General features: G+C 71.7%; 186 protein-coding genes, 4 tRNA genes, 1 pseudogene and 1 riboswitch (1 of these 192 only partly in view). Of the genes and pseudogenes, 117 read left to right on the top strand and 74 right to left on the bottom strand.

Translation table 11 applies throughout. The annotated features are described in order from the left end of the window. Window positions 1-175: 175 nt before the first annotated feature. Window positions 176-1,675 carry a hypothetical protein gene (locus OHA30_RS12780; protein WP_328913945.1) on the top strand — a complete coding sequence of 500 codons (1,500 nt, stop codon included), beginning with the start codon at window positions 176-178 and terminating at the stop codon, window positions 1,673-1,675. 100 nt (window positions 1,676-1,775) lie between these two features. On the opposite strand, the gene OHA30_RS12775 is transcribed toward OHA30_RS12780, so the two are convergent. From OHA30_RS12775 to OHA30_RS12760, 4 genes are all read right to left on the bottom strand, one after another. Continuing rightward, a complete protein-coding gene (locus tag OHA30_RS12775) occupies window positions 1,776-2,939 on the bottom strand; it encodes a winged helix DNA-binding domain-containing protein (protein WP_328913944.1) in 1,164 nt (387 codons plus the stop codon). Window positions 2,940-3,074: 135 nt separating this feature from the next. After that, entirely contained in the window at window positions 3,075-5,381 is a 2,307-nt protein-coding gene (locus OHA30_RS12770) for a heavy metal translocating P-type ATPase (protein ID WP_328913943.1), read from the bottom strand. Between the two features lie 118 nt (window positions 5,382-5,499). Continuing rightward, window positions 5,500-5,727 carry a heavy-metal-associated domain-containing protein gene (locus tag OHA30_RS12765; RefSeq protein ID WP_405785597.1) on the bottom strand — a complete coding sequence of 76 codons (228 nt, stop codon included), beginning with the start codon at window positions 5,725-5,727 and terminating at the stop codon, window positions 5,500-5,502. 171 nt (window positions 5,728-5,898) lie between these two features. Beyond that, complete coding sequence (locus OHA30_RS12760) at window positions 5,899-6,333, bottom strand: MarR family winged helix-turn-helix transcriptional regulator (protein WP_328913942.1); 435 nt, start codon at window positions 6,331-6,333, stop codon at window positions 5,899-5,901. A 128-nt stretch (window positions 6,334-6,461) separates the two neighbouring features. Here OHA30_RS12760 and OHA30_RS12755 point away from each other — a divergent pair, with 128 nt between their 5' ends. Both OHA30_RS12755 and panD read left to right on the top strand, forming a co-directional pair. Then, a complete protein-coding gene (locus OHA30_RS12755; protein WP_328913941.1) occupies window positions 6,462-8,447 on the top strand; it encodes an FUSC family protein in 1,986 nt (661 codons plus the stop codon). A 118-nt stretch (window positions 8,448-8,565) separates the two neighbouring features. Beyond that, on the top strand, window positions 8,566-8,988 hold the full coding sequence (gene panD, locus OHA30_RS12750) for an aspartate 1-decarboxylase (RefSeq protein WP_328913940.1): 423 nt from the start codon (window positions 8,566-8,568) through the stop codon (window positions 8,986-8,988). Window positions 8,989-9,072: 84 nt separating this feature from the next. On the opposite strand, the gene OHA30_RS12745 is transcribed toward panD, so the two are convergent. Further along, the gene (locus tag OHA30_RS12745; protein WP_328913939.1) at window positions 9,073-9,276 is read right to left on the bottom strand and encodes a hypothetical protein; all 204 of its coding nucleotides are present in this window, start codon (window positions 9,274-9,276) and stop codon (window positions 9,073-9,075) included. Window positions 9,277-9,489: 213 nt separating this feature from the next. Between OHA30_RS12745 and OHA30_RS12740 the strand changes: the two genes are divergently transcribed. Continuing rightward, the gene (locus tag OHA30_RS12740; RefSeq protein WP_328913938.1) at window positions 9,490-10,281 is read left to right on the top strand and encodes a VOC family protein; all 792 of its coding nucleotides are present in this window, start codon (window positions 9,490-9,492) and stop codon (window positions 10,279-10,281) included. Here the strand turns inward: OHA30_RS12740 and OHA30_RS12735 are convergent. From OHA30_RS12735 to OHA30_RS12725, 3 genes are all read right to left on the bottom strand, one after another. Beyond that, entirely contained in the window at window positions 10,256-11,314 is a 1,059-nt protein-coding gene (locus OHA30_RS12735; protein WP_328913937.1) for an RluA family pseudouridine synthase, read from the bottom strand. The two genes, OHA30_RS12740 and OHA30_RS12735, sit on opposite strands and share 26 nt — an antisense overlap. Window positions 11,315-11,389: 75 nt before the next feature. After that, complete coding sequence (locus OHA30_RS12730; RefSeq protein ID WP_328913936.1) at window positions 11,390-12,592, bottom strand: permease; 1,203 nt, start codon at window positions 12,590-12,592, stop codon at window positions 11,390-11,392. Between the two features lie 243 nt (window positions 12,593-12,835). Beyond that, window positions 12,836-12,908 (bottom strand) — tRNA-Arg (locus OHA30_RS12725). Between the two features lie 203 nt (window positions 12,909-13,111). Between OHA30_RS12725 and OHA30_RS12720 the strand changes: the two genes are divergently transcribed. Together OHA30_RS12720 and OHA30_RS12715 are read left to right on the top strand one after the other, a co-directional pair. Then, window positions 13,112-14,209: an LLM class flavin-dependent oxidoreductase gene (locus tag OHA30_RS12720; RefSeq protein WP_328913935.1), complete on the top strand. Its 1,098-nt coding sequence runs from the start codon at window positions 13,112-13,114 to the stop codon at window positions 14,207-14,209. Beyond that, on the top strand, window positions 14,206-14,805 hold the full coding sequence (locus tag OHA30_RS12715; protein WP_328913934.1) for an FMN reductase: 600 nt from the start codon (window positions 14,206-14,208) through the stop codon (window positions 14,803-14,805). Before OHA30_RS12720 ends, OHA30_RS12715 begins: the two co-directional genes overlap by 4 nt. 33 nt (window positions 14,806-14,838) lie before the next feature. On the opposite strand, the gene OHA30_RS12710 is transcribed toward OHA30_RS12715, so the two are convergent. Beyond that, window positions 14,839-16,134, bottom strand: a complete 1,296-nt coding sequence (locus tag OHA30_RS12710) for a hypothetical protein (protein WP_328913933.1) — start codon at window positions 16,132-16,134, stop codon at window positions 14,839-14,841. 217 nt (window positions 16,135-16,351) lie between these two features. Between OHA30_RS12710 and OHA30_RS12705 the strand changes: the two genes are divergently transcribed. Together OHA30_RS12705 and OHA30_RS12700 are read left to right on the top strand one after the other, a co-directional pair. After that, window positions 16,352-17,887: an MFS transporter gene (locus OHA30_RS12705; RefSeq protein WP_328913932.1), complete on the top strand. Its 1,536-nt coding sequence runs from the start codon at window positions 16,352-16,354 to the stop codon at window positions 17,885-17,887. A gap of 88 nt (window positions 17,888-17,975) precedes the next feature. Next, window positions 17,976-18,794 (top strand): ABC transporter ATP-binding protein, encoded by an 819-nt coding sequence (locus OHA30_RS12700; protein ID WP_328913931.1) that lies wholly within the window; start codon window positions 17,976-17,978, stop codon window positions 18,792-18,794. Window positions 18,795-18,851: 57 nt separating this feature from the next. Here OHA30_RS12700 and OHA30_RS12695 read toward each other — a convergent pair whose 3' ends face one another. Next, window positions 18,852-19,337: a MarR family winged helix-turn-helix transcriptional regulator gene (locus OHA30_RS12695; protein WP_405785598.1), complete on the bottom strand. Its 486-nt coding sequence runs from the start codon at window positions 19,335-19,337 to the stop codon at window positions 18,852-18,854. Between the two features lie 195 nt (window positions 19,338-19,532). On the opposite strand from OHA30_RS12695, the gene OHA30_RS12690 reads away from it, so the two are divergent. Next, window positions 19,533-20,189, top strand: coding sequence for a TetR/AcrR family transcriptional regulator (locus OHA30_RS12690; RefSeq protein ID WP_328913929.1), 657 nt, complete (start codon window positions 19,533-19,535; stop codon window positions 20,187-20,189). A gap of 273 nt (window positions 20,190-20,462) precedes the next feature. Further along, entirely contained in the window at window positions 20,463-21,971 is a 1,509-nt protein-coding gene (locus OHA30_RS12685; protein WP_328913928.1) for an MFS transporter, read from the top strand. Between the two features lie 193 nt (window positions 21,972-22,164). Here the strand turns inward: OHA30_RS12685 and OHA30_RS12680 are convergent, their stop codons facing one another. The 3 genes from OHA30_RS12680 to OHA30_RS12670 all read right to left on the bottom strand — a co-directional run bounded on the left by OHA30_RS12680 (window position 22,165) and on the right by OHA30_RS12670 (window position 24,224). After that, on the bottom strand, window positions 22,165-22,803 hold the full coding sequence (locus OHA30_RS12680; protein ID WP_328913927.1) for a hypothetical protein: 639 nt from the start codon (window positions 22,801-22,803) through the stop codon (window positions 22,165-22,167). A 19-nt stretch (window positions 22,804-22,822) separates the two neighbouring features. Then, window positions 22,823-23,608 carry a dioxygenase family protein gene (locus OHA30_RS12675; protein WP_328913926.1) on the bottom strand — a complete coding sequence of 262 codons (786 nt, stop codon included), beginning with the start codon at window positions 23,606-23,608 and terminating at the stop codon, window positions 22,823-22,825. A 106-nt stretch (window positions 23,609-23,714) separates the two neighbouring features. Continuing rightward, window positions 23,715-24,224: a GNAT family N-acetyltransferase gene (locus tag OHA30_RS12670; protein ID WP_328913925.1), complete on the bottom strand. Its 510-nt coding sequence runs from the start codon at window positions 24,222-24,224 to the stop codon at window positions 23,715-23,717. Between the two features lie 209 nt (window positions 24,225-24,433). On the opposite strand from OHA30_RS12670, the gene OHA30_RS12665 reads away from it, so the two are divergent. Both OHA30_RS12665 and OHA30_RS12660 read left to right on the top strand, forming a co-directional pair. Beyond that, entirely contained in the window at window positions 24,434-25,429 is a 996-nt protein-coding gene (locus tag OHA30_RS12665) for a sigma-70 family RNA polymerase sigma factor (RefSeq protein ID WP_328913924.1), read from the top strand. Between the two features lie 104 nt (window positions 25,430-25,533). Then, the gene (locus OHA30_RS12660; RefSeq protein WP_328913923.1) at window positions 25,534-26,301 is read left to right on the top strand and encodes a VIT1/CCC1 transporter family protein; all 768 of its coding nucleotides are present in this window, start codon (window positions 25,534-25,536) and stop codon (window positions 26,299-26,301) included. Between the two features lie 26 nt (window positions 26,302-26,327). Here the strand turns inward: OHA30_RS12660 and OHA30_RS12655 are convergent, their stop codons facing one another. Both OHA30_RS12655 and OHA30_RS12650 read right to left on the bottom strand, forming a co-directional pair. Next, window positions 26,328-27,488: a low temperature requirement protein A gene (locus tag OHA30_RS12655; RefSeq protein ID WP_328917844.1), complete on the bottom strand. Its 1,161-nt coding sequence runs from the start codon at window positions 27,486-27,488 to the stop codon at window positions 26,328-26,330. A gap of 149 nt (window positions 27,489-27,637) precedes the next feature. Further along, window positions 27,638-28,801, bottom strand: a complete 1,164-nt coding sequence (locus OHA30_RS12650; RefSeq protein ID WP_328913922.1) for a PLP-dependent cysteine synthase family protein — start codon at window positions 28,799-28,801, stop codon at window positions 27,638-27,640. Window positions 28,802-28,989: 188 nt separating this feature from the next. Here OHA30_RS12650 and OHA30_RS12645 point away from each other — a divergent pair, with 188 nt between their 5' ends. Then, window positions 28,990-29,193 carry a hypothetical protein gene (locus OHA30_RS12645; protein WP_328913921.1) on the top strand — a complete coding sequence of 68 codons (204 nt, stop codon included), beginning with the start codon at window positions 28,990-28,992 and terminating at the stop codon, window positions 29,191-29,193. Between the two features lie 124 nt (window positions 29,194-29,317). Here the strand turns inward: OHA30_RS12645 and OHA30_RS12640 are convergent, their stop codons facing one another. From OHA30_RS12640 to OHA30_RS12620, 5 genes are all read right to left on the bottom strand, one after another. Next, window positions 29,318-29,620, bottom strand: a complete 303-nt coding sequence (locus tag OHA30_RS12640; RefSeq protein ID WP_328913920.1) for a hypothetical protein — start codon at window positions 29,618-29,620, stop codon at window positions 29,318-29,320. Between the two features lie 539 nt (window positions 29,621-30,159). Next, complete coding sequence (locus tag OHA30_RS12635; protein ID WP_328913919.1) at window positions 30,160-31,017, bottom strand: S-methyl-5'-thioadenosine phosphorylase; 858 nt, start codon at window positions 31,015-31,017, stop codon at window positions 30,160-30,162. Window positions 31,018-31,119: 102 nt separating this feature from the next. Continuing rightward, window positions 31,120-31,461, bottom strand: coding sequence for an FmdB family zinc ribbon protein (locus tag OHA30_RS12630; protein WP_328913918.1), 342 nt, complete (start codon window positions 31,459-31,461; stop codon window positions 31,120-31,122). 66 nt (window positions 31,462-31,527) lie between these two features. Then, window positions 31,528-32,826: an MFS transporter gene (locus OHA30_RS12625; protein WP_328917843.1), complete on the bottom strand. Its 1,299-nt coding sequence runs from the start codon at window positions 32,824-32,826 to the stop codon at window positions 31,528-31,530. 214 nt (window positions 32,827-33,040) lie between these two features. Continuing rightward, the gene (locus OHA30_RS12620; protein ID WP_328917842.1) at window positions 33,041-34,534 is read right to left on the bottom strand and encodes a potassium/proton antiporter; all 1,494 of its coding nucleotides are present in this window, start codon (window positions 34,532-34,534) and stop codon (window positions 33,041-33,043) included. Between the two features lie 179 nt (window positions 34,535-34,713). On the opposite strand from OHA30_RS12620, the gene OHA30_RS12615 reads away from it, so the two are divergent. Next, window positions 34,714-37,428 (top strand): penicillin acylase family protein, encoded by a 2,715-nt coding sequence (locus OHA30_RS12615; protein ID WP_328913917.1) that lies wholly within the window; start codon window positions 34,714-34,716, stop codon window positions 37,426-37,428. A gap of 25 nt (window positions 37,429-37,453) precedes the next feature. Here the strand turns inward: OHA30_RS12615 and OHA30_RS12610 are convergent, their stop codons facing one another. Further along, entirely contained in the window at window positions 37,454-38,047 is a 594-nt protein-coding gene (locus tag OHA30_RS12610) for a 5-formyltetrahydrofolate cyclo-ligase (RefSeq protein WP_328913916.1), read from the bottom strand. 81 nt (window positions 38,048-38,128) lie between these two features. Between OHA30_RS12610 and galU the strand changes: the two genes are divergently transcribed. The 7 genes from galU to OHA30_RS12575 all read left to right on the top strand — a co-directional run bounded on the left by galU (window position 38,129) and on the right by OHA30_RS12575 (window position 43,628). After that, window positions 38,129-39,037 (top strand): UTP--glucose-1-phosphate uridylyltransferase GalU, encoded by a 909-nt coding sequence (gene galU / locus OHA30_RS12605; RefSeq protein ID WP_328913915.1) that lies wholly within the window; start codon window positions 38,129-38,131, stop codon window positions 39,035-39,037. Next, window positions 39,034-40,356 carry a molybdotransferase-like divisome protein Glp gene (glp, locus tag OHA30_RS12600; RefSeq protein ID WP_328913914.1) on the top strand — a complete coding sequence of 441 codons (1,323 nt, stop codon included), beginning with the start codon at window positions 39,034-39,036 and terminating at the stop codon, window positions 40,354-40,356. The genes galU and glp overlap by 4 nt, the downstream gene beginning before the upstream one ends. Window positions 40,357-40,606: 250 nt before the next feature. Then, the gene (gene moaC / locus OHA30_RS12595; RefSeq protein ID WP_328913913.1) at window positions 40,607-41,089 is read left to right on the top strand and encodes a cyclic pyranopterin monophosphate synthase MoaC; all 483 of its coding nucleotides are present in this window, start codon (window positions 40,607-40,609) and stop codon (window positions 41,087-41,089) included. Further along, a complete protein-coding gene (locus OHA30_RS12590; RefSeq protein WP_328913912.1) occupies window positions 41,086-41,643 on the top strand; it encodes a MogA/MoaB family molybdenum cofactor biosynthesis protein in 558 nt (185 codons plus the stop codon). Before moaC ends, OHA30_RS12590 begins: the two co-directional genes overlap by 4 nt. Then, on the top strand, window positions 41,640-42,260 hold the full coding sequence (locus OHA30_RS12585; protein WP_328917841.1) for a GNAT family N-acetyltransferase: 621 nt from the start codon (window positions 41,640-41,642) through the stop codon (window positions 42,258-42,260). Before OHA30_RS12590 ends, OHA30_RS12585 begins: the two co-directional genes overlap by 4 nt. Window positions 42,261-42,377: 117 nt before the next feature. Beyond that, window positions 42,378-43,454 carry a divisome protein SepX/GlpR gene (sepX, locus tag OHA30_RS12580; protein ID WP_328913911.1) on the top strand — a complete coding sequence of 359 codons (1,077 nt, stop codon included), beginning with the start codon at window positions 42,378-42,380 and terminating at the stop codon, window positions 43,452-43,454. A gap of 100 nt (window positions 43,455-43,554) precedes the next feature. Beyond that, a tRNA-Ala gene (locus OHA30_RS12575) sits at window positions 43,555-43,628 on the top strand. Between the two features lie 386 nt (window positions 43,629-44,014). Here OHA30_RS12575 and OHA30_RS12570 read toward each other — a convergent pair. Both OHA30_RS12570 and OHA30_RS12565 read right to left on the bottom strand, forming a co-directional pair. After that, on the bottom strand, window positions 44,015-44,710 hold the full coding sequence (locus OHA30_RS12570) for a response regulator (RefSeq protein ID WP_328913910.1): 696 nt from the start codon (window positions 44,708-44,710) through the stop codon (window positions 44,015-44,017). Beyond that, entirely contained in the window at window positions 44,707-47,394 is a 2,688-nt protein-coding gene (locus OHA30_RS12565) for a DUF4118 domain-containing protein (RefSeq protein WP_328913909.1), read from the bottom strand. The genes OHA30_RS12570 and OHA30_RS12565 overlap by 4 nt, the downstream gene beginning before the upstream one ends. 263 nt (window positions 47,395-47,657) lie before the next feature. Here OHA30_RS12565 and OHA30_RS12560 point away from each other — a divergent pair, with 263 nt between their 5' ends. After that, window positions 47,658-49,694 (top strand): APC family permease, encoded by a 2,037-nt coding sequence (locus tag OHA30_RS12560; RefSeq protein ID WP_328913908.1) that lies wholly within the window; start codon window positions 47,658-47,660, stop codon window positions 49,692-49,694. A gap of 70 nt (window positions 49,695-49,764) precedes the next feature. On the opposite strand, the gene OHA30_RS12555 is transcribed toward OHA30_RS12560, so the two are convergent. Beyond that, window positions 49,765-50,241, bottom strand: a complete 477-nt coding sequence (locus OHA30_RS12555) for a universal stress protein (protein ID WP_328913907.1) — start codon at window positions 50,239-50,241, stop codon at window positions 49,765-49,767. Window positions 50,242-50,530: 289 nt separating this feature from the next. Here OHA30_RS12555 and OHA30_RS12550 point away from each other — a divergent pair, with 289 nt between their 5' ends. Together OHA30_RS12550 and OHA30_RS12545 are read left to right on the top strand one after the other, a co-directional pair. Next, window positions 50,531-51,109, top strand: a complete 579-nt coding sequence (locus OHA30_RS12550; protein WP_328913906.1) for a dihydrofolate reductase family protein — start codon at window positions 50,531-50,533, stop codon at window positions 51,107-51,109. Between the two features lie 174 nt (window positions 51,110-51,283). Next, window positions 51,284-51,880, top strand: coding sequence for a TetR/AcrR family transcriptional regulator (locus OHA30_RS12545; protein ID WP_328913905.1), 597 nt, complete (start codon window positions 51,284-51,286; stop codon window positions 51,878-51,880). 108 nt (window positions 51,881-51,988) lie between these two features. Here the strand turns inward: OHA30_RS12545 and OHA30_RS12540 are convergent, their stop codons facing one another. The 5 genes from OHA30_RS12540 to OHA30_RS12520 all read right to left on the bottom strand — a co-directional run bounded on the left by OHA30_RS12540 (window position 51,989) and on the right by OHA30_RS12520 (window position 55,589). Beyond that, the gene (locus OHA30_RS12540) at window positions 51,989-52,492 is read right to left on the bottom strand and encodes a methylated-DNA--[protein]-cysteine S-methyltransferase (RefSeq protein WP_328913904.1); all 504 of its coding nucleotides are present in this window, start codon (window positions 52,490-52,492) and stop codon (window positions 51,989-51,991) included. Further along, entirely contained in the window at window positions 52,489-54,012 is a 1,524-nt protein-coding gene (locus tag OHA30_RS12535; RefSeq protein ID WP_328913903.1) for an AlkA N-terminal domain-containing protein, read from the bottom strand. Before OHA30_RS12535 ends, OHA30_RS12540 begins: the two co-directional genes overlap by 4 nt. Window positions 54,013-54,106: 94 nt before the next feature. Continuing rightward, window positions 54,107-54,421 (bottom strand): GNAT family N-acetyltransferase, encoded by a 315-nt coding sequence (locus tag OHA30_RS12530; RefSeq protein WP_328913902.1) that lies wholly within the window; start codon window positions 54,419-54,421, stop codon window positions 54,107-54,109. After that, window positions 54,418-54,627, bottom strand: coding sequence for a DUF2630 family protein (locus tag OHA30_RS12525; RefSeq protein ID WP_405786114.1), 210 nt, complete (start codon window positions 54,625-54,627; stop codon window positions 54,418-54,420). The genes OHA30_RS12530 and OHA30_RS12525 overlap by 4 nt, the downstream gene beginning before the upstream one ends. A 128-nt stretch (window positions 54,628-54,755) precedes the next feature. After that, window positions 54,756-55,589, bottom strand: coding sequence for a MerR family transcriptional regulator (locus OHA30_RS12520; protein WP_328913900.1), 834 nt, complete (start codon window positions 55,587-55,589; stop codon window positions 54,756-54,758). Between the two features lie 196 nt (window positions 55,590-55,785). On the opposite strand from OHA30_RS12520, the gene OHA30_RS12515 reads away from it, so the two are divergent. The 4 genes from OHA30_RS12515 (at window position 55,786) to OHA30_RS12500 (ending at window position 59,499) form a co-directional block, all read left to right on the top strand. Further along, window positions 55,786-57,297 (top strand): flavin-containing monooxygenase, encoded by a 1,512-nt coding sequence (locus OHA30_RS12515; protein WP_328913899.1) that lies wholly within the window; start codon window positions 55,786-55,788, stop codon window positions 57,295-57,297. Then, on the top strand, window positions 57,294-58,277 hold the full coding sequence (locus tag OHA30_RS12510; protein WP_328913898.1) for an alpha/beta fold hydrolase: 984 nt from the start codon (window positions 57,294-57,296) through the stop codon (window positions 58,275-58,277). The genes OHA30_RS12515 and OHA30_RS12510 overlap by 4 nt, the downstream gene beginning before the upstream one ends. Next, a complete protein-coding gene (locus OHA30_RS12505) occupies window positions 58,274-59,176 on the top strand; it encodes an SDR family oxidoreductase (protein WP_328913897.1) in 903 nt (300 codons plus the stop codon). The genes OHA30_RS12510 and OHA30_RS12505 overlap by 4 nt, the downstream gene beginning before the upstream one ends. Window positions 59,177-59,283: 107 nt before the next feature. After that, window positions 59,284-59,499: a hypothetical protein gene (locus OHA30_RS12500; RefSeq protein ID WP_328913896.1), complete on the top strand. Its 216-nt coding sequence runs from the start codon at window positions 59,284-59,286 to the stop codon at window positions 59,497-59,499. Window positions 59,500-59,695: 196 nt separating this feature from the next. Here the strand turns inward: OHA30_RS12500 and OHA30_RS12495 are convergent, their stop codons facing one another. Both OHA30_RS12495 and OHA30_RS12490 read right to left on the bottom strand, forming a co-directional pair. Beyond that, complete coding sequence (locus OHA30_RS12495) at window positions 59,696-63,394, bottom strand: S41 family peptidase (RefSeq protein WP_405785600.1); 3,699 nt, start codon at window positions 63,392-63,394, stop codon at window positions 59,696-59,698. Between the two features lie 206 nt (window positions 63,395-63,600). Next, the gene (locus tag OHA30_RS12490) at window positions 63,601-65,325 is read right to left on the bottom strand and encodes an FAD-binding dehydrogenase (RefSeq protein ID WP_328913894.1); all 1,725 of its coding nucleotides are present in this window, start codon (window positions 65,323-65,325) and stop codon (window positions 63,601-63,603) included. 521 nt (window positions 65,326-65,846) lie between these two features. Between OHA30_RS12490 and OHA30_RS12485 the strand changes: the two genes are divergently transcribed. The 3 genes from OHA30_RS12485 (at window position 65,847) to OHA30_RS12475 (ending at window position 69,910) form a co-directional block, all read left to right on the top strand. Then, window positions 65,847-67,691 (top strand): glycoside hydrolase family 6 protein, encoded by a 1,845-nt coding sequence (locus OHA30_RS12485; RefSeq protein ID WP_405785601.1) that lies wholly within the window; start codon window positions 65,847-65,849, stop codon window positions 67,689-67,691. Window positions 67,692-67,872: 181 nt separating this feature from the next. Further along, window positions 67,873-69,099, top strand: a complete 1,227-nt coding sequence (locus tag OHA30_RS12480) for a serine hydrolase domain-containing protein (protein WP_328913892.1) — start codon at window positions 67,873-67,875, stop codon at window positions 69,097-69,099. A 4-nt stretch (window positions 69,100-69,103) separates the two neighbouring features. Next, window positions 69,104-69,910 carry an SDR family NAD(P)-dependent oxidoreductase gene (locus tag OHA30_RS12475; RefSeq protein WP_328913891.1) on the top strand — a complete coding sequence of 269 codons (807 nt, stop codon included), beginning with the start codon at window positions 69,104-69,106 and terminating at the stop codon, window positions 69,908-69,910. 27 nt (window positions 69,911-69,937) lie between these two features. Here OHA30_RS12475 and OHA30_RS12470 read toward each other — a convergent pair. From OHA30_RS12470 to OHA30_RS12460, 3 genes and pseudogenes are all read right to left on the bottom strand, one after another. Continuing rightward, a pseudogene (locus OHA30_RS12470) lies at window positions 69,938-70,309 on the bottom strand (EamA family transporter); the annotation flags it as partial. A 6-nt stretch (window positions 70,310-70,315) separates the two neighbouring features. Then, on the bottom strand, window positions 70,316-71,959 hold the full coding sequence (locus OHA30_RS12465) for a penicillin-binding transpeptidase domain-containing protein (RefSeq protein WP_328913890.1): 1,644 nt from the start codon (window positions 71,957-71,959) through the stop codon (window positions 70,316-70,318). A gap of 141 nt (window positions 71,960-72,100) precedes the next feature. Further along, window positions 72,101-73,825: a dolichyl-phosphate-mannose--protein mannosyltransferase gene (locus tag OHA30_RS12460; RefSeq protein ID WP_328913889.1), complete on the bottom strand. Its 1,725-nt coding sequence runs from the start codon at window positions 73,823-73,825 to the stop codon at window positions 72,101-72,103. 221 nt (window positions 73,826-74,046) lie between these two features. Between OHA30_RS12460 and rsmI the strand changes: the two genes are divergently transcribed. From rsmI to OHA30_RS12440, 4 genes are all read left to right on the top strand, one after another. Next, window positions 74,047-74,907, top strand: coding sequence for a 16S rRNA (cytidine(1402)-2'-O)-methyltransferase (gene rsmI / locus OHA30_RS12455; RefSeq protein ID WP_328913888.1), 861 nt, complete (start codon window positions 74,047-74,049; stop codon window positions 74,905-74,907). A gap of 113 nt (window positions 74,908-75,020) precedes the next feature. Next, complete coding sequence (locus OHA30_RS12450; protein ID WP_328913887.1) at window positions 75,021-75,974, top strand: TatD family hydrolase; 954 nt, start codon at window positions 75,021-75,023, stop codon at window positions 75,972-75,974. A 32-nt stretch (window positions 75,975-76,006) separates the two neighbouring features. Next, the gene (gene rsmA / locus OHA30_RS12445; RefSeq protein WP_328913886.1) at window positions 76,007-76,867 is read left to right on the top strand and encodes a 16S rRNA (adenine(1518)-N(6)/adenine(1519)-N(6))-dimethyltransferase RsmA; all 861 of its coding nucleotides are present in this window, start codon (window positions 76,007-76,009) and stop codon (window positions 76,865-76,867) included. Window positions 76,868-76,981: 114 nt separating this feature from the next. Then, the gene (locus OHA30_RS12440) at window positions 76,982-77,887 is read left to right on the top strand and encodes a 4-(cytidine 5'-diphospho)-2-C-methyl-D-erythritol kinase (RefSeq protein ID WP_328913885.1); all 906 of its coding nucleotides are present in this window, start codon (window positions 76,982-76,984) and stop codon (window positions 77,885-77,887) included. A 109-nt stretch (window positions 77,888-77,996) separates the two neighbouring features. Here the strand turns inward: OHA30_RS12440 and OHA30_RS12435 are convergent, their stop codons facing one another. Next, window positions 77,997-79,388, bottom strand: coding sequence for an IS4 family transposase (locus OHA30_RS12435; RefSeq protein ID WP_328913884.1), 1,392 nt, complete (start codon window positions 79,386-79,388; stop codon window positions 77,997-77,999). A gap of 293 nt (window positions 79,389-79,681) precedes the next feature. Between OHA30_RS12435 and OHA30_RS12430 the strand changes: the two genes are divergently transcribed. The 6 genes from OHA30_RS12430 (at window position 79,682) to galK (ending at window position 87,769) form a co-directional block, all read left to right on the top strand. Then, window positions 79,682-81,478: an ABC-F family ATP-binding cassette domain-containing protein gene (locus OHA30_RS12430; RefSeq protein WP_328913883.1), complete on the top strand. Its 1,797-nt coding sequence runs from the start codon at window positions 79,682-79,684 to the stop codon at window positions 81,476-81,478. Window positions 81,479-81,586: 108 nt separating this feature from the next. Next, window positions 81,587-83,407: an outer membrane protein assembly factor BamB family protein gene (locus OHA30_RS12425; protein ID WP_328913882.1), complete on the top strand. Its 1,821-nt coding sequence runs from the start codon at window positions 81,587-81,589 to the stop codon at window positions 83,405-83,407. 221 nt (window positions 83,408-83,628) lie between these two features. Further along, window positions 83,629-84,306 carry a helix-turn-helix transcriptional regulator gene (locus OHA30_RS12420; protein WP_328917840.1) on the top strand — a complete coding sequence of 226 codons (678 nt, stop codon included), beginning with the start codon at window positions 83,629-83,631 and terminating at the stop codon, window positions 84,304-84,306. Between the two features lie 276 nt (window positions 84,307-84,582). Next, on the top strand, window positions 84,583-85,629 hold the full coding sequence (gene galT, locus OHA30_RS12415; protein ID WP_328913881.1) for a galactose-1-phosphate uridylyltransferase: 1,047 nt from the start codon (window positions 84,583-84,585) through the stop codon (window positions 85,627-85,629). Beyond that, complete coding sequence (gene galE / locus OHA30_RS12410; RefSeq protein WP_328913880.1) at window positions 85,626-86,633, top strand: UDP-glucose 4-epimerase GalE; 1,008 nt, start codon at window positions 85,626-85,628, stop codon at window positions 86,631-86,633. The genes galT and galE overlap by 4 nt, the downstream gene beginning before the upstream one ends. Next, entirely contained in the window at window positions 86,630-87,769 is a 1,140-nt protein-coding gene (galK, locus tag OHA30_RS12405; RefSeq protein WP_328913879.1) for a galactokinase, read from the top strand. The genes galE and galK overlap by 4 nt, the downstream gene beginning before the upstream one ends. A 63-nt stretch (window positions 87,770-87,832) precedes the next feature. On the opposite strand, the gene OHA30_RS12400 is transcribed toward galK, so the two are convergent. Together OHA30_RS12400 and OHA30_RS12395 are read right to left on the bottom strand one after the other, a co-directional pair. Continuing rightward, on the bottom strand, window positions 87,833-88,435 hold the full coding sequence (locus OHA30_RS12400; protein ID WP_328917839.1) for a TetR/AcrR family transcriptional regulator: 603 nt from the start codon (window positions 88,433-88,435) through the stop codon (window positions 87,833-87,835). A gap of 85 nt (window positions 88,436-88,520) precedes the next feature. Beyond that, window positions 88,521-89,522: an acyl-CoA desaturase gene (locus tag OHA30_RS12395; RefSeq protein ID WP_328913878.1), complete on the bottom strand. Its 1,002-nt coding sequence runs from the start codon at window positions 89,520-89,522 to the stop codon at window positions 88,521-88,523. A 249-nt stretch (window positions 89,523-89,771) separates the two neighbouring features. On the opposite strand from OHA30_RS12395, the gene OHA30_RS12390 reads away from it, so the two are divergent. The 6 genes from OHA30_RS12390 to OHA30_RS12365 all read left to right on the top strand — a co-directional run bounded on the left by OHA30_RS12390 (window position 89,772) and on the right by OHA30_RS12365 (window position 94,757). After that, window positions 89,772-89,842: transfer RNA gene (locus OHA30_RS12390), tRNA-Gln, on the top strand. Window positions 89,843-89,947: 105 nt separating this feature from the next. Further along, a complete protein-coding gene (gene glmU, locus OHA30_RS12385; protein ID WP_328913877.1) occupies window positions 89,948-91,405 on the top strand; it encodes a bifunctional UDP-N-acetylglucosamine diphosphorylase/glucosamine-1-phosphate N-acetyltransferase GlmU in 1,458 nt (485 codons plus the stop codon). 141 nt (window positions 91,406-91,546) lie between these two features. Next, window positions 91,547-92,530 carry a ribose-phosphate diphosphokinase gene (locus tag OHA30_RS12380; protein ID WP_328913876.1) on the top strand — a complete coding sequence of 328 codons (984 nt, stop codon included), beginning with the start codon at window positions 91,547-91,549 and terminating at the stop codon, window positions 92,528-92,530. Window positions 92,531-92,834: 304 nt separating this feature from the next. Continuing rightward, on the top strand, window positions 92,835-93,443 hold the full coding sequence (locus OHA30_RS12375) for a 50S ribosomal protein L25/general stress protein Ctc (RefSeq protein WP_328913875.1): 609 nt from the start codon (window positions 92,835-92,837) through the stop codon (window positions 93,441-93,443). An 88-nt stretch (window positions 93,444-93,531) separates the two neighbouring features. After that, window positions 93,532-94,125, top strand: coding sequence for an aminoacyl-tRNA hydrolase (pth, locus tag OHA30_RS12370; protein WP_328913874.1), 594 nt, complete (start codon window positions 93,532-93,534; stop codon window positions 94,123-94,125). Between the two features lie 137 nt (window positions 94,126-94,262). Then, on the top strand, window positions 94,263-94,757 hold the full coding sequence (locus OHA30_RS12365) for a hypothetical protein (RefSeq protein ID WP_328913873.1): 495 nt from the start codon (window positions 94,263-94,265) through the stop codon (window positions 94,755-94,757). Window positions 94,758-94,914: 157 nt separating this feature from the next. On the opposite strand, the gene OHA30_RS12360 is transcribed toward OHA30_RS12365, so the two are convergent. Further along, a complete protein-coding gene (locus OHA30_RS12360) occupies window positions 94,915-95,778 on the bottom strand; it encodes a trans-aconitate 2-methyltransferase (RefSeq protein WP_328913872.1) in 864 nt (287 codons plus the stop codon). 137 nt (window positions 95,779-95,915) lie between these two features. Between OHA30_RS12360 and OHA30_RS12355 the strand changes: the two genes are divergently transcribed. After that, complete coding sequence (locus OHA30_RS12355; protein WP_328913871.1) at window positions 95,916-96,413, top strand: MarR family winged helix-turn-helix transcriptional regulator; 498 nt, start codon at window positions 95,916-95,918, stop codon at window positions 96,411-96,413. Here the strand turns inward: OHA30_RS12355 and OHA30_RS12350 are convergent. After that, on the bottom strand, window positions 96,372-97,175 hold the full coding sequence (locus OHA30_RS12350; protein ID WP_328913870.1) for a response regulator transcription factor: 804 nt from the start codon (window positions 97,173-97,175) through the stop codon (window positions 96,372-96,374). The two genes, OHA30_RS12355 and OHA30_RS12350, sit on opposite strands and share 42 nt — an antisense overlap. 240 nt (window positions 97,176-97,415) lie before the next feature. Beyond that, window positions 97,416-100,145 carry a phosphoenolpyruvate carboxylase gene (ppc, locus tag OHA30_RS12345; protein WP_328913869.1) on the bottom strand — a complete coding sequence of 910 codons (2,730 nt, stop codon included), beginning with the start codon at window positions 100,143-100,145 and terminating at the stop codon, window positions 97,416-97,418. 176 nt (window positions 100,146-100,321) lie between these two features. On the opposite strand from ppc, the gene OHA30_RS12340 reads away from it, so the two are divergent. Next, window positions 100,322-101,683 carry a sensor histidine kinase gene (locus tag OHA30_RS12340; protein ID WP_328913868.1) on the top strand — a complete coding sequence of 454 codons (1,362 nt, stop codon included), beginning with the start codon at window positions 100,322-100,324 and terminating at the stop codon, window positions 101,681-101,683. 28 nt (window positions 101,684-101,711) lie between these two features. Here OHA30_RS12340 and OHA30_RS12335 read toward each other — a convergent pair whose 3' ends face one another. The 5 genes from OHA30_RS12335 to OHA30_RS12315 form a co-directional block, all read right to left on the bottom strand. Next, window positions 101,712-102,626, bottom strand: coding sequence for a DivIVA domain-containing protein (locus OHA30_RS12335; protein ID WP_328913867.1), 915 nt, complete (start codon window positions 102,624-102,626; stop codon window positions 101,712-101,714). Window positions 102,627-102,841: 215 nt separating this feature from the next. Further along, a complete protein-coding gene (locus OHA30_RS12330; RefSeq protein ID WP_328913866.1) occupies window positions 102,842-105,391 on the bottom strand; it encodes an SUKH-4 family immunity protein in 2,550 nt (849 codons plus the stop codon). An 8-nt stretch (window positions 105,392-105,399) separates the two neighbouring features. Continuing rightward, the gene (locus OHA30_RS12325) at window positions 105,400-106,410 is read right to left on the bottom strand and encodes an SMI1/KNR4 family protein (RefSeq protein WP_328913865.1); all 1,011 of its coding nucleotides are present in this window, start codon (window positions 106,408-106,410) and stop codon (window positions 105,400-105,402) included. A gap of 115 nt (window positions 106,411-106,525) precedes the next feature. Further along, window positions 106,526-107,269 carry a sensor domain-containing protein gene (locus OHA30_RS12320; protein WP_328913864.1) on the bottom strand — a complete coding sequence of 248 codons (744 nt, stop codon included), beginning with the start codon at window positions 107,267-107,269 and terminating at the stop codon, window positions 106,526-106,528. 183 nt (window positions 107,270-107,452) lie between these two features. Continuing rightward, entirely contained in the window at window positions 107,453-108,196 is a 744-nt protein-coding gene (locus tag OHA30_RS12315; protein WP_328913863.1) for a sensor domain-containing protein, read from the bottom strand. 308 nt (window positions 108,197-108,504) lie between these two features. Here OHA30_RS12315 and OHA30_RS12310 point away from each other — a divergent pair, with 308 nt between their 5' ends. From OHA30_RS12310 to OHA30_RS12295, 4 genes are all read left to right on the top strand, one after another. Further along, entirely contained in the window at window positions 108,505-109,014 is a 510-nt protein-coding gene (locus OHA30_RS12310) for a YwqJ-related putative deaminase (RefSeq protein WP_328913862.1), read from the top strand. A gap of 8 nt (window positions 109,015-109,022) precedes the next feature. Further along, on the top strand, window positions 109,023-109,508 hold the full coding sequence (locus OHA30_RS12305) for an SUKH-3 domain-containing protein (RefSeq protein ID WP_328913861.1): 486 nt from the start codon (window positions 109,023-109,025) through the stop codon (window positions 109,506-109,508). Window positions 109,509-109,909: 401 nt separating this feature from the next. After that, window positions 109,910-110,698 carry an ABC transporter ATP-binding protein gene (locus OHA30_RS12300; protein WP_328913860.1) on the top strand — a complete coding sequence of 263 codons (789 nt, stop codon included), beginning with the start codon at window positions 109,910-109,912 and terminating at the stop codon, window positions 110,696-110,698. Further along, window positions 110,695-113,265 (top strand): ABC transporter permease, encoded by a 2,571-nt coding sequence (locus OHA30_RS12295; protein ID WP_328913859.1) that lies wholly within the window; start codon window positions 110,695-110,697, stop codon window positions 113,263-113,265. The genes OHA30_RS12300 and OHA30_RS12295 overlap by 4 nt, the downstream gene beginning before the upstream one ends. Window positions 113,266-113,389: 124 nt before the next feature. Here the strand turns inward: OHA30_RS12295 and OHA30_RS12290 are convergent, their stop codons facing one another. Continuing rightward, complete coding sequence (locus tag OHA30_RS12290; protein WP_328913858.1) at window positions 113,390-115,612, bottom strand: N-acetylmuramoyl-L-alanine amidase; 2,223 nt, start codon at window positions 115,610-115,612, stop codon at window positions 113,390-113,392. A 345-nt stretch (window positions 115,613-115,957) separates the two neighbouring features. Here OHA30_RS12290 and mfd point away from each other — a divergent pair, with 345 nt between their 5' ends. From mfd to OHA30_RS12270, 4 genes are all read left to right on the top strand, one after another. Then, on the top strand, window positions 115,958-119,500 hold the full coding sequence (gene mfd / locus OHA30_RS12285) for a transcription-repair coupling factor (RefSeq protein ID WP_328913857.1): 3,543 nt from the start codon (window positions 115,958-115,960) through the stop codon (window positions 119,498-119,500). A 149-nt stretch (window positions 119,501-119,649) separates the two neighbouring features. After that, window positions 119,650-120,024: a nuclear transport factor 2 family protein gene (locus tag OHA30_RS12280; protein ID WP_328913856.1), complete on the top strand. Its 375-nt coding sequence runs from the start codon at window positions 119,650-119,652 to the stop codon at window positions 120,022-120,024. 139 nt (window positions 120,025-120,163) lie between these two features. After that, window positions 120,164-121,261, top strand: coding sequence for a glycoside hydrolase family 19 protein (locus OHA30_RS12275; RefSeq protein ID WP_328913855.1), 1,098 nt, complete (start codon window positions 120,164-120,166; stop codon window positions 121,259-121,261). Window positions 121,262-121,404: 143 nt separating this feature from the next. Next, entirely contained in the window at window positions 121,405-122,328 is a 924-nt protein-coding gene (locus OHA30_RS12270; RefSeq protein WP_328913854.1) for a TolB family protein, read from the top strand. A 27-nt stretch (window positions 122,329-122,355) separates the two neighbouring features. Here OHA30_RS12270 and OHA30_RS12265 read toward each other — a convergent pair whose 3' ends face one another. From OHA30_RS12265 to OHA30_RS12255, 3 genes are all read right to left on the bottom strand, one after another. Next, on the bottom strand, window positions 122,356-124,014 hold the full coding sequence (locus tag OHA30_RS12265) for a DUF2079 domain-containing protein (protein ID WP_328913853.1): 1,659 nt from the start codon (window positions 124,012-124,014) through the stop codon (window positions 122,356-122,358). A 160-nt stretch (window positions 124,015-124,174) separates the two neighbouring features. Continuing rightward, complete coding sequence (locus tag OHA30_RS12260) at window positions 124,175-124,978, bottom strand: hypothetical protein (protein WP_328913852.1); 804 nt, start codon at window positions 124,976-124,978, stop codon at window positions 124,175-124,177. 75 nt (window positions 124,979-125,053) lie between these two features. After that, window positions 125,054-125,737, bottom strand: a complete 684-nt coding sequence (locus OHA30_RS12255; RefSeq protein ID WP_328913851.1) for a hypothetical protein — start codon at window positions 125,735-125,737, stop codon at window positions 125,054-125,056. Window positions 125,738-125,963: 226 nt separating this feature from the next. On the opposite strand from OHA30_RS12255, the gene OHA30_RS12250 reads away from it, so the two are divergent. From OHA30_RS12250 to OHA30_RS12165, 18 genes are all read left to right on the top strand, one after another. Further along, complete coding sequence (locus OHA30_RS12250; protein WP_328913850.1) at window positions 125,964-128,021, top strand: N-6 DNA methylase; 2,058 nt, start codon at window positions 125,964-125,966, stop codon at window positions 128,019-128,021. A 218-nt stretch (window positions 128,022-128,239) separates the two neighbouring features. After that, complete coding sequence (locus OHA30_RS12245; RefSeq protein ID WP_328913849.1) at window positions 128,240-128,851, top strand: hypothetical protein; 612 nt, start codon at window positions 128,240-128,242, stop codon at window positions 128,849-128,851. Continuing rightward, complete coding sequence (locus OHA30_RS12240; RefSeq protein ID WP_328913848.1) at window positions 128,848-130,383, top strand: serine/threonine-protein kinase; 1,536 nt, start codon at window positions 128,848-128,850, stop codon at window positions 130,381-130,383. The genes OHA30_RS12245 and OHA30_RS12240 overlap by 4 nt, the downstream gene beginning before the upstream one ends. 69 nt (window positions 130,384-130,452) lie before the next feature. Continuing rightward, window positions 130,453-131,163 carry an HNH endonuclease family protein gene (locus tag OHA30_RS12235; protein WP_328913847.1) on the top strand — a complete coding sequence of 237 codons (711 nt, stop codon included), beginning with the start codon at window positions 130,453-130,455 and terminating at the stop codon, window positions 131,161-131,163. Window positions 131,164-131,401: 238 nt separating this feature from the next. Continuing rightward, window positions 131,402-132,496 carry a glycoside hydrolase domain-containing protein gene (locus OHA30_RS33960; protein WP_405785602.1) on the top strand — a complete coding sequence of 365 codons (1,095 nt, stop codon included), beginning with the start codon at window positions 131,402-131,404 and terminating at the stop codon, window positions 132,494-132,496. A 259-nt stretch (window positions 132,497-132,755) separates the two neighbouring features. Continuing rightward, window positions 132,756-133,412, top strand: a complete 657-nt coding sequence (locus OHA30_RS12225; protein ID WP_328913846.1) for a SurA N-terminal domain-containing protein — start codon at window positions 132,756-132,758, stop codon at window positions 133,410-133,412. A 34-nt stretch (window positions 133,413-133,446) separates the two neighbouring features. Beyond that, the gene (locus OHA30_RS12220) at window positions 133,447-134,472 is read left to right on the top strand and encodes a nucleoside triphosphate pyrophosphohydrolase (protein WP_328913845.1); all 1,026 of its coding nucleotides are present in this window, start codon (window positions 133,447-133,449) and stop codon (window positions 134,470-134,472) included. Window positions 134,473-134,519: 47 nt separating this feature from the next. Beyond that, window positions 134,520-135,965 (top strand): cytochrome P450 family protein, encoded by a 1,446-nt coding sequence (locus OHA30_RS12215; RefSeq protein ID WP_405785603.1) that lies wholly within the window; start codon window positions 134,520-134,522, stop codon window positions 135,963-135,965. 255 nt (window positions 135,966-136,220) lie between these two features. Beyond that, window positions 136,221-137,156: a transglycosylase family protein gene (locus tag OHA30_RS12210; RefSeq protein ID WP_328913844.1), complete on the top strand. Its 936-nt coding sequence runs from the start codon at window positions 136,221-136,223 to the stop codon at window positions 137,154-137,156. 366 nt (window positions 137,157-137,522) lie between these two features. Continuing rightward, a riboswitch (cyclic di-AMP (ydaO/yuaA leader) is annotated at window positions 137,523-137,658 on the top strand. Window positions 137,659-137,662: 4 nt separating this feature from the next. Further along, window positions 137,663-138,379, top strand: a complete 717-nt coding sequence (locus OHA30_RS12205; protein ID WP_405785604.1) for a transglycosylase family protein — start codon at window positions 137,663-137,665, stop codon at window positions 138,377-138,379. A gap of 291 nt (window positions 138,380-138,670) precedes the next feature. Further along, window positions 138,671-139,951 (top strand): phosphopyruvate hydratase, encoded by a 1,281-nt coding sequence (gene eno, locus OHA30_RS12200; RefSeq protein WP_328913843.1) that lies wholly within the window; start codon window positions 138,671-138,673, stop codon window positions 139,949-139,951. A gap of 154 nt (window positions 139,952-140,105) precedes the next feature. Next, window positions 140,106-140,600: an FtsB family cell division protein gene (locus OHA30_RS12195; protein WP_328913842.1), complete on the top strand. Its 495-nt coding sequence runs from the start codon at window positions 140,106-140,108 to the stop codon at window positions 140,598-140,600. A 77-nt stretch (window positions 140,601-140,677) separates the two neighbouring features. Then, window positions 140,678-141,274, top strand: coding sequence for a DUF501 domain-containing protein (locus OHA30_RS12190; protein ID WP_328913841.1), 597 nt, complete (start codon window positions 140,678-140,680; stop codon window positions 141,272-141,274). Next, window positions 141,271-142,236 (top strand): Ppx/GppA phosphatase family protein, encoded by a 966-nt coding sequence (locus OHA30_RS12185; protein ID WP_328913840.1) that lies wholly within the window; start codon window positions 141,271-141,273, stop codon window positions 142,234-142,236. The genes OHA30_RS12190 and OHA30_RS12185 overlap by 4 nt, the downstream gene beginning before the upstream one ends. Window positions 142,237-142,657: 421 nt before the next feature. Further along, a complete protein-coding gene (locus tag OHA30_RS12180; protein ID WP_328913839.1) occupies window positions 142,658-144,043 on the top strand; it encodes an NAD(P)/FAD-dependent oxidoreductase in 1,386 nt (461 codons plus the stop codon). 191 nt (window positions 144,044-144,234) lie between these two features. Beyond that, window positions 144,235-145,557: a cyclopropane-fatty-acyl-phospholipid synthase family protein gene (locus OHA30_RS12175; protein WP_328913838.1), complete on the top strand. Its 1,323-nt coding sequence runs from the start codon at window positions 144,235-144,237 to the stop codon at window positions 145,555-145,557. A 61-nt stretch (window positions 145,558-145,618) separates the two neighbouring features. Beyond that, window positions 145,619-146,707 carry an S-(hydroxymethyl)mycothiol dehydrogenase gene (locus tag OHA30_RS12170; RefSeq protein ID WP_328913837.1) on the top strand — a complete coding sequence of 363 codons (1,089 nt, stop codon included), beginning with the start codon at window positions 145,619-145,621 and terminating at the stop codon, window positions 146,705-146,707. Between the two features lie 297 nt (window positions 146,708-147,004). Further along, window positions 147,005-147,087 (top strand) — tRNA-Leu (locus OHA30_RS12165). Window positions 147,088-147,222: 135 nt separating this feature from the next. Here the strand turns inward: OHA30_RS12165 and OHA30_RS12160 are convergent. Continuing rightward, window positions 147,223-148,092, bottom strand: coding sequence for a bifunctional DNA primase/polymerase (locus tag OHA30_RS12160; RefSeq protein WP_405785605.1), 870 nt, complete (start codon window positions 148,090-148,092; stop codon window positions 147,223-147,225). Window positions 148,093-148,284: 192 nt separating this feature from the next. On the opposite strand from OHA30_RS12160, the gene OHA30_RS12155 reads away from it, so the two are divergent. Together OHA30_RS12155 and OHA30_RS12150 are read left to right on the top strand one after the other, a co-directional pair. Continuing rightward, window positions 148,285-150,285 carry a tetratricopeptide repeat protein gene (locus tag OHA30_RS12155; RefSeq protein ID WP_328913835.1) on the top strand — a complete coding sequence of 667 codons (2,001 nt, stop codon included), beginning with the start codon at window positions 148,285-148,287 and terminating at the stop codon, window positions 150,283-150,285. A 103-nt stretch (window positions 150,286-150,388) separates the two neighbouring features. Beyond that, window positions 150,389-151,300 carry a Bax inhibitor-1/YccA family protein gene (locus OHA30_RS12150; protein ID WP_328913834.1) on the top strand — a complete coding sequence of 304 codons (912 nt, stop codon included), beginning with the start codon at window positions 150,389-150,391 and terminating at the stop codon, window positions 151,298-151,300. A 106-nt stretch (window positions 151,301-151,406) separates the two neighbouring features. Here the strand turns inward: OHA30_RS12150 and OHA30_RS12145 are convergent, their stop codons facing one another. Next, window positions 151,407-151,640 carry a DUF4287 domain-containing protein gene (locus OHA30_RS12145; RefSeq protein WP_328913833.1) on the bottom strand — a complete coding sequence of 78 codons (234 nt, stop codon included), beginning with the start codon at window positions 151,638-151,640 and terminating at the stop codon, window positions 151,407-151,409. A 123-nt stretch (window positions 151,641-151,763) separates the two neighbouring features. Here OHA30_RS12145 and OHA30_RS12140 point away from each other — a divergent pair, with 123 nt between their 5' ends. Continuing rightward, on the top strand, window positions 151,764-152,093 hold the full coding sequence (locus tag OHA30_RS12140; protein ID WP_328913832.1) for a hypothetical protein: 330 nt from the start codon (window positions 151,764-151,766) through the stop codon (window positions 152,091-152,093). 190 nt (window positions 152,094-152,283) lie between these two features. Here the strand turns inward: OHA30_RS12140 and OHA30_RS12135 are convergent, their stop codons facing one another. The 3 genes from OHA30_RS12135 to OHA30_RS12125 form a co-directional block, all read right to left on the bottom strand. Then, a complete protein-coding gene (locus OHA30_RS12135) occupies window positions 152,284-153,138 on the bottom strand; it encodes a hypothetical protein (protein WP_328913831.1) in 855 nt (284 codons plus the stop codon). 475 nt (window positions 153,139-153,613) lie between these two features. Next, window positions 153,614-154,834, bottom strand: a complete 1,221-nt coding sequence (locus OHA30_RS12130) for an acetyl-CoA C-acetyltransferase (protein ID WP_328913830.1) — start codon at window positions 154,832-154,834, stop codon at window positions 153,614-153,616. Between the two features lie 212 nt (window positions 154,835-155,046). Further along, window positions 155,047-156,096 carry an SGNH/GDSL hydrolase family protein gene (locus tag OHA30_RS12125; protein WP_328913829.1) on the bottom strand — a complete coding sequence of 350 codons (1,050 nt, stop codon included), beginning with the start codon at window positions 156,094-156,096 and terminating at the stop codon, window positions 155,047-155,049. A gap of 145 nt (window positions 156,097-156,241) precedes the next feature. Here OHA30_RS12125 and OHA30_RS12120 point away from each other — a divergent pair, with 145 nt between their 5' ends. After that, on the top strand, window positions 156,242-157,630 hold the full coding sequence (locus tag OHA30_RS12120) for a cystathionine beta-synthase (protein WP_328913828.1): 1,389 nt from the start codon (window positions 156,242-156,244) through the stop codon (window positions 157,628-157,630). Window positions 157,631-158,068: 438 nt separating this feature from the next. Here the strand turns inward: OHA30_RS12120 and OHA30_RS12115 are convergent, their stop codons facing one another. After that, entirely contained in the window at window positions 158,069-158,488 is a 420-nt protein-coding gene (locus tag OHA30_RS12115) for a hypothetical protein (protein WP_328913827.1), read from the bottom strand. A gap of 90 nt (window positions 158,489-158,578) precedes the next feature. Between OHA30_RS12115 and OHA30_RS12110 the strand changes: the two genes are divergently transcribed. From OHA30_RS12110 to OHA30_RS12090, 5 genes are all read left to right on the top strand, one after another. Next, window positions 158,579-159,910 (top strand): AMP-binding protein, encoded by a 1,332-nt coding sequence (locus OHA30_RS12110; protein ID WP_328913826.1) that lies wholly within the window; start codon window positions 158,579-158,581, stop codon window positions 159,908-159,910. A gap of 203 nt (window positions 159,911-160,113) precedes the next feature. Beyond that, on the top strand, window positions 160,114-162,309 hold the full coding sequence (locus OHA30_RS12105; RefSeq protein WP_328913825.1) for an MMPL family transporter: 2,196 nt from the start codon (window positions 160,114-160,116) through the stop codon (window positions 162,307-162,309). Window positions 162,310-162,571: 262 nt separating this feature from the next. Then, a complete protein-coding gene (locus tag OHA30_RS12100; protein ID WP_328913824.1) occupies window positions 162,572-163,066 on the top strand; it encodes a PH domain-containing protein in 495 nt (164 codons plus the stop codon). Window positions 163,067-163,222: 156 nt separating this feature from the next. Next, window positions 163,223-163,708, top strand: a complete 486-nt coding sequence (locus tag OHA30_RS12095) for a hypothetical protein (protein ID WP_328913823.1) — start codon at window positions 163,223-163,225, stop codon at window positions 163,706-163,708. Window positions 163,709-164,304: 596 nt separating this feature from the next. Beyond that, window positions 164,305-165,207, top strand: coding sequence for a MurR/RpiR family transcriptional regulator (locus OHA30_RS12090; protein WP_328913822.1), 903 nt, complete (start codon window positions 164,305-164,307; stop codon window positions 165,205-165,207). A gap of 91 nt (window positions 165,208-165,298) precedes the next feature. Here OHA30_RS12090 and OHA30_RS12085 read toward each other — a convergent pair whose 3' ends face one another. Continuing rightward, on the bottom strand, window positions 165,299-166,936 hold the full coding sequence (locus OHA30_RS12085; protein WP_328913821.1) for a hypothetical protein: 1,638 nt from the start codon (window positions 166,934-166,936) through the stop codon (window positions 165,299-165,301). 186 nt (window positions 166,937-167,122) lie between these two features. On the opposite strand from OHA30_RS12085, the gene OHA30_RS12080 reads away from it, so the two are divergent. Further along, window positions 167,123-167,665 carry a hypothetical protein gene (locus tag OHA30_RS12080; protein WP_328913820.1) on the top strand — a complete coding sequence of 181 codons (543 nt, stop codon included), beginning with the start codon at window positions 167,123-167,125 and terminating at the stop codon, window positions 167,663-167,665. A 27-nt stretch (window positions 167,666-167,692) separates the two neighbouring features. Here the strand turns inward: OHA30_RS12080 and OHA30_RS12075 are convergent, their stop codons facing one another. From OHA30_RS12075 to OHA30_RS12060, 4 genes are all read right to left on the bottom strand, one after another. After that, window positions 167,693-169,021, bottom strand: a complete 1,329-nt coding sequence (locus OHA30_RS12075; RefSeq protein WP_328913819.1) for a diaminopimelate decarboxylase — start codon at window positions 169,019-169,021, stop codon at window positions 167,693-167,695. 157 nt (window positions 169,022-169,178) lie between these two features. Next, window positions 169,179-170,660 (bottom strand): WxL protein peptidoglycan domain-containing protein, encoded by a 1,482-nt coding sequence (locus tag OHA30_RS12070; protein ID WP_328913818.1) that lies wholly within the window; start codon window positions 170,658-170,660, stop codon window positions 169,179-169,181. A gap of 78 nt (window positions 170,661-170,738) precedes the next feature. Next, entirely contained in the window at window positions 170,739-173,081 is a 2,343-nt protein-coding gene (locus OHA30_RS12065) for an Ig-like domain-containing protein (protein ID WP_328913817.1), read from the bottom strand. A 304-nt stretch (window positions 173,082-173,385) separates the two neighbouring features. After that, window positions 173,386-176,664, bottom strand: a complete 3,279-nt coding sequence (locus OHA30_RS12060) for a S8 family serine peptidase (RefSeq protein WP_328913816.1) — start codon at window positions 176,662-176,664, stop codon at window positions 173,386-173,388. Between the two features lie 1,071 nt (window positions 176,665-177,735). Here OHA30_RS12060 and hutU point away from each other — a divergent pair. The 4 genes from hutU (at window position 177,736) to hutI (ending at window position 183,567) form a co-directional block, all read left to right on the top strand. Beyond that, window positions 177,736-179,400 carry a urocanate hydratase gene (gene hutU / locus OHA30_RS12055; protein WP_328913815.1) on the top strand — a complete coding sequence of 555 codons (1,665 nt, stop codon included), beginning with the start codon at window positions 177,736-177,738 and terminating at the stop codon, window positions 179,398-179,400. A gap of 137 nt (window positions 179,401-179,537) precedes the next feature. Continuing rightward, window positions 179,538-180,734 carry an allantoate amidohydrolase gene (locus tag OHA30_RS12050; protein ID WP_328917835.1) on the top strand — a complete coding sequence of 399 codons (1,197 nt, stop codon included), beginning with the start codon at window positions 179,538-179,540 and terminating at the stop codon, window positions 180,732-180,734. Next, on the top strand, window positions 180,725-182,122 hold the full coding sequence (locus OHA30_RS12045; protein ID WP_328913814.1) for a formimidoylglutamate deiminase: 1,398 nt from the start codon (window positions 180,725-180,727) through the stop codon (window positions 182,120-182,122). The genes OHA30_RS12050 and OHA30_RS12045 overlap by 10 nt, the downstream gene beginning before the upstream one ends. Before the next feature lie 119 nt (window positions 182,123-182,241). Further along, the gene (gene hutI, locus OHA30_RS12040) at window positions 182,242-183,567 is read left to right on the top strand and encodes an imidazolonepropionase (RefSeq protein WP_328913813.1); all 1,326 of its coding nucleotides are present in this window, start codon (window positions 182,242-182,244) and stop codon (window positions 183,565-183,567) included. Here hutI and OHA30_RS12035 read toward each other — a convergent pair. Continuing rightward, on the bottom strand, window positions 183,532-184,383 hold the full coding sequence (locus OHA30_RS12035) for an RNA polymerase sigma factor SigF (RefSeq protein WP_328913812.1): 852 nt from the start codon (window positions 184,381-184,383) through the stop codon (window positions 183,532-183,534). The two genes, hutI and OHA30_RS12035, sit on opposite strands and share 36 nt — an antisense overlap. A 216-nt stretch (window positions 184,384-184,599) precedes the next feature. Here OHA30_RS12035 and OHA30_RS12030 point away from each other — a divergent pair, with 216 nt between their 5' ends. The 4 genes from OHA30_RS12030 to OHA30_RS12015 all read left to right on the top strand — a co-directional run bounded on the left by OHA30_RS12030 (window position 184,600) and on the right by OHA30_RS12015 (window position 187,699). Continuing rightward, the gene (locus OHA30_RS12030) at window positions 184,600-184,968 is read left to right on the top strand and encodes an STAS domain-containing protein (RefSeq protein WP_328913811.1); all 369 of its coding nucleotides are present in this window, start codon (window positions 184,600-184,602) and stop codon (window positions 184,966-184,968) included. 142 nt (window positions 184,969-185,110) lie between these two features. Then, window positions 185,111-185,605 (top strand): ATP-binding protein, encoded by a 495-nt coding sequence (locus tag OHA30_RS12025; protein WP_328913810.1) that lies wholly within the window; start codon window positions 185,111-185,113, stop codon window positions 185,603-185,605. A 138-nt stretch (window positions 185,606-185,743) separates the two neighbouring features. After that, complete coding sequence (locus OHA30_RS12020) at window positions 185,744-186,418, top strand: response regulator transcription factor (protein WP_328913809.1); 675 nt, start codon at window positions 185,744-185,746, stop codon at window positions 186,416-186,418. A 12-nt stretch (window positions 186,419-186,430) separates the two neighbouring features. Further along, a complete protein-coding gene (locus OHA30_RS12015) occupies window positions 186,431-187,699 on the top strand; it encodes an ATP-binding protein (protein ID WP_328913808.1) in 1,269 nt (422 codons plus the stop codon). Between the two features lie 65 nt (window positions 187,700-187,764). On the opposite strand, the gene OHA30_RS12010 is transcribed toward OHA30_RS12015, so the two are convergent. Beyond that, a complete protein-coding gene (locus OHA30_RS12010; protein WP_328913807.1) occupies window positions 187,765-188,304 on the bottom strand; it encodes a GtrA family protein in 540 nt (179 codons plus the stop codon). Window positions 188,305-188,550: 246 nt separating this feature from the next. Here OHA30_RS12010 and OHA30_RS12005 point away from each other — a divergent pair, with 246 nt between their 5' ends. The 3 genes from OHA30_RS12005 (at window position 188,551) to OHA30_RS11995 (ending at window position 191,497) form a co-directional block, all read left to right on the top strand. Further along, a complete protein-coding gene (locus OHA30_RS12005; protein ID WP_405786117.1) occupies window positions 188,551-189,681 on the top strand; it encodes a 5-(carboxyamino)imidazole ribonucleotide synthase in 1,131 nt (376 codons plus the stop codon). Further along, on the top strand, window positions 189,674-190,207 hold the full coding sequence (purE, locus tag OHA30_RS12000) for a 5-(carboxyamino)imidazole ribonucleotide mutase (RefSeq protein WP_328913805.1): 534 nt from the start codon (window positions 189,674-189,676) through the stop codon (window positions 190,205-190,207). The genes OHA30_RS12005 and purE overlap by 8 nt, the downstream gene beginning before the upstream one ends. A 75-nt stretch (window positions 190,208-190,282) precedes the next feature. Continuing rightward, complete coding sequence (locus OHA30_RS11995) at window positions 190,283-191,497, top strand: dipeptidase (RefSeq protein ID WP_328913804.1); 1,215 nt, start codon at window positions 190,283-190,285, stop codon at window positions 191,495-191,497. A 60-nt stretch (window positions 191,498-191,557) separates the two neighbouring features. On the opposite strand, the gene OHA30_RS11990 is transcribed toward OHA30_RS11995, so the two are convergent. After that, entirely contained in the window at window positions 191,558-191,923 is a 366-nt protein-coding gene (locus OHA30_RS11990) for a VOC family protein (protein ID WP_328913803.1), read from the bottom strand. A gap of 112 nt (window positions 191,924-192,035) precedes the next feature. On the opposite strand from OHA30_RS11990, the gene OHA30_RS11985 reads away from it, so the two are divergent. Then, the gene (locus OHA30_RS11985) at window positions 192,036-192,593 is read left to right on the top strand and encodes a CGNR zinc finger domain-containing protein (RefSeq protein WP_328913802.1); all 558 of its coding nucleotides are present in this window, start codon (window positions 192,036-192,038) and stop codon (window positions 192,591-192,593) included. Window positions 192,594-192,640: 47 nt separating this feature from the next. On the opposite strand, the gene OHA30_RS11980 is transcribed toward OHA30_RS11985, so the two are convergent. Continuing rightward, window positions 192,641-193,981, bottom strand: a complete 1,341-nt coding sequence (locus OHA30_RS11980) for a UDP-glucose dehydrogenase family protein (protein WP_328913801.1) — start codon at window positions 193,979-193,981, stop codon at window positions 192,641-192,643. A 106-nt stretch (window positions 193,982-194,087) separates the two neighbouring features. On the opposite strand from OHA30_RS11980, the gene OHA30_RS11975 reads away from it, so the two are divergent. The 5 genes from OHA30_RS11975 (at window position 194,088) to OHA30_RS11955 (ending at window position 198,787) form a co-directional block, all read left to right on the top strand. Next, window positions 194,088-195,377: an LCP family protein gene (locus tag OHA30_RS11975; RefSeq protein ID WP_328913800.1), complete on the top strand. Its 1,290-nt coding sequence runs from the start codon at window positions 194,088-194,090 to the stop codon at window positions 195,375-195,377. 159 nt (window positions 195,378-195,536) lie between these two features. Further along, entirely contained in the window at window positions 195,537-196,235 is a 699-nt protein-coding gene (locus OHA30_RS11970; RefSeq protein ID WP_328913799.1) for a Crp/Fnr family transcriptional regulator, read from the top strand. Between the two features lie 409 nt (window positions 196,236-196,644). Then, the gene (locus tag OHA30_RS11965) at window positions 196,645-197,121 is read left to right on the top strand and encodes a Pycsar system effector family protein (RefSeq protein ID WP_328913798.1); all 477 of its coding nucleotides are present in this window, start codon (window positions 196,645-196,647) and stop codon (window positions 197,119-197,121) included. 268 nt (window positions 197,122-197,389) lie between these two features. Beyond that, a complete protein-coding gene (locus OHA30_RS11960; protein WP_328913797.1) occupies window positions 197,390-198,238 on the top strand; it encodes an LAETG motif-containing sortase-dependent surface protein in 849 nt (282 codons plus the stop codon). 126 nt (window positions 198,239-198,364) lie between these two features. Continuing rightward, the gene (locus OHA30_RS11955; RefSeq protein ID WP_328913796.1) at window positions 198,365-198,787 is read left to right on the top strand and encodes a hypothetical protein; all 423 of its coding nucleotides are present in this window, start codon (window positions 198,365-198,367) and stop codon (window positions 198,785-198,787) included. A gap of 176 nt (window positions 198,788-198,963) precedes the next feature. Here OHA30_RS11955 and OHA30_RS11950 read toward each other — a convergent pair whose 3' ends face one another. Further along, window positions 198,964-200,157, bottom strand: coding sequence for an LCP family protein (locus OHA30_RS11950; protein ID WP_328913795.1), 1,194 nt, complete (start codon window positions 200,155-200,157; stop codon window positions 198,964-198,966). A gap of 117 nt (window positions 200,158-200,274) precedes the next feature. Here OHA30_RS11950 and OHA30_RS11945 point away from each other — a divergent pair, with 117 nt between their 5' ends. Further along, complete coding sequence (locus tag OHA30_RS11945) at window positions 200,275-200,853, top strand: acyl-CoA thioesterase (protein ID WP_328913794.1); 579 nt, start codon at window positions 200,275-200,277, stop codon at window positions 200,851-200,853. 117 nt (window positions 200,854-200,970) lie between these two features. On the opposite strand, the gene OHA30_RS11940 is transcribed toward OHA30_RS11945, so the two are convergent. Further along, complete coding sequence (locus OHA30_RS11940) at window positions 200,971-202,488, bottom strand: LCP family protein (RefSeq protein ID WP_443045128.1); 1,518 nt, start codon at window positions 202,486-202,488, stop codon at window positions 200,971-200,973. A 176-nt stretch (window positions 202,489-202,664) separates the two neighbouring features. On the opposite strand from OHA30_RS11940, the gene OHA30_RS11935 reads away from it, so the two are divergent. Together OHA30_RS11935 and OHA30_RS11930 are read left to right on the top strand one after the other, a co-directional pair. After that, window positions 202,665-203,711 (top strand): glycosyltransferase family 2 protein, encoded by a 1,047-nt coding sequence (locus OHA30_RS11935; protein ID WP_328913792.1) that lies wholly within the window; start codon window positions 202,665-202,667, stop codon window positions 203,709-203,711. 251 nt (window positions 203,712-203,962) lie between these two features. Further along, a complete protein-coding gene (locus tag OHA30_RS11930) occupies window positions 203,963-205,198 on the top strand; it encodes an IS30 family transposase (protein WP_443045123.1) in 1,236 nt (411 codons plus the stop codon). 77 nt (window positions 205,199-205,275) lie between these two features. Here the strand turns inward: OHA30_RS11930 and OHA30_RS11925 are convergent, their stop codons facing one another. The 4 genes from OHA30_RS11925 to OHA30_RS11910 form a co-directional block, all read right to left on the bottom strand. Next, the gene (locus OHA30_RS11925) at window positions 205,276-207,063 is read right to left on the bottom strand and encodes an LCP family protein (RefSeq protein WP_328913791.1); all 1,788 of its coding nucleotides are present in this window, start codon (window positions 207,061-207,063) and stop codon (window positions 205,276-205,278) included. Between the two features lie 127 nt (window positions 207,064-207,190). Beyond that, window positions 207,191-208,939, bottom strand: a complete 1,749-nt coding sequence (locus tag OHA30_RS11920) for an LCP family protein (protein ID WP_328913790.1) — start codon at window positions 208,937-208,939, stop codon at window positions 207,191-207,193. Between the two features lie 155 nt (window positions 208,940-209,094). Continuing rightward, the gene (locus tag OHA30_RS11915; protein WP_405785606.1) at window positions 209,095-210,303 is read right to left on the bottom strand and encodes an LCP family protein; all 1,209 of its coding nucleotides are present in this window, start codon (window positions 210,301-210,303) and stop codon (window positions 209,095-209,097) included. Window positions 210,304-210,473: 170 nt separating this feature from the next. Beyond that, window positions 210,474-211,229, bottom strand: coding sequence for a TIGR03089 family protein (locus tag OHA30_RS11910; RefSeq protein WP_328913789.1), 756 nt, complete (start codon window positions 211,227-211,229; stop codon window positions 210,474-210,476). 130 nt (window positions 211,230-211,359) lie between these two features. On the opposite strand from OHA30_RS11910, the gene OHA30_RS11905 reads away from it, so the two are divergent. Further along, window positions 211,360-212,466, top strand: coding sequence for an NDP-sugar synthase (locus OHA30_RS11905; protein ID WP_328913788.1), 1,107 nt, complete (start codon window positions 211,360-211,362; stop codon window positions 212,464-212,466). 99 nt (window positions 212,467-212,565) lie between these two features. Further along, window positions 212,566-213,507, top strand: a complete 942-nt coding sequence (locus OHA30_RS11900) for a DNA-3-methyladenine glycosylase family protein (protein WP_405785607.1) — start codon at window positions 212,566-212,568, stop codon at window positions 213,505-213,507. A gap of 84 nt (window positions 213,508-213,591) precedes the next feature. Here OHA30_RS11900 and OHA30_RS11895 read toward each other — a convergent pair whose 3' ends face one another. From OHA30_RS11895 to OHA30_RS11885, 3 genes are read right to left on the bottom strand one after another with little or no spacing between them, the layout of a single operon-like run. Next, window positions 213,592-214,923 carry a coenzyme F420-0:L-glutamate ligase gene (locus OHA30_RS11895; RefSeq protein ID WP_328913787.1) on the bottom strand — a complete coding sequence of 444 codons (1,332 nt, stop codon included), beginning with the start codon at window positions 214,921-214,923 and terminating at the stop codon, window positions 213,592-213,594. Further along, window positions 214,920-215,876: a 2-phospho-L-lactate transferase gene (cofD, locus tag OHA30_RS11890; RefSeq protein WP_328913786.1), complete on the bottom strand. Its 957-nt coding sequence runs from the start codon at window positions 215,874-215,876 to the stop codon at window positions 214,920-214,922. The genes OHA30_RS11895 and cofD overlap by 4 nt, the downstream gene beginning before the upstream one ends. Window positions 215,877-215,915: 39 nt before the next feature. Then, window positions 215,916-216,518, bottom strand: a complete 603-nt coding sequence (locus OHA30_RS11885) for a cysteine dioxygenase (RefSeq protein ID WP_328913785.1) — start codon at window positions 216,516-216,518, stop codon at window positions 215,916-215,918. A gap of 670 nt (window positions 216,519-217,188) precedes the next feature. Here OHA30_RS11885 and OHA30_RS11880 point away from each other — a divergent pair. From OHA30_RS11880 to OHA30_RS11870, 3 genes are all read left to right on the top strand, one after another. After that, window positions 217,189-217,452, top strand: coding sequence for a WhiB family transcriptional regulator (locus OHA30_RS11880; RefSeq protein ID WP_031519519.1), 264 nt, complete (start codon window positions 217,189-217,191; stop codon window positions 217,450-217,452). Between the two features lie 221 nt (window positions 217,453-217,673). Then, on the top strand, window positions 217,674-221,513 hold the full coding sequence (locus OHA30_RS11875; RefSeq protein ID WP_328913784.1) for a glycosyltransferase: 3,840 nt from the start codon (window positions 217,674-217,676) through the stop codon (window positions 221,511-221,513). Beyond that, window positions 221,510-222,973 (top strand): DUF5719 family protein, encoded by a 1,464-nt coding sequence (locus tag OHA30_RS11870; protein ID WP_328913783.1) that lies wholly within the window; start codon window positions 221,510-221,512, stop codon window positions 222,971-222,973. Before OHA30_RS11875 ends, OHA30_RS11870 begins: the two co-directional genes overlap by 4 nt. 99 nt (window positions 222,974-223,072) lie before the next feature. Here the strand turns inward: OHA30_RS11870 and OHA30_RS11865 are convergent, their stop codons facing one another. After that, entirely contained in the window at window positions 223,073-223,525 is a 453-nt protein-coding gene (locus OHA30_RS11865; protein WP_328913782.1) for a metallopeptidase family protein, read from the bottom strand. Between the two features lie 344 nt (window positions 223,526-223,869). Here OHA30_RS11865 and OHA30_RS11860 point away from each other — a divergent pair, with 344 nt between their 5' ends. From OHA30_RS11860 to ahcY, 7 genes are all read left to right on the top strand, one after another. Further along, window positions 223,870-224,244 (top strand): DUF3499 domain-containing protein, encoded by a 375-nt coding sequence (locus OHA30_RS11860; RefSeq protein ID WP_328913781.1) that lies wholly within the window; start codon window positions 223,870-223,872, stop codon window positions 224,242-224,244. Between the two features lie 216 nt (window positions 224,245-224,460). After that, the gene (locus OHA30_RS11855) at window positions 224,461-225,819 is read left to right on the top strand and encodes a phosphomannomutase/phosphoglucomutase (RefSeq protein ID WP_328913780.1); all 1,359 of its coding nucleotides are present in this window, start codon (window positions 224,461-224,463) and stop codon (window positions 225,817-225,819) included. A gap of 142 nt (window positions 225,820-225,961) precedes the next feature. Next, complete coding sequence (locus OHA30_RS11850; protein ID WP_328913779.1) at window positions 225,962-226,141, top strand: Trm112 family protein; 180 nt, start codon at window positions 225,962-225,964, stop codon at window positions 226,139-226,141. A 54-nt stretch (window positions 226,142-226,195) separates the two neighbouring features. Next, window positions 226,196-227,326 carry an SIS domain-containing protein gene (locus OHA30_RS11845; RefSeq protein ID WP_328917832.1) on the top strand — a complete coding sequence of 377 codons (1,131 nt, stop codon included), beginning with the start codon at window positions 226,196-226,198 and terminating at the stop codon, window positions 227,324-227,326. A 5-nt stretch (window positions 227,327-227,331) separates the two neighbouring features. Beyond that, window positions 227,332-228,534, top strand: coding sequence for a mannose-6-phosphate isomerase, class I (gene manA / locus OHA30_RS11840; protein ID WP_328913778.1), 1,203 nt, complete (start codon window positions 227,332-227,334; stop codon window positions 228,532-228,534). A 96-nt stretch (window positions 228,535-228,630) separates the two neighbouring features. Next, window positions 228,631-229,590 (top strand): cation diffusion facilitator family transporter, encoded by a 960-nt coding sequence (locus OHA30_RS11835; protein ID WP_328913777.1) that lies wholly within the window; start codon window positions 228,631-228,633, stop codon window positions 229,588-229,590. A 231-nt stretch (window positions 229,591-229,821) separates the two neighbouring features. Next, window positions 229,822-230,686, top strand: partial view of an adenosylhomocysteinase gene (gene ahcY / locus OHA30_RS11830; protein WP_328913776.1) — the 5' portion only. 587 nt of this gene lie beyond the right edge of the window; the window shows 865 of its 1,452 coding nt (coding positions 1-865); its start codon is at window positions 229,822-229,824; the stop codon falls past the right edge of the window.

The raw sequence follows: 230,686 nt of genomic DNA, 5'->3' as shown, positions 1-230,686 counted from the left end.
GGCCAAGCCCGTCGTGAAGCCTCTGGTCTCGGACCTGCCGCCCGAGGAACGGCGTGGAGGGGGGCCGGCGGGGCGTCTGACGGCCTTCCGGGGCCCTGTGGCCTTCGGGGCCCCTGGGGCGCCCGCACAGGCCCGTACGAGCCCGCAGGAGCCCGCGCCCGGCGCGGGCCCCGGCGTGAAGGGGAGCGCTGCCCCGGCCACGGTCCGCGCCGCGAACTCCGCGCTGCCGGCAGCGGCGAGCACGACCGCCGCGTCCGCGTCCGCCGCGACCGTGGTCGGCACGAAGCCGACCGCCGCCCCCGTGCCCCTCCCTCCCGCCGTCGAGCCGCCTCCGGGCGACGTCCTCGGCCCGGAGGGCACTCGCGGCATGCCCGTCCCGCCGACCCCGGGCGCCCCGCTCAAGCTGCTCGCCGAGCTGACCAACGCCCCGCCCCCGCCGCAGACCGCGATCCGCAGCGTCGTCCGGCGGTTCAAGATCTGGACCCCGCTGGCCGTCCTGCTCGCCCTGGTCTTCGTCCTGGTGCAGGTCCTGCGTCCGCTGCCGTCGCCGGAGCTGGACCTGACCGCGGCCTCCACGTACACCTTCGACGGCGCCCCGCTGCCGCAGTCGATGCCCTGGCCGGCGCAGGGGCAGAGCGCCGCGGAGGTCGAGGGGATCGGCTCGCTCGGCGTGCACGGCAAGCAGACCCCCGTGCCGATCGCGAGCGTCACCAAGGTGATGACCGCCTATCTGATCCTGCGTGACCACCCTCTGCACGGTAAGGAGAACGGCCCGCTCATCACGGTCGACGCCGAGGCCGCCAACGAGTCCGGCTCCGCCGACGAGTCGACCGCCCCGGTCAGGGAGGGCCAGAAGTTCACCGAGCGGCAGATGCTCCAGCTCCTGCTGATCCCCTCGGGCAACAACATCGCCCGTCTGCTGGCCCGCTGGGACTCGGGCACGCAGAAGGCGTTCGTCACCAAGATGACGAAGGCGGCCGACGGCCTGGGCATGACCAACACCACCTACACGGGCGCGAGCGGCTTCGAGCCGTCGACGAAGAGCACGGCGGCCGACCAGCTCAAGCTCGCCGCCCAGGTGATGAAGAACGACGTCTTCCGTTCCGTCGTCGCGCTGCCCAACGTCGAGATCCCCGGCGTCGGCACGATCTACAACACCAACAACGACCTGGTGAACTCCGGGGTCATCGGCATCAAGACCGGATCGAGCACCCCGGCGGGCGGCGCCCTGATGTGGGCGGCGCAGAAGAAGGTCAAGGGCAAGGAGCAGCTGATCCTCGGCGTCACGCTTCAGCAGCGCGGCGGCACCACCGTGTACGACAGCCTCACCCTCGCCCTGACCAACAGCCAGAAGCTGATGTCCGCCGCGCAGAAGGGCCTGGACTCGGCGACGATAGTGCGCAAGGGCCAGGTCGTCGGCGAGGTCGACGACGGACTCGGCGGCACGACCCCGGTGGTGGCCGCCAAGGACCTCACCGCGATCGGCTGGTCCGGGATGTCCTCGCGCGTCACCCTGACCGCGCTCGCCGACGGCCTGCCGCACAGCGCCAAGGCGGGCACCCGGGTGGGCACGCTCAGCTTCGGCACCGGGACCGCACGCACCTCCGTGCCCGCCGTCCTCCAGAGCGACCTTTCGGAACCGTCGTTCGCCAAGAGGCTCGCCCGGATCGGCTGAGGCTCCCGGGGTCCGACGGGCGTTCGCGCCCTGAGGCGGACGTTCGCGTCCTAGGACAGGAGGTTCGTGTCCTAGGACGCGAGTCCGCGCCCTGGGAGGGTCACTGGGTCAGTTCGCGCTCCAGGGGCGTACGGAATCGCGGTGTGATCCGTACGCCCCCCAGCCACGTGGACAGCGCCGCCGCCGCGTCGTCCACGGCCCGCGCCGCCGCCGTGCCCCGGTCGGTCAGCCGCCGCCACACGACGGAGCCGTCCGCGCGCTGCGCCCAGCCGCCGATCACCTCGCCGCCCCACCACACGGTCGGGCCCACGTTGCCCGTGCCGTCGAAGAGCGCCGCCCGGTGCGCCCGCGGCAGGAACCAGTCGCGGTCCTGCCATCCCATGGGGGCCGGGTCGAGCGAGGGCAGCAGCACGGCCCGGGGCGGTGCCTCCGGCGTGCCGTCGGTGTCTCCCGGCAGCACATGGCCGGTACCCCCGGCCAGCCGTACGTGTTCCGCGCCGACCGCCGCGAGGGCCTTTCTGACCTCGGTGAGGGTCCAGCCGGTCCACCACTTCAGATCCGCCTCCGTACCGGGCCCGTAGGAGCGCAGCCAGGCCCGTACGACCGCCGCGCGGGCCTCCTCCACCGGGCGGTCCGGCAGCGGCTCGGCCTTCGCCCAGCGGAACTGGCTGCTCGTCCACGACCCCGCGGGCCTGCGGCGCGCGATCCGGTACTCGGCCGCCATCGTGCGGATGATCCGGCTCGCCACGTTCTGCCGCGTCTCGTACGGCTTGCCGCGCGCGACGACGACCTGTTCGCGCAACCGCGGCACGAGACGGGAGAGTTCGGCGCCGCTGAGGTCCCCGTGCGCGGCGAGCGCGGCCTCGACCTCCGCCTCGGCGTCGGCGAGCCACCGCTCGTCCCAGCCACCGCCCTCCGCGAGGTGCGTCAGCAGCTTCTTGCGCTCCTTGGCGGCGATCTGCCGCCCGGCCGCCGCGTACACGTCGGACGCGGTGTCCCGGGTGACGACGAACATCGTCCGCCGCATGACGAGCATGCGCGCCAGGGCGGGCCGCTCGCCGTAGAGCGCTTCCTCCAGCCGCTCGACTGCCGTGTCCGGGTCGGTCAGCCGCGCGGCGACGGACAGGAAGACGGTGGCCGGATCGGTCGCGTGCAGCCCGGCGAGGGTGTCCACGATCTCCGTGCAGCTCTTCGCCGGGCGCAGCAGCCGCGCCGCCACCCGTGCCCGCCGCTCCCGGTCCTCGATCAACTGCTCAGCGCCCATGGCCTCATCCTCGCCCGCCGGGGGCCGCGTGGGCACCCGGCGGGACCGGACCGTTTCGCCGCAATGGATGCGAACGGGCGTGGCCGCCTTCGCCGCAATGGATGCGAACAGCAACGGCCGTATTCGCGGCAATGGCTACGAGGCGAGCGGTGAGAAGCCGCGCAGCCGGAGGCTGTTGGCGACGACGAAGACCGAGGAGAAGGCCATCGCCGCGCCCGCGATCATCGGGTTGAGCAGACCGGCCGCGGCGAGCGGGATCGCGGCGAGGTTGTAGGCGAAGGCCCAGAAGAGGTTCGCCTTGATCGTCGCCAGGGTGCGCCGCGCCAGCCGGATCGCGTCCGCGGCCACCAGCAGGTCGCCGCGGACCAGGGTGAGGTCGCCCGCCTCGATCGCCGCGTCCGTCCCGGTGCCCATCGCGAGCCCGAGGTCCGCCTGCGCGAGGGCCGCCGCGTCATTGACGCCGTCGCCGACCATGGCGACCGTGAGGCCCTGCTCCTGGAGGCGCCGCACGACGGCCACCTTGTCCTCGGGCAGTACCTCCGCGTGCACGTCCTCCGCCGCGATACCGACCTCCATGGCGACGGACCGCGCGACCGCCGCGTTGTCCCCGGTGAGCAGCACCGGCCGCAGCCCGAGGCCGCGCAGCCGCCGTACCGCCTCCGCGCTCGTCGGCTTCACCGCGTCGGCGACGACCAGCACGGCGCGGGCCCGCCCGTCCCAGCCGACGACCACGGCCGTGCCGCCGAGCGCCTCGGCCGCGGCCTTCGCCCCGGCCAGCTCCGGCGGCAGCGGCTGCCCGGCGTCGCGCAGCAGTTGCTCGCGGCCGACCAGTACGTCGTGCCCGTCGACCCGGCCGCGCACACCGAGCCCCGGCACGCTGACGAAGTCCTCGGGCACGGGCAGCCCGCCCGAACCGGCCGCTTCCGCCGCTGAGTCCGCGATCGCCCGGGCGATCGGGTGCTCGGAGGCGTGCTCCAGGGCGCCGGCCAGCCGCAGCACGTCCTTCTCCTCCGCGTCCTGGGCGACGTGCACCTCGGTGAGCGTCATCGCGCCGCTGGTGACCGTGCCGGTCTTGTCCAGCACGACCGTGTCGACCGCCCGTGTCGACTCCAGCACCTCGGGCCCCTTGATGAGGATGCCGAGCTGTGCGCCCCGGCCCGTACCGACGAGCAGCGCGGTGGGCGTCGCGAGGCCCAGCGCGCACGGGCAGGCGATGATCAGCACGGCGACGGCCGCCGTGAAGGCCGCGGTCGCGCCCTCGCCGAGAGCGAGCCACACTCCCAAGGTGCCGAGGGCCAGGGCGATGACGGCCGGCACGAAGACCGCGGAGATCCGGTCGGCGAGCCGCTGGACCGCGGCCTTGCCGTTCTGCGCGTCCTCGACCAGGCGGGCCATCCGGGCGAGTTGTGTGTCGGCGCCGACCTTGAGCGCCTCGACCACGATCCGGCCGCCGGCGTTGACGGTCGCCCCGGTGACGGGGGAGCCGGGCCCGACCTCGACCGGTACGGACTCGCCGGTGAGCATGGACGCGTCGACCGCCGAGCCGCCTTCGCGTACGACGCCGTCGGTGGCGATCTTCTCGCCCGGCCGGACGACGAAGTGGTCGCCGACCGCCAGCTCGGCGACAGGGACGCGGACTTCGCGTCCTTGGCGGAGCACGGTCGCGTCCTTGGCGCCGAGTTCCAGCAGCGCGCGCAGGGCGGCGCCGGCCCGGCGCTTGGCCCGGGCCTCGAAGTAGCGCCCGGCGAGGATGAAGGCGGTCACCCCGGCGGCGGCCTCCAGATAGATCTCGCCGCTGCCGTCCGTACGGGAGATCGTGAACTCGAAGGGGTGGGTCATCCCGGCCATGCCCGCGGTGCCGAAGAACAGCGCCCACAGCGACCAGCCGTACGCAGCGAGCGTGCCCACGGAGACGAGGGTGTCCATGGTGGCGGCGCCGTGCCGGGCGTTCGCCCAGGCCGCGCGGTGGAAGGGCCAGGCGGCGTAGACGACCACGGGGGAGGCGAGGGTCAGGGCCAGCCACTGCCAGTTGGTGAACTGGAGGGCGGGGATCATCGACATGGCGACGACCGGGACGGCGAGCACGACGGCGGTGATCAGCCGCTGGCGCAGGGTGGTGAGTTCGGGGTCCTCCGGGGCGGGGGCCCCTTCGGTGCCGTCGGCGGGGTCCGCCGGGCCGACCCGGCGCGCGGGAGGGGCGGGCACCGCGGCGGTGTAGCCGGTGGCCTCGACCGTGGCGATGAGCGCGTCGAGCGCGATCCCGTCGCCGTACACGACCTTCGCCTTCTCGGTCGCGTAGTTGACGGTGGCGCTGACGCCGTCCATCCGGTTGAGCTTCTTCTCGATACGGGCGGCGCAGGACGCGCAGGTCATGCCGCCGATCTCCAGCTCGACCCGCTGTCCGACGGGTCCGCCGTCCGAGTACGTCGTGGTGCTCGCCACTTCCACTCCCCTGGTCGGTGTGTGCGATACGGGTCCGGTACGGGCCCTTGTGCGGGGCCCGGTGTCCGGTCCCGGAGCGGGGCCGGGGCCGGTCCGGTCCTTCGGTCCGGTGTCGGCCTCAGGCCCTCCCGACGAGTGCGTAGCCGGCCTCGTCGACCGCGGCGCGGACGGTCTCGTCGTCCAGCGGCAGTTCGGAGGCGACGGTCAGCAGCCCGGTCTTCGCGACGGCCGTCACGGACGTGACACCGGGGATCGCGGTGACCTCCTTGGAGACGGCGGACTCGCAGTGCCCGCAGGTCATCCCGGAAACGGAGTAGACGGCCTGGCTCATGATGCGGCTCCTCATCTGTCGGCGCGGGCGCTGCGGCACGCGCTGCGTACGTGACGGGCGGCTCTCCCCGTTCACTGTCCACAACCATATACCCCCTAGGGGTATTCCCGTGAACCTCCTGGGGGTCGTTGAGGGGGTGCGGGACAGGGGTGCGACGGTCGGGGGTGGCGGGGTGCGACGATCCGATCAGTCGTCCTCGGCTAGCCGGTCGAGCAGCGCGGCGGCCAGCCGCAGTACCTCGCGCTCGGTCTCGCTGAGCCGCGACTCCATCCGTGCCCGCAGCCACGCGTCCCGGTGTGCCACGTCCCGGGCCATCGCCTCGTAGCCGGCCGGTGTCAACTCGATCCGGTACTGCCGCCCGTCCACCGCGTCCCGGGTCCGCGTCACCAGGCCGTCCTCCTCCAGCGCGGCCAGCGTCCGGGTCAGCGACTGCGGTTGTACGTGCAGGGCGGCGGCCATCGCGCTCGGGGTGCCGGGTCCGGAACGGAAGAGATGGGCGAGCGCACCGAGTTTGCCGTTGGGCAGCCCGTCCGGCAGCCGCTCGGCCCTCATACGGCGGCTGAGCCCGTTCACGGAACGGCGGATCACGGCGGCGCGGTCGACGGGCGGGGAAGGAAACATGGCGGCCATTTTCTAAGGAAGGCGTACTATATTGAAGGTGAGGATACGGTTGTTACAGAGTTTAGTGGGCGATAGTCATACGTATGGCGTATCAATAAGCCAGGGTGACAGGCGCGGGGACCGTCAGGGTGACCGCCCGCGCGGGAGCCGGTACGGCGGGCGTTCGCGGCAGTAGCGGCGAAGAGACGGTCGCCGCCAGGGACGGGGTCGAGAGTGACGGCAGCGGCGACAAGGGTGACCTGCGGGGGACAGGAATGCTGATCCGACTGCGACTGCTCGACCCGGGATACGTGCGACTGATGATCGCCATACGTACGATCATCGCTTCCGTCGCCGCCCTGCTGATCTCGGGTGCGATATGTCGATCCGCTGAACTGCCCGGTGGTATGACGGTGATCGCGACCGTCGTCGCCGTCCTGGTCGCACGAAGCCTGAACGCGGCTACCCTTCCCCATCGGCTCTCGGCCCTGCTCTACGTCCCCTCGATCGGACTCCTGGCCGCCTTCGTCGCCCGCTTCATGCTGCACCACGCGTGGCTGGGCGCGGCGGCGTTCGTCGCGGCGGTCGGCGGTTCCCGCTATCTGACGCGCTTCGGCGGCAGAACGCGGCGCTTCGGCCGGCTCGCCCTCACCCCGCTGATCTCCGTACTGGTCGTACCGGTGCCGCCGAGCGCCGCCAAGGCGACCGGACCGGTGTGGGGCGCGGTCGCCGGACTGATCGCCGTGGCCTGTGTGATCGCCGCTCAGGCGCTCCTCCCGGCACGCCCGGCCCGTGAGGCGGCCGCCGCGGCCGACGACTTCCGGCACGCCGCCACCCGTCTGCGGTCCCGTACCCCGGGCACCCGGAGCCACGCCCTCGCCGCCCGTACCCTCCACCGCGCCGCCCTCGCCACCGAGGACCGCCTCGACGCCGCCCTCCTGCCGGACGACGCCGGCCGTGCCGCACGGGACGCCCTGTCCGCCGCCGTCCTCGAAGCAGAGGTGCTGGTGGACCCCGGGGCGCCAGGAAAGCCCGACCCCCACCGCCTGGACGCGGCACTGGCCGCCGTCCGCCAACAGGCCGCCGCCGTAAGGCGCCTGCCGTCCCGCGAACGGCCCGCCCCCGACGCCCCCGCCCCGCGCCGCCGCACCGGCGGATGGCGCGACATCCAGCCGCAGACCCGGCTGGCCGCCCAGGTCACCGCAGCCATGGCCGCCGCCTTCGCCGTCGGCCATCTGCTCTTTCCGCACCAATGGACGTGGACCGTGATCACCGCCTTTGTGGTGTGCGCCGCCGCCCGGGGGCGCGGGGACGTGATCCACCGCAGCGGACTGCGGGTCGCCGGCGCCTTCACCGGGGCCGTCGCCGGGACCCTGATCGCCCACACGGTGGCCGGAGTTCCCGCCGTCGCGATCACCGTGATCTTCTGCTGCCTCCTGGCCGGCCTGTGGCTGCGCGACCTCACCTACGCGGCGTGGGCCTTCTGCGTCACCTGCGTGCTGGCTGTCCTCCACACCCTCAACGGCGAACACGGCACGGCTCTGCTGGTCCAGCGCCCCGAAGGGATCCTCGTCGGTTCTGCCTGCGGTATCGCGGCCGCCTGCTTCGTGCTGCCCCTGCGCACCGACACCGTGATGCGCGGCCGCGCCGCCCTGGCGCTGCGGGCGCTCCAGGACCTGCTGGCCGCCGCCCGGGAGCCCGAACCGCGCCCCGTCGCGCTGCGGCGGCTCGCCCGTCGCTTCGACCGGGCCGCGCGGGACCTCGCCGACGTGGCCGCGCCCGCCCGCGCGCACCGCTCCCTCCTCCGCCGCGGCGGAGGGCAGAACGACGCAGCCGCGCACGCCGCCGACTGGGCCGACGCACTGGCCGGCTGCGCGCCCGCCACCCGCCTCCTGGCCGCGAGCGGGACCGCCGACCTGGCGGCGGCCCGTACCCCACTCGGCCTGACCGCCCACAACCTCGGCCAGGTGCGCCGCCGCCTCGGCCGTCACCCGGACACGGCGCCTTTGCGCCCGGTCCGCGGCGGCCCCGCCCACCTGATCCGGCTCAACACCGCCCTGGCCGAGCTCTACGAACGGCTGCCCGCCCCCGCCGTCACTCCGCCGACCGGCCCCGCCGCCGTCGCGGTCGGCTGAGATCTTCCGCACTCCTGGCGGACCCCCGATCCGGCCCGCGGCGACGGGCCCTACCCTTGACGCGTCGGCGCGTACCCCTGACGGGGATGCGACCAGCTCATTCAAGGAGGGCGGCACCGTGCTGCGCACCATGTTCAAGTCCAAGATCCACCGGGCCACCGTGACCCAGGCGGATCTGCACTACGTGGGCTCCGTGACCGTGGACGCCGATCTGATGGACGCCGCCGACCTGCTGCCCGGCGAACTGGTCCACATCGTCGACATCACCAACGGCGCCCGCCTGGAGACCTATCTCATCGAGGGCGAGCGCGGCTCGGGTGTGATCGGGATCAACGGCGCGGCGGCCCACCTGGTGCACCCCGGTGACATGGTCATTCTGATCAGCTACGCCCAGGTCGACGACACGGAGGCCCGCGCGCTGCGTCCGACCGTCGTCCATGTCGACGCCGCCAACCGGATCACCGCGCTGGGCGACGACACCGCCGAGCCCGCTCCCGGCACGGACACCGTCCGCCCGCCGCACGCCGCCGTCCGCGCCTGAGACCGGGCCTCAACCCGGGTCCCGGACCCGGTCCGGCGCCGGCCGGTCCGCCGAGTCGGGAGAACGTGCCGCGGCCCCGGCGGTTCAGGCCGCGGCCACCACCGCGGAGCCCCGCACGGGACCCGGCACCTGGCGTATTTCCACGCGGACCCCACGGGCGGCCGCCGTCCACTGGGCGCGCAGCCGAGCCAGCTCGGTCAGCTCCTCGGCCGTCCACGGCCGGTCACCGTGCGCCTGCACATACGCGCGCAGGTCCGCGTTCGCCTGATCAAGATCTCCCCCGTACATGTGAACCACAGTAGACGGGCCCACTGACAATCCCGAATCAGTTCGACCGCCGCGCGCGCCCGCCCCCAGTCCCGTGCCGCCCGCCGTCGATGCCGTGACCTGGTCATGGATGCCACAGGAACGGCGCTTGTCGGTGCCTGCTGCCATGCTGAATGTGAGAGAGGACACAACGTCCGAAACGGCACATCACACCAGCTCACGGAGGACGGCAGCATGCTCACCAACGACTACGTGCCCGGCGCGCCCAGCTGGGTCGACCTGGGCAGCCGTGATCTCGACGCCGCCGCCGCGTTCTACAAGGCGCTGTTCGGCTGGGACTTCCGGCCGACGGGCCCGGAGTCCGGTGGGTACGGCGTCTTCCAGCTGGCCGGGCAGAGCGTCGCGGCCCTCGGCCCGATCCAGAGCGACACCGCGCTGCCGGCCTGGACGGTGTACTTCGAGACCGCCGACGCCGACGCCACCACCAAGGCGGTCGAGCAGGGCGGCGGCACCGTCCGCGTCCCCCCGATGGACGTACTCGACCAGGGCCGTCTCGCCGGGTACACCGACCCGGGCGGCGCCGAGTTCGCGGTCTGGCAGCCGGGTACGACCAAGGGGCTGGACCGGGTCGGCGCCGGAGCCTTGTGCTGGACCGAGCTGTACACGACGGACGCCGAGCGGGCCCGGCAGTTCTACACGGGCCTGTTCTCCTGGGACACCGAGGACGTGCCGCTGCCCGGCGGCGCGGGCACGTACACGATCGTCTCCCGGGCCGGCGGCGGTCAGGAGGGCTCGCACGGCGGGATCATGCAGCTCCACGGCGACATGCTCCCGGACGGGGTGAGCTACTGGCAGCCGTACTTCGCGGTGGCGGACTGCGACGCGACCGTGGCCAAGGCGACCGAGCACGGCGCGAGCGTCCTGATGCCCAGTACCGACATGGAGGGCGTCGGCCGGATGGCGCTGCTCGGGGATCCGGAAGGAGCGGTGTTCGCGGTCCTCACCCCGGTGGAGTCGACGGTCTGAGACCGGGGGCGTCCTCGGACCTCTCCCACCTCGTCTCCATTGCCGCGGATCCGGCTCGCGGCCAGGCGGCCAGTTCACGCGCGCTCTCGAAGCGCATCGGCCGGCCCGTCACGGGGTCGGTGAACTCCAGTGCCCGCGCGAGCAGTTGCAGCGGCCGGGAGAAGTCGCCGTCAGGCGGCTCCGGGGCGAGCGCGGGATAGACCGGGTCGTTCAGGATCGGCAGGCCGAGCGCGTTCATATGGACCCGCAGCTGATGGGTGCGGCCGGTCGCGGGCAGCAGCCGGTAGCGGCCCAGCCCGGCGCGCTGCTCCAGCAGCTCGATCCGGCTCTCCGCGTTCGGCGCCCCCGGCTCCTCGCGCGCCCCGATCCACCCGCGCTCCTTCACGATCCGGCTGCGCACGGTCAGCGGCAGGCCGAGCGCCGGGTCGTACCCCGCGACGGCCTCGTACTCCTTGGCGACCCGCCGGTCGCGGAAGAGCGACTGGTACGCGCCGCGGTCCTCGGGGCGTACGACGAAGAGGGCAAGGCCGGCCGTCAGCCGGTCCAGGCGGTGCGCGGGGGAGAGCCGCGGCAGGCCGAGGTCGCGGCGCAGCCGGGCGAGCGCGGTCTGCGTGACGTGGCGGCCGCGCGGGGTGGTGGCCAGGAAGTGCGGCTTGTCCGCGACCACGATCCGCTCGTCCTGGTACACGATTCCGGCGGGGAACGGCACAGGCGCCTCGGGCGCGAAGTCACGGTGGAACCACACCCACGCCCCGGCCTCGTACGGGGTGCGCGGGCCGACCGGGCCGTCCGCGGTGACGAACCGGCCCGCCGCCACCATCGCGTCGACCCGCGCCGGGCCGATGGCGGGGCCGTAGCGCTCCGCGAGGAAGTCACGGACGGTCGGCCAGGGCGCGTCATCGGCTCTTCCGCCCCGGGACTCGCTTCCAGGGTGTGGGCTTCCGCTTCCGGGGAGGCGGACACGGACGGGGTCCACGCCGTCACGCTGTTCCAGCGGTGAGGGAGGCGGCTTGCGGCCCGGTCTGCGTGCCATGTGCGCCGTCACCTCTTCCTACGGTCCTACCGCGCTCTTGCCGTCCAGCCGCGCCCCGCGTCGTCGCCGCCCAGGCTACGCGGAGCCGTGATCGTGCCCGGACGGTCGCTCGTGTCCCGGTTCGTGCCCTGGCTTGTCGTGTCCGGCGTCGGGCGCTCCGCCCATCATCCGCAGCATCGGCAGTCCGCCCGTGCGCCAGAATCGGATCATCAGCGCGGAGGCCATCAGCAGAAAGACGATGTTCAGCCAGGTCGTGTAGTCCCACCTGACGCCCTCGGTCGGGATCTTCGCGTCCGCCTGGTCCGGAACGAGGCCCAGGCCGCCGAAAATCAGTTCAACGACGTACCCGGCCACCACCATCGCCGCATAGAAGGTGAGCGTAAGGAAGACGGTCATACGTAGGCCGTAGTACCGGCGGTAGATATTCAGAATCGGCAGGATCAGCAGGTCCGCGAAGATGAACGCCACCACACCGCCGAAGCTGATGCCGCCCTTCCACAGCACGACCGCCAGCGGCACGTTCCCGATCGAGCACACGAACGACACCACCGCGACCAGCGGCCCCACGAGCGGCCCCCACACCTTCGCGGCCAGGGGGTGACCGTCGAAGAAGAAGGTCCGCCAGAAGGAGTCGGGCACCCAGGCCGCGATCGCCCCGGCGACCAGCAGTCCGACCACCAAGTCCCGCAGGATGGCCGCCCACTCCATCACGAACACATGCGCCACGGAGGTGAAGCCGTCCCGCGACAGCAGGCGCCGTACGAAGGGCCGGTCGCCGCCCACCGACATGTCCATCGCGGCATGGCCCTCCATCGAGCCGGCGGCCCCGCGCCCGGCCCGCTCCCGCGCCTCCCGCACCAGCCGGTCGCGCAGCAGCACCCGGAACAGCACCGCGAGCACCACGATCATGACCGGTCCGCCGACGAACTCCGCCACCGTGAACTGCCACCCCATCAGCAGCGCCAGAATCACACCGAGTTCGACCACGAGATTGGTCGAGGCGATCTCGAAGGCCATCGCCGCGGTGAAGTCGGCCCCCTTGCGGAAGAGCGACCGTGCCAGCGCCACCGCGGCGTACGAGCACGACGACGACGCCGAGCCCAGGAGCGCCGCCACCCCCAGCGTCCGCGGCCGGTCGTCCCCCAGCAGCCGTACGACCGTCGACTTGCGGACCACCGCCTGCACGATCGCCGACAGCCCGAACCCCAGGACCAGTGCCCAGGCGATCTCCCAGGTCATCGCGCCGGTGATGGACAGTGCGTGCCAGATGGCGTGCATGGGGTGCCCCCAGGGTGCTGTTCCGCGTCACTCGGCCGACCACATCCCCATGTATACCCCTAGGGGGTAGAGGGTCCGGCGCAGCCGCGTCGGCCCCGCGCGGACCGCCCGGCAGCCCCGCGCCGGGTGGCACCGGCCCCGCCCGGCGCATGGCGGGCGCGGATCCGGCGCGGGGCATGAAAACGGCCCCCTCGTCCGAGAACGAGAGGGCCGCGACATGGTCAGCACCTACGGCAACTGGTGTGCCCCAGGCAGGATTCGAACCTGCGACACCGGCTTTAGGAGAGCCGTGCTCTATCCCCTGAGCTACTGGGGCGGGCGGGCGTCACCCGACCACCGACAGCGTACCGGATCGGCCCCGGGCGGCCGCTCCCGCCGCGAGGGGCGCATGGGGTGGTGCGCCACGGTTAGGAGGAAAGGCAGGTGATCGTACCGGCGTGCCGAGAGGCCCCGGGAATACCGCCCGAACCCGAGATGTTCGCGTGGTTGAAGGATCAACCAATTGGGACGGTGGATGAGATGCAGTTCGGGATCTTCACGGTCGGCGACGTCACGACGGACCCCACCACTGGGCGGACGCCGAGCGAGCACGAGCGGATCAAGGCGATGGTGACCATCGCCCAGAAGGCGGAGGAGGTCGGTCTCGACGTCTTCGCGACAGGCGAGCACCACAATCCGCCTTTCGTACCGTCGTCTCCTACGACCATGCTCGGTTACGTCGCCGCGCGGACCGATCATCTGATCCTCTCCACCGCGACCACCCTCATCACCACGAACGACCCGGTGAAGATCGCCGAGGACTACGCGATGCTCCAGCACCTCGCCGACGGCCGCGTTGATCTGATGATGGGACGCGGCAACACGGGACCGGTGTACCCCTGGTTCGGCAAGGACATCCGCCAGGGCATCCCGCTGGCCGTCGAGAACTACGCGCTGCTGCACAAGCTGTGGCGCGAGGACGTCGTGGACTGGGCGGGGAAGTTCCGTACGCCGCTGCAGTCGTTCACCGCGACGCCTCGCCCCCTCGACGGCGTGCCCCCGTTCGTGTGGCACGGCTCGATCCGCAGCCCCGAGATCGCCGAGCAGGCCGCGTACTACGGCGACGGCTTCTTCGCGAACAACATCTTCTGGCCGAAGGACCACTTCAAGCGGCTGATCGGGCTCTACCGCGACCGGTTCGCCCACTACGGTCACGGCACGCCCGAGCAGGCGATCGTCGGCCTGGGCGGCCAGGTGTTCATGCGGCGGAGGTCGCAGGACGCGGTACGCGAATTCCGGCCGTACTTCGACAACGCGCCCGTCTACGGGCACGGTCCGTCACTGGAGGACTTCACCGAGCAGACGCCGCTGACCGTCGGTTCGCCGCAGGAGGTCATCGACAAGACGCTGACCTTCCGGGAGTCGTTCGGCGACTACCAGCGGCAACTGTTCCTGATGGACCACGCCGGTCTGCCGCTGAAGACCGTTCTGGAGCAGCTCGACATCCTCGGCGAAGAGGTGGTGCCGGTGCTGCGCGAGGAGTTCGCCAAGGGTCGGCCGGCACAGGTGCCGGACGGTCCCACCCACCAGGCGCTGGTCGCGCGCCGCGACAAGGAAGCACAGGAGGTGCGGGCATGACGAAGCAGCTGGTGGTGGTTTCGGCCGGGCTCGGGCGCCCGTCGTCGACCCGCCTCCTCGCCGACCGGCTGGCCGCGGCCGCCGGACGGCACGCCGACACCGAGGTGAGGGTGATCGAGCTGCGCGAACTGGCCAACGAGATCGCCCAGAACATGGTCACCGGCTTCCCCGGCCCGCAGCTGCGCGACGCCGTGGACGCGATGACGTCCGCCGACGGCCTGATCGCCGTCACCCCGGTCTTCACCGGCTCCTACAGCGGGCTGTTCAAGTCCTTCTTCGACGTGATCGACAAGGACGCTCTGGCCGGCACCCCCGTGCTGATCGCGGCCACCGGCGGCACGGCCCGGCACTCGCTGGTGCTGGAGCACGCGATGCGGCCGCTGTTCGCGTATCTGCGGGCTGTCGTCGTGCCGACCGCGGTCTACGCGGCCGCCGAGGACTGGGGCACGGGCGGGGACGGCGCTCTGGACGGGCGGGTCGACCGGGCCGCGGCCGAACTGGCCTCCCTGGTCGCGGCGCGGCCGGCCGGACCGGCGGCCGAGGAGGCCGTGGTCCCCTTCGCCCAGCAGCTCGCCGCCCTGGGCGCGGAGGAGTGACGCTCGCGGGCCGTGGGGGTGATCATCGCGTCGTCACCCCCGCGCCGCCCGGTTGACGCCGTCGTCCAGGAACTCGAGGACGGCCAGCGCCCCCACGACCACCACCGCGATCCAGAAGATGACCATGCCGGTCGGGAAAGACCACAGCAGCAGGGCGACGGCGCCCATCAGCACCACTGCCCAGCGCAGCGCGTACCGGAAACGGTGAACCCACGGCCCCACCGGGCCGGTCGAGACGACCCCCGCCGCCTGCCGTACGGCGGCGATCCCCGACTCCCACATCGCCCTGACACGAACAGCCCATCGGCCCGGGCCGCTCAGCCACGCACCCAGGGCGACAACGACGCCAAGTACGACGATCATTCGCACGCTCACCCGCAGAAAACGTACAAGCTGGTCATAGATCGTGCCTGCGGCCTGCTCGTTCGTCCCTGTGGGCAGATGATCCACATAGATGACACGAAACAGGGCCAGGCCGACGCCCAGGGCGGCGACACCCACCGCGATGGCGAGCGCGGCCGTCACCAGGGCCCGGCGGCGGCGCCTGGCCAGCAGGACACCTATGGCGGCGAGGATCAGGGTGATGGGCGGCAACCAGTTCCCGGCGAGTTGCAGGGCGTGGAACCAGGTCTTGGCCTGCCGGACGTCCTTGGACTCCACCAGCGTGAAGTCGGCGCGCACTGTGGGGAGGCGTGACGCGATGGTCAGGCCGCGGTCCACCAGCCGCTGTCTGACCTGGTCGACGACCGGCGCCAGGTCGAGGACGACCGCGTCGCCGCGGACCCTTACCGCCGAGTCGCTGTCACCGGTGAGCACGCCGGTGAAGGCGGCATGCGCCTGGCGGTTGAGCTGGGTCCAGATGGTCGCGAAGGCATCCGTGGCGACGAAGTTCGCCACCGTCTGATGCACGAAGTCCTTGATGCCCTCGGTGATCGGGCCACTGAGGACGCCGAGCGCCGACTTCAGATGCGGCCGTTCGTCCGGCGTCACCGCGGAGAGCAGGGCGTCGAGATCGATTCGGGTCATCACGGCGTCGGTGACACGGTCGGCCACCGCCTTCTGGACGTCGGGCTTGGAGGCGAGCGGTGCCACCGTGGCCACGTAACGGTCGGTGTCACCCATCTGGTCCGCCACCCAGACGGCGACCGTGGCGAGCGGCGCCAGCAGCGCGGCCAGGGTGATCAGCAGGGCGGAGATCGCCGCACGCAGGCGGTGACGCGGGGCGGCACGGCGGCGCAGCGCCAGGAGCTCGCTCCGCTCGTCGCCGCTGAGCGGCCGGGACCCGGGAGGAGGACCGTCCCGACCGCCGCCCTCGGCGCTGGTCGCCATCCGTTCACCCACCTCACCGCGCGGCCCGATCCTGTGATCATCAGCAAACGGCCCCTGGGGGCTCGTCGCGCGCGGAGTTAGTGCGTACGGGAACGAACGGAGGTACGGCGCCGGGGCCGGGATTCCCGGCCGTCCGCTTCCCGCATGGCGGGCCTGTCGGCCTGCGCCTAGCGTGGAAGCGCGGGGGGATGCGCTGTCGCGCTAAGGAGACCCATTCATGGTCCGTCGTTCCCGGGACACCTCTGCGGCCTCCGACCGGACCGGGGCCTCTTCGCCGTCCGGCCCCAGTCGCAAGGACGTCGAATCCCCCAGTCACCGCTGGTGGGTGCTGTGCGTGATCGCCCTCGCCCAGCTGATGGTCGTCCTGGACGCCACGATCGTGAACATCGCGCTGCCGTCCGCGCAGAAGGCACTCGGCTTCAGCAACGGCAACCGGCAGTGGGTCGTGACCGCGTACGCCCTCGCCTTCGGCTCGCTGCTGCTGTTCGGCGGGCGGCTTGCGGACTTGATCGGCCGCAAGGTGACGTTCCTGATCGGCTTGGTCGGCTTCGCGGGCGCGTCGGCGATCGGGGGTGCGGCGCCCAGCTTCGAAGTCCTGGTGTCGGCCCGTGCGCTTCAGGGCATGTTCGGCGCGGTGCTCGCGCCCGCCGCGCTGTCGCTGCTGACGACGACGTTCACCGATCCCAAGGAGCGGGGCAAGGCGTTCGGCATCTATGGCGCGATCGCGGGCGCCGGCGGCGCGGTCGGTCTGCTGCTCGGCGGTGTGCTCACGGAGTATCTGGACTGGCGCTGGTGCCTGTACGTCAATCTGATCTTCGCGCTCATCGCCTTCCTCAGTGGCATGCGACTGCTGCAACCAGGTGCGCCGCCCGGCCGCTCCCACCTGGACATCCCCGGCACGGTGATCGTCTCCACTGGGCTGTTCTGCATCGTCTACGGCTTCTCCAACGCGCAGCAGCACGGCTGGAGCGCGCCGAGCACGTGGGGCTTCCTGGTGGCGAGCGTCGTGTTGCTCAACGTCTTCGTACAGTGGCAGCGACGTGCCCAGCACCCCTTGTTGCCGCTGCGTGTGGTGACCGACCGCGACCGCGCCGCGTCATTTCTTGCGATGTTCGTCTCGGGCGCCGGCATGTTCGGTGTGTTCCTGTTCTTGACCTATTACCTTCAGCGCACCCTGCTGTACTCACCCGTGCGCACTGGCCTCGCCTTCCTGCCGATGGTTGTGGTGATCATGGCGACGTCCGTGACGACCACCAACGTCCTGGTGCCACGGTTCGGCGCGAAGCCGATCGTGCCGACCGGAATGCTGCTGGCCGCGGGTGCGATGGCGTGGCTGACCGCCTTGGACCGGAACAGTACGTACGCGGCTCACGTGGTGCCGCCGCTGCTTCTCCTCGGGCTCGGACTCGGGCTGATCTTCGCCACGGCGATGAACCTCGCCACCGCCGGCGTCCGGCCGAACGACGCGGGTGTGGCCTCCGCGATGGTGAACACTTCGCAGCAGGTCGGCGGCTCCATCGGCACCTCCCTCCTCAACACCCTGGCGACCAGCGCGGCCACCCACTACCTCGTCGGCAAGCGCCCCTCCGCCGCTGTGGACGGCCAGGCGCAGCTCCACAGCTACTCCGTCGCCTATTGGTGGTCGTCCGCCCTCTTCGCCGCCGGATTCGTTGCCACGTTCCTGCTCTACCGGTCGGGGCGGCCCCGGAGCCTGGCCTCGCCGGGCCAGGACAGCAGCGCCGTTCCCACCTGACGGCGGGGCTCTCGGTGCTCTCGGCCGGCGCGTATCCACATCGCGGAACGCGCCTCGGGAAGATGGTCCGTACAGCTACCGTTTTGGCATGACAGCCAACGGGAGGAACGCCGGTACCGCGCGTGTCGTCGCGGCGCTCGACGCGGCCAGTGTCCGCCGCTACACCACCGGCCAGGTCATCCTTGACGACATCAGCTGGACCGTACGGTCGGGGGAGCACTGGGCACTGCTCGGTGCCAATGGCGCCGGTAAGACCACCCTGCTGAGGATGATCGGTGCGCTCATGCACCCGACCACCGGAACGGTTGACGTGCTCGGCCACCGCCTGGGCCGCGTCGACATGCGTGAGCTGCGTGCCCACATCGGTCTGGTGTCCTCGGCGCAGAAGGTCCCCCAGGACGCCACCGCACATACGGTCGTACTGACCGGTCATACCGGGACCGTGCAGCCGCTGTGGCGAAAATATGACGCCGAGGTGCGTGAACGGGCGCACGCCCTGCTGTCCGAACTGGAGATCAAGGAGCTGGCCGAGCGCCCCTACGGTGTGTGCTCCGGTGGTCAGCGGGCTCGCATCCTTGTGGCGCGGGCGCTGATGGCCGATCCGTCGCTGCTGCTGCTCGACGAGCCGTTCAACGCGCTCGACCTGCCCTCGCGCGAGGACCTGATCGACGCCTTGCACCGGCTCGCGGTCACCCGGACGAGCCTGGCGACCATCACCGTCACCCATCACCTGGAAGAGCTGTCGCCCGCGATCGGGCATGTGATGCTCCTCAAGGAGGGGCGGCTGCTCACCTCGGGTGCGGCGACGGATGTGCTCACCGGCGAGCACATGACGGAGTGCTTCGGCCGTCCGATCGAGGTGAGCAGGCACGAGGGACGATGGCTGGCCCGTTCCGGCCGCCGTTGAGGGGCCCGGAGGCCGCGCGAGACCGCGCGACCGGTGTGATCATCGGCTGGGAAGCGGTCAGCGCAGCCAGGGAACGTCCGCACCCTCCGGGTGATGCAGGCCGTCGGCGATGATCCTGGAGATCTCGCCCAGCAGCGCGGTCTGCTCGGGGGTGAGCCGGTCGAAGACCGCGGCGCGCACGGCGGCGACGTGCCCGGGCGCGGTCCGCACCAGCTCCTCGTAGCCCGCGTCGGTCAGTACCGCGATCTGGCCGCGCCGGTCGGAGGGGCAGCTCTCGCGACGCAGCCAGCCGTTGCGCTCCAGCCGGGCGACGGCGTGCGAGAGGCGGGAACGGGTGATCTTGGTCCGCTCGGCGAGCTCGGTCATCCGCATGCTGCGGCCGGGGGTCTCGGAGAGCGTGCTGAGCAGGGCGTAGTACATGTGCGGCATGCCCGCGTCGCGCTGGAGCTGACGGTCGAGATGGTCTTCCAGCAGGGTCGTGGCGTGCAGGAACGCCCGCCAGGTCGCCTGCTCGTCGTCGGTCAGCCATTCCATGATGTTCATAGTAAAGGCATTTCTTGAAGGTTCAATGAAATGCCTGTCGGATCATGTGATGCAGCTCACCGGAGGTCGCGAAATATCCGGGGATCAGTTCCCCGTTTAATCCGACGAACCGAAACGGGGAGTGGTTGTCCGTTTCCTGTCAGACCATCCTCGGGTCGTTCTGTACGACGACCGGACCGCGGAAAGGAGCCCGCCATGACGACCGATGTCACCACCGCAGCCGGGCCGCAGGCGGTCCGGCTGCGCGCGGACGCCTCGCGCAACCGTGAGCGGATCGTCACGGCCGCGCGTGAAGCGATTGTCGAGTTCGGCCCCGAGGTCCCCCTGGACGAGGTCGCGCGGCGGGCCGGCGTCGGCAACGCCACGCTCTACCGCCACTTCAGCGACCGGACCGAACTGATCCGTCAGGTGACACTGTCGGTGATGGCACGCGCCGCTCAGCGGGCGGAAGAAGCCCTCGCCGAGGAGCCCGACGCCTTCTCGGCACTGCGCCGGTTCGCCTTCGAGGCGGCGGAGGAGCGTATCGGTGCTCTGTGCCCGATGCTCTCCTCGGCCTTCGACCGTCATGACCCCGCCATCGCGGCCCAGAGGCAGCGGCTGGCACGAGCGATCGACGCGATCGTGGAGCGGGCGCAGCACGCGGGACAGCTCCGGGCCGACATCGGCGTCGGAGATCTGATGGTCGCACTGACGCAGCTCACCCGGCCGCTGCCGGGCACCGGCTGCCTCGGCTTCGACCGCTTCGTCCACCGTCACCTTCAACTCTTCCTCGATGGGCTGAGCGCTCCGGCGCGGTCGTCGCTCGTGGGGGCCCCTGCGACTCTGGAGGATCTGCAAGGCTGCCATAAATAGATCGCAAGTCACATCAGTCGGGTTATAGCGTTGGTGACTTCGCCGCGTTCGCGAGTCGCGTCACCGGCCGTCATCGGTCATCGGTGGCATCGACGCCCTGGACCCGCGAAGCCCACTCAGACGAGCCCGCCCCGACAAGCAATCGACGTCAGAGAAGACCGCTCGTCCTCCTGATCACCCGGCGCCGGATCCAGGTCCCAGATCCCGGCCGGACACGTTCGCTGACAAACGTCCCCACGTCCTGTCACTCCGCATCCATTAGTGAGACCAGTCATGCCTCAAACGCTCCAGCCCGATCCCAAGCGCTGGACAGCGCTCACCTTCATCGCAATCGCCCAGCTGATGGTCGTGCTCGACGCGACCGTGGTGAACATCGCACTGCCGTCCGCCCAGGCCGACCTCGGCATCTCCGACGGCAACAAGCAGTGGGTCGTCACCGCCTACACGCTGGCCTTCGGCGGCCTGCTGCTCTTCGGCGGGCGGGTGGCCGACCTCTGGGGACGCAAGAACACGTTCATCATCGGCCTGCTCGGTTTCGCCGCTGCCTCCGCGCTCGGCGGCGCCGCGGTGAACACGGCCATGCTGCTCGGCGCCCGCGCCCTCCAGGGCGTCTTCGGTGCCCTGCTGGCCCCCGCCGCGCTCTCGCTGGTCGCCGTGATGTTCACCGACGCCAAGGAACGCGCCAAGGCGTTCGGCATCTATGGCGCCATCGCGGGCGCCGGCGCGGCCGTCGGCCTGATCCTGGGCGGCGTCCTCACCGAATACCTGAACTGGCGCTGGGCGCTCTTCGTCAACATCGCCTTCGCTGTCATCGCCGTCATCGGCGCCCTGATGTACATCCGCGAGCCCGCGGAGGGCCGCAATCCCAACCGCCTGGACATTCCCGGTGTGGTCCTCGCGAGCGTCGGCCTGGTCTCCCTGGTGTACGGCTTCAGCCGCGCCGAGTCCGACGGCTGGGCGGCGGGTGTGACCATCGGACTGTTTGTCGCCGCCGCGGTGCTGCTCGTGGCGTTCGTCGTCGTCGAGGGCAAGGTCAAGGCGCCGTTGCTGCCACTGCGCGTGGTCACCGACCGCAACCGTGGTGGTGTCTATCTGGCGCTGGGTCTTGCGGTTATCGGAATGTTCGGCCTGTTCCTGTTCCTGACCTACTACCTGCAGATAGTCATGGGGTACTCGGCGCTCAAGTCCGGGTTCTCCTTCCTGCCGATGGTCGCGGGCATGATCGTCGGCTCCACGCAGATCGGCGCCCGCCTCATGCTGCGGGTCCGTCCGCGCCTGCTGATGGCCCCCGGCTTCCTGGTCGCCGCGATCGGCATGGGCATCCTGGCCCAGATCAAGGTCGATTCCAGCTACGCCGCCGTTCTGCTCCCCGGCCTGGTCCTCATGGGCCTCGGCATGGGTACGGCGTTCATGCCGGCGATGAGCCTGGCCACGCACGGCGTACGGCCGTCGGACGCGGGCGTGGCCTCCGCGATGGTGAACACCTCGCAGCAGGTCGGCGGTTCCATCGGCACCGCCCTGCTGAACACCCTCGCGACCAGCGCCACCGTCTCCTGGAAGGTCAGCCACTCCAAGGGGCCGGCCGACCTGAAGAACCAGCTGTTCGTCAACCAGGCCGCGGTCCACGGCTACAGCGTCGCCATCTACTGGGCGATGGCCATCCTCGCGGTGTCCTCGATCCTGGCGTTCGTCCTGGTCAACGCCGAGGTTCAGAACACCGGTGAGCGGACCCAGGGCGACGAGTCCGTCGAGGACTTCGCCGTCCCCGCCATCGCCCACTGATGCGATGAACTCACCGTCGTACGGCACGCCGCCGCATGACCTCACCATATGAATGACGGTCATACGGCATACGTAGGACGGTCATTCGTACGGTGATGTGACTGGTCCCCACCCCTCCGGATCATCCGGAGGGGTGGGGACCAGTCGCGTCACCGTGTGGACGCTTGATGTGCCCGCGATCGGAGCGCGGGTACTACAGCCCCCCGGTCCAGCCGTACGAACTGGGCACCTGGACCTTGTCGCCCGGCGCGCCGTAGACGATGGCGATCTCGTCGTGCGCGGCCAGTTTCAGCGCGGCCGGGTCGCCGGTCTGCTCCTTGCCGTTGACGTAGACATGCAGTTCCTTGCCGCCGCCGACCTTCAGCGGGCCGAGCGCGGCCTTGCTGATCGGCACGTTCCACTCGGTCATGAACTCGCCGAGTGTGAATTCGGCCTGCACCGGGGACTCGATGTGCACCACGCCGGTCGTGTCGTGGGTGTGCAGGGGGCTGATCTGCTGCTTGACGTTGTCGATACCGATCTCGGCCGGCACTGTCACCGCCGCGCCGTCCACGTACACGTCCAGGTGGCTGTGGATGTGCAGCACCTGGCCCTCCTGCCCGAGCATCGGCAATCCCGCGGACTTGGCCTGCGCCGTCGCGTCCTCGGGCGCCGGCCAGGACACCGACGAGGCCGCGGGCTTGTTGTCGGCCGTGTCGGCGGTGGCGGTGGTGGCGGCCGTACTGGGCGTGCCGGGCGAGGCGTCGGAGTCCTTGCTGTCGGAGCCGCACGCGGCCAGGGTCACGGCTCCGGCCAGGACGGCCACGCCGATCGCGATGCGTCGCATATGCATGAGGTGGATGTCTTCCTCTTCAGCCGAACTGGACGGAACGTTTGGCCAGCCCCATCCAGAAACCGTCGATGATGCTGCGCTGACTGCCGAGTTCGGACTCGGCGGCGCCGAGCGTAACGAACAGCGGAGCGAAGTGCTCGGTGCGCGGGTGGGCCAGGCGCCCGGCGGGCGCGGCGTGTTCGAAGTCCAGCAGCGCGTCGACGTCCTGGGCGTCCAGCGCCTCGTGCCCCCAGGCGTCGAACTCCGCCGACCAGCCCGGCGGCCGCTCCCCGGCATGCCGCAGCGCCGCCAGATTGTGCGTGAAGAACCCGCTGCCGACGATCAGTACGCCCTCGTCCCGCAACGGCGCCAGCCTTCGGCCGATCTCCAGCAGCTTCCCGGGCTCCAGGGTCGGCATCGACACCTGCAGTACGGGGATGTCCGCCGCCGGGAGCATCTCCACCAGCGGCACGTAGGCGCCGTGGTCGAGGCCGCGGTCGGGGACGTCCTGTACGGGGTGGCCCGCGCCGCGCAGCAGCTTGCGCACGTCGGCGGCGAGCTCGGGAGCGCCGGGGGCCGGATAGGTCACCCGGTAGTAGTGCTCGGGGAAACCCCAGAAGTCGTACACCAGGGGTACGGACGCCGTCGCGCCGATCGCGAGCGGGGCCTCCTCCCAGTGTGCGGAGACCATCAGGATCGCCTTGGGCCGGGGGAGCCCGGCGGCCCAGGCGGCGAGTTCGCCGGGCCATACGGGGTCGTCGGCGAGCGGCGGGGCGCCGTGCGAGAGATAGAGCGCGGGCATGCGCTCCGGTGTCGCTGTGGTCATCGCACAACCTCCTTGAAACTTCAAGCTTATGAAAGGACGGTAACGCTATCTGCTTGAAGGTTCAAGTAAGCTTCGAAGCGCTCCTCGGGGCCTGACCTGCCCGGCGTCAGTCGAGGCGCTTCTCGAACCACGCCACGTCGTGATAGACGCCGAACTTCCGCCCGACCTCCTCATAGATCCCGACCTGCCGGAAGCCGAATCGCCGGTGGACCCGTACCGACGCTTCGTTCGGGAGGGTGACTCCCGCGTACGCGCGATGCACGTCCTCCTCCGCCAGCGCCTCGAAAAGCTGCTTGTAGAGCAAGGTGCCGATTCCACGGCCGACGGCGTCGGGGGCCAGATAGACGCTGGTCTCCACGGAAGTGGCGTACGCGGCCTTCGGGCGGAACGGGCTGCTGGTCGCGTAACCCAGAATGCCCCCGTCAGAACCGGGAATCCGAGCAACCAGGAGACGGTGCGGGCCGTCTTCGGGATGGGAGAGCAACCACGGCCGGCGTTCATCGGCGGTGAGGGGGGTTACGTCGAACGTGATCGGCGTCTTGCGAATGTAGTGGTTGTAGATAGCAGTGAGCGCGTCCAGATCATCCTCTTTACCGGGCCTGACCTGGACGTTCATACGATCCGACATCGTATGACCTCTCTATGTGGCCGGACAGCATACTCCAAGATCATAAAAAACAGGTGACGACATGGGAATTGTGTCCGGATTCCAGTCGTTATCCCAATCGGATGGGGCAACCGGAAGGTATGAGCCGCACACGGTGGAAGCCCGCACGGCGGCCCGATCCGGACCAAGACCGACCGCACCTTCGTAAGGGAGCTCGCATGGCAACCCGTGCCGTCGCCCGTCGTAACGCAGGCGGGACCAGCAGCGCTCGCGCCGCAGGCGGGGAAGTCGCCGACCGCGACCTCGTCGGCATGTACCTGGACGAGATCGCGCGCACCCCGCTGCTCGACGCCGCCCGGGAGGTCGAGCTGTCCCGGGACATCGAAGCGGGCGTCTACGCAGAGCGCATACTCGCCGCTGACACCGGTCTGCCCGCCGGAGCGGGCGCCGACGCCAAGCGCGAGGAGCTCGAAGCGATCGTCGGCGCAGGTGAGCGCGCCAAGGACATCTTCATCCGCTCCAACCTCCGCCTCGTCGTCGCGGTCGCCCGCCGCTACCCGCGCAGCGGACTGCCGCTGCTCGACCTGATCCAGGAGGGGAACGCGGGCCTGGTCCGCGCCGTCGAGAAGTTCGACTACGCCAAGGGCTTCAAGTTCTCCACCTACGCGACCTGGTGGATCCGGCAGGCCATCACCCGTTCCATCGCCGACCAGTCCCGTACGATCCGGCTGCCCGTGCACCTGGTCGAGGAGCTGGGCCGTATCCGGCGCGTGCAGCGCGAGTTCAACCGCGAGCACGGCCGTGACGCGGAGCCCGCGGAGATCGCCGCGGAGCTGGACTCCACCGCGGGGCGCATCGCCGACGTCCTGGACTGGGCCCGCGACCCGGTGTCCCTCAACATGTCGGTGGACGCCGAGGGCGAGACCGAGTTCGGCGACCTCGTCGAGGACGGCGCGGCTCCCTCCCCGGAGGACTCCGTGCTGGTCATGCTGCGCCGCGAAGAGCTGGACGGCCTGATCGACCGGCTCGACGACCGGACCGCCTCCATCATCCGCGCCCGGTACGGCATCGTGGACGGCCGTGAACGCACTCTCACCGAGGTCGGCAAGGAACACGGCCTCACCCGCGAGCGCATCCGCCAGATCGAGAAGCACGCACTCGCCGATCTCAAGCGGATGGCGCGCGCGACCGGACTGGACTACGAAGCCGCGTAGTCCGACCCGGTCCCACAGACCCGAGCCCCGGTGCATCCCCCCCCCGCGCCGGGGTTCGGCCTGCCCCGGACACGGACCCGGCCGGGGGTGAGACGCTTCCCTCCATGAACGACGACAGCGCGAGCGGGACGGGCGACGCCGCGACGCCGCCCCCGGAGACCGGCCCGGAGCACCACACGGGCGAGCCGCACCACGAAGGGCTCGGCACCCGTCTGAACTGGCTGCGTGCCGCCGTCCTCGGCACCAACGACGGCGTGGTTTCCACCGCGGGCATCGTCGTGGGCGTGGCGGGCGCCACCGACTCCCGGTCGGCACTGTTCACCGCGGGCCTGGCCGGCCTCATGGCCGGTTCGCTGTCGATGGCGGCCGGCGAGTACGTCTCCGTCAGCACCCAGCGAGACTCGGAACAGGCGGCCCTCGCCGTCGAACGCGAAGAACTCGCCACCACCCCAGAGGCCGAACTCGACGAACTCACCGGCCTGCTCCAGGACCGCGGCATCAGCCACGACCTTGCCCGCGAGGTCGCCGAACAGCTCACCGCACGCGACGCGCTCGGCGCCCACGCCCGCGTCGAACTCGGCATCGACCCCGATGAACTCGCCAACCCCTGGCACGCCGCCTGGGCCAGTTTCATCTCCTTCACCGCTGGCGCCCTGCTGCCGCTGCTGGCGATCGTGCTCCCTCCGCGGGACTGGCGGCTCGCCGTCACCGTTGTCTCCGTGATGGCCGCCCTCGTCGGCTGCGGCTGGATCAGCGCCCGGCTGGGCAACGCTCCGGCGCGCCCCGCCATCATCCGCAACGCCGCAGGCGGGGCGATCGCCATGGCGGTGACCTACGCGGTCGGTGTCCTCCTGGGGGCCGCCGGCGTCTGAACCCTTCCGGCCGCGCGACCGGGCGGTCATACGGGGTTACGCGCCTGTTGGGACACACCGACAGCAACCGCGCCCGCGCACACCACTCCCGCCCACAGCACGGCGTGCGACCCGGTGAAGGTGCACGCCGCAACCGCCAACGCCGCCATGGGCAGGGTGAGCTGCTGCGCCAGCCCACGCTTGTAGTGGCGCGAGTGCAGCGACCACACCGTCAGCAGGAATACGGCGGTGGGTACGGTCACCGATGCCGACGCCGCCCGGGTCGAGAGCTCGGTCGTACCGACCGTCTGCTCGATCGCGATCTCCAGACCGGAGCCGATGGCGGCAGCCGAGGTGAACACGGCGAAGTGACCGTAGCCCCACAGAAACGCCTGCCGGCTGGACGTCAGATGGCCGTGGATCGGCACCGCGAAATAGATCCACCAGGCGGAAAAGACGATCAGTAGACCGCCGACCGCGATCGGCACCAGCGCCCCCAGCGCCTGGTGCTCATCGGCCGCTGACTGTACGGCGATGGTGGCCGCCGACACCGACTCGCCGAGCACGATGATGGTGAACAGCCCGTAGCGTTCCGCGATGTGACGCGGATGCCAAGCGGTCGGCGCCGAACGCTCCGCCAGCGGAGGTACCGACAACTCCGCCACGGCCATCAGCAGAAAGGCCCACACCGGCGGTGCTCCCGGCGGAACCAGCAGCACCATCCATCCGACCTGGCAGACCGACACTCCGATCGCGTACCGAAGCGCGGTCGCCCGCGCCCCTCCGGTCTCGGACCGGGCCGCCCTCAGCCACTGCGTCACCAGCGCCAACCGCATCACCGCGTAGCCGATGGCCGTCAGCCGGAAGTCACCGTGGTCGAACGCCCGCGGCACTCCCGCCGCCAGAATCAGTACGCCCACGATCTGTACCAGGGCCGTCACCCGATACGGCACATCGTCGGTGTCATAGGCAGACGCGAACCATGAGAAGTTCATCCAAGCCCACCAGATGGCGAAAAACACCGTCAGGTAGCCGATCACCCCGTGCTGGTCCTGCCCGTCGGCCACGGCGTGCACCAGCCGCCCGCCCGCCTGGGCCACCGCGACCACGAAACACAGATCGAAGAACAACTCCAGCGGTGTGGACGCCCGGTGCTCCTCGGAACGGCTGCGCGCCGCCATCCGGCGCAGAGCGCCGCTCGCACGCATGGAGTGAGTGCCGGGTGTGCCGGCCGGCGTCGAGCCGGCCCGGTTGGTGGGATCGTTCATGCAGGACACCTTGGGGCAGCGGAGACCCGGCGCGCAGCCCAACGCGCGAGGCTCCGTGACCCCGGCCCCGGATCACGGAAACCCGCCTCTTACCCGTTCCGGCTCGCCTTCGGCCCGTCCAGCGTTCCCGTGCTCAGAAAGCGCTCGAGACGTTCCAGGTACGGGCCGATGTCGATGCCCTGCTCGGACAGCCAGCCGTCCGCGTAGTACTTCTCAACGTAGCGTTCGCCCGGATCGCACAACAGACCGACCACGCTGCCGCGTTCTCCACGCTCACGCATCTCGGAGATGATCCGGAACGCCGCCCACAGTCCCGTTCCGGTCGATGCTCCCGCCCGGCGTCCGAGGAGGCGCGCCAGGACTCGGATACACGCGATCGAGGCCGCGTCCGGCACCCGCATCATCCGGTCGATGGCGCCCGGAACGAAGCTCGGCTCCACCCGCTGGCGGCCGATCCCCTCGATCCTGGAGCCGGTGCCGGTCGTGGCGCCCGGATCGCCGTCCCGCCACCCGGGGAAGAAGGCCGAGTTCTCCGGGTCGGCCACGCAGATTCCGGTCGTCGCCCGTGCGTACCGGACGTACCGGGCCAGGGTCGCCGAGGTGCCCCCGGTTCCCGCCGTGGCGACGATCCACGCGGGGACCGGATGTCGTTCCTCGGCCATCTGCCGGAAGATCGACTCGGCGATGTTGTTGTTGCCCCTCCAGTCCGTCGCCCGTTCCGCGTACGTGAACTGGTCCATGTAGTGGCCGCCCGACTCCCGGGCCAGCCGGGCGGCCGTCTCGTACACCTCGCCGGGACTGTCCACCAAGTGGCACTGTCCGCCCTGGAACTCGATCAGTTCCACCTTGGTCCGCACCGTCCCGCGGGCCATCACGGCCACAAAGGGGACACCGATCAGTCGCGCGAAGTACGCCTCCGATACGGCCGTCGACCCGCTCGACGCCTCGATCACCGGGCGACCCGGCCTGATCCACCCGTTGCACAACGCGTACAGGAACAATGAGCGGGCCAGGCGGTGCTTGAGCGAGCCTGTCGGATGCGTCGATTCGTCCTTCAGATAGAGGTCGACGCCCCAGTCCGCCGGGAGCGGAACTGACAGCAAATGGGTATCGGCGGACCGGTTGGCGTCGGCATGGACCTTCGCCACAGCCTCCTTCAACCAGCGGCGGTACTCGGGGTCGCTTCGGTCGATGTCCAGTTCCTCCGCGGCGGGCACCGCTGCGGGGGACGACATCGGCTTGGGTGAGTGCATGAGGCCAGGTATATCCGCTCGACTGCCTCAAACGGACACTTGGGGTATCTCTGTACATCGGCTTGGGTAGGGAGGGGGCTCGGGGGCCGGCCGTCCCGCCGTACCCTGGAGGCATGAACAGCGGCCCTTCTCCCGAGTACGTCCCGGACGCAGGTCGCGACGGGGCCCCTGCGGCCAGTAGTGGTGCGGTGTCACCCTCGCGCGCCTCCGACACCGTCGGGGTCGGCCCCGTTCCGTCGGCCGCCGTACCTGCTGCCGGGCTCGTCTTCGACGATCCACTCGACCGGCCGTCATCCGACGACACGGACCGCGGCTGGGGTGAGTCGTCCCCCGGTACGGCGGACGACGACTTCACCCGCTTCCTCAACGAGAAGCCGCCGCACCACCTCTGAATCCGGTCCGCCCAGCCACACGCGCGGGTAAGCACACCCACCGCCACCGCGGCCGATTTGTCCACCGCTTCGGCGATCTTCGCCCGCAACCGGAGCGTCCAGTCGTCTTCCGTGAGTGTCTGATTCAGCACAACGCCACCCCCAGGGGCGACGACGCGGCGGCTCCGGAAAGCGCTGCGGCAGTACGGCGGGGTACGGAGAGCACGATCAGCGCTCCATCGGGGCTGCCACCGTCAGGGACGAGGGAGCCGGTAGCCGGGGTCACGAGGCTTTCCGGTACGGCGACAACCGTGACACCGGTGGCCACCACCCGGGCGCCGGCCAGCACATCCACCTGGTCACCGGGGCGCAGCAGGGTCGCAGCAGCCGCGTCCGCGATGCGCACGGGGGCCCGTACGAGACGGTCGCCCGCCGCATGAGACGTCACAGCTGCCGCGGGTCCGCGGGGCGTCGCGGCGATTCGTTGAGGTGGAGCGCCGTGAGCCGCGGACGCCACCAGCGCGGCAGCCGTCACGGCGAGACCGACGGCCAGCGGTCGACGTCGGCGCCGGACCGTTCTGCGCAGGCGCCTTCTCCCGCCGCGCCCTCCGGCCCGGATCGGTGGGAAGTCCGGAACCGGGCAGCGCGGCGGTGTAAAGGGCTCCGGCATCGTCGGCGCGGTCGAGGAGCCGCTGGTTGCGGTGGCCTCCGGGCCGGAAGCGGTCGGAAGGGATGCCGACGATCGGACCGGGTACGAGGACGAACTGGGGAAATGCATGGGAACACCGCCTGACGAGGAGGAAGTCGGCCGTACTTCGGTCGACGTGTCCACCATCGCGCAGTCCACGGACACCGCGCGGAGGCCCTGTGGACAGCGAGGCGGTTGTGGAAAACTCGGCCACTCGCAGGAGTGAACGCTTGATTGGCCGGCCCCTCACGGGGCAAGTGCCTCCGCCTTCCGGCAGGTCACCGGAGCGGTCATGACAGCTACGGCAGCGCGATCCCCGGGTCCTGGCCGCCCAGCGAATTCACGCACAGGCAGTCCCGCTCACCGTTGTCCGGCAGGGCCCGGATCACATCGAACAGCACATCCCGCATCCTGCCGACGTTGGCCGCGAAGACCTCAAGGACCTCCTCGTGGGAGACGCCCTCCCCGGTGTCGGCCCCCGCGTCCAGGTCGGTCACCAGTGTCAGCGATGTGTAGCAGAGCCCCAGCTCACGGGCCAGCACCGCTTCCGGGTGCCCGGTCATCCCGACCACTGACCATCCCTGCGCCGCATGCCACAGCGATTCCGCGCGTGTGGAGAAGCGAGGCCCTTCGACGACAACGAGCGTCCCGCCGTCCACGGCCTCCCAGCCGTCAGCCCGCGCAGTGCTGACTGCCGAACGTCGGCCCACCGGACAGTACGGGTCGGCGAAGGTCACATGCACCACATTCGGTACCTGCCCATCAGGCATCGCCTCGCCGTCGAAGTACGACTGGGCGCGTGACTTCGTGCGGTCCACGAGCTGGTCCGGAACGAGCAGGGTGCCGGGACCGTACTCCGGGCGGAGCCCGCCGACCGCGCATGGTCCGAGCACCTGGCGCGCGCCGACCGAGGCAAGGGCCCACAGATTGGCCCGATAGTTGATCTTGTGTGGTGGCAGATGGTGTTTGCGGCCGTGCCGAGGAAGGAAGGCCACTTGGCGGCCGGCCACCTCGCCGAGGAAGAGGGAGTCGCTCGGCGTCCCGTAGGGGGTGTCGACCGTGATTTCCCTCACATCATCGAGGAAGGAGTAGAAGCCGGAGCCGCCGATGACGCCGATCTCGGCCTGCTCTCGCGTCCCGCTGCTGTTCTGCGCCATGACGATCACCCTAATCGGGACCCGACAACACAACGAACCCCCGCCGGTAGCGACGAGGGTTCGTAAGGTTTTCGGCTGTCCGGAGGAGTTGCCCGACGCGGCTCAGGCCGCGGACGTGCTGTTCGACGACGAGGAGCCGGACGAGGACGAGGAACTGGTCGACGGCGTGCTGGTGGACCCGGACGACGAGCTCGACGAGGTGCCGCTGCTGGAGGACTTGCTGTCCGAGCTGCTGCTCTTGGCCGCGGGCGCGCTGCCCGACGATGATCCGCGGCTGTCGGTCCGGTAGAAGCCGGAACCCTTGAAGACCACGCCCACCGCCGAGAAGACCTTGCGCAGGCGTCCGCTGCAGCTGGGGCACTCCGTCAGCGCGTCATCGCTGAACTTCTGCACCGCCTCAAGGGCCTCGCCGCACTCGGTGCACTGGTACTGGTACGTCGGCACTTGCTCCTCCTGGCACTCTCACTCGTTGAGTGCTAACGACGCTCAATAGTGCAGTATTTCCCGCCGTCAGTCCACCGCGACCGGCGGACGGTGACCGATCACACCATTCGCCGGCACCCCGTGCGGGTGAGGAACGAGCCGTCCGCGCAGCGCCATGAGCACCATGAGCGCCAGAGCCGTGCCGCCAAGAGGCACCGTGAAACCGCCATGAGATCCCGCCCGATCCGTCAGCAGGCCCGCTGTCGTGACCGCCGCGGCCTGACCGAGCGCGACCGATCCCGTCAGCCAGGTGAACGCCTCGGTCCGGATCGTGGCCGGCACCAACGAGTCGACCAGCGTGTAGCCGGTGATGAGTGCGGGCGCGATGCACAGGCCCACCACCAGCCCGAGCGCACCCAGCGGCACCGCTGCGTGCATGGCCCACAGAGGCGCGCACGCGAGGGTCAGGGCCGCGTAGGCCACGAGCAGCCGGGTATGCGGGCCACGGCGCCAGGTGACCGCGCCGTAAATCACACCGGCGAGCATGTTGCCGGCCGCGAAGACTCCGTAGAGCAGGCCGTTCATGCCGGGGTGGCCGATTTCCTGGGTGAAGGCCGTCAGAGAGACCTGCATGCCCCCGAAGACCGATCCGATGCCCAGGAAGGCGACCGCGAGGGCTCGTACCCCTGGCACCGACAGCGCGGAGACACGCTTCGTGCTTCCGTCTGCCGTGTGGTGCTGCGGCGTGGGGGCGGACCTCGCCTGGGAGGCGAAGAGAATGCCACCGCTGAGAGTCAGCACGCCTTCGGCGATCAGGCCCGCTGCCGGATGCACACCGGTGCACAGAGCCGTGGCGAGCACCGGGCCGATCACGAAAGTGAACTCGTCCGTCACCGACTCGAAGGCGGCCGCCGTTGTCGCCAGAGACGACCGGGAGCTCTTCAGCGCCACTGTCCAGCGGGAACGGACCATGGGGCCGACCTGCGGGACCGTTGCCCCGGCGGGCACGGCTGACGCGAACAGCACCCAGGCGGGAGCGTGGACCAGCGCGAGCGTCACCAGGGCCGCGACCGATGCCGCGTGCAGCAGGACGCCGGGGATCAGTACGGCACGCTGGCCGTAACGGTCGGCGAGCCTGCCGCCGTGGGGTGCGCACACCGCCATCGACACACCTGTGACGGCCGCGGCCGCCCCGGCCGTCCCGTAGGAGCCGGTGGTGTGCTCGACCAGGAGCACCATGCTGATGGTGAGCATCGCGAACGGCTGCCGGGCGGCGAAGCCTGGAAGCAGGAACGCCCATGCGCCGGGCGTCCGCAGCAGTTGCCGGTAGCCCGGCTTCCCGGCAGAGGTGACTGCTCGATCACCGGACGGGGGCGTGGGGGAGATGGGTGCCGTGGATGCCACAGCCTGGACTTTCTGCCGCCTGGTAGCGCCTGCGCGGGGTTGGTGACCGCGCGATCACGCCGAAGGCCGTCCGCTCAGCGCGGGTCACCGCGCCGGCCCTGCGTCAGGCAGAGGTCGAACTCGACAAATACCGGATCATCATACGTAATCTCGTCGGTCATCGCGTCCTCTGTACCTGACCGGGCCGCCACATCGGTCACTTCTCTCCCAGCCACCCCGCCAACTTGCCGCCTCGTCCGACCGCCCGCAACCGGTCCTCGGCCGCGTCCCGCACGGGATCGGTCGTCACGACAAGCAGTTCATCGCCGCGTCGCAGCGTCGTCGAAGGCAACGGCACAAAGCTCGCGCCGTCGCGGACCACCAAGGTGACGGCAGCGCCCGAGGGAAGCCGCAACTCGTCGACTTCGACGCCATGCATGCGAGACCCTTCAGGGATGGCGACGGACAGCAGATGACCTTGCAGCCGCTCCAGGGGAGCGGACTCGATGCCGAGGTCGGCGGTGCCGCTCGCGTCGTCGCCGCCGATGCGCAGCCGCCGTGCGAGCGAGGGCAGTGTCGGCCCCTGCACCAGCGTGTAGATGATCACCAGTACGAAGACAATATTGAAGATCCGCTTGCTTTGGGAGATCCCGGCCACCATCGGAATCGTGGCCAGCACGATCGGCACCGCACCCCGCAGCCCCGCCCAGGACATCAGAGCCTGTTCGCGCCAAGGGATACCGAACGGCAGCAGGCTGATCACTACGGAAGCCGGGCGCGCGACCACGGTGAGGAACAGTCCGATGATGATCGCGGGTACGACGTCATCGCCCAGCTCGTGCGGTGTGACAAGCAACCCGAGCAGCACGAACAACCCGATCTGCGCGATCCACCCCAGCCCTTCGGCGAAGCCGCGGGTGGCCGGCCGATGCGGAAGTTTGGCGTTGCCCAGGACGAGCGAGGCGAGGTAGACGGCCAGGAATCCGGAGCCGTGCGCCATGGCGCCTGCCGCGTACGCGGCCACGGCGATGGCAAGTACGGCGATCGGGTAGAGGCCGGAGGCGGGCAGCGCCAGGTGTTTCAGGCCGTACGCCCCGATCCAGCCCACCGCGATCCCGATGGCGGCGCCGATCAGCAATTCCAGGGCGATCTCGCCGACCAGCTGATACCAGTGATCGACTGGTCCCGCGGCTGAGAACGCGACCACCAGGATCACCACTGGCGCGTCGTTGAAGCCCGATTCGGCTTCGAGGACCCCGGTCACCCGCTTGGGCAGCGAAACGTTCCTGAGCACCGAGAACACCGCCGCCGCGTCCGTCGAGGACACCACCGCGCCGATGATCAGTGACTGTCGCCATTCGAGGCCCACCAGGTAGTGCGCGGCGCCGGCGGTGACGAAGACGCTCGCCAGCAGGCCGACCGTGGACAGTACGGCGGCGGCCGGCACCACGGGTTTGATTTCGTGCCACTTTGTGCCAAGTCCACCTTCGGCGAGGATCACCACAAGGGCTGCGTAACCCAGCACCTGGGTGAGCTGAACATCGTCAAAAGTGAAGCCGAACAGGCCATCCTGTCCGATGATCACACCGATGCCGAGGTAGATGAGGAGGGTCGGAAGGCCACTGCGCGACGCGAGTCGCACAGCGACGACGGCGACCAGGAGAACTGAGGCGCCGATCAGCAGGATCTCGTTCAGGTGGTGGACAGTCAGGGGCCCGGTCCTTTCAACTTCATTGCCTTACCTAATATTTTACCCTCGCTTGACGTTGCATGGTCCACCGCATGGTCACCCGGACTCCGCGTCCAGCCGTCGCAGGGCGTGCCCCTATGGTTGCCCTTGCACAACGAGCACCCTGATCACCGGTCCGCCCTGCCCCTCGAAGGACAGCGATGCCCGCACGGAAGAAGTCCCGCCGCGTACGCCTCATCGTGATCGCGTTCGTACTGCTCCTGGTGGCGGGAATCGGCTACGGGTCGTACTGGAGCGTGGGCACCGTGCGTGCCTCCTTCCCGCAGACATCGGGTTCCTTGAAGCTCAAGGGCCTGTCCGCGCCGGTCGACGTCAAACGGGACGGCAACGGCATCCCGCAGATCTACGCCGACACCCCTGAGGACCTGTTCCGCGCCCAGGGATACGTCCAGGCGCAGGACCGCTTCTACGAAATGGACGTACGCCGCCACCTCACCTCCGGCCGACTGTCCGAGATGTTCGGCAAGGGTCAGGTCGAGACCGACGCCTTCCTGCGCACCCTCAACTGGCACGGCATCGCGCAAGAGGAATACAACACCAAGCTCGACGCCAGTACGAAGAAGTTCCTGCAGGCGTACACGGACGGTGTCAACGCCTACCTCAAGGACCACAGTGGTGCCGCGCTGTCGGTGGAGTACGCGGCTCTGTCGTTCAGCAACAACTACAAGCCGCAGCCATGGACGCCTGTCGACTCGGTCGCCTGGCTCAAGGCGATGGCCTGGGATCTTCGCGGCAATATGCAGGACGAGATCGATCGCTCGCTGATGACCAGCCGCCTCAGCCAGGCGCAGATCAAGCAGCTGTATCCGGCATATCCGTACAATCGGAATCGTCCGATTGTCGACGCCGGGTCGGTTGATCAGATCACCGGAGAATATGAGCCCGTCGGGTCGAGTGGCCCTCAGGGGCTCGGTGGCACGGTCGATGCCCAGCTCTCCGGCATTTCGCAGATCATCGACCAAATGCCCGCGCTGCTCGGCCCGTCGGGCAGTGGCATCGGTTCGAACTCCTGGGTGATCTCCGGCCAGTACACGACCACGGGTAAGCCGCTGCTGGCCAACGATCCGCACCTCGCGCCGCAGTTGCCCTCGCTCTGGTACCAGATGGGTCTGCACTGCCGCACGCTGAGCGCTGCCTGCCCGTACGACGTCACCGGCTTCACGTTCTCAGGAATGCCCGGTGTGGTGATCGGCCACAACCAGGACATCTCCTGGGGGATGACCAACCTGGGTGCCGACGTCACCGACCTGTACCTGGAGAAGGTCACCGCCAACACGTATCTCTACGACGGCAAGCAGAAGCGGTTCAAGACCCGCAAGGAGACCATCAAGGTCGCCGGCGGCAAGGACCGTACGATCACGGTCCGCGAGACCAACAACGGACCGGTGATCTCCGACCGCAGCGACGAGATCCGTACCGTGGGCCAGACCGCTCCTGTCGCGGACCCGCCGGGCGGGGTCAACAGCGGTTACGCGGTCTCCCTGAAGTGGACCGCGCTCATTCCGTCCAAGACGATGGACGCCGTCTTCGAGCTGGACAGGGCGAAGAACTTCGACGACTTCCGCTCGGCCGCCGCGGACTTCGCCGTACCTTCGCAAAATCTGATCTACGCCGACACCAAGGGCAACATCGGCTACCAGGCGCCGGGTCAGGTCCCGATTCGCGCCAAGGGCGTCGACGGCACCTACCCGGTGCCCGGCTGGGACTCGCACTACAACTGGACCGGCTCCATTCCGTTCAAGTCGATGCCGTACGAGTACAACCCCAAGCGCGGCTACATCGTCACCGCCAACCAGGCCGTCATAGACCAGAGCAAGTATCCGTACCTGCTGACCAGCGACTGGGGCTACGGCACCCGCAGCCAGCGCATCAACGATCTCATCGCGTCCAAGACCAAGGACGGCGGAAAGATCTCCATGGACGACATGCAGTCCATGCAGAACGACGACAGCAGTGAGATCGCCAAGCTGCTCGTGCCCTATCTTCTGAAGATCGACATCAAGAACGACAAGGGCGACTACGTAAGGAATGCGCAGAAACTGCTGGAAGGATGGGATTACAACCAGGACGCCGATTCGGCGGCGGCCGCGTACTTCAACGCCGTCTGGCGAAACGTCCTCAAGCTCACCTTCGGCAACAAGCTGCCCAAGGAGCTGCGTCCCAAGGGGCAGTGCCTGAGGGTGCCCCCTGTGGGTCAGACCGGCCCGGTCGACAACCTGGACGGCGCGAACAGCACGGTCGAGGAGTGCGGCCAGCGAGACGCCGACGAGGCGCAGCCCGACGGTGGGGACCGCTGGTTCGAGGTTGTCCGCAATATCCTCCCGGACGCCGGCAACTCTTGGTGGACGATGTCCACCAAGGCTTTCTTCGGCGACGACACGGACAAGTCCCACCGCAGCACACGTGATCAGCTCCTGGCGCAGGCCATGAAGGACGCCCGCTACGAACTGACCGCCAAGCTCGGCAAGGACATCAACACCTGGAGCTGGGGGCGCCTGCACAAGCTGGACCTGAAGAACCAGACTCTGGGCACGGACGGCCCCGGCGTCCTCAAGTGGCTTCTCAACCGCGGCTCGTGGCAGCTCGGCGGCGGCGAGGCGGCCGTCGACGCGACCGGCTGGAACGCGGCCGGCGGCTACGACATCGCCTGGGTCCCCTCCATGCGGATGATCGTCAACCTCCAGAACTTCGACAAGTCCCGCTGGATCAACCTCACCGGCGCCTCAGGGCACGCCTACAACGCCCACTACACCGACCAGACCGGCAAATGGGCCAACGGCGAACTGCTGCCCTGGTACTACTCCGACACCCAGGTCGACAGGACGTCCGAGGCGAAGATGGCGCTCACTCCGTAGATTCGGCGCCTGGGGTGCGAAAAGTTCACCCGGGGAAGCGACGCACCCCCTCAGGAGTCACTGCCGCGTTCACGAGGTGGTCATGAGGTTCCCGCGGAACCGAAGCGACCACCTCGTGCGCGTACAGAAGCACCACCAGCGCCGGATGCGTTCCGGCCTCCCGCAGCCGTTCGAGGACGCGGTCGTACGATCCACCGCCGCGTCCCAGGCGTACACCCCGGCCGTCCACGGCGAGGCCGGGCAGCAGGACGGCCTGTGCCTCGGTGACGGCCTGCGGGCCCAGCCGTACTCCGGTGGGCTCCAGGAGGCCGCGCCCGGTGCGTTCCAGGGTCGCGGGGCCCTGGTACTCGGCCCAGTCCAGGTCGTTGTCGTCCAGGAGCACGGGCAGCAGGACCCGTGTGCCCGAGACGCGTATCGCCTCGATCAACGCGTGAGTGCCCGGCTCCGTGCCCATCGACACATAGGCCGCAAGGGTTTCAGCGGCCGCCAATGGCGGCAGTTCGCGTACTCTCTCCGCGAGCGCGCTGCTCGCCGCGCGGCGCTCGTCGGCGGTCAATCCGCGCCTGGCCGCCAGAAGCCGCGTCCTCAGTTCCGCCTTCTGCGCCCGTGCCTCGCTCATACCACGCACAACCGTTGCCTATCAGCCATTACCAACCGGTCTTTCATCTTCCGCACATACGCGGCCGCTAAAGTGCACGGCATGACGCGCTCACGTAAGCGGATCTCCAAGGCTGTCATTCCCGCGGCCGGACTGGGCACCCGGTTCCTGCCGGCGACGAAGGCGACTCCCAAGGAGATGCTTCCGGTGGTGGACAAGCCGGCGATCCAGTACGTGGTCGAAGAGGCCGTCGCGGCACGGCTGTCCGATGTGCTGATGATCACCGGTCGCAACAAACGTCCGCTGGAGGACCACTTCGACCGCAACTACGAGCTCGAAGAGGCGCTTACCCGCAAAGGCGACGAATCCCGCCTGGCCCGGGTCCGTGAGTCCAGTGATCTCGCCACGATGCACTATGTGCGCCAGGGCGACCCCAGGGGCCTCGGTCACGCCGTGCTCTGCGCCGAACCCCATGTGGGAGACCAGCCGTTCGCCGTTCTGCTCGGTGACGACCTGATCGATCCGCGCGACCCGCTGCTGTCCCGCATGATCACCGTTCAGGAGCAGCACGGCGGCAGCGTCGTCGCTCTGATGAAGGTCCCTCCGGCCAGCATTCACCTGTACGGGTCCGCGGCCATAGTGCCGACCGTGGACGAGGACGTGGTGCGTGTCACGGACCTGGTCGAGAAGCCTGAGGCCGATCAGGCACCCTCCTCTTATGCGGTTATCGGACGATATGTTCTTGACCCGGCGGTGTTCGAGACCCTGAAGAAGACCGAGCCGGGCCGCGGCGGTGAGATCCAGCTCACCGACGCCCTGCGGGAGATGGCGCACCGCGACGACAACGGTGGACCGGTCCATGGCGTCATATTCACCGGTCGCCGCTACGACACCGGCGACCGGGGTGACTATCTGCGTGCGATTGTCCGACTGGCGTGCGAGCGTGATGACCTAGGACCCGATTTCCGGACCTGGTTGCGTTTGTATGTCAATGAGGAGATGCAACAGTGAGTCACGGCGCCGAACGTGTGTGGTCCGTCACCGATCATCTGGACAACATCCTGGGTCAGCTGACCGCCCTGGAGCCGATCGAGCTGCAGCTCCTCGACGCACAGGGATGCGTGCTGGTCGAGGACGTGACGGTGCCCGTCTCGCTGCCACCGTTCGAGAACAGCTCCATGGACGGTTACGCGGTACGGGTCGCCGACACCAAGGCGGCCACACACGAACATCCCGCAGTGCTCGACGTGGTCGGCGACGTCGCGGCCGGCATCGGCGAGCTGCCCACGGTCGGCCCCGGCCAGGCAGCCCGGATCATGACAGGCGCACCGCTCCCGCCCGGAGCCGAAGCCGTCGTACCCGTCGAGTGGACCGATGGCGGCGCCGGAGGCGGACCTGTCACCACCATGGCCGCGTACAGCGCCGATCCGCGGGGTGCGACCGGCGAGGTGCGTGTCTATCGGGCCGCGGAGGCGGAGCAGTTCGTTCGGGGCAAGGGCAGCGATGTGGCCGCCGGTGAACTCGCGCTCGCCGCGGGCGCCGTGCTCGGCCCGTCGCAGATCGGCCTCCTGGCGGCGATCGGCCGGGCCAGTGTCACCGTACGACCGCGTCCCCGGGTCGTCGTGGTGTCCACAGGCAGCGAACTCGTCCAGCCCGGTGAGCCGCTCGACCCCGGCCGTATCCACGATTCCAACAGCTTCGCCCTCACCGCCGCCGCGCGGGCCGCCGGAGCCATCGCCTACCGTGTGGGCGCCGTCGTCGACGAGGTCGAGACGCTGCGCGCCACCATTGAGGACCAGCTCATCCGGGCCGACGTCATCGTCACCAGCGGTGGGGTGAGCGTCGGGGCGTACGACGTCGTCAAGGAGGCGCTGTCCTCGCTCGGCGGGTCGTTCGGCGAGGACGCGGAGGAGAGCGCGGGGCGCGTCGAATTCCGCACGCTGGCCATGCAGCCCGGCAAGCCCCAGGGCTTCGGCCGAATCGGCCCCGACCGCATCCCCTTGCTCGCCCTGCCCGGCAATCCGGTGAGCGCGTATGTGTCCTTCGAGATGTTCGTCCGTCCCGTCATCCGCACACTGATGGGGGTGGGTTCCGTTCATCGGGAGGTCGTAAGGGCTGTGTGTACGACCGGGATTGAGCGGTCACCTGACGGCAGAAGGCAGTTCCTGCGCAGCCAATACGACCAGCAGGCCGGTGAGGTCACTCCTACGGGTGGCGCCGGCTCTCACCTGGTCAAGGCACTCGCGCACGCCGATTCACTGATCGTCGTACCGGAATCCGTCACCGCTGTTCCGGCCGGCGCTGAGGTCGATGTGATTCTGCTCGACTAGCGTTCCGACCGGAGAGTCCGCCGGAAGCTCACGGTGTCCGGCGGAGTGCGTCGCGAGGCGGGAAATCGTCCCCGCGCCGAGCGCACTCGGGCGTCGTCGGCAACGGAGTGAAGCGAGGCGCCGGGCGTCGGCGTCCGGTGAACCTTTCCGGTCACAGTGGTGGCCCCTCGCCGCCAGGTTGCGGGGCCGGGAGCCGAACACCGGCGTGTGCCGGTACGGTGTCTGCCCAGAAGACCGCACCGGGAGAACGATGAGCAGCGCTCAGCAGCACCTCACCCACCTCGACGAGGCGGGCGCGGCCCGTATGGTCGACGTCTCCGACAAGGACGTCACCGCGCGCACGGCCCGGGCCGCCGGACGCGTTCTCGTCTCCCCGCGTGTCGTCGAACTCCTGCGTGGCGAGGGCGTCCCCAAGGGTGACGCTCTCTCCACGGCACGGATCGCGGGCATCATGGGCGCGAAACGCACCCCTGAGCTCATCCCGCTCTGTCACCCCCTGGCCGTCTCCGGCGTGAGCGTCGACCTCGCGGTCACCGACGTCGCCGTCGAGATCACCGCTACGGTGCGGACCACGGACCGTACGGGCGTCGAGATGGAAGCGCTTACCGCCGTCAGTGTCGCCGCGCTCACCGTCGTCGACATGGTGAAGGCCGTCGACAAGGCGGCGGTCATCACCGACGTCCGGATCGAAGAGAAGACCGGTGGGAAGTCCGGCGACTGGCGCCGGCCATGACGTCTCCCACGCGTAGACCGCCCCTGCGGGCCCTGGCCGTCACCGCGTCCAACCGCGCCGCGGCCGGGGTGTACGAGGACCGTGGCGGTCCGCTGATCGTCGCGGCGCTGGAGGGGCTGGGCTTCACGGTGGACGGCCCGCGGGTCGTACCCGACGGTGAACCCGTCGGCGAGGCGCTGGCGGAGGCGGTCGCGGCCGCGTACGACCTCGTGGTCACCACCGGCGGTACCGGCATCTCGCCGACCGACCGCACGCCTGAGGTCACCCGGGCGGTGCTGGACTACGAGATCCCGGGCATCGCCGAGGCGATCCGCGCGGTCGGCCGGGAGAAGGTGCCCACCGCCGTGCTGTCCCGCGGCGTGGCCGGGGTCGCCGGACGCACCCTGGTGGTGAACCTTCCGGGTTCGACCGGTGGGGTGAAGGACGGCCTCGCCGTACTCGCGCCGCTTGTCGTACATGCCGTCGATCAGATCCATGGCGGCGATCATTCAAACGAGCAACCGGATGACCATTCAAGCGATCATCCGAATTCTGTTACTGGGAGACCGAGCTGAACGGGTCCTGGCCGACCGAGTTGGTGGACGGTGACATCACCCTCCGCCCGATCCGGATGCGTGACCAGCGCGCCTGGCGCGAGGTCAACCGGCGCAACCGCGAGTGGCTGCGTCCCTGGGAGGCGACCGTGCCGCCCGCTCCGCCGGGTCATGTGGCGCAACGACCGACGTATCGTCAGATGGTCCGTCATCTGCGCGGCGAGGCGGCTGCCGGGCGCATGCTGCCGTTCATCATCGAATATCAGGGACGCCTGGCGGGACAGTTGACGGTCGCGGGGATCACCTGGGGTTCGATGTGTTCGGCGCACATCGGTTACTGGGTCGACGAGGCGGTGGCCGGCCGCGGGGTGATGCCCACCTCGGTGTCGCTCGCCGTCGACCACTGCTTCCGCCGGATAGGGCTGCACCGGGTGGAGGTGTGCATTCGCCCCGAGAACGGTCCGAGCCGCCGAGTGGCCGAAAAGCTCGGCTTCCGTGAGGAAGGGCTGCGTCCGCGCTATCTCCATATCGACGGAGGGTGGCGTGATCATCTCGTATACGCGCTCACTGCCGAGGAAGTGCCGGAAGGGCTGCTGAACCGCTGGCACCAAGCGCGACCCGGCACTCCTCATAAATAAAACTATTGTTCGAATTAAAGGCCAATCGCAAAAAAATCTCGGCCTATCAGCCAGATCGTGCGACACACCGGGCCAAATTGCGTATGGCGTGTCTCGATCACCCCTACCGTGTACCGCGTGAGCAGTAGCGGCCTCATCTATGCAGTCATCGTCGGGGCCTGGGCTGCCTACCTGGTGCCGATGTGGCTCCGTAGGCAGGATGAGCTCAACGAGGCGCGTCCGACGGAACGCTTCAGCACCGCCATCCGGCTCCTGTCCGGACGGGCGGCGATGGAGCGGCGTGTCGCGAAGGCGCGCGCTGAGACCGTCGACCCCGCCGCCGGCGCAGTGGAGGGCGACACCGACCCCGTGGAGTCGGTGGACGTCCGGGGCCTCGCCGTGCCCGCGACCGAGGTGCGGCGCCCGGCAGCCCGCACCGGTCCGGCTTCGGACGTGACACCGCCGCAGCCCGTCTCGCATCAGCAGCACCAGTCCGCTCACCCGCAGTCGCCCAATCCGCGCGCCAAGGTGCTGGCGCGCCGACGCCGTACGACCACGCTGCTCTTCGTCGCCTTTACCGCCGGGGCCGTCGTGGCGGCTGTCGGCGGCATCGCGCTGCTCTGGGCACCGGCCCTCCCCGCGGTCCTGCTCACCCTGTACATCGCGCAGATGCGGCGGCAGGAACGGCGCCGTTTCGAGGTGCGGCTCGACCAGCGTCACGCGGCGGAGGCCGCTCGGCGCCTGCGGTCCCGCCCGGCGCCCCCCGCGCCCGCCGCCCAGGAGGAGCGTCCTCCGGCGCCCGCCGCTCCTGCCCCGGCTCCCGCCGTCGCACCGGCGCCCTCGCCGCGCACCGCCGACCGTCGCGCTCTCGTCGAGCAGACCGACCACGCGGAGTGGGTCGACCAGCAGCGCGCCCAGCAGACCGCCGACGACGGCTGGGACCCCGTACCGGTCCCGTTGCCCACCTACGTGACCGCCCCGGTGGCCCCTCGCACCCCTGGTGGCATCGACCTCGGCGCTCCTGACACATGGAGTTCCGCGCGCTCCGGTACGACGCCTACGGACCCCGCGCCCTCCCGTGAGCCCCGCGAGGCGCGCGACGGCCGTGAACCCCGGGAGCAGCAGCCCCCGGCCCGCCGGCCGCGCACAGCAGCCCGTACGCCCCTCTTCGACCAGTACGCCGACTCCGACCGCCCCCGCGCGGCCAACGAATGACCCCGGTCCGCCCGGCCCGGCGCCGCTCGGCCCGCGCGGACCAGCCGATATCGCGTTCACGACCACCCTCGGCGGGATGCTAGAGTTTTCCTCGTTGCAAGGGCCTGTGGCGCAGTCCGGTAGCGCACCTCGTTCGCATCGAGGGGGTCAGGGGTTCGAATCCCCTCAGGTCCACAACACGACTGTTCTTGAGTTGAATCAGGAAGAGTTCATGAGATCCCGGCCGGTCGTGAAGACCGGGCGGGATCTTGTCGTTTCCTAGGCGTGTTCGATGGGGCGTCCGAAGAGGGACTGGCTCTGAGGGACCCGCCCGATGGCCCGCTGCCTGTTTCGGGGGCGGACCGTACGGGCACGACCAGCCGCGCCCCGGGCGCAGCTCGTCCCGTAGCCGTGGCCGTCCACGCAGCGGTGACGCGACCTTCCTCCCAGTGCCACCACTTCATCGCCTCGCCGGGCTCCAAGAGCTCGCGGATCCGCTGGAGGTCCGCGGTCGGCGGCACGTCCAAGGCGACCGTTCTGTACCGCTGTCGTGGTCGGTCGAGGGACTTCGGGGGGCCTTTCTAGGGCTCGAAGCGGTAGCCCATCCCCGGTTCGGTGATGAGGTGGCGGGGGCGGGAGGGGTCGGGTTCGAGTTTGCGGCGCAGTTGGGCCATGTAGACGCGGAGGTAGTTGGTCTCGGTCCCGTAGGCAGGGCCCCAGACCTCCTGGAGGAGGCGGGTCTGGCCGACCAGGCGGCCGGGATTGCGGACCAGGATGTCCAGCAGGTGCCATTCGGTGGGGGTGAGGCGGACGTCGGAACCATTGCGGCGGACACGTTTGGCCGCCAGATCGACGGTAAAGGCGTCGGTCGTGACCACCGCGTCCTCACCCAGGCCCGAACCCGACGCGGCGACCGGTTCGGCACGGCGGACGGCGGCGCGCAGCCGGGCCAGCAACTCGTCCATGCCGAAGGGCTTGGTGACGTAGTCGTCCGCACCCGCGTCCAGGGCGAGAACCTTCTCGTCGGACGTATGACGGGCCGACAGGACGATGATCGGCACACGTGTCCAGCCGCGCAGCCCCCGGATCACCTGGGCGCCGTCCATGTCGGGCAGTCCCAGGTCGAGCAGGACCACATCCGGGTGATGGGCAGCGGCCAGCCTCAGCGCGGTGGCCCCGTCGGGAGCGGCGTCGACGTCGTACTTGCGGGCCTTGAGGTTGATCACAAGGGCGCGGACGAGCTGCGGTTCGTCGTCCACCACCAGGACCCTGGTCACGGGTTGGGCACCGCCTTTCCTTCGGTCGGAGCGGTTGTATCGGTCGCATCGGTCATCGCGGTCGGTCCGGATGGGGAAGCCGGACCGACCGCCCCTGTGGAGGCCCCGCCCGGCCCCGCCGAGCACCGCAGCGTCAGCACCATCGTCAGCCCGCCTCCCGGCGTGTCCTCCGCGCTCAGGCTGCCGCCCATCACCTCGGCGAATCCACGGGCGACCGCGAGCCCGAGCCCGACGCCTCCGCTGCCGGGCGGCGGGTCGCCGTGCCGCTGGAAGGGCTCGAAGATGTACTCCTTCGCCTCGTCGGGGACGCCGGGCCCGCGGTCGATGATTCGTACCTCGACCCGTCGTCCCTCCGGAAGGCGCAAAGGGTCGGCCCGCACCACGACCTGACGGTCCGCCGGGCTGAACTTCACCGCGTTCTCCACCAGGTTGGCCACCGCCCGCTCCAGCAGCCCGGGGTCGGCGCGCACCATGGGTACGGTCTCGGGGACGTCGAGGCGTACGGCGTCGGACGGCACGTCGGTCAGCGCGGCGGGCACCACCTCGTCGAGTCCCACGTCCCGCATCAAAGGATCGACGGTGCCGGTACGCAGCCGGCTCATGTCGAGCAGATTGCCGATCAGATGATCGAGCCGGTCCGCGCCCGCCTCGATCCCGGCGAGCAGTTCGGCCTCGTCCCGCGGGTCCCAGTCCACCTCGTCCGACCGCAGCGAACTGACCGCGGCCTTGATCCCGGTCAGCGGCGTGCGGAGGTCGTGCGACACGGCGGCGAGCAGGGCGGTGCGAATACGGTTCCCCTCGGCCAGCCGCCGGGCCTCCGCGGCCTGCCGCGCCAGGCGCTGGCGCTCCAGCAGCGCGGCGCTCTGGGCGGCGAACGCGCCGAGCAGCCGGCGGTCCGCCGCGGGCAGCACCCGGCCGCTGAGCGCCAGGACCAGGCTCTCGCCAACCGGCACCTCCACGTCGGCGTCCTCGGGCCCGGTGGCCGGACGCGGGCCCACAGAGGCGGCGCAGCGCCAGCCCTGCCGGTCCTCGCCGTGTTCGAGGAGCGCCACCGATTCGGTGCCGAAGGTCTCGCGGATACGGTTCAGCAGCACGGTGAGCGTGTCCTCGCCGCGCAGCAGACTGCCCGCCAGGTAGCTGAGGACCTCCGACTCCGCGCGGCTGCGCGCCGCCTGCTGGGCACGGCGGGCCGCCAGGTCCACCACGGAGGCCACGGCGATGCCGACCGCCACGAAGATCACGAGCGCCAGCAGGTTGCGGGGGTTGGAGATGGTGAAGGTGTGGGTAGGGGCCGCGAAGTAGTAGTTGAGCAGCAAGGAGCCGAGCAGGGCCGCGGCGACCGCGGGGAAGACACCGCCCACGAGCGCGGCGCCGACGGTCAGGGTGAGGAAGAGCAGCAGCGCGGTGGGCAGCCCCGGGTCGCCCACTCCTCGTGTCAGCAGCAGGGTGAGCAGCACCGGTCCGCCGCAGCCGAGCAGCCATCCGGCGACCGCTCGCGCCCGGCCGAGGTTGACGGGCAGTCGCCCGGGCAGCCGGGGCCGCCCCGCGGCGGCGTGCTCGTGGGTGACGATGTGCACGTCGATGTCCCCGGACTCCCGCGCCACGGTGGCGCCGACGCCGGGCCCGAGCACGTACTGCCACGTCCTTCGGCGGCTGGAGCCGAGCACGATCTGCGTGGCGTCGGCGCCGCGGGCGAAGTCCAGCAGCGCGCCGGGCACGTCGTCGCCGAGCACCGCGTGGAAGCTGCCGCCGACGTCGTCCACCAGGCGCCGCTGTCGGCCGAGTTCGTCGGACGACGGCCCGGCCGGCCGCGGTTGCCCGGGAGTCCTGGTCCGGCCGCCGGCGCTCACCACGTGCACGGCCAGCAGTTCGCTCCCCGAACCCTTTGCGGCGATCCTGGCCGCTCGCCGGATCAGGGTGGCGCCCTCGGGGCCGCCGGTGAGCCCCACGACGATGCGCTCGCGGGCCTGCCAGGCGTCGGCGATGCCGTGTTCGGCGCGATAACGGCGCAGGTACTCGTCCACCCGGTCCGCGGTCCACAGCAGCGCCAGCTCCCGCAGCGCGGTGAGGTTGCCGGGGCGGAAGAAGCGCGAGAGCGCCGCGTCGGCCTGGTCGGGCGCGTAGACATTGCCGTGCGCGACGCGGCGGCGCAGCGCGGCCGGGTCCATGTCGATCAGCTCGATCTGGTCGGCGCGCCTGACCACCTCGTCCGGAACGGTCTCCTGGGGCCGCACCCCGGTGATGCCCTCGACCACGTCGCCGAGCGACTCCAGATGCTCGATGCCGACCGTGGAGATCACGTTCACACCGGCTTCCAGCAGCTCTTCGACGTCCTGCCAGCGTTTGGCGTGCCTGCCGCCGGGCGCGTTGGTGTGGGCGAGTTCGTCGACCAGCGCGATCCGGGGGCGGCGGGCCAGTACGGCGTCGAGGTCCAGGTCGCCGTGTTCGCGGTCGTCGGGGGCACCTCCGCCTGGTTCCGCGCCCTGGGGCCGTACGGGGCGGCGCGGGACCGTGTCGAGGCCGCTCAGCAGCTCCCGGGTGCGGGGCCGGCCGTGGTCCTCGACCAGGGCGACGACCACGTCGGTGCCACGGGCGGCGCGCCGGTGGGCCTCGCGGAGCATCGCGTACGTCTTGCCGACACCAGGGGCGGCACCGAGGTAGATGCGGAGACTGCCGCGTGCCATGGCCATCCGTCCTGGTTCCCGAGTCTCCGCGCCCCGCTGTTCCCGTGTCCGCGCCGGGCGGCCCATGACGGGTACCCCGGTCGCGGACCGTCGCCGCCGACCCGATTCGAGCATACGGTCGGGTACTCGGCCGCACTGCTCCGACCGGCGTCAGGAAAGCGCTAAGATCCCCCGTTCGCGTCCTAGGATGTCCGATTCGCCCTGGCACCGAGGAGTAGAGATGGGGAGGCTCACTCACCGCTCAGCCGATCGGATGCCCTTCCATGGCCAGCACGACCCGCGCCGCGGGCGCCTCCGGAACGGTCGAGGCCCCCGGTCGCCCGCAGTTCCCGGAGAGTCCCGGCTACCGGCTGAAGAAACGGTTGCTCGGCAAGCCGCTGGTCACCGAGCGGCTCGGCGAGGAGCGGCTGTCCAACCCGGTCGCGCTCGGTGTGCTCGCCTCGGACTGCATATCGTCCATGGCGTACGGCTCCGAACAGATGCTGGTCGTACTGATCCCGGCCATCGGCATCGCCGCGTTCACGGCGCTGATTCCGCTGACTGTCGCCATCCTGTGCGTGCTGCTTCTGCTGACACTGTCGTACCGCGACGTGGTAATGGCCTACACCCGGGCGGGCGGGTCTTACGTCGTCGCCCGTGAGAACTTCGGTCCCCGGGTCGCGCAGGTCGCCGCCGTGGCGCTGCTGATCGACTACGTCGTCACGGTCGCCGTCCAGGCGGCCGCGGGCACCGACGCCCTCGTCTCCCTGGTGCATCTGCTCTGGGGCGACGCCCGGCTGTCCGTGCTCGACGACCACAAGCTGTACATCACGGTGGCCGTGGTGTTGCTGCTGTGCTGGGGCAATCTGCGGGGCATCCGGGAGGCGGGGCGGTCCTTCGCGCTGCCCGCCTATCTGTTCATGTCCGCGATGGCCCTGCTCATCGTCACCGGCTTCACCCGCTTCCTGTCCGGCGACCACACCCGTATCGACGTCCACACACCCGGCATGGTCCCGCTGGGAACCGACGCGAACGGCTTCTTCTACGGTGCTTCGCTTCTGATCCTGCTGCGGGCCTTCGCCAACGGTGGCTCCTCGCTCACCGGTCTTGAGGCGATCTCGAACGGAGTCAGCACCTTCCGCAACCCCCAGGGCCGCAACGCCCGCCGCACCATGGTCGCGATGTCGTGCCTCCTGGGCACCGGCGTGCTCGGCGTCTCCCTGCTCGCGCACATCACCCACGCCGTGCCGTACCTGGCGCAGACCCCCACGGTCGTCTCCCAGGAGGCCGGATGGGCGTTCGGCGACAGCTGGTACGGAAACGCCGCTCTGGTCTTCGTGCAACTCGCCACCGCGCTCGTCCTCTACACAGGCGCGAACACCTCGTTCAACGGCTTCCCGTTCCTGGCCAGCTTCGTCGCCGAGGATTCCTTCCTGCCCCGCCAGCTCACCCGGCGCGGGCATCGGCTGGCGTTCTCCAACGGGATCATCGTCCTGACCGTCGTCTCGATCGGCCTGCTGGTCGCCACCAAAGGCAGTCTGAACTCGCTGGTCGGCCTGTACGCCATCGGTGTGTTCTCCGGCTTCACCATGGCCGGGGCGGGGCTCGTACGGCACCACCTGGTCCTGCGCGAGGGCCGGTGGCGGCTCAAGACCGCGGTCAACGCCCTGGCCTGCGGAGTGTCACTGCTGGTGGCGCTGATCTTCGCGGTCACCAAGTTCACCGAGGGCGCCTGGGTGGTGGTCGTGGTCTTCCCGGTCGGCGTCTGGGCGCTGATCAAGGTCAACAAGCGCTACCGCGAGGAGGCGGCAGCGCTGGCCACCGCCCCCGCCGGCGCCACCCGGCCGCGTGACCACCGTCAGGTCATGTACGTGCTGGTGGACCGCCTCGACCTCGCCGTGCTCAAGGCGATCCGCTACGCCCGCTCGCTGCGCCCCGCGGAGATCCGCGCGATCCACGTCATGGTCGACGCGCGCGAGGCCAAACGGCTGAGCGCGCGGTGGGAGACGGCCGACGTGGGCGACCTCCCGCTGGAGATCGTCGAGTGCCCGGACCGCCGGATCAGCCGTTCCCTGATCGAACTGGTCAACCGCAGGACCAGTGACGGCCGTGACCAGATCACCCTGCTCATCCCCGAGCGCAACTACTCCCCGGTGCTCGGCCGCCTGCTGCACCGGCGCACCGCCGACCACATCGCCCGGGCGGTCGGCAGGGTGCCGCAAGTGGTCGCGACGATCGTGCCGTTCGACGTGGTCGAGGCAGGCGAGGAACTGTCCGAGGCGGCGGCCGCCGGAGCGCCTCTGGAACGGCTCGACGACTGAGCCGGCCGGGCGGGTTCGCGCCCTGAGGATCCGGTTCGCGCCCTGAGGGCGGCGGGTTCGGCCCCGCCCGTCAGTGGAACGCGGCCGGGGTATTGCGCTCGGGCCGCTCGCCCCGGCCGGGTTCTGCGGGGCGGGCGGGCCGCCCGGGACGCTTCCGCGGGGCTGCGCGGGGGCTTGCCCACCGTGTCGCGGGCGCTCCCAGCAGCCTGTGCCACAGGAGGAGACGGGTGGGCATCGAGAAGACGACATCGCCCGGGCGCGAGGCCACCTCCGCGACAGCCTCACCCAGACTCCGCGCCCGGATGACGACCGCCTTCACCACGACCGGTTCCTCGGGGCCGAAGACGTCGGTCACCAGGTCCTCCATCTGCCGGTGTGCACGCCGCTCGGGTGAGTCGGGGAGCCGGTCGTCATCGGCGGGGTACCAGGCGAGCACCGGGACGAGTACGGAGTGGCACCGCCTGGCCTCGGTGGCGGCCTTGCGCAGCAGGGTCATGGAGTGCGCGGAGTCGGTGATACCGACGACCACGCGGGAAGTTCCGTACATGGCGCATCGCGTCCTTCCGCCGGTTCACCTCCAGTCGACAGCCTCGACGCCATGGATGCGGACCCTGTTGACGGTTCCTGTACGCGATCGCTCCGAATCCTGACGCGCTGTTGACGGCGAGCAGGGCCCGCGCAGGCAACGCCCTACCGAACGAGGTCGGCGCCAAGGGTGCCGATCCGCGCACGCCGCGACCCTAAGGGTGACGGGTGCCGACCGTGCGGGTCTGTTCGTACGATCGTCGGTTTGAGTGCGACGGTTCGTTGTCAGTGGCGGATGGCAGGCTGGCTCCGTGACGAAGACGCAGTACTACACAGCGACGAGTATGGACGGATTCATCGCGGCCCCGGGTGACTCGCTCGACTGGCTCTTCGAGGTGGAGTCGGAGCCGGGCGGTCAGTTCGACGCCTTTATGGCGGGGGTCGGGGCGTTCGCCATGGGGGCGACGACGTATCGGTGGGTGCTGGAGCACGAGAATCTGCTGGAGCGGCCGGAGGAGTGGCGGAAGTGGTACGCGGACCGGCCGTGCTGGGTCTTCACGCACCGGGACGACCTCCCGGCGGTGCCGGGCGCGGACATCAGGTTCGTGAGCGGCGACGTGCGGCCGGTGCACGAGGCGATGGTGGCGGCCGCCGGTGGCGGGAACGTATGGCTGGTCGGCGGCGGTGAGCTCGCCGGCGCCTTCGCCGACGAGGGGCTGCTGGACGAGATCATCGTCGGGGTGGCACCGGTGACGCTCGGTGCGGGGGCGCCGTTGCTGCCCAGGCTGCTGGGCGCGTCCAGGCTCAGGCTGAAGGAAGTGGAACGGGCCGACCAGTTCGTCTACTTGACGTATGAGCTGCGCGGAGTGGGCGGCGATGGCGGCTCTTGAGCGAGTCGGGTGAGGCGGGCGGGACCCGGGGGAGCAGGCGGTCGCGGAAGTGACAGGACCCACGATCGAAACGGTGGCGTTTCGATTGCGGGCCCTCTACTCTTGAGGTGTACGACATCGTTTCGACGGCCGTCGTGCACGGCCCGCATGCTCAGCACAGAGGGAGGATCGGACATGTCGCCGGAGGTAGTCGCCGCGCGCCGCACCCGCCTGACCCCCGAGCGTGAGCGCGAGCTGTACGAGGCGGTGGTCGGCCTGCTGCGCGAGGTCGGTTACGAAGCGCTCACCATGGACGCCGTCGCCGCCCGCACCCGTTCCAGCAAGGCCACGCTCTACCGCCAGTGGAAGGGCAAGCCGGAGCTGGTCGCCACCGCGCTGCGGCACCTCAAGCCGGTCTCGCCCGCGGACATCGACACCGGGTCGCTCGTCGGCGACCTGCACGAGATCGTCAGCTGCCATGACGCGAACGAGGTCAAGCGCGACCAGGAGCTGATGCGCGGACTCGCCCACGCCGCGTTCCAGAACGAGGACCTCTTCCGCGCGCTGCGCGAGCTGCTCATCGAACCGGAGCTGCAGAGCTTCCGCGACCTGGTGCAGCGCGCCGTGGACCGCGGTGAGCTGGCCGCGGACAACCCGGCGCGCGACCTTGTCCCGCACATGCTGTTCGGCGGCGCGCTCGCGCGGCCCATCATCGAGGGCATCGACCCCGATCCGGAGTACAGCCACCGGTACATCGACGCCGTGGTCATCCCCGCGCTGCGGCTGCGGTAGACCGTCCGGATCCGACGGTCGCATCGTCGTACCGTTCGTGCGCCGTTCCCGGCCGTCACCACGACCGGCCGGGGACGCGCATGTCGGGAGTCACCCGAACCGGTGACCTCAGAAGATCAGCAGCGGTTGCCGCGCACCCTGTTCGAAGTCCAGCAGCCAGCGCTTGCGGTCCAGGCCGCCGCCGTAACCCGTCAGGCTGCCGTTCGCGCCCACGACTCGGTGGCAGGGCACGATGACGCCGATCGGGTTCTTGCCGTTGGCCAGACCCACCGCCCGGGAGGCGCCAGGCTGCCCGAGGGACTGGGCGAGTTCACCGTAGGAGACGGTCTCTCCGTACGGGATCTCGCACAGCGCCGCCCAGACGCGCTGCTGGAACGGGGTTCCCACCATGGCGAGTTCGATGTCGAAGCCGGTGAGGTCACCGGCGAAGTAGGCGGCGAGCTGCTCGGCGGCCCGCTCGAACGCCGGCAGCGCGTCAGGCCGGCCGAAGCTCTCCTGCGGCGGCCGGTGCCGCTGATCGGTCATGTAGAGACCGGCCAGCCGGCCGTCGCGCGCCACCAGGGTGAGAGGTCCGCAGGGGCTGTCCACCACTGTGTGGACGGGGGTCGTCATCGCGTCGCGCCTTTCATAACAGGAGTGATGGTCCGATCGGAAGTGGGGTTGTCAGCGGGCAGAACGTTGATCGGATGATCGCCCGTCGCCCATAGATACTGTGTCGCGTAGGCCCTCCATGGCTGCCAGGCGGCCGCGTGCCGGGTCAGCGCCGCGGGAGTGGCAGGCAGCCCCAGGTCGCGAGCCGCGTACCGCACCCCCAGATCGGTCGGCAGGAAGGCGTCCGGGTCGCCGAGCGCCCGCATGGCGATGGTCTCCACCGTCCAGGGCCCGAAGCCCGGCAGTGCGGCGAGCCGCGCCCGGGCCTGCTGCCAGTCGCTGCCGACGTCGAGATCCAGTGTGCCGTCCGCCAGGGCCCGGACCAGCGCCGCCAGGGTGTCACGACGGGTCTGCGGCATCGCCAGCGCCGCCGGGTCGTGGTCGGCCAGCGCCGCGGGGGAGGGGAACAGGTGGGTCAGACCGCCGCCGGGGTCGGCGACCGGTTCTCCGTAGGCGGTCACCAGCCGCCCCGCGTGTGTACGGGCCGCCGCCGTCGAGATCTGCTGACCCAGCACCGCCCGTACCGCGAACTCCGGCCCGTCCGCGACCCGGGGGACCCGCCGCCCCGGTGCCTTCGCGACCAAGGGTGCGAGCACCGGGTCCGCCGCCAGCAGGGCGTCGACCGCGAGCGGGTCCGCGTCCAGGTCGAGCATCCGGCGGCAGCGGCTGATCGCCTGCGCCAGATCACGCCAGTCGGTGAGCCACAGCCGGCAGGCGATGTGGTCGGGCTCGGGCCGCAGCGCCACGATCCCCGTACCGTGCGGAAGCCGCAGCGTGCGCCGGTAGGCTCCCGCCCGCCACTCCTCGACGCCTGGCACCGAGGTCGCCGCCAGGTGGCCGAACAGGTTGTCGGGCGTCAGCGGCCGGCGGAAGGGCAGCCGCAGCGCGAGCGCGCCCGTCGTGGCGGCCGGGCGGCCCTTGGCGACCCGAGCGCGCAGTTCGCCGGGGGAGAGCGCGAACACCTCGCGGACCGTGTCGTTGAAGGTGCGGATACTGGCGAAACCGGCCGCGAAGGCGACCTCGCCCATCGGCATCGCCGTCGTCTCGATCAGCAGCCGAGCGGTCTGCGCGCGCTGTGCCCTGGCCAGCGCGAGCGGCCCCGCCCCCAGCTCGGCGAGCAGCTGCCGCTCCACCTGGCGTTCGCTGTACCCCAGCCGCGCGGCCAGGCCCGGCACGCCGTCGCGGTCCACCACCCCGTCGGCGATCAGCCGCATCGCCCGGGCCACCAGGTCGGCCCGTTCGTTCCATTGCGGCGAACCTGGGCTGGCGTCCGGCCGGCACCGTTTGCAGGCCCGGAACCCGGCCTGCTGCGCCGCCGCGGCGCTCGGGTAGAAGGTCATGTTCTCGGCCTTCGGCGGCACGGCCGGGCAGCTGGGACGGCAGTAGATGCGTGTGGTCAGCACCGCCGTGAAGAACCACCCGTCGAACCGGGCGTCCTTCGACTGAACCGCTCGTACGCAGGCGTCGAAGTCCGTGTGCATGCCACCAGCATCGCGCGTCGTCACGGCCTCGGTCTGGCGAGAATCCGACATGGACGTCGTGGAGCTGCCCTTGGCGCCGTCCTTGCTGCGCCGCTCAGTCCTTGACCGTGCTCGACGGCTCGTACAGCAGGTCCTGGTAGTCGGGGTGGCGGACCACCCATCCGGAGAAGAACGGGCAGATCGCCAGGACGCGAAGCCCCTGGGCGCGGGCGTCGTCCAGGGCCGCGGCGACCAGGGCGGAACCGACGCCGCGGCCCTCGTAGGCATCCCGCACCTCGGTGTGGAAGAAGGCGATGACGTCGGGCGCGCGCATGTAGGTGGCCACTCCCGCGAGGTCGTCGCCGATCCGCGCCTCGTACCTGGTGGCCTGAGGGGCGTCGGTGACGGTGATCTCCTCGCTCGCGCTCACGAGCGGTACGCCTCCACCGTCGAGGTGGGGCGGACCCGGGCGCCTCCGGGGTCCTCGCCCGCCTCGGTGAGGGCGCGGCGCTGGCGCAGGAGATCCCAGCACTGGTCGAGTTCGTGCTCCAGGGCGGTGAGGCGCTCGCGCTCGTTGTCGCCGTCGGTACCGCCTGCCGCGAGCAGGTCGCGCAGGGCCTTCTCGTCGGCGACCATGCGGCTGATCCGGCCGAGTATGGCCTGCTCGGCGTTGGCGTCGTGGGGCTGTTTCACGGGACACCTCCCGATCGGTTCGGCCTTTCCACTCTCGCAGGTCGCGCGGCGGGGCGCTCGCGGTGCGCGGGTCAGGCGCCGGCCGGGGATCCGGCGGGGCCATCGGCGGGCTGTCCCGCGGGTTCGTCCGTGTCGGGCCGGGCGCCGGGCCGGGCGTCGGCCTGGACTCGCATCCAGGCGTCGATCTCCGCTCGCATCCTGCGGTCCATCGCCAGCGACATCTCGGCGTCCACGATGTTCTTGGCCAGGGGGCGAAGCCGCTGCAGCGACTCGGTGATGCGGTGCGCCTCGCCGGGCGGGAGGTCCGCCGAGGAGCCGAGGACGTGGGTGCTGACGACCTCGGTGAACAGGTCGGCGATCGCGTCCACGTGGTCGCGCACCGCACGGCCGGCCGCCAGTACGGCGGCCAGCGGCACCCCTTCACGCACCAGGGCGGCCGAGGCGTCCAGGAGGCGGCGGCTGACGTGGACGACGTCCCCGCCGTCGACCGCGATGTAGCCGATCTCCAGGGCGGTGGTGAGGTTGTCCGGGCTGACCTCCTCGGTACCGAAGTAAGAGGTGAGTTCCAGGGGCGTGAGCCTTACCGGGGTCTCGTCGGACCAGGGGGTGGCGAGGGCGCCCTCCAGGCCGAGGAGTTCGGCCACCCCGTCGAGGGTGCGGCCGTTCTCCCAGGCCGCGATGAGGTCGGCGATGCCGCCCAGGGTGTGGCCCCGTTCCAGGAGGGCGGCGATGGTGCGCAGCCGGGCGAGGTGGTCCTCGGAGTACCAGGCGATACGGCCGGCCCGGCGCGGTGGCGGCAGCAGGCGGCGCTCGCGGTAGAAGCGCAGGGTTCTGACGGGGATGCCGGCTGCTTTGGCCAGTTCTTCCACGCGGTATTCGCGGGGCCCGGCGCCGTTGTCGTCCACGCGGCCAGCCTAGGGGGTGGGGTAACCGCTCTCTGCGGCGACCATGGTCAGGAAGCGAATGTGTGCTCGACCCCTACCGCAGGTAACACCTGTGTCCTACAGTCCGATTGTGCCAGTGATTGCTGGCGTGATTGACGTCGGGTGGGCGGCGAGCGCGTACGGCGACCGGACGTGACAGGCAGCGAAGGGCGGTGCCATGGACGACGAACTCGAACACGTGCGGGTGGCGGTGATCGGGTCCGGGTTCGGCGGGCTGGGGGCCGCCGTGCGGCTGCGGCGCGAGGGGATCACCGACTTCGTGATCCTGGAACGCGCGGACGCGGTGGGCGGCACCTGGCGCGACAACAGCTATCCGGGCTGCGCCTGCGACGTACCCTCGCACCTCTACTCGTTCTCTTTCGCGCCCAACCCGGACTGGCCGCGGGTCTTCTCCGGCCAGGAGCAGATTCGCGCCTACCTCGAACGGGTGACCGACACCTTCGGGCTGCGGTCGCATCTGCGGTTCGGCGCCGAGGTGCGCGAGGCCCGCTGGGACGGCGACGCGCGGCGCTGGCACCTGACGACCGCGAGCGGTGAGCTGACCGCCGATGTCGTGGTCTCGGCCACCGGGCCGCTCTCCGACCCCAAGGTCCCCGACATCCCCGGGATCGAGGACTTCCCGGGACGGGTCTTCCACTCCGCCCGCTGGGACCACGGTTACGACCTGAAGGGCAAGCGGGTCGCGATGGTCGGCACGGGGGCCTCGGCGATCCAGATCGTGCCGGCCGTCCAGCCCGAGGTGGGGCGGCTCACCGTCATCCAGCGCACGCCGCCATGGGTGATGCCGCGGGTCGACCGGCCGATCGGCGCCGCCGAACGGTGGCTGCACGCCACCGTCCCCGGCACGGCGAAGGCGCGGCGCGGGCTGCTCTGGGCGATCCGGGAGTTCCAGGTGGGGGCCTTTGTGAAGCGGCCCCGGCTGATGAAGGCCGCCGAGCGGATCGCCCGCGGCCATCTCCAGCGGTCGGTCAAGGACCCGGTGCTGCGGGCCCGGCTCACTCCCGACTACACCATCGGCTGCAAGCGCATCCTGCTGTCGAACACGTACTACCCGGCGCTCGCTCAGCCGAACACCGAGGTCGTCACCTCGGCGCTCACCGAGGTGCGCGGGTCGTCGGTCGTGACGGCGGACGGCACGGAGCGGGAAGTCGATGCGATCATCTTCGGAACCGGCTTTCATGTGACGGACATGCCGATCGGTGATCGGGTGATCGGTGTGGACGGGCGCAGGCTCAGCGAGCACTGGAAGGGCGGCATGGCCGCGCTGCGCGGCTGTACGGTCGACGGATTTCCGAATCTTCTGTTCATCATCGGACCGAACACCGGTCTCGGGAACAGCTCGATGATTCTGATGATCGAGTCATCCCTCAACTACATGGCCGACTATCTGCGTACGCTCTCGCGCACCGGCGCCGCCGCCCTGGACGCGAAGCCGGCGGCGGTCGCGGCCTGGAACGAGGAGATGCAGCGCCGCGCCTCCCGTACGGTCTGGAACACCGGTGGCTGCAAGAGCTGGTATCTCGACGCGAACGGCCGCAACACCACCGCGTGGCCGGGCACGACCGCCAAGTTCCGGCGGGCGACACGGCAGGTGAAGCTGTCGGAGTACGAGCTGCTGGCGCCTGCGGGTGAGCGGTCCGCGGCCGTGCCGGCGGAGGCGGCGTCATGAGCCTTCCGTACGAGGCGGTGCCGGCGCGCCGCACGCTGACGGCCGTTTCGGCGGACGGGGGCCGTATTCATGTGGAGGAGTACGGGCGTTCCGATGGTCCGACGGTCGTACTTTCCCATGGCTGGACGTGCTCGACGCTCTTCTGGGCGCCGGTGGTCCGGGCGCTTTCGGCTGATTTTCGGGTGATCGCCTACGACCAGCGCGGTCATGGTCGCAGCGAGCCGCCCGCCACTCGCAAGGGTTACGGCACGGCTCTGCTGGCCGATGATCTGCAAGCCGTACTGGAAGCGGTACTCCCGGACGGTGAGCGGGGGATAGTGGTCGGTCACTCCATGGGCGGTATGACGATCATGGCGGCGTCCGGGCGGGCCGCCGTCCGTGACCGCACGGCGGCGGTGCTGCTTGCGAGCACCGGCAGCGGGCGGTTGGCGGGGTCCACCGAGGTGCTGCCGCGGCGGTTCGGCCCGCGTCGGCTGCGGCGGGCCTTCCACCGTCAACTGCTGGTGTCGCGGCTGCCGCTGGGACCGCAGTCGCCCCTGACCCGGGCGGCCCTCAAGTACGGGGTCCTGGGTGCGGGCGCGACCCGCGAGCAGGTGGCGTTCACCGCGCGGATCGTGCACGCCTGCCGGGCGCGTCAGCGTTCGGCGTGGGGCCGGGTGCTGGCCGTACTCGACCTGGACGCCGAGGTGGCGGCGCTCGGCGCGCCCACCGCCGTCCTGGTCGGCACCGCCGACAAACTCACCCCCAAGGCCCACTCCCGCGGTATCGCCGCCGCCCTCCCGCACTGCGTGGGCCTGACCGAACTGCCCGGCCTCGGCCATATGACACCCATAGAGGACGCGCCAGCGATCGAGGCGGCGATACGCGCCCTGGCAGCCGATCATCTGCTGAACGGTGATCCGACATCGAATGGGCGGACATCGGTTCTTCCGATGAGCGGGCCGGAATTCACCCCTGCCGAACAGGAGAAAAGCGCATGAGCGGATCATCGCTGGACGGCCGGGTCGCGGTGGTCACCGGCGCCGCCCGCGGCGTGGGCGCCCAACTCGCCCGCGAACTCGCCGCACGCGGCGCCCGTCTCGCGCTCGTCGGCCTCGAACCCGATGAGATGAAGAACGTCGCCGACTCGCTCGGTGGTGACGCGGCCTCCTGGACCGCCGATGTCACCGACCGGGTGAGGATGGCGGAGGTCGCCGGCGAGGTGGTGGAGCGTTTCGGCCGCGTCGACGTGGTCGTCGCCAACGCGGGTGTCGCCACGGGCGGTCCCTTCCTCGACTCCGACCCCGAAGCCTTCGACCGGGTGATCCAGGTCAACCTGCTGGGCGGGGTGGCCACCGCCCGCGCCTTCCTGCCCGCGCTCATCTCGTCGCACGGCTACCTTCTGCACATCGCGTCGCTCGCCGCGATCACCCCCGCGCCGATGATGGCCGCCTACTGCGCGAGCAAGTCGGGCGTCGAGGCGTTCGCGCACAGCCTGCGCGCGGAACTGGGCCACAAGGGAGTCCAGGTCGGCGTCGGCTACCTCAGCTGGACCGACACCGACATGGTGCGCGGGGCCGACGAGGACGAGGCGATGCGCACCATGCGGGCCCGACTGCCCTGGCCGGCCAACCGCACCTACCCGTTGGAGCCGGCCGTCGACCGTATCGTGGCCGGCATCGTACGACGATCGCCTCATGTGTACGGACAGTGGTGGTTGCGCGGTATGCAGCCGATTCGAGGCTTTCTGCCCTCGGTTGTGGGCGGCGCGCTCGGACGGCGGGAAATGCGGCGCGCGGAAGCGGCGTTGGCCCGCAACGGGAGCGCGCGACGCGGTCTTGTCGGGCGCGGCGGGGCCGCCGATGAGTCGGCGCGATCATCGGTTCATCACTCCCCGTAGTTGTCATCACTCGCTGACCTGGGGTTATTATCCCAAGATGCGAGGGTTATCCGGTCATGTAAGTCTTGTCGAGGCCCCATCCCCACCACACTCCAGGAGGAGTAACCATGGGTGCTTTCGACCAGTTCAAGGACAAGGCCGAGCAGGCCAAGGAGACGCTCGACAGCAAGCGGAACAAGTCCGCCGGCAGCGGGCACCCCGAGCAGTCGGAGCGGAGTGGTCAGCAGCAGGGACGCGAGCGCGGCTCCGAGTCCGGGGACAAGGCCAAGCGGAGTACGGACCCGGAGTCGAACGAGGAGAACCAGGACGACACCTGGGCCTGACACCGGACTTGAGCTGACGCCGGCGTCGCGTACACGCTGACACCGGGCGAACGCCGTGACACGGGAAGGGGCGCCCCACCGGGCGCCTCTTCTGCGTGCGCGCTTCCGGCGGACGACGCGTGCCGCCGACGACCACAGGGCCCGTCCCCCGGCGGAGCCCTGAACCCCCGCCTCCCCGGTGGGCCCCCGGCACCCCTCAGCGCGGCGGCAGTTCGGGCCGGGCGCGGTTGGGACGGGCGGAGAGGTCCGGCGGCACGGCGGCGGGGTGGTCGTCGAGCAGGGACAGCGCCGTGCGCACGGCGACCGAGAGCTGGCCGTGCCGGCCCTCCGCCCAGTCGAGGGGAGTCCGCAGGCATTCGATGTCGGGGGCCACCCCGTGGTTCTCGACGGACCATCCATAGGCGTCGAACCAGGCGGCGTTCATCGGAACAGTGATGACCGTATTGTCGCCAAGCCGGTGACGACCCGTCATCCCCACCACGCCTCCCCAGGTGCGCAGGCCGACGACCGGGCCCAGGCCGAGGAGCTTGAAGGCAGCGGTGATCATGTCGCCGTCGGAGGAGGTCGCTTCGTCCGCGATGGCGACGACCGGGCCCCGCGGGGCGCTGCCGGCGTAGGAGACGGGCTGGGCGTTGCGGGTGAGGTCCCAGCCGAGCACCGTGCGGGTCAGCTTCTCGATGACGAGTTCGCTGATGTTGCCGCCCGCGTTGCCGCGGACGTCGACCAGCAGCGCGTCGTACGCGACTTCCTTGCGCAGATCGCGGTTGAACTGTGCCCAGCCGGAGCCGCCCATGTCGGGGATGTGGAGGTAGCCGCACCGCCCGCCGCTCAGGTGCCGTACGACGGAACGCCGCCTGGCCACCCAGTGCTGGTAGCGCAGTGGGCGTTCGTCGATCAGCGGGACGATCGCGACCCGGCGGGGAGCCCCGCGGCCGCCGGGCGGGGTGAACGTCAGCTCCACGGTGGTGCCGCCCGCGCCCGCGAGCAGGGGATACGGGCCGGCCTGCGGATCGACCCGCCGCCCGTCGATATGGGTGAGCGCCGAGCCCTCGCGCACCCCCGTACCGGCCAGCGGGGAGCGGGCCTTGGAGTCGGAGGATTCGCCGGGAAGGATGCGAACGACCGTCCAGGTGCCGTCCTTGTTGCGCTGGAAGTCGGCGCCGAGCAGGCCGATGGGCCGCTGGTAGTGCGGCGGGCCCTCATTGCGGCGGGCGGGCTGGACATAGGCGTGGGAGGTGCCGAGTTCGCCGAGCACCTCGCGCAGGAGGTCGGCGAACTCGTCCGGGGTGGCGACGCGTTCGACCAGCGGCCGGTACTGGTCGAGGATCGCCGGCCAGTCCACGCCGCACATGTCCGGCGCCCAGAAGTAGTCGCGGATCAGCCGCCCGGCCTCGGCGTAGGCCTGCCGCCACTCGGCGGTCGGCTTGACCTCGTGCAGGACGCGCCGCATGTCGACGTAGATCGTCGAGTCGTCGTCGCCGCGTTCGGTGGCGGGCAGTATCGCCAGTTCGCCCTCGTCGTAGACGGCCAGACGCCGGCCGTCCCCGCTGACGGCGTACCAGTCCATGTGGCGGACGAGTTCGGTGCGCCTGCACTTGCCGAGGCTGAAGTACTCAAGGGTGGGGCGGGCGGAGGGGTCGGTGGGGTTGACGAACGTCTCGCCGAGGGCGCCGGAGATCGGCCAGCGCAGCCAGACCAGACCGTCCTGGACGGGTTCGAGGGCACTGTACTTGGAGGCCGCCACGGGAAAGGGCGTCACCCGGCTGGGCAGCCCCTGGGCCTCCACGACCACCGGTCCGTCGCCGAGCCCCTCACCCGGGTCGAGTCCGCTGCCGACCGGGCTCCCTTCGACGCGCAGTGCGAAGGGTGACGGCGTCGCCGAGTTCAGCGGTACGAGGTAGGGGCGGCAGCCGAGCGGGAAGGACAGGTCGCCGGTATGAACGTCGTACACCGGGTCGAAGCCGCGCCAGGACAGGAACGCCAGATATCGGCCGTCGTCCGTGAAGACCGGCTGTTCATCCTCAAAACGGCCATTGGTGACATCGATGATCGTATGGTCGTCCAGTCGGGCGATCTTGATGGAACGCAGCGAACGGCCCACCCCAGGATGCGACCAGGTGAGCCACGCGGAGTCGGGGGAGAAGGCAAGGTCGCGGACCGGGCCGTTGGTGGAGCGGATCAGCTCGTCGACCGTTCCGGCGGGTGGCTCCCCGGAGCCGGCGTCGTACACACCCGACGCGTCCCGTGCCACCTCGCCCTCGCCGGTCGCGACGAGCAGCAGTCGGCCGTCGTGGGAGGCCACGGCGAGGGTGCCGCCGTCGGGGGAGGCGACCAGCTCCAGGACGCGGCCCAGGCGGCCGACGGCGAGCCGGGCGTGCGCCTCGTCGGGGTGACCGTCGGACCGGACCCGGTCGTCGGTGGCGTCATCGCTGTCGTCGTCGCCGTTGTCGTCGGCGGCGGGCTCGCCGGTCGTTTCACCATTCGTACGACCGCCCGTGTCACCCGTCGCGTCACCGGTCGTATCACCGGACAGAAAGAGGGACGGTGTGTCGGTGCTGTCGTGGGTGCTGGTCGGATTGTCGTCCGATCCGTTGGCCGATCCGTTGGCCGGAACATCGTCCGGGGCGGCGCCATTGTGCGCGGACGTTCCGGCCGTACGGCTCCCGGCCGGTTCCGGCCAGCGCGTCGAGCCGGACCGGGCGCCCGCTCCCACCGGGAGGAGGTCGGCCTCCTCGCCGACGGCCAGGTCGTTCCTCCCCTCGGGGTCCTGGGCGAGGACCAGGGAGGCGCGTCCGGGCACGTGGGCGAGTTCGATGCCGTCCTCGCCCTCCGCGTCCGTGACATAGGCGACCAGTCCGGTGTCGCCGAGCATCGCCGGGAGCCGAACCCTGGCCCCGGGCGAGTCGGAGATCGTACGGGCGGGGCCGTCGCGGTGGGTGAGCCAGTACAGGCTGCCGCGTACGCACACCGCGCTCGCCCGTCCGGTGCGGTCCATGGCGAGGCTGTTGAGGTTGGCGGCGGCCGGCACCTGGTAGGGGCGGCGACCGCTGCGGGGGCCACCGAGCCGAAGGTCCAGACGGCGTGGTTTCGCGTCCTTGGACGCCAGGTCCTCGACCAGCCACAGTTCGCCCGCGCACTGGTACACCACCCGCTCGCCGTCCGTGGCGGCGCTGCGGGCGTAGAAGTCGGCGTGGTCGGTGTGCCGGCGCAGATCGCCGCCGTCCGGCAGGCAGGAGTACAGGTTGCCGACGCCCTGGTGGTCGGAGAGGAAGGCGATCCGGCCGGCCACGAACATCGGGGACGCCAGATGCCCCTCCAGATCGGGGACCAGCCGCTCGCCGTGCAGCCACAGCCGGCCGGTGGCCCCGCCCCGATAGCGCTTCCACGCGTGCGGCTCGTGGGGAGGCGTGCCGGTCAGCAGCAGGGTGCGGCGTTCGCCGTCGGTGTCCCGCACGGCGATGTCGGAGACCGGCCCCCAGGGCAGCGGACCGCCCGGCCCGCCCGAGGTCGGCACACTGTACGACCAGGTGTGATAGGCGAACGGCTGACCATGTGACGATACGGCCAGCACATGGCCGTCGGGCGTCCACGAACACACGCGGGTGTCGGTGCTGCCCCAGTACGTCAGACGGCGGGCGGTCCCGCCGTCCACCGGTACGAGGTACACCTCCGGGTCGAGGCTGCGCCAGGTGGTGAAGGCGATGGTCGTACCGTCGGGTGAAAGGCGCGGCGGTCCCACCCGGGTGCGGTCCGCCGTCACCCGCCAGGCGCGCCCCGGTGCGTCGCCCGGGGGTCCGAGCGGGGCCACCCAGATGTCGTCCTCGGCGGCGAAGCAGAGCAGATCGCCGTGCAGATGCGGGAACCGGAGGTACGCGCCGTCGCTCACCCCTCCCATGGTTCGGGGCCCCCGCGGCGGCAGCAACTTTTCGCGCCCCTCCGCACCGCGGGTGTCCTCCCCGGAGGCGACAGACCTGCGGTCGTACGTATGCCCGTACGTCCGTACGCCGATACGTCCGCAGGTCACCGTCATGGTGCGCGGTCATACGTACGCCGATACGTCGATATGCCCATCGGCCGGTACGCACCCCCGCCCCAGCACCCCTACGCCGTTGCCCGCGCCGCCGCCCGCCCCGCCGCGCGGCCGGAGAAGAGGCAGCCGCCCAGGAACGTCCCTTCGAGCGACCGGTAGCCGTGCATGCCGCCACCGCCGAAACCGGCCGCCTCGCCCGCCGCGTACAGCCCCGGCAGCGGCTCCCCGCGACCGCCCTCGCCCCCGGCCTCGGCCCCCACCGCCCCGCCGGCCAGGGCACCCGCCCCGCCGGCCGGGCCACCCCGCAGCACCCGCCCGTCGAGATCCGTCTCCAGCCCCCCGAGCGACTTGCGCGTGAGGATGTGCAGCCGCACCGCGATCAGCGGCCCCGCCTTCGGATCGAGCAGCCGGTGCGGCGAGGCCGTGCGGATCAGCTTGTCCCCGAGGTAGTTCCGCGCCCCCCGGATCGCCGTGACCTGGAGGTCCTTCGTATACGTGTTGGCGATCTCCCGGTCGCGCGCCTCGATCTCGCCCCGCAGCCGGGCCTCGTCGATGAGGTCGTCACCGGTCAGCGCGTTCATCCTCCGTACCAGCGCGCCCAGTTCGCGCTCCACCACGAAGTCCGCCCCGTGCCGTTTGAACGCCTCCACCGGACCCGGCGCGCCGGGCAGCACCCGTTTGAGCACCTCCCGTACGCTCTTCCCGGTCAGGTCCGGATTCTGTTCCGAGCCCGACAGTGCGAACTCCTTCTCGATGATCTTCTGCGTGAGGACGAACCAGGTGTATTCGTGCCCGGTGGTCATGATGTGTTCGAGGGTGCCGAGCGTGTCGAAGCCGGGGAAGTACGGCACCGGCAGCCGTCGGCCTGTCGCGTCCAGCCACAGCGAGGACGGCCCGGGCAGGATACGGATACCGTGCCGGGCCCAGATCGGGTCCCAGTTCTCGATGCCCTCGGTGTAGTGCCACATGCGGTCGCCGTTGATCAGCCTGCCGCCCGCGTCCTCCGCGACGCCCAGCATCAGCCCGTCCACATGGGCCGGGACGCCGGAGAGCAGCCTGCGCGGCGGTGTGCCCAGCCGCTCCGGCCAGGCCGCCCGCACCAGTTCGTGGTTGCCGCCGATACCGCCGGACGTGACGATCACCGCCTGCGCGCGCAGCGCGAACTCGCCCGCCACCTCCCGTGAACTGGCCCGCCCGCGCTCCGCGCCGCTGGGCGCCAGCACCTCGCCGGTCACCCCGTCGACGGCGTCGCCGGTCCTGGTCAGCCCGGTCACCCGGTGCCGGAAGCGCAACTGGACCAGGCCGCGCGCGACCGCGTCCCGCACCCGTTGCTCGAAGGGCGCGACCACGCCGGGACCCGTTCCCCAGGTGATGTGGAAGCGCGGTACGGAATTACCCGGTCCCGTGGCCAGGAAACCACCCCGCTCGGCCCATCCGACCACCGGGAAGAGCCGCACTCCGCGCTCGCGCAGCCAGGTCCGTTTCTCGCCCGCGGCGAAGTCGACGTACGCGCGCGCCCAGCGGCGCGGCCAGTGGTCCTCCGGCCGGTCGAAGCCGGCTGTGCCCAGCCAGTCCTGCCAGGCGAGTTCCGCGCTGTCCTTGATCCGCATCCGCCGCTGCTCCGGCGAGTCGACGAGGAACAGCCCGCCGAACGACCAGAACGCCTGGCCGCCGAGCGACGCCTCCGGCTCCTGGTCGAGCAGGATCACCTTCCGTCCCGCCGCCGCCAGTTCGGCGGTGGCCACCAGTCCGGCCAGCCCCGCGCCCACCACCACGACGTCCGCGTCCAGCGCCATCCGCCCGCTCCCTGTCCGTAGCTACTCGCCGGTCAACCCGCCAGTAGCACCGTACGCGAGCGGGCCCGAGCGGTCAGCGGTCGTGCGCCGGCGAACTCGGCTCCGCGGCGCGCGAGGAGGGTCCGTACCCCTACGCGCGACGCCCGCGCGTGCCCCCGGCCGACCGGCGTCGGAGCGCGTCCCGGCTCTGTGCGCACGGCGGCGCACGTGCACGTCCGTACGTCCGGCGAACCATGAACTGCGCTGGTCCGTACACCTCTTGACGAACAGTCAGCGGCGCCCCGGGTCCCGCCTCCGGGAAGAGACGCCCGCCCCCTGCGGGGCTGTGGCGCGACTCGCTTCCCTCCCGGGCTTTCCGTCCTTCTCGCGCTTCAAGCATTGACAGGAGCAAGGCGGCTCTCCACTATGGGAGCGCTCCCACGTTAAGAGCGTGTAACCGAAACACCGCACCACAGCACCACCTCCCATGACCTTTCGAAGCAGCTTCGACGGTCCATCCCCCCTATGGAGGTTGTTCGCACATGGCAGTCCCGACAGTCCGACGCAGAACTGCTGCACTGGCCGCTGGCGCGCTCGTCGTCGTCGCCGGCAGCGCAGTGGCTGCGATGAGCACCACGACCGCCTCGGCGGCCACCACCGGCTGCTCCGTCAAATACACCGTGCAGAGCCAGTGGGACGTGGGCTTCACCACCAACGTCACTGTGACCAACAGCGGCTCGGCCATCACCAGTTGGAACGTCGGCTGGTCGTTCGCCGGCAACCAGCAGGTCACCCAGGGCTGGAACGCGACGATCACCCAGTCGGGTAAGAACGTCACCGCGGCCAGCCTTTCCTACAACGGGAGCCTGGCGACCGGCGCTTCCACGGACTTCGGCTTCAACGGGTCGTACAGCGGTACGAACGCCGTGCCGACGTCCTTCACGCTGAACGGCGTCACCTGTGGCGGCGGCACGCCTCCCACCACGCCGCCGACCACGCCTCCGACGACGAAGCCGCCGACGACGCCGCCGACGACGCCTCCCACGACGCCGCCGACGACGAAGCCGCCGACCACTCCGCCGACCACTCCGCCGACGACGCCTCCCACCACGCCTCCGACCAACCCCCCCACCGGACCGCGGGTCGACAACCCGTATGTCGGTGCCAAGGGTTACGTCAACCCGGAGTGGTCCGCGAAGGCCGCCGCTGACGGCGGCTCGGCCGTCGCCAACGCCTCCACCGCGGTGTGGATGGACCGGATCGCCGCGATCAACGGCATCAACGGTGGCATGGGTCTGAAGGCGCACCTCGACGAGGCGGTTGCCCAGGCCAACGGCCAGCCGCTGACGTTCGAGGTTGTCATCTACGACCTGCCCGGCCGTGACTGCGCCGCCCTGGCGTCGAACGGTGAGCTGTCGCCGACCGACCTCCCCAAGTACGAGAGCCAGTACATCGACCCGATCGCCGCGCTGGAGTCGAACTCCAAGTACGCCGGTCTGCGGATCGTCAACATCATTGAGCCCGACTCGCTGCCCAACATCACCACCAACGCGGGCGGCACCGACGGTTCGACGGACGCCTGCGTGACCATGAAGGCGAACGGCAACTACGAGAAGGGTGTCGGCTACGCGCTTGCCAAGCTGGGCGCGATCGGCAACACCTACAACTACATCGACGCCGGCCACCACGCCTGGCTCGGCTGGGACAGCAACTTCGTCCCGACCGCGCAGGAGTTCCTGAAGGCCTCCACGACCAGCGGCGCCACCGTTGCCAACGTGCAGGGCTTCATCATCAACACGGCGAACTACGGCGCGACCACCGAGCCGTACTTCAAGGTCACGGACTCCGTGAACGGCACCTCGGTCCGTCAGTCCAAGTGGGTCGACTGGAACAACTACGTGGACGAGCAGTCGTTCGCGCAGGCCTTCCGCACGGAGCTCATCAGCATCGGCTTCAAGTCCGACATCGGCATGCTGATCGACACCTCCCGCAACGGCTGGGGCGGCACCGCTCGTCCCAAGGCTGCGGGTCCCACGACCTCGGTCGACACCTACATCGACGGTGGCCGTATCGACCGCCGCATCCACGCCGGTAACTGGTGCAACCAGTCCGGTGCCGGCCTTGGCGCCCGTCCCACCGCCGCTCCGGCGACCGGTATCGACGCCTACGTCTGGGTGAAGCCTCCGGGTGAGTCGGACGGTTCCAGCTCTGCCATCGCGAACGACCAGGGCAAGGGCTTCGACCGGATGTGCGACCCGACCTACACGGGCAACGCCCGCAACGGCAACAACGCCTCCGGTGCCCTGGCGAACGCTCCGCTCGCCGGTGACTGGTTCTCGGCCCAGTTCCGTCAGCTGGTCCAGAACGCGTACCCGCCGCTGTCGTAACACCTAGCAGGTAGACAGCGGATCCCCCCACCGGGCCCGTCACGGGGCCGCTCCCGGGTCACCACGACCGGGACGCGGTCCCGTCACGGGCCCGCCGCGTTCCCCGGCGCCGTCCTCGTACGATCGGTTCGTACGATCAAGGAGTACGGATGGCAGGGGGCGGCGGGAGGCTGAGCACGCAATGGACCACCAGGTCACGGGCCATGGGGACGTCCGCGGGGACATACACGGGGATGTTCGCGCGGACGTCCACGGCACGGCGGAGGGCGGGTGGGAGGCGGTACGCGCCGCCTTCGCCCGCAACTTCTCGCACAGGGGCGAGCACGGCGCGGCCTTCACGCTTTACCACCAGGGCCGCAAGGTCGTGGACCTGTGGGCGGGCGACTCCGCCTTCGACGGCGGGCCGCCGTGGGCCGAGGACACCGCGCAGACCGTACGGTCGGCCACCAAGGGCGTGGCCGCCGCCTGTCTGCTGCTGCTCCACCAGCGCGGCCGGCTGGACCTGGACGCGCCGGTGGGCGCGTACTGGCCGGAGTTCACGGCGCGCGGCAAGGAGCGGGTGACCGTGCGGGACGTGCTCGCGCACCGGGCCGGGGTGCCCGCGCTGGACACCCCGCTCACCCCGCGGCAGGCCCTGGACGGCGGTTCGGGACCGCGCGCGGTGGCCGCCCAGCAGCCGCTCTTCCCGCCCGGCGCCGCGCACGGCTACCACGCGCAGACCTACAGCTGGCTGCTCGGTGAGCTGGTCGCCAGGGCGTCCGGTCGGACGATCGGACAGTACGCCGCCGAGGAGATCACCCGCCCGCTCGGACTCGACCTGTGGATCGGTCTGCCGCCGGGCCAGGAGCACCGGGTGGGCCGGATCGGCGCCGTCGCCACGCCCGCGCCGGCCGCGTCCGGCACTCTGCGCGCCCGGCCGAAGCGGTCGGTGCAGGACGCCTACGCCGACCCCGCGTCGCTGACCAACCGCGCCTTCGCGGCCATCACCCCGCTCCCCGACGAGAACGACCCCGCCTACCGGGCCGCCGAGCTGGCCGGTTCCGGCGGCATCGCGACCGCCCGCGCGCTGGCCCGCTTCTACGCCGCCCTGATCGGCGATGTCACCGGCGCCGGACGGCTGTTCACGCCCGCCACGGCCGCCGCCGCCCGCACCGCGCACTCCGAGGGGCCGGACCGGGTGCTGGTCGTCGACACCCGGTTCGGCCTCGGCTACATGCTGCACGGCTCCGCTTCCCCGCTGCTCGGCCCCGGCTCCTTCGGCCACCCCGGACGCGGTGGCTCACTGGGCTTCGCGGACCCCGACGCGGGCATCGGCTTCGGCTACGTCACCAACGGCATGCAGAAGAACGTGACCGCCGATCCCCGCGCCCAGGCTCTGGTCAGGGCCGTACGGGAGTGCCTACGCTGACCCGATGGGACGCTTCGGCACGTACGGCGTGGTGGTGACGGGTGCGGCCCGCGGGATCGGTGAGGCGACGGCCAGGCGGTTCGCGGCAGAGGGCGCGAACGTGCTGATCGCCGATGTGAACGAGGAGGCCGCCGGCCGTACGGCCGCCGCGATCAGGGCGGACGGGGGGCGCGCCGAGGCGGTGCGCTGCGATGTCGCCGACCGTACGTCCGTCGACGCGGCGGTCGCGCACGCGGTGGACCTCTTCGGCACCCTGGACGTCCTGGTCAACAACGCCTACTCGTGCAGCGAGCACCATGTGGACTTCACCGGGGAGTCCGACGCGGACTGGCACCTCGACCTCGACATCACACTGACCGGAGCCATGCGCTGCTCGCGCGCCGCGCTGCCGTATCTGGCCGCCGCCCCGGACAGGCGCGGCGCGATCGTCAACATCGGGTCGGTCAACGGGCTCTCGTACTTCGGCAACCACTCCTACAGCGCCGCCAAGGCCGGACTGATCTCGCTGACCCGCACGCTGGCCGTGCAGGCGGCGCCCGGCGGAGTCCGCGTCAACCTGGTGGCGCCCGGCACCATCCGCACCCCCGCCTGGGCGGGCCGCGAGGACGTGCTCGACGCGGCGGCGGGCGCCTACCCGCTCGGCCGGATCGGCGAACCCTCCGACATCGCGGCCGCCGTCACCTTCCTCGCCTCCATGGACGCGGCCTGGATCACCGGCGTCACCCTCCCGGTCGACGGCGGCATCCTCGGCAGCAACCAGGGCTTCACCGACGCGCTCGACGCGCACCGGGGGCCGCTCGACGCGCGCTGAGAGCCGCTCGGCGCGGACTCGACCGGCGTGCAGCATCAGCCCGATGCCGGTGACCACCACGGCGGCCGCCACCAGCCGGGGCCGGCCGAAGCGCTCCTTGAAGAAGAGCGCGCCGATGGCCGCGCCCGCGATGATCGAGGTCTCCCGCAGAGCGGCGACCGGCGCGAGATCGGCCCGCGTCTGCGCCCCCAGCACCAGCCCGTAGGCGATGATCGACAGTGCCCCGCCGAGCAGTCCGCGCAGCGCCACCGGCCTTAGCCGAGTGAGGAGTTCACCGCGCCTGTCCGTGACCGCGACCAGCGGGACGGCCAGCCCCTGGAGCATCAGCAGCCGCGTGCGGCATCGGCGCGGCTCCGCTTCCGCGCGCGGTCCCGTCCGCGGAACCGCGGCCGGTCCCGCCCGCGTTCACGATCCGGCGCGCAGGACCGAGGCGACGATCGGGCCCGCGGAGTCGCCGCCGTGGCCGCCGCTCATGACCAGGGCGGCCGCCGCCACATGGTCGTGGTAGGCGGTGAACCAGCCGTTGGGCTGGCCCTGGTTCTCCTCGGCCGAGCCGGTCTTCGCGCCGACGACGCCGCCGAAGGTGTGCATGGTCGCGTAGGCGGTGCCGCCGGTGACGGTCGCGCGCATCATCTGCTGGAGGCCGCTCTGCACACCGGGGGGCAGCGGCGAGGTGCTGATGGCGGTGCGCTTCTCGATGACGCTGGAGTCCTGGAGGATCGACGGCTGGTGGAACTGTCCGTTGCGGACGGTGGCGGAGACCGAGGCCATGTTGAGCGTGGTCATCAGCACCTGGCCCTGGCCGATCATCTCCGAGGTCAGCTCGTCACCGGTGCCGCCGGGTATCTGGCCGTCGCTGGTGGGCGTGCCGACGTACCAGGTCGAGCCGAGGCCGTAGTAGCGGCCGGCGGTGTCGGCCAGGGTGGTGGGGCCGATGTTGTCCGCCAGGCGGATGAAGCCGGTGTTGCAGGACTGGGCGAAGTCCCACTCCAGGGTGGCGTCGAGGTTGTCCCGGGTGACGTTGGTGTAGGGCTTGCCCATCGGGCGGGCGTAGCCGCTGACGCACTGCGAGTGGGTCTGCGGGGTCAGGCCCTTGTTGAGCAGCGCGGTCGCCGTCACGATCTTGAAGGTCGAGCCCGGTGCCTCGTTGGCCTGAAGGGCGAGGTTCTGGCCGGTGGCGGGGTTGAAGGCGACGGCCAGGATGCCGCCGGTCAGGGTGTCGAGCGCGGTCACCCCGGAACTGGCCTCCGTCTTCACCGCCTTCTCGGCCGCCGCCTGGATGCCGGCGTCCAGCGTCGTCCTGAGCTTGGCGTTGACGCCCTTGCGCAGCACGTCCAGGGTCTTGGTCTGCTCGTCGTCCGCGTTTTCTATGTACGTCTCGACGCCTGGGGTGCCCGCGTGCAGTCCGGCCGCGTAGTGGCCGCGCAGATAGGCGAAGATCTGGGTCAGCGAGGGGTACTTGGCCGGGTCCATCACCTTGCCGTCGCGGTCGATGACGTCCACGTCGGGGGACTTCGCCGGGCCGGTGATCAGCGTGTCGCCCGCCTGGAGGTCGGGGTGGAGCACGGAGGGCGCCCACTGGACGGCCGGCTTGCCGTCGGAGCCGCGCACGACCTTCAGCGAGGACGCGTACGACCACGGCTGGGTGATGTCCTTGTACGTGACGGTGGCCCGGACGGTGAACGGCACCCGGGTGTCGGCCGGCGTGCCGGGGGTGATGTCCACCTTCGTCACATGGGCCTGGTCCTTGTACCCGGCGAGGGCGGCCGTCGCGGTCCGGGGGGAGTCGGTCAGCTTGGCGGCGCCCGCCGTGTCGCCCGACGACCAGGCGGTCAGGAAGTCCTCCGCGGTGTCGGTGACCTCCTTCAGGCTCGGCGGCGCGGTGTTGACGGGGGTGGCGACGCTCTGTGCCGAGCCGCCGCTTCCTCCGCTGCCACCGCCTCCGGCGCCGTCCAGCGACGAGTAGATGTTGTAGGCGCCGTAACCGGCGACGCCCAGCATTCCGGCGAACACCGCCCCGATGATGCCGATCTTGATTCCCCGTGCCATGGGCACCGGTCCCACCCCTCCCCATTGAACGCGTTCAGGGAACGCGCTCAAGCACCCTACGGGAGGAGCCTGTGGACCAAGGTCTCGATCGGTTAACGGACTCGTACTGAAACCATACGATCCGGAAAGCCCTCTACCTGGTCAGATCCAGGAGTCGAACCACATTCTGGCCTGCCAGCCGGAATAGGGGATCGTCATACCTGTGTAGATCGGGAAGAAATAGATGAAATTCCAGATGATGAGCAGAACCAGGGTGCCCGCGCCCACCGCGCCCCACATCCGGCGGCCCTCGGTCGACCCGGGTGGGCCGAGGAAAGCGCCGACCATCATCGCCACCGCGAGACACAGGTAGGGGACGAAGGCGACCGCGTAGAAGTAGAAGATCGTACGGTCCTGGTAATGGAACCACGGCAGATAACCGGCGCCGGCCGCGCACAGGATCGCGCCCGCCCGCCAGTCGCGGCGCATCACCCACCGGTACAGCAGATACAGCAGCGCGAAACACGCCGACCACCACAGCAGCGGGGTGCCCAGCGCCAGAATCTCCCGCGAACAGCCGCTCGCGGTGTGGCAGCCGTCCTCACCGTTCTTCGGCGACTCGAAGTAGTACGAGACCGGCCGGCCGAGCACCATCCAGCTCCACGGGTTGGACTGGTACGGGTGCGGGGTGTGCAGGCCCACGTTGAATTGGTAGACCTGGTACTCGTAGTGCCACAGGCTGCGGATCGGGGCCGGAATCCACGACCAGGTGCCGCCGCGGCCGTTGGCCCAGGTGCGGCCGTAGCCGTTGCTCGACATGAACCAGCCGGTCCAGGTCAGCAGATACGTCACCAGGGCGCCGGGGATCATCGTCAGCAGTGACCAGCCGAAGTCCTTGCGCAGCATCGCCAGCCGCGGGTGCTTGGCCCCCGCCAGACGGCGCGAACCGATGTCCCAGGCGAGGGTCAGCACGATGAAGAAGGCCAGGAAGTACAGGCCGTTCCACTTGCTCGCCGCGGCCAGGCCCAGGAAGACGGCCGCCGCGATCCGCCAGGGACGCCAGCCCATGCCCTTGCGGGAGCCGGTGTGATGGTCGGGGCCCGCGAAGCCGTCGTCGTCCACCGGCAGCGCCGCGGCCAGTCTGGCCCGTGACCAGTCCCGGTCGACCAGCAGACAGCCGAACGCGGCAAGCGCGAAGAACATGATGACCAGGTCGAGCAGGGCGATCCGGCTCATCACGTAGTGCAGGCCGTCCGCCGCCATCAGCGTGCCCGCCACGCAGCCGAGCGCCGTCGAGCGGAACATCCGGCGCCCGATACGGCACAGCATCAGCACGGACAGCGTGCCGAGCAGCGCCATCATGAAGCGCCAGCCGAAGGGGTTCAGGCCGAACATCCACTCGCCGACCGCGATCACCCACTTGCCGGCCGGCGGGTGGACGACATAGCCGGGGGCGTCGGAGAGCGGGATCACCTGGGGGTGGGCCAGCAGCTGGGGGTTGACGACCTTGCCGTCGGGCCAGGTGCCCTCGTAGCCCAGCTTCAGCAGGGACCAGGCGTCCTTGGCGTAGTACGTCTCGTCGAAGACGACCTCGCGCGGGTTGCCCAGGTGCCAGAAGCGGATCGCTCCCGCGAAGGTGGCGACGAGCAGGGGGCCGAGCCAGCCCATCCACCTGGCCACCCGGTGGGCCATGCCGGGACTGAGGCCCAGCACCTCCCACATCCGGGTCCCCGGTTCGGGGAAGGGCGGGACCAGGCGCTCCCGGGTGTCTGTATGCGGCCGCTCCGCATACCCGAACCTGCGGAGCCGTCGCGCCCATGCGCTCGGCTCCGCCTCGGCCCGGACGTCCTCGTCGGGCCGGTCCTGCGTCGCGGTCTCACTCGTCACCGGGCCATCGTAGGGAAAGGGTCTGTGATTGCCATGTGGTGTGCGACGGCGAGGTGTTTTTGTCCGGTATTCCGTGTCACAACTTTCCACTCCGCCCGCCGTACCAGCCTCCGTCGCGTCCGGTACGCCGCTCGGGCCCGGTCCGCTCCCCGGGGTGCGAGCGCGGTCCGCGCGCGCCCGGCGGGGGACGGCGAGGGGCGGACGGGTGGGAAACTGTCGTCGTGAACAGCTCAGCCGCAGGCGTCCTCGTACTGGCCGGCACTCCCATCGGCGACCCCGACGACGCCCCCCCGCGCCTCTGCGCGGAGCTGCGCGGCGCGGACATCGTCGCCGCCGAGGACACCCGGCGGCTGCGCCGGCTGACCCAGGCCCTCGACGTGGAGACGACCGGCCGCGTCGTGTCGTACTTCGAGGGCAACGAGTCGGCCCGCACCCCGGAACTCGTGACGGCCCTGGAGGGCGGCGCCCGGGTCGTCCTGGTGACGGACGCGGGCATGCCGTCCGTGTCCGACCCGGGCTACCGGCTGGTCGCCGCGGCCGTGGAGCGCGGTATCCGGGTCACGGCGGTGCCCGGCCCGTCCGCCGTGCTGACCGCGCTGGCCGTGTCAGGGCTGCCGGTGGACCGCTTCTGCTTCGAGGGCTTCCTGCCGCGCAAGGCGGGGGAGCGGCTGGCCCGGCTCAAGGAGGTCGCGGCGGACCGGCGCACCCTGGTGTACTTCGAGGCCCCGCACCGCATCGACGACACCCTGGCCGCGATGGCCGAGGCGTTCGGCCCCGACCGGCGGGCCGCGGTCTGCCGGGAGCTCACCAAGACGTACGAGGAAGTGCGCAGGGGCCCGCTGGAGGAGCTGGCGCAGTGGGCGGCGCTCGGGGTACGCGGCGAGATCACCGTCGTGGTGGAGGGCGCCCCCGCGCCGGGGCCCGCCGATCTGGAGCCGGCCGAGCTGGTCCGGCGGGTCGCCGCCAGGGAGGCGGCCGGGGAGCGCCGCAAGGAGGCGATCGCGGCGGTGGCGGCGGCCGCCGGGGTGCCGAAGCGGGATGTGTTCGACGCCGTGGTGGCGGCCAAGCACGGCGCTGTCTGAGGGCCGGTTCGCGTCATAGGGTCCGGTTCGCGTCCTTAGGACGTGGGCCTTCGGGTCCATGTGCGGCCGCCGCCCGTCCCCAAGGGCCGTTTCGCGTCCTTAGGATGCGGATCATGGCGACGAACAAGGACCGGGCCCGTAAGGACGGCAAGAACGGCCAGGACGGCAAGGACGGCCAGGACGGCCAGGACGGCAAGAACGACAGGAACACGGCCCCGCCCGCGCCGGAACCGCTGCGGGTCGCGGTCGCCGACTCGCACACCCACCTGGACATGCAGTCCGGTACGGTCGCCGACGCGCTCGCGCGGGCCGCGGCGGTGGGTGTCGGCACGCTGATCCAGGTCGGCTGCGACCTCAAGGGTTCGCGCTGGGCGGCGGAGACGGCGGCCGCCCACGACGACATCTGGGCGACGGTGGCCCTGCACCCCAACGAAGCGCCCCGCATCGTGCACGGCGAACCCGAGGGAGACTGGTCCCGGCAGGGCGAGCGCGAGGCGGGCGGAACGGCAGCCCTGGACGCGGCCCTGGAGGCGATCGCCGAACTGGCCGCGCTTCCTCAGGTCCGCGGCGTCGGCGAGACCGGCCTCGACTACTTCCGTACGGGCCCCGAGGGCGTGGCCGCCCAGCAGTACTCCTTCCGCCGTCACATCGAGATCGCCAAGCGGTACGGGAAGGCTCTGGTGATCCACGACCGGGAGGCCCACGACGACGTGCTGCGGATCCTGGACGAGGAGGGCGCCCCCGACACGGTCGTCTTCCACTGCTTCTCCGGGGACGCGGCCATGGCCGCGAAGTGCGCCGAGCAGGGTTACTACCTGTCCTTCGCGGGCACGGTCAGTTACAAGTCGGCGCAGAATCTGCGGGACGCCGTGGCCGTGGCGCCGCTGGACCGGCTGCTGGTGGAGACCGACGCGCCCTTCCTCACGCCCGTCCCGTACCGGGGCCGTCCGAACGCGCCCTATCTCATCCCGCTCACGGTGCGGGCGATGGCCGCGGCCCGGGCCGTGGACGAGGACACCCTCGCCGCGGCGATCGCGGCGAACACCGCGAGGGCGTTCGCGTACTGAGGGCCCCGCGGCGGCCCCGTACTCTTGCGGTTGTGAGTACGACAGACCCCGACGCCCTGCTCGGACCGGCCGACATCCGCGAGCTGGCCGCGGCGCTGGGTGTACGCCCCACCAAGCAGCGCGGCCAGAACTTCGTCATCGACGCGAACACCGTGCGGCGGATCGTGCGCACCGCCGGGGTGCGGCCCGCGGACACCGTGGTCGAGGTCGGGCCCGGACTCGGGTCGCTGACGCTGGCGCTGCTCGAGGCGGCCGACCGGGTCACCGCGATCGAGATCGACGACACGCTGGCCGCCGCGCTGCCCGCGACCGTGGCCGCCCGGATGCCGGGGCGGGCGGAACGTTTCGCGCTCGTGCACAGCGACGCGATGCAGGTCGCCGAGCTGCCCGGGCCGCCGCCCACCGCCCTGGTCGCGAATCTGCCGTACAACGTGGCCGTGCCGGTGCTGCTGCACATGCTCGCGACCTTCCCGAGCATCGAGCGCACCCTCGTCATGGTGCAGTCCGAGGTCGCCGACCGGCTCGCCGCGAAGCCGGGCAACAAGGTGTACGGGGTGCCGTCGGTGAAGGCGAACTGGTACGCCGAGGTGAAGCGGGCCGGCGCGATCGGGCGCAGCGTCTTCTGGCCCGCGCCGAACGTGGACTCCGGCCTGGTCTCGCTCGTACGGCACGATCCGCCCCGGACGACGGCGACCCGCCAGGAGGTGTTCGCGGCGGTGGACGCGGCCTTCGCGCAGCGGCGCAAGACGCTGCGGGCGGCGCTGGCCGGGTGGGCCGGCTCCGCGGCGGCGGCGGAGGCCGCGCTGGTCGCCGCCGGGGTCTCGCCGCAGGCTCGGGGCGAGGCGCTGACCGTCGAGGAGTTCGCCGCCATCGCCGAGCACAAGCCGGCTTAGCCGTCTTTTTGGGTCGTCGTTCCATGCTGTTGTCCGTTGAACGCGTTGTTCCGCCGTATCGCCCGCCGTTTCGCCGATCGCCTTACTGTCGTACCGACTGAGGAGTTTCCGCCCGTGACCGCCGTCACCGTACGTGTGCCCGCCAAGGTCAATGTCCAGCTCGCCGTCGGTGGGCGACGATCCGATGGGTTCCATGATCTGGCCAACGTCTTTCTGGCCGTCGGGCTGTACGACCATGTGACGGCGACATCGGCCGATGAGCTGCGGATCACCGCCGAGGGCCGTGACGTGGGGTCCGTGCCGCTCGACGCCTCGAACCTCGCCGCCCGGGCGGCCGTCGCGCTCGCCGAGCGGCACGGCATCGCACCGGCCGTGCATCTGCACATCGCCAAGGACATCCCCGTCGCCGGGGGCATGGCGGGCGGCAGCGCGGACGGCGCGGCGGCGCTGCTGGCCTGCGACACGCTGTGGGGGCTGCACACGCCCCTGCCCGAGCTGCTGGAACTCTGCGGGGAACTCGGCAGCGACGTGCCGTTCAGCCTGGTCGGGGGAGCGGCGCTCGGCCTCGGGCGCGGGGAGCGGCTCACCCCGATCGAGGTGGGCGGGAACTTCCACTGGGTGTTCGCCACGGCCGACGGCGGGCTGTCGACACCGGCGGTGTACCAGGAGTGCGACCGGCTCCGCCGGGAGCAGGGGGCGGGGGACGGGGTGGCGGACGTGCCGCCTCCCGTGGCCGACCCGAAGCTGCTGGCCGCGCTGGCCGACGGGGACGCGCACGCGCTCGCCGGGGCGCTGGCGAACGATCTTCAGTCGGCGGCGCTGTCGTTGCGGCCGGGGCTGGCCGGGACACTGGCGGCGGGAACGGACGCGGGGGCCCTGGCGGGCCTTGTGTCCGGGTCCGGGCCGACGTGCGCGTTCCTCGCGCCCGACGCGGACACGGCGGTGAAGATCGCGACGACGCTCGGGCCTTCGGCCCGGGCGGCGGGCTCGCCGGCGCCCGGAGCCACGGTGCTGCGCTGATCCGTCGCGGCCTTTCGTCCCGGGTGCACGTCCGTGCGGGTGCCGCACCTCGCGGCGCGGGTGTTTCCCAGCTCCCCCAAAGCTCCGCCTGGGGGTACCCCCAATGCCGTCAAGTTTGGCGTTTGGGCTGGTGGGGGTGGGAGTTTGGGCTGTTGTGGTTGATGGTTGCGGTGATGTGGGCGGTGCCGGTGGGGACGGTCTGGCGTTTCTTGCCGTTGCCGATCTTGCCGGCGGCGTATTTGGACAGGGATCGTTTGACGAGGCGGTTGTATATCCGCAGGCGGCGTGGGGGTAGTGGGTGGTCGCGGAGGTAGGTGCCGACCGCGCCGAGCAGTCGGGCGTCTGGGGGACCGTCGATCTCGGTGGCGGTGGTGATGCCGTTGACGGTTTCACGCAGGGCCAGGGTGAAGCCCATCGCGGTGCAGGGCAGCCCTGCGGCGGTCCCGGCGCGGGCCATGACCAGGCGCAGGAGCTGGTAGCTGATCAGCAGGGCATGGATCTCCTGGGCCAGGCCGGCTGGGGTAGTGCAGTGCAGGACCCGGCCGCCGAGCATCGTGGACTTGACCGAGCAGAACGTCTCCTCGACTTCCCACCGGTCGTGGTAACAGGCGGCGATCGCGTCGGCGGGATGGGTGCGCCAGTTGAGCAGGCTGGTGGCCAGCAGCCATGTGCTGGTGCGGGTGCCCTGGTCGGTGGTGACCTGGACGGTGACGGCGATCGCGCGGACTTCGCGGCCGGCCCGCAGCGTCAGCCATGAGCCGTCGGGGTAGCGCTGAAGGGCCGGCAGGCGGGCGGTGCGGGGCAGCCGCACCGTGAAGTCGGCCCCGGTGGCGACCAGATCCGACAGGAACCCGGCCGCGTCGAACCCCGCGTCGAGCAGGACCAGCATTCCCGCGTGCAGGCTGCGCAGCAGCCGCCGGGCCGGAACGAACTCCCGGCCTGAGACCGGGCCGAAGACCGCATCGGCCAGGGTGCGGGTGGAGCAGTAGACCAAGGCGATCACCTGCACCAGCGGATAGCCCGCCGTGCCGTAGCGGTGCTTGTGCTTGCCCAGCCAGGCCCGGGTGGCCGCACTGTCCGGGACGGCCAGGACCGTGCCGTCGACCGCGCAGACCTCAAGGCCCCGCCACGGCTGCGGCACCGCGGCCGGGTGACGGCACAACTCGCGCAACAGCAACTGCAGCGGACGCGACCCCAGCCGCACCCGCGCCGCGTGCAGGCCCTGCCGGGTCGGGTCCGGCAACCCCGCGCCACCGAGCGCGGCACCCGCCATCCGGTACACCGCCCCCAGGGACACCGACCCGCACAACCCCTGCGCGACCAGCAGATAGACCACCACCCGGGCCGGCAGATCACGCACCCGCCGCTGCACCCGGCCCGTCCGCGCCAAAACCTCATCGACCACGGAGAACGGCAGCAGCCACGTCAACGGCCCCAGATGCCCCGGCGCGAAACACCCGGCACCTGCGGCCACCGAACGAGTAATGACAGACTCAGACACAGCAGGGCCCCTCCACGGATCCGGACTCGACACCCATATCCGTAGCGGGGCCCTGCCCCCGCTGTCCCACAAACACCCCAACCCCAACAACCCAACCCCCAAACTTGACGGCATTGGGGGTACCCCCACCAGAGCTTCGCCCGGGGTACACCCACCTCGCTTCGCCCGCCCGTGCGGAGGGGAATCCGGCTCTCCGTCCTCCCGGGCCCCGTCCTCGCCGCCGGCGGCCTCGCGTCCCGAACACCGCGACTACGCTGAAACCCTCGCACCCCAATCCCTGGAGACACACGGAAGTGGCCGTCAACCTCGTCAACGTCGAAGCCGTCAGCAAGACATACGGCACGCGGACCCTGCTCGAATCCCTCTCCCTGGGCGTCTCCGAAGGAGAGCGCATCGGCGTCGTGGGCCGCAACGGCGACGGGAAGACGACCCTGATCCGTATCCTCGCGAAGCTGGAGGACCCGGACACCGGCCGCGTCACCCACCTGAGCAACCTGCGGCTCGGCGTCCTCACCCAGCACGACGCCCTCGACCCGGCGGCGACCGTGCGCCACGAGATCGTCGGCGACCGGCCCGACCACGACTGGGCGGGCGACGCCAAGATCAGGGACGTCCTCACCGGACTGTTCGGCGCCCTGGACCTGCCCGGGTTCCCCGACGGCCTGGACACCGTGATCGGCCCGCTCTCCGGCGGCGAGCGACGCCGTATCGCGCTCGCGAAGCTGCTGATCGACGACCAGGACCTGATCGTCCTGGACGAGCCGACCAACCACCTCGACGTGGAGGGCATCTCCTGGCTGGCCGGCCATCTGCGGGCCCGCCGCTCGGCCCTGGTCTGCGTCACCCACGACCGCTGGTTCCTCGACCAGGTGTGCACCCGTATGTGGGACGTGCAGCGCGCCACGGTCTACGAGTACGAGGGCGGCTACAGCGACTACGTCTTCGCGCGGGCCGAGCGCGAGCGGATCGCGGCCACCGAGGAGAGCAAGCGGCAGAACCTCGTCCGCAAGGAGCTGGCCTGGCTGCGCCGCGGCGCCCCCGCCCGTACCTCCAAGCCCCGCTTCCGGATCGAGGCGGCGAACGCCCTGATCGAGGACGTGCCGCCGCCGCGCGACACCGCGGAGCTGATGAAGTTCGCCAACTCCCGGCTCGGCAAGACCGTCTTCGAGCTGGAGGACGTCACCGTCACCGCGGGCCCCAAGCAGCTGATCCGGCATCTGACCTGGCAGCTCGGGCCGGGCGACCGTATCGGTCTGGTCGGGGTGAACGGCTCGGGCAAGACGTCCTTCCTGCGGGCCCTGACCGAGGCGGCCGTGACCGACGGCGACCGGCAGCCCGCCGCCGGCCGGATCACCGTCGGCAAGACCGTCAAACTCGCCTACCTCTCCCAGGAGGTGGCCGAGCTGGACCCGGCGCAGCGCGTGCTCCAGGCCGTGGAGGCCGTCCGCCAGCGGGTGGACCTCGGCAAGGGCCGCGAGATGACCGCAGGCCAGCTGTGCGAGAAGTTCGGCTTCACCAAGGAGAAGCAGTGGACGCCGGTCGGCGACCTCTCCGGCGGCGAGCGGCGCCGGCTGCAACTGCTGCGCCTGCTGATGGACGAGCCGAATGTGCTCTTCTTCGACGAGCCGACCAACGACCTGGACATCGAGACGCTGACCCAGCTGGAGGACCTGCTGGACGGCTGGCCGGGCTCGATGGTCGTGATCAGCCACGACCGGTACTTCCTCGAGCGCACCACCGACCGGGTGTTCGCGCTGCTCGGCGACGCGAGTCTGCGGATGCTGCCGCGCGGGGTGGACGAGTATCTGGAGCGCCGCCGCGCGATGGTGGAGGCCGCCGCGCCCCCGCCGCCCGCCGCGCGCGCCAAGGAGAAGCCGGCCGGTGACACCAGGGCGGCGAAGAAGGAACTCCAGCGCATCGAGCGTCAACTCGACAAGTCCGCCGACCGCGAGAGCAAGCTGCACAGTCAGATCGCCGACCACGCCACGGACTTCGAGAAGGTCGCCGCGCTCGACGCCGAACTGCGGGCGCTGCGCGAGGAACGCGAGGAGCTGGAGATGCGCTGGCTGGAGCTCGCGGAGGACGTGTAGCGGGCCGGTAACGGTACAGCGGCGGCCCGCGGCGTCCTGTGGGGCGGGTGATAGAAAGAATGACCGCCCGCCCGATCCGACCGCAATGGAACGAAGAAGGACCTGTTGATGTCGCAGCCGCCACCGCCCCCCGGAAACCCGCCCCAGTTCGGGAAGTCCGACGGCGCTGTGCCGCCGCTTCCTCCGCAGGGTCCGCCGCCGGCCCAGGGCGCGCCGCAGCCCCCGCCCGCCGGTTACGGCTACCCGGCGCAGGCCCCGCCGCCCGCGCCGGGACCGGCCGCCACCCCGCCCCCCGGCGGTGAGAACCCGTACGCGACGCCCGTACCGCCGGGCCAGAACCCGTACGCCTCGGCGCCGACCCAAGCAGCCTTTCCGCCGGGCCAGTTCCCGCAGCAGACGCCCCCGCCGTACGCGGGGGGCCCGCAGCAGAATGGTTACGGCTACCCGGCCCAGGGCTCGCCGTACGGTCAGCCGGGGCAGCCGGGACAGCAGCCGTACGGCCGGACCCCGCCGCCGCAGAACCCGTACGGCTACGGGCAGACGCCGCCTCCGCAGGCGCTGTTCGGCTACGCCCAGCAGCCCCCGCCGCCCGGGCGGTCGAACAAGAAGCTGGTGACGATCGTCGCGGCCGCGGTCGCCGCCGTGCTGGTGGTCGGCGGCGGGGTGTACTTCGCGACCAAGGGTGGCGACGGCGACAGGAAGCCCGCACCGCAGGCGAGTTCCGAGGGGCCCAGCGGCGGTCCGACGACCGCGACCTCGCACAGCTCCGAGCTGTCCTTCAAGTGGGACAAGGACGCCGACCCGGTGGCCGACAAGGACAACCTCAAGGACGCGCTGGGGATCTGGTTCACCGACAAGTACGCGGTGAAGAACGAGATCGACCAGGTCGTGGGCTACGACCTGGCGACCGGCGCCCCGGCGTGGACGGTCGCCGCGCCCTCCAAGGGCGACTGCACGGCGGCGCGGGACTCATCCGACCATCACATCGCCGCCATCCAGTACGGCGCGACCTGCGAGAAGATCATGGCGATCGACCTCGACGCGGGCCGGGCGCTGTGGTCGGCCACCCTGCCCGGGAGCACGGGCGACAAGGGCGACTTCGACTACTCCGAGATGGCGATCAGCGGCGACACGGTCGGCGTGGACTGGCTGGAGGGCTCGATCGGCTACCGGCTGACGGACCAGAAGGTGCTGTGGCGGTCCGGCAACGGCGACTGCGAGGACGACGGTTACGCGGGCGGCGCGCAGTTCGTGGCAGTCGTCAACTGCGACTACAAGTCGTACAAGGTGCAGGTCCTCGACCCGGCCAAGAACGGCAGCCCCAAGTGGTCGTGGACCGCGCCGACCGGCACCGAGGTCAACGCGATCGTCTCCACCGACCCCGTTGTGGTGATCCTCGGCACCGAGGACGAGACGTACACCGACGTGGCGACGGTCGTCGACGGCCGCCTCCAGTCGCGGGTCTCGCTGGGCACCAAGAAGTACGACATCGACGACGACGGCACCGAGAAGCAGTCGGTGCACAACGTCCTGGTCGACAAGGACACCCTCTATCTGACGCTCGCCGCCGAGCCCGGCGGCGACGGCAAGGTGGTCGGCGGCATCGCCGCCTTCAACCTCGGCGACGGCAAGCAGAAGTGGATCGCCAAGCCCGGCGGCGACCGCGAGATCACCGGCCTGGGCTTCGAGGACGGCAAGGTCCTCGCCTACGAGCGGCCGGGCTACGACGTGGCGGGCCGGCTCGTCACCCTGGACCCGGCGACCGGCGCGATCACGACGTACGCGACCTTCGCCAAGGACGCCTACGACCGGCTGGAGTCGGGCGGACTGCACGACTACGCCGTCTGGCACGACGATCGCTTCTATTACGTGACGAAGACGATTTACTCCTCCGTCGACGATCAGATGTATGTGCAGGTCTACGGCTGAGCGGACAGCCCGGCCGTAGCGCCCCCGGGCCGGCGGCCGCTCGCGGAATTTCCCGCTGTAACCGCCGGTTGGGGGCGCGCGCGGACGCGGGGAGCGTGTAGCTTCGCCGCCAGTGAGGTGGTCCGGCGGCGGGGGACGATTGGGACCGGCCCGGTGGCGGTATGCGTAGGGGACGGGGGCCGGTGGTGGTCCGGACTCCGGGGGGATTGGGGATGCCCGACATGGGTGTACGGCTCGTCGTGGTCGACGACCATCGGCTGCTGGCGGAGGCACTGGCCTCGGCGTTGAAGCTGCGCGGGCACCGCGTGCTGGCCGCGGGCGCTCCCGCCGCGGGTGCGGCGGAGCTGGTGCTGAGCAGGTCGCCGGAGGTGTGCCTGTTCGGCACGGCTTCGCCGGCCGAGCCCGGCGCCTTCGACGCGGTGGCGCGGATCAAGCGCGAGCGGCCCGCCGTGGCCGTGGTGGTGCTCGGTCCGGTGCCCGACCCCCGGGGTATCGCGGCGGCCTTCGCGGCGGGCGCCTCCGGCTATGTGCGGCACGACGAGCGGATCGAGGGCGTCGAGCGGGCCATGGCCAAGGCGCGCACCGGTGAGGTCGCGGTGTCCCAGGTGCTGCTCCAGGGCGCGTTCGCGGAGCTGCTCAACCCGGTCAGGCAGCCGGACGACGAGGGCGCGCGACTGCTGGAGATGCTGACTCCGCGTGAGGTCGAGGTGCTGGTCAGGGTCGCCGAGGGCGAGGACACCCGGGTGATCGCGGCGGGCATGCGGATCGCGCCCAGCACCGCCCGCACCCATGTGCAGCGGGTGCTGATGAAGCTGGGCGTGGGGTCCCGGCTGGAGGCGGCGGCGCTCGCGGCCCGTACGGGGCTGCTGGACCGGGCCGCCGGGGAGTCCGCGGGCTGAGCCCGGCTCCCGGTCGTCCCCGCCCGTAGCCGCTGTTTCCGCGGGATACGGGCGCGCCCGTATCCATGGCCGCCAGGGGCCCCGACGCGCCCGTCCCCGGTCCGCCGCCGCGCGTGACGATCTGTTCGGCAATGTTCGGTTGTGCCCGCGGAGGCTTCTTCGCGCCCTTCTCCCACCGATCCGCACTTCACAGGGCACCGCGCATTGACTGTGCTGTTCTGTTGTGATTCATTGTGTGCGGTTCTGTTGAGTAGATGCGGTGTGAGGTGCCCCAAGGTGAAGAAGACGCCGACCCGGCTCGCGGACGGCCGTGAGCTGATCTACTACGACTCGGCCGACGCCGTGGTCCGTCACGCCACCGATCCGCGCCCACTGGCACCCGTCGCCACCACCTCCCAGATTCGGTACGACAAGCTGCTCGGTGACAGCGTCGCCGTCGCCTCGCACCGGCAGGGCCGCACCTATCACCCGCCCGCGGACGAGTGCCCGCTGTGCCCCTCGCGCGAGGGCCGGCTCAGCGAGATCCCGGACACGGACTACGAGGTGGTGGTCTTCGAGAACCGCTTCCCCTCACTGGCCGGCGGCCTGGGCCGCTGCGAGGTGGTCTGCTTCACCTCCGACCACGACGCCTCCTTCGCCGACCTCACCCCCGACGCGGCCCGCCTCGTGCTCGACACCTGGACCGACCGCACCCGCGACCTGTCGCGGGTGCCCGGTGTCGTGCAGGTCTACCCGTTCGAGAACCGTGGCGCGGAGATCGGGGTCACCCTCGGCCACCCGCACGGCCAGATCTACGGCTACCCGTTCGTCACCCCGCGCACCGACCTGATGCTCCGCTCGCTGGCCGCCCACCGCGAACACACCGGCGGCCGCAACCTCTTCGACGACGTGCTCGCCGACGAGATCGCCGACGGCGGCCGGGTCGTGCTGAGCGGCGAGCACTGGACGGCGTTCGTCCCCTTCGCCGCGCACTGGCCGTACGAGGTGCACCTCTACCCCCGCCGCAGGGTGCCCGACCTGCTGGGCCTCGCCGAGGACGCCCGCGCCGAGTTCCCGTACGTCTATCTGGAGCTGCTGCGCCGCTTCGACCGGGTCTTCGGCGAGGGCCAGCCGCCGACGCCGTATGTCTCCGGCTGGCACCAGGCGCCCTTCGGTATGCCGGACCGGCAGGACTTCGCCCTGCATCTGGAGCTTTTCACCATCCGCAGGACCTCCGGCAAACTGAAGTTCCTCGCGGGCTCGGAGTCGGGTATGGGGGCCTTCGTCAACGATGTCCCCCCGGAGTCCGCGGCGACGCGACTGCGAGAGGTAGCGAGTCAGTGAGCAACGAGCAAGCGCGTCCCCGGAGCAGGAAGCTGCTGGTCACCGGGGGCGCCGGCTATGTCGGCGGCGTGGTGGCCGCCCGGCTGCTGGAAGCCGGGCACTCGGTCACCGTGCTCGACGACCTGTCGACGGGCTTCCGCGCGGGGGTGCCCCGGGGCGCGCGGTTCGTCGAGGGCCGGGTGCAGGACGCCGCCGAGGTGCTCGACGGCTCCTACGACGCGGTGCTGCACTTCGCCGCTTCCTCCCAGGTGGGCGAGTCCGTCACGAACCCCGGGAAGTACTGGCGCAACAACGTCGTCGGCACCCTCGAACTCCTCACCGCCATGCGGGAGAGCGGCGTCGGCACCCTCGTCTTCTCCTCCACGGCCGCGACCTACGGCGAGCCCGCCGCGGTGCCGATCCCCGAGACCGCCGCGACCTCGCCCACCAACCCGTACGGCGCCACCAAGCTCGCCGTCGACCGTATGATCGCCGCCGAGTGCGCCGCCCACGGACTGTCCGCGGTCTCCCTGCGCTACTTCAACGTGGCCGGGGCCTACGGCGGGCACGGCGAGCGGCACGACCCCGAGTCGCACCTCATCCCGCTGGTGCTCCAGGTCGCCCAGGGCCGCCGGGCCTCGATCGCCGTCTACGGCGACGACTACCCGACCCCGGACGGCACCTGCGTGCGCGACTACATCCACGTGGCCGACCTCGCCGAGGCGCATCTGCTGGCGCTGGAGAAGGCACCGCGCGGCGAGCACCTGATCTGCAACCTCGGCAACGGCAGCGGCTTCTCCGTGCGCGAGGTCGTGGAGACCGCCCGCAGGGTCACCGGCCATCCGATCCCGGCCACCACCGAGCCGCGCCGGGCCGGCGACCCCGCCGCCCTGGTCGCCTCCGCGGAGCGGGCCAGGACCGTGCTGGGCTGGCGGCCGACCCGTACCGACCTCGCGGGGATCATCCGCGACGCATGGCACTTCGCACAGTCACGAGCAGCATCAGCGGGGGAGGACCCACGATGACGGAAGCCGCGTTCGAACTCGCCTTCACGAACGTCTTCGGACGCGCGCCGGAGGGTGTCTGGGCGGCGCCCGGCCGGGTGAACCTGATCGGCGAGCACACGGACTACAACGACGGCTTCGTCATGCCCTTCGCCCTGCGGCACACCACCCGGGCCGCGGTCGCCCGCCGCGACGACGGGCTGCTGCGGCTGCACTCGGCCGCCATGGACGGCGGCCCGGTCGAACTGCGGGTGGACGCGCTCGCGCCCGGCGCCACCGCCGGCTGGGCCCGCTACCCCGCCGCCGTGCTGTGGACGCTGCGCCGGGCCGGCCACGCGGTGGGCGGCGCCGACATCCACTACGACAGCACCGTCCCGGTCGGCGGCGGACTGTCCTCCTCGGCCGCCCTCCAGGTGGTCACCGCCCTCGCGCTGACCGAACTGCACGGCGTCGGCGGCCTGTCCCGGCAGGATCTCGCGGTGCTCTGCCAGAGCTCCGAGAACACCTACGTGGGCGCGCCCGTCGGGGTGATGGACCAGACCGCCTCCGCGTGCTGCGCCGAGGGCCACGCCCTCCACCTCGACGTGCGCGGACTGATCCGGCGCCAGGTCCCGTTCGACCTCGCCGCCGAGGGGCTGCGGCTGATCGTCGTCGACACCCGGGTCAAGCACGCGCACGCCGAGGGGGCCTACGGGCAGCTGCGCGCGGGCTGCGAGACCGCGGCGGCAGCCCTCGGGGTGCCCGCGCTGCGCGACATCGCCCACGACGGGCTCGACGCCGCGCTGGCCGCGCTGCCGGACGAACGGCTGCGCCGGCTGACCCGCCATGTCGTCACCGAGAACCGCCGGGTCGAGGAGGTGCTCGCGCTGCTCGACACGGGCCGTACCCGTGACATCGGCCCGGTGCTGACCGCGGGCCATGCCTCGCTGCGGGACGACTTCCGGGTCTCCTGCCCCGAACTCGACCTCGCCGTGGACACCGCGCTCGCCGAGGGCGCGCTGGGCGCCCGGATGACCGGCGGCGGCTTCGGCGGCTCGGCGATCGTCCTGGTGGACGAGGAGGCGGAGGCGAGGGTCGGCGCCGCCCTGGCGGCGGCCCTGCCGAAGTCCCGCCGGTTCGTGACGACTCCGGGGCCGGGCGCGCGCCGGCTCAGCTGAAGCGGCCCGGGACGCGGCAGGGGAGACGTACGGGCGGGCGCGGCGGCCGGACCGCCGCGCCCGTCAGTTCTTGCGGTGGCCGATCAGCCGGGGCTTGGCGTCCAGCCCCGACAGCCCGTTCCAGGACAGATTGACCAGGTGGGCGGCGACCTCGGACTTCTCCGGGCGCCGCGCGTCGAGCCACCACTGCCCGGTGAGGGCCACCATGCCGACCAGCGCCTGGGCGTACATCGGGGCGAGCTTGGGGTCGAAGCCGCGCTGCTTGAACTCATGGCCGAGGATGTCCTCGACCTGGGTGGCGATGTCGCTGATCAGCGAGGCGAAGGTGCCGGTGGACTGGGCCACGGGGGAGTCGCGTACGAGGATGCGGAAGCCGTCGGTGTACTGCTCGATGTAGTCGAGCAGCGCGAAGGCGGCCTGTTCCAGGAGTTCGCGGGGGTGCCCTCCGGTGAGCGCCCCCGTGACCATGTCCAGCAGCCGCCGCATCTCGCGGTCCACGACGACGGCGTAGAGCCCTTCCTTGCCGCCGAAGTGTTCGTAGACGACGGGCTTGGAGACGCCCGCCTTGTGGGCGATCTCCTCGACCGAGGTGCCTTCGAAACCGCGCTCGGCGAAGAGGGTGCGGCCGATGTCCAGAAGCTGTTCGCGCCGTTCCTTGCCGGTCATCCGGGTCCGCCGCGCGCGTCGCGCGGTCGGGCCCGTCGTGGTGGAAACCGTCGCTCTTCCGTCTCTGCCGTCGCTCACGCGTCAATCATGCCGGTTCGCCGACGTTTTCTTTGCGTCGAGCAGCAATTCGCTCGGCATCGGGCCACCGGACGTCCTTGGCCCACCCGGCGAGTTCGAACCAGCGGATGATCCGGGCGCTGGAGTCGACCTGGCCGCGCAGCACCCCGTGCCGGGCGGAGGTGGGGTCGGCGTGGTGGAGGTTGTGCCACGACTCGCCGCAGGACAGGATCGCCAGCCACCACACGTTTCCGGAGCGGTCGCGGGACTTGAAGGGGCGCTTGCCGACCGCGTGGCAGATGGAGTTGATGGACCAGGTCACGTGGTGCAGCAGGGCCACCCGTACGAGCGAGCCCCAGAAGAACGCGGTGAAGGCGCCGTACCACGACATGGTGACCAGACCGCCGACCAACGGCGGGAACACCAGGGAGATCGCGGTCCACAGCCAGAAGTCCCGGGAGACCCGGCGGATCGCGCTGTCCTTGATCAGATCGGGCGCGTACTTCTGCTGCGAGGTCTGCTCCTCGTCGAAGAGCCAGCCCATGTGCGCCCACCACAGGCCCTTCATCAGGGCGGGGACGGTGTCGCCGTAGCGCCAGGGGCTGTGCGGGTCGCCCTCGGCGTCGCTGAACTTGTGGTGCCTGCGGTGGTCGGCGACCCAGCGCACGATCGGGCCCTCGACGGCCAGCGAGCCGGCGATGGCCAGCGCGATCCGCAGCGGGCGCTTGGCCTTGAAGGAGCCATGGGTGAAGTAGCGGTGGAAGCCGATGGTGATGCCGTGGCAGCCCAGGAAGTACATGCCGACCATCAGGCCGACATCGAGCCAGCTCATCCCCCGGCCCCAGGCCAGCGGCACGGCCGCGGCCAGTGCCAGGAAGGGGACGCAGATGAAGAGCAGCAGGGTGATCTGCTCGATCGACCGCTTGCTCTCGCCGCCCAGGGTCGCGCTGGGCAGTGGCTGCCCCGCTTCCTGGTCTCCTGAGGACCCGGGTTCCCGGGACTCGCTGATCACGTCCGTCTGTGTGGTCATATGTGTCCCTTGTCGGAAGTGGTTGGGGGTCTGGTCGCGGTGGTTACGCCCGTAACCTACGGCTCCGTAAGTATTGCAGCGGGGCCCGGCGGGGCAATAGGACCACACGAGGTAAGGGGGCTCGTGCCCGTTGCCGTCCCTTGGCCGGATACCTACCCCGGAACGGCGTCGCGTCCACCCGCGGTCGTACGGCATGATGGTGACGTCCAGCGAGACGGGCCCGACAACCGGGTCGGGACGTCGAGTTGATCCGCCGTGGTGTAATGGCAGCACTGGGGCTTTTGGTGCCTTAAGTCCGGGTTCGAATCCTGGCGGCGGAGCAGTCCACGCGTGGCCGCGGTGAGCCGGTCGAGCCACCCGTGTCCATGGCCGAACCCCTCGGTATCCTGCGGATGTCTCACACCCGAAGCCGAGGAGTCGCCCCCGTGAGCCACAATCGCCCGGCTGCCGTCGTCGTCCTCGCCGCGGGGGAGGGCACCCGGATGAGGTCGGCCACCCCGAAGGTCATGCACCCCATCTGCGGCCGCTCCCTGATCGGCCACGCGCTGGCCGCCTCCCGCGCCCTGGAGCCCGACCACCTCGTGGTGGTCGTCGGCCATGGACGCGAACTGGTCGCCGAGCACCTGACCGCTCTCGACCCGGGCGCCGTGATCGCCGTGCAGGCCGAGCAGAAGGGCACCGGGCACGCCGTCCGTACCGGCCTGGAGGAGCTGACCCGACAGGGTGTCACCCCCGACGGCACGGTCGTCGTCACCTATGGCGACGTACCGCTGCTCACGGCCGACACGCTCGCCGCCCTGGTGGGCGCGCACGAGGCGGGCGGCCACGCGGTGACCGTGCTGACCGCGCAGGTCCCCGACCCGACGGGCTACGGCCGGATCGTGCGGGCCCCCGACGGGCAGGTCACCGCGATCGTGGAGCAGAAGGACGCCGACCAGGCGCAGCGGGCGATCCGGGAGATCAACTCCGGGGTGTACGCGTACGACGGGCGGCTGCTGGCCGAGGCGCTGGGCAAGGTCACCACGGACAACACCCAGGGCGAGGAGTACCTCACCGACACCCTGGCCATCCTGCGCGAGGCCGGCCACCGGGTGGGCGCGCACAGCGCCGACGACCACCGCGAGATCGCGGGCGTGAACAACCGGGTGCAGCTCGCCGAGGCCCGCCGGGTGCTCAACGACCGGCTGCTGGAACGGGCGATGCTGGACGGCGCCACCATCGTGGACCCCGCCTCCACCTGGGTGGACGTGGACGTCACCTTCGCGCCCGACGCCCTGGTGCACCCCCACACGCAGCTGCTGGGGACCACCAGCGTCGGCGAGGGCGCCGAGGTGGGCCCCAACTGCACGCTCACCGACACGGCGGTCGGCGCGGGCGCCAGGGTCACCAACACCGTCGCGGACCGGGCCGAGATCGGCGAGCAGGCGTCGGTCGGCCCGTACGCGTATCTGCGGCCCGGCGCGAAGCTCGGCAAGAAGGCCAAGGCGGGCACCTACGTCGAGATGAAGAACGCCTCGATCGGGGAGGGCACCAAGGTGCCGCACCTGAGCTATGTGGGTGACGCCACGATCGGCGACCACACCAACATCGGCGCCGCGAGCGTGTTCGTGAACTACGACGGCGAGGCCAAGCACCACACCACGATCGGCAGTTACTGCAAGACCGGCTCGGACAACATGTTCGTCGCGCCGGTCGTCGTCGGCGACGGCGCCTACACCGCGGCCGGTTCGGTCATCACCAAGGACGTGCCGGCCGGGTCGCTGGCCGTCGCCCGAGGTCAGCAGCGCAACATCGAGGGCTGGGTGGCCCGCAAGCGGCCCGGCAGTTCCGCCGCGCAGGCGGCCGAACGCGCACAGCGCCGGGGCGGCCCGCGGGACGAGTGAGGGACGTCTCATCGGGCCCCTCCGAGGTGCACAGGTGCAGCGGATGGGGCGTACCGTGTGTGGTGCACACAATTCCGCCAGCACGCCCTACTCGGGGCGGCGCTGTGTCGAACACCAGTCGAACACCAAGGAGACGGTGCAGTGACCGGGATCAAGACGACCGGTGAGAGGAAGCTGATGCTCTTCTCCGGCCGCGCCCACCCCGATCTGGCGGAGGCGGTGGCACGACAGCTCGAGGTTGAGCTCGTGCCGACACGCGCTTTCGACTTCGCCAACGGCGAGATCTATGTGCGGTTCGAGGAGTCGGCCCGTGGCGCCGACTGCTTCCTCATCCAGAGCCACACGGCTCCGATCAACAAGTGGATCATGGAGCAGTTGATCATGATCGACGCTCTGAAGCGGGCCTCCGCGCGGAGCATCACCGTGATCGTGCCCTTCTACGGCTACGCCCGGCAGGACAAGAAGCACCGCGGCCGCGAGCCGATCTCGGCCCGGCTGATGGCGGACCTGTTCGCCACCGCGGGCGCCGACCGCATTCTCACCGTCGACCTGCACACCGACCAGATCCAGGGCTTCTTCGACGGCCCGGTGGATCATCTCTTCGCACTGCCGGTCCTCGCCGACTACGTCGGCGGCAAGGTGGACCGCTCCAAGCTCACCGTGGTCTCCCCCGACGCGGGCCGGGTACGGGTCGCCGACCGCTGGTGCGACCGGCTCGGCGCTCCGCTGGCCATCGTGCACAAGCGCCGCGACCCGGACGTCGCCAACCAGGTGAAGGTCCACGAGGTCGTCGGCGACGTCAAGGGCCGGGTCTGCGTCCTGGTCGACGACATGATCGACACCGGCGGTACGATCTGCGCCGCCGCCGACGCCCTGTTCGCCAACGGTGCCGAGGACGTCATCGTGACCGCGACCCACGGGGTGCTCTCCGGGCCGGCCGCGGACCGGCTGAAGAACTCCAAGGTCAGCGAGTTCATCTTCACCGACACCCTGCCGACCCCCGGTGAGACCCAGCTCGACAAGATCACGGTCCTGTCGATGGCGCCGACCATCGCCAACGCGGTCCGTGAGGTGTTCGAGGACGGCTCGGTCACCAGCCTGTTCGAGGACTCGAACGGGCACTGACGCCCAGGGTGCCGCCGTCCCGAAGAATCGGTACGGCGGCACCGTCATGTCCGGCGCCGCCGTGTCCGGCACCGCCGTGTACGCGGCCGGCCGCCGTGCCGGAGCGGGGAAGATCGATTTCGTCCGGGGCCTCCCCGCCGGTTACGCTGTGCGCGTTGCTCGGCGAGGGAGGCCCCGGCCGTCACGGCAGGTCCGTACGGCAGAACAGCCTCCGTTATCGGCGCGCTCCTCGTAAGTGGATCGGCCCGTCGTGGGTCGGGCGACCGTATGACTTTCGTCTTTCCGTTACGAGGAGTTGAGCCCCATGTCCGAGGTCAAGATCGCCGCGGAGCCGCGTACCGAGTTCGGCAAGGGCGCCGCCCGCCGGGTGCGCCGCGCCGCCCAGGTTCCCGCCGTCATCTACGGTCACGGCGCCGAGCCCAAGCACGTCACCGTCCCCGGCCACGAGCTGCTGCTCGCGCTGCGCACCCCGAACGTGCTCATCTCCCTCCAGCTCGGCGGCTCTTCCGAGCTGGTCATCCCCAAGGCCGTGCAGCGCGACCCGCTGAAGGGCTTCATCGAGCACGTCGACCTGCTGTCCGTGAAGCGCGGCGAGAAGGTCACCGTGGAGATCCCGGTGCAGACCGAGGGCGAGCTGGCCCCCGGTGGCAACCTGCTCGAGCACCTGCTCAACACGCTGTCGGTCGAGGCCGAGGCGACCCACATCCCCGAGTCCGTCACCGTCTCGGTGGAGGGCCTGGAGTCCGGCGCCGCGATCCTCGCCAAGGACATCGCGCTGCCCGCGGGCTCCACGCTGGCCATCGACGAGGACACCGTCGTGATCCAGGTCGTCTCCGCGCAGGCCGAGGCCGCCGAGGAGGGTGAGAGCGCCGAGGGTGAGGGCGCCGCCGCCGAGGCCGGCTCCGAGGGCTGACCCGAAGCGTTCCGGCCGCCGTCGTACCCTCCGGGGTGCGGCGGCGGCCGTTTATGCGCCTGCCCCGCCACTGGATACGGAGACGTGGATGAGCGAGACCGCAGGGCCCTGGCTGGTCGTGGGCCTGGGCAACCCCGGGCCCGAGTACGCGGGGAACCGGCACAACATCGGCTTCATGGTGGCCGATCTGCTCGCCGAGCGGATCGGCGGGAAGTTCAAGCGGGCCCAGAAGGCGCAGGCGCAGGTGCTGGAGGGCCGGATCGGCCCGCCCGGCCCGGCGAACCGGCGGGTGGTGCTCGCCAAGCCGATGTCGTACATGAACCTGTCCGGCGGGCCGGTGACCGCGCTCAAGGACTTCTACAAGGTGCCGACCGATCAGATCATCGCGGTGCACGACGAGCTGGACATCGACTTCGCCACGCTGCGGCTCAAGCTGGGCGGCGGCGACAACGGCCACAACGGGCTCAAGTCGATCACCAAGTCGCTCGGCGCGAACTATCTGCGGGTGCGGGCCGGGATCGGCCGGCCGCCGGGGCGGATGGACGTGGCGGCCTTCGTGCTCAAGGACTTCTCGTCCACCGAGCGCAAGGAGCTGGACTGGTTCGTGGACCGCGCGGCCGACGCCGTGGAGGCGCTGATCGCCGAGGGCCTGGAGCGCGCGCAGAGCACCTACAACAGCTGAGCGGGGACGCCACGGCGGCTGTGGGCCGGTCCCGCGGCGGCGGGGGAGTGTCCTCGCGGCGGCCCGGGGCGGCGCCGGACGGTCCGGCGGGGCCGCGAAGTTGACCCGATGGCATGTCATGGCCAAGGATCGCCCGCATGGTGAAACGGAGCCGGTCACGCCGGATGGCCGAGGGCGCCTGGGGACTGGTGCTGTTCGCCCGGCTGGTGGCCGTGGCCGCGCTGATACTGCTGCTCCTGGTGTCCGGCGCCTGGGACTCCTGGCGGACCGCGCAGCACGTGGTGCTCACCAAAGGCCGCGAACAGGGCACGGTGACCCTGGCCGAGTGCGGCGACACCCTGTGCACGGGCCCGTTCGCGCCCAAGGGCACGGCCACCGCGCGGGCCGAGGTGAAAATCAGCCTGCCGATCAGGCATCACGTCGGCGACCGTGTGCCGGTGGTGATCGAGCCCGGTACGGACACGGCGGTCAGGTCGGGCCCGGGCGGCCTTCTCTTCGCGTGCCTGCCGCTGGGCGGAGCGCTGCTGCTGGCGGCGGTGCTGGCCGCGGGCGGGCTGCGGATGCGGCGGACCGCCTGGACCCTGGCCACGGCGGGCGCGGCCCTGCTGGGCGGCGCGTTCCTGACGCTCTGAGACGACCCGGCCGGCGTGCGGACGCGGCCCGGCCCGCCGGATCGGGCGGACCGGGCCGCTTGTCGGACAACCGCCTTCGCGCCCAGGCGTCGAAGTCAGCCCACGGGCGCCGCCGCCGTCGCCTCAAGGAACTCCGGCCGGTCGCCGGCGGCGGCGGTCATCCGGCGGGCTCCTGGGGCACGTCCGGGCCGGTGCCGGGGGCCGGGTGCGCGGTCCTGGCGACCGCGAAGATCCGGCGGAAGGGGAAGACCGTGCCGTGCGGACCGGCCGGGTACGCCTTGCGCAGCAGGTCGCGGTACTGGCCCACGAACTCCCGCGCCGCCGCCGGGTCGTCCTCCAGCGCGGTGAGCACGGGCCGCAGCGCGGTGCCCTTCGTCCACTCCAGTACGGGATCCTCACCCTGGAGCAGTTGTACGTATGTGGTCTCCCAGACGTCGACCACCTCGCAGCCCAGCTCGGTCAGGCGCTCCAGGTAGTCGGCGGGGCTGAGGATGTGCACATAGCGGCGGCCGTGGTCGTCGAGCCGGTCCCGCCAGCCAGGGGTGTCGCAGAGTTCGGCGAGCAGGGCGTGGCTGGGGGCGGTGAAGTTGCCGGGGACCTGTAAGGCCAGGGTGCCGCCGGGGGTGATGTGGTCGAGCCAGTCCGGGAAGCGGTCGGCGTGGCCGGGCACCCACTGCAGGGCGGCGTTGGAGACGATCAGGTCGTACGGCTCCTCGGGCGTCCAGCGGGCCGCGTCGGCGTGGCGGAAGTCCAGCTCACCGCCCCCGGGCGTGGGTCCGGCGTACCGGGACGCGGCCTCCAGCATCTCCCGCGAACTGTCGAGGCCGGTGATCCGCGCGCCGGGCCAGCGCCCGCTGAGCAGCGCGGTGACATTGCCGGGGCCGCAGCCGATGTCGGCGATCCGGGGCGACTCCCCGCCGGGCAGGTCACTGATTCGGGTGAGAAGGTCGAGGAAGGGGCGGGTGCGGTGAGTGGAGTGCCGGAGATACTGTTGCGGGTCCCACGTCGGAGCTGCTTGCATCGTTCGTACTCCCTGGGGCTGGTACGGAGCCGCTGCGGAAAACGGAAGGCGATGTTCTGCCCTCACGTCCCAGGTTCCTCCCGGAGATATCTTGATGTCAAGAGACTTCATGTCGACAGACCTACTACACTGATCGCATGGAGGACGAGGTCGACCGGTTGGTCGCAGCATGGCGCCGAGAGCGCCCCGACCTCGACGTGGAACCGCTTGAGGTGCTCAGCCGCGTCAGCAGGCTCGCCCGGCATCTGGACCGGGCCCGGCGGCTGGCGTTCGCCGAGCACAGCCTGGAGCCGTGGGAGTTCGACGTACTGACCTCGCTGCGCCGGGCCGGGGCGCCGTATCAGCTCTCGCCAGGACAGCTGCTCACCCAGACCCTGGTCACCTCGGGCACGATGACCAACCGTATCGACCGGCTCGCGCACAAGCGGCTGGTCGAGCGGCTGCCCGACCCCAGCGACCGGCGCGGGGTGCTGGTCCGGCTCACCCCGGAGGGCCGGGACCGCGCCGACGAGGCGCTGGCCGGGCTGCTCGCCCAGGAGCGGGCCATCCTGGGCGACCTCAGCGAGCGTCAGCGCGGCGACCTGGCCGCGCTGCTACGACAGCTGACCGCGCCGTTCGACAACGTCCCCGGCTGACGGCACCAGCTCCACCGGGCCCACCCCGGCCCTGCGGGCCAGCGCGACCGCCGCGAGGGTGGAGTGCACGCCCAGCTTGCCCAGCACGTTCTGCATATGGGTCCGCACGGTGTGCGGGGACAGGAAGAGCCGTTCGGCGACCGCCTTGCGGCCGAGTCCGGCCACCATGCAGCGCAGCACCTCCTGCTCGCGCGGCGTCAGCGACTCCACCAGCAGCTCGCTCTCGGTGCGGTGCCTGCGGGCCGCCGTCAGCTCCCGCAGCACCCCGGTGAGCAGCGCGGGCGGCAGATGCGTCTCGTCCCGCAGCACCCCGCGGACCACCGCGAGCAGCCGGGACAGCGAGCAGTCCTTGGCGACCCACCCGGACGCGCCCGATTGCAGCGCGCGGGCGGCCCTGATCGGGTCGTCCCGCTCGGCGAGCACGACCGTGCGGGTTCCCGGATAGGCGGCGCGCACCCGCTCCACCAGCGCGAGACCGTCCATGACCGGGTCGCGCGGCTCGATCGAGCGCGCCTCAGGGCCGGGCAGCGGCGGCACCGCCGCCAGCGTCACCGGCGGCCTGGGCCCGGCGCCCAGATCGGCGTCCACCAGCAGGACGTCGTAACGCCGGTTGTCGGCCGCGGCGCGGTCCAGACAGCGCTGCGCGGCCGGGCCGCTCCCGGCGGCCGACACGTCGACATCGGGCTCCGCCGCGAGTGCGGCGGCGAGCGACTCGGCGAAGATGCGGTGGTCATCGACGACGAGAACGCGGATTCGTCCCACGGACACCACTCCCGATGTTGGGCACTCCCCCAGTGGCGGGGCGCATTCGCGTGAGGCCCGGCACCCGGGTCGGGACCGCCGTCCCCACCCAGGTGCCGGACCCCGTGCGTCTCGCCCCCTGATCAACGCCGGCCCCCACCGGCGTCGTGGGAAAAGCGTAGGGGTTGTCGCGTGGAATGGCGCCCCCTTGACAGAACTTCCCCGGCCGCGCCTTCCGGGCGGCCGGGGACGAACTCCGGGTCAGCCGGTGTTGCGCAGCCCCGCCGCGACCCCGTTGACCGTCAGCAGCAGGGCCCGCGACAGCAGCGGGTCCGGCTCCTCACCGCGCGCGGCGGCCGCCCGCTGCCGGGCCAGCAGCGTCACCTGGAGGTAGGAGATCGGGTCGAGGTACTGGTCCCGGATGTGGAACGTCTGGGCCAGCACCGGGCTCCCGGCGAGCAGTTCGTCCTCCCCGGTGATCCGCAGCACCTCGCGTACGGTCAGCTCGTGCTCGGCCTCGATCTCGGTGAAGACATGCTTGAGCTCGTCGGGCACCAGGCTGTCCACGTAGTGCCGGGCGATCCGCAGATCGGTCTTGGCCAGCGTCATCTCGACGTTGGACAGGAAGTTGCGGAAGAAGTGCCACTGCCCGTAGGCCTCGTCGATGACCGAGTCGAGCCCGGCCTCGCGCGCGGCCTTCAGACCCGACCCGACGCCGTACCAGCCGGGCACGATCTGCCGGGACTGGGTCCAGCCGAAGACCCACGGGATGGCCCGCAGGCCGTCCAGACCGGCGTTGGAGTCGGGGCGGCGGGACGGGCGCGAGCCCAGGTGCAGTTCGGCGAGCTGGTCGACCGGGGTGGAGGCGAAGAAGTACGCGGGCAGGTCCGGGTCCTCGACCAGCCGCCGGTACGAGCCGTGGGCCGCCTCGGAGACCACGTCCATGGCCGCGTCCCAGCGGGCCAGCGCCTCGTCGGACTGCCGCGGCGCGGTGTGCAGCGCGGACGCCTGGAGCGTGGCGGCGACGGTCAGCTCCAGGTTCTCCCTGGCCAGCGACGGGATGAGGTACTTGTCGGAGATGACCTCGCCCTGCTCGGTGACCTTGATCTCGCCTTCCAGGGTGCCCCAGGGCTGGGCCAGGATCGCGGTGTGCGAGGGGCCGCCGCCGCGGCCGACCGTGCCGCCGCGGCCGTGGAAGAGGCGCAGCCGCACCCCGTGCCGGTGGGCGACGTCGCGCAGCCGCCGCTGGGCACGGTGGATCTCCCACTGCGAGGTGGTGATGCCGCCGAACTTCGACGAGTCGCTGTAGCCGAGCATGACCTCCTGCACGTCCCCGCGCAGCGACACCAGCCGCCGGTAGGAGGGGTCGGAGAGCATCTCGTCCAGCAGCTTGTCCGCGATCTTCAGCTCGTCGGTGGTCTCCAGCAGCGGCACGATGCCGATCCTGGCGATCCCGTTGTGCAGGTCGATCAGCCCGGCCTCGCGGGCGAGCACGGCCGCCGCGAACACGTCGTCGGAGCCCAGGCACATCGAGATGATGTACGACTCCATGACCTCGGGCCCGAACCGCTCGAAGGCCTGGCGGATCGTGTGGAACACCCCGAGCGTCCTGGCGCCCGCCTCGTCCAGCGGCGCCGGGGTGGGGGCCAGCGGGCGCCGGGAACGCAGCTCCTTGGCGAGCAGCTTGCGGCGGTAGTCGCGCGGCATGTCGGCGTACCGCCAGGACTCCTCGCCGAGCCGGTCGAAGAGCTGGCCCAGCGCGTGGTGGTGGGCCTCGGCGTGCTCGCGCACGTCCATGGTGGCGAGCTGGAGGCCGAACGCCGACAGGGTGCGGATCGTACGGTCCATCCGGCCGTCGGCGATCAGACCGCCGCGGTGGGCGCGCAGCGAGTCCTGGATGAGCTGGAGGTCGCGCAGCAGCTCGGAGGTGCCCAGGTAGTCGCGGCCGGTGACGTGCGGAGAGCCGCCGGCCAGACGTTCACGGGTGTTGACGAGCTTCTGCCGGACGCAGGTGGCCTTGAGCCGGTAGGGCTCCTCGGCGTTCAGCCGCTTGTAGCGCGGGCTGATCTCCGGCAGGGCGACGAGGTCGTTGGACAGCGAGTCCAGCAGTTCCTGACTCGCGCCGGAGTTGCGGATGGAGTTGGACAGCGCGCCGCGCAGGAAGTCGACCAGTTCGAGCGCGTCGGTGATGCCGTGCTCGTGCTGGAGGATCAGCACCTCCCAGGTCACCTCGGGGGTGACATTGGGGTTGCCGTCGCGGTCGCCGCCGATCCAGGTGCCGAAGGTCAGCGGGCGGGTCTCCGGCGGCAGCGGCACCCCGACCCGCTCCAGCTCGGCCGCCAGGTCCTCCAGGACGTCGCCGACCGCGCCGGCGTGCAGTTCGTCCAGGTAGTAGATGGCGTTGCGGGCCTCGTCGGCGGGCTCGGGGCGCACCACCCGCAGCTCGTCGGTCTGCCACAGCAGGTCGATGTTCTCGGCCAGCCGCAGATCCGCGCGGCGCCGGTCACCGGTGGTCTGCGGGGTGCTGTCGAGGAGTTCGGCGATCCGGCGCAGCTTGTTCAGCACGCTGCGGCGGGCGGCCTCGGTCGGGTGGGCGGTGAACACCGGCCGTACGTTGAGGTTCTTGACGCTCTCGCGCACATGCGCGGGGTCGCCCTCCTTGAGGAGGTCGGCGGTCTGGGCCAGCAGCCCGCCCTCCAGGGCGCGCCGGGTCCGCAGGTCGCGGCCGCGGTGCACCTGCTCGCTGACGTTCGCCAGATGGAAGTATGTCGAGAAGGCGCGGACCAGCTTGGCCGCGGTCTCCAGGTCGGTCCCGCCCAGCAGCGACGCGGCGGCCTCGCCGTCGCTGCGGGTCAGGGCCCGTACCTTCTCCACGAGATCGAGGAGCTCCTGCCCCTCCTGCCTGACCAGGGTGCCGCCCAGCAGCTCGCCCAGTCGTCGGATGTCTGCTCGCAAGGCGGTGCTGCTGTCCGGGGTGTCGGCGCTGCTCACAGGTGCGGCTCCTTGTGCAGTGGGAGGGGCGACGGCGTTTGACGAAAGACTCGCGGACCGCGCTGTCCGACCGTTCCAGGATAGGTGGCCCTCCTTGCGGCGAGACGGGCAGCCCATTTGGCGGACACGGCGACGGGGCCGGTACGCCGTCACCCGGACCGCCTAGGCTGGAGGTCATGAGTACGACGGGGGCGCACGTACCGGACGACGGGGCCGGTGGACAGCCCGGGTCCGGATGGTGGTGGTGGAAGCGCCGGCGCGGCTTCGTCCTGGATGTGACGCTGGCCGCGATATCGGCGTTGGAGTGCGCCTTCGAGGGCGCGACCTTCGCGCAGAAGACCGGGATCATGACCGGCGCGGGGGCGCTGTTCGGCATTCTGGTCGGCACGGTCCTGGTGCTGCGGCGGCGCTGGCCGGTGGCCGTGGTACTGGTCGCCATCGCGGTGACCCCCGCGCAGATGGGCTTCATCCTCTCGCTGGTCGCCCTGTACACCCTGGCGTCCTCGGAGGTGCCCCGGCGGATCACGGGGGCGCTGGCCGGGATGAACGGCCTGGGCACGATGCTGGTCGCCTTCCTCAACTTCGAGGACAGCCTGCGCGACTCCTCCGAGGGCCGGTCGATGTCGGTGCCGGTCACCTTGATCGTCTCGGCCCTGATGGCGCTCGGCCTCACCGCCCCGCCCGTGCTGCTCGGTCTGTACGTACGGGCCAGGCGCCGGCTCGTGGAGAGCCTGCGGGAGCGGGCCGACGGTCTGGAACGCGAACTGGAACTCCTCGCGGAGAAGGCGCTGGAGCGGGCCGAACGCGCCCGGGCGGACGAACGCACCCGGATCGCCCGCGAGATGCACGACGTGGTCGCCCACCGGGTGAGCCTGATGGTGGTGCATGCCGCCGCGCTCAAGGCGGTGGCGCTGAAGGACCCGCAGAAGGCGTCCGCGAGCGCGGAGCTGCTGGGGGACATGGGACGGCAGGCGCTGACCGAACTGCGGCAGATGCTGGGGGTGCTGCGCACGGCTTCCCCGGTGGACGTGCCGGCGGCCGTGCCCGCCGCCTCGCCCGTGCCCGTCGGGGCTGTCGGGGCCTTTGGGGCCGTGGAGGCGGTCGGGGTCGCCGAAGCCGTCGAGGCTGTCGGGGAGGTGGACGACGGGCCGTGCCTGGCCCAGCTCGCGGCGCTGGTGGAGGAGTCGCAGGCGGCCGGGATGGGGGTCGAGCTGACGATCGAGGGGGAGGCGCGGCCCTGCGGAGCGCGGATCGAGGCGACGGTGTACCGGGTGGTGCAGGAGGCGCTGACGAACGTGCACAAGCACGCGGCGGGGGCGAGGGCGCAGGTGCGGCTGGCGTTCCGGGAGGCGGAGGTCGCCGTCCTCATCACCAACGGGCCGGCGTCGGGGGCGCGGCAGGGGCCGTTGCTTCCCAGCGGGGGGCACGGGCTGCTCGGGATGCGGGAGCGGGTGACCGGGCACGGGGGCGGCTTCGCCGCGGGGCCCACGGCGGAGGGCGGGTTCCGCGTCTCGGCGATGGTGCCGCTCCCGCGCTGAGACCCCCTCCGGGGGCGGGAGGGAAAACCTAGTCGGCCGGGGGCTCCGGCGAGGGGCCCGGGTCGTGGGCGGTCAACGAGGCCAGCGTCGAGCGGATGTGCGCGAGATGACCCCGCACCTCGTCCCGCCGGGCCTCGTGCTCCCGCAGGACCCGCTCCGCCTCCCGCCGTACCCGCTCCTCGCGCCCCCTCGCCTCCGCCAGCAGCTCCGCCGCCCGCGCCTCCGCGTCCTCCTGCCCCGTCCGCAGCGACTCCTCCGCCTCCGCCCGCTCCCGGTGCGCCTCCTCCAGCCGGCGCTCCGCGTCGGCGAGCAGATCGGCGAGCCGGCTGTCGACCCCGGCCTCCCGCTCGGCCAGTTCGTGCTCCAGCGTGTCCATCCGCTCGCGCCGCTCCGCGTCCAGGTCCGCCAGGTCGCGGCCCACCTGCTGCCGCATGCCGTCCAGCGCGCCCTGGGCGTCACCGCGGACGGAGTCGGCCTCGGCGCGGGCCTCCCCGAGGATCTCCGCCGCCTGGCCGCACGCCTCGTCCAGCACGTGCTGGGCCTGTTCCTCCGCCGCCGCCAGCCGCGCCGAGGCCGCCGCCCGGGACTCGTCCTGGAGCGTACGGCGGGCGGTGTCCGCCACGTCCCTCGCGTACTGCGCCTCGGCCTCGGCGCGTTCCCGTACGGCGGCGGCCTCCTTCTCGACCATCCGCAGCAACTCCTGCGCGCCCGGGCCGAGCACGGCGAAGGCGTCGGAGTCGAGGGCGCCGACCTGCTGCCGCAGCTCCACGGACTCGGCGTCCATCTCATTGGCGAGCACGGTCAGTCGGGCGGCCCGTTCCCACGCGGCGTCCCGGTCCTCGGACAACTCGTCCAGGAAGCGGTCCACCTGGTCGGGCCGGTAGCCGCGTCCACGCGCGGTACTGAATTCCCACGGTGACGATGTGGTCGTATTACTGCTCATGCCCTTTGCCCCTCGCCGTTGGGCCGCGCCGAGTCATGGCCGTGTACCGGGACCTATTTTTCGCTTATGTCCGCATTATACGGTTGCGACACTCCGGTCTTGCTCCTACCCGCGGCCACACGGGGAACCGTGGGAAACGCGACAGAGCCGGGCGGAAGACACTCCTTCCACCCGGCCCTGTCGAGAGAACCCGGTACGCGCGTACCGCCGCGGTCCTACAGCAGCCCGTCCCACATCTGCTCGATCAGCACCGACCACCAGTTGTCGGGCGAGGCGATCGCCGCCGGGTCCTGGGCGGCCAACTGCGCCTGGAAATCGACCGTCCAGCGTCCGGCCTGGTCGGGCGTCAGCCCGATCCGCAGCCGCCACATCCGGCCGAGCAGCGCCAGGCAGCGGGCGAACTCCGGCAGGCTGGAGTTCACGAACTGCGGCGGCACCGGCTGTCCGCCGGGACCCGCCTCCAGCGGCACCGCGACGATGTGCGCGGTGCCGTACTGCACGCACAGCTGGCGGCCGAAGTCATTGCCCATGACGAGGTACGAGCCCGCGTCGGAGGCCGGCCGCACACCGCGCTGCGCGGCGAGTTCGGCCAGGGTCGGCACCGGCTGGCCCGGCTGGGCCTGTGCCCAGAAGAAGGGGCCGAAGTCGAGCGGCAGTCCGGCCCACACCAGGGTCTGCGCCACGATGTCGGGCACGCCCTGCCGGGAGACCGCGCGCTGGTCGAAGCGGAAGACGCCCTGCGGGCCGAAGGCGCCCGCCAGTTCCTGCCCGATCACCTCCAGCGGCACCGGCGGCACCCGCGGCACGGTGTGCGGATCGGGCATCGGCACCCGCTGCGGCTGCGGGCGGGCGGGGGCGCCCGCCACCTGGTGCAGCTCGCCCTGGTGGGTCAGCAGGTGCTGGACGCCCTGCCGGCGGCCGGCGTGGTCGCGGCCGTAGGGCGCGGTGTGGCTGATCCGCACCTGCGGCCAGGTCTCGCGGATCATCCGGGTGCAGTAACCGCCCGGCAGGTCACAGGACTCCAGCTCGGTGTGCAGTTCGAGAACCTGGTCCGGGCGCACGCCCAGGGACCGCAGCTCGTGCAGGATCTGCCACTCCGGGTGCGGAGTGCCCGGCGCCGACCGCCGGATGAGCTGCTGCTCGCTGCCGTCCTGGCCGCGGTAGCGGAGCACGGCCATGTAACCGGGGCCGACCGTCGGCACGACGGCGGCCTGCGGATAGCCGTACGCGGGCGGCGGAGGCGGCGCCGCCCCGGGGCCGTTGACACCCAGGGGACCGGGCGGCGCCGTCCCGGGACCGCCCACGCCAGGAGGCGGAGGCGGCGGCGGGGGCATGCCGGGTCCGCCGGCTCCCGGGGGAGGGGGAGGCGGCAGGGAAGGCCCGGCGAGCATCGTCGCCGCGTAGTGCGGGTCGCCGCCTCCGGGGGGAGGCGTGCCCTGACCGGGCGGCGGCGGGGGCATGTGCGGTCCGCCGGCCCCCGGCGGGGGCGGCGGCAGGGAGGGCCCCGCGAGCATGGTGGCGGCGTAGTGCGGGTCGCCGCCTCCCGGGGGAGGCGTACCCGCACCCGGCGGCGGGGGCGGCCCCGCGTAACCGGCCGGTGCCGCCGACCCGTACGCCGGAGCGCCCGGCGCGGGCGGCCCGGCGGAGAACGCGCCGGGCGGCGGGGGCGGCGCGTCCGGACTCCTCGGCGGCGGACCGGCCGGCGGCGGCACGCTGCCGCGGACGGCCCTGGCTGTCTCCATGTCGGCGATGTCGGCGGCTCCGCCGACTCCCCCCGGCGGTGGCAGCGGTACGGCCGGTCCGCCCGGCGGCGGGTACAGCGAGCCGCCGACGGTGAGCGGCACCCCGGGCCTCGGCGGTACGGGAGCCTCCGGGGCGGGCGGGGCGATCATCGTCGGGGGCAGCGAACTCCCGCCCGGCAGCAGCTCGGTCCTGGCCTCGGCGGCTCCCGACGGCACGTCCTCGACCAGGTCGGCCCCGCTGAGCGGCGGCGCGAGCACGGTCTCGGGCACCGCGACGGACTGCCCCTGCCCGGAGTCGCTCACCGTCTTCCCGGCCCAGCCGCCGGCGGCGGGGGCCTCGTCCCGGGACACGGGCGCGCCCGAGCCCTGCGCGGGCACGGCGGGGGGCCGCCGGTAGTCGACGCCGCCGGAGGCGGGCGCCGGGCTCGGCGGGCCGTCCGGGGCGGCGGACCCGGCCGGGCCCGCGTCGCCGGAGACCTCCGCGCCGCTTCCGCCCGCCGGGCGCCGGAAGTCGATCCCGCCGGAGCGCGCGGCAGCCGCGGGCGCCGCGCTGTCGCCCGGCCGCCGGTAGGCGATGCCGCCGCCCGCAGCGGGCGCGACCTCCTGTGGCGCCGGGGCCGCGGGGCCGCCCGCGGCGGACGGCCGGCGGTCCGGGATGCCCATCCGGTCCGCCGCGTCCTGGAGCCACTGCGGGGGGCTCAGCAGGAAGGAGGTCGCCTCCAGGTCGAGCCGCTGGGGCGGGTCGGGCACCGCGTCGTTCGCCACGGTCCCGTACTCCTCCTCGTAGCGCCGGATCAGCTCGCCGATCGGCAGGCCGGGCCAGAGCGTGGCCTCGCCGCTGTCCCGGGCGATGACCAGCCGGACCGAGCCGTCGTCGGTGGTCGGGCCGTCCTCGCGGGGCTCGGACCAGACCACGAACCCGAGGTCGAACTCGCGGACCTTGACCTCGCGGGTCTCGTACGCGGACATGTCCGCGTTGACCCAGCGCTCCCCGCGCTCCTGCGCCTGCGCGAAAGTGACCATCGGCCGCCTCACCCCTCCACCGGAACAGCGGTGGCGAAGCCGCCGTCCACCATCAGGTTCGCCACCGTCTCCAGCTCCGGCGGGTTGCCCGCCAGCCGGAGCAGGAAGGCGTCGAGCGTGTCGCCGCACGGCAGCAGCAGCTCGGCGACGCGCGCCGCCGGGGTGTCCCAGCGGTCGCCGTCGCGTTCGTCGTCATAGGCGCAGAACCAGACGGAACCGGTCTGCTCGCCCTTCACCTTGACGGCGAGGATGCCGCCCTGGAGATAGCCGATCGCCAGATAATCCTTCGTCAGATGATCCCGCAGGCACTTGTTGACGTACACCAAATCGTTGACGGCGGCGTCGTCGCGGACGGTGAAGAAGGGCTGGTCGATCAGCAGGCCCAGCTCCGGGTCGAGCGCGACGCCCTTGGGCGCGCAGCCGCCGGCCGTCTTGAGGAAGGTGCGGTAGGCGCCGGGCAGCCGGTAGCCCAACTCCTCCTCGACATCGCGGACCTGCTGCTCGGTGACCGCCAGCGGGTCCTTGGGCAGCCCGAAGTGCACCGGGCGGGTCTCCTGGAGCGGCCGGGTGCCGCGCTTGGCGTGGTCGGCGACGGACGAGGCCAGCCCGCCGTGGTGCCGCAGCAGCGCCTTGACCTCGACCGGGATCAGTTCGAGCCGCCGGGTGCCGTGGACGTGGTGCCAGGTCCAGCCGTGCGGGGTGGCCACCGGGGACAGGCTGCCCCACAGCTCGTGGCCCGAGGCGTGCAGGGCGGCGTTCGCCGACACGTAGTCCGTCAGGCGCAGTTCGTCGATGCCGAAACCCTCGGGCGGCTCGGCTATCTCGGCCGCCGCGCGGGCGTACGGCGAGAAGTCGGGGTGGCCGTCGTCGTCCACCCATACCCCCCGCGGGTGGCGGGCCGCCCGTACCGGGTCGGGAAACTGCACGACCTGTCCCGCGTAGGCCGCGTTGGGTGGCGCGGACTGTCCCCCGGCACCGGGTCCGGGAGGTGCTCCCAGCCCTTGCCGACCTGTCGTCATGGCGGTTGCCCCCTGCTGCGTCTGGCTGATGACCCCAGCCTAGGGGGTGAGGCAAGAGTCGCGTCGGGCCCGGTCCCGGGCCTGTGGACAACTCCCGCCGCCGGCCCGCCGGAGGTCAGCGCCTGCTCGCCGCCGCGCGCAGCTTGACGGACTGCTTGAGCGCGATCGCCGGGCGCAGGGCGGCCGGTTCGTGGTCGGCGCGGACCGTCTCGTAGGCGGCGGTGGCGTCGCCGACGCGGACCACGGTCACCAGCACGGCCTTCGCGGCGCCGAGCGCGGTGTCGGTGACGGTGTACGTGACCTGCTGGTCGCCGAGCGGGCCGCCGGCGGCGGTGGCCGGGGCGACGGCGAACGTCGTGGTGGCGCCGTTGCGGGTGGTCCGGTAGCCGTGGCAGTCGCGCAGGGCGGCGGTCAGTTCGTCGAGGACGTCCTTCGCCTCGCCCTTCTTGTAGGAGGCGATCACCTCAAGGCTGATGGTCTTGGCGTTCTTGTCCCGGTCCGCGGTGTCGGTGACCATCCCGCCGGTGTAGACCTGCCGGGTGTGCTTGGGCCGGGTGCTCCACTGGTCGGCGAGCGGTTGGCACTCCGGCTTGTCGGCCGTCTGCGGTCCGCCCAGCAACTGGGTCGTCGTACCGGCCGGGAGCACCTGGACGTGCGGGACATCGGAAGAGGTGAGCAGCGCCTGCATGAGCCTGCCGGTGGACACCTCGCCCGAGGCCACCGGGCGGTCCGGCTTCCTCGTGCCCCCGCCGCAGGCCGCGGTGAGGGCGAGCGCGGGCAGCAGCAGCGCGACGGGCAGGGCGATCGGCGGGCCCCCGCGGCTACCGGCCAGTAGGCGACTGTGTGCGCGTATCGGCATCGATGCGTATCCCCTGTGTCGTGTCCGTGCCCGGGGCGGCGGCGTGGTGCCCGCCGCGTCGGCCCCGGGGCCGCGTCCTGTCCGCCCCCGCTGTCCCGGGGGCGGCCCGCTGCCGCGCGACTTTACGGCACCGGGCCCGGCCTTCCCCCGCGGCCCGCTCCTCGCGCGGTCACGGCCGGCGGGTCACCGCTTGGCGAGCACCGCCTTGAGCTTGTCGCTCTGCTTGCGGGCCACGTCCAACGGGAAGGTGCCCGTGCCGCCCTTGGACTTCACCGACAGATAGGCGGTGATGGTGTCTCCGGTCTTGACCACGGTCACCAGCGCGGCGCCGGTCTCCTTGTCCGCGGTGTCGGTCATCACGTAGGAGACCGACTCGTCGCCCACCGAGACCGACGGGCCCTTGCCGATGGTGAAGGGCGTCCTGGTCCCGCTGTTGTCGACCCCGGTGAACCCGGTGCAGGTCTTCAGCGACACCTTCACCGAGTCCATGACCTTCTGCGCGTCGCCCGGCGCGTGGCTGGCCACCAGCATCTGGTTGACCTCCTCCGGGGTGGCCGCCGTGGTGGTCTTGGCGAAGGCCGCGCCGACGAAGGCCATCCGGTGGATCGTCGGCTTGCTGCTGGTGATGTCGGCCAGCGGCTGGCAGTCGGGCTTGTCGGCCACGAGCGTGGCGTCGTCCGAGCCGTCGGGGGAGTCGGTGGCGTCGTCGGTCTGCGAGACCTGGATCACCCAGCCCGGCACATCCGTCTCGGTGACCAGCGCGCTGGTCAACTGGGCCTTGGTCAGCGGCGCCTTGCCGCTGAGCACCGACGAGGCGGACGACGTGGCGTCGGACTTCCCTTTGTGGTCGGAGGAGTTCGAGGAGCACGCGGCGACGAGCAGCAGCGCGGGCAGCACTGCGGCGGCGGCCAGACGGGTCTTGCGCATGGGGGTCACATTCCCTGGGGTCGGCGGTGGGGGGATCCGCGGGTGCGGGCCGAATGCCGATCCTCCCGGTACCCGGGCCGTGCCGTCCATGCCGCGCCGGGAGGCTGTGCACGCTCTGTGCGCCACCCGTGTCCGTGTACGAGCCGTGTCCGCGCGGCCGACCCACCGTCACCACGTGGTGACATGGCCCACACAAATCGGTCGTCGCACGGGGTTCCGCTTTCGTATACGTTGGCGCGTTTGGCACTCTGAACGGCGTACGGGGGAACGCTCGCGTCAGCGGGCGGACGGAGGGATGCGCGCAAAACATGACAACTCATCTGGAGGCGGCGGGGGCCGCCGATCCGAGGCTGATCTGGAGCACCTCGCACGATCAGACAGGACCGCCGGTCCTGCGGCACCGGAGGGACGGAATCCTGCCCGCGGTCGCGGCGGCGCTGTCCATCCGCGACGAGGTGCTGACCTGCACGGGCGCGAAGAACGAGCAGCCGCCCGTACTTCACCCGATCGTGCGGGAGTTCCTGGACGCGCTGCCGGTCGGGCAGCGGGAGAGGTTCACCGGGCGCTGCCCCGAAGTGGTGTTGATTTCACGCCACTTGACGGCCGTCGAGGCGACGCGCGGCAAGCGCGCCTCCCGGCGGCCGCTCACCCGCGGCGAGGCCCGCAAGGCGCTGCGCGGCGCGAAGGTCACCGCCCGCCGGATACGCGAGGACGGCGACCCGGCGCACGGCACGTACGCCCCGCCCTGCCGGTCCTGCGGGCCGCTGCTGGCCCATCTGGGGGTGCGGCCGTTCGATCCGGGCGCGGGACGGGCATGAGCGCGGCGATGACGGGAAGTACGCGTTTCCCGCCCGGCGTCGAGACGGCGCTGCGCACGGCCGGCTGGCAGCCGGGCCGCTGGGACATCAAGCAGGCCGAGGAGTGGGCCGACCGGCTGCGCGGACATGTCTCGCCCGGCGGCCACCGGCACGCGGTCTCGCCCGCCGCGGTCGAGGCGTGGGCGGAGTTCGGCGGGCTGACCGTGCCGCCCGCGGCCGGGCCCGGCCGGCAGATCGCGCCGAGCACGGTCGTCGTCGACCCGATGCGCGGTCTGCACCAGGCCCGTACCCTCGGCGACCTCGGCCGCGCACTGGAGACCGGGATCAGCCCGCTCGGCGAGGAGCAGGGCTCGGGCGCGCTGCTCGCCATCGACGCCGAGGGCCGGGTCTACGCCGTGGATTACACCGGCGACTGGTACGTGGGGTCGGACATCGACCGCGCCCTGGCCGCGCTGGCCGGCGGGGCGCGGCCGGTCCGGCTCACGGTGGGCTGACCGCCCGTCCGGCCGGCGCGCCCGTCAGGTCCGCGCCGGCCGGTGCCGCGTGTCTCGGCGGCCGTTCGCTTCGCGCGCCGGGCCCGGAGCGCCGGACTCCGGTGCGCCGCCCGGTATTTCCGTGTACACGCCACGGTTGCCCGTACGCCACGGATCACGGCCCCGGACCCCGAGACGCGGGTAAGCCGCAGGTAGCAGTCCCCTAGGGGGAGGCACCTACTTTCGGCGGCCCCCGGTTCGTACCGGCGGATGACGATCGCGGACCGCGATGTCCATACGGTCGTAGGACGGGGTGGGGATAGCCCCACCCCGGACACGGAGACCTGCCCCATCGTGCCGCCGGGCACGCTCCAGCAGGCTGGGTCCATACCGAGACGCACGTACGACCACAGGAGAAACCAGTGACAACGGCAGTGACGATTCCCAAGGCCGGGGGCAACGGAGAACGTTCGGCCGTTGCCGCTGCCGGCCGCGCGGTGACCAAGGCGTACGGCATCGGCGAGACCCGTGTGCTCGCGCTGGACTCCGTGGACGTCGACATCGCGCGTGGCCGCTTCACCGCGATCATGGGCCCCTCCGGGTCCGGCAAGTCCACCCTCATGCACTGCCTGGCCGGTCTCGACACCGTCACCGAGGGCCGGATCTGGGTCGGCGACGACGAGATCACCAACTTGAAGGACAAGAAGCTCACCCAACTGCGCCGGGACAAGATCGGCTTCATCTTCCAGTCCTTCAATCTGCTTCCGACCCTGAACGCGGCGGAGAACATCACGCTGCCGATGGACATCGCCGGCCGCAAGATCGACCGGGCCTGGATGGACCGCGTGGTGGAGACCGTGGGTCTGGCCGGGCGCCTCAAGCACCGGCCCACCCAGCTCTCCGGCGGCCAGCAGCAGCGCGTCGCGGTCGCCCGCGCGCTCGCCGCCCGCCCCGAGATCATCTTCGGCGACGAGCCGACCGGAAACCTCGACTCGCGGGCCGGCGCCGAGGTGCTGGGCTTCCTGCGCCGGTCGGTCGACGAACTCGGCCAGACCATCGTCATGGTCACCCACGACCCGGTCGCGGCCTCGTACGCCGACCGTGTGCTCTACCTGGCCGACGGCCGGATCGTCGACGAGATGGCCGACCCGACCGCAGAGTCCGTCCTCGAGCGCATGAAGTCCTTCGACGGTCGCGGGAGGACGTCGTGACCGTCCTCAAGACCTCGGTGCGCAACTTCTTCGCGCACAAGGGCAGAATGGCGCTCTCGATGATCGCCGTCCTGCTGTCGGTCGCCTTCGTCTGCGGCACCCTGGTGTTCACCGACACCATGACGGCCACCTTCGACAAGCTCTTCGGCTCCACCGCCTCCGACGTCACCATCAGCGCCAAGAAGGTCGACAACTCGCAGGCCACCGGCAAGCCGGACGGCGTACCGGCCTCGCTGCAGGACACGCTGCTGAAGGTGCCGGGCGTCGCCACGTCCGACCCCGACGTGACCAGCACCGATGTGACGGTCGCCGACGCGCACAACAAGAGCGTCGGCGCCTCCAGCGGCGCCCCGACCATCGTCAGCAACTGGGACCCGACCGAGACCAAGGCCGTCGAGCTGTCCTCGGGCCACCTCCCCAAGGGCCCGGACGACGCGGTGCTGGACGCCGACACCGCCAAGAAGCACGATCTGAAGATCGGCGACCGGCTCCGGGTGATCGCCCAGCCCGGTGACTTCAACGTCACCGTGACCGGCATCGTCACCTTCAAGACCACCAACCCCGGCGCCGCGGTGCTCTACATCGACACCGCCACCGCGCAGGCCAAGCTGCTCGGCAGCACCTCGCAGTACACCGGCTACGGGCTGACCGCCGCCAAGGGCGTCACCGACGACCGGCTCAAGGCCGACGTCAAGGCGGCGATCGGCGGCAAGTACACGATCGACACCGCGGCCGAGACCAAGAAGAAGGACCAGGACAGCCTCGGCGGTTTCCTGGACTTCATGAAGTACGCGATGCTCGGCTTCGCGGGCATCTCCGTCCTGGTCGGCATCTTCCTGATCGTCAACACCTTCTCGATGCTGGTCGCCCAGCGCACCCGTGAGATCGGGCTGATGCGGGCGCTCGGCTCCAGCCGCAAGCAGGTCAACAGGTCGGTGCTGATCGAGGCGTTCCTGCTCGGTGTCACCGGCTCGGTGCTCGGCGTCGGCGGCGGCGTCGGACTGGCCGTCGGCCTGATGAAGCTCATGGGCAAGGCGGGCATGAAGCTCGACACGTCCGAGCTGACGGTCAAGGCCACCACTCCGATCGTCGGACTGGCCATCGGTGTGATCGTCACCGTCCTGGCCGCGTACATCCCCGCCCGCCGGGCCGGGAAGATCTCCCCGATGGCCGCGCTGCGCGACGCGGGCACCCCCGCCGACGGCAGGGCCGGCCGGATCCGCGCCGCCGTCGGTGTCCTGGTCTGCGCCGCGGGCCTGGTCGCCCTCGTCGGGGCCGCCAAGGCGGCCAAGGCGTCGACCGGCGGCGGTCTGCTGGGGCTCGGAGTGCTGCTCTCCCTGGTCGGCTTCGTCATCGTCGGCCCGCTGCTGGCCGGTGTGATCGTCCGCGGGGTCAGCGCCGTGGTCCTGCGGTTCTTCGGGCCCGTCGGCCGGCTCGCCGAGCGCAACGCGCTGCGCAACCCGCGGCGTACCGGCGCCACCGCCTCCGCGCTGATGATCGGACTGGCGCTTGTCTCCGGTATGTCCGTCGTGGGCTCCTCGATGGTGGCCTCCGCCAACGACCAACTCGACAAGTCCGTCGGCGCCGACTTCATCATCCAGATCGGCGACCACGGCAGCCAGATCTTCACCCCGGCCGTACGGGACGCGGTGAGGTCCGCGGGCTCCATCGAGCACTTCACCGACTACACGATCGTCAGCGCCAAGATGACGACCCCGGCGGGCAAGACCGTCAAGAACTACCTCACGGCGGCCGACCCCACCTACGCCCAGGACCTGCGGCTCGACACCGTGCAGGGCAAGCTGGCCGACGCCTACGGCAAGAACGCCATGTCGGTCCCCGAGACCTTCGCCAAGGACAACCACGTCAAGCTCGGCGACGAGATGACCGTCGCCCTGGTCAGCGGCTCCACCGTCAAGCTCAGGATCGCCGCCGTCACCAGCGACGACACGGCCATCGAGCACGGCACGATGTTCACCAACATCAGCACCGCCCGGCAGTATCTGCCCGCGGACAAGATGCCCGGCGACTTCATGATCTTCGCCAAGGCGGCGAACGGCAAGGAGAAGGAGGCGTACGCCTCGCTCAAGGCGGCGGTCAAGGACTACCCGCAGGTGCAGGTCCGCGACCAGTCCGACTACAAGGACCTGATCCAGGGTCAGGTCAACCAGCTGCTCTACATGATCTACGGTCTGCTGGGCCTCGCGATCATCGTGGCCGTCCTGGGCGTCATCAACACCCTCGCCCTGTCGGTCGTCGAACGCACCCGCGAGATCGGCCTGATGCGCGCCATCGGAATGTCGCGGCGCCAGCTGCGCCGGATGATCCGGCTGGAGTCGGTCGTCATCGCCCTGTTCGGCGCCCTGGTCGGTCTCGGCCTCGGCCTCGGCTGGGGATCGAGCGCCCAGCAGGTGCTCGCCGCCCAGGGACTGGGCATCCTGCGGATTCCGTGGTCCACGATCGTCTCGGTCTTCATCGGCTCCGCGGTGGTCGGCCTGCTGGCCGCCCTGCTCCCGGCCTTCCGGGCCGCGCGGATGAACATCCTGAACGCGATCGCCACCGACTAGACCCCGGTGCCGGGCCGCCCCTCGGGGCCCCGGCACCCGCCCCGCAGGAACGCGGCGGCCCCGGTAAGCGCAACCCCCCGCGCTCCGGGGCCGCCGTCCTGCCGTGGGGGACCACCACCGGCCCTCAGCGGGCGGCGGCCGCCGGGGCTTCGGCGGCCGCGCGGGCCTCGGACGCCGTGCCGTCCTCGGTCGCCCGGCCCGCCGTGACGTCGCTCGCCTTCACGAAGGCGATCCGGTGGTTCCAGCGGATCGGGTAGTAGACGGTCGTGCCCACCACCCGGGTGTCGTCGCCGGGCGCGCTCTGATCGATGTTCTCGGCGTAGAAGTAGTCACCGGTCACCGGCGCGTCCGCCACGTACGACTGACCCGCCGGGAGGGTCCAGCCGAGCGGCGCCACGGTCTGCGTGCTCCGGCGGGCGACATCGGCCAGGACCGCCGGGTACGCGGACGCCTCCGGGTACGCGCGCCCGTACACCGGGACCGCGGTGTCGCCCGCCGGGGTGACGACCTGTCGGGCGGCGCCGCCCACGACCGCGTACGCGCCGCCGGGATCGGCGAACCACGCCTTCTGGCCGCCGTACCAGATCGCCGTCCAGTCGCCCCGCACCTCGGCCACCACGAACGTCTGCCCGGCGACGGCCTTGTCGCTCACGTCGGACGCCTGCGTCGTGCCGTTCGCCAGCCCGGCGCCCGCCATCACCGGGTCGGAGATCAGCGGCGCCGTCGGCGACGGCCCGGTGCGCAAATAGACGAAGTCGGTCGGCTGGGCCTTGCAGGGGCTGGGCGAACACCCGGTGACCACCGGCTCGTTCGCCGACGTGAACGGCGGGTCGATGGTGACCGTGCCGCCGACCACGGGGACGCCGCCGGTGGCACCGAGGGGCGCGCCCAGCAGATCCATGTAGTGCGCCCAGTTCCAGTACGGGCCCGGGTCCCAGTGCATGCCGGCGATGTTCGCGGTCTGCGGGGCGGGTACGTCGTCGTGTCCGATGATGTGCTGCCGGTCCAGCGGGACGCCGAAGCGGCCGGCCAGATAGCGGACCAGGGCGGCGGAGGACTCGTAGAGCGACTCGGTGTACCAGGTCGCGCCGGACAGGGCCACGCCCTCGTGCTCGATGCCGAGCGAGTGCGTGTTGACGTAGTAGTTGCCCGCGTGCCAGGCGATGTCCTTGGTGGGGACGGTCTGCGTCACCATGCCGTCGGAGGAGCGGACGATGTAGTGCGGGGCGGCGTACGTGGTCGGGTCCTGGAACGAGCGGAGGGAGCCCGCGTAGCCGCCCTCGGTGTCGTGGATGACGAGGTAGCGGATCGTGTCGCCGTCGGCCGGGCGGTTCGCCTTGTCGTAGTTGCCGTACTTCGACTTGTCCGACGTGTCGGTCTGCGCGTAGGCGGCGGGGACGACGTCGCAGGCGAGGCCTGCGGGGCACTCGGGGGTGTCCGGGGTGTCGTCGTCGGTGGCGGTCGCGCTCGTGGTTCCCGGCTCGGTCGGGGAGATGGGGCCGGGGCTCTTGGGCGTGGCGGCCCGCGGGGCGACCTCGGGCTCCGGTGCCAGCGTGACCCGTCGGCCGTCGGCGGTGACGCGGCTCGCGCCGGACCTGAGGGTGGCGTACACGCGGTCGGCGTACTGGCGCGCGCCCCGGGGGTCGGGGGACTGGCTGAAGCGTTCGACCGCCGGGTACCAGTCGCCCGGGTCGGTGGGCAGTCGGCGCCCGCCCGTCGACTCCCGCGCGTAACGGGCGAGGAGCGCGGCGCCGCCGCGGATGTTCTGCCCGGTGTCGGTGCGCAGCGTGGCCGGAGGGCGGCCGGTCAGCGCGGCGGCGGCGTCCAGGGTGCGGTACGCGGCGGCGTTCGCTGAGGGGGCGCTGTCCGCGGGTGCGGTGTCGGCCGGGGTACGGGCCCGGGTGCGGGCGCTGTCCGCGGGTGCGGTGTCGGCCGGGGTACGGGCCCGGGCGCGGGTGACGCCTTCGCCGCGCAGGTCGTTTCCCCGGCCCGCCGCGTCCCGGGTGGCGGACCGCGGATCGGCGGCGTCCAGGTGGGTCAGTCCCATGACGTTGTAGTTGCCGGTCGTGCTCGGCTGCCCGCCGTGCGCGTCCCAGAGCGACTGGTGGTAGGCGACCGCCATCAGCACGCCCAAGGGGACGTGGAACTCCCCGGCCGCGGCCGCGAACTCCCGCTGGAGTGTGGACCCGGGCTCCGCGCGGCTGCCGTCCGCCCCGGCCGGCGCCGCCTGGGCCGCCAGGCCCGCGCCTGTCAGCGCGCCCGCCGTCAGCGCGGCCACCGCCACCGCCCGCGCGCGCCGTGACCGTACCGCCCGGCCCCGGCCCCGGCTCTTCCGCTCGTCCGTCACGGACCCTCCCTGCGTCGGCCTGGCCGTACCACCGTGAGTACGGAGAAGGAAGCGCAAAGTAACAGCACGTCGCAGCCCCGGCGGGAAGGCGGCGCCGACCCCGGAGGGTGACGTCCGTGGGGCGCCACCGTGAGGCCCGGCGCGGCGCCGCTGTGCTGTGCGCGGGTGCCGCCGTTCGGGGGATGCCCGCGGGAGAGCGGTCCGGGGGGTGAGTGTCGGCGGCAGGTCGTAGTCTTGAGAGACCCCCGGCCCGTGACACGTGTCGGGCGGCTCGCGTTGCCCGTGGGACTTCCCGGGGCGGCGCGCGGCCCGTGTTCGTCGTGCTCTCCCCGGGACGGAAACCTCATGAGTCTGAACGGTCTGGTCGACGTCGTCGTCGAGGACGCCGCCCTCGCGGAGGCGGTGGCGGCGGCGGTCTCCGGCGCCCGCCCGCAGGTGGACCTCGTGGGCCCGCCCGCCGCCCGCCCACTGGTGATCGCCACGCTCGCCGCCCGCGCGCGCCGCACCGTACTTGCGGTGACCGCGACCGGCCGGGAGGCCGAGGACCTGGCCGCGGCGCTGCGCTCGCTGCTGCCCGCGGACGGGGTCGTCGAGTATCCGGCCTGGGAGACGCTGCCGCACGAGCGGCTCTCCCCGCGCAGCGACACGGTCGGCCGACGGCTGGCCGTTCTGCGCCGGCTGTCCCACCCGAGCGCGGACGACGCGGCGGCCGGGCCGGTGCAGGTCGTGGTGGCGCCCATCCGCTCGGTGCTCCAGCCGCAGGTCAAGGGGCTCGGCGACCTGGAACCTGTGGCCCTGCGCAGCGGACAGAGCGCGGACCTCGGCACGGTCGTGGAGGGGCTGGCGGCGGCCGCGTACACACGGGTGGAGCTGGTCGAGAAGCGCGGCGAGTTCGCGGTGCGCGGCGGCATCCTGGACGTCTTCCCGCCGACCGAGGAGCACCCGCTGCGGGTGGAGTTCTGGGGCGACGACATCGAGGAGATCCGGTACTTCAAGGTCGCCGACCAGCGGTCGCTCGAAGTCGCCGAGCACGGGCTGTGGGCGCCGCCCTGCCGTGAGCTGCTGCTCACCGAGGAGGTCAGGGCCCGGGCGGCGGCCCTGGCGGCCGAGTACCCGGAACTCGGCGAGATGCTCGACAAGATCGCCGAGGGCATCGCGGTCGAGGGCATGGAGTCCCTTGCGCCGGTGCTCGTGGACGACATGGAGCTGCTGCTCGACGTGCTGCCGGCCGGCACGATGGCCGTGGTGTGCGACCCGGAGCGGGTCCGTACCCGGGCCGGTGACCTGGTGGCGACCTCGCAGGAGTTCCTGGAGGCGTCGTGGGCGGCGTCCGCGGGCGGCGGCGAGGCGCCGGTCGACCTGGGCGCGGCCTCGCTGTGGTCGCTGGCCGACGTCCGCGACCGGGCCCGTGAACTGGGCACCCCCTGGTGGTCGGTGAGCCCCTTCGCCGCCGACGAGGCCGGCCTGCCGGACGACGGCGACACACTGCGGCTGGGCATGCGCGCCCCCGAGCTCTACCGGGGCGACACGGCCCGCGCGCTGGCCGACACCAAGGGCTGGCTCGCGGACGGCTGGCGGACGGTGTACGTCACCGAGGGCCACGGCCCGGCCGCCCGCATGGTGGAGGTGCTGGGCGGCGAGGGCATCGCGGCCCGCCTCGACGTCGAACTGGCCACGGTGGCGCCGTCGGTCGTGCACGTGGCGACCGGCTCGATCGAGCACGGCTTCATCGACCCGGCGCTGCGGCTCGCGGTGCTGACCGAGACCGATCTGTCGGGGCAGCGGTCGTCCACCAAGGACATGGGACGCATGCCGTCCCGCCGCCGCAAGACCATCGACCCGCTGACCCTGGTCAGTGGCGACTACATCGTCCATGAGCAGCACGGCGTCGGCCGCTATGTGGAGATGGTGCAGCGCACCGTCCAGGGCGCGACCCGTGAGTATCTGGTGGTGGAGTACGCCCCGGCCAAGCGCGGCCAGCCCGGCGACCGGCTCTTCGTGCCGACCGAGCAGCTGGAGCAGGTCACCAAGTACGTGGGCGGCGAGGCGCCTTCGCTGCACCGGCTCGGCGGCGCGGACTGGACGAAGACCAAGGCGCGGGCGAAGAAGGCCGTCAAGGAGATCGCCGCCGACCTGATCCGGCTGTACTCGGCGCGGATGGCCGCCCCTGGCCACACCTTCGGTCCGGACACCCCCTGGCAGCGCGAGCTGGAGGACGCCTTCCCTTACGTGGAGACGCCCGACCAGCTCACCACCATCGCCGAGGTCAAGGAGGACATGCAGAAGTCCGTGCCGATGGACCGGCTGATCTGCGGCGACGTGGGCTACGGCAAGACGGAGATCGCGGTGCGGGCGGCGTTCAAGGCGGTGCAGGACGGCAAGCAGGCGGCCGTCCTGGTGCCGACCACGCTGCTGGTGCAGCAGCACTTCGGCACCTTCTCCGAGCGGTACGCGCAGTTCCCGGTGAACGTACGGGCGCTGTCCCGCTTCCAGACCGACAGCGAGGCCAAGGCGGTGCTGGAGGGGCTGCGGGACGGGTCGGTCGACGTGGTGATCGGCACGCACCGGCTGTTCTCGTCGGAGACGAAGTTCAAGGACCTGGGGCTGGTGATCGTCGACGAGGAGCAGCGGTTCGGCGTCGAGCACAAGGAGCAGCTGAAGAAGCTGCGGGCGAACGTGGACGTGCTGACCATGTCCGCGACGCCGATCCCGCGCACCCTGGAGATGGCGGTCACCGGCATCCGGGAGATGTCCACGATCACCACCCCGCCGGAGGAACGCCACCCGGTGCTGACGTTCGTCGGACCGTACGAGGAGAAGCAGATCGGCGCGGCCATCCGCCGTGAACTGCTGCGCGAGGGCCAGGTCTTCTACATCCACAACCGGGTCGAGTCCATCGACCGGGCGGCGGCGCGGCTGCGGGCCATCGTGCCGGAGGCGCGGATCGCCACCGCGCACGGGCAGATGGGGGAGTCGCAGCTGGAGCAGGTGGTGGTGGACTTCTGGGAGAAGAGGTTCGACGTCCTGGTGTCCACGACGATCGTCGAGTCGGGTATCGACATCCCGAACGCCAATACGCTCATCGTGGAACGCGGTGACACCTTCGGGCTGTCCCAGCTCCACCAGCTGCGGGGACGGGTGGGGCGCTCGCGCGAGCGCGGCTACGCGTACTTCCTGTACCCGCCGGAGAAGCCGCTGACCGAGACCGCGCACGAGCGGCTGGCCACGATCGCCCAGCACACCGAGATGGGCGCGGGCATGTACGTGGCGATGAAGGACCTGGAGATCCGCGGCGCGGGCAATCTGCTCGGCGGCGAGCAGTCCGGGCACATCGCGGGCGTCGGCTTCGACCTGTACGTACGGATGGTGGGCGAGGCGGTCGCCGACTACCGCTCGGCGCTGGAGTCGGGCGGCGAGCCGGAGGAGACGCTGCTCGAAGTCAAGATCGAGCTTCCGGTGGACGCGCATGTCCCGCACGACTACGCGCCCGGCGAGCGGCTGCGGCTCCAGGCGTACCGGGCCATCGCCGCCGCGAACTCGGCCGAGGACATCACGGCGGTCCGGGAGGAACTCTCCGACCGGTACGGCAAGCTGCCCGAGCCGGTGGAGAATCTGCTGCTGGTCGCGGGGCTGCGGATGCTGGCCCGCAAGGTCGGGGTCAGCGACATCACGCTCCAGGGCGCGAATGTGCGGTTCGGGCCCGTGGACCTGCGCGAGTCGCAGGAGTTGCGGCTCGGGCGGATCTATCCGCGGTCGGTGATCAAGCACGCGGCCAAGCAGGTGCTGGTGCCGCGCCCGGCCACCGCCAGGATCGGCGGCAAGCCGGTGGTGGGGCGGCAACTGCTGGAGTGGACGGCGGAGTTCCTGACGACGGTGCTGGACAACTGAGCCGGCCCGTGCGGGCCGGGGGTGCGGGCGGGCCGGGGTGCGTGCGGGCGCGGCGGCGGTGTGGGGTGCCGCCGGGTTTGCGTGCGGTCAGGTGTGCGGTCAGGTGTGCGGTCTCCACGGAGGGCGACCGGCTCTGGTAGGACAGGCTGATGCAGGAAAAAGCGGCTCAGTCAGCCATCGACCTCTTCATCGCGGCTTTCAACGCCTCGGCCGACAGCTATGTCACGGAACTGCTGTCCCAGGCCCTCACGCCGGATGTGATCTTCTGGGGACCCCTGGGGCGCAGTGACGGGACCGAGGCGGTGGAGCGGTTCGTCCTTGAGATGCGGCGTCATCCGGCCGGGCCGGGCACCATGGCGCGGCGCTCGGAGGTGGACGTTCCCGGGGAATGGGCGCGCTACCAGTGGGTGTTCAGCACGCCCGACGACGGTCCGCGGCTGTCCGGCACCGATGTGGTGCACCTGCGCGACGACCGGATCGACCAGATGATCGTCTTCGCGGGCGACCTCGCTGCCTCGGCCTGAACACCCGCCCGCGCCGGCCCTTTCCCGGATCGGCGCGGGCACCCGGAAGGCTGATTATTGGTCTGGACCCTTGACAGGTCCAGACCAAAGCGTTTGAGTGCTCCCTCGACCCCACTCATCCCCCCTAAGGAGTGGTCACGTGTCGAGACAGCGGATCATCGCCCTTCTGACGGCCCTCGCGGTCGCCGTCGGCCTCGCGATCCTCGTACCCATGGCGTCCACCGCCTCCGCCGCCACCTGCGCGTCGGCGTGGAACTCGTCCTCGGTCTACACCGGCGGCATGTCCGCCTCCTACAACAGCCACAACTGGCTGGCCAAGTGGTGGACGCAGGGCGAGACGCCCGGCGCCGCCGACGTCTGGGCCGACCAGGGCTCCTGCGGCTCCTCGGGCGGCAGCGGCGGAACGACCGGCGGCAGCGGCGGCACCTGTTCCTACCCGGCCTGGGTCGCGGGCCACGCCTATGTCACCGGCGACATCGTCCGATACACCAACGGCAACTTCTACCGGGCCTCGCACGACAACCCGGGCTACGACCCGACGATCAGCACCTGGTACTGGGACCCGTACACCTGCGGCGGCGGCTCGACCACGCCGCCCACCACCCCGCCGAACAACGGTGGATTCGTGGTCAGCGAGGCGCAGTTCAACCAGATGTTCCCGAACCGGAACTCCTTCTACACCTACAGCGGCCTCACCGCGGCGCTGAGCGCGTACCCCGGGTTCGCCAACACCGGCAGCGACACCGTCAAGAAGCAGGAGGCCGCCGCCTTCCTCGCCAACGTCAGCCACGAGACGGGCGGCCTCGTCTACATCGTCGAGCAGAACACGGCCAACTACCCGCACTACTGCGACACGAGCCAGTCCTACGGCTGCCCGGCCGGGCAGGCCGCGTACTACGGGCGCGGGCCCATCCAGCTCAGCTGGAACTTCAACTACAAGGCGGCCGGTGACGCCCTCGGGATCGACCTCCTGCACAACCCGAACCTCGTCCAGACCGACTCGGCGGTCGCCTGGAAGACCGGGCTCTGGTACTGGAACACCCAGTCCGGCCCCGGCACCATGACCCCGCACAACGCCATGGTCAACGGCGCCGGCTTCGGCGAGACCATCCGCAGCATCAACGGCAGCATCGAGTGCAACGGCGGCAACCCCGCCCAGGTGCAGAGCCGCATCAACGCCTACCAGAGCTTTGTGTCCCTCCTCGGCGTCCCCGCGGGCAACAACCTCTCCTGCTGAGCCGCCCCCTTCCGCCCGGCGCGGGCGCCCACCGCGAGCGCCCACCGCGAGCGCCCACTTCGGGCTCCCGCTCCGGCGTCCGCCGCCGCTCAGGGGCCGACGTGCCCCGCTCCTCCGGGAGCGGGGCACGTTAGTGTGCCGATGTGACGATCACCGCTGCGGGTACGAACATCCGGCCGCTCGCCCCCGGCCAGCGCGCCCGGCTGCTGGTCGGGGACATCGACGGCGGCGAGCCGCGGCTGGTCCACGAGACGGCGGACAGCGCCCTGGAGGCGCCCAACTGGTCTCCGGACGGCCGCTGGCTGGTCTTCAACCAGGACGGGCTGCTTCTGCGGATCCCCGCGGACGCCACTCCCGGCGACGGCCCCGGGCCCGAGGTGATCGACACCGGTTCCGTCACCGACGCCAACAACGACCATGTGCTCTCCCCGGACGGCCGCACGATCTATCTGTCGGCCGGGGACGGGCACATTCACGCCGTCCCCTTCGAGGGCGGCCCCACCCGGCGGGTCACCAATGAGCAACTGCCCGGCCCCTTCCGCCACTTCCTGCACGGCATCTCACCCGACGGCGGCACCCTCGCCTATGTCGGCGTCGAACCCCACGGCGGCGACGAGTGGGGCTACCGCAACATCTTCACCGTGCCGTCCGGCGGCGGCCCCGACATCCGGCTGACCGACAGCGCCGCTCCCGCCGACGGTCCGGAATTCACCCCGGACGGCCACTGGATTCTCTTCAACTCCGAGCACGGCGCGACCACTCCGGGCCATGCCCAGCTCTTCCGGATGCGCCCGGACGGCTCCGAACTCACCCGACTCACCTCGGACGAGCGGGTCAACTGGTTCCCCCACCCCTCGCCCGACGGCCGCCACATCCTCTACATCAGTTTCCCGCCCGGCACCGAGGGCCACCCGGCCGACCGTGACGTGATCCTGCGCGTCATCGACCCGGACGGCGGCGGCCGGCGGGACGTTTTGGCCTTCTTCGGCGGCCAGGGCAGCCTCAACGTCAACAGCTGGGCCCCCGACAGCCGCCGCTTCGCCTACGTCGACTATCCGCTGGACTGATCCCGGGAGCCGCCCCCGCGGGCCCGCTCAGTCGCGGTGGAGGATGACGTAGCCCTCCGAGCTGACGAGCTGGGTGTATGTGGCCGTCGGATGCAGCTGCTTGGCGTAGGTGACCGGGTCCGACACCCACCCCGACGAGTTGTCGATCACGATGTAGTCCGGGTTCACCCCGGGGGTGTTGCCCACCCAGTACACCGTCGTGCGGTGCACCAGGCGGCTGATCGGACCGACGTTGGCCTCCACCGTCGCGCCGTCCGGGACCTGGTCGAGCAGCTTCTCGACGGCCTTGGTGTGCGCGTCCACCTTGTAGGTGTCCCCGTGGCTGAGCGAGGCCAGCGGCAATGTCAAAGTCAGCGCCAGCGCCGCCCCGACCGCCGCCGCCGGTACCCCGGAGGCGTACGACCTCAGCCACGGTCGCCGGCTCCCGCGCGACAGCGCCGCGGCGTCCACCAGCGCCAGGAAGATCACCGGCATCAGCACCGCGCTGTAGTGCCAGTCCGTCCCCCAGTAGTGGTCGTCGTGCGAGACGAACCGCCACCCGATCGTCGGCAGCGCCGCCAGGAACAGCGGAGACCGCAGCGCCAGCAGCCCGCTGGTCGGCAGCAGAATCCACAGCAGGGTGTGCACCGCGGTGCCGAACGGGATGTGCCCCGGCATCGGCGCCCCATTGCCGCTGAGCTTGTTCCAGTAGTCGTAGCCGCCCGTGTGGTTGAACGCCGGGATGATCACCGCGAACGCCAGCGCCGACGCGGCCACTCCGAACGCGGTCAGCGCCATCGCCCAAAAGCCGTACCGCAGGGCGTCGCTGAGCGGCGGCTCCTTCCCGTCGTCCCCGGCCTCGGCCCCGTTTTCGGCCCCGTTTTCGTCCCGGTCCCTGGCCTGGTCCTCGTCCTGTGCCCGCGCCGACCGGACTTCCGCCGGCTTGGCTTCCTCCGGCTCGCCGTCGGCCGAGTCGACGCTCTCCGCCACGGCTCCGGTGCCGGTCTCCGGCTCCGGTTCCGCGGTGGTCCGCAGGCGCCACCAGACGATCGCTCCGATCGCCGCTGCCGTGACGCCCATGTCCTCCTTGACGAAGACCAGCGGCAGCGCCCACCACATCGCCGCCGCCCACCGCCTGCGCAGCACGGCCTCCAGCGCGAAGGCCAGCAGCGGCATCGCGAACGCGATCTCGTGGAAGTCGAACTCGACCGCCTTCTGTACTCCCCACGACAGCGCGTAGGCCGTGCCGATCGCCAGGCCCCGTCCCCGTCCCAGCAGGTGTGCCGAGACCCGGGCGATCGGGATCACCGACACCGCGAAGAGCAGTGCCTGCGCCACCAGCAGCGTGACCGGTGTGGGGAACACCCGGTAGAAGGGCGCCATCAGCGCGGTGATCGGGCTGAAGTGATCGCCCAGGATGTTGAACCCCGGCCCCTTCAGATCCGCGACCGGCGCGTGCAGCTGTGAGTAGGACCGCACCGCCTGCTCGAAGATGCCCAGGTCCCACGACATCGTGAGCATGCGCCGGTAACGCGTCACCGACAGCAGCGTGTACGCCACGAAGAAGACGACAGCCAGCAGATACGGGTCCAGGCGTGCTCCCGGGACCCGGAACCGGAAGCCCTGTGCGGCCGCGGTCCCCTCCGTGTCCGTGGCCTGCGCCGTACGGGTGTCCTGCGCAGGGATCACGGCCTCGGCCCTGTCCATCGTCGTCCTCCCGTGGAAGCTGGGTCGCGGTCTGCCGGAAAAGATACGGGACGAGGCTGTGCCCCGGGGAGACCACAGGACACGGTGATCCCCCCAGTGGCCGTAACCGGCCCGGCCCGGCCGGTCGCCACGGGTCGCGACCGGCCGGCTCGGAGAAGGATCAGGAACCCAGCTTGTCTATGTCCACGACCTGGCCGGCGGGCGGCGCGGTGGCGGACACCGGCTTGTCGAAGTCGCCGAACAGGAGGGTGCCCGCGTCATCGCCTCCGACCGTCACGATCTTCAGCACATAAGGGGTGTCGTCGGCCGCGATGTAGGCGGTGCTCGTCGAGCCGTCCTTCGGGTCCTTGTCGCTGACGGGTATGACCCGTCTCCCGTCGAGCGTGCTCAGCGCGCCCTTCGTCGGCCGGTGGGCCTTCTCCTTGAATCCGGAGAGCAGCTCGTCGAGGTCGCAGAAGCTGCTCATCTCCTTGGCTGTGGAGCTGGTGGCGGCGGTCTTCATCCACTTGCCGTGCAGCAACTGCACCGTGCCGTCGCCCATCTGCTTGAGGAAGGCGTCGTTCCCCCGCATGTAGAAGTGGGTGCGGGTCGAGATGATCTCGACGTTCGCGCTGCCCTCCGTCAAGTGGCCGGTGCACTCTCCCTTGCTGTCCAGCGACAGGTGGAAGGTGGTCGGCTTGCCGTCTTCCTCACCCGTCATGTCGGCCGTGAGCGACCGCGTGGAGGTCATCGCGTCCGTGGCCTTGTGAACGATCTCGTCGGCCGACAACTGGGCGAGGGCCGGCGGCGTCGGGCTCGGTGTGGTCGGCTTCGGGGCGGCGCTCGGGCTGGAGCCCGAGCCGGCACCGCCCGACGTGGCTTTCGCCGACGTGTCGCCGCTGTCGTCGCACGCGACGAGTCCGAGTGCGGCGGTCGCGCACAGCACGGCGATCGTGATGCCGCGCCGGACGGTGTTGGCGTTCATGGTGGAGCCCTTCCCGAGGCACGGCGGAGCGCCGCGCCGTTCGTGCGTGGTGGTCGTGAGCGCGGGCGCGCGGGGTCAGCCGGTCTTGCGCCAGTCGTCGCAGCCCTGGCTCTTGAAGTAGGCGTCGGACTTGGCGACGGTCACGATGGCGGTGCCGGTCACGTTGTCGTTCGCGGTGATCGACTCCATACCGTGCAGGGCGTCCTTGCTGCGCTCCCAGTAGCACATGCCGTCCGCGTTCCCGGTGCTCTTGTACGTGCCGGGAGCTATGTCCGTGCCGACCTTGTACATACCGTCCCCGGACACCTTGGTCTTCGGGGTGCCGGACTTCGTGGCGGTCACGGCGAACCAGTCCTTGCAGTCCGTGGACTTGAAGAACTTGTCGGTCTTCTTGATCGTCACGTAGCTGCTGCCGGTGACGTTGTCATTGGCCAGGATCGAGTCGGTGTCGCCCTTGGCGTCCTTGCTGCGCTCCCAGTAGCACATGCCGTCGTCGTTGCCGGTGGTCCGGTAGGTGCCGGGCTGGACGTCCGAGCCGACCTGGTAGGTCCCGCTGCCCTTGAAGGCCGCCTTCTCGGCCGGCTTGTCCGCGGGCTTCTTGTCCTGCTGCTTCGCAGGCGCGGAGGCCGTGCTTCCGTCGGAGCCGGAAGGAGCCGCGGAGCCGGTGTCGTCCGCCGGACCGCACGCGACCGCGCCGAGCGCGATCACAGCTGCGGTGGCACTCGCGGCGACGAGCGAGGTGAGCGAAGACCTGGACATGGGATACCCCCTGCGATCGGTGAGCCCTGGTGGCTCGGTGAACCGTCCGGTCAATAACAACATGACGTGTGAACCGAGTCAACAGTGAAACTCGAACGAGTGATGTCCACGCCGTGAAGTGGGTTCATGGGCATCCGTGGGTATGCTCGAAATCACGCGCGATCGACGCGTACAAAGGGGTCGTGGGCGTGGAAGCGCCGACGGCCGACGGGGAAGGAGCGGGGCGGTGCCGGAGAACTCAAGCGAGGTGACCGCGGCGGGAATCGCCAGACTGGCGGGGGTCGGACGTGCCGCGGTCAGCAACTGGCGCCGCCGTCACGGCGACTTTCCCAAGCCCGTCGGAGGCACGGAGACCAGCCCGACCTTCCGGCTCACCGCTGTCGAGCGCTGGTTGCGGGACCAGGGCAAGCTCGCCGCCGTCCCCCTGCGCGAGCGGGTCTGGCAGCAGGCCGACAGCCATCCGGCGGGCACCCCCGCGGCCCTCCGGCTCGCCGGATCGCTGCTGCTGCTGATCCGTGAACGGCCGGAGATCTCTGTCTCCTACATCGGCACCTCCGACGCCGAACTGGCCGCCCGACTGCCCGCCGACCTGACCTCCGCCCTCAACGGCCGGCTCGGCACCGGCCACCCGGTGGAGCTGCCCGACTCGCTCGCCCCCGCGGTTCCGCTGTTGCGCGCCACCGCCGAGCTGGCCCTGGAGACCGGCCCCGGCCAGGCGTACGAATTCCTGCTCGGCCGTTATCTCGACGCCAACCCACGGCAGTTCACCCTCACTCCGCACGGCCCCGCCGAGCTGATGGCGGCCCTGGCCGGCGATCCGCCGCGCAGCGTTCTCGATCCGGCCTGCGGCACCGGCTCACTGCTGCGCGCGGCGGGCGCCGTCGAGGCCGTGCACGCGCAGGAGGCGGAGCCGGAGCTTGCCGCGCTCACCGCGCTGCGGCTCGCGCTCGCCACCGACCCGACCGTCCGTGTCCGGATCCGCACCGCGGACAGCCTGCGGGCCGACGCCTTCCCCGGCCTGACGGTCGATTCCGTGCTCTGCCATCCGCCGTTCAACGACCGCAACTGGGGCCACGACGAGCTGGGATACGACCCCCGCTGGGAGTACGGCTTCCCTGCTCGTACGGAATCCGAACTCGCCTGGCTCCAGCATGCGATGGCCCATGTCCGCGACGGCGGCACTGTCGTGATGCTCATGCCGCCCGCCGCCGCGTCCCGCCGCTCCGGCCGTCGCATCCGGGCCGATCTGCTGCGCCGCGGCGCACTGCGGGCCGTGATAGCGCTGCCCGCCGGAGCCGCACCGCCGTACGGCATTCCGCTGCATCTGTGGGTGCTGCGCAGACCCGGCGCCGAAACACGGCCCGCCCCCTATCTGTTGCTCGTCGACGCGGCCGCCGTCCCCACCCAGGGCGCGGAGAAGGCGCCCTGGCACACGGTCAGGGCGGCTGTGCTCGACGCCTGGCACGCCTTTGAGAAGTTCGGCGCGGCGGAGGCCCGTCCCGGCGTCAGCCGCGCGCTGCCCGTCATCGAACTCCTCGACGACGACGTGGACCTGGCACCCGCCCGGCACCTGCCGCCGCCCGCCACCGCGGGCGGAGCCGCGGCCCTCGACGCGGTACGGGACCGGCTGGCCGCGAGCCTGCGCCGCACCTCGGAGCTGGCCCCGGCACCGGCCGCGCCCGGCGAGCCCGCCCACTGGCCGACCACCACCATCGGTGAACTCGCCCGCGCGGGCGCGCTGTCGATGAAGGCCGGCGGTGCGGGCACCGCGCCTCCGGACGACACCGGCCCGGTGCCCGCCGTGCTCACCGAACACGACGTGATCGGCGGTGGCGGGCCCACCGGCATACTTCCGGCCGCGCCACCGGGGGTTCCCGTCGAGGAGCCGGTGCTCACCGAGCCCGGCGACGTGGTGGTGCCGGTGCTCGGCGGCGGGGCGGTGGCCAGGGTCGTGGACGCGGCGCAGGCGGGCGCGGCGCTCGGGCGCAATCTGTATCTGCTGCGTCCGGACACCGCCGCACTCGACCCGTGGTTCCTGGCCGGCTTTCTGCGCGGCACCGCCAACAACCGGCAGGCCAGCAGCTATGCCTCCACCGCCACCCGGCTCGACGTCCGACGGCTCCAGGTCCCACGTCTGCCCCTGGCCGACCAGCGTCGCTACGGGGCCCGCTTCCGTACCCTCGCCGGGTTCGAGGAGGCGCTGCGCCAGGCGTCCCAGCTCGGCGAGCAGCTTGTCCAGGGGCTGCACGACGGCCTGACCGACGGCACGGTACGTCCCGAATAGTTATCCACAGGACCTGCCGGAGCGGGCGACGGCTGTCCGCCTCGGCCGATACGCTCGCTCTGTACCCGCCGACCGGTCGGCGTGGGGGTCCGTTCAGCGCGGTCGCCCGACCGTCTGCCGTATCGGAAGACACATCAGAAGAGCAGATCCGCATCACGGCAACGCCCGTACCGGGTAAGCCTCCGCACGCCATTCGCATCGACGACCAGGAGCACACGATGTACGGCCACGGCACCGCTCCGCCGCCGCCCCCTCCCACCAGCAGTGGGACGGTCATCGGGCTGCGTGTGCTCTTCGCCGTTCTGCCCGTGGTCACTCTCGCGGTCGGCGCCTGGGGATCGATGCTGCGGGTGGCCCTGCTGCGCAAGCGCACCCTGGACTGGGCCCTGACGGTGATCGTCGGCGCGGTCGGGGTCGGCGGGTTCGTCCTGGCGGGCAGCGCGGACGACGAGAGCAGTTGGCAGAGCAACCTCGGGGCCGGCTGTGTGCTGGTGTGCATGTGCGCCACGCCGGTGTACTTCCTGATCATGGACTTCCTCTGGGCCGACACCGCCGCCCGCAGGGCGCGGGCGGTACCGCCCGTCCCGCCGATGCAGCCGAACCCCTATGCCTCCGGCGTCATGCCGGGCCAGGTGCCCGGGCGGATAACCGGCGCGCCCGGTGTCCCCGGGCGGCCGCCCTACGGCTACGGGCAGCAGCCCCGGCCCCCGCAGGCCGCACCGCCTGTGCCGTCGGCCGCGCCCACGCCTCCCGCAGGGCCGAGGATCCATCAGGTCCGGGCTGAGCTGGACGAGTTGAGTGACTTCCTCCGCAAGGAGGAGGGCAGGTGATCGGTCGGCTCATCGCCGGGCGGTACGAGCTGGCCACCATCATCGGCCAGGGCGGCATGGGTCAGGTATGGACCGCGTACGACCGGCGGCTCGACCGCAGGGTCGCCGTGAAGCTGCTGCGGCCCGACAAGGTCGCGGGCGGCGAGGACGTCACGGAGCTGCGCCGGCGGTTCGACCGCGAGTGCCGGGTCACCGCCCAGGTCGACCACCCCGGCCTGGTCACTGTCCACGACGCGGGCGGGGACGGCGACGAGCTGTATCTGGTGATGCAGTACGTCGACGGTGCCGACCTCGGTGACCATCTCGCCGAGCACGACCCCTACCCGTGGCCGTGGGCGGTCGCCGTGGCGGCCCAGTTGTGCGCCGTGCTGTCCGCCGTCCACGCCGTGCCGATCGTCCACCGCGACCTCAAGCCGCGCAATGTGATGATCAAGCCGGACGGTACGGTCACCGTGCTCGACCTGGGCGTCGCGTCCGTGATGGACACCGACACCACCCGGCTCACGCACACCGGTTCACCGATCGGCAGCCCCGCGTACATGGCGCCGGAGCAGGCCATGGGCGGCGCCGTCGGACCGCGCACGGACCTGTACGCGCTCGGGGTGCTGCTGCACGAACTGCTCAGCGGCCATGTGCCGTTCGCCGGCACCACCGCGCTCGGCGTGCTGCACCGCCACCTGTACGAGGCGCCGGTGCGCTTGCGGCAGGTGCGCCCCGAGGTGCCGGAGCCGCTGGAGTCCCTGGTGCTGCGGCTGCTCGCCAAGGACCCGCAGCACCGGCCGGCCGACGCCCAGGACGTCTACCGGGAGTTGGCGGCGCTGCTGCCCGTCCCCGGAGCCGCCGCCCAGCACGGCCGGCTCGGCCCGATGGACCCCACCCGGCCGTTTCTTCGCCCGCACGCGCCCTGGCCCGACCGGGTCGCCCAGCCGCCGGCCGCCGGCCCCGGACCCGCCCCGGCCGCCGCGCCCGCGGGCGCCGACCTGGCCACGGCCGTCGACGAGGTCAAGCGGCTGCTGGACGCCGGGCGGATCACCCGGGCCGTCGACATGCTCGGTGGCATCCTCCCGGCCGCGGCCGAGAAGCACGGTGAGCACTCCCCGGTGCTGCGGGCCCTGCGCAAGCAGTACGCGGCGACCTTGATGGAGGACGGCCAGTACCGGCGGGCGCTGCCCGAACTGCGGCGGCTGTCGGAGCAGTTCGCGTCCCAGTACGGCGGGGCGGACCGCCAGGCGCTGCAGTTCCGCTACGAGGCCGCGCAGTGTCTGGAACAGCTCGGCGACACCGCCGCCGCGCTGAGCGAATACCGGGTGCTGCTGCCGTACTTCGAGCAGTACGCCGCCACCGATCCCGCGCCCCCGCTCGACATCCGGCGCCGGATGGGCCACCTCCTGCTGTCCGTCGGCGACCGTCCGCGCGCCCGTGAGGTGCTGACCCGGTTGCTGTACGACGCGGAGCGGGTGCACGGCCCGCATCATCCGTTCCCGGTTGAAATCCGCCGTACGCTCGCCTGGTTGGGGCAGGTACAGGCATAAAACGCAGTGAGACCGCGGGGGTCGGTGCGCTGTGTGCCGCCCCCGGACGACCATTTCTGAGGTGCGTGCATGGACATACGAATATCCCGGACCCTCGCCTGCGCCGCGGTGCTCACCGCGGCGCTCGGTCTGGGGGGCTGCAAGGCCGCCACCGTCGGCGCGGACCCCAAGGGCGGCCCGACATCGGGCGCCTCGGCCCCCCGCGCCGCCCACGGCAGCGCGCTCGAAGCGGCCAACGCACTGCCGGTCAAGGGCCGGGCGACGAAGACGGGTTACGCGCGCGACCAGTTCGGCGCGGCCTGGGCGGACGTTGACCACAACGGCTGCGACACCCGCGACGACATACTCAAACGCGATCTCAAGAAGCTCACCTTCCGGTCGGGCACCAAGGAGTGCATCGTCACCGGCGGCAGCCTCGCCGACCCGTACACCGGCACCAAGATCCTCTACAAGCGCGGCGCCAGCAAGGTGGACATCGACCACGCCGTCGCGCTGTCGGACGCCTGGCAGAAGGGCGCCCAGAAGTGGACCAAGGACCGCCGCAAGGAGTTCGCGAACGACCCGCTCAACCTGCTGGCCGTCGACGCCTCCACCAACCGCCGCAAGAGCGACGGTGACACGGCCACCTGGCTGCCGCCGAACACGGGGTACCGCTGCGCCTATGTGGCCCGGCAGGTCGCGGTGAAGAAGAAATACGGCCTGTGGGTGAGTTCGGGGGAGAAGGCCGCCATGCGCACGGTCCTCACCACCTGCCCGAAGGAGGCGCTGCCCGCCGGATGAGCGGGACAGACCTCCGGAACGGCCGCGCCGGCGGGGAGCGGGGCCCGGCCGGCGCGCGGCCGATACGGGGGCGTCCCGGGCGTCGGTGCCAAGGCCGGTACAGAGCACCAGAATTGTCAACCGACCAGCGTACGGTCATACTTTCCCCGCTCTGCCGTGCTTCCGTTGTGACGCATGCGAGCCCGGTCGGCCGTCACGCGCCCACCGCCCCGCTGTCCCGATCCGTCCGAGGACTTCCATGTCGCGTCGCCGTCTGCCCAAGCCCAGATGGCGGCGTTATGCCGCCATAGCCGCCGCCGTGGTCGTCATCTCGGGCGGCGCCGCGCTCGCGGGGGCCGTCACGCACGGCGGTTCGTCCGGGGACGGACACCCGGCGGACGCCGTCGACGCGGCCCAGGGCGCCGGCACACCGCTCGCCTCCTCCGGCAGCGGCGCCAAGTCGCCCTCGCCCAGCGGCAAGGCGAGCCCGTCCGCCAAGGTGTCCGGCACGGCCAAGGCGAGCGGCACCCCGACCACCACCCCCACGACGTCCGCGAGCGCCACCAAGGGCGCCGCCACCAAGGCAGCCACCGCCCCGACGGCCACCCCCGCCACCCGCCCCGGCCCCGCGCATCCGGCCACCGCGCGGATCTTCACCGGCCTCGCCTTCGACACCTGCACCGCACCGAGCGCGAGCCGGATGAGCGCCTGGCACGCGAACTCCCCGTACGGCGCGGCCGCCGTCTACGTCGGCGGCCGCAACCGAGGTTGCGCCCAGCCGGAACTGACCGCCTCCTGGGTGCGAACCGTGAGCGCCGCCGGGTGGAGGCTGATCCCGCTGTACGTCGGCGCCCAGCCGCCGTGCCAGACCAGTGCCAACCCCGAGTGGATCACCGCCTCCAACGCGGCCTCCCTCGGCACCTCCGACGGCGCCGACGCGGTGGCGGACGCCGCCGCGCTCGGCATGCGCGCCGGAAGCGCGGTCTATCTGGACATGGAGTCCTATGACGCGAGCGACACGGCGTGCGTCAACTCGGTGCTGACCTATGTCCAGGCGTGGGACAAGGCCGTGCACGCCCGCGGCTACTGGGCGGGTTTCTACGGTTTCACCTCCTCCAGCGCGGCCGTGGTCGCGAACGCCCAGGGCACGGTGCCCGACCTGCCGGACGCGCTCTGGTACGCCAAGTACGACGGCAACGCGAGCACCACCTCAGGATTCCCGTTCTCGCCGGGCCTGTGGACCGGCCACCGGCGGGGCCACCAGTACCTGGTCAACCAGAAGGAGACCTACGGCGGCGTGTCGCTGACCGTCGACCGCGACGCCTGGGACGCCCCGGTCGCCGTCACCGGCTGAGCCCGGCCGACGACAACCGGCCCGGCCCCCGGCCGGTGGGAAACGGACCCCGCCCGGCGGGAAGCAGACCTCCCACCGGCGGGAAACCGACCCCGCGCCGACGGGAAAGGGCCACCCGGCGGCGTTCGCACAGCCATTGCCCGTACGCTCCAGGGGATCATCTTCCGCAGAGTGCTGGCTAACAGTGGCTCTTGCTCCATATCCTCGTGCTCGATCATCACATCAGCATCGCGAGGCTTGTTCCCCGCCGGGAGGCACCATGGTCCGCCGCCGTACAGCCGTCTCGATCGCCGTTGCGGGGCTGCTGCTCGCCGCACCGGCCCTCACCGCGTGCGGGTCGGGACCGGCCCATCCGGGCGCAGCGGCCGTCATCGGCGACCACCGGATCACCGAGTCCACGCTCCAGGCGAGGGTCGACGCGCTGCGGACCGAGGAGGGCAAGTCCCCGCAGGGCGAGCAGGCGCTGGCGAGCAGCGGCAATCTGTCGGCGCAGACGCTGAGCATGCTCGTGCAGTACGAGGTGATCGCGCGGGCCACCAGCGACGCCGGGCTGCATGTCAGCGACGCCGACGTGCAGCGGGAGCACGCGGCGGCGCTCGCCCAGTTCGGCGGCAGCGAGGCGCAGCTCGACGCGGTGCTGCTCCAGAACTACGGTGTGGCGCCCTCCGGTGCCGACGAGTTCTTCCGCTCCAACGTCGCGGTCGGCAAGCTCATCCAGAGCCTCGGTTTCCAGCCCGGCAGCGACGGCGGCAACCAGGCCCTCGTCGCGTCCCTGTCCAAGACCGCGAATTCGCTGGGTGTGCACATCAACCCGCGCTACGGCACCTGGGACGGGAAGAAGGCCGCCATCGCCGCGACCTCCGACCCGTGGGTGGCCAAGAAGACCGTGATCCCGGAGCCGGACGCCGGCGCGTGACCGCGTTGTCAGTGGTCCGGGGTACGTTCGAAGGGTGAACGAAGAACTCGACGAGACCGCCGCCCCCGGCCGGCTGGTGCTGCTCACCACCAGCCACCGGGTCGCGCCCGGCCAGCTGTCCTGGCCCGCGTGGCAGACGCTGCGCGAGGCCGACCGCGTGCTGTGCGCCGACCCGGACCACCCGCAGCTGCCCTATCTGCGGGAGGCCGGTACAGCGGTCGAGCTCGCCACCCCGAGCGGCCAGGAGCTGGTGGACGCCACCGCGGGCGGCCGGACCGTCGTCTATCTCCCGCCGTCCGGCGGCGCAGACCCGGCCGTCACCGACGAGCTGGCCAGGCTCGGCGGCTCCGGGCGGGTCGCGATGCCCGACCTGGAGCTGCTGCCCGGTTCGTACGACCTGCCCGGCGCGCGGCTGCTCGACGCGGTGCAGGTGATGGACCGGATCAGGGCCGAGTGCCCGTGGACCAGCCTGCGCACCCACGAGGATCTGGCCACGTACGGCATCGAGGAGATGTACGAGCTGGTCGAGGCGATCGAGCAGGGCGACCGGGAGGCGATCCGCGAGGAGCTGGGGGACGTGCTGCTCCAGGTCGTCCTCCACGCGGCGATTGCCGAGGGCGATCCGGAGGAGCCCTTCGGGATCGACGACGTGGCCGCCGGGCTCGTCGCCAAGCTCATCCACCGCCACCCGCACATCTACGGCGACGAGGTCGCGGAGACCCCGGAGCAGGTGCAGGAGAACTGGGCGCGGCTCAAGGCGGTCGAGAAATCCAGGGAGTCGGTCACGGACGGGGTCCCGCTCGCCTCCCCGGCGCTGGCACAGGCCGCGAAGCTCGCGGGGCGGGCCCGGCGCGCGGGTCTGCCGCTCCCGGCCAGTCCGCCCGCGCCCCTCTACGACGACGAGACCGCTCTCGGCGACCATCTGCTGGCCGAGGCGGCCGCCGCCGAGTCGGCGGGCATCGACCCGGAGACGGCCCTGCGCCACGCCGCCCGCCGCTACCGCGCCGCGATACGCGAGGCGGAGTCCGTCACACCCGAGGCCGCACCGCCGCAGGAGTGAAGGGGACGCCCGGCCGGGACGCCGGCCGGGGCGGATACCGTCGGGGGGTGACCGACCCCGCGAATCCGCGTCCCGCTTCCGCCGGCCCGGCGTCCTCCCGTCCTTCGGACGGCGGCCCCGCCGGGTCGTGCCCTGTCCCGTCCGGCCCCGCGGACCCGGGCCCCGAGGTGCCGGAGCTGTTCTCGTGGCAGTTCGCCACCGATCCGTACCCGGCGTACGCGTGGCTGCGCGAGCACGCGCCCGTGCGGTGGACGACGCTGCCCAGCGGCGTGGGGGCGTGGCTGGTGACGCGGTACGGCGACGCGCGGGAGGCGCTCGCGGACGGGCGGCTGAGCAAGAACCCCGTCCATCACGCGGGGGAGTCCCGGACCAGGGGGAAGACCGGGATCCCCGGCGAGCGCGGCGCGGATCTGATGACTCATCTGCTGAACATCGACCCGCCCGACCACACCCGGCTGCGGCGCCTGGTGTCGAAGGCGTTCACCCCGCGCCGGGTGGCGGAGTTCGGGCCGAGGGTGCAGGAGCTGACGGACGGGCTCATCGACAATTTCGCCCGGCACGGCGAGGCCGATCTGATCCACGACTTCGCCTTCCCGCTGCCGATCTACGCGATCTGCGACCTGCTGGGCGTTCCGGCCGAGGACCAGGACGACTTCCGGGACTGGGCCGGAATGATGGTGCGACATGTCACACCCGGTCAGAGCGGCGGCGGCCCCCGCGGCGGGGTCGCGCGCTCGGTGAAACGCATCCGCGCGTATCTCGTCGAGCTGATCCACCGCAAGCGCGGTGACCTCGGGGACGACCTGATCTCCGGTCTGATCCGGGCCGGCGACCACGGCGAGCACCTCACGGAGAACGAGGCCGCCGCCATGGCCTTCATCCTGCTCTTCGCCGGGTTCGAGACGACCGTGAACCTCATCGGCAACGGCGTTCACACCCTCCTGCGCCACCCCGAACCCCGCGCCCTGCTCCAGACCGAACTGGCCCGCGGCGCCCGGAAGAAGGCGCACCCCCAAGAGACAACGGAAGCAGAAGCGCGCACGGACCCGGCCCGCCCCCCGGCCGGTGGCGATCTGCTGGAGACGGCCGTAGAGGAACTGCTGCGCTACGACGGCCCGGTGGAGCTGGCGACCTGGCGCTACGCCACCAGCCCGCTCACCGTCGGCGGACAGCCGATCGCGGCCGGCGACCCGGTCCTGGTCGTGCTCGCGGCCGCCGACCGCGACCCGGCCCGCTTCGACGCGCCCGACACCGTGGATCTGGCCCGCAGGGACAATCCCCACCTCGGTTACGGACACGGCATCCACTACTGTCTGGGTGCACCACTCGCCCGGCTGGAGGCCAGAACCGCTCTGGGGACACTGCTGACCCGCCTCCCGGACCTGCGGCTCGCGGTCGATCCGGAGGAGCTGCGCTGGCGCGGCGGCCTGATCATGCGGGGGCTGCGCACCCTGCCGGTGACCTTCACCCCCGAGGCGTCGCAGTCAAAGTGACGTCGTGTCAGGAATGTGATCCCGACGTGACGCTCGCTACACCGACTTGTGATCCCTTGGCCAACACCGCTACGTTCTGCGGTCAACGCGAGGCACGAACGGCTCGCGGACGCGCCATGCCTCACCGACGCGCGGGTCTGGGCACGACGTCAACCCGCGCAGGCGCGTAAGGCTTTGACGAAAGGCGACCGCATGCTCTCGTCCGGTAACGGCCGGCACCGACGGCCCCGTCAGGCGCCGGCGGCCATGGTGACCGTGGCCGCGACAGGCGCGGGAATCGCGCTCCCCCTGCTCGGCGCGGGCGTCTCGCACGCCGCCGACGCCGGCACCTGGGACAAGGTCGCCGTCTGCGAGACCGGCGGCCTGTGGAGCGCCAACACCAACAACGGCTTCTACGGCGGCCTCGCGATCACCCAGGACACCTGGGACATGTACGGCGGCGACGTGTTCGCCGACCGGCCCGACCTCGCGTCCCGGGCGCAGCAGATCACCGTCGCCGAGAAGGTCCTCGCCGCCATCGGCCCCAACGCCTGGCCGGGCTGCGAGACCGGTACGGGGCTGCTCGACGACACCGCCACGCCGGATGTGGACCCGGGCGACACGCCCGCGCCCACCGCGCAGCCGTCGAGCCCCGCCGACAGCACGCCGGCGACTCCCACGACTCCGGTCACCACGCCCACCGCCGACCCCACCACGGCCCCGCAGACGCCTCCGGTGACTTCGGCCCCACCGGTCGCCTCCACCACGCCCGACGCGCCCACCGCGGACCCCTCCGCGCCCGTGGACACGACCGACCCCGGCGCGCCCGTCACCACCGCGCCCGGCGACCCGGACCCGACGGGCACCGCCTCGCCGGGTGGCGGACGCCACGCCAAGCCGTACAGCCCGACCGACGAGGAACTCGCCGCCGCCGACCGGGCGTCCCGGACCCAGGTCTACGCCGTCACCGAGAACGACGACGACACGGCGGCCACGGGCGACGGCACCGGCACGGCGAACGACGGCACCACCGGCGGCACTCCGCAGGTCCCTGGGAGCGACTACACCGTCGACGCGGGCGACTCGCTGTCCGGCATCGCGGCCGCCCATCACGTCGACGGCGGCTGGCGGCATCTCTTCGCGGCCAACCAGACGGTCATCGGAGACGACCCGAATCTCATCAAACCCGGACAGATCCTCAATCTCGGCTGAGGCAAAGGCTCTTAGCGCCCGAGAAGCAAAACGGACATACCGCTTTTCGGTCGCTCGGGAAGATGTGACAAGCGTCTCCTCGGACCCTGTGACCGTCTGCTCGCAGAGCGCTCAAATCGGGCCTTCCGACCTGCGCTTCTCCCTACCCGCCGGGTGGGGGAGCGCGGTTGGTGATCCACAATCGAATTATTGAACTACTCCCCGGGGTGTGCTTAACGTCTTATCGCTCGCCACAGCGAGCCCCGTTGGTACGGAACGCCGAGTCCTGCCGCCGGCCGACGGGAACAGTCGACGCGAAAGCGCCGCAGGCAGGAGCGGGGGACCCAAAGTCCTTCGCCGGACCCGGCCGTACGCCACGCAGCACCGGACAGCAGCCCGCTGCGGCACGTACGGCAAGGACCGGCTCGGGGTGAAGCCGTGGCTCCGTGTCCAAGCGGGGCCAGGCCGGGCAACTCACGTCCGAACCCGACAGCTGACCTCGTAGGCGTCGGTGAGGACAAATCATCATGGGTAAGCACCGTCGTGCCTCAAAGCTCGTCCGTTACACCACATATGCCGGAATGGTCGGGGCCGCGGCCGTCGCCGTCCCGCTGATCGGCGCCACCGCCTCCTCCGCCGCCTCGGTCGCCACCTGGGACGCCGTCGCGCAGTGCGAGTCCGGCGGCAACTGGTCCATCAACACCGGCAACGGCTACTACGGCGGCCTGCAGTTCTCGCAGTCCAGCTGGGCAGCGGCCGGCGGCCTGCAGTACGCGTCGCGCGCCGACCTGGCCACCAAGGACCAGCAGATCGCCGTCGCCGAGAAGCTGCTCGCCCTCCAGGGCCCGGGCGCCTGGTCCTGCGCCTCCGCCGGCGGTCTGACCTCCGGCGGCCCGGCCCCGGACATCAACCCGTCGGGCTCGTCGTCGTCCTCCTCCGGCTCCTCCACGCCGAAGCCGTCGACCCCCAAGCCGTCGACTCCCAAGCCCTCGACCCCGGCGCCCTCCACCACGACCCCGTCGACCGGCGGTTCCTCGTCGCACGCGTCGAGCGGCCACCACGCCTCGTCCTGGACCCGGCACGCCCAGAAGGGCGCGTACACCGTCGTCTCCGGCGACACGCTGTCCCAGATCGCCGCGTCGCACCACGTCAACGGCGGCTGGCACAAGCTGTACGAGCTCAACAAGAGCACCGTCAAGGACGCCGACCTGATCTACCCGGGTCAGCACCTGCGTCTCGGCTGAGCCGGCTCGTAGGGACACCGCCGTTCGGGCCCCGGCCCCGGCCGCGCACGCCGCGAAGGCAGGGCGCCGGGCCCCGGACAGCACCTCACCGAGACATCCGTACGACGGTCGGCCGACGCCCGGCTGAACGGCGGCCGACAGCTTTCCCACTCCCCGACCGGGCACGCACTCCCCCCGACGTGCCCGGTCGGGGTATTCCGTCTCAGAGGTCGGGCCGACGACCGGCGCGGGCCCGGATGCCGGTTAGGCTCGTCCCGATAAAGACGAGAAGACATCTCTGAAGGAGACAACGTGCCGTCCATCGATGTCGTCGTAGCCCGGGAAATCCTCGACTCGCGAGGCAACCCCACCGTCGAGGTCGAGGTCGGCCTCGACGACGGCAGCACGGGCCGAGCCGCGGTCCCGTCGGGCGCCTCCACCGGCGCTTTCGAGGCCCTCGAACTCCGCGACGGCGACAAGAACCGCTACCAGGGCAAGGGCGTCGAGAAGGCCGTCCTCGCCGTCATCGAGCAGATCGGCCCGGAGCTGGTCGGGTACGACGCCACCGAGCAGCGGCTGATCGACCAGGCGATGTTCGACCTGGACGCCACCCCGGACAAGTCCTCGCTGGGCGCGAACGCGATCCTCGGTGTCTCGCTGGCCGTCGCGCACGCCGCCTCCGACGCGTCCGACCTGCCGCTCTTCCGCTACCTGGGCGGCCCGAACGCGCATGTGCTGCCGGTCCCGATGATGAACATCCTCAACGGCGGCTCGCACGCGGACTCCAACGTCGACATCCAGGAGTTCATGATCGCCCCGATCGGCGCGGAGTCCTTCTCCGAGGCCGTGCGCTGGGGTGTCGAGGTCTACCACACCCTCAAGGGCGTGCTGAAGTCCCGCGGCCTGTCCACCGGCCTGGGCGACGAGGGCGGCTTCGCGCCGAACCTCGGCTCCAACCGCGAGGCCCTCGACCTGATCATCGAGGCCATCAAGCAGGCCGGTTACGCGCCCGGCCAGGACGTCGCGCTCGCGCTGGACGTCGCCGCGTCCGAGTTCTACAAGGACGGCAAGTACCAGTTCGAGGGCAAGGAGCTCTCGGCGGCCGAGATGACCGAGTACTACGAGGAGCTGGTGGCCTCGTACCCGCTGGTCTCCATCGAGGACCCGCTGTTCGAGGACGACTGGGCGGGCTGGAAGGTCCTCACCGACAAGCTCGGCGGCAAGGTGCAGATCGTCGGCGACGACCTGTTCGTCACCAACCCCGAGCGGCTGCAGAAGGGCATCGACAACGGCACGGCGAACGCGCTGCTGGTGAAGGTCAATCAGATCGGCTCGCTCACCGAGACGCTGGACGCGGTCGAGCTGGCCCAGCGCAACGGCTACAAGTGCATGATGTCCCACCGCTCCGGCGAGACCGAGGACGTCACCATCGCCGACCTGGCCGTCGCCACCAACTGCGGCCAGATCAAGACCGGCGCCCCGGCCCGCTCCGAGCGCGTCGCCAAGTACAACCAGCTGCTGCGCATCGAGGAGATCCTGGAGGACGCCGCGGTGTACGCCGGCCGCTCCGCGTTCCCCCGCTTCAAGAACTGAGCCACGGCGGGGCCACGCCCCTCGGCACCCCAGCCTCCGTACGTCCCCGCACCCGGTCCCGTACCGTGGTCGGGGACGTACTGGCATGACGTACCGGCGGGACACACCGGAATTCGCGGCATACCGGAATTGAGGACGGCGAGGGGAGTACGGCGTGGCGGCGGACCGGTTCTCCACCGCGGCCCGGCTGAAGGCCATCGGGCAGGAGGCACAGGCACGGGTCTACCGGGCGGCGGCCCGGCCTCAGGTGCGGCGCAACAGGCTCACCGGCCGCGCGGCCCTGCTCGCTCTCGTGCTGTGCGCGCTGGTGGTGGCCCTGGCCTACCCGATGCGGCAGTACATCGCCCAGCGCTCCGACATCGCCGACCAGCGCCGCGCGGCCCAGCGGGCCAAGGAGAAGGTCGAGCAGCTGCGCGAGGAGAAGGCCCGCTGGCAGGACCCGCAGTACGTACAGACCCAGGCCCGCGAGCATCTGCACTACGTGATGCCCGGCGAGACCGGCTTCACCGTGGTGAACCCCGGCCCGGCCGCGACCGATGACGCCGCCGAGCACCACCCGGCCAACGCCGCGGCCGCGCTGCGCCCCTGGTACGACAACCTGTGGGACAACGTGGACCAGGCCGACGCCGCCGCGGTCCCGCGCCGCTGACCCCAGGACCGTCACCGGCCCGCACGCCCCTTCCGCCTTCCCACCTCTTCCGACCGCACCCCGACGCAGAACGGCCCATGGACACCACTCCCGAACCCACCCCTCCCACCGAAGCCGACATCGCCGCCGTACGCGCCCAGCTCGGCCGGCCGCCGCGCGGGCTGCGGGCGGTCGCCCACCGCTGCCCGTGCGGCAACCCGGACGTGGTCGAGACCCAGCCCCGGCTGGAGGACGGCACGCCCTTCCCGACGCTGTACTACCTGACGTGTCCGCGCGCGGCCTCCGCGATCGGCACCCTGGAGGCGGAGGGCGTGATGAAGCGGATGACGGCCCGGCTGGCCGAGGACCCGGAGCTGGCCGCCGCCTACCGCGCCGCCCACGAGGACTACATCTCCCGCCGCGACGCCATCGAGGTGCTGGAGGGCTTCCCGAGCGCGGGCGGCATGCCGGAGCGGGTCAAGTGTCTGCACGTCCTGGCCGGCCACGCACTGGCCGCGGGCCCCGGAGTGAACCCCTTGGGCGACGAGACCCTCGCCCTGCTGCCCGACTGGTGGGCCAAGGGCCCGTGTGTGCCCGCGCAGACCGGGCACCCGCAGACGGAGAGCGCGCCGAACGAGCAGCCGCAGACCGAGCAGCCGCCGACCGGGCGGTCGCGGACCGAGGAGTCACAGTGACCAGCACACGTGTCGCGGCCGTCGACTGCGGGACCAACTCGATTCGCCTCCTGGTGGCCGATCTCGACCCGGAGACGGGGACGCTGAAGGATCTCGACCGGCGGATGCGGATCGTCCGGCTCGGCCAGGGCGTGGACCGTACGGGCAGGCTGGCGCCCGAGGCGCTGGAGCGCACCTTCACCGCCTGCCGGGAGTACGCCGAGGCGATCCGCGCGCACGGGGTGCCCGTGGAGCGGACCCGCTTCGTGGCCACCTCCGCCTCCAGGGACGCGGAGAACCGGGACGACTTCGTCCGCGGCGTGATGGACATCCTGGGCGTCGAACCCGAGGTGATCACCGGGGACCAGGAGGCGGCCTTCTCCTTCACCGGCGCCACCCGCGAACTGACCGGCGGTCACGGCCTGGCGACGCCGTATCTGGTGGTCGACATCGGCGGCGGCTCCACCGAGTTCGTCCTCGGCGAGGAGCGGGTGACCGCGGCCCGCTCGGTGGACATCGGCTGCGTACGGCTGACGGAACGTCACCTGGTGCGCGATGGCAGGGCGATCGACCCGGCGACCCCCGAACTGGTCGAGGCCGTCAGGGCGGACATCGACGCGGCGCTGGACGAGGCCGCGCGTACCGTCCCCCTGGACCGGGCCCGTACGCTCGTCGGGCTCGCCGGCTCGGTCACCACCGTGGCGGCGGTCGCGCTGGACCTGCCGGGGTACGACTCCGCGGCGATCCACCACGCCCGGCTGTCGCTCGCGGACGTCCGGGCGGTCACCGAGCGGCTGATACGGGCCACCCACGCCGAGCGCGCCGCGAACCCCGCCATCCACGAGGGCCGGGTCGACGTGATCGGCGCCGGCGCCCTGATACTGCTGAGGATCATGGAGCGCACGGGCGCGTCGGAGGTCGTGGTCAGCGAGCACGACATCCTCGACGGCATCGCTTGGGATGTGGCACTCGGCGACGAGTGACACTTCGCCGGTGATGCCGGACGGAATCGCCTGGAATGCGCTCAGTTGAGAGCGGAAAGCGCCCGGCTGAGCGGCTGTTGAGCGGTCGGGCGCTGTCCGGATCGTGGTCCTCCGAAAAGCTTTGTGAAACTCTTCACATGAAGTTCCCGCCCAATGGCCCAACTTTCCAAGGCGTGCGGGCACACAAGCCCCGGAATCCCTGGTCGGTGAGTGTTTCGCCGGTGTTGCGCACGCCACAACGCCCATGGGGCGGTGGTCGATCGACGCTGCTCAGGGCCGTGTCCCCCAACGGGCGGCGGGCCCCGGCCCACGCCGCTCACGTACCCCCAGGTCGTGGGGTCGCGCAGTGTAGCAGAGGGTGTCCAGACCCTTGTGAAGGGGCTCACGAGGTACCCCCCCTCCCGTGCTGGATACTCGAAACATGAGCACCACGGAGCGTCCACGGATACTCGTAGTAGGCGGCGGCTACGTCGGCCTGTACGCGGCGCGCCGCATCCAGAAGAAGATGCGGTACGGCGAGGCGACTGTCACAGTCGTCGACCCGCGCTCGTACATGACCTACCAGCCTTTCCTCCCCGAGACCGCAGCCGGCAGCATCTCCCCGCGCCATGTCGTCGTCCCGCTGCGACGTGTGCTGCCCGGGGCCGAGGTGCTCACCGGCCGGGTCACCACCATCGACCAGGACCGCAAGGTCGCCGTGGTCGAGCCGCTCGTCGGCGAGTCCTACGAGCTGCCCTTCGACTGTCTGATCATCGCGCTCGGCGCCGTCTCCCGTACCTTCCCGATTCCCGGCCTGGCCGAGAACGGCATCGGGATGAAGGGCGTCGAGGAGGCCATCGCGCTGCGCAACCACATCCTGGAGCAGCTCGACAAGGCCGACTCCACGACCGACGAGGAGATCCGCCGCAAGGCGCTCACCTTCGTCTTCGTCGGCGGTGGCTTCGCGGGCGCGGAGACCATCGGCGAGGTCGAGGACATGGCCCGCGACGCCGCCAAGTACTACCCGAACGTGAAGCGCGAGGACATGCGCTTCATCCTGGTCGACGCGGCGGACAAGATCCTCCCCGAGGTCGGTCCGCAGCTCGGCAAGTGGGGCCTTGAGCACCTGCAGGAGCGCGGTATCGAGGTCTACCTCAACACCTCGCTGAAGAGCTGCGTCGACAAGCACGTGGTGCTCGCCAACGGCCTGGAGATCGACGCCTCCACCATCGTGTGGACGGCCGGCGTGAAGCCCAACCCGGCGCTGGCGAAGTTCGGCCTGCCGCTGGGCCCGCGCGGTCACGTGGACACCACGCCGACCCTCCAGGTGCGCGGCACCGACTACATCTGGGCCGCGGGCGACAACGCCCAGGTCCCGGACCTCGCCGCCGGCGAGGGCGCCTGGTGCCCGCCCAACGCCCAGCACGCGCTGCGCCAGGCCAAGGTGCTCGGCGACAACGTGGTCTCCGGGATGCGCGGCTTCCCGCAGCAGGAGTACAAGCACGCCAACAAGGGCGCGGTCGCCGGGCTGGGGCTGCACAAGGGCGTCGCGATGATAGTCGTCGGCAAGACGAAGATCAGGCTCAAGGGCCGGCTCGCCTGGTACATGCACCGCGGCTACCACGGCCTGGCCGTGCCGACGTGGAACCGCAAGATCCGGGTCTTCGCCGACTGGACGCTCGGCGCGTTCCTCAAGCGCGAGGTCGTCTCGCTCGGCGCGATCGAGAACCCGCGCGACGAGTTCTACGAGGCCGCCCGGCCGATCCCGGCCCCCGCCGCCGAGCAGCGGCCGCGCAAGGCCGAGGCGGAGCAGGTCGTCGCGTCCTGACCTGGGGGAATGTCCACCCGTCACGCCGCCCGTAGCTCCGTCCGACGCTCCGCAGGGGCGCCCGCCATCCGTGGTGCGGGCGCCCCTTCGGCGTTCCCGGTCCCGACCGGGGCGGCCTTCCGGCGTATGTCCGTGTATCCGTAACGTAGATTTGCCAGTCAGCGACGGTTTTCAGTCGTAGGCTCGGAAACATGGCTGACGCGGCTCATCGCATCCTCGAACTCGCCGATCACGCCCTCTCGACACCGTTCCCGCTGCGCTTGCGTGCCTGGGACGGCAGCGAGGCCGGGCCTCCCGGCGCCCCCGTACTCGTCGTCCGCAGGCGCCGGGCGCTGCGCCGTCTGCTGTGGCGGCCCAGCGAACTCGGCCTGGCCCGCGCCTGGGTGGCCGGCGACCTCGATGTGGACGGCGACCTCTACCAGGCGCTCGATCTGCTCTCCGGGGTGTTCTGGGAGCGCGACGAGACCGATCCGGGCAGCGGCCGCGCCGAGGCGCTGCGCCGGCTGTCCTCCGCGCTGCGCGACCCGGCCACCTACCGGCTGGCCGGCAGCGCGCTGGCCCTGACCGGCCCCGGCCTGCCGCCCGCGCCGCCGCCGGAGGAGGTCCGCCGCCGTACCGGCATCGCGCACACCAGGCGCCGTGACCAGGCGGCCATCGCCCACCACTACGACGTGGGCAACGACTTCTACGCGCTCGTGCTCGGGCCCTCCATGGTGTACTCCTGCGCGCTGTGGCCGGAGCCCGGCACCACGCTCGAAGAGGCCCAGTACGCCAAACTCGACCTGGTCTGCCGCAAGCTGGACCTGCGCGAGGGGCAGCGGCTGCTCGACGTCGGCTGCGGCTGGGGCTCCATGGTGCTGCACGCCGCCGAGCACTACGGGGTGCGCGCCACCGGCATCACCCTGTCGGTCGCGCAGGCCGCCTTCGCCCGCAAGCGGATCGCCGAGGCCGGGCTGACCGAGCAGATCGAGATCCGGGTCCAGGACTACCGCGACGTCAAGGACGGGCCCTATGACGCGATCTCGTCCATCGGCATGGCGGAGCACGTCGGCAGCGAACGCTATCTGGAGTACGCGCGCACGCTGTACTCCCTGCTCAAGCCCGGTGGCCGTCTGCTCAACCACCAGATCGGGCGGCGTCCGCTGCGGCACGAGGAGGCGTACCGGATCGACGAGTTCATCGACCGCTATGTCTTCCCCGACGGTGAGCTGGCGCCGATCGGGGCGACGGTGAGCCGGCTGGAGGAGGCCGGCTTCGAGGCGCGGGACGTGGAGGCGCTGCGCGAGCACTACGCGCGCACCCTGCGGGCCTGGGTGGCCAATCTGGAGGCGCACTGGCAGGAGGCCGCCCGGGTCACCAGCGCCGGCCGGGCCCGGGTGTGGCGGCTCTACATGGCCGCGTCCGCCCTGTCCTTCGAGCACAACCGGATCGGCGTCAACCAGGTGCTGGCCGTCCGCACCGAGCCCGGCGGCGCCTCGGGGATGCCGCCCACGCGCACGGCGTGGCTGTCGTAGGTACGGGTGGCTCCCGGCGGTGGAGGGGTAGGCGGCGGCCGGCGGGGGGAAGGACACCGGCATGACACAGAAAGTCCAGGGCGTGGTCGCCCGGAGCAAAGGCGCGCCGGTCTCCCTCGAAACCGTGCTGATTCCCGCCCCGGGCCCCGGTGAGGCGGTCGTCCGGGTGCAGGCGTGCGGGGTCTGCCACACCGATCTGCACTACCGGGAGGGCGGGATCGGCGACGACTTCCCGTATCTGCTCGGCCATGAGGCCGCGGGCGTGGTGGAGGAGGTGGGCGAGGGCGTCACCGATGTGGCCCCCGGCGACTTCGTCGTCCTCAACTGGCGTGCGGTGTGCGGGCAGTGCCGGGCCTGCCGGCGCGGTCGCCCCTGGTACTGCTTCGCCACGCACAACGCGCGGCAGAAGATGACGCTCGAGGACGGCACGGAGCTGTCGCCCGCCCTGGGCATCGGCGCCTTCGCGGAGAAGACCCTGGTGGCCGCAGGGCAGTGCACCAAGGTCGACCCGGCCGCGTCACCGCAGGTGGCCGGGCTGCTGGGGTGCGGGGTGATGGCCGGGGTCGGCGCGGTCGTCAACACCGGGGCCGTCGGCCGGGGCGACTCGGTGGCGGTCTTCGGCTGCGGCGGCGTCGGCGGCGCGGCGGTGATGGCGGCGGCCCGGCTGGCCGCGGCCGGCACGATCGTGGCGGTCGACGTGGACGACCGCAAGCTGGAGATCGCCCGCGGACTCGGCGCCACCCACACGGTCAACGCGCGCACCACCGACCCGGTCGAGGCGATCCGCGAACTCACCGGCGGATTCGGCGCCGATGTGGTGATCGAGGCGATCGGCCGCCCGGAGACCTACAAGCAGGCCTTCTACGCCCGCGATCTGGCGGGCACGGTCGTCCTGGTGGGCGTGCCCACCCCGGAGATGACGCTGGAGCTGCCGCTGCTGGACGTCTTCGGCCGCGGCGGCGCCCTGAAGTCGTCCTGGTACGGGGACTGTCTGCCCTCCAGGGACTTCCCGGTGCTGATCGATCTGCATTTGCAGGGACGGCTGGACTTGGATGCCTTCGTCAGCGAGACCGTCGGACTGGGGGACGTCGAGCAGGCGTTCGCCACGATGAAGCAAGGCGACGTCCTGCGCTCGGTGGTGCTGCTGTAGTCCGCGGCCCCGTGCGGCGGACACCCGCACGGGCACTTCCGCGCTGATCGGGGCACTTGGCGGGGCACCCGTGCAGCGCCCGCGACGGCTGAGACTGGTCGTTTTCCGACTGCGGAGAGCGATTTCGCGTCACTTGTGCGTGAGGGTTGTTGCTGCTGTGAAAGCCTTCTGTGGTGCAACGGGACCTGAATCGGACGTCTAACGATCCGTCAGTAACCCCTAAAATAAGACAACATGGCCAGTTGGCCGTCCTGTTCGTGACCTTCAACACGGATACGCTTTCCATGCGCCCCGCCGGCCCGGATGGTGGAACGCAGACACGGCGAGCTTAAACCTCGCTGCCCCTCGGGGGCGTGCCGGTTCGAGTCCGGCTCCGGGCACTCACCCCCTTGGGTGTTGAGCTGCGGGAATGCGTGATTCCGGCGTGATCGTCCGCCGCTGGGGAGCACGCCGGGAACACGGGCCGGTGCGTGAGGCGCAGTCGTCGGGCGGAGCCCCGGCCCGCTCCCGCGCCGTCAGGACCCGGCCGGCGCCCGTAGCCTGGCGGCCGAGGCGACCGTGGCCGCCGCCTCCCTTTCGGTGAGGCCGGTGTGCACGGCCGCCGTCACCAGAGCGGGCGCCAGCGACTCCCCGAGACCGGCGTCGTAGGCCCGGCAGGCGGCCCAGAAGAGCCGGCCGTTGCGTTCTCCTTCGTGTGAATCAAGTACGAATCGCACGAGCGAGGCGGCACGTTTCTCCACGGGGTGCCGCGGCTCGGCGGGACCGGGGGCCCGGGCCGGGGCCGGCGGCGGGCCGGCGAGTGCGAGCAGGGCGGTCGGGGCCGGCGCGACCGGGTGGTGCGCGGTGCCGGGCGCGAGTGTGTAACGGCCCGCGACCGTACGGGAACCGGGGCCTACGACGTAGCCGCCGGTGCCGCGGATGTCGATGCCGGGGGCGAGCCTGCCCACCGAGTTGGGGACCGGGCCGGGGGCGCTCAGCCAGAGGTGGCGGCCGCCGCTCGGGGTGAGCACGGTGACGGTCTCCGGCAGCGTGAACCGCCGCTCCCGCGCGAGTCCGGCCAGCGCGGCGACCCCGTCGGCGCCGTGCTTCACATCGAGGTCGACCCCGATCAGGTGATGCGGCGCCCGGCCGCACGCGATGCCGTAGCCGGTCGCCCAGGGTGCCAGGGCGAACAGCGCCCGCACCGCGGCCGGCTCGGTCGTCGCGTCGTGCACCCCGTGGCCGGGGCGCCCGCACGCGCCGCGGCAGTCGCCGGCCCGCGGCTCGTGGCGGTGCGGGGAGCGGACGGCGGGCAGCTTCGTCCGGGACAGCGGGATGACCGGCAGCCCGCGCGCGGCGGCGAGAAGGGCCGCGTGCAGGGCACGGGTGTGGTCGGGGCGTGGCATGGCCCGCTCCCTGTTTATCGAACGCATGTTCGTCTGCACACTTCAGTGATACCGCGCCGGACCGACAGCGTCCACCTCGTATCCGGGCGACCCGCGTCACGCCGGGCCCCGCCGCCGGTGGCTGTCAGTGCCGGGTCATACGCTCGGTGCGAGCGGACCCGTGGCCGGAGCCACGACGGAGGGATGGGGCACATGGACGGACTGCACGCGGGAGACGCGGAGTTGTGCGCGGGCGGGGGAGAGGCACGGCCGGCGGCCGAGGGGGAGACGGCGCTGGCCCGGCTGATCATGGACGGCGGCGACCTGCCGCACGCCGCGAGCCACCTCGGCAACGCCTTCGCCGCCGACCCCCGGCTGCCCGAGGCCCACGAGGCGCTGGCCGAGCTGGCGGCCCGGGCGGGCGGACCGGGGGCCGCGCTCGACCTCTTCCCGCCGGACCGCCCGTACATCGGCGCGATGGTCTGCCGCGCCCACCTCCAGGCCGCGAGCGGCGAGTGGGCCGACGCGATCGGTCTGATCGCGGGCGCCATCCGCGCCGAGCCCGACCGCCCCTGGTCGCATGTCGCCTGGCTCACCCAGGAACGGCTGCCGGGCCTGCTGGCCCCGGAGGTCATGACCCGGGCGCTGGCCCGCGCGGTCGGCGGCGCCATGCCCGACCCGCTGCCCGAGACCGCCCGCGAGGCGCTGCGCCCCTTCTACGACCTCGTGTGCGCGGTCGTCGAGCGGCATCACGAGGACGCGCAGCTCGCCGCCATGGGCTCCGGCCTCGCCCGCCGGATCGGCGACACCGACCGGGCCGTCGCCTGGGCCGGGCGCGCGCACCGCGCTCAGCCGGGACACGTCAGCGCCGTCATGCTCGGGTACGCGCTGCGGGCCGCCGCCCGCCCCGACGACGCGCTGCGGGTCTGGGAGGAGGAGATCGGCCGGGACGCCTCCGATCTGTCCCTGATGGTCGACATCGCCGAGCTGTACGTCGCCACCGGCCGGGCCGGACTGGGGCTGCCGTGGGCCGAGCGGGCCGCCGCGGCCGGCCCCGAGCACCCGCAGGCGGCCCCGGCCGTCTTCGGCGTCCGGCACGCCGCCGACGGCGACCACGCCCACCTGCTCGCCCTCGCCGACCGCGTGCGGGCGCACCCGGACCAGCCGTACGCGGCCACCGTGCTCGCCCGGCGCGGTGAGTGGCAGCCCTGGCTCGGCGTCGTCGCGAGCGCCACCGAGGCGACGGTCAATGTCCTGCACCAGATCCTGGAGAGCCCGCACGCCGAGGAGTCCCGCGGCAACGGGATCCATCTCTCCGCCTCGATGATCGAACCCCCGAGCGCCACCGTCGCGTTCCTGATGTCCTTTCCGGGGGGCGAGCTGGTCAACCAGTCGGTGGGCGACCCCGATCCGCGCCTCCCCAGCCACCCGGGCCGGGTCCAGGTCTGGCGGTACCAGGGCCTGACCGCGCACCCCGCCGTGCCGCCGCCCTCACCGGAGGCGGCCGCGCTCATCCGGGACACCGCCTCGGTGACCTGGCCGCACATCCCGGCCGCGTACGACCACGCCGTACGGCTGTCCGGGCTGGCGCCCGACGATCTGCTCGGCGCCCTCGTCCACCCGCCGCTGCCCGCAGACGACGAGCAGGGCCGCTTTCTGCGCGACCACCGGCCCGAGCTGTGGATACGGGCCGTGCAGACCTTCGCCTGCCTCGGCCTCGCGCACCACCGGGCCGACCAGCCGTGGGAGGGCTCCGAGCGGCGCGACCTCCTGCTCGACCTGCTGCGCGGCCCCGAGGACTGGGTGAACGAGGCCGCCGCCTTCGCGATGGTCGCCACGGCCTGGGTCGACCCGCCGGCCCGCGCCGACGTCGGCCTGCGGGTGGCCGAGCGGATGCTGGCCGCGGCCAAGGCGTACCGGACCCGAGAGGTGACGATCCTGGGGTCGCTGTGCCGTCTGGTGCTGCTCTGCCCCTGGCTCGACGAGACCTGTACGGGGCTCGCCCGCGATCTGATCGCCTCCGTCGACCAGGGCGACGGGCAACTGCCGGACGACGAGCGGCTGACGGAGGGCGGCGGGGTGCTCGGCGGTGAGCCGGCCGACGCCGACCGTGCCGGGTCGGGGGCCAGGTGGAAGCGGGCCGCCCGGGCGGTGGCCGGCGGGGACGAGCAGCGGCCGCCGCGCCGGGGTCTGTTCCGCAGGAGGCGTGACTGAGGGGCCCTACCGGGGGAAGATCCTCCTCCAGGCGTATCACGGCTTTTTTGCCAACCTATTACTCTGGATGCAAAGTCGCAGTAGGCGGCCATGGAGGAGTGACATGAGGAGCAGCAACCCGGTGTTCTCCCGGCGGGGTTTCACCCGCGGGAACGAGTACGCAGGCTTCGGTGGCCCCGGCGCCCAGGGCGGCCGGCAGGGCAACCCGTACGCGCAGCCGGCCGGGCCGCAGGGCGGCAATCCGTTCGCGCAGGCCCCCGGCAACCCTTACGCCCAGCCGCCGCAGGCCCCGCAGCAGCCCCTCACCGCCGAGCAGATGGAGCAGGCGTACGCCGCGCCGGCCGCCGGGCCCGCCCAGACCGGCCGGATGACGATGGACGACGTCGTCATGCGGACGGGGATGACGCTGGGCACGGTGGTGCTCGGCGTGGTGCTCGGCTGGTTCGTGCTGCCCGACCGGTTCGGCCTCGCCATCGGGGCGGCGCTGATCGCCTTTGTGCTCGCGATGGTCCAGTCGTTCAAGCGCACCCCGATGCCGGGGCTGATCCTGGGCTACGCCGTCTTCGAGGGTGTCTTCCTCGGCGTGCTGAGCCGCGCGTACAACGACCAGTGGCAGGGCGCGCCGGTGCAGGCCGTGCTCGGCACCATGGCGGTCTTCGGCGGCATGCTCTTCGCCTACAAGACACGGCTCATCCGGGTCACCGCGCGCTACCAGCGCATCGGCATGGCCATCGCCTTCGCCTTCCTCGCGGCCATGGTGGTCAATCTGCTCTTCGCCGCCTTTGGCAGCGGGGACGGTCTGGGCCTGCGCACCGGCGGTCTGGGCATCGTCTTCTGCCTGCTCGGCATCGCCCTCGGCGCGTTCTTCCTGTCGCTGGACTTCAAGCAGATCGAGGACGGCATCCGCTACGGCGCCCCGCAGCGGGAGTCGTGGCTCGCCGCTTTCGGTCTGACGCTGTCGCTGGTGTGGATCTACCTGGAGCTGCTGCGGCTGATCGCGATCCTCCGCGACTGACCCCGGCCGCCCGGCGGAACCCGGCAAGGGCCGTCCAGGAAGCGCTGCTTCCCGGGCGGCCCTTCGGCGTTGTCGGCGGCGTGGAACGGGGTGGGGCGGGCGGGGGCTACAGCAGGTTGCGCGCGGCCCGCCGCAGGTCGTACTCGTGGACGAGGGCCTTGGCGTGGCCGTAGGAGAGGTCGTGCTCGCTGCGGAGCCAGCTGACCTTGTCGTCGAAGCGGAGGAAGGAAGGTCCGTCGGCGAGGTCGCGCAGCCAGTCGCTGACCTCGCGGCCTGTGCAGTGCGGGATGCGGTCGATCAGATTGCGATGGGTTTCCTCGGAGAAGTGCGTTTGGGACATCGGCGCCTCCGGTATGTGGTCCCGTCTTCCCACCGTGCCCGAGCCACGTGGCGTTGGCAACCATCCCGGACAGGTCGATACAGGTACGAATGGAGTCGCCCGAGCCGGGGTAGGGTCCCCCTCGTGTCCGATCACACCGCGCTGCACACCGCAGTGGACCGCCTCGCCGGGCGGCTCCGCTCGCTCCCGCAACGACGCCTCCAGGCGGGGGCGGCGGCCGAGGGCCTGGAGCTGGCCCGCTGGCTGGCCCGGCAGGCGCAGACGCTGGAGTTCCCCGGTCGTGAGCCGTACGAGCTGCCCGACGACGGGATCTTCGTGGTGGGCGACCAACTGGCCGTGGCGGGCAATGAGCTGGCGACGGCGCTGGTCGTGGCACGGGACCCGGGGCGTGGGGATTCCGTGCGGGCCGAGGCGCTGGAGCGGGTCGCGCGGACGGCGAAGGCCGTCGGCTGAGGGCGCCGGGGCGATGAGCCGCGGGTACGGCCGGGAGCAGGGTGCCGGGTGCGGGATGCCGGGTGCCGGCCCCTGGACGGGCAGGATCCGGATGGTTCGGCGGGGGGCGGATCGGCGCGGGACGCCGGGCGCGGGGCCGTGGGCGGGCCGTTTCGTGGCGGCAGTGCCGTGGGTCCGGGCACCGGGTCGGTCAGAGCGAGGCCACGACCCGGTCGGCGAGCACGTACACGCTCTCGTCGCCGTAGGCGAAGGTGAGCGCGTAGGCGCCGGCTATCGCCGAGCCGCCGCGCAGCACCGGGACCTCGCCGCGGTCGAGTGCGTCGGAGAGCTTGAGCGCGGTCTCGCGGTGGCCCGGGGTCATACACAGCGTGGTGCCGTCCGCGAAGACATAGACGTCGAGTGTGCCGAGTGGGCCGGGACGCACGTCGGACAGGGGTATCCGGGCGTCGGCGAGGTCGGCCAGCCGCTCGGCGGTCTGGTCCGGCGAGGCGACCACCGGGGAAGGCGCGAAGTCCGGGCCCGAGGGGTGCGGGAACGCGCCGGGGGCGGGCCGGGCCACCTCGGCCTCCTCCGGCTCCACGTCGGTGCCGAGGCCGCTCTCCGCGGCTGCCTCCAGGCCGGGCTCAAGGCCGGTGCCGGGGCTGGGTTCGAGGCCCGCGAAGTCGGCCTGCCGGGGCAGGTAGGGCAGGACCGGCGGGGCCTCGTAGTCGGCGTGGGCGTCGAACGCGGCGCCGCTCGGCCCGTGCGGCCCGCCGCGCGGGAAGCCGCTGTCGCCCGCGGTCTCGCGGGACTCCTGCTCGGCCCAGAAGGCGCGGGCCTCGGCGAGTTCGCGCTCCCGCTCGTCGGCGAGGGCCTCGGCCACGGCGGTGCGGATGTCGGTGGTGTCGGCGGTGGAGTCGCGGGGGGCGGGGATCCGCAGGGCGGCGACCTCGCGGCGCAGCGCGACCAGTTCGCGGCGCATGCCGCGGGCGATGAGCAGGGCGGAGGCACCCGTGGCCACGGCGAGACCCGCGGCGACCAGCAGGACGGTGAAGTTGGCACTCACTGACGTACTCCCGACTGATGCGACCCGAGCGTGCCCACCAGGGAGGTGGGCGAAACTTCCCCCACCCCTCACTCTGCCGGTAAACCCGTGGCCTTTGCAGTGCGGAACGTCATGAATTGACGTGGTCTGTGGGCTTGTCCCGTTCGGTCGCGGCCCCGCTGAGCTGCCAAAACGCAGCCGCCCCCGGGAAGTCAACTCCCGCGGGGGCGGACAGAATGCGATGTACATCACACTCCGTGCGCAAGGGAGTGGGTTGGCTACGGTGAGTAATAACGCCGCGCGGCGGGCGTTGATGCGGGCTGCGCGCCCCGGGCGCCTTCGCTTCCGGCAGGTGCCGTCCTCGTTCCTCGGGCGGCCCCTACCGTCCGCTGCGACTCAGCTCAGCCGCTCGCTTTTTTGGTCGCGTTTCGCTTCGCCTTCGCTCCCGGCAGGTGCCCTCCTCGTTCCTCGGACGACCCCTACCGTCCGCTGCGACTCAGCTCAGCCGCTCGATGACCATGGCCATGCCTTGGCCGCCGCCCACGCACATCGTTTCCAGGCCGAACTGCTTGTCGTGGAACTGGAGGCTGTTGATGAGCGTGCCGGTGATCCGCGCGCCGGTCATGCCGAAGGGGTGGCCGACCGCGATGGCGCCGCCGTTGACGTTGAGGCGGTCCAGGTCGATGCCCAGGTCGCGGTAGGACGGGATGACCTGCGCGGCGAACGCCTCGTTGATCTCGACCAGGTCGATGTCGCCGATGGACATCCCCGCCCGCCGCAGCGCCTGCGTGGACGCCTCGACCGGACCGTAGCCCATGATCTCGGGGGACAGGCCGGACACACCCGTGGAGACCACCCGGGCCAGCGGTGTGATGCCCAGCTCGCGCGCCTTCGTGTCGGACATGACGACCAGCGCGGCCGCGCCGTCGTTGAGCGGGCAGCAGTTGCCCGCGGTGACCGTGCCGTCGGGCCGGAAGACCGGCTTGAGGGCCTGTACGCCTTCCAGGGTGACGCCCGCGCGCGGCCCGTCGTCCGCGGACACCACCGAGCCGTCCGGCAGCGTCACGGGCGTGATCTCGCGCTCCCAGAAGCCGTTCTTCAGCGCGGCCTCCGCGAGATTCTGCGACCGGACGCCGAACTCGTCCTGCTCCTGCCGGGTAATGCCCTTGAGCGCCGCCAGATTCTCCGCGGTCTGGCCCATCGCGATGTACGCGTCCGGCACCACCCCGTCCTCGCGCGGGTCGTGCCACGTTCCGCCCCCCTCCTCGGCGCGCCGCTGCGTGCGCGCCTCGGCGTCGGCGAAGAGCGGGTTCTTCGTGTCGGGGAGGCTGTCGGAGTTGCCCTTGACGAACCGCGACACCATCTCGACGCCCGCCGAGATGAAGACGTCGCCCTCGCCCGCCCTGATGGCGTGCAGGGCCATGCGGGTGGTCTGGAGGGACGACGAACAGTAGCGGGTGACCGTGCACCCCGGCAGATGGTCCATGCCCATCTGCACGGCGACGATCCGGCCCATGTTGTAGCCCTGCTCGCCGCCCGGCAGCCCGCAGCCCAGCATCAGGTCGTCGATCTCGCGCGGGTCGAGCTGCGGCACCTTGTCCAGCGCGGTCCTGATGACCGTGGCGACCAGGTCGTCCGGGCGCAGCTCCTTGAGCGACCCCTTGAAGGCGCGTCCGATGGGGGAACGGGCGGCGGAGACGATGACGGCTTCGGGCATCGCGACACTCCTCGTCGAGGCTGCGTGATTCGGGACTCTCGGGAAAGTTACCTGTACGTATCGCAGCGGGTCATCAGGAGCACACTGTGATGCGGGCTACTTTCTGAGCGCTTGCTTACTCGCGGACGCCCTGCCCGTACCCCGATCCGGCCGATCCCACACCGACGGGCTCCCGGCCGGTCCCGAGCACGAGAGACCGCATCCCCGCGCGGCTAGGCCGTCCGGTGCCCGGCGGCCCCCTCCACCGGCAAGGTGTCGGGCTGCGGGTGCTCCTCCTCCAGCTGCCGCCTGCGCCGCCGCTTGAGCAGCGCCCAGCGGCCGCGCGGGCCGGAGGAGACCGCGTGGGCCGCCGCCACCTCCGTACCGCCCTCGGCCGCCGCCTCCGCCGCCGCCTCGGCCACCGGCAGGAAGCCCTCGCCGCGCCGCGCGTCCGGCTGCTCGTCCGCCTCGGGCCACAGACCCAGCGAGGCGCACAGCGTCGGCAGCAGGGCCATGGCGGCGGTCGCGTAGCCCTCGGCGGACGGGTGGAAGTTGTCAGGGCCGAACAGCTCACGCGGGCGGGCCTCGAACTCCGGGCCCAGCAGGTCGCCGAGCGAGACCGTACGCCCGCCCAGGCCCACCACCGCGATGGTCTGCGCCGCGGCCAGCTGTCTGCTCGCCCGGCGGGCCAGCCAGCGCAGCGGCTGGTAGACCGGCTCGACCGAGCCCAGGTCGGGACATGTGCCCACGATCACCTCGCTGCCGGCGTCCCGCAGCCGCCGTACCGCGTCCGACAGCAGCCGCACCGAGGTGGCGAGCGGCATCCGGTGCGTCACGTCATTGGCGCCGATCATGATCACCGCCACGTCCGGCGACGGCACGGACGGGCCGAGCACCAGCGCCACCTGGCGGGCCAGGTCGTCGGACTGCGCGCCCGGCAGCGCCACGTTCACCAGCTTCACCGGCCGCTCGGCCACCGCCGCGAGCCCGGAGGCCAGCAGCGCCCCCGGGGTCTCCCTGGCCCGGTGCACGCCCTGTCCCGCGGCCGTGGAGTCGCCGAGGAAGACCAGCCGCAGCGCCGACTCCCCGGTCCGGTGCGCGAACGCCGAGCCGTAGCGCCCGTCGGCCCGCGGCGGCACGTCGCCCGAGCCGCCGACCACCCGCTTGGCCAGCCGTACCTCCGTCAGCAGCAGCCCGATCGCGGCCCCGCCCAGCAGGCTCATCCCACCGCCGCCGAACGCCGCCGCGGTCGCGATCCGCCGTGCCACCCTCGCCCTCGACATCGAGCCGGCCACCTCCACTACTCGTCGGTACAACAACCTGTTGCCCCGGGAAACTCCCTTGCCAACGTCAACGCCGTCCGAGACGTCCACGTTTCGCGCAGGCCCTAGGCTGGCCCCACCATCACGGAGAACCCGGAGACACACGGTGCAGTTTCACGACTCGATGATCAGCCTCGTCGGCAACACCCCGCTGGTGAGGCTCAACAGCGTGACCGAGGGCATTCAGGCGACCGTCCTGGCCAAGGTCGAGTACTTCAACCCCGGCGGATCGGTGAAGGACCGGATCGCGCTGCGCATGATCGAGGCGGCGGAGCGCAGCGGGGACCTCAGGCCCGGCGGCACCATCGTCGAGCCCACCTCGGGCAACACCGGCGTCGGCCTGGCCATGGTCGCCCAGCGCAAGGGCTACCACTGCATCTTCGTCTGCCCGGACAAGGTGTCGATGGACAAGATCAACGTCCTGCGGGCGTACGGCGCCGAAGTCGTGGTCTGCCCGACCGCCGTCGACCCCGGGCACCCCGACTCGTACTACAACGTCTCGGACCGGCTGGTGCGCGAGACGCCGAACGCCTGGAAGCCGGACCAGTACAGCAACCCGAACAACCCGTTGTCGCACTATCACTCCACCGGCCCCGAGCTGTGGCAGCAGACCGACGGCCGGATCACCCACTTCGTGGCGGGCGTCGGCACCGGCGGCACGATCTCGGGCACCGGGCGCTATCTCAAGGACGCCAGCGAGGGCCGGGTCCAGGTGATCGGCGCGGACCCGGAGGGCTCGGTCTACAGCGGCGGCTCCGGGCGGCCGTACCTGGTCGAGGGCGTCGGCGAGGACTTCTGGCCGACCGCGTACGACCGGGACGTGGCCGACGAGATCGTGGCCGTCTCGGACAAGGACTCCTTCCAGATGACCCGTCGGCTCGCCCGCGAGGAGGGGCTGCTGGTCGGCGGCTCCTGCGGGATGGCCGTGGTCGCGGCCCTGCGGGTCGCCGAGCGGCTCGGTCCCGACGACGTGGTGGTCGTCCTGCTGCCGGACAGCGGCCGCGGCTACCTGTCGAAGATCTTCAGCGACGAGTGGATGAGCTCGCACGGCTTCCTGGACGAGAGCCAGGGCCAGCCCCGGGTCTCCGACGTGCTCGCGCACAAGGACGGCGGCATGCCGCAGCTCGTCCACATGCACCCCGACGAGACGGTCGGTGAGGCCATCGAGGTGCTGCGCGAGTACGGCGTCTCTCAGATGCCCGTCGTCAAGCCCGGCGCCGGGCACCCCGATGTGATGGCCGCCGAGGTGATCGGCTCGGTCGTGGAGCGGGATCTGCTGCACGCGCTGTTCAGCAAGCGCGCCACGCTGGAGGACCCGCTGGACAAGCACCTGTGCCCGCCGCTGCCGCAGGTCGGCTCCGGGGAGCCGGTCGCGGATCTGATGACCGTACTGGAGCACGCGGACGCGGCGATCGTGCTGGTGGAGGGCAGGCCGACCGGAGTCGTCAGCCGGCAGGACCTGCTGACCTTCCTGGCCGGACACGGCGGCGCCTGAGCCGGGGACGCCGGCGCCCGGGCGCCACGACGGCGGCCCGGTGGCCGGCATCAGGATTCGCGGAACTGGTACACCCGCGACACACGGGCGCAGCACCGGCTTAACAACCGTCCGGCACATTGGGTGATGTCGACGCGGCGGGGACCTCCCGGCCGCGACCGGCACACCCAGCGGCACCACGGCCTCCGGAGCGGCTCCCGGACCCATGGTGACCCCGGGCACGCGGTCCGGCCTTGTTCCCGGGCCCGCGTCCCCGGCGGGGACCGCCGTCGTCCCGCCCTTCGGCCTCCGGGCCGGGGGTGCGGCGGTCCCCGCCCACCTCTTCTTCCGGTTCTTCCGGACCCCCTCTTCCCGGGCCGTCCGCCGCCTTCGCGGGCCCCTCGTCTCCTGGCGCCGAAGCCGCTGTCCGACCGGAAAACCGCCGCGCCCGGCCCGGGCCTACGACCAGTCGTCCTTCTCCCGCTTGGCGCGGGGGCCGAGGAAGCCGCTCAGGCCCTGGGCGACGTTCACACCGACGATGCCCGCCCAGGTGATGAACAGACCGGCGGCGCCGGCCTGGACCGCGCCGATCGCGGAGAGCGGGATCGCGGCGATCATGGTGAAGCCGGCGAAGCCGTAGCGCGCGAAGCGGGCGCTGGGCTGCGGCGGCCCGATCGGGCGGCGGTCGGCCCGGGCGAACGAGGTCTGCTGCTGGGCCAGTTCGCGGTGCACTCGCTGCTCGACACGGCTGTCGACGCGTTCTGTCAGCTTGTCCATGAACGAGTCGACCAGCTCCGACTCGTACTCCGCCCCTAGGTCCTTGCGCGCTTGCATGGTGGCGGAGAGTTCCTTCTTGAGTTCCGGGTCGCGGGCGTCCATGGCCCAACCGTAGGCAGTGGGGCGGTACGCGACACTGGGGTTAGCCCCCGATTTCCCTCGGGGGTCTGCCGTCCCCGAGGAGGATTCGCCATGCCGGACACGCCTGTTCTCACCGCCCTGCACGGGGCAGCGGACCGGGCGGACGCGGTGACCGTGGCCGGCCGGAGCTGCTCGTACGAGGAACTGCTCGGCGCGGCAGGCGCGGTCGCCCGGCGGGTCGCGGGACGGAAGGCGTTCGCCGTGGACGCGACGGCCTCGCTGGAGACGGTGGCCGCCGTGGTGGGCGGGCTGCTCGCCGGGGTGCCGGTCGTACCGGTCGCGCCGGACGCGGGGCCGGCCGAGCGCGAGCACGTGCTGGCCGACTCGGGCGCCGAGTTGCTGGCCGTGGACTTCGCCGAGCGGGCCGACTTCGCGGGGGAGCCGGCCGGGGACGCCGCCCTGGTGCTCTACACCTCGGGGACGACCGGGCCGCCCAAGGGGGTGCTGATCTCGCGGTCCGCGATCGCCGCCGACCTGGACGCCCTCGCGGCCGCGTGGCAGTGGACGGCCGAGGACACCCTGGTGCACGGGCTGCCGCTGTTCCATGTGCACGGCCTGGTGCTGGGCGTGCTGGGCGCGCTGCGGACCGGCAGCCGTCTGGTGCACACCGGCCGGCCGACCCCGCAGGCGTACGCGGCGGCGGGCGGCAGCCTCTACTTCGGGGTGCCCACGGTGTGGCACCGGGTGGCACAGGACGAGGCGGCCGCGCGGGCCCTGTCCGGCGCGCGGCTGCTGGTCTCGGGGAGCGCTCCGCTGCCCGCGCCCGTCTTCGAGCGCCTGCGGACGCTGACCGGGCACGAGCCGGTGGAGCGCTACGGCATGACGGAGACACTGATCACCGTGAGCGCGAGGGCCGCGGGGCAGCGGCGGCCGGGCGCGGTCGGCACCCCGCTGCCGGGGATCACCACCCGGATCGCGCAGGCGGCGGACGGCATCGGGGAGTTGCAGGTGCAGGGCCCCACCCTCTTCGACGGCTACCTCGGGCAGCCGGAGGCGACGGCGGCCGCGTACACCGAGGACGGCTGGTTCCGCACCGGCGACATCGCCGCCATTGACGCGGACGGCACGCACCGGATCGTGGGGCGGGCCTCGACGGACCTCATCAAGTCCGGCGGCTACCGGATCGGCGCGGGCGAGGTGGAGAACGTGCTGCTCGCCCACCCCGCGGTACGGGAGGCGGCCGTCGTCGGCGCGCCGCACGCGGATCTCGGGCAGCAGATCGTCGCCTATGTGGTCGCGGAGGGTGTCACGGCGGCCGAGCTGACGGATTTCGTGGCGGCGCGGCTGTCGGTGCACAAGCGGCCGCGGGCCGTACGGTTCCTCGCCGAACTGCCGCGCAACGCGATGGGCAAGCCGCAAAAGCGGTTGCTGCCGCCGGTGTGACCGGGATAGGGATACAGGGGTGTGCGGACGGGGGAGGGGACCCCGGGAGTTGCCCCTAGCCGGGCGGCAAGTAAGCTCAGAGGCACCCAGCCACATTTCTGTCCACATATCACCGGACGGCCGCGAGGTCGTCCGGGTCGCCGATACCCGGGTTCCGCTCCAAAGGGTGGCGGTGATCAGTCCTGCCATGGAGGCAGCACCGCATGTTCCACCGCATCGGACGCACCGTCGTCCGCCATCCCGTCTGGACGATTGTCGCGTGGGTCATCGCCGCCGTCGCGATCGTCGCCACCGCGCCGAGTCTGCCGTCCAACAGTGACGAGAGCAGCTTCCTGCCCAGCCACTACGAGTCGATCCAGGCGGCGAATCTCCAGGAGAAGGCGTTCCCCGCCGCCTTCACGCCGTCCGCGATCGTCCTTTACGAACGCACCGACGGAGGTGTGCTGACCGACACCGACAAGGCCGATGTCGCGCGCATCACCACCGAACTCGGTAACAAGAAGATCGACCAGGTCCAGAACATCGTGGCGGGCAAGCCGTCCGACAACGGCAAGTTCGACATCGCCAGCGTCCAGATGGACAAGAAGAGCGCCGGCCAGCCGAAGCAGTCCGACGCGGCGAAGAAGCTGCGCGACGAGTCCCAGACGCTCGCCAAGGGCACGAATCTGACGGTGAAGCTCGGTGGTCAGGCCGCGCAGGCCCTCGACCAACAGGATTCGTCCAAGACCTCGGACGCGCTGGCCCTGGTCGGCTCGCTGCTGATCATCATCATCACTCTGCTGATCATCTTCCGATCGCCGATCATCGCGGTGCTGCCACTGGTGGTGCTGGTGGCGGTCGTCTTCATGATCGCCAACGCGCTGATCGCGGACGCCACCAAGATCTTCGGACTCCAGGCGAACAGTTCGGTCTCCGCGCTGCTGATCGTGGTGGTGCTCGGCGTCGGCACGGACTACTTCCTCTTCCTGATGTTCCGTTACCGGGAACGGCTGCGGGCGGGTGACGAGCCCAAGGAAGCCATGATCAACAGCGTGGCCCGGGTCGGCGAGGCCATCGCCTCGGCGGCCGGCGCGGTGATCATCGCCTTCCTCGCGCTGACCCTCTCCACGCTCGGCTTCCTGCGGCAGATGGGCCCGGCGCTGGCCATCCTGGTCGCGGTGACCCTGGTCGCGGGCCTGACCCTCTTCCCGGCGATCTGCTCGCTGATCCCGCCGCGCATCCTGTTCTGGCCCGGCAAGAAGTGGCACCAGGAGCCCTCGGACGCCCGCTTCGCGGCCATCGGCCGCACCCTGGCCCGCAGGCCCGCCATGGTGGCGGTCGTCTCCGGCCTGGTGATGGTCCTGCTGGCGCTCGGCACCCTGGGCTACAAGGCGTCCTTCGACCTGGCCTCCGGCTCCATGCCGAAGACCAAGGAGTCGATGGTCGTCCAGGACACCCTGCAGAAGGCGTACTCGGCGGGCGCCGCCGAGCCGACCTCGGTCTACCTCACCAGCACCACCGGCAAGACGCTCGACGGTGTGGACCTGAACGGGTATGGCGACAAGCTGAAGAAGATCGACGGCGTCGCGGACGTCAGCCTCGACCCGGCGTCGGGCCTGAGCAAGGACCACAAGACCGCCAACTTCACGGTCACGCTGAAGTACGAGGCGGCCACAGGCAAGGCCATCGACACCGTCGGCGACGTGCGCGACACGGCGCACGCCGACGCGCCGGCAGGAACCAAGGCCCTGGTCGGCGGCATGTCCTCGATCTACAAGGACATCAACGCGGCCGTCGACCACGACTACAAGACGGTCTTCCCGATCGCCGCGCTGCTCATCATGGTGATCCTGGGGCTGCTGCTGCGCAGCGTGGTCGCGCCGTGGTACCTGATGGCGTCGGTGGGCCTCGGCTTCGGCGCCACGCTGGGCGCGACCGTGCTGCTCTTCCAGCACGGCAGCAACAGCACCGGTCTGGTGTTCCTGCTGCCGATCATCATGTATCTGTTCGTGGTCGCGATCGGCACGGACTACAACATCCTGATGATCGCCCGGCTCCGCGAGGAGGCCCGTGAGGGCCGCAGCCCTCGCGAGGCGGCCAGCATGGCGCTGCGGCACGCCGGGCCGACGATCGCCGCGGCCGGCTTCATCCTGGCGGCGACCTTCGCCACGCTGATGCTGTCCGGGAACTCGCTGCTCACGGAGATGGGATTCGCGGTCGCCTTCGGCATCGTGGTCGCCGCGTTCGTGATGGCGATGTTCTTCACGCCGAGCCTCACCGCGCTGATGGGGCACGCGGCGTGGTGGCCGGGGCGCGCGGACCGCGGCGCGGCCGAGGTGGCCGGCGGCCCGTCAGGGCCGGCGGTGGCCGAGGGGCAGGGGGATCCGCGGGACGCGGAGCTGGACTCCGGGCGGCGCTGAGCCGATCCCGGCGGGGGCGGCGGGGACTTCCCGCGGCCCCGCCGGGGCGGCCGGAGTGCGCGGAGGAGTCTCCGACGGGCACTCCGGCTGAGTTGTCCACAGGGGCCGGGCCGGCGAGTACCGCCGATGCCGCGAGTCGTTCCCGGGCCCTGATACTTCGCCCCGTCGCCGTTGTGCGGCGGGGCGAAGTGCTGCCAGGATGTGGGCTCGTGGGCTGCCGGTGAACATGACGGGGCATCGGGTCCGGACCGGAGAAGACGCGATGAGTTCAGGTGGTTCGGGCGCCGTGGCCGAAGGGGTGTCCGGTGAGCGGGTCTTCCGGGCGTCGCCCTACCGGATGCTCTGGTTTTTCAGCCCGATCCTGCTGTTCTTCGTTGTGCCGCGTGTCGTGTTCGGCGACCCGGTGTTCGGCCGGACCTGCTGGGAGATCTTCGGCCTGTGTGTGGTGGTGTTTCCCTTCGTCATGGTGCCCTTCGGGTGGACGGTTGTCGGCGAACGGGGCGTCACCGTGCGCCGGGCCTTCCGGACCAGGCACCTGGACTGGGACGACATCGGCGCCGTGGAGCTCAGGTCGCACAGCCTTCATCTCCTGCTGGTGCTCACCGGGCGCGACACCGGTCGGGCGGAGACGGTGCTGACCTTCGTGCAGAAGGCCGAGCGGCGCCTGCTCGTCGAGACGATCGTCTCCCGGGTCCCGCCGGAAGCCGTCCGCACGGACGAACTGCTGCTCCGGGTCCTCGGCCGGGAGGCCGCCTGACTCTGCCCGGGAGGGGCTCCGGCTGAGTTATCCACAGGGGCCGGACAGGCGAACTTCGCCTGTCCGGCCTTTCGGTTACGCTGAGTCAGCAGTGAATGATCTGCGGACGGATGGACGGATGGACGGATACGGCCACGGGGGGCTGTGATGGGGGAAGTGATCGGTCTCGCGCGAGGCGGGACACGAGGAAATGACGGCGGGACGGGCGGGCTGCCGCCGACCGACCGGTGGCGGCGCCGGGTGCTGACCGCGCCGGGCCTGGCGGTGCTGGGAGTGCTGCTGCTCATCGGCACGGCGGTGGTGGAGGACCGCCACGGCAAGCGGGCCGGGGAGTTGTGCCACCACCTGCCGGTGCCGTGGACGCTGTATCTCCTGGCGTACGCCGCGCTGGTGTGCGGGGTGGCGGCGACGGTGGGGTGCGCGCTGTTCCTGCGGGCCGCGGCGCGCGACGGGCGGCGGGGCCTGGACTCCTGGCAGGGCACGCTGGCGCTGTGCATATGCGTCGCCAACCTGCCGGCGCTGCTCTTCGAGGCGGTGGCGCTGTACGGGGTGCACGCGGAGGCCGCGCAGCCGTACTGGCAGTGCTCGTCCGCCCGCGCCTCGGCGGCAGCGCACGTCCTCGCGGTCGTCTTCGGCGCCTGAGGCATGGCCACTCGACGTGTTGGCGGCGCCGTCGCGGACGTCGTTCCGGGTGCCTCAGCCCGAGTTCCCGCACCTCCGCTTTCGTAGCGCGCGGTACACCCGCCAGCAGGTGAAGCCGATCGCCACGCTGAGGGCCGCGGACGCCCAGTCCGGAAGGCCGGACCACACCCTGGAAAGGATCAGCATGGACGCCATGCAGCAGATGACTCCGAAGTATCTCTGGAAGAAGTTCTCCTCCGGAGACGATCGGTCGTCCTGTCGTCGATTCCTCATCCGGTCAGCCCTCTCCGACCCCAGCGGGCGGCTCCGTAACCGAAGGCGCGACTCACGGAACCACGGACCCATACCGCCCGGAACCGGCCCGCCGCCCGGCGGCCAGGGCGGTGGCACCACTCATGGTGCCACCGAAGAAGCGGGCCCGGACCCGGTTGACCGCGACAGGCCCGGTTCCCTCCGCGCCTCGGCGGCAGCGCACGTCCTCGCGGTGGTGCTCGGCTGATCCCGTGCGGCTTCCCTTGCCGGACTGCATATCTTCATGCAGAGTCTTGTCCCGGTGAATAGATGCCGCCGGACGAGTGGGTCGGGGATGGACTGCGATGAGTAGCGCGGAGGGCGCGGACGCGGGTGCGGAGGACGACGCGCGCGCGGACGAGGGCGTGGATTCGGCGGAGGGCGCTTCCACGCGGCTGCTCAAGCTGTTCGAGGCACACCGCCTGACGCCCACTCAGCGGCGGATCGCGCACTGCCTGGTCCGCAGATCCGCCGAGGCGTCCTTCATGTCCAGCGTCGAGGTGGCCGAACTCGCGGGGGTCAGCCAACCGTCCGTCACCCGGTTCGCCGTCGCCCTCGGCTTCGACGGGTATCCGTCGCTGCGCCGGTATCTGCGCGAGGTCGCACCCGTGCGCAGCGCGCCGGAGGCCACCGCGTACAACGAGTACCAGCAGGCCGTGCACGCGGAGATCGAGAACCTGCGGCACCTCGCCGCGCTGCTCGCCGACCCGGAGCCGGTCACCAGGGCCGGGGCTGTACTAGCCGCGTCCCGGCCGCTGCCGGTGCTGGGGCTGCGGGCGGCCGGCGCGCAGGCCCGCGGCTTCGCGTACTTCGCGTCCAAGGTGCACCCGGACGTGCGGCTGCTCGACGAGGGCGGCACGATGCTCGCCGACCGGATCGACGCCGCCGTGCGGGCGGGCGCGAGCGCGCTGATGTGCTTCGCGCTGCCCCGGCACCCGCGCGAGGTGGTCGACGCGCTGGCGTACGCGCGGGAGGTGGGGCTGATGGTGGTCACCGTCGCCGACAGCGCGTTCGCGCCGGTGGCGGCGCACAGCGATCTGCTGCTGCCCGCCGCCGTCGGGACCGGGTTGTCCTTCGACACCGCGTGCGCGCCGATGCTGCTCGGGCAGGTGCTGCTGGAGTCGATGTGCGACGAACTTCCGGACGCTCAGGCGCGGCTGGAGGAGTTCGACGCGCACGCCGTGGTGCGCGGCCTGTTCGTGGACTGAACGGGCCGCGTTGCGAGGCGGATTGACGGCAGGTCAGGCGCCGGGCACCCGACCCCTGGGTCGAACAGCTCCCGGGCCGAGTGGCGAGTCGTCAGGCGCGCGCCTGGGCACGGGCCTTGCGACTGCGGACGAAGGCGAAGATCGCGCCGCCGAACGCCAGGGCGGCCGAGCCGATCCAGGTGACGAGGAGGGTGCCCGTGTTCCCGGTCGAGGCGAGGGAGCCCGTGTCGTCGTCGGCGCCGGGGCCGCCGGCCGTGCCGGAGGCGGCGCCGGACGGGGTGGCCGAGGGCGACGAGGGGCTGCCCGCGGTACTGCTCGCCCTGGCGCCGCCGGCGACGGTGGGGGCCAGACCGGTGCCGCCCTTGACGTGCACGGTCAACTCGGCGCTGTCGTTGGCCGGGTAGGGGTCGAACGCCAGGCTCGTGCCGTGGACCGAGCCGACGCCGACCCTGCCCCGGGTGAGGTAGGCCGCGCCCGGCTCGATCCTCAGCGTGAACGGCAGCTCGACCACCTGCCCCGCGCCGACCGGCAGGTCGACCCGGCAGATGTACCGGGGCGCGCCGAGCGCGGGCTCGCCCGGCCCGTCCGCGGCCCAGGGGGCGCACCCGGTGGGGACCGCCACCGCGGTGGTGCCCCTGGGGATGTCGACCATGACGCCGATCCGGCCGTCGGAGTCGTCGGAGTCGTCGGCGCCGTGGATGTCGACGGTGGCCGGGCCGTTGTCGCGCAGCCGGGCGGTCAGCACCACCCGGTCGCCCGCCTTCCCGGTGGCCGTGTCGCCGCTGACGGCCAGGTCGGCGGTGTTGTCCGCGTCGATGATCCAGTCCCCGCCGGGCTGCCCGGACTCCGGCGCGACGCCGTCCGGCACCAGGGCGAGTTCGGGGCCGGTGCCGTCGGCGGCCGGGGCGGTGCCCACGGCCGGGACGGCCTCGTAGCGCACGACGTCGTACAGGGCGGCGCTGGTGACCTCGATGCCCAGCGGGGTGGACAGCCGGTACTTCTTGCCCGGTTCGACGGGGGTGGTGATCCGGCACACCGCGTCGTTGGTCAGCGTGCGGATGTCGGTGGGCTCGACCGTGCCGTAGGCGCAGTTGGCGAAGTGCTGGGCGAAGTCCAGACCGGTGGTGGAGGTCAGACGGAGATCGACGCCCTCGGCGGTCAGCCGGCCGGTGTTGGCGATGGTGATCGGGGCGTCCAGGGTGGTGCCGGGCTTGGCGTGCTCGGTCCTGGGCAGCGGGTCGACGACCAGGCCCACGGCGCCGACGGTCACCCGTAAGGTGACCGGCCCGGCCAGGGTCGCGTTGGACGAGGTGCCGCTGAGCACCGCCGTCCCCGTGGTCCCGAGCGGAACGCCCGGCTTGGCGCCGAGCGACACCGAGCCGTCGGTCCCGCCGACGCCGACCTCGCCCGCGTCCCACTCACAGTCGTCCTCGACGCAGGGGCCGTCCACGTCGGCGAAGGAGGTGATGCCGGAAATATCGAGGGTGATGTCCACGTCCTCGGCGGTCCGGCCGTCGCCCGGGCCCGCCAGGCTCCAGCCGAGCCGCGCGGCGTCGCTGCCGTCGGACTGCTGGGGAATGCCGATGTCGGTGCTGTCCACCGCCAGTCGCAGCACCGGCCCGTCCGCCGGGACCGCGTGGGCGGGCCCGGCGGCCAGCGGGACGCCGAGCAGGGCGATCGCGCAGGCAGCCGGGGCGGCGGCCCAGCGGCGGCGGGTGTGTCGGGACATCTCGCGGGTTCCCCACGTTCGTTCGAGCCGGACATGTGCGGCATGAGCTGTGACGATCGGGCGCTCCCGGTGGTTGCCCGAACGCGGCCGCTGACTTTAACGAAAATCTGAGAATCACAAAGTAACCTCCCCACCACTTGTCAGGTGATGTCGCACGAGTGCGACGACAAAGGGAGGGAGCGCGACATGGTGCGCGGGGCCTACACATTGGCACGGGTGGCGGTGACGGTACGCGCGGCGGCGTGCTGGCTGTGGTGGGCGGGAGTGATCGCGGCAGCCCCCGGTACCGCGGTCACCTTCAGTCCCACCGGCCGCCGTATCGGCGTCATGGCCGGTGCCGCCCTCTTCGTCCTGGCCGCGGTGATCACCTTCGCGGTGCGCGGCAGCCGTCACGGCCGACGGGCCGAGGCCGCCTCCCGGGCCGCGAAGTCGGTCTACCTCCAGGACCGCAAGGTGACCGCCCGCCTCTGGATACGCCGCCGCAGGTGGTGGCTGCTGTCGGCGTTCGTGGTCGCCGGCGCCTCGTCCCTCCTGCTGCCCTGCGCGGGCGGCATGCTGCTCGCCGGCGTCGGCGCCGGCCTGTGGGCCAGGTCCCGCCGGGTCGCCCGGGTCGAGCGCTCCCGGGACGCCCTGCTGTGGGTGCGCCTCGACGGCGCCGCTGACGCGTACCAGCTCACCGGTATCGCCGCGGGCGACGCGGCCCCCGGCGGCGGCCCGCGCCGCCGCTGAGGGCCGCGACCCGAGTCCCGGCCCCCGTCACCGGAGCCCGCGGCGCAGCGGCGGCAGTCCGCCGCCGCTCTCCGCGAGCAGTTCCTCCCGGGTCTGGGCCGTCCTGACCGGCGCGAAGTCGACGCTGCCGTCGGGGTGCGCGGTGTAGCCGTGGACGGCGGGCCGGGGCAGCGAGTTGTACGCGAAGTGGTTGGAGAAGTAGTAGGCGCCGGTGTCCAGCAGGGCCACATGGTCGCCCGCGTCGAGCAGCGGCAGCGGACGGGCCCGGGCGACCAGGTCGCCCGCGAAGCAGCAGGGCCCGGCCACGTCCTGGACGACCGGCTCGCCGTGCTTCTCCACGCCCGTGGCGTCGAGCGCGAGCACCCGGATCGGCCACGCCTCGGGGACGAAGACCGTACGGGTGGCGACCTGCGCGCCCGCGTGGGTGACCGCGATCGCCCGGCCGCCGGCCGACTTGGCGTACTCGACGCGGGCCAGCACCGTGCCGTTCTTGGCGAGCAGGGAGCGGCCGAACTCGGTGACGATGCCGTAGCGCCCGTCGAAGAGCCCGGGGACCTCCGTACGCAGCACCGCCGCGTAGTCCGCGAAGGCGGGGGTCGTCTCGTCGGAGCCGAAGTTGACCGGCAGTCCGCCGCCGATGTCCAGGACGGTGATCTGCTGGCGTCCGGCGGCCGCGTTGATCCGCTCGGCCAGCTCGTACGCGGCCCTGACGCCCGCCGCCATCAGCGCGAGCGGGACCCCCTGCGAGCCGGTGTGCGTGTGCAGCCGGTTGAGCCACGGCCGCTCGGCGTACGCCCGCAGCACCCACTCCTCGGCGCCCGGGTCGCGCAGCGCGACCCCGAACTTCGAGGTGGCCGTGGCGGTGCTCATCGCGCCGATGCTGCCGCCGCCGACCTGCGGGTTGACCCGCAGCCCGACCGGGGAGGACGAGGGCGCCCCGGCCAACAGCGCGTCGATGCGGGCGAGTTCCCGCGGGTTGTCCACGTTGACCGCGATGCCGAACGCGAGCGCCTCGCGCAGTTCGGCCGGGGTCTTGGCGGGGGAGTCCAGGACCGTACGGTCGGCGGGGATGCCGGCGGCGCGGGCGAGGGCGAGTTCACCGGGGCTGGCGACCTCCGCGCCCAGCCCGCACTCCCCGAGCAGCGCCAGGACGGGTACGAGGGAGGCTGCCTTCACGGCGAAGGTGTGGGTGACGGCCGTGCCCGGGGTGGCGAACGCGGCGTGCAGCGCTCTGGCGGAGTGCTCGATGCCCGTGATGTCGAGCAGTCCGACCACCGGCTCCTCCTCGCCTACCAGCCCCTGCTCCACCGCCGCGCGCAGTGCGTGTCCCCGCCGTATTCCCAGCTCATCCGTCATGGCGACCATCCCACCACTTCCCTGCCGGGCGCCGCCACCCCGGTCACGGCCGAAGGCCGGGGGGCGTTTTCGCGCCCCCCGGCCTTCGGGTGGTTGTCACCGCTGGGGGCGGCGGGGGCGGCCCGGACGAATGAGCCGCCGGGCCGCCGCGCCGCCGTCACGCCGAAGGCGCGGCCTTCTCGGCGGAGTCGGGGTCGGAGTCGGGTCCGGTGCCCCCGTCGGAGTCGGCCTTCGCCTCGGCCTCAGGCTCGGGATCGGCCTCGGGCGTGTCCGACGCCTCGGCCGCCGCGTGCGCCTGGACCTCCGGCTCGGCGGCAGGCGCGCTCTCCGCGTCGGCCGGCGCGGACTCGGACACCGTCGCGGCCTTCGCGGCCTTCGACCCGTCCTTCACGCCCGCCGCGGACCCGTCGGAGGCGTCCTTGGACCCTTCCTTGGACCCCTCCTTCGTACCCTCCTTCGTAGCCTCCTTGGAACCGTCCCCGCTCGCGTCCTTGGACGCGCCCTTCGCGCCGTCCTTCGCCGCGTCCTTGGGCGCCTTCGCGGCCTTGCGCCGCTTCCGCCAACGGAGGACGTACAGCGCGACGATCGCCAGGACGACCAGCAGGGCGATCAGCCAGGTCCACGGCACGGCCCACACGCTCGTCTGCCCGCTGCCGTGGGCCGGCGTCGACGCGAGCGTGATGATCGAGGTGTAGGGCGCGAGATCGACCTTCACCCGAAGCCGTCCGCCCGGCCAGATGTCCGAGAGCTTCGAGGTCAGCTTGATGGAGTTGCCCGGCAGCAGCAGCGGGACGTCCGCGGCCTTGGTGGTCTTGGAGAACACGCCGAACAGCCCCTCCGTACCCAGGGTCTGCTTCGCCTGGAGGGGGACATTGCCGGTGTTGGCCACGGTGTAGCTGACCGTCGCGGAACCGGGGCGGTCCGGGCTCCAGCCGCCGTGGAAGTTCACGGACATGTTCTTGACCGTCAGCGTCGGGTGCAGCGGACCCGAGACCTGGAGGTAGATGCGCATCCCGACCCGGCGGTCGACCCGGACGTTGTTCCCCTTCGAGTCGAGCGCGGTGCTCGACGAGGAGGCCACGATGCCGCCGACATGGAATCCGGGAGTGGCGTTGCGCGGCGCGGCGATGGTGAACGGGATGATGACCGTCGAGCGGGCCGGGACCCGGACCGCGGTCTTCGCCAGCCGGATCCAGCTGCCCACGTCCACGTTCTTCTGGGCGGCGGTCAGTACGTCGAATCCACCGGTCTCGGTGTTGAAGGCGTCACTCGGGTACACCGTCAGATCAAGCGGCTTGGCGCTGAAGTTGTCGACCGCGACGAAGTCCTCACGCGCGGTTCCCGGCTTGAAGTCCTGATACGTGAAGGTCGGCCGGGTGTCGACCTTGTGCTTGCCGGCCCCCTGGATCGACCAGGCGACCGCGTTCGGCGAGGGCTTGCCGGGTGCCGTCGTGCCGGTCGGCGGTTGCCCCGGCGACTCGCTGGTGGACGGGGACGGCGACGTTGGTGCGGCGACCGCAGCGTCCGTCGATATTGCTGTCGCGAGCAGCAGGGCCAGCAGCGCGGCCAGGCCCGCCGCCAGCCGCCGGAGGCGGCGACCCTTCGGACGATTCGTGTCGGCAATCCGCTGTACCAGCATCGTTGCCCCTTCGTTCTCGTGATCGGTGGGTCCGGCCGGGCGTCGAATGCCCGCCCGGCCGGACCGTTGTGCGGTGGCTCAGATGGCGGTGAGCGTCATCGTGGCCGTGTAGTTGCCCACCTGGGTGCTGGTGGGGGCGAGCAGGTTGAGCGTGGCGCCGACGTGGGCGGTGCCGTTGGCGGAGCCGGCGCCGGCGGTGGCGAGCTGCTGGGACTTGCCCAGACCGCCGTTGGTGCCGGGGGCGACGACCGCGCCGGGGGTGACGACCTCACCATTGGCGAAGTCGAGCACCTTCGGCGTCCAGCCGAGGTATCCGGCCGAGATCGTGCCGCCGGAGCCGTTGCTGAAGTTGCCGACCTGGCCGACCACATTCCAGCCCGGGCTCTGGGTCCGGGTGTCGGTGACGGTGACCGGGTTGATGTCGCCGCTGGTGGAGAGCGCGGAGGCGTCGGTGGTCAGCGTCGGGGTCGGCAGCACGACGGCGGCCGAGTTGTCCACGCTGACCGTCAGGCCACCCTGCTGGGTGACATCGGTCTTGATCTGCTCGGTGGCAGTGCCGTAAGCGATCGTCACACCGACGGTGGTCGCGGAGACGGTCACATTGCCGGACGTGTCGGTCTGGGTCGCGGTCAGCGTGTGGCTGCCGGGAGCCAGGTCGGCCGAGGGGGTGCAGGACCAGGTGCCGTCAGCGGCCACGACGGCCGAGCACACGGTCTTGCCGGACTCGTCGGTCACCTTCACGGTGGCGCCGGCGGTGCCGGTGCCCGTGACGGTCGGGGTCTTGCCCCCGCTGATCGAGCCGTCCGTCGGAGAGGTGATGACCGGACCGTTGCCCGCCGCGGACTTCACGGTGAAGTCCGCGGTCTGCTGGAGCAGCATGCTGTTCACGGTGATGGTGTGCTTGCCGGCCGTGAGCGACTTGCCGTTCGGGGTGAAGGCGTAGCTGAAGTTGCCCGAGGTGTCCGCCGTGACGGTGGCCAGCGGGTTCCCGTCGAGGGACAGCTTGACCGGGTGGTCGGGGAGGAAACCGGTGGAGGTGATGTTGACCATGCCGGTCGGCGCCACGGTGGTGGACGGCGACAGGGCGATCGTGTTCTCCAGGTCGTGCTGGGCGGCCTTGGCCTGAGCGGTCATCGGGTTGCCGTCCGCCGCGGCGGCGGCGAGCGCCGGCACGAACTTGCTGGCGTCGACCGTGCCCCAGCCCGAGGCCACGTCGTAGCCCGGAGCCGCGTAGTAGCCCGGGATCGTCTTGTAGGTGTTGTTACCGGTGGTCACGTCCACGATGCCGTTGGCCGTGGGGTTCTTGGCCAGCTTCTCGTACAGCATCTGGTTGATGGCGCCGAGCGGCGAACCGTGGACCTGCGTCGCCAGGGCGACCACAGCGGCGAACAGCGGGGCGGCCTCGGAGGTGCCGTCCTGGCTGTTCATGGTGAGGTCGGGAACCGAGCGCATCTTGCTGCCGCTGATGTTGGCGATGCCGTCCTGGTAGCTCGGACGGGTGTAGATCTCCGACAGGCCCGCGCCCTCGATGGGGTCGAGGGGGAAGGTGTCGTTGGCGCACGGCGGGCACGGAGCGGTGTGCGACGGACGGACGCCACCGATCGCGGTGATCCAGGGCGAGTCACCCCAGGTCGCCGACGCCGGTCCGGAGGAGACCGTGCCGCACTGCTTGGTCGCCGTGGTCAGGTTCTGCGCGGCACCGCAGTCGCCGGTGGCGTTGATGATCGGGACCTCGTTGGCAGCGGCGATGATCCCGCCGATGTCCTGCGCGGTGATCTCCGCCTTGCCGCGGCTGTAGTCCGTCTCGCTGCTGCCGTCGCTGATGGACATCACGTCGGCCAGGTGGTTCTGGCTGACGTACTCCATGCCCTTGACCATCTCGGGCATCGCGACCTCGCTGGAGGCGTCACCGACGATCTCGCTGTCGGACGGCGTCGCGACGATCACGATCTTGGCGTACGGCGCCAGCATGTGCGCCGCCTGGACGTCCAGGCGGAGTTCGCCCTGCCAGGCGCTGCACGAGCCGTACGAGCCGAGCGCCACCATGCCCGCGGGACAGGTGGCGGGCAGCGAGCCGCTCGGGTAGACCGTGGAGATCTCGGCGTGCGGCAGCCCGATCACGTCGTCGAGCGCGTTCATGCTGGTCTGGATGTTGGGGTCTTCCCAACCCTCCATGAGCGCGATCGTGGTGCCCGCGCCGTCGACTCCCTGCTTCCACAGCGAGTCGATGTGGTGGGAGAAGATGTCCCGCAGGTCGGTGTTGCCGTACGCCTGCGGGTTCTTGCCGCCGGCGGCGAGCTTGGCGGTGATGTTGCTGAGCGCGGTGGTGAGCGTGGCTATGCGCTGGTCCTTGCTCGGACTGTCGCTCACCACTGTCGCGCTGGTGGTGCTGCTGGCCAGGGCAACCGGTGCGCTGGACAAGAGCATGCCTACCGCGACTGCGGCACCCACGGCAGGCGCGATCGCCTTGCGTGGAATTTTACGCATTCATTCCTCCGAAAGAAGTGAACTGCTCGGGCTGCACTTTCGCGCTCCCGGGCGCCGGATCTGGTGGATGCGCGACGGCCCGGGAGGCGGAAGACATCTGTGCGTGGTTTCGCCGGCTGGTTGTCAGCGGGCGTCGTCCAGGTCTCGCGTCAGACGGGGACGTTGCCGAGCCGATGGCTTGCGGCAGGGGTCCGGCCGGGTGTCGGGTACCCGCCCGGCCGGACCGTTGTGCGGTGGCTCAGATGGCGGTGAGCGTCATCGTGGCCGTGTAGTTGCCCACCTGGGTGCTGGTGGGGGCGAGCAGGTTGAGCGTGGCGCCGACGTGGGCGGTGCCGTTGGCGGAGCCGGCGCCGGCGGTGGCGAGCTGCTGGGACTTGCCCAGGCCGCCGTTGGTGCCGGGGGCGACGACCGCGCCGGGGGTGACGACCTCACCGGTGGCGGAGTCGAGCACCTTGGGCGCCCAGCCGAGGTATCCGGAGGAGATGCTGCCGCCGGAGCCGTTGCTGAAGTTGCCGACCTGGCCGACCACGTTCCAGCCCGGGCTCTGGGTCCGGGTGTCGGTGACGGTGACCGGGTTGATGTCGCCGCTGGTGGAGAGCGCGGAGGCGTCGGTGGTCAGGGTGGGGGTCGGCAGCACGACGGCGGCCGAGTTGTCCACGCTGATGGTCAGGCCACCCTGCTGGGTGACGGTGGTCTTGATCTGCTCGGTCGCGCTGGAGTACGCGATCGTGACGTTGACGGCGTTGGAGACGATCGAGCCGGCACCGCTGGCGTCGGTCTGGGTCGCGGTCAGCGTGTGGCTGCCGGGCGTCAGGTCGTCGGCCGGGGCGCAGGACCAGGTGCCGTCACCGGCGACCACGGCCGAGCACACGGCCTTGCCGGACTCGTCGGTCACCTTCACGGTGGCACCGGCGGCGCCGGTACCGGTGACGGTGGGCTTCTTGCCGCCGCTGATCGAACCGTCCGCGGGAGACGTGATCGCCGGGGCGTCCGGAGCCACGTTGCCGTAGACGATCTGGGTGAACTCGTTGCCGCTGACCGTGAGGTTCAGCTTGACGTCGATCTCCCAGGTGCCCGCCGCCGGGTTGGCGACGTGCAGGGTGCCCGTGGCCTTGGTGACACCGTTGACGGTGGTCGCCGCCGAGGTGACCGAGGTGGAGAGCTTCCCGCTCGGGTCCACCAGGTAGAACGAGAACGGGTTGTCGGCAGCCGCGTCGTCCGTCTGGAACGTCACGGTGAGGTCCTTGCGGCCCGCCGCGACCGGGAAGTTGAACGTGCTGGTCTGACCCTGGTCACGACCGACCGTGCTGCTGATCAGGGTCTGGAACGCGCCGCCCGCCGCGGGGATCAGGGTACGGCGGGAGATGGGCAGCGAGGTGACCACACCGTTGTCGGCGGTGAACTGCACCGACTCCGGGTGGTCGCCGGGGGCCGTCGGCATGGCGATGTGCAGCGGGACCGCGGCGCTGGAGTGCGCCGGGATCGTCACCGCGGACGAGGCGGCCGAGGTGACGTAGTGCCGCCCCGACGCCTTGAAGGAGACCTTGCCGGTGTAGGTGCCGGGCACGTTCGGCGGGTCCTGGAGGTGCGAACGGCCGTTCGCCCACAGGATCTTGGCCGTCCACTTGCCGGCCTCGGGGTGCGCGACCTCGGTGTGCTGGAGGTTGGGCACCTTGCCCAGGCTTCCGGCCTTGGTCGCGGGGGTGCCGTAGTCGTACGAGATCTGCCGCAGCCGGCCCTGGGGGTCGACGAGCGTGAACGACAGGATGGCGCCGTTGGTCGGGTCCGGCCAGATCATGTCGGCGTCGAGGCGGTCGAGACCGGCCGGGACGTCGAAGGTGACCGGGGGAGCGGCGGTGGCGCCTTCGGCGGCCACCGGCAGGCTCGGGTCCGGAGCGCTCACGTTCTCGGTGACGACGTCACCGATCTGCGAGGGCGAGCCCAGCGAGCGGTAGGTACCGGTCACCGAGGTGGCCGTGTCGCTCGTGTTGTACAGGTTCACGGTCTGGTCGTTGGTCGACCCGCCGTTGCCCGAGACGTCCAGCTGCGACGGGTTGGCCACCAGGGACGGCGAGTCGCCGGGACCGGTGGTCAGGGTGCTGCCGGGCATCTGCTGCGCCGCCTTGGTGGCGTGGTAGATGTTGACCAGACCGGCACCCTGCTGGTCGGCCGGAGCACCGGTGTCGGTCGCCGTGCTGGTCAGGATCTGCTTGACCATGGCGGGCGTCGGGCTGGTGCCGTTGTGCGAGTCCCGGTACGCCTGGATGACGTCGGCCGCGGCGCCCGCGATGAGCGGAGCAGCCTGGCTGGTGCCACCGAACGCCTCGGTCGCCGTGTTGGTCGGGCAGCCGCTGCCGGTCGGGTTGCAGGCGGCCTCGCCGCCGTAGCCCGGAGCGACCAGGTCGACGAGCTTGCCGTTCGTGGTGGTGCCGCCGGAGGACAGCGGCGTGATGTCGTCGTTGACCCAGCCGGAGTAGCCGTAGGCCTGGGCGTTCAGACGCAGTGTGTTGGTCGCGCCCGCCGCGATGACCTGCGGGTCGTCCGCGGGGGAGGAGACGGTGCCGGAGACACCGCTGTCACCCGAGGAGACGACGACGGTCACACCCGCGGCGACCGCCGCGTCGTTGGCCGCCCAGTGGGTCTTGTAGCTGCCGGGCTTGGGCGAGTAGCCGTAGGACTCCGAGAGCACGTCGACGTGGTACTTCGTGACCGCGGCGTCGATGCCGGCCACGATCTGCGACTCGGTCTTGACGTTCGAGTCGGAGTGGGAGTTCCCGGAAACGCTCTCCGGGGTGTCGGCGTTGCTCGCGTCGACCAGCGACGCGTCCGGGGCGTCGCCCTTGAGGACGAAGGTGCACCCGGTGGGCAGGCCGGAGTACGGCAGCTCCTTGGAGAAGTCGTAGACGACCGTGCCCTGCGCGGCCACCGACGACGCGTCGCCGTAGGCCTCGTCGTTGCTCTTGTCCTTGGTGTAGTCGGTCGCGCCGACGACGACGTGCGAACCGTCCGCGCGGGTGAAGTTCGGGTTGCCCGCGAGGCTGTTCATCCCGTCGATCCCGACCAGCACACCCTTACCCGTCGCGATCGAACTGCCCATCCCCGGGGTGTTCGGGTCGTCGCTCTGGAAATGGATGTCCGAAAGAGCTTCCGGCTCAAGCAGCGGCTTGCTCGGATCGGTCGGGCAAACCGCCGGATTCAGCGGAGTGGGGTCATCCACAGTGGCGGATGCGGTAGGCTTCAATATCTCAACTTGCGAGTCGGGAACGATCTTGTCGACCCCGGAGTTGAGACTGAGCCGCTTGACCTCGTCCGCAGACAGGTGCGCGGCGACGGCGTTCACACTGACGAGCTGTGTGATGTCCGTGCCGCCGTGGCTCTTGATGTCCGACACGATCGATGCCTGATCCGAGTGCGCCGCGGCAATGCGCTGCTTGCCCTGCGTTCTGAGATTCAGGTTCGTGTGCTGGTTCTTCAACCAGACGATCACCGAGCCGCCCGAACCGGCACCGTCAAGCACCGGGGCCGGGGCTACTGTGGCTGGAGCGGCGACCGCGGAGGGCATCATCGATGCGCCCCATGCCGTCGCCAGAGCCGCGCTCAACGAGATGACCGTCGCAGTTCTGAGGATACGACGGCGCTCAGGTGGTGATGCTGGCATAATCGGCGGTGCTTTACGCACTGCTTGTGTCCTTCCGTCAGCTGGATCTTCAAGTCGCGCGAAAAGCACGACAAATTAGCCTGTGGACATGTCAGTCCACGGCATTTGTTGGAGCGGGAGTCCGGCCGCCTTGGGCGGGCGCCAGGAAGTCGAATTTCCTGGCCGTCCAAGTCGGCGTGACGTGTCGCGACCCGGCAACCGGAGGGGGTCGGGCTCCTCGCTTCGTCGGTCGCCGCCCTGCGTTTTGAGCAGGGTTGTTGCGTGTACATCCCCCGGGCTTGCGGATCACGGGCGTCAACGTACACCCGCTCAGGCGCAGGTGGTTAGGTCTTTGCGATACGTAGACCTTCCATCTGGCGAGACCCCCGTCGGCCGGGGTCGCTCCACCCGGACCGGCGATCCACTACCCGTCAGTCGGTTACCCGAGCGTAAGCGGAATGTCCGGACCCCGCTTCGCGCGGGGGTGAACGCTGTGGTCGTGGGCGTGTGGACACGACAACTGGAGTTGCGCGCAGCCGAGATGAGACCGGTGGCAAGACCATCGACTCCGGCCCGGCGCGGTCGTCGGGATGGCCTGATATCCCCCTTGTGCGACCCCTGGCCGAAGTTCGCGCACGCCTCCGATCCCGGTGTCCGGTTCCGCAGTGCCGAACACACCAGTATCGGAACCACCATACGCCACACGTTTGACGGGTAGTTCGTTTACTCCCACAGGTTCGTCCACTCCCATGAGTGCGCGTTCATCCCCACGGGTCATTCGCCCGCTCCGGTGGCCCATTCGTCCGTCCACTGGTTCTCCGGCGCAGTCCGATCAGCGGCACCAGCGCGGTCGCCGGCCTGCGGCTCTCTTGTCCGGGAGTCCTCTTGACTAGAGATATTCACGTAGTCAGGATGTGAATAGATCACACCACGGCGAGGAGAACCCCACCGATGACCGGATCGAGGCCCGTACGCGCACCACGCGGCACGGAACTGAGCGCTCAGGGATGGCAGCAGGAAGCAGCGCTGCGCATGCTCCAGAACAACCTCGACCCGGAGGTGGCCGAACACCCCGACAAGCTCGTGGTCTACGGCGGCACCGGCAAGGCGGCCCGTGACTGGAAGTCCTTCGACGCCATGATCCGTACCCTGCGCGGCCTCAAGCAGGACGAGACGATGCTCGTCCAGTCCGGCCGGCCGGTCGGCGTCATGCAGACACACGAGTGGGCCCCCCGGGTGCTGATCGCCAACTCCAACCTGGTCGGCGACTGGGCCAACTGGGAGGAATTCCGCCGTCTGGAAGCCCTCGGCCTGACCATGTACGGGCAGATGACCGCCGGTTCATGGATCTACATCGGCACGCAGGGCATCCTCCAGGGCACCTACGAGACCTTCGCCGCCGTCGCCGAGAAGCGCTTCGGCGGGACCCTCGCGGGCACCATCACGCTCACCGCCGGGCTCGGCGGGATGGGCGGCGCGCAGCCGCTGGCCGTCACCATGAACGGCGGCGTCGTCATCTGCGTCGACTGCGACCCGCGTGCCATCGACCGGAGGATCGAGCACCGCTATCTCGATGTGCGGGCCGACTCCCTCGACCACGCGCTGCGGCTGGCCACCGAGGCCCGTGACGCCCGCCGCCCGCTGTCCATCGGCGTGCTGGGCAACGCGGCCGAGGCCGTTCCCCAACTGCTCGCCCGCCAGGCCCCGATCGACATCGTCACCGACCAGACCTCCGCGCACGACCCGCTGGCGTATCTGCCGACCGGTGTCGACTTCGCGGACATGGCCGACTACGCGGCCGAGCAGCCCGCCGAGTTCACCGAGCGGGCCCGTGAGTCCATGGCCCGGCACGTCGAGGCGATGGTCGGCTTCCAGGACGCCGGCGCCGAGGTCTTCGACTACGGCAACTCGATCCGCGGCGAGGCCCGACTCGCCGGTTACGCCCGGGCCTTCGACTTCCCCGGGTTCGTCCCCGCGTACATCCGCCCGCTGTTCTGCGAGGGCCGCGGCCCCTTCCGCTGGGCCGCGCTCTCCGGCGACCCCGCGGACATCGCGGCCACCGACCGGGCGATCCTCGACCTCTTCCCGGAGAACGAGTCGCTGGCCCGCTGGATCAAGCTGGCCGGCGAACGCGTCCACTTCCAGGGCCTGCCGGCCCGTATCTGCTGGCTCGGCTACGGCGAGCGGGACCGGGCGGGCGAGCGCTTCAACGAGATGGTCGCCGACGGCACCCTCAAGGCGCCGATCGTCATCGGCCGCGACCACCTGGACTGCGGCTCCGTCGCGTCGCCCTACCGGGAGACCGAGGCGATGCTCGACGGGTCCGACGCGATCGCGGACTGGCCGCTGCTGAACGCGATGGTCAATGTGGCCTCCGGCGCGTCGTGGGTGTCCATCCACCACGGCGGCGGGGTGGGCATGGGCCGTTCGATCCACGCCGGCCAGGTGACGGTCGCGGACGGTACGGCGCTGGCGGGCGAGAAGATCCGCCGGGTCCTGACCAACGACCCCGGGATGGGCGTGATCCGGCACGTCGACGCCGGGTACGAGCGGGCCGACGAGGTCGCGGGCGAACGCGGCGTACGGGTTCCCATGCGCGAAGGCACCGCCCTGTGAGCGAGCCCGTACCCGCGTCCGAGGGGGATCCCACCCCTTCACCTTCTCTCTCCGGTACCCCTGACCCCTCTTCCGGTTCCGGCTCCGCGAAGGCCGATCCCGCCCCCTCCTCCGGCGCGGCCACCTCCTTCCACGAGATGTGGCGGGACCTGGCCGCGATCGGCCGCCACCCCGGCAGCGGCGGCTACCGCCGCTACGCCTGGACCGCGCAGGACCGCGACTGCCGGGCCTGGTTCCGCGACCAGGCATCGGTCCGCGGCCTGAGCTACGAGACCGACCGCAACGGCAACCAGTGGGCCTGGCTCGGTGACCCCGGGCAGGGCGACGCCGTCGTCACCGGCTCCCACCTGGACTCCGTCCCCGACGGCGGCGCCTTCGACGGTCCGCTCGGCGTCGTCTCCGCCTTCGCCGCCCTGGACGAACTGCGCGCCCGCGGCGCCCGGCCGCGCCGCCCGCTGGCCGTCGTCAACTTCGGCGACGAGGAGGGGGCCCGGTTCGGCCTGGCCTGCGTCGGGTCCCGGCTGACCGCCGGTCAGCTCGACCCGGCGCGGGCACGGGAGCTGCGCGGCGCCGACGGGGTCACCCTGGCCGAGGCCATGGAGACCGCCGGCCACGACCCGGAGGCCATCGGCCCCGACCCCGAACGGCTCGCCCGGATCTCCGCCTTCGTGGAACTCCACGTCGAACAGGGCCGCGCCCTGGACCTCCAGGACCGGGCGGTGGGCGTCGCGTCCTCGATCTGGCCGCACGGCCGCTGGCGGTTCGACTTCCGCGGCGAGGCCAACCACGCGGGCACCACCCGCCTGGAGGACCGGCACGATCCGATGCTGACCTACGCCAACACCGTGCTCGCCGCCCGCAAGAAGGCCCGGCTGGCCGGGGCGCTGGCCACCTTCGGCAAGGTCGCCGTGGAGCCCAACGGGGTCAACGCCATCGCCCACCTGGTCCGCGGCTGGCTCGACTCGCGCGCGGCCGACGAGGCGACCCTCGCCGAGGTCGTCGCCGCGATCGAGCAGGCCGCCAAGGAGCGCGGCGACCGCGACGGCGTGCGCGTGGAGGTCGTCCCGGAGTCGTTCACCCCCGTGGTGGAGTTCGCGCACGACCTGCGCGACCGGCTCGCCGCCCTGGCCGGTGACGGCGCCCCGCTGCCCGTCCTGCCGACCGGGGCCGGCCACGACGCCGGAATCCTGTCCGCGGCCGTGCCGACCGCGATGCTCTTCGTACGCAACCCCACCGGCGTCTCGCACTCCCCCGCGGAGTCCGCGGCCGAGGACGACTGCGCCGCGGGCGTGACGGCGCTCGCCGACGTGCTGGAGGACCTCGCGTGCGCGTGACGTACTGGCTGGAGCACGCCTGGCTGGGCGGCCGGGTCGCGTCGGAGGCCGTCCTGACCGCGGCCGACGGCCGGATCACCGGGATCGACACCGGGACCGGCGGCCCGCCGCAAGGGGCCGTCGTGCTGCGCGGACTGACCCTGCCGGGCCTGGCCAACGCCCACAGCCACGCCTTCCACCGGGCCCTGCGCGGCACCGCCCAGGCCGGCGGCGGGAGCGGACGGGCGGGGGAGGGCACAGGCGGCGGCCAGGGAGCGCCCAGTTCGTTCTGGGCCTGGCGCGAGGTCATGTACGCGGTGGCCCGGCACCTCACCCCCGACGGCTACTTCGCCCTGGCCCGGGCCGTCTACGCCGAGATGGCGCTCGCCGGGATCACCTGCGTGGGCGAGTTCCACTATCTGCACCACCAGCCGGACGGCACGCCGTACGCCGACCCCAACGCCATGGGCGAGGCGCTGATCGCCGCCGCGTCCGAGGCGGGCCTGCGGATCACGCTGCTCGACACGGCGTATCTGCGCGGCGGTCTCGACCGCGGCGGCTACCGGCCGCCAGAGGGCCCGCAGGCACGGTTCGGCGACGGCACGGCCGACCGCTGGTACGACCGCTGGAGCCGGCTCAAGGGCGGTGACCGGGTCAGGATCGGCGCGGCGCTGCACTCGGTACGGGCCTTCGCCGAAGAAGACGGCTACCGGACCTTCGCCGAGCGGACCCGCGGTGTCCCCACCCATGTGCATCTGTCCGAGCAGCCGGCGGAGAACGAGGCGTGTCTCGCCGTCCACGGCCGCACCCCCGCCCAGTTGCTCGCGGACAGCGGTTTCTGGGGCCCGCACACCACCGCCGTGCACGCCACCCACCTCACCGGCGAGGACATCGCGCTGCTGGGCGCCGCGCGCACCACGGTCTGCATGTGCCCCACCACCGAACGGGACCTCGCCGACGGCATCGGCCCGGCGCCCCAACTCAGCCGTGCGGGAAGCCCGTTGAGCCTGGGCAGCGACAGCCACGCGGTCATCGACCTGTTCGAGGAGGCGCGCGCGATGGAGCTGGACGAGCGGCTGCGCACCCGGACCCGCGGCCACTGGACGGCCGCGCAACTGCTGCGCGCGGCCACCGAGGACGGCCACGCCTGCCTGGGCTGGCCCGACGCGGGCCGGCTGGCGGTCGGCGCGCTCGCCGACTTCACCACGGTCGCGCTGGACTCGGTGCGCACGGCCGGACCCAGGCCCGAACACGGCGCCGAGACCGCGATCTTCGCGGCGACCTCGGCGGACGTCCGGCACACGGTCGTGGCGGGCCGGCAGATCGTACGGGACGGGCGGCATCTGCTCGTCGAGGACGTACCCACAGCGCTGGCCCGGGAGATCACCGCCGCCACGAGCGGCGGATGACCCCCGGGCTCCCGGTCCGCACCCGTTCCCGATCGGCGGGCGGAGTCGCGGGCCACCTCGGGGCGGCCCCGCCCACCACGGCGGGCGCCGCCCCGGAAATCCGACCTTTGGAGAACCCCATGACGGACAGCACCCCCGGCACGGCGGGCGGCCCCAGCACAGTGATCACCGGCATCGGCGCCCTGGTCACCAACGACCCCGACCGGACCGGCCCCGACGACCTGCTCGGGGTCGTCCACGACGCGGCGGTCGTCATCGAGGGCGACCGCGTGGCCTGGGTCGGCGCCGCCGCTCAGGCACCGCCCGCCGACCACCGGTTCGACGCCGGCGGCCGTGCCCTGCTGCCCGGCTTCGTGGACTCCCACTCCCATCTGGTCTTCGCGGGCGACCGCACCGACGAGTTCGCCGCCCGGATGTCCGGCCGGCCCTACACCGCCGGCGGCATCCGCACCACCGTGGCCGCGACCCGGGCCGCCTCCGACGACGAGCTGTCCGCCACCGTCGCCCGCCATCTGGCAGAGGCGCTGCGGCAGGGCACCACCACCCTGGAGATCAAGTCCGGCTACGGCCTGACCACCCACGACGAGGCCCGCGCGCTGCGCATCGCGGCCCGGCACACCGACGAGGTCACCTATCTCGGCGCCCATGTGGTGCCGCCGGAGTACGAGGGCGACCCGGCCGGATACGTGGACCTGGTGACCGGCGCGATGCTGGACGCCTGCGCCCCGCACGCCCGCTGGATCGACGTCTTCTGCGAGCAGGGGGCCTTCGACGGCGACCAGGCCAGGACGATTCTCGCGGCCGGGCTCGCCCGGGGGCTGACCCCCCGGGTCCACGCCAACCAGCTCGGTCCCGGCCCCGGGGTGCGGATCGCCGTCGAGCTGGGCGCCGCCTCGGCCGACCACTGCACCCACCTCACGGACGCCGATGTCGACGCCCTCGCGAGCAGCGGCGGCGCGGACGGCCCCGGGACCGTCGCCACCCTGCTGCCCGGCGCCGAGTTCTCCACCCGCGCCGCCTACCCCGACGCCCGCCGGCTGCTCGACGCGGGCGTCACCGTGGCCCTGTCCACCGACTGCAACCCGGGGTCGTCCTTCACCACCTCGATGCCGTTCTGCGTCGCGGTCGCCGTCCGGGAGATGGGCATGACCCCGGACGAGGCGGTCCGCGCGGCCACGCACGGCGGCGCGCGCGCCCTGCGCCGTAACGACATCGGTACGGTCACCGTGGGCGCGCGCGCCGATCTGCTGCTTCTCGACGCCCCCAGCCATGTCCACCTCGCCTACCGCCCGGGGGTGCCCCTGACGGCGGGGGTGTGGCGGCGCGGGGTACGGGTGCCGATCGGGTGGGGGACCCGCGGTGCGGGGCCGCGCATGGGCCGATCGGGTGACCCGGGGGCGGGCGGCGGGCTATTCCTCGGCCATCAGCCCGCGGCGCAGCCGTGACAGGGTGCGACTGAGCAGCCGCGAGACGTGCATCTGGGAGATGCCCAGCTCCTCGCCGATCTCGGACTGGGTGAGGTTGCCGACGAAGCGCAGCGACAGAATCGTCCGGTCGCGCGGCGGCAGCCCCGCGATCAGCGGCTTCAGCGACTCGACGTACTCGACGCCCTCCAGCTCGTGGTCCTCGTAGCCGATCCGGTCGGCGAGCGCGCCCTCCGGGTCGTCCTCGGCGGGCTGGGCGTCCAGCGAGCTGGCGGTGTACGCGTTGCTGGCCGCCATGCCCTCGATGATCTCGTGCTCGGGCAGGTCGAGCCGGTCGGCCAGCTCGCAGACGGTGGGCGAGCGGTCCAGTTGCTGGGCCAGCTCGTCACCGGCCTTGGCGAGGTCGAGCCGCAGCTCCTGGAGCCGCCGCGGGACCCGTACGGACCAGCTGGTGTCGCGGAAGAACCGCTTGATCTCACCGACGATCGTCGGCATCGCGAAGGTCGGGAACTCGACCCCGCGGGCCAGCTCGAACCGGTCGATCGCCTTGATCAGGCCGATCGTGCCGACCTGGATGATGTCCTCCATCGGCTCGCTGCGGGAGCGGAACCGGGAGGCGGCGAACTTCACCAGGGCCAGATTCAGCTCGACCAGGGTGTTGCGGACGTACGAATACTCGCGGGTGCCCTCCTCCAGGGACTGGAGGCGGGCGAAAAGTGTCTTGGACAGGGCGCGCGCGTCGACCGGTCCGATTTCCTCGTAGGGGGGAATCTTCGGGAGTCCCTCAAGACCCTCAAGCTGTTCCTGCGCATCTTCCAGGCCGAGCCGGGGTGTCATGTGCTCTCCCTCTCTCGCGGCTGTTGGCTGTGCCTCTGCCGTATCTCCACCCCTACCCCCTTTTCGGCCACTGGCGCAAGCGCGCGGGTAAAGTCCACACAGGTTCCCCGCGGCGAGTCGTCGACTTCCGCGGGATCCGCCGAACGCGTAGGGTCGGTACCGCATCATTGGCGGTGCGTGACGTGTCGTGTCACCAGGGATGCAGAAGGAGCGCGGATGGACCAGGAAGCGGTGGGGACGGCCGGTCTGGGCCGTCTGCGGGTCGCGATCAGCCGGTACGGCCACACCGCGGTCTTCGCCCCCGCGGGAGAGCTCGACCACCACACGGCGGACGTACTCGCCGAACCGCTGGGCGCGGCCGTGGACGCGGGCACCGTCCGGCTGGTGATCGACTGCTCGGATCTGGAATTCTGCGACTCCACTGGGCTGAACGTGTTGCTCGGCGTCCGGCTGAGGGTCGAGGATCTCGGCGGCGCGGTGCACCTGGCCGCCATGCGGCCGACCGTCGCCCGGGTCTTCGAGATCACCGGTGCCGAAGCGGTCTTCACCGTTCATGACACCCTTGACCAGGCACTCCAGGAGTAGCCCGATGCGAACGGGGGGCAAGAGGCATGAGAGGTGTGATCCCGGACGCGCGAGCTTTCGTGACGCTCCGGACGTGTTCCCGGGGAGCGACCGGGCAGAAGACAGTCGGACCCCAGTCGGACATCCGTGAGGTGAGGCCTTGATGAGCACCACCCGGCCCTACGCCGCGGATGACCGTGGCCCGGACACGGGCGATTCCGACGGCGAGCCCGGCGTGGAAGCGCTCGCGGAGCCGGTGCGGCGGCTGGTGCTCACCGACGAGAGCGGAATCGTGCCCCGGGCCCGCGACTTCACCAGGCAGGCCCTGCGCGACTGGGGCTGGCTGCCCGCCTCCACCGCCGACCGCAGGGCCGCCGCCGAGGATGTGCTGCTGGTGGTCTCCGAGTTGGTGACCAACGCGTGTCTTCACGCGGGCGGCCCCGAGGAGTTGCGGCTGTGGCGCAGCAACAAGGCGCTGCGCATGGAGGTCGTGGACGGCGGCGCCGGTGAGCCCGCGCCCCGCACCCCGCACCGGGCGGGCCGCCCCGGCGGGCACGGCATGTTCATAGTGCAGCGGCTCTGTCTTGACTGGGGTGTGATCCACCGCGGCGACCGGCCGGGCAAGACCGTGTGGGCCGAACTGGCGGCGCCGTCCTAGCCGGACCCGGGAGCCCGGTGTGAGCTGTCGCACACCCGGGCCTATCACCACCAGTCGGGACAACCCTCCCAACGGCGCCGAACGGGCCTGTGCGTACCACCGGGCCGCAGGTGTCCCGTGCGGACTACCATCAAGCCCATGACCCGCGTACTTCTCGCCGAGGACGACGCATCCATCTCGGAGCCGCTGGCGCGCGCACTGCGCCGCGAGGGCTACGAGGTCGAGGTGCGCGAGGACGGACCCGCCGCGCTGGAGACCGCGCTGCTGGGAGCTGTCGATCTGGTGGTGCTCGATCTGGGCCTGCCCGGGATGGACGGCCTCGACGTGTGCCGCCGGATCCGTACCGAGGGGCACACCTTCCCCGTCCTGGTGCTGACCGCCCGCGCCGACGAGGTCGACACGGTGGTCGGCCTCGACGCCGGCGCCGACGACTACGTCACCAAGCCCTTCCGTCTCGCCGAACTGCTCGCCCGGGTCCGCGCGCTGCTGCGCCGCGGCACCACCGAGCCGGCCCAGCCCTCCACCCACGGCGTGCGGATCGACGTCGAGTCGCACCGGGCCTGGATGGGCGACGACGAACTCCAGCTCACCGCGAAGGAGTTCGACCTGCTGCGGGTGCTGGTCCGGGACGCCGGCCGGGTGGTGACGAGGGAACAGCTGATGCGCGAGGTCTGGGACACCACCTGGTGGTCGTCCACCAAGACCCTCGACATGCACATCTCCTGGCTGCGCAAGAAGCTCGGCGACGACGCCGCCAACCCCCGTTTCATCTCCACCGTCCGGGGCGTCGGTTTCCGGTTCGAGAAGAACTGACGCCCGCCGCCCGTGCGTCGCCGTCTGATCCAGTCCACGCTGGCCGTGGTGCTCGTCGTCATCGCCGTCTTCGGGCTGTCCCTGGTGTTCGTGGAGACCAGGAGCATCGAGAGCACCGCGAGCGAGGGCGTCGAGTCCGAGGCCGTACGGCTGGTCGGGATCGTGGAGAACCGCATCCTGGCCGGTGAGAGCATCGACGCCAAGGGCCTTGACCGCCAGGTCGCCGACAACCGCTACGCCCTGGTCCGGGTCCCCGGCCACCCCGAGGTCCATCTGGGCAGGCGGCCGACCGGCAAGGTGATCACCTCCACCCAGGACGGCGAGCACGGCGAGTCGGTCACCGTCGAGGAGTCCCGCTCCACCGTCAGCCAGGAGATCGGCCGCACCCTGCTGGTGATCCTCGCGGTGGCGCTGCTGGCCGTGCTGGCCGCGGTGGGGCTCGCGGTCCGCCAGGCCCGGCGGCTGGCCAGCCCGCTCACCGACCTCGCCGAGACCGCGGAACGCCTCGGCTCCGGCGATCCGCGGCCCCGGCACCGCCGCTACGGCGTGCCCGAACTCGACCGGATCGCGGACGTGCTGGACGCCAGCGCCGAGCGGATCGGCCGGATGCTGACCGCCGAGCGGCGGCTGGCCGCCGACGCCTCGCACCAGCTGCGGACCCCGCTGACCGCGCTGTCGATGCGCCTTGAGGAGATCGTGGCCACCGCCGACGACCAGGAGGCGGTCAAGGAGGAGGCGACCATCGCGCTCAGCCAGGTGGAACGGCTCACCGCCGTCGTCCAGCGGCTGCTGACCAACGCGCGCGACCCGCGGACCGGCTCTGCGGTCGACTTCCGGCTCGACGACGTGATCAGACAGCAGGTGGAGGAGTGGCGGCCGGCCTACCGGAGCGAGGGCCGGTCCATCGCGCTGTCCGGCACCCGGTCGCTGCGGGCGGTCGGCACCCCGGGCGCGGTGGCCCAGGTGCTGGCCACCTTGATCGAGAACTCGCTGATGCACGGCGCGGGCACGGTCACCCTGCACACCCGGGTCACCGGCAACCAGGCGGTGGTCGAGGTGACCGACGAGGGCCCCGGAGTGCCGCCCGACCTCGGCGCGCGGGTCTTCGAGCGTACGGTCAGCGGCCGCAACTCCACCGGGCTCGGGCTCGCGGTGGCCCGGGACCTCGCCGAGGCGGACGGCGGGCGGCTGGAACTGCTCCAGCAGCGGCCGCCGGTCTTCGCGCTCTTCCTGGCCCAGGAGATCCCGCCGCAGCCGCCGCAGGAGAAGGTCATCGGCTGAGCGGGCGGTCGTACGGTCCGGGTGGGCCGTACGGTCCGGGTAGGCCGTGCGGGTGAAAGACCCGGTCAGCCGATCCGGTCGGCCGACCTCTTCTTCTGCTTGCCGACGTTCACGGCCTCGCCGCCCTTCTCCCCGGTCAGGAAGGACTCCGCTTGTTCTACGGCCTCCCGGGCGGGAAGCGAGCGGAAGACCCAGGTGCGGTAGGACCAGAAGCGGAAGAGCGTGGCCACCCCGATGCCGAGGAACTTGAAGACGTTGCTCTGCAACTGGCTGTCCCAGCCGAATCCGTACGTCGCCGTGTAGAGCACACCGTTCTCGATCACCAGGCCGATGGCGCTGAAGAACAGGAACAGGCTCAGTTCCTTGGTGCGGCCCGCACGGTCGCGGTCACGGTAGGTGAAGTACCGGAATCCGACGTAGTTGAAGGCGATGGACACCATCGTGGCCACGATGCTGGCGCGTACGGTCTGCAGCCCGGTGTTGTGCCGGACCAGGTTGAACACCCCGATGTTGACCAGGACGCCCGCACCGCCCACCGCGCCGAACTTGGCGATCTCGCGGTACAGCAGGGCCAGCCTGGAACGCAGCGTGCGCAGTCCGCTCATGTGATCGCTCGGCCCTGTCTGTGGGGGGTCGGGGGTCGGGTTCCCGGTGTCTGGTGGGGTCCGGGTGTCATCAGTGGGCGTATCCACATCATGCTAACCGCGCCGTGCGAAAATACGCCGGGCCAAGGCCGTTATTCGTGCGGTCGTACGGCGGATACCCTGGTAGTGCCATCTTCCGGGGCCCGGCCCCGTACAGCCACCGCGCACCTCCGGCAGGAAAGAAACGTGACATTCCCCGTAGTCGGCATGGTCGGCGGCGGCCAGCTCGCCCGCATGACCCACGAAGCGGGCATCCCGCTCGGCGTCCGGTTCAGGCTTCTGAGCGACACCCCGCAGGACTCCGCCGCCCAGGTGGTCTCCGATGTCACCGTCGGTGACTACCGCGACCTCGACACCCTGCGGGCCTTCGCCGCGGGCTGCGATGTGATCACCTTCGACCACGAGCACGTGCCGACCGGCCATCTGCGGGCGCTGGAGGCCGACGGCATCGCCGTACGTCCCGGCCCCGACGCGCTCGTGCACGCGCAGGACAAGGGGGTCATGCGGGCCAGGCTGGCCGAGATCGGGGCACCCTGCCCGCGCAACCGGATCGTCGCCGACCCCGCCGACGTGACGCGCTTCGCCGCGGAGCTGGGCGGCTTCCCGGTCGTCCTGAAGACCGTGCGCGGCGGCTACGACGGCAAGGGCGTGTGGATCGTCCGGTCCGAGGCGGACGCGGCCGAGCCCTTCCGGGCCGGGGTGCCGGTGCTCGCCGAGGAGAAGGTCGACTTCGTGCGCGAGCTGGCCGCGAACGTGGTCCGCTCGCCGCACGGACAGGCCGTGTCGTATCCGGTCGTGGAGTCCGTGCAGGTGGACGGCGTGTGCGACACCGTGATCGCGCCCGCGCCCGGGCTGCCGGACGAGCTGTCCGCCCAGGCCCAGCAACTGGCCCTGACCATCGCCCGCGAACTGGGCGTCGTCGGGCACCTCGCGGTGGAGCTGTTCGAGACCCGCCAGGAGGACGGCACCCCCGGCATCCTCGTCAACGAGCTGGCGATGCGCCCGCACAACAGCGGCCACTGGACCATGGACGGCGCCGTCACCTCGCAGTTCGCCAATCATCTGCGGGCCGTGCTCGACCTCCCGCTCGGCGACCCGCGCCCGCGCGCCCGCTGGACGGTGATGGCCAATGTCCTCGGCGGCGACTACCCCGACATGTACGCGGCCTATCTGCACTGCATGGCCCGCGACCCCGGTCTGAAGATCCATATGTACGGCAAGGACGTGAAGCCCGGCCGCAAGGTCGGCCATGTCAACACCTACGGCGACGACCTGGCGGACGTGCGCGAGCGCGCCCGCCACGCGGCCGACTACCTGCGAGGAACGATCGATGAGTAGCTCCACGGCCGCGGCGCCGCTGGTCGGCATCGTGATGGGCTCCGACTCGGACTGGCCCGTCATGGAGGCCGCCGCCCAGGCCCTGGACGAGTTCGAGGTGCCCTACGAGGTGGACGTGCTCTCTGCCCACCGCATGCCGCGCGAGATGATCGCCTACGGCGAGCAGGCCGACGAGCGGGGTCTCCAGGCGATCATCGCGGGCGCCGGCGGCGCCGCCCATCTGCCCGGCATGCTCGCCTCGGTCACCCCGCTGCCGGTCATCGGCGTGCCGGTGCCGCTGAAGTACCTCGACGGCATGGACTCGCTGCTGTCCATCGTCCAGATGCCCGCCGGGGTGCCGGTCGCCACGGTCTCGGTGGCCGGCGCGCGCAACGCGGGCCTGCTGGCCGTACGCGTCCTGGCCGCGCACGACCCCGAGCTGCGCGGCCGGATGCGGGAGTTCCAGGCGTCGCTGAACGAGCAGGCGACCGAGAAGGGCAAACGGCTGCGTGCGAAGGTGAAGGGGACGGCCGGCTTCGGCTTCTAGTGCGGGACGCCCGACCGGCGTCCGGCGCCGGCCGCGGCACCCCGCACGGAAGGCGAACCCTCCTCCATGTCGTCCATGTCCTCCAGCCTCAGCACCGAACCGCCCGCGGACCTGCTCGGCCGCGCCCGTGAGCTGCTCGCCGCCCACCCCGTCGTGGACGGTCACAACGATCTGCCGTGGGCGCTGCGCGAGCAGGTCGACTACGACCTCGACCGGCTCGACATCGCGGCCGACCAGAGCGCGCTGACCCACACCGACCTCCCGCGGCTGCGGGCGGGCGGGGTCGGCGCGCAGTTCTGGTCGGTGTACGTGCCCAGCTCGCTGACCGGGGGAGCGGCGGTCACCGCGACCCTCGAACAGATCGACGTCGTACGGCGGATGACCGAGCGGTACGCCGGCGACCTCGCCCTCGCGCTCACCGCCGACGACATGGAGGCCGCGCGGGCGTCGGGCCGGATCGCGTCCCTGATGGGCGCCGAGGGCGGCCACTCCATCGACTGCTCGCTCGCGGTCCTGCGCTCGCTGTACGCCCTGGGCGTCCGCTACATGACGCTGACCCACAACGACAACACGCCGTGGGCCGACTCCGCGACCGACGAGCCCGCCGCCGGGGGCCTGACCGCCTTCGGCGAGGAGGTCGTGCGCGAGATGAACCGGCTGGGCATGCTGGTCGACCTCTCGCATGTCTCGGCCGACACCATGCGGGCCGCGCTGCGGGTCGCCGAGGCGCCGGTGCTCTTCTCGCACTCCTCGGCCCGGGCGGTCTGCGACCACGTGCGCAACATCCCCGACGACGTGCTCGCCGCGCTGCCGGCCAACGGCGGCGTCGCCATGGCCACCTTCGTCCCCAAGTTCATCCTCCCGGCCGCCATCGAGTGGACCGTCTCGGCCGACGAGAACATGCGCGCCCACGGACTGCACCCGCTCGACACGACCCCCGCCGGGATGACCGTCCAGCGCGCCTTCGAGGCCGCGCACGCGCGTCCGAGGGCCACGGTCTCGACGGTCGCCGACCACCTCGACCACATGCGGGCGCTGGCCGGCATCGACCACATCGGCATCGGCGGCGACTTCGACGGCACGGCCTTCACCCCGGACGGCCTCACGGACGTCTCCGGCTACCCCAACCTGGTCGCCGAACTCCTGCGCCGCGGCTGGTCCGAGCTGGATCTCGCCAAGCTCACCTGGCAGAACGCGGTCCGGGTGCTGCGCGACGCCGAGTCCGCCGCGGCCGCCCTGCGCGCCGGGCGCGGCCCTTCGGTGGCCACCCGCGGCGCGCTCGACAGCTGACGAAGCCGGCGGCCGCCGTACTGCCGGCCGCCGTACCGCCGGGCGCGCGGACGGCGGCGGTCAGCAGGCGCAGAGGCAGAAGGGATGGCCCGCGGGGTCCGCGTAGACCCGCCAGTTGCGGGCGCCGTCGTCGGACTCCAGCAGGGTCGCGCCGAGGGCGAGCACCCGGGCCTCGGCGGCGTCCCACTGCTCGCGGGGCACCTCGATGTCGAGGTGGAACTGCTGGGGGCGTTCCGGGTCGGGCCAGACCGGCGGGCGGTGGCCGGGTGCCTGCTGGAAGGAGAGCAGTTGCTGCCCCTCACGCTTGAGGTCGACCCAGGTCTCGTCCTCCGCGTCCAGGGTGCCGCCGAGCACTTCGGCGTAGAAGGCGCCGAGGGCCTTGGGGTCGGGACAGTCCAGGACGACCGCGCCGAGGGTGCCGATCATGACGATTCCTCTCCGAGAAGGGCGTTGCTCCGGGCGTACCGCGTTACCTCTATAGGGGCACTTGGCGGTAACCGTTACTCCATGATGGCGGTGCGGCGGTAACGTGGCAAGCGTGGAACAGCCCGGAGTACGCGATCCCGCCCCCGAGCCGCTGCGGCTGGTGCAGGATCTGGTCAACACCGTGGACCTGGAGAGCGGTCCCGATGAACTGGCCACGCCGGACGCCCTCACGGCATGGCTGCGGGCCCGCGGTGTCGACAGCCCGGATCTCGGCGCGGACGGGCTCGCCGACGCGCTCGCCCTGCGGGAGGCGCTGCGGGACGTGTGCTCGGCGCACGCGGGCGCGGACCTGCCCGCGGAGACCCTGGAGACGCTGGACCGGCTGCTCGCCCGCGGGCCCCTGCGGCTGACGTTCGACCCGCTGGGCGCCGCCGCCCTCCACCCGGTCGACGGGCTGACCGGTGTACCCGCGCTCACCGCCCGGGTCGCCGCCGCCGTCGCGGCCGCGACCGCCGACGGCACCTGGCAGCGGCTCAAGGCGTGCGCCGCCGACACCTGCCGGTGGGTCTACTACGACCGCAGCCCGGCGGGCCGCAGTCGCTGGTGCTCGATGGCGATCTGCGGCAGCCGGGCGAAGATGCGGACGTACCGGAAGAACCGGGTTTCGTAGCGGCGGGCGGCCGGACCGGGGCCCGGCCGCCGCAGCGGATCAAGCGCTCAGGCGGTGGGGCGGCCCATCGCGCGGTACGTCCAGCCGGCCTTGCGCCACAGCTCGGGGTCCAGCGCGTTGCGCCCGTCGAGCAGCGAGCGCCGGCCGGCGACCTCCGCCAGCGCGGCCGGGTCGAGTTCGCGGAACTCGCGCCACTCCGTGAGGTGCAGGACGACATCGGCGCCGCGGACCGCGTCCACCGCGGTGGCGGCGTAGCCCAGGGTGGGGAACAGGGCGCGGGCGTTGTCCATGCCCTTGGGGTCGTAGACGGTGACCTGACCGCCCTGGAGCTGGATCTGGCCCGCGACATTCAGTGCGGGGGAGTCGCGTACGTCGTCGGAGTCGGGCTTGAAGGTCGCGCCGAGCACGGCGATCCGCCGGCCGAGGAAGCCGCCGCCCAGCGCCTCGCGGGCCATCTCCACCATGTGGGTGCGGCGGCGCATGTTGATCGAGTCGACCTCGCGCAGGAAGGTCAGCGCCTGGTCGGCGCCGAGTTCGCCCGCCCGGGCCATGAACGCGCGGATGTCCTTGGGCAGACAGCCGCCGCCGAAGCCGATGCCGGCCCGCAGGAACTTGTGGCCGATCCGGTCGTCGTAGCCGATCGCCTCGGCGAGCTTGGCGACGTCGCCGCCCGCGGCCTCGCTGACCTCGGCCATGGCGTTGATGAAGGAGATCTTGGTGGCCAGGAAGGCGTTCGCGGCGGTCTTGACGAGTTCCGCGGTCGGATAGTCGGTCACCACGAAGGGCGTGCCCTCCGCGACGGGCGCGGCGTACACCTCCCGCAGGACCGACTCCGCGCGCTCACTGGCGACACCGACCACGATCCGGTCCGGGTGCAGGGTGTCCTGCACGGCGAAGCCCTCCCGCAGGAACTCCGGGTTCCAGGCCAGCTCGGCGCCCTCGCCGACGGGGGCGAGTTCACTCAGCATCGCCGCGAGCCGGGCCGCGCTGCCCACCGGCACGGTGGACTTGCCGACCACCAGGGCGGGCCGCCGCAGATGCGGGGCGAGCCAGCTGAAGGCGTTCTCCACATAGCTCATGTCGCAGGCGAACTCCCCGCGCTTCTGCGGGGTGTTGACGCACACGAAGTGCACGTCGCCGAAGTCCGCCACCTCCTCCCAGGAGGTGGTGAAGCGCAGCCGCCCGGTGGAGCCCTCGATCCCGGCCACATGCCGGGCGAGCAGTTCCTCCAGGCCCGGCTCGTACATGGGGACCCGGCCCTGCGAGAGCAGTTCGATCTTGTGCGGCTCGACATCGAGTCCCAGCACCTCGAAACCGAGTTCCGCCATCGCGGCAGCATGCGTGGCGCCGAGATAGCCGGTGCCGATGACAGTGACCTTCAGAGGCATGCGCAGAGCATAGTCGTCACCGGCTGAACCAAACCCGGGGTGGGGGCGTGGCCATAGGTCCACAATGCGTCCATAGATCTGCTGGTCTCAGGGGCGGGGTGCGATCGTGTCCGACGACGGTGACAACGACCGCGTGAGCGGTGGGGACAACGCGGACAGTACGGACCGCGCGGTCGGTACCGGTGGCGCCGGTGGTACGGGCGGTGCGGGCGGGGAGCGTGAGCACCCCGGAGCCCTCGACGACCTGCTGGCGACGGGAGCGCCCGGGGACGTACGGCCCGAGGCGGCCCAGGCGAAGGAGGACCCGAACGACTTCGCCGAGAACCCCGACGACGTACCGCCGCCGGTCCCCGACCGCCGCGCCCGGCGCCGCCGACGTACCCGCCGGGTGCTCTACGCCGCCCTCGTCCTGCTGTGCACGGGCGCGCTCCTGATCGCGGGCACCACCTACTGGGCGTACGAGCACTACACCGGCCGGGTCGAGCGCATCCCTCATGCCTTCCCCACCGACGTGCCCAAGGCCGCGTTGCCGCCGCCCTCCAAGGACGGCAGTCAGACCTTCCTGCTGGTCGGCGTCGACGCCCGCTCCGACCTGCCGACCACCGGCAAGGACGCCAAGGCCCCGGAGTGGAAGCCGGGCGCCCAGCGCAGCGACACGATGATGCTGGTGCACCTCCCGGCCGACCACAAGAACGCGTATGTCGTCTCGCTGCCCCGCGACTCCTGGGTGAGCATCCCCGGCCACGGCAAGGCCAAGCTGAACGCCGCCTTCTCCTGGGGCGGCCCGCCGCTGCTCATCGACACCGTGCAGCGGCTGGCCAAGGTGAAGATCGACCATCTCGCGGTCATCGACTGGAGCGGCTTCAAGAAGCTGACCGACGCGGTCGGCGGCGTGGACATCACGGTCGACAAGACCGTCTCGCGGCGCAACGGCCCCGGCGGCGTCTGGACCGCCGGCCCCCATCACATGAACGGCAGCGACGCGCTCGACTACGTGCGCGAGCGCTACGGCCTGCCGCGCGGCGACCTCGACCGCACCCACCGGCAGCAGAACTTCCTGCGGGCCGTGCTGAGCAAGATGCTCTCCGGCGGCACCTTCACCAATCCGCTCAAGCTCAAGCGCACCCTGGACCAGGTCACCTCGGTCGTCAGCGTGGACGACCGGCTCTCCGACGGCGATCTGCGCGGCCTGGTGTGGAACATGCGCGGGGTGCGTTCCTCGGACATGGTCTTCATGAACGCGCCCGTCGCCGGATTCGACACCATCCAGAAGCAGTCGGTCGTCCTGCTCGACCAGAACGGCACGTCCGAGCTGTGGGAGGCGATACGCAACGACACCATGGCCGACTACGTGGCCACCCACACCCTGGACACCCTCGGCGACAAGGTGTCGTGACCGTCGCGCGCCCGCCGGACGGGGGGTGCGCCCGGCGTTTCCCGGACCCACTCGTAGGGGACAACTCCATTTTTAGGACGGTCAGTTGACGTGTATGACCGGCACTTGACCGCGATCTACAGTGCTGTTCCCCATCGGCACGGAGCGGGACGGTTCCGGGTGAGCCTCTTCGAACAGGATCGGCCCTTCCTCGACGCCCTGGGCGCGAAGGCACGGGCCGAACTGCTCGCGCTGGGCACCCCGCGCGACTACGAGCCCGGAACGCTGCTGCTGCGGGAACGCTCCGGGACGTCGTACGTGATCGCGATCCTCGACGGCTGGGCCGCGGTGACCACCGGGACCGAGCGCGGCAACCGGCTGATCCTGGCGTTGCGCGGGGCGGGCGCGATCGTCGGCGAGATGGCCGCGCTCGACCGGGGCACCCGCAGCGCGACGGTCGGCGCGCTGGACCGGGTACGGGCGGTGGTGCTGACCGGCGACCGCTTCCGCCGCTATCTGGCCGGTCACCCGGCCGCCGGTGAACTGGTGCTGCGGCAGCTCAGCAACCGGCTGCGCGGCGCCGACGCGGAGCGGCGGGCGCTGGCCTCGGAGACGGTTCTTCAGCGGCTGGCCGCGCGTCTGGTGGAGCTGGCCGACCGCACCGGCCGGCCCGGCGACGGCGGGACCGTCATCGACCTGCCGCAGTACGACCTGGCGGCGGCGGTCGGCGCGACCCGGGAGGCCGTCGCCAAGGCGCTGCGGCTGCTGCGGGAGCAGGGTGTCGTCCGCACCGCCCACCGCAGGCTGACCATCGCCGACCCCGAGCCGCTGCGGCTGCTGGCGGCCGGACGCGGAGAACCGCCCTCCCCGTATGTGTAAGCGGCTACATACAGCCCGGGTCCCCGGCGGGATCCTGACGTCTCCGGCGCAGCACGCGGGGGGTAGGGGTGAGCAGTCCACAAGCCGTCCACCGGCTGGTGATCAGCGGGGACGTCAAGGGGTCGGGACGCCTCGGCCACCTGGCGAAGCCGCTGGTCCGCAAGGTGATGTACGAGATCTTCGTCGCCTCCGCGTCGCCTCCGCGCCGCCACCGAGCCCGAGTCGGCCCGCCGGGTGCGCTACTGGGAGACCGGCGAGGGGCAGGACGGCGCCGGCGCGCCGGGCGACGGTGACGCGCCGGACCCGGGCACGCGGTGACGCGTCGCGGCGTGACGGGCCGTGAGGCAGCGGATCGGGACGGGCAGGGGAACACGCGCTGAACCGTACGGCGCGGGGGAGAGGGGGAGCCATGGCCGAGGGAACGGGCGAAGCGGCGTCGGCCGGGGCGCTGTTGGTGGCGGAACGGCTGCTGGGCGCGGTGCGGGAGGAGATCAGCCGGGCCGACTCCAAGGCGTCGATCCTGCTGTCCGGCGCCGTCGCGGTCCTCGCGGTGCTGGCCGCGGGGCCGCAAGGGGCGGTCGGGCACGGGCCGTTGGTGGTGCTGGGCGCGGTGGCGTGGTGCGCGGGCATCGTGCTGCTGGTACTCGGCGTGCTGCCGCGTACCCGTCCCTCCACCGGGCACGCCTCGCTGAGCGTGCTCCAGGCCGGCACCGATGTGGAGCGGCTGGGCCCCGCCGTACGGGAGGCGGGCGGCGATCCCGGGCGCTGGCTGCTGGAGCAGGCGTGCGACCTCGGCGTCATTCTGCACGCGAAATACCGCTGTGTGCGCGGGGCGATGGCCTGTCTCGCGGTGGCCGCCGCGCTCGTCGCGCTCGGCCGGTGGTGACCGGAAATCACCGGCCGGTGGTGGCCGCGAGAGCCGGCCGGTAGGCAAACCTGCTTTCGTCCCAAGTCTGTAATAAGCGCGAGCCGAACCGCGCGGCCACGGACGTACTTTGGGCCAGTGGGGAGGTTTAGAGTGCGGTTTGCGCTCAATTGACAAGCGCTTGCGGGGACTTGTAGAGGTGTGAGGGCCGTCAGCGGGGACGGGGGGCGATTCGTCACCTGCTGGACGGCCTTCCACGCTTCTGCTCCGAGTCACGTGAAGGGCAAACGTGTCCATATCCCGCCGCACCTCTCTTACGGTGCGTTCCATCGGCGTTGCCTCCGCCGCAGCCGCGCTCGCGCTGGGCGTCGCAGGCAACGCGTTCGCCTGCTCCATCACCGAGTTCACCGCCGCCGCCTCGTGCGACGACGGTCATGGCGTCATCACCGTGACCGACAAGGACACCACGACCTTCGTCACGATCACGGTCTCCCAGGGCAAGAACCAGGTCGGTTCCCAGACCCACGTCAAGGGAACCAAGGCCGGTCTGCCCGTCGCCTTCTCCGTGGACTGGCAGCCGAGCACGACCTACACCGTGCGCGTCGTCAAGGAGAACCAGCGTCACGACGTCGTCGGCACCAAGCAGCTGAAGACGCCCCGCCAGGCGTGCGTGACCACCCCGCCGGCCGACAACGGCGGCAACCCGCCGGCGGACGACAACCCGCCCGCGGACAACGGTGACAACCCGCCGGTCGACAACGGTGACAACCCGCCTGCGGACAACGGCGATAACCCCCCTGCGGACAACGGTGACAACCCGCCGGCCGACAACGGCGACAACCCCCCTGCGGACAACGGTGACAACCCGCCGGCCGGCAACGGGGACAACCCGCCCGCGGACAACGGCGACACCCCGGTGGACTCCACGACCACCAGCCCGGCCACGGCGGACACGACCAGCCCCGCGGCGGTCGTCGACGACACCAACTCGCCGTCGCCCTCCGGCGCGACCAACCTGGCCGAGACCGGTGGCGGTTCCAGCACCGGGATGATCGCCGGTATCGCCGGCGCCCTGGTGGCCCTCGGCGGTGGCGCGGTCTTCATGCTGCGTCGTCGCACCCCGGCCGCGCGTCACTGATCGGTCACATACGTCACGGGTCTGTACCCGGCGCGTACCTGTCACCTTGAAGGCGATACGCTGCGACGCCGCCGTCGCTCCATGACGGCGGCGTCGCACCATTCGCAAGTCAAACAGGGGGCACCCATGGCCATTCGCAAGTCCACCATGCAGGAGCAGGTGGCGCAGGCCATCGCGCAGATCAACCCGGGCGACAAGCCCATCGTCACGATCCACACCGTCACCGGCCCCAGCCCGTGGCTGATGGACAACCTGGGTCTGCTGGGCCAGGCGTTCGTCAAGTACTACTTCGTCACGGTCACCGAGCAGGCCGTGGTCTTCCACAAGGCCGGCCGGATGACCGCCCGCCCCAAGGAACTGGTGGCCGCGATACCGCGCGCCGAGGCGGCCGGCCTGGTCAGCGACGTCCGGCGCAAGGCGCTGTGGAGCTCGCTGCGCTTCCAGCTGCCCGGCCAGACCAAGCCGACCCGGCTGAACGTGGGCCGTTACTGGCGCACCGAGCTGGACCAGTGGGTCCCGGCCGTGACCGGCACCGCCATCGCTTCCTGAACCGCCCGCGCGGTTCGGCGACCGGCAAGGAACGTACCCGGGGATACCAGGAAACGGCCCCGGCCCCGCGCGGTGAGCGCGGTGGCCGGGGCCGTTTCCCGTACGCGGCCGGGGCCGCTCCGGTACGCCGGTGGCCGGCCTACGGGCCGGCCGACCGTCCGGAGCGGGGCCCTGGGCTACTGCGTGATCGTCACCTTCTGGTCGTTCTTCAGCTCGTCGAAGAGCTTCTTCGCCTTCGTCATGTCCCACTTCACGGCGTCGCCGTCGTTCGGCGTCAGATAGTTGGCGCTGGCGATCGGCACCGTCATCTGGTTGCCGTCGCCGCCGGTCACGCCCTTCATCGCCCAGAACATCGACGCGAGGTTCGACAGGCTCATCTTCTTGTCGACGATCAGCGTGTCCAGGCCGGACCCGATCACCGGGTAGAGCTTGAACGGGTTGAGGATCGTGGACGGCGAGGCGGCCTGGTGGGCCAGGGTGGACAGGAACTTCTGCTGGTTCCGCATCCGGCCCAGGTCCTGGTCGGCCTCCTGGTGCCGCTGCCGTACGAAGGCCAGCGACTGCTTGCCGTTGAGCTCCTGGCAGCCCTTGTCGAAGTCCGCGCCGGACGCCTTGTCGTGCAGCGGCTTGTCCAGGCACATGTGCACACCGCCGAGCGCGTCGACCAGGTTCACAAAACCGGCGAAGCCGATCTCCGCGTAGTGGTCGATGTGGATGCCGGTGTTGTACTCGACGGTCCGGGTGAGCAGTTCCGGGCCGCCGTCGGCGTACGCGCGGTTGAGCTTGTGCGTGGAGGCCGCGTACCGCTTGCCGGACTCCTTGCCGGTGAAGGCCGGGATCGTGACGTACGAGTCGCGCGGCAGGCTCAGCATCGTGGTGCCGTTGCCGCCGGTGTGCAGGATCATCATCGAGTCGGTGCGCTGGCCCTCGGCGGCGCCGGTGTGCAGCTCCTTCTCGTCCTGCTTGGTCAGACCCTCACGGCTGTCGGAGCCGACGATCAGATAATTGGTGCCCTTGCCCGCCGCCGGCCGGTCCTCGACCTTGCTCAGGTCGACCTCGCGGCGGACCTTGGAGTCGGCCCAGAAGTACGTCGACACGGACACGACCAGCAGGACGACGACCAGCCCGAGCGCCGTCCAGCCGATCTTCTTGCGCATGCTCCAGCGCGGCCGCCGGGGCCCGCTGCCGCCGTTGCCGCCCGTGGCCGGAGGCCACGGACCGCCGCCGGAACCGCCGCCCGGCTGGGCCCGGCGGTCGGACTGCGGCGGAACTCCCCCGGCGGCCGCGGCGGCGCGGCGCGGCGACAGCTCGGGGGGCAGCGGGGGCTCATTGAGCCTGCGCTGCTCGGTGTCATCGCTCCAACCGTTCATGTCGGCAAGTGTGCCCGGCCGCCGGGGACGACCGGGAATCCAAGGCGGTTCTGTAGCAGATCCGATGCATTACCTCAACCACCACGGCGGTTCCGTAACGGACATAAGGTGGAGGACATGATCGAGTCGTCCACTTCGCAGGGAACGCCGGACCCCCTGCCCACTCCGGCCGTGCCGGTGACCCCCGGCAAGCCCACTTCCGTCTCCCGCATCACGCTCTCCCACATCATGAGCGCCCACGACACCAACCTGATGGGCACGGTGCACGGCGGCGTCGTGATGAAACTGGTCGACGACGCGGCGGGCGCCGTCGCCGGACGTCACTCCGAGGGCCCGGCGGTCACGGGCGCGATGGACGAGATGGCCTTTCTCGCGCCGGTCAGGGTCGGCGACCTCCTGCATGTGAAAGCCCAGGTCAACTGGACCGGCAAGACCTCCATGGAGGTCGGCGTCCGGGTCGTCGCCGAGCGCTGGAACGAGTCGGGCCCGGCCCAGCAGGTCGCCAGCGCGTATCTCGTCTTCGTCGCCGTGGACGCGGAGGGCAAGCCGCGCCCGGTGCCGGAGGTGATCCCCGAGACCGAGCGGGACCAGCGCCGCCGGCAGGAGGCCCAGATCCGCCGTACCCACCGCCTGGCGCGGCGCCGGGCGATCCTCCAGCTCCGCGAGGAGCGCGCCGCGGAGGGCCTGGACGACTGAGCGGGGTCGCCGTCCCCGGCGGATCTTTGCCCGTACGGCCCGGGCGTGTCGCCGACCTGCGGGTACGCCGGGGCCCGGCTGCCCGTTACGTGCTCGCCCGGCGCCCCCGCCCGCCCGTTACGCGCACTGCACCTCGTCCCCGCTGACCGCGCCGTCGCCGGACGCCTTCGGCGCCGGGGGAGGCCCCGTCACCGGGCTGACCTTCGTGTAGTCCGCGCCCAGCGTGATCCGCAGCACCGCGCCCAGCCCGGGCGCCGCTTCGAGCCGGGTCCCGGGCAGCGCCACGGCCAGCGCCTTCGCCGAGCGGTCCCACCGGGGGTCGTAACGGATCACGGTCCGCGCGCTGTGCCGGTCGGCGGTCGTGGGCATGCCCGGGGTGACAAAGCCGCCGGCGTGCAGGGCCTGCTGCGCGGAGGCGGCGAGGCCGCTGATCCCGGTGGCGTTCTCCACCGCGACCCGGATCTGTGACGGCGCCACGTCCACCTGGGTCCCCTTGGGCCCGGACGGGGACGAGGGCGCGGGCCGCGGCGCGGTCAGCGGCTTGTCGGCGCGGATCGCCGCCCACAGCCGGCCCGCCTTCTCGTTGTCCCACTTCACGGTGGAGCCGACGCCCGGCACAGGGAAGTTCGGATTGCTCAGCGGCACCGTGGCGAACTCCGAGGAGTTGTTCGAGAAGCCCTTCATGCTCCGGGCCAGCGCGATCAGGTCGGTCGGATCGAAGCCCTGGTCCGCGCGGACCGACCCCAGTACGGTGCTCGCGACCCGCTCCAGCTTCACCGGGTTGGTCAGTGTGCCCCCGCTGGTGATCTTGTGCACGACCTGCGCCACGAAGCGCTGCTGCCGCTGCATCCGCCCCAGGTCCGCGTCCCCGTCGATGTGCCGCGACCGTACGTACTGCAACGCCTCGCCGCCGTTCAGCGTCGTCGTACCCACCGGGAGGTCCAGGCCGCTGTACGCGTCCTTGAGCCGACGGGAGGTGCAGACCGGTACGCCGCCGAGCACGTCGACCGTCTTCATGAAGCTGACGAAGTCCAGCTCCAGATAGTGGTCGATGTGCACACCGGTCAGCTGCTCGACCGTGCGGACGGTGAGCTTGGGACCACCGTCCGCGTACGCCTCGTTGATCTTGGCGGGATGGGCGGCCGGAGCCGACGCGGCCTGTTGGGTGCCGGTACCGGGGACGACCCGCGGCAGCATCACATAGGAGTCGCGCGGGATGCTCACGACGGCCGCCCGCTGCCGGTCCTCCGAGAGGTGGACCAGCATGATGGTGTCCGTGCAGTGGCAGGGCGCGCCGCCCAGGTGGTACTGCTGCTTCTCCATCGGGTCCAGCCCGTCGCGGCCGTCGGTGCCGACCACCAGGAAGTTGGTGCCCTTGGAGCCGCCCGGACGGTTCTGCATGCCGCCGAAGGCGTCCACCCGGTTGATCGCGCCGTCCAGACCGGCCACCACCGCGTGCCCGATGCCGCTCGCGGTGATCACCAGCAGGGCGAGCCCGCCGGCGATCCGGGTGCTCAGCCGGACCGGCGGCCGCCGCTTCGGACGCCGGCCGGCCGGCTGCCGGGGGTACGGCCCGCGCTCCGCGGACCGCCGGACCGGAGCGCGCGGCGCGGGTGTACGGGGGGCCGGTGGCAGGGCTGTCGGCGGGCGAGGTGGGGAGAGCCGCCCGCTTCCGGGCGGAACGCGTCGGGTGGGCGGCACGGGGACCTCCGAACGGCGGGGTGCTGAACCCGTTCAGGCTAGGGACAAATAGGACTGTCAGTCTTGCCCCCACGCACCGGGGTCCCCCGATCGCGGTAACGTTTCCCACGATGAACGCCGCCACTGACCCCGCGCTCCCGGCCGTCTCCGTGATCATGCCGGTGCTCAACGAAGAGCGCCATCTGCGTAACTCCGTCCGGCACATCCTGGAACAGGACTATCCGGGCGAGCTGGAGGTCGTCATCGCGCTGGGTCCCTCCCAGGACCGCACCGACGCGATCGCGGCCGAACTCGTCGCCGAGGACCCGAGGGTCCACACCGTGCCCAACCCCACCGGACGGACGCCCGCCGCGCTCAACGCGGCGATCAGCGCCTCCCGTCATCCGGTCGTGGTACGTGTCGACGGTCACGGGATGCTCTCGCCGAACTACATCGCCACCGCCGTACGCCTGCTGGACGAGACGGGCGCGGCCAACGTCGGCGGCATCATGCACGCCGAGGGCGAGAACGACTGGGAGCGCGCGGTGGCCGCCGCGATGACCTCCCGGATAGGCGTCGGCAACGCGGCCTTCCACACCGGAGGCGCCGCCGCCCCCGCCGACACCGTCTACCTCGGCGTCTTCCGCCGCGAGGTGCTGGAGCGGCAGGGCGGCTACAACGTGGAGTTCATCCGCGCCCAGGACTGGGAGCTGAACTACCGCATCCGCGAAGCCGGTCATCTCATCTGGTTCTCGCCCGAGTTGCGGGTCTCCTACCGGCCCCGGCCGAGCGTGCGCGCCCTCGCCAAGCAGTACAAGGACTACGGCCGCTGGCGCCGGGTCGTCACCCGCTACCACCGTGGCTCGGTCAACCTCCGCTATCTCGCCGCCCCCGCGGCCCTGCTCGCCAACGCGCTGGGTGTCGTCGTCGGCGCCGCCCTCACCCCGTGGGCGCTGCTGGTCCCGGCCGCCTATGTCGCCGGCATCACGCTCGGCTCGCTGCCGGCCGGCCGCGGACTGTCCTTCGGCGCCAGGCTGCGTATCCCACTGGCGCTGGCCACCATGCACATGTGCTGGGGCTACGGCTTCGTCACCAGCCCCCGTTCGCTGGCCCGCCGGGTCATCGCCAGCCGCCGCCGGGCGGTCACCGAGGAGACGGCGGAGACGACGCCCGCGTAGCCGAGCGGACACCGGACATACGAGCGGGCCCGCCGGAAGTTCTTGGGTTCTAACGGTCCTCGCAACACCTGCGATCTGTGGGAGTTGCGGGGACTGTGGGCGTTGAGTGTGGGGATCGTGTGGGGTTGCGGGAGCGTTTCCTTGCGCGGCTGGATGCTGTGGGGAACGTGACGGTGGTGGCCCGTGAGCTGGGGGTGAACCGGAACACTGCTTTCGGCTGGGCCCGGAAGGCCGGACAGGGCTCGGTGCGCCTGCCGCGGCGGCATCCCGGGCGGGATGAGTACGAGCGGCTTCGGGCCGCCGGTGTCGCACGCCGGGTGGCGGCCCGGCAGGTCGGTGTGAACGAGCGCACGGCCAAGGACTGGGACTGGGGCGTCAAGAAGAGCGGCACCACACGCACCTATGCCGACGGCCGCCGTGTCGACTACACCACCGGGACCGTCACGATGGGCGGTGTGACCACAGTACCGGTGGGCCTGCCAGCCCTGGAAAAGCAACTGCATCCGCGATTTCTGACACTGGCCGAGCGCGAACAGATCCGCGATCTGCGTGCGCTGGGCTGGTCGCTGCGGGCGATCGGGCGTGCCCTGGGGCGGCCGGCGAGCACGGTCAAGCGGGAGATCGACACGAACTCCGGCACCGGGGGCTACCAGCCCTACGCCGCCCACCGCGCCGCTGCCGCGCGCAGGCCCCGGCCCAAGGACCGCAAACTACTGCGCGAGGGACGGCTGCGCCGCTTCGTCCAGGACGGACTGCGCAGGCGGTGGTCACCGGAGCAGATCTGCCACGCTCTGTTCAAGGAGCATCCCGACGACCGGAGCATGCGGGTGAGCGTGGAAACGATCTACCAGGCACTGTACTTCCAGGCCCGTGGCGGCCTGAGGCGGGAAGTGCAGGCCGCCGTCCGTTCCGGCCGGACCCGCCGCAAACCACGCCGCGACCCGCAGCGGCGCACACCACGGTTCACCGACCCGATGGTGATGATCAGCGACCGCCCCGCCGATATCGAGGACCGGGCGGTGCCCGGCCACTGGGAAGGCGATCTGATCATCGGCGCGGGCGGGCGCTCCGCGATCGCCACCCTGGTCGAGCGGACCACCCGCTACACCATGCTGGTCCACCTGCCCGGCGCAGCCCACGACGCCGAAACCGTCCGCGACGGCCTCGTCGCCACGATCCAGACCCTGCCCGCCCACCTGCGCGGCTCCCTCACCTGGGACCAGGGCAGCGAGATGGCACGCCACCAGCAGTTCACCATGGCCACAGGCATGCCCGTCTACTTCTGCGACCCCGCCTCACCCTGGCAACGCGGCTCCAACGAAAACACCAACGGCCTGCTCCGCCAGTACTTCCCGAAGGGAACCGACCTCAGCATCCACAGCCCCGAAGACCTCGAACACGTCGCCCAGGAACTCAACGGCCGCCCACGCAAGACACTCGACTGGGATACCCCAGCCGAGCGCCTACGTGATCTACTCACCACCTGAAACCAGGCGGTGTTGCGACGACCCCATGAACCCAAGGTTCTCCGGCGGGCCCGCTCGCGTGCGAGGCGGCGACGGCCTCAGTTGCCCCTGTAGCGGTACGGCCCGTACACCGGCATGCACTTGTCCTCGTCGGCGCCGTTGACCGCCTGGGCGGTCTTCGGGACCGAACCCGCGTCCGGCAGCGTCTTGCTGAAGTCGGTGCCTTCCTTCCAGTCCGCGCCGACCGTCAGGGTGATCGACTGCACGTCCGCCGACGCCTTGACGTAGGAGGACGGGATCTTCATGGCCTTGGCCACCGCCGTCGCGTCGGCCTTGCCCTGGTCGCCGTCGGCCTTGGGGTAGGTGAGGGTCGTGCCCCGGCTGGGCTTCTGCTCCTGGCTCGTGGCGGCCTGGGTGAAGCCCGCGGTCTTCAGCGCGGTGGCGATGTCACCCGCGCGGCCGGAGGTCGCCGTGCCGGTGGCGTCGCCAGCCGTGCCGTTGACCACCGTGACCGGGATGGTCGCGGAGTCCGCCGCGGCCGGACCCTTCGGGGTGGGTCTCGGCTTGGCCTTCGAGCCGCCGGGGGCCTTCGGCTTGCCGTTGGCGTCCATGGCGATGTCGTTGCGCAGCAGCGACCAGACCTGGCCGGCGTCCGGAGCGGGCAGATAGTGCGCCTTCGGGTTCTCCGGGTCCTCGATGAACGGCATGGTCAGCATGGTGATCCGCTTCGGCGGCACGGTCTTGAGCTGCATCCCGAGGTCGTAGAGCTTCTTCGGGGTGCCGATCTCCTCGGACACCTCGAAGGCCGACATCGCCGTCGTCGCGATGTTGTTGAGCTTGCCCGGGTCGGTGAAGAGGTTCTGGCTGCGCAGCTGCCGGATCAGCGAACTCATGTACATGTGCTGGGCCTCCGACCGTCCGGCGTCGGACTCGAAGGCGTGCCGGGTGCGCAGCCACTGGAGCGCGACCTTGCCGTAGACCTTCTGCTTGCCGGCCTTCTTCAGCAGCAGTCCCGAGCCGCCGGGCTGCTGGGGCGTCGGGTGGTCCCACACGGGGTACTCCACGCAGACCTCCACCCCGCCGACCACGTCGGCCATCTTCACCACGCCGGAGAAGTCGATGGTCAGCCAGTGGTCGATGTAGACGCCGGTGAGGTTCTGTACGGTGGCCAGGGTGCAGCCCGCGCCGCCGCGGCCCAGCGAGGCGTTGATGATGTCGTTGGTCTTGGGGAAGACCTTGTGGGTCTTGGGGTCGGTGCACTCGGGTATGTCGACCCGGGTGTCGCGCGGGATGCTGACCACCGACATATTGCTGCGGTCGGCGGACAGATGCGCGATCATGATCACATCGGCCCGGGGCGCGTCCCCCACGGTGGACTTGGCGCCGCCGAGTTTGAGGTCCGCCGGGTCGTTGCGGCTGTCGGACCCCAGGATCATGATGTTCATCGCCGTCTTGCCCGCGGCGTTGGCCTTCGTCTTGGCCACATGGGTGTCACCGCTGCTGCGCTCGCCCTTGCGGATCTTGCCGGCCAGATACTCGTAATATCCGTACGCGGCGCCGGCCGTGCCCAGGACGGCGACCGCGGCGACTATCGCCACCCAGCGGAACACCTTGCGTTTTTTGCTCTTGTGGCCCCGTGGACCGCCCCGCCGGTGACCGCCGCCGCTCGTCTGACCGCCTCCGCCGCCGCCGGCCCGGTGCGAGCCGGGCCCCGAGCGCTGCTCGGGTACCGCCTCCGAGCCGGAGCCCCGCCCCTCGTCCCGGCCGCTGTCCGTGCCGGGGGCGTACGACCTGCCGCTTTCGTGGTGGAGTCCCTGGTCCCAGCCCAGGTCGTCGGCGTTCGAAGCGGCCCCGTAACCGTTGCCCCCGACCGTTCTGTCACGCACTCGAACCCCTCTCCACCGATCCGGGCTTACTTTCGGCCATCCGACTATCAGACGGCTACGGGTGGCGCAGAGTTGCACACCTGGCGCACATCATTGCGTACGTCATACAAGGTTCGGAATCAGCGGCCTAACCTACGCATGCCGTGCTGTTCGCCTCGGTCTTGTCGACACCGTCCGGCAGCGTCGTGGGCGGGGCGATCGCGGTGCCGGGCTTGGTGAAGTCCTTGCCGAGGGTCAGCGTCATGTACGCGAGCGGCGCGGCGTCGACGGTGCCGGGCTTGAGGGCGGAGGCCGGCAGGCCCATCATCGCGGCCAGCGAACGGGCCTGGTCGGCCTGGTTCGGCGCGTACACCAGGGTCGTGCGCTCTATCGGCGTGGGCGCGTTGCCGCCGTTGTCCGAGCGGTTGACGCCCTTGTCGTTCTGCAGCCAGTTGACGGTGTCCTGCGCGGCGCCGAGGACCCCGCTGCCGTTGAGGACATTGACGCGCGTGTCGTGCGGGGTCGCCTTGGGGCCCTTCAGCTTGGCGTCGGACGCGGCCGCCTTCTTCTTCTTCACCTTGGTGAGCGAGACATCGTTCCTGATCATCGAGAACAGCTGAGGCGCCCTGGTGTCGTCGACGACGACGGTCGCGCGCACCTTCTCGTCGGGATTGTCGACCACCGGCACCGTGATGAAGCTGATGTGCTTGGCGTCGACCTTGCTCAAGTCCTTGGCCAGGCTGGTCAGCTTGCTGACGCTGCCGATCGCGGTGTCCACGGTGAGCGCCTTCGTGGCGGCGTCGCCCAGTGTGTAGAGCTTCTTGGGGTTGGTCAGGGTGCCGCTCGACTTGATCTGGCGGATCATCGCGCTGAGGAAGTTCTGCTGGAGCTGGATCCGGTCCAGGTCGCTCTGGTTGCGCAGCGCGTGCCGGGTCCGTACGAACTCCAGCGCCTGCTCGCCCTCCAGCTTGTGCGGGCCCGCCGACAGGTTGAGGTGCGACTTGGGGTCGACCAGCGGGCGGTTCAGACAGACGTCCACGCCGCCGACCGCCGTCGAGAGAGTCTTGACGGCCTCGAAGTTGACCATCATGAAGTGGTCGACCTGTATGCCGGTGAGCTGCTTGACCAGACGCATCGTGCAGCCCGGGTCACGGCCGTCCTGTCCCAGGGACTCGTTGAACTTCGGGCTGCTGAGCCCCTGCGGGGTGCCCGGAATGGTCCTGGTGCTGCCGTCCTTCTGCTTGGTCGGGCAGTCGGGGATCCCGGTGACGATGTCCCGGGGGATGCTCAGCGCGGTCGCGTTGCTGCGGTCCGCGGAGACATGGAAGAGGATCGTGGTGTCCGCGTGGCCCACGCTGCCCGCGTCGCCGTACTTCTTGCCCAGGCCCTCACGGCTGTCGGTGCCGATGACCAGGATGTTCATCGGCCCGTCGTGGGTGACGCCCTTGCTGCCCGCGTCGCCGACGTCCACGGTGGTGATGTTGTTGTTGAAGTGCTCGTAGACCAGATAGCCGCCGACGGTGGTCGCGACGAGGACGAAGCCGATGACGCCGCCGGTCCAGGTGAGCGCCTTCCGCTTGCGCGACATCCCGGGCTTGGCCCGGCGGCGGCCGCGTGCCCCCGCAGCCGCAGCCGCGGCCGAGGCGGCGGCGGTACGGGCGGCCCGGCGGCCCCCGGGGGCGGGTACGGTGGGCCCGGCGGGCGAGCCGGCCGGAGTGTCGGCGCCGGAGGAGCGGCCGGTGCCGCCGGACTTCGCGGAGTCGCCGTACTGCCCCTGGGCCGGCACACCCGGTGACGCGTCGAGGTCCGGGTCCAGCCGCAACTGGTACGTCCCCGTGGCCGGGTCCAGCACCCACTGGTCCGCCGGGTCGATGTTCCTACGGCCTTGCGTGTCCACGGTCCCTCGGGTCCTCCGTCCGGGGTCAAGCCGGATCGCTCACATTAGCCGCCCAGTTCAGCGCCGATATGCGTCCGTGACAAATTCCGCATCCCTACAACCGGACAAAACCTGCCCAATCTGTCCGAGGTTTGGCCGGGGCTTTCAGCGGGTTTTCACCGGTCTTTGCCGCAGATGTCACGATCGACGGTCGTCCCCGGGTACGTGGGTCCGGTTGTCGCGCCGGCGGAGGGAGTACCCGTGGACGAGGTGCCGGGGGAGGGGGTGCCGCTTGTGACGTTGACCGCGCGGTCCGCCTGGAGCGCGGCGAAGAGCTGGTCGGCCTCCGGCTGGAGAAGCTGGTCGCGGTTGCGGTCCGCGGTGTACTGCTCGCGCGGCAGGGTGAGGAAACGTATCGCGTCCGACGGCGTCTTCTGCAGGCTGTTGACCAGGCTGTACAGCTCGCTGAGCGAGTCGAGGCCGGGGTCCGCGGTGAGCGCGCTCGTGGCGGCCTGCAACAGCGGGTAGAGCTTGAGGGGATTGAGCAGGACCCCGTTGCCGCGCACCTTGCTGATCAGCGAGGCGAGGAAGTCCTGCTGGCGTTCCATGCGCTGGGTGTCGCTGCCGTCCCCGATGCTGTAGCGGGCGCGGACGAAGCCGAGCGCCTGCTCGCCGTTGAGCTTCTGCCGGCCCGCGGGCAGGTCGAGGTGCGCCTTGGTGTCGTGCACGGGCTCGGCCACACAGACCTCCACCCCGTCCACCGCGTCGACCATCTTCTTGAACCCGCTGAAGTCCACGATGAGGTGGTGGTCGATCCGGACGCCGGTCATGTCCTCGACGGTACGGATCGTGCAGGCCGCTCCGCCCCCCTCGAAGGCCCAGTTGAACTGCTCGAAGCGGCCCGGCCTGGTGCTGCCGTCCGGCCGGGTGCAGTCCGGCACGTGGGCCATCAGGTCGCGGGGGATGCTGACGGCGGTGGCGCTGCTGCGGTCGGCCGACAGATGCAGCAGGATCGTGGTGTCGGAACGCTGGGTGCCGCTGTCCTCGCCGTACTTCTCGTTGCCGTCGCCGCGGTTGTCCGATCCGATGAGCAGGATGTTCTCGGCCTTGGTCGGGCCCTCGGTGGGGCGCTCCGAGGCGTGGATCATGAGCTGGTTCTCGGTCACGGTGTCGGTGGTGATGTTGCCGTCGAGGCGCTGGTAGAAGTACCAGACGCCGCCCGCGAGCGCCAGCACGAACAGCGCGGTGCAGGCGGCGACGACCCGCAGCCAGCGAAAGCGGCGCGGCGCCGCGGACCCGGCGGACGCAGCGGGGTCCGGGGCGTCCGGGGCGTCCGAGGTGTCGGAAGCGGAGTCGCCGCCCGGAGGCTCTGCTGGCGTGGTCACGTCGGCCGCCTGTCCCTTTGTGGGTCACCTGATACCGGTTGGCGCCGGAGAGGGGACCCGAATACCAGACCGGCATTCGTTCAGACAGTCGAATGGGCTTCTTGGTTGCCCGAGGAATCGATTCTGCCGAGGAGTTCCCCGGCGGGCGGGTCGCCGGGCAACTCCCGTGACTAGAGGGCGGTGTGGGTGACGCGCTCGGCGGCCCTGCGCTGGTCCAGGCGATCGGCCGGGAGTTGGTCGAGGTGACGGCACAGCACGACGGAGGCGTCGGCGGCGAGCGGCGCGAGCAGACCCGCGGCCAGCCCCTCCCACCCGTCGTACGGCAGCCCGGACAGCAGCCGTGAGCCGCTCTCCAGGCCGAGCCGGCCGGCCTCGTCACGTGCCCGGGACACCACGTCCCCGGCCGTCAGTACCTCACCGCCCGGCAGTTCCAGCGCGGGCGCCTCCGGGCCGATCGGCACGTAGGGCGCGAACCGGTCGCCCTGGCCGGGTACTTCGACCGCGTAGTCGGCGAACCCCGGCGGCGGCTGCGGAAAGCGCCCGCCCAGCGGCCGCAGCGCGAGCGCGATCCGCTCACCGCCGCACGCCCGGGCCGCCTCCAGCGTGTCCGGCCCGCTCACCACGAGGTCGGCGCCCGCCGGATCGCCGCCCGGCGCCACGACCACCCCGGTCGAGAACGCGGCCAGCAGCCACACCGCCGTCTGCCAGTGCGCGGGCAGCAGCAGCGCGAGCCGGTCACCGGGCTGCGCCCCGAGGTCGTCCTGGAGCAGATTCGCGGTCTTCGACACCCAGTTGCCGAAGGTGGCCACCGACAACTCGACCCGTTCACCGGTCGCGTCGTCGTAAAAAGTGATCAACGGACGGCCGGGGTCGGTACGGAGGGCGTCGGCGAGCAGTCCTGCGGGGGTCTGGGCGCGGGGGGTCACAACGGCCAGGCTACCTGGCATGATCGGGGTGGCCGCGAAGGGCCGTACGGGGACGGCGGGTTGGCCTCGGGGTCGATGGACCGTCACGGCGCTATTCTTATGTTTTGCGGCTTATGGGACCATCTTTGCCATGCGTGCACTGGACAGTCTTCCGGCGACCGAAGCCATCCTCCTCGTCGGAGGCAAGGGCACCCGGCTGCGGCCGCTCACGGTCCACACGCCGAAGCCGATGATCCCGGCGGCCGGTGTGCCGTTCCTCACCCACCAGCTGACCCGGGCCCGCGCCGCGGGCGTCGAGCACATCGTGCTCGCCACCTCCTACCTCGCCGAGGTCTTCGAACCGCACTTCGGCGACGGCTCCGCGCTCGGGCTGCACCTGGAGTACGTCACCGAGACCGATCCGCTCGGCACCGGAGGCGCGATCCGCAATGTCGCCCACCTGCTGCGGGCCGCGCCCGGCGACCCCGTACTCGTCTTCAACGGCGACATCCTCACCGGCCTGGACATCCCCGCGCTCGTCGCCACCCACCGCCGTGACGGCGCCGATGTCTCGCTGCACCTGACGAAGGTCGAGGACCCCCGCGCGTTCGGCCTCGTGCCGACCGACCCCGACGGCAGGGTCACCGCCTTCCTGGAGAAGCCGCAGACGCCCGAGGAGATCGTCACCGACCAGATCAACGCGGGCGCGTATGTCTTCACCCGCTCGGTGATCGACACCATCCCCACCGGGCGGCCGGTCTCCGTCGAACGCGAGACCTTCCCCGGACTGCTCGCCGCCGGCGCGCGGCTGCGCGGCATGGTCGACTCCACGTACTGGCTGGACCTCGGCACCCCGGCGGCGTTCGTCCGCGGCTCGGCGGACCTCGTGCTCGGCCACGCGCCCTCGCCCGCCGTCCCGGGCCGGCGCGGCGAACGGCTGGTGCTGCCCGGCGCCGAGGTCGCCGCCGACGCCAAGCTCTCCGGCGGCACCTGCGTCGCCGAGGGCGCGGTCGTCGGCCCGGGCGCGCGCGTCGAGGGCAGTACGGTCCTGGCGGGCGCCCACATCGAGGCCGACGCGGTGGTCCGGGACTCCCTGGTCGGCGCGGGCGCCCGGATCGGCAGCCGTACGGTGCTGGACGGCGCGGTCGTCGGCGACGGGGCCGTCATCGGGGCCGACAACGAACTGTGCCGGGGCGCCCGGATCTGGTGCGGCGCGCGGATCTCGGCGGGCGCGATCCGCTTCTCGTCCGACCAGTAGGCCAGGTAAGCCGGGCAGGCCGGGCAGGGCCGGCAGGTGCCCCGGGGGCCGCGCGGGCGCCCCGGGGGCCGCGCGGGCGCGCCGGGTACGCTTCGCCGGGTGCACCCCCCTCGAACGCGTACGAGCGCCGGCGCGCCGCGTACCCGGACCTGGGCACCCGACGGACCGCTCGACGTCCGGCTCACCCTCATGCCGCTGCGCCGCGGCGGCGGCGACCCCGCGTTCCGGATCACGCCCGACGGCACGGTCTGGCGGGCCAGCCGTACGCCCGAGGGTCCCGGCACCCTGCGGATCACCGGCAGCCCGGCGGCGATCGAGGCCCACGCGTGGGGACCGGGCGCGCAGTGGCTGCTCGACACGCTGCCGGGGCTGCTCGGGGCCGACGACGACCCGTCCGCGTTCGTCCCCCGGCACCGCGTGGTGCACCAGGCCCACCGGCGCAACCCCGGGCTGCGGCTGACCCGTACCGGACTCGTGCTCGAGTCGCTGATCCCGTCGGTCCTGGAGCAGAGGGTCACCACGGGGGAGGCGTACCGGGCCTGGAAGCTGCTGCTGGCCCGGCACGGCGAACCGGCCCCCGGACCGGCCGACCGGATGCGGGTCATGCCCGACGCGCGGGGCTGGGCGCTGGTGCCCTCCTGGGACTGGCACTGGGCGGGCGTGGACGACAAGCGGGCCTCCACGGTGCTCAGGGCGGTCCGCGTCGGGTCGCGGATCGACGCCCTGGCCGGGCTGGACGCGGCGCGGGCGGCGGCACGTCTTCGGACCGTCCGCGGCATCGGTCCGTGGACGGCCGCCGAGACGCTGCAACGCAGCCACGGCGCCGCGGACGAGGTCACGGTGGGGGATCTGCACCTGCCGCACCACATCGGCTACGCGCTGACGGGGGAGCGGCGGTCGGACGACGAGACGATGCTGCGGCTGCTCGAGCCCTACGCCGGGCAGCGGCACCGGGCCGCCCGGCTGATCCTGCTGGGCTCCCCGACGCCGCCCCGCCACGGCCCGCGCCTGGCCCCCAACCCGCCGCCCCGCGACGCGTGACGCCGGGGGCGGCGGGTCGCGGGCAAGGGGGCGACCACAAGGCCCAGGCCGGTCGCGGGGCCGGCCGACCCGGCCCCGCGCCGGTCAGCGGACGGTCAGGAAGGCGTCGACCGGGCGGTCGACGCGGGCCGCCGGCACCGCGCGGGACCGGCCGATGGCCACCGCCCCCATCGGGTCCCAGTCGTCCGGCAGGTCGAGCACCTCGCGCACCACGTCCCGGCAGAACATCGTGGACGACACCCACGCCGACCCCAACTGCTCCCCGGCCAGCGCGACCAGGAAGTTCTGCACGCCCGCCCCGGCCGCGACCACGAACATCTCCCGCTCGGCGGCGGCCCGCCGCGCGTCCGGGTAGGCGTGCGCGCCCTCGGCGACCAGACACGGCACCACCAGGTAGGGCGCGCGCCGCAGCACGTCCCCCCGCCGCAGCCGCTTCGCGACGCTCTCCTCGGAGAAGCCGTCCCGCCGCAGGTCCGCCGCCCAGGCGTCCCGCATGGCGTCGAGCAGCCGGCCCCGTACCTCCGCCGACTCCAGCAGCACGAACCGCCACGGCGTGGTGTGGTGCGGCGCGGGCGCGGTGACCGCGAGCGCGACCGCCCGCCGTACCGCCGCCGGGTCGACCGGGTCGTCGGTGAACTCACGGACCGTACGCCGCAGCGACACCGCCTCCCGTACGGCCTCGGACGTGCCGAGCCGGAACATGTCGTCGGCGGCCCGCCGTACCAGCGGCCGGGCGCCCGGGTCGTCGGCCGCGGGCTCCGGGAGGACCGCGCCGGGCAGCCCTCGGACGACCGCCACGGGCACGCCCGACGCCTTGCCCTTGACGAGATCCCCCGCCGCGGCCAGTTCGTCCGCCGTGGCGGTGACGGTCACACTCAGCGGATTGCCGTACGCGTCCCGCCCGCCGCGCAGGTCGTAGAGCACCCGTACCCCGGAGGCGCCGATCGCCACGTCCGTGAGGCCGGAGCGCCAGGGCCGCCCGAAGGTGTCGGTGACCAGGACGCCGACCCGCACGCCCAGGGTGTCGGCCAGGCCCTCGCGGATGCGCCGGGCCGAGGCGTCGGGGTCCTCGGGCAGCAGCAGTACGGTGCCGGGGGCGGTGTTGGACGTGTCGACGCCCGCCGCGGCCATCACGAAGCCGTGCCGGGTCTCCACGATCCGGGTCGGCCCCCGGCGCGCCACGAGCCGTACCGCCTCGGCGTCTATCGCGGCCTCGCGGTCGTCGGCCCGCAGGATCCGGCCCTCGGCCTTGCTGACGATCTTGGAGGTGACCAGCAGGACGTCCCCGTCGGCGAGTGCGACGCCGGTCGCGGCGATCAGCTTGGCGAGGTCCTCGCCCGGCTGGACCTCCCCGATCCCGGTCACCCCGAAGACCTCGTAGCGCGGCGCGGAACCGGTGGCGGCCGCCGGGCTCATGCCCGTACCTCCTCGGCGAGCGTCAGCGCCTGCCGGGCCATCTCGGCGGTGGCGTCCGCGCTGTCCATCAGCAGCGGTACGGCACGGCAGCGGATGCCGGCGGACTCGACCTCGTCGACGGCGGCCGCGTCCACGGTGTCGACCAGCCAGCCGTCGAGCAGCCCGCTGCCGTAGTGCGCGGCGACGGCCGCGGCGGTGGACTCCACGCCGACCGCGGCCAGCACCTTGTCGGCCATGCCGCGCACGGGCGCGCCGCCGATGACCGGGGAGAGACCGACGACCGGCACCCCGGCCTCGGCGATGCCCTCGCGGATACCGGGCACGGCGAGGATGGTGCCGATGCTGACCACCGGGTTGGACGGCGGGAAGACGATCACATCGGCGGCGGCGATGGCTTCGAGCACGCCGGGCGCGGGCTTGGCGCCCTCCGCGCCGACCGGCACGACGGCGTGCGCCGGCACCGCGGCCCGCAGCCGTACCCAGTACTCCTGGAAGTGCACGGCCTTGCGCTCGCCGTCGAGGTCGACCAGGACATGTGTCTCGATCCGGTCGTCGGACATCGGGATCAGCCGCACCCCGGGCTTCCAGCGGGCGCACAGCGCCTCGGTGACGGCGCTCAGCGGATAGCCGGCGCCGAGCATCTGGGTACGGACGATGTGGGTGGCGAAGTCCCGGTCGCCGAGGCCGAACCACTCCGGGCCGACGCCGTACGCGGCCAGTTCGTCCTTCACGGCGAAGGTCTCGTCGGCGCGGCCCCAGCCCTGCTCCTCGTGGATGCCGCCGCCGAGGGTGTACATCACGGTGTCGAGGTCGGGACAGACCTTCAGCCCGAACAGATGGATGTCGTCTCCGGTGTTGCCGACGACGGTGATGTCCGCCTCCGGCGCCGCTGCCTTGAGGCCGCGCAGGAAGCGCGCTCCTCCGATACCTCCGGCCAGAACCACGATTCGCATGCGCACCAGTCTGTCAGCCCGCCGCGGCGGGCCGGGCCGCTATGTCCCGGCGGGGGCCGCCGCGGGGAGGTCCGCCGGGCCGCCCGCCGTACGGCCGCCCGCCGTTACCGCCGGCCGGTCCGCCGCCGTGCGCCGGTGCGGCGCGGCTCCGTCGGCCGCGTGGCCCGTGGGCAGGCAGGCGTACGGCGTCATCTCGGTCAGGCCCGGGAAGTAGATGTGCAGGCTGACGGCGGGCTCCAGCGAGTCGTTGACGACCTCGTGGACATAGCCGGGGGCGAAGACGCGCTGGTGTCCCGCCGCCAGGGTGCGGCCGGCCTCGCCGCGGGCGGTGAGGGCGCGTTCGCGCAGGGTGCCGTCGAGGACGGTGAGCACGCCGGAGGAGCGGCCGTGGTCGTGCAGCCCGCTGCTCTGCCCGGGCAGCCAGCTCAGCAGCCACACCTCGTAGCCGGGGCCGGTCCGCAGGCGCGCGTACCAGCGGGTGGTGGCGTCGTAGCGCACCAGGGGAGCCCAGTGCGCGCGGTCGGCGGCGAGGGAGCGGGCGAGGCCGGCGAACTCCGCGACGGTGCCGGGGTGTTGCGGCACCGGGGGGAGCAGATGGGGCAGGGCGAGCGGGTCACCGGCGATGGAGACGTCGGAGTACATGGGGAGGAGTTCCTCGAAGATGCGCGTGAAGCGGGCGATGCCGGGACCGGACGCGGTCCATCGGCGTGGGCTCAGCGGCAACGACAGGAACAACAACAGCTCTGCGCGAGCGCGACGCAGCAGAACTCGGGGCGACGAGTCCTGACATGCGAAGGGCGCTCTGCGGGCATGCGGTCAAGGAGACCGGTCGGAGCGGTTGTTTGTCAACTTGATGTCCGGTATGTCGCTCAAGTTTCACCTGATCCGGCAACCTCCTTTCTCGAAAGGTTTGTGCATGGAAGTCTGCGGATAAGTGGTGCGGCATCCGTGCAGATCCGATGCAGATCGGTTTCCGGTCTGGGAGAACACGCCGCCCGGTGTGACGTTGTACTCCCGTGATCGAAATGTGATCCACAACGCTTCGGTCGAGCGGGCGGAACGCGGCCCGCCGCCGTGACGTCTGACGAGATGTGAACGTGGTCCGGCGGGACCGTGGTCGACGGATGCGGTCTTATGGGCCGATATCAACACTATCTGTCACTCCTTGGTTCAGCGGAGTGAATAACGGGCCCAATAGCAGATCTCGGCTTGACTGGCCCGGATCGGCACACTTGTAATTTCACTCGTGTCGTTCAGCCGGACATGGTGACGGCAGGCACAACACGGGGAAGCACGACAGACAGGGGCGCGCATGACCGAGCAGTTCCAGTTGCTGCTGGCCGAAGAGGCCGACGAGGAACTCGGCTGGCAGGAGCGCGCGCTGTGTGCGCAGACCGACCCCGAGTCGTTCTTCCCCGAAAAGGGCGGGTCCACGCGTGAGGCGAAGAAGGTCTGCCTCGCCTGCGAAGTCCGCTCCGACTGCCTGGAGTACGCCCTCGCCAACGACGAGCGCTTCGGCATCTGGGGCGGCCTGTCCGAGCGGGAGCGCCGCCGTCTGAAGAAGGGCGTCGTCTGAGATTCCGCTCCGGATCTGAGGCCTCCGCGCACGTCCACGACCCCACGCGCCCAGCCCGTCTTCCGTGCCCACCGGCACGGCAGGCGGGCTGCCGTTGTTCCCGCACCCGGACGGAGGCTGCGGTTTGAGCCGTTAGTGTGGGGGCCCGTCCGAGATGCGTACCCGCCACAGCGCGGGCTCACGCGTCCACCGCAGTCCAGCGAACCGGGGCCAGAACCTCGATGTCCGTGAACAGCCCAGCACCGGCCTACTTTCCGGCCGGCATCCCTGAGTTCCCGCGCCATGTCGTCACCGCCGTGCTGGTCGCGCACGACGGCGCGCGCTGGCTGCCCAAGGCCCTCTCCGGGCTGCTCGGCCAGGACCGTCCGGTTCAGGACGTCGTCGCCGCCGACACCGGCAGCGCCGACGACTCCGCCCGCCTGCTCGCCGAAGCCCTCGGCGACAAGCGCGTGCTGCACCTCGCCCGCCGTACCGGCTTCGGCGCCGCCGTCGAGGAGGCCGCCCGGGTCGCCGCGCCGCTCACCGCCGAGCAACTGCCGTATCTGGCCCGCCGCAGCGGCTGGGACCCCGCCAGCCGCACCTGGAACGACGACGCCTACGACGAGCCCGAGCAGCCGCACGGCGAGCCCGTCCAGTGGCTCTGGCTGCTGCACGACGACTGCGAACCCGACCCCGGCGCCCTCGCCGCCTTGCTGCGAACCGCCGACTCGTCACCATCAGCCGCGATCATCGGTCCCAAACTCCGCAGCTGGTACGACCACAGGCAACTGCTCGAAGTCGGCGTCACCATCGCCCGCAGCGGCCGCCGCTGGACCGGCCTCGAACGCCGCGAGCAGGACCAGGGCCAGCACGACCAGGTGCGCCCGGTGCTCTCGGTCTCCTCCGCGGGCATGCTGGTCCGCCGCGACATCTGGGAGGAACTGGGCGGCTTCGACCGCCGGCTGCCCCTGATGCGCGACGACGTCGACTTCTGCTGGCGCGCCCAGGCCGCCGGACACACCGTGCTCGTCGCCCCCGACGCCGTACTGCGGCACGCCGAGGCCGCCTCCCGCGAGCGCCGCCCGGTGGACTGTGCGGGCCGCTCCGCGGTCAACCCGCACCGCGTCGACAAGTCCGGCGCCGTCTACACCCTGCTCGCCAACACCCGCGGCCCGATGCTGCCCTACGTGGCGCTGCGGATCGTCGTCGGCACCCTGCTGCGCACCCTGGCCTACCTGGTCGGAAAGGTGCCGGTCCAGGCCGTCGACGAGATCGTCGGCCTGCTCGCGGTGCTGCTGCGGCCCGGACGGCTGCTCGGCGCCCGCCGCGCCCGCTCCCACGCCGTCGTGCCCCCCTCGGAGCTGCGCCCGCTCTTCCCGCCCCCGGGCGCGACCGTACGCGCCACCGCCGACCAGGTCGTCAACAACTTCTCCGGCCGCGCTGACGCCGCCACCGCGGCCGCCGGACGGCACGGCGGCGGCGTCGAGTCCGGCCCCGGCGACGAGGACGGCGACTTCCTCGAAGTCGAGCAGTTCGCGCGCCTCAAGCGCGTCGCCCGCAAGCCCGGCCCGGTGCTCTTCGCCGTGCTGCTGGTCTTCTCGCTCGCCGCCTGCCGCGCCCTGCTCGGCGGCGGCGCGCTGGCCGGCGGCGCCCTGCTGCCCGCCGACCCCGGCGCCTCCGACCTGTGGGGCACCTTCGCCGGCTCCTGGCACGCGCTCGGCACCGGCGGCACCCAGGTGGCGCCGCCCTACCTCGCCGTCCTGGCGATCTTCTCCACCGTGCTCTTCGGCTCGACCGGGCTCACCCTCACCCTCTTCCTGGTCGCCTCGGTGCCGCTGGCCGGCGTCACCGCCTACTTCGCGTCCCGCCCGCTGGTCGAGTCCCGGCTGCTGCGCGCCTGGGCGTCGGTCGCGTACGCCTTCCTGCCCGCCGTCACCGGGGCACTGGCCGCCGGGCGGCTGGGCACGGCGGTGCTGGCCATCCTGCTGCCGCTGATGGCCCGCGCGGCCGCCGCCGCGGCCGGCCTCCAGCTCGCCGACTCCGCCGTCGAACGCGGCGCGCGGCCCGGCTGGCGCGCCACCTGGGCGCTCGCCCTGATGCTCACCTTCACCACCGCGTTCACCCCGGTCACCTGGCCGATCGCGCTGGTGCTCGCCGCGGGCGTGCTGGCCTGGCGGGTGGTGCGCGGACAGCGACAACTGCTCGTACCGCACCTGCTGCGCTTCGCCGCGGTGCTCGTCACCCCGATGGTGCTGCTCGCGCCCTGGTCACTGACCCTGCTCGGGCACCCCGGCCGGATGTTCAACGAGGCCGGGCTGCCCTACGGCACCAAGAGCGCCTCCGGGATCGACCTGCTGCTGCTCGGCCCGGGCGGCCCCAAGGCGTCCGGCGGGCTGCTGCTGACCGGTGTGGTGCTGGCCGCGCTCGCCGCCCTGATGCGCGACTCGCGCCGCAAGGCCATCGCCGCCGCCTGGGCGGCCGCCGCGACCGGTCTGCTCTTCGCCGTCGTGCAGAACGGCAAGGACTGGGCGGGCCCGGCCACCCTCGTCTACGGCCTCGCGCTGCTGGCCGCCGCCGCGATCGGCGCCGAGGGCGCCAACGAGCGGATCGCCGCCAGCGGATTCGGCTGGCGGCAGCCCGTCGCGGGCCTGATCGCGGTCGCCGCGGTCGCCGCCCCGCTGCTCGCCGCCTTCACCTGGGTGGTGGACGGCGCCGACGGTCCGATCAAGCGCCGCGACCCGCAGCAGGTGCCCGCCTTCATCGCCGAGGAGACCACCACCGGCGACCAGCCGCGCACCCTGGTCCTCGACGGCACCGCGGGCCGGGTCACGTACTCCCTGGTCCGCGGCTCCGGCGCCCGCCTCGGCGACGCGGAACTCGCGGCCGAGGCGCCGCGCGACCGCGCCCTGGACACCGTGGTGGCCAACCTGGTCGCCGGTTCGGGCGCCGACCAGGGCAGCCGCCTGGCCGGATACGCCGTCCGCTACGTACTCGCGCAGAAGGGCTCCCCCCGCTCCTTCGGCCGCGTCCTGGACAGCACCCCGGGCCTGTCCCGGGTCAGCCAGGCCGACGGCAGCTCCCTGTGGCGGGTCGACGCGCTCGTCTCCCGGATGACCCTCACCAGCAAGGGCGCCGAGCCCGTGGGCGTGGCCTCCGGCCGGATCGAGGCGCACACCAAGGTGCCCGCGGGGCCCGCGGGACGCGTGCTGCGGCTCGCCGACTCCGCCGACCCCGGCTGGCACGCCACCCTCGACGGCAAGCCGCTCACCCCGGTCACGATCGACGGCTGGGCGCAGGGCTTCGAGACGCCCGCGAACGGCGGCCGGCTCGACGTCACCTTCGAGGAACCGGTCACGCACATCGGCTGGCTGGGCGCCCAGGGCTTCCTGCTGCTCGTCGTGATCGTCCTCGCCCTCCCGGGCCGCCGCCGCGAGATCGACGACGACCTGCCGGAGGCGGAGGCCCCGGCCGCCGCGGAGATCCCCGCGCAGGCCCCGGGCGAGGGCCGGAGGGCCCGCCGGCTGCAGGCCGCCGCCGAGATGGAGGCGGAAGCCGAGACCTCCGCCGAATCGGAGGCAGACGCGGCTCAGGACGCGGCGCCGGTCCCGCAGCAGCGCGACGCGGTGTACGAGCAGGTCCCGTACGACCCGGCGGAGAGCGGCGGCTACGACCCGTACGCGCCCCCGGCGGGCAACGGCGAGAACGGCTACGGGTACCAGGCCCCCGAGTACCAGGAGGCCGGTTACCAGGAGCCCGGCTACCAGGACCCGGGCTATGCCCAGGGCGACCAGGCCCAGCAGTGGGACGGGCAGCAGTACCCGGCGGAGACGGCCGGATACGAGCAGACCCAGGGCTACGGCGACGCCTACGGCTATGTGCCCCAGCAGCCCGGCTACGACCCCTACGCGCAGGGCGGCGGCCAGAGCGGCCCCGGTGAGCAGCCCGTGTACGGCGCCGGGCCCGGCTACGAAGGGCAGCAGCAGTACGGCGAGCAGGCGTACGGCGACCCGGGCGAGTACGCCGACCCGGCCACGTACTACGCAGAAGGCGACCAGCGCCGCGACGGGAGCGACCACCAGTGAACCGCAGCACCCTCTCCCTGGCCGGCGGCGTCGTCGTGCTCGCCGTGCTGACCGGGGCCGCCTCGCTGTCCGGCGGGAACGACTCGGCCGCGGTCCCCACCGGATCGGCCGTCCGGCTGCCGGTGCAGCGCAGCACCCTGCTGTGCCCCGAGCCCTCGCCGTCGGACTTCGCCACGACCACGTACACGTCCTTCACCCCGCAGTCGACCTCCGGCGGGGGCGCCGGCGGCAGCGCCCGGCTGGTGCCCGCCACGGCCAAGCCCAAGGCGCTCACGCCCCTGACGGCGACCGGCAAGCCCGTCACCGCCACGACGGGCAAGACCGGCGCGCCCGCGCTCATCGGCACGGCGGACGGCGTACTCGCCCCCGGCTGGACCGTGCAGCAGTCCACGGTCGTGGACGCCGGCACCGGGCGCGGGCTGCTGGGCGCCTCGTGCGTCACGCCGGACAGCGAGTTCTGGTTCCCGGGCGCGAGCACCGCGGGCGGCCGCCAGGACTATCTGCACCTGGTCAACCCCGACGAGACGCCCGCCGTGGTCGACGTCGAGCTGTACGGCAAGGACGGGCTGCTCAAGGCGTCGACCGGCGACGGCATCACGGTGCCGGGCGGGAGTTCGAAGCCCGTGCTGCTGTCCACGCTGGTCGTGGACAAGAACCCGGACCTGACGGTGCACGTCGTCGTCCGCAGCGGCCGGGTCGGCGCCGCCGTCCAGGTCACCGAGACCAACAACGGCACGGACTGGCTGCCGGCCGCCGCGGAACCCGCCACCGGCCTGGTGCTGCCGGGCATCCCGGCCGACGCCACCGACGTACGGCTGGTGGCGTACGCGACCGGCTCCGACGACGCCGACCTGACCCTCAAACTGGCCACGCCCACCGGGACGATCACCCCGGCCGGGCACGAGACGCTGCACGTCAAGAGCGGGATGACGGCCGCCGCGGACCTGGGCGACCTCACCAAGGGGGAAGCGGGCTCGCTGATCATCGGGTCGAGCGACGCGCACCCCGGTGTGCCGGTGGTCGCCGCCCTGCGCGTCACCCGCGGCAAGGGCGCGAACAAGGAGCTGGCGTTCCTGCCCGCGACCGCCCGGATCGACACGCGGTCGACGGTGGCCGACAACCGGGGGAAGAACTCGACGCTCTCACTGACCGCCATGGGCGGTGACGTCAGCGTGCGGATCACCTCGTCGGCGGGCTCCTCCGGCGGCACACCCGCGACCCAGACGGTGACCGTCAAGGCGGGCTCCACCCAGGCCCTGACTCCGCCGCAGCCGGCCGGTCTCAAGGGCTCGTACGCGGTGACCGTCGAACGGCTCTCCGGCGGCACGCTCTACGCCTCCCGGATGCTGGCGCTGCCGCAGGGCGGGGTGCCGATGTTCACCATCCAGCCGATGCCGGACGACCACGCCCTGGTGGAGGTGCCGCAGGCGGCTTCCGACCTGCGGATCCTCAACCGGTAGGGGTCGGGGCGGACGGTTCCGCCCGGGCGGGGGCGGCGGCCGGTGAGTCGGCCGACTCCCGGGACCCGGACGGCATGCGGTGTCCGGCGTCCTGCGGGGTCAGTCCTCGCCGTACTTCGGGTCGACGTTCTCCGGGGACAGGCCCAGCAGCTCGGCGACCTGCTCGACCACGATCTCGTGGACGAGCAGCGCGCGCTCGTCGCGGCTCTTGGCGCGGATCTCCACCGGGCGCCGGTAGACCACGATCCGGCTCGGCCGGTCCTTGGCCGCGCCGATCAGCCGGCCGAGCGGCACGGGTTCGCCCTCCGTCGCCTGGCCGTCCTGCGGCCACGGCACCTCCTGGACGGCGAACTCCACATCGGCGAGCTGCGGCCAGCGCCGTTCCAGTCGGTCGGCCGCGTCGCGCACCAGGTCGTCGAAGGCGTCGGCCCGGCTCAGCGCCAGCGGCACCTGCGGAGGCGCGATGGGCCCGCGCATCCCGCGCCCATGACGGTCGCGGTGACGCGGCCGTGGTGCGGAAGGAGGCGGAGGAGGCGGAGCCGAGCTGTCCATCAGCGTGAGCCTAGTCCTCGCAGGGGGTGCGCACAGCAGAAGATCCCGTCCTTAGTCGCCGAACGAGCGAACACCGCCTCCTTCTCTCCGCCGCGCGCGGGCCGTGGGACCGCATCAGGCCACAGAAGTGATGGTTATCCGCCACCTGGCGACCGGACTCGCGGCCGGGGCCGACCACGCCCGCTGCCTTACCTTCGGTATACCCACCCGATGCCTTCCCAGTCACCGCAGGTCAGGGCGGTGCGGGCGGATCGGTTGATTCCGGTCGGTGTCCGGCGACACGAGCGGGTGAGTCGGCGGAGAGTCGTCGCGGCCCGCTCAAGAGTGCGGTACCGTCCAACGTCGTGAGCCCTGTACGTCGCTGTTCGCGCACCGCTTGCGGCCGTCCCGCCGTCGCGACGCTGACGTACGTCTACGCGGATTCCACGGCCGTCCTCGGCCCTCTCGCCACCTACGCAGAACCGCACTGCTACGACCTGTGCTCCGAGCACTCCGAGCGGCTGACCGCGCCGCGCGGCTGGGAGGTCGTACGGCTGGCGACGGACACCGGGCCGGTGCGTCCGAGCGGTGATGACCTCGAAGCCTTGGCCAACGCTGTTCGGGAAGCCGCCAGGCCCCAGGAGCGCAACCGGGGCGGGCGGCCTGGCGCGCGGGACATCGACCCGCTGGAGGTCGCCCGGCGCGGACATCTGCGGGTGCTGCGCTCGCCGGAGTCGTAGCGGGCGCGAGTCCGCGCCTCAGTGGGCGGTGCAGTCGGGTAGGCCCCAGGCGTCGGCCGGGCGGAATCGTGGGCCCGGACACGGTCGCGGCGCGACGCCCGGTTCTCCTCGGCGTGATGTGCGCACCCCTCGGGATAGGTTGTGCGGGACCGTGCCGCCCCCCAGGCGGCGCGGCGGCGTCCGAACACGTCCGAACCGGGTCAACAGAGGTGTGCAGTGGCCGATTTGTCGCAGATCGTCAAGGCCTACGATGTGCGCGGTGTCGTCCCCGACCAGTGGGACGAGCCGCTCGCCGAGATCTTCGGGGCGGCCTTCGCCACGGTCACCGGCGCCGACGCGATCGTCGTCGGCCACGACATGCGGCCCTCCTCGCCCGGTCTGTCCCGCGCCTTCGCGCGCGGCGCCGCGTCCCTGGGCGCGGACGTCACCCTGATCGGCCTGTGCTCGACCGACGAGCTGTACTTCGCCAGCGGGCGGCTGGGCCTGCCCGGCGCGATGTTCACCGCCAGCCACAACCCGGCGCAGTACAACGGCATCAAGATGTGCCGCGCGGGCGCCGCGCCCGTCGGACAGGACACCGGGCTCGCCGACATCCGCGCGCTCGCCGAGAAGTGGCTCGACTCCGGGCGGCCCGCGGGCACCGGCACCCCCGGCGCGATCGCCGAGCGCGACGTGCTCGGCGACTACGCCGGCTTTCTGCGGTCCCTGGTCGACCTGTCCGGCATCCGGCCGCTGAAGGTCGTCGTGGACGCGGGCAACGGCATGGGCGGCCACACCGTCCCCACCGTCCTCGACGGCCTGCCCGTCGACCTGGTGCGGATGTACTTCGAACTCGACGGCACCTTCCCGAACCACGAGGCCAACCCCCTCGACCCGAAGAACCTCGTCGACCTCCAGGCCCGGGTCCGCGAGACCGGCGCCGACCTCGGGCTGGCCTTCGACGGTGACGCCGACCGATGTTTCGCCGTCGACGAGCGCGGCGAGCCCGTGTCGCCGTCCGCGGTCACCGCGCTGGTCGCCGCCCGCGAACTGGCCAAGCACCCCGGCGCCGTGATCATCCACAACCTGATCACCTCCTGGTCGGTGCCCGAGGTCGTGGCCGAGCACGGCGGCATCGCCGTCCGCACCCGGGTCGGGCACTCCTTCATCAAGCAGGAGATGGCCTCCTCGGGTGCCGTCTTCGGCGGCGAGCACTCCGCGCACTACTACTTCCGCGACTTCTGGAACGCCGACACCGGCATGCTCGCCGCCCTCCACCTGCTGGCCGCGCTCGGCGCCCAGGACGGCCCGCTGTCCGCGCTGGTCGCCGAGTACGACCGCTACGCCTCCTCGGGCGAGATCAACAGCACCGTCGACGACCAGGCGGGACGCACCGCCGACGTACGCGCCGCCTTCACCGGCACGGAGGGCGTGACCTTCGACGAGCTGGACGGGCTCACCGTCAGCGCGGCCGACTGGTGGTTCAACCTGCGCGCCTCCAACACCGAGCCCCTGCTCCGGCTGAACGTCGAGGCCCGCGACGCCGCCACCGTCGGCCGACTCCGTGACCAGGTGCTCGGGATCGTCCGTGGGTGAGCCTCGGCGATAGGCTGAGGACACGGGGAGGACGCCACTGGTCCAGCGGGCGGCTCGCCGCCCGCCTTACCCGGTCACCGGCACCCGGTCACCGGCCCGCCCGGCCGCCCACGCCCGCCGCACACCTCCGGAGGACACCGCCATGCCGCTCGTCGAACCCAGCCTGCTGGAGATCCTCGCCTGCCCGGCCTGTCACGCGCCGCTGGGCGAGGACGCCGAGGCCAACGAGCTGGTGTGCGCCTCCGACACCTGCGGCCTCGCCTACCCGGTCCGTGACGACATCCCCGTACTTCTCGTCGACGAGGCCCGCCGCCCCTCCTGACCAGGAGCCCTACGACCACGCGGTATTCGCGCCGCATCCGACCGGGAGGTCGTGTTGTTCGACGAGTCGCTGCTGGAGGACCCCGACGCGCTGGCCCGCGCCGACGTCCACGGGCTGCTGCGCGCGGTCGCCTCCGCGGGCGCCCGGGTACGCACCGCACTGCGGCTCGCGGAGGAGGCCGGGGTCACCGAACTGCGCCCGGACGGCCGCCCACGCGCCCTCCTCGTCGCCGGCAGCGGTCCCGAGGCCGCCGCGGTCGCCGATCTGCTGGCGGCCCTCGGCTCCGGCAACTGCCCGGTGGAGCTGCTGCACCCCGCAGGGCCCACCCCGCAGCAGTCCCGCTGGACGCTGCCCGGCTGGGCAGGACCGCTCGACCTGCTGCTCCTGCTCAGCCCGCAGGGCACAGAGCAGGGTCTGACCGACCTCGTGGAGCAGGCGTACCGCAGGGGCTGCACCGCGGCCGCCGTCACCGCCGCCAAGGCGCCACTGGCCGAGGCCGTGGAACAGGTCCGCGGCATGGCGCTGCCCTTCGCCGCCCCCGGCGGCAACGGGCACGGCGACGACACACCCGCCGCCGACACCGGCGCCTTCTGGGCCCTGATCACCCCGCTGCTCGCCCTCGGCGACCGCATCGGCCTGTTCGCCGCACCGCCCACCGCGCTGCGCGGCGTCGCCGACCGGCTCGACGAGGTCGCCACCCGCTGCGGGCCCGCGATCGCCACGTACTCCAACCCCGCCAAGACGCTCGCGGCCGAACTGGACGACTGCCTGCCGCTGCTGTGGAGCCAGGGCCGGATCGCGGCCGCCGTGGGCCGTCGCTTCGTGAACGTCCTCGCCACCCGGGCCGGCCGCCCCGCCCTCAGCGCCGACCTGCCCGCCGCCCTGATCGCCCACGGCCCCCTCCAGGCCGGTGTACACGCCCGCGCCGCCGATCCCGACGACTTCTTCCGGGACCGGGTCGAGGAGTCCCAAGGGCTGCGGCTGCGCATCGTGCTGCTCCAGGAGGCGCCCGACCAGCCGGGCTCGGCCGCACCGGCGGCCCGCGAACAGGCGTACGCCCACGGCACCCCGCTCAGCGAACTCACCGCTTCCGGCGGCACGCCGCTCGACGTCGCCGCCGAACTTGTCGCCCTCACCGACTTCGCCGCCGCATACCTGGCCGTCGCCTCGACCGAGAGAGCATGATCGGCATGAACCGCCTCATCAACACCGTCCGCCCCTACGCCTGGGGCTCCACCACCGCCATCCCCGAACTGCTGGGCCAGGCGCCCACCGGTGAACCCCAGGCCGAGCTGTGGATGGGCGCCCACCCCGGTGCCCCCTCCCGCGTCGACCGAGGCGCGGGCCCGGTTCCCCTCGACGCCGTGATCGACGCCGACCCGGCCGCCGAACTCGGCGAGGCCACCGTCAAGCGCTTCGGTCCCCGGCTGCCCTTCCTGCTCAAGGTGCTCGCCGCGGGCGCGCCCCTGTCCGTGCAGGTCCACCCCGACCTCGCCCAGGCCAGGGAGGGCTTCGCCGACGAAGAGGCCCGCGGCGTCCCGCTCGACGCCCCTCACCGCAACTACAAGGACGCCAACCACAAGCCCGAGATGCTCGTGGCGCTCTCCCCGTTCGACGGCCTGTGCGGCTTCCGCCGTCCCACCGAGGCCGCCGACCTCCTCGACGGCCTCGGCGTCCACGCCCTCGCCCCCTACGCCGACATCCTGCGCGCCCACCCCGAGGACCGGGCCCTGCGGGAAGTGCTCGCCGCCGTGCTCGGCGCGGACCCCGGGGCGATGGCCGGCACCGTGCACGACGCCACGGAGGCCGCCGCCCGGCTTGCCGCCTCCCCCGGCACCCCGTACTCCGCCGACTACGCCGCCTACGCCAAGGCCGCCCACAGCTTCCCCGGCGACCGAGGTGTCATCGCCGCGATGCTCCTCAACCATGTGCGCCTTCAGCCTGGGGAAGCCCTCTACCTGGGGGCCGGCGTCCCGCACGCCTACCTCGACGGGCTGGGCGTCGAGATCATGGCCAACTCCGACAACGTGCTCCGCTGCGGCCTCACGCCCAAGCACATCGACGTCCCCGAGCTGTTGCGCGTCGTCCGCTTCGAAGCCGGGGACCCCGGGGTGCTCCGCCCCGAGGCCGCCGCCGACGGCGAGGAGATCTACGCCGCCCCCATCGACGAATTCCGGCTGTCCCGCTACGTGCTCGCCCCCGGCGCCGACGCCCGCGTCCTCGACCGAGGCACCCCGCAGATCCTGCTGTGCGTCGACGGCGAGGCCCGGGTGCGCACCGCGGACGACACCGCCCTCACCCTCACCAGCGGCGAATCCGCCTACCTTCCCGCGGGCGAAAGCACCGAACTCACCGGCGAGGGCACCGTCTTCCGTGCCACTGTGGCGGCCTGACGAGGCGGCACAACACGGGGCTGCGAGAATGTCCGTCCGCCACGTCCGTAAAGACGAGGCAAAGGCCCGGGCCGATCGAAGGGACACCCAGCACCTATGAGCGCGACAGGCGGAACCAGGGCGATCGTGGCGGCGCTGAGCGCCAACCTCGCCATCGCCGCGTCCAAGTTCGTGGCATTCGCCTTCAGCGGCTCCTCGTCGATGCTCGCCGAGGGCGTGCACTCCCTCGCGGACTCCGGCAACCAGGCGCTGCTGCTCCTCGGCGGCAAGAAGGCCAAGCAGGCCGCCAACGAGGAACACCCGTTCGGCTACGGCCGGGAACGCTACATCTACGCCTTCCTCGTCTCGATCGTCCTGTTCTCCGTCGGCGGCATGTTCGCGCTGTACGAGGGCTACGAAAAGGTCCGCCACCCGCACGCCGTCGAGCACTGGTACTGGCCGGTCGGCGTCCTCATCTTCGCGATCGTGGCGGAGGGCTCCTCCTTCCGTACCGCCATCAAGGAGTCCAACCACACCCGCGGCACGATGTCCTGGACCGAGTTCATCCGCCGGGCCAAGGCCCCCGAACTCCCCGTCGTGCTGCTGGAGGACTTCGGCGCCCTCATCGGCCTTGCCCTGGCCCTGGCGGGCGTCGGGATCGCGCTCGCCACCGGCGACGGTGTCTGGGACGGAATCGGCACCCTCTGCATCGGCACCCTGCTCATCTGCATCGCGCTCGTGCTCGCCGCCGAGACCAAGTCCCTGCTCATCGGCGAAGGCGCCGGCCCCGAATCCCTCGCCCGGATTCGCTCCGCGGTCGTGGACGGCGACACCGTCACCGGCATCATCCACATGCGCACTCTCCACCTCGGCCCCGAGGAACTGCTCGTCGCGGCCAAGATCGCCGTCCGCCACGACGACACCGCCACCGAGGTCGCGGCCGCCATCGACGCCGCCGAGGAGCGCATCCGGGCCGCCGAGCCGTTCGCCCGGGTGATCTACCTCGAACCGGACATTTACAGCGAGGCCGCCGCCGCCGCGGGCCCCGACCCCGCCCAGACTCCCGGTGGCCGCTGACCGGGCGCCCTGAGGCTCGCACGCCGATCGGTGTAGATTCGTTTTCAGCCAGACGTCGCTGCTGATGGCGGTCGGGCGGTCGCTCCACAACGACCGGCCGAGGGAGAGAGGGCCTCCGACGGATTGCGCTGCCGCAGGGGAAGAGGTGCGTCCGCACGACGTGCCGCTCCACGCCTTGCCCCGGCCGCGCCATGTCCCTTTCCGCCTCGATCCCACCGAGGAGCAGCCCGTATGACCACCACCGTCAACGACTTCAAGGTCGCGGACCTCTCGCTGGCCGTTTTCGGCCGCAAGGAGATCACCCTCGCCGAGCACGAGATGCCCGGCCTGATGGCCCTCCGCGCCGAGTACGGCGCCGCGCAGCCGCTGGCCGGCGCCCGCGTCACCGGCTCCCTGCACATGACCGTGCAGACCGCGGTGCTCATCGAGACCCTGGTCGCCCTCGGAGCCGAGGTCCGCTGGGCTTCCTGCAACATCTTCTCGACCCAGGACCACGCCGCCGCGGCCATCGCCGTCGGCCCCCACGGGACCGTCGACAACCCCAAGGGCGTCCCCGTCTTCGCCTGGAAGGGCGAGACGCTCGAAGAGTACTGGTGGTGTACGGAGCAGGCCCTGACCTGGCCGAACACCCCCACCGGCGGCCCCAACATGATCCTGGACGACGGCGGCGACGCCACCCTCCTGGTCCACAAGGGCGTCGAGTACGAGAAGGCGGGCGCAGCCCCGGACCCGTCCACCGCGGAGAGCGAGGAGGAGCAGTTCGTCCTCCAGCTGCTCAACCGCACCCTCGCCGAGACCCCGCAGAAGTGGACCCGGCTCGCCTCCGAGGTCCGCGGGGTCACCGAGGAGACCACCACGGGCGTCCACCGCCTCTACGAGATGCAGCAGGAAGGCACCCTGCTCTTCCCGGCGATCAACGTCAACGACGCGGTGACCAAGTCGAAGTTCGACAACAAGTACGGCTGCCGGCACTCCCTCATCGACGGCATCAACCGCGCCACCGATGTCCTCATCGGCGGCAAGGTCGCCGTCGTCTGCGGCTACGGCGACGTCGGCAAGGGCTGCGCCGAGTCCCTCCGGGGCCAGGGCGCCCGCG

The sequence above is a fragment of the Streptomyces sp. NBC_00223 genome (assembly GCF_036199905.1).
In the GTDB taxonomy this organism is placed as follows: Bacteria; Actinomycetota; Actinomycetes; order Streptomycetales; family Streptomycetaceae; genus Actinacidiphila.
Note: the sequence above shows the minus strand (reverse complement) of the source record. Positions and strands in the feature narration are given on the sequence as shown.

What these genes read in the sequence shown, in the direction of transcription:
- manA (WP_328913778.1), top strand. Translation starts at nt 227,332, where the DNA reads ATGAACCGCCTCATCAACACCGTCCGCCCCTACGCCTGGGGCTCCACC.
- OHA30_RS12675 (WP_328913926.1), bottom strand. Translation starts at nt 23,608, where the DNA reads ATGACCACAGCGACACCGGAGCGCATGCCCGCGCTCTATCTCTCGCAC.
- OHA30_RS11905 (WP_328913788.1), top strand. Translation starts at nt 211,360, where the DNA reads ATGCGTGCACTGGACAGTCTTCCGGCGACCGAAGCCATCCTCCTCGTC.
- OHA30_RS12500 (WP_328913896.1), top strand. Translation starts at nt 59,284, where the DNA reads ATGGGTGCTTTCGACCAGTTCAAGGACAAGGCCGAGCAGGCCAAGGAG.
- OHA30_RS12035 (WP_328913812.1), bottom strand. Translation starts at nt 184,383, where the DNA reads ATGACACCCCGGCTCGGCCTGGAAGATGCGCAGGAACAGCTTGAGGGT.
- OHA30_RS12320 (WP_328913864.1), bottom strand. Translation starts at nt 107,269, where the DNA reads ATGCCGATACGCGCACACAGTCGCCTACTGGCCGGTAGCCGCGGGGGC.
- OHA30_RS11950 (WP_328913795.1), bottom strand. Translation starts at nt 200,157, where the DNA reads ATGAACGGTTGGAGCGATGACACCGAGCAGCGCAGGCTCAATGAGCCC.
- OHA30_RS12225 (WP_328913846.1), top strand. Translation starts at nt 132,756, where the DNA reads ATGGTCCGCCGCCGTACAGCCGTCTCGATCGCCGTTGCGGGGCTGCTG.
- OHA30_RS12170 (WP_328913837.1), top strand. Translation starts at nt 145,619, where the DNA reads ATGACACAGAAAGTCCAGGGCGTGGTCGCCCGGAGCAAAGGCGCGCCG.
- OHA30_RS12710 (WP_328913933.1), bottom strand. Translation starts at nt 16,134, where the DNA reads ATGGCGACCAGCGCCGAGGGCGGCGGTCGGGACGGTCCTCCTCCCGGG.
- OHA30_RS12305 (WP_328913861.1), top strand. Translation starts at nt 109,023, where the DNA reads ATGACGGGAAGTACGCGTTTCCCGCCCGGCGTCGAGACGGCGCTGCGC.
- OHA30_RS12515 (WP_328913899.1), top strand. Translation starts at nt 55,786, where the DNA reads ATGGACGACGAACTCGAACACGTGCGGGTGGCGGTGATCGGGTCCGGG.
- galU (WP_328913915.1), top strand. Translation starts at nt 38,129, where the DNA reads ATGACGCGCTCACGTAAGCGGATCTCCAAGGCTGTCATTCCCGCGGCC.
- OHA30_RS12155 (WP_328913835.1), top strand. Translation starts at nt 148,285, where the DNA reads ATGGACGGACTGCACGCGGGAGACGCGGAGTTGTGCGCGGGCGGGGGA.
- OHA30_RS12205 (WP_405785604.1), top strand. Translation starts at nt 137,663, where the DNA reads ATGGGTAAGCACCGTCGTGCCTCAAAGCTCGTCCGTTACACCACATAT.
- OHA30_RS12280 (WP_328913856.1), top strand. Translation starts at nt 119,650, where the DNA reads ATGCAGGAAAAAGCGGCTCAGTCAGCCATCGACCTCTTCATCGCGGCT.
- OHA30_RS12400 (WP_328917839.1), bottom strand. Translation starts at nt 88,435, where the DNA reads ATGACCGGCAAGGAACGGCGCGAACAGCTTCTGGACATCGGCCGCACC.
- OHA30_RS12030 (WP_328913811.1), top strand. Translation starts at nt 184,600, where the DNA reads ATGGACCAGGAAGCGGTGGGGACGGCCGGTCTGGGCCGTCTGCGGGTC.
- OHA30_RS12670 (WP_328913925.1), bottom strand. Translation starts at nt 24,224, where the DNA reads ATGAACGTCCAGGTCAGGCCCGGTAAAGAGGATGATCTGGACGCGCTC.
- OHA30_RS12145 (WP_328913833.1), bottom strand. Translation starts at nt 151,640, where the DNA reads ATGTCCCAAACGCACTTCTCCGAGGAAACCCATCGCAATCTGATCGAC.
- OHA30_RS12690 (WP_328913929.1), top strand. Translation starts at nt 19,533, where the DNA reads ATGACGACCGATGTCACCACCGCAGCCGGGCCGCAGGCGGTCCGGCTG.
- OHA30_RS12360 (WP_328913872.1), bottom strand. Translation starts at nt 95,778, where the DNA reads ATGCAAGCAGCTCCGACGTGGGACCCGCAACAGTATCTCCGGCACTCC.
- OHA30_RS12610 (WP_328913916.1), bottom strand. Translation starts at nt 38,047, where the DNA reads ATGAGCGAGGCACGGGCGCAGAAGGCGGAACTGAGGACGCGGCTTCTG.
- OHA30_RS12450 (WP_328913887.1), top strand. Translation starts at nt 75,021, where the DNA reads ATGGCGACGAACAAGGACCGGGCCCGTAAGGACGGCAAGAACGGCCAG.
- OHA30_RS11895 (WP_328913787.1), bottom strand. Translation starts at nt 214,923, where the DNA reads ATGAGCCCGGCGGCCGCCACCGGTTCCGCGCCGCGCTACGAGGTCTTC.
- OHA30_RS12260 (WP_328913852.1), bottom strand. Translation starts at nt 124,978, where the DNA reads ATGAACGCCAACACCGTCCGGCGCGGCATCACGATCGCCGTGCTGTGC.
- OHA30_RS12680 (WP_328913927.1), bottom strand. Translation starts at nt 22,803, where the DNA reads ATGCATATGCGACGCATCGCGATCGGCGTGGCCGTCCTGGCCGGAGCC.
- OHA30_RS12235 (WP_328913847.1), top strand. Translation starts at nt 130,453, where the DNA reads ATGGACATACGAATATCCCGGACCCTCGCCTGCGCCGCGGTGCTCACC.
- OHA30_RS12475 (WP_328913891.1), top strand. Translation starts at nt 69,104, where the DNA reads ATGGGACGCTTCGGCACGTACGGCGTGGTGGTGACGGGTGCGGCCCGC.
- OHA30_RS12555 (WP_328913907.1), bottom strand. Translation starts at nt 50,241, where the DNA reads ATGTACGGAACTTCCCGCGTGGTCGTCGGTATCACCGACTCCGCGCAC.
- OHA30_RS12720 (WP_328913935.1), top strand. Translation starts at nt 13,112, where the DNA reads ATGCAGTTCGGGATCTTCACGGTCGGCGACGTCACGACGGACCCCACC.
- OHA30_RS12565 (WP_328913909.1), bottom strand. Translation starts at nt 47,394, where the DNA reads ATGGCACGCGGCAGTCTCCGCATCTACCTCGGTGCCGCCCCTGGTGTC.
- OHA30_RS12705 (WP_328913932.1), top strand. Translation starts at nt 16,352, where the DNA reads ATGGTCCGTCGTTCCCGGGACACCTCTGCGGCCTCCGACCGGACCGGG.
- OHA30_RS11965 (WP_328913798.1), top strand. Translation starts at nt 196,645, where the DNA reads ATGGCCGAGGGAACGGGCGAAGCGGCGTCGGCCGGGGCGCTGTTGGTG.
- OHA30_RS11875 (WP_328913784.1), top strand. Translation starts at nt 217,674, where the DNA reads ATGTCCGTGAACAGCCCAGCACCGGCCTACTTTCCGGCCGGCATCCCT.
- OHA30_RS12535 (WP_328913903.1), bottom strand. Translation starts at nt 54,012, where the DNA reads ATGCACACGGACTTCGACGCCTGCGTACGAGCGGTTCAGTCGAAGGAC.
- OHA30_RS12660 (WP_328913923.1), top strand. Translation starts at nt 25,534, where the DNA reads ATGAACGACGACAGCGCGAGCGGGACGGGCGACGCCGCGACGCCGCCC.
- OHA30_RS11945 (WP_328913794.1), top strand. Translation starts at nt 200,275, where the DNA reads ATGATCGAGTCGTCCACTTCGCAGGGAACGCCGGACCCCCTGCCCACT.
- OHA30_RS12730 (WP_328913936.1), bottom strand. Translation starts at nt 12,592, where the DNA reads ATGCACGCCATCTGGCACGCACTGTCCATCACCGGCGCGATGACCTGG.
- OHA30_RS11865 (WP_328913782.1), bottom strand. Translation starts at nt 223,525, where the DNA reads ATGGACAGCTCGGCTCCGCCTCCTCCGCCTCCTTCCGCACCACGGCCG.
- OHA30_RS12375 (WP_328913875.1), top strand. Translation starts at nt 92,835, where the DNA reads ATGTCCGAGGTCAAGATCGCCGCGGAGCCGCGTACCGAGTTCGGCAAG.
- OHA30_RS12665 (WP_328913924.1), top strand. Translation starts at nt 24,434, where the DNA reads ATGGCAACCCGTGCCGTCGCCCGTCGTAACGCAGGCGGGACCAGCAGC.
- OHA30_RS12255 (WP_328913851.1), bottom strand. Translation starts at nt 125,737, where the DNA reads ATGTCCAGGTCTTCGCTCACCTCGCTCGTCGCCGCGAGTGCCACCGCA.
- OHA30_RS11990 (WP_328913803.1), bottom strand. Translation starts at nt 191,923, where the DNA reads ATGATCGGCACCCTCGGCGCGGTCGTCCTGGACTGTCCCGACCCCAAG.
- galK (WP_328913879.1), top strand. Translation starts at nt 86,630, where the DNA reads ATGACGGAAGCCGCGTTCGAACTCGCCTTCACGAACGTCTTCGGACGC.
- OHA30_RS11885 (WP_328913785.1), bottom strand. Translation starts at nt 216,518, where the DNA reads ATGTACTCCGACGTCTCCATCGCCGGTGACCCGCTCGCCCTGCCCCAT.
- OHA30_RS12025 (WP_328913810.1), top strand. Translation starts at nt 185,111, where the DNA reads ATGAGCACCACCCGGCCCTACGCCGCGGATGACCGTGGCCCGGACACG.
- OHA30_RS12545 (WP_328913905.1), top strand. Translation starts at nt 51,284, where the DNA reads ATGTCGCCGGAGGTAGTCGCCGCGCGCCGCACCCGCCTGACCCCCGAG.
- OHA30_RS12020 (WP_328913809.1), top strand. Translation starts at nt 185,744, where the DNA reads ATGACCCGCGTACTTCTCGCCGAGGACGACGCATCCATCTCGGAGCCG.
- mfd (WP_328913857.1), top strand. Translation starts at nt 115,958, where the DNA reads ATGAGTCTGAACGGTCTGGTCGACGTCGTCGTCGAGGACGCCGCCCTC.
- OHA30_RS12190 (WP_328913841.1), top strand. Translation starts at nt 140,678, where the DNA reads ATGGACACCACTCCCGAACCCACCCCTCCCACCGAAGCCGACATCGCC.
- OHA30_RS12050 (WP_328917835.1), top strand. Translation starts at nt 179,538, where the DNA reads ATGTGGCGGGACCTGGCCGCGATCGGCCGCCACCCCGGCAGCGGCGGC.
- OHA30_RS12505 (WP_328913897.1), top strand. Translation starts at nt 58,274, where the DNA reads ATGAGCGGATCATCGCTGGACGGCCGGGTCGCGGTGGTCACCGGCGCC.
- OHA30_RS12125 (WP_328913829.1), bottom strand. Translation starts at nt 156,096, where the DNA reads ATGTCGAGGGCGAGGGTGGCACGGCGGATCGCGACCGCGGCGGCGTTC.
- OHA30_RS12495 (WP_405785600.1), bottom strand. Translation starts at nt 63,394, where the DNA reads ATGGGAGGGGTGAGCGACGGCGCGTACCTCCGGTTCCCGCATCTGCAC.
- pth (WP_328913874.1), top strand. Translation starts at nt 93,532, where the DNA reads ATGAGCGAGACCGCAGGGCCCTGGCTGGTCGTGGGCCTGGGCAACCCC.
- OHA30_RS12100 (WP_328913824.1), top strand. Translation starts at nt 162,572, where the DNA reads ATGAGTTCAGGTGGTTCGGGCGCCGTGGCCGAAGGGGTGTCCGGTGAG.
- OHA30_RS12480 (WP_328913892.1), top strand. Translation starts at nt 67,873, where the DNA reads ATGGACCACCAGGTCACGGGCCATGGGGACGTCCGCGGGGACATACAC.
- OHA30_RS12490 (WP_328913894.1), bottom strand. Translation starts at nt 65,325, where the DNA reads ATGGCGCTGGACGCGGACGTCGTGGTGGTGGGCGCGGGGCTGGCCGGA.
- OHA30_RS11880 (WP_031519519.1), top strand. Translation starts at nt 217,189, where the DNA reads ATGACCGAGCAGTTCCAGTTGCTGCTGGCCGAAGAGGCCGACGAGGAA.
- OHA30_RS12715 (WP_328913934.1), top strand. Translation starts at nt 14,206, where the DNA reads ATGACGAAGCAGCTGGTGGTGGTTTCGGCCGGGCTCGGGCGCCCGTCG.
- OHA30_RS11850 (WP_328913779.1), top strand. Translation starts at nt 225,962, where the DNA reads ATGCCGCTCGTCGAACCCAGCCTGCTGGAGATCCTCGCCTGCCCGGCC.
- OHA30_RS12465 (WP_328913890.1), bottom strand. Translation starts at nt 71,959, where the DNA reads ATGGCACGGGGAATCAAGATCGGCATCATCGGGGCGGTGTTCGCCGGA.
- hutI (WP_328913813.1), top strand. Translation starts at nt 182,242, where the DNA reads ATGACGGACAGCACCCCCGGCACGGCGGGCGGCCCCAGCACAGTGATC.
- OHA30_RS12175 (WP_328913838.1), top strand. Translation starts at nt 144,235, where the DNA reads ATGGCTGACGCGGCTCATCGCATCCTCGAACTCGCCGATCACGCCCTC.
- OHA30_RS12395 (WP_328913878.1), bottom strand. Translation starts at nt 89,522, where the DNA reads ATGACCACACAGACGGACGTGATCAGCGAGTCCCGGGAACCCGGGTCC.
- OHA30_RS12635 (WP_328913919.1), bottom strand. Translation starts at nt 31,017, where the DNA reads ATGGCGCAGAACAGCAGCGGGACGCGAGAGCAGGCCGAGATCGGCGTC.
- OHA30_RS12265 (WP_328913853.1), bottom strand. Translation starts at nt 124,014, where the DNA reads ATGGACAGGGCCGAGGCCGTGATCCCTGCGCAGGACACCCGTACGGCG.
- OHA30_RS12510 (WP_328913898.1), top strand. Translation starts at nt 57,294, where the DNA reads ATGAGCCTTCCGTACGAGGCGGTGCCGGCGCGCCGCACGCTGACGGCC.
- OHA30_RS12740 (WP_328913938.1), top strand. Translation starts at nt 9,490, where the DNA reads ATGCTCACCAACGACTACGTGCCCGGCGCGCCCAGCTGGGTCGACCTG.
- OHA30_RS12655 (WP_328917844.1), bottom strand. Translation starts at nt 27,488, where the DNA reads ATGCGTGCGAGCGGCGCTCTGCGCCGGATGGCGGCGCGCAGCCGTTCC.
- OHA30_RS12330 (WP_328913866.1), bottom strand. Translation starts at nt 105,391, where the DNA reads ATGGTCACTTTCGCGCAGGCGCAGGAGCGCGGGGAGCGCTGGGTCAAC.
- OHA30_RS12110 (WP_328913826.1), top strand. Translation starts at nt 158,579, where the DNA reads ATGCCGGACACGCCTGTTCTCACCGCCCTGCACGGGGCAGCGGACCGG.
- OHA30_RS12420 (WP_328917840.1), top strand. Translation starts at nt 83,629, where the DNA reads ATGGGTGTACGGCTCGTCGTGGTCGACGACCATCGGCTGCTGGCGGAG.
- OHA30_RS12340 (WP_328913868.1), top strand. Translation starts at nt 100,322, where the DNA reads ATGAGTACGACGGGGGCGCACGTACCGGACGACGGGGCCGGTGGACAG.
- OHA30_RS12245 (WP_328913849.1), top strand. Translation starts at nt 128,240, where the DNA reads ATGTACGGCCACGGCACCGCTCCGCCGCCGCCCCCTCCCACCAGCAGT.
- OHA30_RS12180 (WP_328913839.1), top strand. Translation starts at nt 142,658, where the DNA reads ATGAGCACCACGGAGCGTCCACGGATACTCGTAGTAGGCGGCGGCTAC.
- OHA30_RS33960 (WP_405785602.1), top strand. Translation starts at nt 131,402, where the DNA reads ATGTCGCGTCGCCGTCTGCCCAAGCCCAGATGGCGGCGTTATGCCGCC.
- OHA30_RS12650 (WP_328913922.1), bottom strand. Translation starts at nt 28,801, where the DNA reads ATGCACTCACCCAAGCCGATGTCGTCCCCCGCAGCGGTGCCCGCCGCG.
- OHA30_RS12765 (WP_405785597.1), bottom strand. Translation starts at nt 5,727, where the DNA reads ATGAGGAGCCGCATCATGAGCCAGGCCGTCTACTCCGTTTCCGGGATG.
- OHA30_RS12365 (WP_328913873.1), top strand. Translation starts at nt 94,263, where the DNA reads ATGGTGAAACGGAGCCGGTCACGCCGGATGGCCGAGGGCGCCTGGGGA.
- OHA30_RS12745 (WP_328913939.1), bottom strand. Translation starts at nt 9,276, where the DNA reads ATGTACGGGGGAGATCTTGATCAGGCGAACGCGGACCTGCGCGCGTAT.
- OHA30_RS12115 (WP_328913827.1), bottom strand. Translation starts at nt 158,488, where the DNA reads ATGGACGCCCGCGACCCGGAACTCAAGAAGGAACTCTCCGCCACCATG.
- OHA30_RS12700 (WP_328913931.1), top strand. Translation starts at nt 17,976, where the DNA reads ATGACAGCCAACGGGAGGAACGCCGGTACCGCGCGTGTCGTCGCGGCG.
- OHA30_RS11995 (WP_328913804.1), top strand. Translation starts at nt 190,283, where the DNA reads ATGTCCTCCAGCCTCAGCACCGAACCGCCCGCGGACCTGCTCGGCCGC.
- OHA30_RS12760 (WP_328913942.1), bottom strand. Translation starts at nt 6,333, where the DNA reads ATGTTTCCTTCCCCGCCCGTCGACCGCGCCGCCGTGATCCGCCGTTCC.
- OHA30_RS11980 (WP_328913801.1), bottom strand. Translation starts at nt 193,981, where the DNA reads ATGCCTCTGAAGGTCACTGTCATCGGCACCGGCTATCTCGGCGCCACG.
- OHA30_RS12010 (WP_328913807.1), bottom strand. Translation starts at nt 188,304, where the DNA reads ATGAGCGGACTGCGCACGCTGCGTTCCAGGCTGGCCCTGCTGTACCGC.
- OHA30_RS12130 (WP_328913830.1), bottom strand. Translation starts at nt 154,834, where the DNA reads ATGCCCGAAGCCGTCATCGTCTCCGCCGCCCGTTCCCCCATCGGACGC.
- moaC (WP_328913913.1), top strand. Translation starts at nt 40,607, where the DNA reads ATGAGCAGCGCTCAGCAGCACCTCACCCACCTCGACGAGGCGGGCGCG.
- OHA30_RS12005 (WP_405786117.1), top strand. Translation starts at nt 188,551, where the DNA reads ATGGTCGGCGGCGGCCAGCTCGCCCGCATGACCCACGAAGCGGGCATC.
- OHA30_RS11835 (WP_328913777.1), top strand. Translation starts at nt 228,631, where the DNA reads ATGAGCGCGACAGGCGGAACCAGGGCGATCGTGGCGGCGCTGAGCGCC.
- OHA30_RS12335 (WP_328913867.1), bottom strand. Translation starts at nt 102,626, where the DNA reads ATGAGCAGTAATACGACCACATCGTCACCGTGGGAATTCAGTACCGCG.
- hutU (WP_328913815.1), top strand. Translation starts at nt 177,736, where the DNA reads ATGACCGGATCGAGGCCCGTACGCGCACCACGCGGCACGGAACTGAGC.
- OHA30_RS12325 (WP_328913865.1), bottom strand. Translation starts at nt 106,410, where the DNA reads ATGACGACAGGTCGGCAAGGGCTGGGAGCACCTCCCGGACCCGGTGCC.
- OHA30_RS12315 (WP_328913863.1), bottom strand. Translation starts at nt 108,196, where the DNA reads ATGCGCAAGACCCGTCTGGCCGCCGCCGCAGTGCTGCCCGCGCTGCTG.
- OHA30_RS12425 (WP_328913882.1), top strand. Translation starts at nt 81,587, where the DNA reads ATGTCGCAGCCGCCACCGCCCCCCGGAAACCCGCCCCAGTTCGGGAAG.
- OHA30_RS12590 (WP_328913912.1), top strand. Translation starts at nt 41,086, where the DNA reads ATGACGTCTCCCACGCGTAGACCGCCCCTGCGGGCCCTGGCCGTCACC.
- OHA30_RS12560 (WP_328913908.1), top strand. Translation starts at nt 47,658, where the DNA reads ATGGCCAGCACGACCCGCGCCGCGGGCGCCTCCGGAACGGTCGAGGCC.
- OHA30_RS12310 (WP_328913862.1), top strand. Translation starts at nt 108,505, where the DNA reads ATGACAACTCATCTGGAGGCGGCGGGGGCCGCCGATCCGAGGCTGATC.
- OHA30_RS12685 (WP_328913928.1), top strand. Translation starts at nt 20,463, where the DNA reads ATGCCTCAAACGCTCCAGCCCGATCCCAAGCGCTGGACAGCGCTCACC.
- OHA30_RS12080 (WP_328913820.1), top strand. Translation starts at nt 167,123, where the DNA reads ATGGTGCGCGGGGCCTACACATTGGCACGGGTGGCGGTGACGGTACGC.
- OHA30_RS11955 (WP_328913796.1), top strand. Translation starts at nt 198,365, where the DNA reads ATGGCCATTCGCAAGTCCACCATGCAGGAGCAGGTGGCGCAGGCCATC.
- OHA30_RS12105 (WP_328913825.1), top strand. Translation starts at nt 160,114, where the DNA reads ATGTTCCACCGCATCGGACGCACCGTCGTCCGCCATCCCGTCTGGACG.
- OHA30_RS12775 (WP_328913944.1), bottom strand. Translation starts at nt 2,939, where the DNA reads ATGGGCGCTGAGCAGTTGATCGAGGACCGGGAGCGGCGGGCACGGGTG.
- OHA30_RS11935 (WP_328913792.1), top strand. Translation starts at nt 202,665, where the DNA reads ATGAACGCCGCCACTGACCCCGCGCTCCCGGCCGTCTCCGTGATCATG.
- OHA30_RS12695 (WP_405785598.1), bottom strand. Translation starts at nt 19,337, where the DNA reads ATGAACATCATGGAATGGCTGACCGACGACGAGCAGGCGACCTGGCGG.
- OHA30_RS12525 (WP_405786114.1), bottom strand. Translation starts at nt 54,627, where the DNA reads ATGGTCGCCGACGAGAAGGCCCTGCGCGACCTGCTCGCGGCAGGCGGT.
- OHA30_RS12070 (WP_328913818.1), bottom strand. Translation starts at nt 170,660, where the DNA reads ATGCTGGTACAGCGGATTGCCGACACGAATCGTCCGAAGGGTCGCCGC.
- purE (WP_328913805.1), top strand. Translation starts at nt 189,674, where the DNA reads ATGAGTAGCTCCACGGCCGCGGCGCCGCTGGTCGGCATCGTGATGGGC.
- OHA30_RS12075 (WP_328913819.1), bottom strand. Translation starts at nt 169,021, where the DNA reads ATGACGGATGAGCTGGGAATACGGCGGGGACACGCACTGCGCGCGGCG.
- OHA30_RS12085 (WP_328913821.1), bottom strand. Translation starts at nt 166,936, where the DNA reads ATGTCCCGACACACCCGCCGCCGCTGGGCCGCCGCCCCGGCTGCCTGC.
- OHA30_RS12160 (WP_405785605.1), bottom strand. Translation starts at nt 148,092, where the DNA reads ATGCCACGCCCCGACCACACCCGTGCCCTGCACGCGGCCCTTCTCGCC.
- OHA30_RS12090 (WP_328913822.1), top strand. Translation starts at nt 164,305, where the DNA reads ATGAGTAGCGCGGAGGGCGCGGACGCGGGTGCGGAGGACGACGCGCGC.
- OHA30_RS12485 (WP_405785601.1), top strand. Translation starts at nt 65,847, where the DNA reads ATGGCAGTCCCGACAGTCCGACGCAGAACTGCTGCACTGGCCGCTGGC.
- OHA30_RS12150 (WP_328913834.1), top strand. Translation starts at nt 150,389, where the DNA reads ATGAGGAGCAGCAACCCGGTGTTCTCCCGGCGGGGTTTCACCCGCGGG.
- OHA30_RS12540 (WP_328913904.1), bottom strand. Translation starts at nt 52,492, where the DNA reads ATGACGACCCCCGTCCACACAGTGGTGGACAGCCCCTGCGGACCTCTC.
- OHA30_RS12615 (WP_328913917.1), top strand. Translation starts at nt 34,714, where the DNA reads ATGCCCGCACGGAAGAAGTCCCGCCGCGTACGCCTCATCGTGATCGCG.
- OHA30_RS12355 (WP_328913871.1), top strand. Translation starts at nt 95,916, where the DNA reads ATGGAGGACGAGGTCGACCGGTTGGTCGCAGCATGGCGCCGAGAGCGC.
- OHA30_RS12735 (WP_328913937.1), bottom strand. Translation starts at nt 11,314, where the DNA reads ATGGCACGCAGACCGGGCCGCAAGCCGCCTCCCTCACCGCTGGAACAG.
- cofD (WP_328913786.1), bottom strand. Translation starts at nt 215,876, where the DNA reads ATGCGAATCGTGGTTCTGGCCGGAGGTATCGGAGGAGCGCGCTTCCTG.